The organism is Streptomyces viridifaciens (assembly GCF_001888885.2).
GTDB lineage: Bacteria > Actinomycetota > Actinomycetes > Streptomycetales > Streptomycetaceae > Kitasatospora > Kitasatospora aureofaciens.
Map to the genome: position 1 here is coordinate 3,558,057 of NZ_CP090841.1, position 228,564 is coordinate 3,786,620.

The 228,564-nt window shown below is 72.5% G+C and carries 197 protein-coding genes, 6 tRNA genes and 2 pseudogenes (2 of these 205 running past the window's edge); 91 read left to right on the forward strand and 114 right to left on the reverse strand.

What is annotated here, in order from left to right; translation table 11 throughout:
- Positions 1–74, reverse strand: the beginning of a protein-coding gene (locus BOQ63_RS22895) for a hypothetical protein (protein WP_030552781.1). The gene continues 514 nt to the left of window position 1, outside the view; 74 of the gene's 588 nt are visible here — the first part of the coding sequence; the start codon lies at positions 72–74; its stop codon lies beyond the left edge, outside the window.
- Positions 75–222: 148 nt separating this feature from the next.
- On the opposite strand from BOQ63_RS22895, the gene BOQ63_RS22900 reads away from it, so the two are divergent.
- Positions 223–1,110 carry an LLM class flavin-dependent oxidoreductase gene (locus BOQ63_RS22900; RefSeq protein WP_030278158.1) on the forward strand — a complete coding sequence of 296 codons (888 nt, stop codon included), beginning with the start codon at positions 223–225 and terminating at the stop codon, positions 1,108–1,110.
- Positions 1,111–1,128: 18 nt separating this feature from the next.
- Here the strand turns inward: BOQ63_RS22900 and BOQ63_RS22905 are convergent, their stop codons facing one another.
- Entirely contained in the window at positions 1,129–1,272 is a 144-nt protein-coding gene (locus BOQ63_RS22905) for a hypothetical protein (RefSeq protein WP_157846566.1), read from the reverse strand.
- Between the two features lie 253 nt (positions 1,273–1,525).
- On the opposite strand from BOQ63_RS22905, the gene BOQ63_RS22910 reads away from it, so the two are divergent.
- On the forward strand, positions 1,526–2,374 hold the full coding sequence (locus tag BOQ63_RS22910) for an HAD family hydrolase (RefSeq protein WP_030278159.1): 849 nt from the start codon (positions 1,526–1,528) through the stop codon (positions 2,372–2,374).
- Positions 2,375–2,437: 63 nt separating this feature from the next.
- Here the strand turns inward: BOQ63_RS22910 and BOQ63_RS22915 are convergent, their stop codons facing one another.
- The 10 genes from BOQ63_RS22915 to sigJ all read right to left on the reverse strand — a co-directional run bounded on the left by BOQ63_RS22915 (position 2,438) and on the right by sigJ (position 16,928).
- Positions 2,438–4,246: a sensor histidine kinase gene (locus tag BOQ63_RS22915; RefSeq protein ID WP_223886021.1), complete on the reverse strand. Its 1,809-nt coding sequence runs from the start codon at positions 4,244–4,246 to the stop codon at positions 2,438–2,440.
- A 47-nt stretch (positions 4,247–4,293) separates the two neighbouring features.
- Entirely contained in the window at positions 4,294–7,794 is a 3,501-nt protein-coding gene (gene cydD / locus BOQ63_RS22920; RefSeq protein WP_150476073.1) for a thiol reductant ABC exporter subunit CydD, read from the reverse strand.
- Between the two features lie 4 nt (positions 7,795–7,798).
- Positions 7,799–8,863 (reverse strand): cytochrome d ubiquinol oxidase subunit II, encoded by a 1,065-nt coding sequence (cydB, locus tag BOQ63_RS22925; protein ID WP_046386267.1) that lies wholly within the window; start codon positions 8,861–8,863, stop codon positions 7,799–7,801.
- Positions 8,864–8,900: 37 nt separating this feature from the next.
- Entirely contained in the window at positions 8,901–10,445 is a 1,545-nt protein-coding gene (locus BOQ63_RS22930; protein ID WP_030278163.1) for a cytochrome ubiquinol oxidase subunit I, read from the reverse strand.
- A gap of 330 nt (positions 10,446–10,775) precedes the next feature.
- Positions 10,776–12,143 (reverse strand): EF-hand domain-containing protein, encoded by a 1,368-nt coding sequence (locus BOQ63_RS22935; RefSeq protein WP_072654885.1) that lies wholly within the window; start codon positions 12,141–12,143, stop codon positions 10,776–10,778.
- Positions 12,136–12,747, reverse strand: a complete 612-nt coding sequence (locus BOQ63_RS22940; protein WP_046386266.1) for a Uma2 family endonuclease — start codon at positions 12,745–12,747, stop codon at positions 12,136–12,138. The genes BOQ63_RS22935 and BOQ63_RS22940 overlap by 8 nt, the downstream gene beginning before the upstream one ends.
- 139 nt (positions 12,748–12,886) lie before the next feature.
- Complete coding sequence (locus BOQ63_RS22945) at positions 12,887–14,386, reverse strand: sensor histidine kinase (RefSeq protein ID WP_030278166.1); 1,500 nt, start codon at positions 14,384–14,386, stop codon at positions 12,887–12,889.
- Between the two features lie 12 nt (positions 14,387–14,398).
- Positions 14,399–15,151, reverse strand: a complete 753-nt coding sequence (locus BOQ63_RS22950) for a response regulator transcription factor (protein ID WP_030278167.1) — start codon at positions 15,149–15,151, stop codon at positions 14,399–14,401.
- Positions 15,152–15,424: 273 nt separating this feature from the next.
- A complete protein-coding gene (locus BOQ63_RS22955; protein WP_030278168.1) occupies positions 15,425–15,901 on the reverse strand; it encodes a carboxymuconolactone decarboxylase family protein in 477 nt (158 codons plus the stop codon).
- Positions 15,902–16,040: 139 nt separating this feature from the next.
- Positions 16,041–16,928, reverse strand: a complete 888-nt coding sequence (gene sigJ / locus BOQ63_RS22960) for an RNA polymerase sigma factor SigJ (RefSeq protein ID WP_030278169.1) — start codon at positions 16,926–16,928, stop codon at positions 16,041–16,043.
- A gap of 137 nt (positions 16,929–17,065) precedes the next feature.
- Here sigJ and BOQ63_RS22965 point away from each other — a divergent pair, with 137 nt between their 5' ends.
- Positions 17,066–18,124: a nuclear transport factor 2 family protein gene (locus BOQ63_RS22965; protein WP_030552764.1), complete on the forward strand. Its 1,059-nt coding sequence runs from the start codon at positions 17,066–17,068 to the stop codon at positions 18,122–18,124.
- A 6-nt stretch (positions 18,125–18,130) separates the two neighbouring features.
- Here the strand turns inward: BOQ63_RS22965 and BOQ63_RS22970 are convergent, their stop codons facing one another.
- A complete protein-coding gene (locus BOQ63_RS22970) occupies positions 18,131–18,865 on the reverse strand; it encodes a GbsR/MarR family transcriptional regulator (protein WP_030278171.1) in 735 nt (244 codons plus the stop codon).
- Between the two features lie 112 nt (positions 18,866–18,977).
- Between BOQ63_RS22970 and BOQ63_RS22975 the strand changes: the two genes are divergently transcribed.
- A complete protein-coding gene (locus BOQ63_RS22975; protein ID WP_030552762.1) occupies positions 18,978–19,817 on the forward strand; it encodes an alpha/beta fold hydrolase in 840 nt (279 codons plus the stop codon).
- A 4-nt stretch (positions 19,818–19,821) separates the two neighbouring features.
- The gene (locus BOQ63_RS22980) at positions 19,822–20,592 is read left to right on the forward strand and encodes a MerR family transcriptional regulator (protein WP_030278173.1); all 771 of its coding nucleotides are present in this window, start codon (positions 19,822–19,824) and stop codon (positions 20,590–20,592) included.
- Between the two features lie 164 nt (positions 20,593–20,756).
- On the opposite strand, the gene BOQ63_RS22985 is transcribed toward BOQ63_RS22980, so the two are convergent.
- Entirely contained in the window at positions 20,757–21,230 is a 474-nt protein-coding gene (locus BOQ63_RS22985) for a DUF3995 domain-containing protein (RefSeq protein WP_051746500.1), read from the reverse strand.
- A gap of 199 nt (positions 21,231–21,429) precedes the next feature.
- Positions 21,430–22,008: a TetR/AcrR family transcriptional regulator gene (locus tag BOQ63_RS22990; RefSeq protein ID WP_030278175.1), complete on the reverse strand. Its 579-nt coding sequence runs from the start codon at positions 22,006–22,008 to the stop codon at positions 21,430–21,432.
- Between the two features lie 96 nt (positions 22,009–22,104).
- Between BOQ63_RS22990 and BOQ63_RS22995 the strand changes: the two genes are divergently transcribed.
- Positions 22,105–22,551, forward strand: coding sequence for an anthrone oxygenase family protein (locus BOQ63_RS22995; protein WP_030278176.1), 447 nt, complete (start codon positions 22,105–22,107; stop codon positions 22,549–22,551).
- A 91-nt stretch (positions 22,552–22,642) separates the two neighbouring features.
- Here the strand turns inward: BOQ63_RS22995 and BOQ63_RS23000 are convergent, their stop codons facing one another.
- The 6 genes from BOQ63_RS23000 to hisC all read right to left on the reverse strand — a co-directional run bounded on the left by BOQ63_RS23000 (position 22,643) and on the right by hisC (position 28,653).
- Entirely contained in the window at positions 22,643–23,065 is a 423-nt protein-coding gene (locus tag BOQ63_RS23000; RefSeq protein ID WP_030278177.1) for a hypothetical protein, read from the reverse strand.
- 181 nt (positions 23,066–23,246) lie between these two features.
- The gene (locus BOQ63_RS23005) at positions 23,247–23,840 is read right to left on the reverse strand and encodes a DUF5666 domain-containing protein (RefSeq protein WP_051746501.1); all 594 of its coding nucleotides are present in this window, start codon (positions 23,838–23,840) and stop codon (positions 23,247–23,249) included.
- 13 nt (positions 23,841–23,853) lie between these two features.
- Positions 23,854–25,065: an ABC transporter permease gene (locus BOQ63_RS23010; RefSeq protein WP_030278179.1), complete on the reverse strand. Its 1,212-nt coding sequence runs from the start codon at positions 25,063–25,065 to the stop codon at positions 23,854–23,856.
- Positions 25,062–25,865 carry an ABC transporter ATP-binding protein gene (locus BOQ63_RS23015; RefSeq protein ID WP_046386264.1) on the reverse strand — a complete coding sequence of 268 codons (804 nt, stop codon included), beginning with the start codon at positions 25,863–25,865 and terminating at the stop codon, positions 25,062–25,064. Before BOQ63_RS23015 ends, BOQ63_RS23010 begins: the two co-directional genes overlap by 4 nt.
- A gap of 2 nt (positions 25,866–25,867) precedes the next feature.
- The gene (locus BOQ63_RS23020) at positions 25,868–27,223 is read right to left on the reverse strand and encodes an efflux RND transporter periplasmic adaptor subunit (protein ID WP_072654886.1); all 1,356 of its coding nucleotides are present in this window, start codon (positions 27,221–27,223) and stop codon (positions 25,868–25,870) included.
- A gap of 344 nt (positions 27,224–27,567) precedes the next feature.
- Positions 27,568–28,653, reverse strand: coding sequence for a histidinol-phosphate transaminase (gene hisC, locus BOQ63_RS23025; RefSeq protein ID WP_030278182.1), 1,086 nt, complete (start codon positions 28,651–28,653; stop codon positions 27,568–27,570).
- A 356-nt stretch (positions 28,654–29,009) separates the two neighbouring features.
- Between hisC and BOQ63_RS23030 the strand changes: the two genes are divergently transcribed.
- The 3 genes from BOQ63_RS23030 (at position 29,010) to BOQ63_RS23040 (ending at position 32,732) form a co-directional block, all read left to right on the forward strand.
- Positions 29,010–30,167 (forward strand): LacI family DNA-binding transcriptional regulator, encoded by a 1,158-nt coding sequence (locus BOQ63_RS23030; protein ID WP_072654887.1) that lies wholly within the window; start codon positions 29,010–29,012, stop codon positions 30,165–30,167.
- A gap of 156 nt (positions 30,168–30,323) precedes the next feature.
- Positions 30,324–31,637 carry a metallophosphoesterase gene (locus BOQ63_RS23035; protein ID WP_305953122.1) on the forward strand — a complete coding sequence of 438 codons (1,314 nt, stop codon included), beginning with the start codon at positions 30,324–30,326 and terminating at the stop codon, positions 31,635–31,637.
- A gap of 267 nt (positions 31,638–31,904) precedes the next feature.
- Positions 31,905–32,732 (forward strand): hypothetical protein, encoded by an 828-nt coding sequence (locus BOQ63_RS23040; RefSeq protein WP_050366665.1) that lies wholly within the window; start codon positions 31,905–31,907, stop codon positions 32,730–32,732.
- A 110-nt stretch (positions 32,733–32,842) separates the two neighbouring features.
- Here the strand turns inward: BOQ63_RS23040 and BOQ63_RS23045 are convergent, their stop codons facing one another.
- Positions 32,843–33,811, reverse strand: coding sequence for an aldo/keto reductase (locus BOQ63_RS23045; RefSeq protein WP_072654889.1), 969 nt, complete (start codon positions 33,809–33,811; stop codon positions 32,843–32,845).
- Between the two features lie 444 nt (positions 33,812–34,255).
- On the opposite strand from BOQ63_RS23045, the gene BOQ63_RS23050 reads away from it, so the two are divergent.
- Together BOQ63_RS23050 and BOQ63_RS23055 are read left to right on the forward strand one after the other, a co-directional pair.
- Positions 34,256–34,789: a SigE family RNA polymerase sigma factor gene (locus tag BOQ63_RS23050; RefSeq protein WP_072656331.1), complete on the forward strand. Its 534-nt coding sequence runs from the start codon at positions 34,256–34,258 to the stop codon at positions 34,787–34,789.
- Positions 34,789–35,412 carry a PASTA domain-containing protein gene (locus BOQ63_RS23055; protein ID WP_072654890.1) on the forward strand — a complete coding sequence of 208 codons (624 nt, stop codon included), beginning with the start codon at positions 34,789–34,791 and terminating at the stop codon, positions 35,410–35,412. The genes BOQ63_RS23050 and BOQ63_RS23055 overlap by 1 nt, the downstream gene beginning before the upstream one ends.
- Positions 35,413–36,011: 599 nt before the next feature.
- Here the strand turns inward: BOQ63_RS23055 and BOQ63_RS23060 are convergent.
- Positions 36,012–36,608 (reverse strand): NADPH-dependent FMN reductase, encoded by a 597-nt coding sequence (locus tag BOQ63_RS23060; RefSeq protein WP_072654892.1) that lies wholly within the window; start codon positions 36,606–36,608, stop codon positions 36,012–36,014.
- A gap of 101 nt (positions 36,609–36,709) precedes the next feature.
- Between BOQ63_RS23060 and BOQ63_RS23065 the strand changes: the two genes are divergently transcribed.
- Positions 36,710–37,546 (forward strand): helix-turn-helix domain-containing protein, encoded by an 837-nt coding sequence (locus BOQ63_RS23065; protein ID WP_072654893.1) that lies wholly within the window; start codon positions 36,710–36,712, stop codon positions 37,544–37,546.
- Positions 37,547–37,556: 10 nt separating this feature from the next.
- On the opposite strand, the gene BOQ63_RS23070 is transcribed toward BOQ63_RS23065, so the two are convergent.
- Positions 37,557–38,480 carry a LysR family transcriptional regulator gene (locus tag BOQ63_RS23070; protein ID WP_051746502.1) on the reverse strand — a complete coding sequence of 308 codons (924 nt, stop codon included), beginning with the start codon at positions 38,478–38,480 and terminating at the stop codon, positions 37,557–37,559.
- Positions 38,481–38,623: 143 nt separating this feature from the next.
- Between BOQ63_RS23070 and BOQ63_RS23075 the strand changes: the two genes are divergently transcribed.
- Complete coding sequence (locus BOQ63_RS23075; protein WP_072654894.1) at positions 38,624–39,019, forward strand: VOC family protein; 396 nt, start codon at positions 38,624–38,626, stop codon at positions 39,017–39,019.
- A gap of 55 nt (positions 39,020–39,074) precedes the next feature.
- Here BOQ63_RS23075 and BOQ63_RS23080 read toward each other — a convergent pair whose 3' ends face one another.
- Complete coding sequence (locus BOQ63_RS23080) at positions 39,075–39,863, reverse strand: DUF2637 domain-containing protein (protein ID WP_050366666.1); 789 nt, start codon at positions 39,861–39,863, stop codon at positions 39,075–39,077.
- Positions 39,864–39,951: 88 nt separating this feature from the next.
- Entirely contained in the window at positions 39,952–40,170 is a 219-nt protein-coding gene (locus BOQ63_RS23085) for a hypothetical protein (protein WP_030278192.1), read from the reverse strand.
- A gap of 401 nt (positions 40,171–40,571) precedes the next feature.
- On the opposite strand from BOQ63_RS23085, the gene BOQ63_RS23090 reads away from it, so the two are divergent.
- The gene (locus BOQ63_RS23090) at positions 40,572–41,882 is read left to right on the forward strand and encodes a Mu transposase domain-containing protein (RefSeq protein ID WP_157846565.1); all 1,311 of its coding nucleotides are present in this window, start codon (positions 40,572–40,574) and stop codon (positions 41,880–41,882) included.
- Positions 41,883–41,992: 110 nt separating this feature from the next.
- On the opposite strand, the gene BOQ63_RS23095 is transcribed toward BOQ63_RS23090, so the two are convergent.
- From BOQ63_RS23095 to BOQ63_RS23120, 6 genes are all read right to left on the reverse strand, one after another.
- A complete protein-coding gene (locus BOQ63_RS23095; protein WP_072654895.1) occupies positions 41,993–42,400 on the reverse strand; it encodes a type II toxin-antitoxin system VapC family toxin in 408 nt (135 codons plus the stop codon).
- Positions 42,397–42,627 (reverse strand): FitA-like ribbon-helix-helix domain-containing protein, encoded by a 231-nt coding sequence (locus BOQ63_RS23100; RefSeq protein WP_030278195.1) that lies wholly within the window; start codon positions 42,625–42,627, stop codon positions 42,397–42,399. Before BOQ63_RS23100 ends, BOQ63_RS23095 begins: the two co-directional genes overlap by 4 nt.
- A 114-nt stretch (positions 42,628–42,741) precedes the next feature.
- Positions 42,742–44,556, reverse strand: coding sequence for a phosphomethylpyrimidine synthase ThiC (gene thiC, locus BOQ63_RS23105; protein ID WP_030278196.1), 1,815 nt, complete (start codon positions 44,554–44,556; stop codon positions 42,742–42,744).
- Between the two features lie 331 nt (positions 44,557–44,887).
- Positions 44,888–45,088: a DUF5326 family protein gene (locus tag BOQ63_RS23110; RefSeq protein WP_030278197.1), complete on the reverse strand. Its 201-nt coding sequence runs from the start codon at positions 45,086–45,088 to the stop codon at positions 44,888–44,890.
- Between the two features lie 181 nt (positions 45,089–45,269).
- Positions 45,270–45,941 carry a thiaminase II gene (gene tenA / locus BOQ63_RS23115; RefSeq protein WP_030278198.1) on the reverse strand — a complete coding sequence of 224 codons (672 nt, stop codon included), beginning with the start codon at positions 45,939–45,941 and terminating at the stop codon, positions 45,270–45,272.
- Between the two features lie 28 nt (positions 45,942–45,969).
- On the reverse strand, positions 45,970–46,287 hold the full coding sequence (locus BOQ63_RS23120; protein WP_030278199.1) for a cupin domain-containing protein: 318 nt from the start codon (positions 46,285–46,287) through the stop codon (positions 45,970–45,972).
- 182 nt (positions 46,288–46,469) lie between these two features.
- Between BOQ63_RS23120 and BOQ63_RS23125 the strand changes: the two genes are divergently transcribed.
- Positions 46,470–46,850, forward strand: coding sequence for a phage holin family protein (locus BOQ63_RS23125; protein WP_030278200.1), 381 nt, complete (start codon positions 46,470–46,472; stop codon positions 46,848–46,850).
- A gap of 93 nt (positions 46,851–46,943) precedes the next feature.
- On the opposite strand, the gene BOQ63_RS23130 is transcribed toward BOQ63_RS23125, so the two are convergent.
- Entirely contained in the window at positions 46,944–47,366 is a 423-nt protein-coding gene (locus BOQ63_RS23130; RefSeq protein ID WP_030278201.1) for an SsgA family sporulation/cell division regulator, read from the reverse strand.
- A 205-nt stretch (positions 47,367–47,571) separates the two neighbouring features.
- Here BOQ63_RS23130 and BOQ63_RS23135 point away from each other — a divergent pair, with 205 nt between their 5' ends.
- Positions 47,572–48,141: an NUDIX domain-containing protein gene (locus BOQ63_RS23135; protein WP_030278202.1), complete on the forward strand. Its 570-nt coding sequence runs from the start codon at positions 47,572–47,574 to the stop codon at positions 48,139–48,141.
- Here BOQ63_RS23135 and BOQ63_RS23140 read toward each other — a convergent pair whose 3' ends face one another.
- From BOQ63_RS23140 to BOQ63_RS23155, 4 genes are all read right to left on the reverse strand, one after another.
- The gene (locus BOQ63_RS23140; RefSeq protein ID WP_223886022.1) at positions 48,142–49,590 is read right to left on the reverse strand and encodes a globin domain-containing protein; all 1,449 of its coding nucleotides are present in this window, start codon (positions 49,588–49,590) and stop codon (positions 48,142–48,144) included. It abuts the gene before it with no gap.
- 329 nt (positions 49,591–49,919) lie between these two features.
- Positions 49,920–51,272 (reverse strand): dihydrolipoamide acetyltransferase family protein, encoded by a 1,353-nt coding sequence (locus tag BOQ63_RS23145; RefSeq protein WP_030278204.1) that lies wholly within the window; start codon positions 51,270–51,272, stop codon positions 49,920–49,922.
- A gap of 5 nt (positions 51,273–51,277) precedes the next feature.
- Entirely contained in the window at positions 51,278–52,240 is a 963-nt protein-coding gene (locus BOQ63_RS23150; protein WP_030278205.1) for an alpha-ketoacid dehydrogenase subunit beta, read from the reverse strand.
- A gap of 83 nt (positions 52,241–52,323) precedes the next feature.
- The gene (locus tag BOQ63_RS23155; protein ID WP_030552735.1) at positions 52,324–53,463 is read right to left on the reverse strand and encodes a thiamine pyrophosphate-dependent dehydrogenase E1 component subunit alpha; all 1,140 of its coding nucleotides are present in this window, start codon (positions 53,461–53,463) and stop codon (positions 52,324–52,326) included.
- Between the two features lie 149 nt (positions 53,464–53,612).
- Here BOQ63_RS23155 and BOQ63_RS23160 point away from each other — a divergent pair, with 149 nt between their 5' ends.
- On the forward strand, positions 53,613–54,074 hold the full coding sequence (locus BOQ63_RS23160; protein ID WP_030278207.1) for an Lrp/AsnC family transcriptional regulator: 462 nt from the start codon (positions 53,613–53,615) through the stop codon (positions 54,072–54,074).
- Between the two features lie 25 nt (positions 54,075–54,099).
- Here the strand turns inward: BOQ63_RS23160 and BOQ63_RS23165 are convergent, their stop codons facing one another.
- Complete coding sequence (locus BOQ63_RS23165; RefSeq protein WP_072654898.1) at positions 54,100–54,687, reverse strand: TetR/AcrR family transcriptional regulator; 588 nt, start codon at positions 54,685–54,687, stop codon at positions 54,100–54,102.
- 128 nt (positions 54,688–54,815) lie between these two features.
- On the opposite strand from BOQ63_RS23165, the gene BOQ63_RS23170 reads away from it, so the two are divergent.
- From BOQ63_RS23170 to BOQ63_RS23180, 3 genes are all read left to right on the forward strand, one after another.
- Positions 54,816–56,081: a glycosyltransferase family protein gene (locus tag BOQ63_RS23170; protein ID WP_078866930.1), complete on the forward strand. Its 1,266-nt coding sequence runs from the start codon at positions 54,816–54,818 to the stop codon at positions 56,079–56,081.
- A gap of 166 nt (positions 56,082–56,247) precedes the next feature.
- Positions 56,248–57,948, forward strand: a complete 1,701-nt coding sequence (gene paaN / locus BOQ63_RS23175; protein WP_072654899.1) for a phenylacetic acid degradation protein PaaN — start codon at positions 56,248–56,250, stop codon at positions 57,946–57,948.
- A gap of 161 nt (positions 57,949–58,109) precedes the next feature.
- On the forward strand, positions 58,110–59,606 hold the full coding sequence (locus BOQ63_RS23180) for an FAD-dependent monooxygenase (RefSeq protein ID WP_072654900.1): 1,497 nt from the start codon (positions 58,110–58,112) through the stop codon (positions 59,604–59,606).
- Between the two features lie 75 nt (positions 59,607–59,681).
- Here BOQ63_RS23180 and BOQ63_RS23185 read toward each other — a convergent pair whose 3' ends face one another.
- Positions 59,682–60,248 (reverse strand): CGNR zinc finger domain-containing protein, encoded by a 567-nt coding sequence (locus BOQ63_RS23185; RefSeq protein ID WP_223886023.1) that lies wholly within the window; start codon positions 60,246–60,248, stop codon positions 59,682–59,684.
- 260 nt (positions 60,249–60,508) lie between these two features.
- On the opposite strand from BOQ63_RS23185, the gene BOQ63_RS23190 reads away from it, so the two are divergent.
- The 4 genes from BOQ63_RS23190 to BOQ63_RS23205 all read left to right on the forward strand — a co-directional run bounded on the left by BOQ63_RS23190 (position 60,509) and on the right by BOQ63_RS23205 (position 65,557).
- Positions 60,509–62,662 (forward strand): protease pro-enzyme activation domain-containing protein, encoded by a 2,154-nt coding sequence (locus BOQ63_RS23190; RefSeq protein ID WP_072654901.1) that lies wholly within the window; start codon positions 60,509–60,511, stop codon positions 62,660–62,662.
- Between the two features lie 302 nt (positions 62,663–62,964).
- Positions 62,965–63,987, forward strand: a complete 1,023-nt coding sequence (locus tag BOQ63_RS23195; protein ID WP_141763789.1) for a hypothetical protein — start codon at positions 62,965–62,967, stop codon at positions 63,985–63,987.
- Positions 63,988–64,162: 175 nt separating this feature from the next.
- Positions 64,163–64,633, forward strand: a complete 471-nt coding sequence (locus BOQ63_RS23200) for a VOC family protein (protein WP_030278215.1) — start codon at positions 64,163–64,165, stop codon at positions 64,631–64,633.
- Positions 64,634–64,645: 12 nt separating this feature from the next.
- Positions 64,646–65,557 (forward strand): pyridoxamine 5'-phosphate oxidase family protein, encoded by a 912-nt coding sequence (locus BOQ63_RS23205; RefSeq protein ID WP_072654904.1) that lies wholly within the window; start codon positions 64,646–64,648, stop codon positions 65,555–65,557.
- A 23-nt stretch (positions 65,558–65,580) separates the two neighbouring features.
- Here the strand turns inward: BOQ63_RS23205 and BOQ63_RS23210 are convergent, their stop codons facing one another.
- From BOQ63_RS23210 to BOQ63_RS23230, 5 genes are all read right to left on the reverse strand, one after another.
- Entirely contained in the window at positions 65,581–66,330 is a 750-nt protein-coding gene (locus BOQ63_RS23210; RefSeq protein WP_072656333.1) for a TrmH family RNA methyltransferase, read from the reverse strand.
- Positions 66,331–66,430: 100 nt separating this feature from the next.
- Positions 66,431–68,530, reverse strand: a complete 2,100-nt coding sequence (locus BOQ63_RS23215) for an FUSC family protein (RefSeq protein ID WP_030278218.1) — start codon at positions 68,528–68,530, stop codon at positions 66,431–66,433.
- A 9-nt stretch (positions 68,531–68,539) separates the two neighbouring features.
- Entirely contained in the window at positions 68,540–69,796 is a 1,257-nt protein-coding gene (locus tag BOQ63_RS23220) for an HTTM domain-containing protein (RefSeq protein ID WP_072654905.1), read from the reverse strand.
- On the reverse strand, positions 69,793–70,452 hold the full coding sequence (locus BOQ63_RS23225; protein WP_046386911.1) for a DUF5819 family protein: 660 nt from the start codon (positions 70,450–70,452) through the stop codon (positions 69,793–69,795). The genes BOQ63_RS23220 and BOQ63_RS23225 overlap by 4 nt, the downstream gene beginning before the upstream one ends.
- A gap of 109 nt (positions 70,453–70,561) precedes the next feature.
- A complete protein-coding gene (locus BOQ63_RS23230) occupies positions 70,562–71,746 on the reverse strand; it encodes a rhodanese-like domain-containing protein (RefSeq protein WP_063737911.1) in 1,185 nt (394 codons plus the stop codon).
- A 215-nt stretch (positions 71,747–71,961) separates the two neighbouring features.
- Here BOQ63_RS23230 and BOQ63_RS23235 point away from each other — a divergent pair, with 215 nt between their 5' ends.
- Positions 71,962–74,826 carry a SpoIIE family protein phosphatase gene (locus BOQ63_RS23235; RefSeq protein WP_223886024.1) on the forward strand — a complete coding sequence of 955 codons (2,865 nt, stop codon included), beginning with the start codon at positions 71,962–71,964 and terminating at the stop codon, positions 74,824–74,826.
- Between the two features lie 55 nt (positions 74,827–74,881).
- Here BOQ63_RS23235 and BOQ63_RS23240 read toward each other — a convergent pair whose 3' ends face one another.
- Positions 74,882–75,535, reverse strand: coding sequence for a hypothetical protein (locus BOQ63_RS23240; RefSeq protein ID WP_157846547.1), 654 nt, complete (start codon positions 75,533–75,535; stop codon positions 74,882–74,884).
- A gap of 365 nt (positions 75,536–75,900) precedes the next feature.
- The gene (locus tag BOQ63_RS23245) at positions 75,901–77,730 is read right to left on the reverse strand and encodes a phosphatidylglycerol lysyltransferase domain-containing protein (protein ID WP_078656174.1); all 1,830 of its coding nucleotides are present in this window, start codon (positions 77,728–77,730) and stop codon (positions 75,901–75,903) included.
- 317 nt (positions 77,731–78,047) lie between these two features.
- Here BOQ63_RS23245 and BOQ63_RS23250 point away from each other — a divergent pair, with 317 nt between their 5' ends.
- Both BOQ63_RS23250 and BOQ63_RS23255 read left to right on the forward strand, forming a co-directional pair.
- Positions 78,048–78,719, forward strand: coding sequence for a response regulator (locus BOQ63_RS23250; protein WP_030278225.1), 672 nt, complete (start codon positions 78,048–78,050; stop codon positions 78,717–78,719).
- Positions 78,716–79,867, forward strand: coding sequence for a sensor histidine kinase (locus tag BOQ63_RS23255; RefSeq protein WP_030278226.1), 1,152 nt, complete (start codon positions 78,716–78,718; stop codon positions 79,865–79,867). The genes BOQ63_RS23250 and BOQ63_RS23255 overlap by 4 nt, the downstream gene beginning before the upstream one ends.
- A gap of 112 nt (positions 79,868–79,979) precedes the next feature.
- On the opposite strand, the gene BOQ63_RS23260 is transcribed toward BOQ63_RS23255, so the two are convergent.
- A tRNA-Leu gene (locus BOQ63_RS23260) sits at positions 79,980–80,063 on the reverse strand.
- A 433-nt stretch (positions 80,064–80,496) separates the two neighbouring features.
- On the opposite strand from BOQ63_RS23260, the gene BOQ63_RS23265 reads away from it, so the two are divergent.
- The 6 genes from BOQ63_RS23265 to pknB all read left to right on the forward strand — a co-directional run bounded on the left by BOQ63_RS23265 (position 80,497) and on the right by pknB (position 89,031).
- Positions 80,497–81,351 (forward strand): FHA domain-containing protein, encoded by an 855-nt coding sequence (locus BOQ63_RS23265; RefSeq protein WP_030278227.1) that lies wholly within the window; start codon positions 80,497–80,499, stop codon positions 81,349–81,351.
- Between the two features lie 46 nt (positions 81,352–81,397).
- Positions 81,398–81,943 (forward strand): FHA domain-containing protein FhaB/FipA, encoded by a 546-nt coding sequence (locus tag BOQ63_RS23270; protein WP_030278228.1) that lies wholly within the window; start codon positions 81,398–81,400, stop codon positions 81,941–81,943.
- Positions 81,944–81,996: 53 nt separating this feature from the next.
- Positions 81,997–83,649 carry a PP2C family protein-serine/threonine phosphatase gene (locus BOQ63_RS23275; protein WP_063756471.1) on the forward strand — a complete coding sequence of 551 codons (1,653 nt, stop codon included), beginning with the start codon at positions 81,997–81,999 and terminating at the stop codon, positions 83,647–83,649.
- 136 nt (positions 83,650–83,785) lie between these two features.
- Positions 83,786–85,189 carry an FtsW/RodA/SpoVE family cell cycle protein gene (locus tag BOQ63_RS23280; protein WP_072654907.1) on the forward strand — a complete coding sequence of 468 codons (1,404 nt, stop codon included), beginning with the start codon at positions 83,786–83,788 and terminating at the stop codon, positions 85,187–85,189.
- On the forward strand, positions 85,186–86,637 hold the full coding sequence (locus tag BOQ63_RS23285; protein ID WP_030278231.1) for a peptidoglycan D,D-transpeptidase FtsI family protein: 1,452 nt from the start codon (positions 85,186–85,188) through the stop codon (positions 86,635–86,637). Before BOQ63_RS23280 ends, BOQ63_RS23285 begins: the two co-directional genes overlap by 4 nt.
- A 267-nt stretch (positions 86,638–86,904) precedes the next feature.
- Positions 86,905–89,031, forward strand: a complete 2,127-nt coding sequence (pknB, locus tag BOQ63_RS23290; RefSeq protein WP_030278232.1) for a Stk1 family PASTA domain-containing Ser/Thr kinase — start codon at positions 86,905–86,907, stop codon at positions 89,029–89,031.
- A gap of 116 nt (positions 89,032–89,147) precedes the next feature.
- Here pknB and BOQ63_RS23295 read toward each other — a convergent pair whose 3' ends face one another.
- The 5 genes from BOQ63_RS23295 to BOQ63_RS23315 form a co-directional block, all read right to left on the reverse strand.
- A complete protein-coding gene (locus BOQ63_RS23295) occupies positions 89,148–89,966 on the reverse strand; it encodes a class E sortase (protein ID WP_030552132.1) in 819 nt (272 codons plus the stop codon).
- A 38-nt stretch (positions 89,967–90,004) separates the two neighbouring features.
- Positions 90,005–91,177: a class E sortase gene (locus tag BOQ63_RS23300; RefSeq protein ID WP_078938876.1), complete on the reverse strand. Its 1,173-nt coding sequence runs from the start codon at positions 91,175–91,177 to the stop codon at positions 90,005–90,007.
- Positions 91,102–91,764: an aminodeoxychorismate/anthranilate synthase component II gene (locus tag BOQ63_RS23305; RefSeq protein WP_030278235.1), complete on the reverse strand. Its 663-nt coding sequence runs from the start codon at positions 91,762–91,764 to the stop codon at positions 91,102–91,104. Before BOQ63_RS23305 ends, BOQ63_RS23300 begins: the two co-directional genes overlap by 76 nt.
- Positions 91,765–91,819: 55 nt before the next feature.
- A complete protein-coding gene (locus BOQ63_RS23310; protein WP_030278236.1) occupies positions 91,820–91,999 on the reverse strand; it encodes a hypothetical protein in 180 nt (59 codons plus the stop codon).
- Positions 92,000–92,086: 87 nt separating this feature from the next.
- The gene (locus BOQ63_RS23315; RefSeq protein ID WP_030278237.1) at positions 92,087–92,842 is read right to left on the reverse strand and encodes a DUF881 domain-containing protein; all 756 of its coding nucleotides are present in this window, start codon (positions 92,840–92,842) and stop codon (positions 92,087–92,089) included.
- Positions 92,843–93,009: 167 nt separating this feature from the next.
- Between BOQ63_RS23315 and crgA the strand changes: the two genes are divergently transcribed.
- Positions 93,010–93,258, forward strand: a complete 249-nt coding sequence (crgA, locus tag BOQ63_RS23320; RefSeq protein ID WP_030278238.1) for a cell division protein CrgA — start codon at positions 93,010–93,012, stop codon at positions 93,256–93,258.
- 373 nt (positions 93,259–93,631) lie between these two features.
- Here crgA and BOQ63_RS23325 read toward each other — a convergent pair whose 3' ends face one another.
- Complete coding sequence (locus BOQ63_RS23325; RefSeq protein ID WP_030278239.1) at positions 93,632–94,525, reverse strand: rhomboid family intramembrane serine protease; 894 nt, start codon at positions 94,523–94,525, stop codon at positions 93,632–93,634.
- Between the two features lie 219 nt (positions 94,526–94,744).
- Here BOQ63_RS23325 and BOQ63_RS23330 point away from each other — a divergent pair, with 219 nt between their 5' ends.
- Entirely contained in the window at positions 94,745–95,392 is a 648-nt protein-coding gene (locus BOQ63_RS23330; protein ID WP_078656177.1) for a DUF5324 family protein, read from the forward strand.
- 87 nt (positions 95,393–95,479) lie between these two features.
- Here the strand turns inward: BOQ63_RS23330 and BOQ63_RS23335 are convergent.
- From BOQ63_RS23335 to dnaA, 13 genes are all read right to left on the reverse strand, one after another.
- Positions 95,480–95,552: transfer RNA gene (locus BOQ63_RS23335), tRNA-Ala, on the reverse strand.
- 169 nt (positions 95,553–95,721) lie between these two features.
- Positions 95,722–95,850, reverse strand: a complete 129-nt coding sequence (locus BOQ63_RS23340; protein WP_014137031.1) for a DLW-39 family protein — start codon at positions 95,848–95,850, stop codon at positions 95,722–95,724.
- A gap of 307 nt (positions 95,851–96,157) precedes the next feature.
- Positions 96,158–96,231: transfer RNA gene (locus BOQ63_RS23345), tRNA-Ile, on the reverse strand.
- An 89-nt stretch (positions 96,232–96,320) separates the two neighbouring features.
- Positions 96,321–96,397, reverse strand: a tRNA-Ile gene (locus tag BOQ63_RS23350).
- Positions 96,398–96,413: 16 nt separating this feature from the next.
- A complete protein-coding gene (locus BOQ63_RS23355; RefSeq protein ID WP_030597565.1) occupies positions 96,414–97,787 on the reverse strand; it encodes an SAM-dependent methyltransferase in 1,374 nt (457 codons plus the stop codon).
- Positions 97,788–98,045: 258 nt separating this feature from the next.
- Positions 98,046–98,714 carry a DUF3566 domain-containing protein gene (locus tag BOQ63_RS23360; protein WP_051746506.1) on the reverse strand — a complete coding sequence of 223 codons (669 nt, stop codon included), beginning with the start codon at positions 98,712–98,714 and terminating at the stop codon, positions 98,046–98,048.
- 226 nt (positions 98,715–98,940) lie between these two features.
- Entirely contained in the window at positions 98,941–101,472 is a 2,532-nt protein-coding gene (gene gyrA, locus BOQ63_RS23365; protein ID WP_046385535.1) for a DNA gyrase subunit A, read from the reverse strand.
- A 131-nt stretch (positions 101,473–101,603) separates the two neighbouring features.
- Positions 101,604–103,598: a DNA topoisomerase (ATP-hydrolyzing) subunit B gene (gene gyrB, locus BOQ63_RS23370; protein WP_206267850.1), complete on the reverse strand. Its 1,995-nt coding sequence runs from the start codon at positions 103,596–103,598 to the stop codon at positions 101,604–101,606.
- Between the two features lie 292 nt (positions 103,599–103,890).
- A complete protein-coding gene (locus BOQ63_RS23375; RefSeq protein ID WP_030278245.1) occupies positions 103,891–104,430 on the reverse strand; it encodes a DciA family protein in 540 nt (179 codons plus the stop codon).
- 146 nt (positions 104,431–104,576) lie between these two features.
- Complete coding sequence (gene recF / locus BOQ63_RS23380; RefSeq protein WP_030278246.1) at positions 104,577–105,710, reverse strand: DNA replication/repair protein RecF; 1,134 nt, start codon at positions 105,708–105,710, stop codon at positions 104,577–104,579.
- 40 nt (positions 105,711–105,750) lie between these two features.
- Entirely contained in the window at positions 105,751–106,626 is an 876-nt protein-coding gene (gnd, locus tag BOQ63_RS23385; RefSeq protein ID WP_030278247.1) for a phosphogluconate dehydrogenase (NAD(+)-dependent, decarboxylating), read from the reverse strand.
- 189 nt (positions 106,627–106,815) lie between these two features.
- The gene (gene dnaN / locus BOQ63_RS23390; protein WP_030278248.1) at positions 106,816–107,946 is read right to left on the reverse strand and encodes a DNA polymerase III subunit beta; all 1,131 of its coding nucleotides are present in this window, start codon (positions 107,944–107,946) and stop codon (positions 106,816–106,818) included.
- 963 nt (positions 107,947–108,909) lie between these two features.
- Complete coding sequence (dnaA, locus tag BOQ63_RS23395; RefSeq protein WP_030278249.1) at positions 108,910–110,703, reverse strand: chromosomal replication initiator protein DnaA; 1,794 nt, start codon at positions 110,701–110,703, stop codon at positions 108,910–108,912.
- Between the two features lie 352 nt (positions 110,704–111,055).
- Here dnaA and rpmH point away from each other — a divergent pair, with 352 nt between their 5' ends.
- The 9 genes from rpmH (at position 111,056) to BOQ63_RS23440 (ending at position 117,826) form a co-directional block, all read left to right on the forward strand.
- On the forward strand, positions 111,056–111,193 hold the full coding sequence (gene rpmH, locus BOQ63_RS23400; protein WP_030059672.1) for a 50S ribosomal protein L34: 138 nt from the start codon (positions 111,056–111,058) through the stop codon (positions 111,191–111,193).
- Between the two features lie 18 nt (positions 111,194–111,211).
- Complete coding sequence (rnpA, locus tag BOQ63_RS23405; RefSeq protein WP_030278250.1) at positions 111,212–111,640, forward strand: ribonuclease P protein component; 429 nt, start codon at positions 111,212–111,214, stop codon at positions 111,638–111,640.
- Positions 111,637–112,008, forward strand: coding sequence for a membrane protein insertion efficiency factor YidD (yidD, locus tag BOQ63_RS23410; protein ID WP_046387248.1), 372 nt, complete (start codon positions 111,637–111,639; stop codon positions 112,006–112,008). The genes rnpA and yidD overlap by 4 nt, the downstream gene beginning before the upstream one ends.
- Positions 112,005–113,159 carry a membrane protein insertase YidC gene (yidC, locus tag BOQ63_RS23415; RefSeq protein WP_030278252.1) on the forward strand — a complete coding sequence of 385 codons (1,155 nt, stop codon included), beginning with the start codon at positions 112,005–112,007 and terminating at the stop codon, positions 113,157–113,159. The genes yidD and yidC overlap by 4 nt, the downstream gene beginning before the upstream one ends.
- Before the next feature lie 83 nt (positions 113,160–113,242).
- Positions 113,243–113,773 (forward strand): Jag family protein, encoded by a 531-nt coding sequence (locus BOQ63_RS23420; RefSeq protein WP_030278253.1) that lies wholly within the window; start codon positions 113,243–113,245, stop codon positions 113,771–113,773.
- Positions 113,774–113,932: 159 nt separating this feature from the next.
- Positions 113,933–114,781 (forward strand): 16S rRNA (guanine(527)-N(7))-methyltransferase RsmG, encoded by an 849-nt coding sequence (rsmG, locus tag BOQ63_RS23425; RefSeq protein ID WP_030278254.1) that lies wholly within the window; start codon positions 113,933–113,935, stop codon positions 114,779–114,781.
- Positions 114,782–115,060: 279 nt separating this feature from the next.
- Positions 115,061–116,011 carry a ParA family protein gene (locus BOQ63_RS23430; RefSeq protein ID WP_051746530.1) on the forward strand — a complete coding sequence of 317 codons (951 nt, stop codon included), beginning with the start codon at positions 115,061–115,063 and terminating at the stop codon, positions 116,009–116,011.
- Positions 116,008–117,078 carry a ParB/RepB/Spo0J family partition protein gene (locus BOQ63_RS23435; RefSeq protein ID WP_030278256.1) on the forward strand — a complete coding sequence of 357 codons (1,071 nt, stop codon included), beginning with the start codon at positions 116,008–116,010 and terminating at the stop codon, positions 117,076–117,078. Before BOQ63_RS23430 ends, BOQ63_RS23435 begins: the two co-directional genes overlap by 4 nt.
- 130 nt (positions 117,079–117,208) lie before the next feature.
- Complete coding sequence (locus tag BOQ63_RS23440; RefSeq protein ID WP_030278257.1) at positions 117,209–117,826, forward strand: GNAT family N-acetyltransferase; 618 nt, start codon at positions 117,209–117,211, stop codon at positions 117,824–117,826.
- 74 nt (positions 117,827–117,900) lie between these two features.
- Here BOQ63_RS23440 and trxA read toward each other — a convergent pair whose 3' ends face one another.
- The 7 genes from trxA to BOQ63_RS23475 all read right to left on the reverse strand — a co-directional run bounded on the left by trxA (position 117,901) and on the right by BOQ63_RS23475 (position 128,878).
- Positions 117,901–118,227, reverse strand: a complete 327-nt coding sequence (gene trxA / locus BOQ63_RS23445; RefSeq protein WP_030278258.1) for a thioredoxin — start codon at positions 118,225–118,227, stop codon at positions 117,901–117,903.
- Between the two features lie 134 nt (positions 118,228–118,361).
- A complete protein-coding gene (trxB, locus tag BOQ63_RS23450) occupies positions 118,362–119,327 on the reverse strand; it encodes a thioredoxin-disulfide reductase (RefSeq protein ID WP_030278259.1) in 966 nt (321 codons plus the stop codon).
- A gap of 194 nt (positions 119,328–119,521) precedes the next feature.
- A complete protein-coding gene (locus BOQ63_RS23455; RefSeq protein ID WP_191093585.1) occupies positions 119,522–120,523 on the reverse strand; it encodes an RsmA family anti-sigma factor in 1,002 nt (333 codons plus the stop codon).
- Positions 120,520–121,278, reverse strand: a complete 759-nt coding sequence (gene sigM, locus BOQ63_RS23460; protein ID WP_030278261.1) for an RNA polymerase sigma factor SigM — start codon at positions 121,276–121,278, stop codon at positions 120,520–120,522. The genes BOQ63_RS23455 and sigM overlap by 4 nt, the downstream gene beginning before the upstream one ends.
- Before the next feature lie 41 nt (positions 121,279–121,319).
- Positions 121,320–123,482, reverse strand: coding sequence for a protein kinase family protein (locus tag BOQ63_RS23465; RefSeq protein ID WP_150476075.1), 2,163 nt, complete (start codon positions 123,480–123,482; stop codon positions 121,320–121,322).
- 304 nt (positions 123,483–123,786) lie between these two features.
- Positions 123,787–126,273 (reverse strand): murein biosynthesis integral membrane protein MurJ, encoded by a 2,487-nt coding sequence (murJ, locus tag BOQ63_RS23470; RefSeq protein ID WP_051746509.1) that lies wholly within the window; start codon positions 126,271–126,273, stop codon positions 123,787–123,789.
- Between the two features lie 58 nt (positions 126,274–126,331).
- The gene (locus BOQ63_RS23475; protein ID WP_143174766.1) at positions 126,332–128,878 is read right to left on the reverse strand and encodes a DUF6049 family protein; all 2,547 of its coding nucleotides are present in this window, start codon (positions 128,876–128,878) and stop codon (positions 126,332–126,334) included.
- Between the two features lie 371 nt (positions 128,879–129,249).
- Between BOQ63_RS23475 and BOQ63_RS23480 the strand changes: the two genes are divergently transcribed.
- Positions 129,250–130,677 carry a CCA tRNA nucleotidyltransferase gene (locus BOQ63_RS23480; protein WP_030278265.1) on the forward strand — a complete coding sequence of 476 codons (1,428 nt, stop codon included), beginning with the start codon at positions 129,250–129,252 and terminating at the stop codon, positions 130,675–130,677.
- 62 nt (positions 130,678–130,739) lie between these two features.
- On the opposite strand, the gene BOQ63_RS23485 is transcribed toward BOQ63_RS23480, so the two are convergent.
- The 5 genes from BOQ63_RS23485 to BOQ63_RS23505 form a co-directional block, all read right to left on the reverse strand.
- Complete coding sequence (locus BOQ63_RS23485; protein ID WP_050366676.1) at positions 130,740–131,705, reverse strand: LppU/SCO3897 family protein; 966 nt, start codon at positions 131,703–131,705, stop codon at positions 130,740–130,742.
- 58 nt (positions 131,706–131,763) lie between these two features.
- A complete protein-coding gene (locus BOQ63_RS23490; protein WP_072654914.1) occupies positions 131,764–132,405 on the reverse strand; it encodes an LppU/SCO3897 family protein in 642 nt (213 codons plus the stop codon).
- 134 nt (positions 132,406–132,539) lie between these two features.
- Positions 132,540–133,874 (reverse strand): MFS transporter, encoded by a 1,335-nt coding sequence (locus BOQ63_RS23495; protein WP_223886025.1) that lies wholly within the window; start codon positions 133,872–133,874, stop codon positions 132,540–132,542.
- 148 nt (positions 133,875–134,022) lie between these two features.
- A complete protein-coding gene (locus BOQ63_RS23500) occupies positions 134,023–135,105 on the reverse strand; it encodes an inositol-3-phosphate synthase (RefSeq protein ID WP_030278269.1) in 1,083 nt (360 codons plus the stop codon).
- 127 nt (positions 135,106–135,232) lie between these two features.
- Positions 135,233–135,949, reverse strand: a complete 717-nt coding sequence (locus BOQ63_RS23505) for a PadR family transcriptional regulator (RefSeq protein WP_030278270.1) — start codon at positions 135,947–135,949, stop codon at positions 135,233–135,235.
- Positions 135,950–136,302: 353 nt separating this feature from the next.
- Between BOQ63_RS23505 and BOQ63_RS23510 the strand changes: the two genes are divergently transcribed.
- Both BOQ63_RS23510 and BOQ63_RS23515 read left to right on the forward strand, forming a co-directional pair.
- Complete coding sequence (locus tag BOQ63_RS23510; protein WP_072654915.1) at positions 136,303–138,957, forward strand: transglycosylase domain-containing protein; 2,655 nt, start codon at positions 136,303–136,305, stop codon at positions 138,955–138,957.
- Positions 138,958–139,126: 169 nt separating this feature from the next.
- Entirely contained in the window at positions 139,127–140,710 is a 1,584-nt protein-coding gene (locus tag BOQ63_RS23515) for a glycosyltransferase family 87 protein (protein ID WP_030278272.1), read from the forward strand.
- Positions 140,711–140,737: 27 nt separating this feature from the next.
- Here the strand turns inward: BOQ63_RS23515 and BOQ63_RS23520 are convergent, their stop codons facing one another.
- From BOQ63_RS23520 to BOQ63_RS23530, 3 genes are all read right to left on the reverse strand, one after another.
- Positions 140,738–141,772, reverse strand: a complete 1,035-nt coding sequence (locus tag BOQ63_RS23520) for an alanine racemase (RefSeq protein WP_030278273.1) — start codon at positions 141,770–141,772, stop codon at positions 140,738–140,740.
- Positions 141,773–141,785: 13 nt separating this feature from the next.
- Positions 141,786–142,904 carry a lipid II:glycine glycyltransferase FemX gene (locus BOQ63_RS23525; protein ID WP_030278274.1) on the reverse strand — a complete coding sequence of 373 codons (1,119 nt, stop codon included), beginning with the start codon at positions 142,902–142,904 and terminating at the stop codon, positions 141,786–141,788.
- A 168-nt stretch (positions 142,905–143,072) separates the two neighbouring features.
- Positions 143,073–143,372: a hypothetical protein gene (locus BOQ63_RS23530; RefSeq protein WP_030552096.1), complete on the reverse strand. Its 300-nt coding sequence runs from the start codon at positions 143,370–143,372 to the stop codon at positions 143,073–143,075.
- Positions 143,373–143,689: 317 nt separating this feature from the next.
- Here BOQ63_RS23530 and rpsF point away from each other — a divergent pair, with 317 nt between their 5' ends.
- From rpsF to rplI, 4 genes are all read left to right on the forward strand, one after another.
- Complete coding sequence (gene rpsF, locus BOQ63_RS23535; RefSeq protein ID WP_030278276.1) at positions 143,690–143,980, forward strand: 30S ribosomal protein S6; 291 nt, start codon at positions 143,690–143,692, stop codon at positions 143,978–143,980.
- A 96-nt stretch (positions 143,981–144,076) separates the two neighbouring features.
- Positions 144,077–144,673 (forward strand): single-stranded DNA-binding protein, encoded by a 597-nt coding sequence (locus tag BOQ63_RS23540; protein WP_030278277.1) that lies wholly within the window; start codon positions 144,077–144,079, stop codon positions 144,671–144,673.
- Between the two features lie 78 nt (positions 144,674–144,751).
- Complete coding sequence (gene rpsR, locus BOQ63_RS23545; protein ID WP_030059640.1) at positions 144,752–144,988, forward strand: 30S ribosomal protein S18; 237 nt, start codon at positions 144,752–144,754, stop codon at positions 144,986–144,988.
- A 17-nt stretch (positions 144,989–145,005) separates the two neighbouring features.
- Positions 145,006–145,452: a 50S ribosomal protein L9 gene (rplI, locus tag BOQ63_RS23550; RefSeq protein WP_030278278.1), complete on the forward strand. Its 447-nt coding sequence runs from the start codon at positions 145,006–145,008 to the stop codon at positions 145,450–145,452.
- Between the two features lie 103 nt (positions 145,453–145,555).
- Here the strand turns inward: rplI and BOQ63_RS23555 are convergent, their stop codons facing one another.
- The gene (locus tag BOQ63_RS23555; RefSeq protein WP_030278279.1) at positions 145,556–146,890 is read right to left on the reverse strand and encodes an MATE family efflux transporter; all 1,335 of its coding nucleotides are present in this window, start codon (positions 146,888–146,890) and stop codon (positions 145,556–145,558) included.
- A 453-nt stretch (positions 146,891–147,343) separates the two neighbouring features.
- On the opposite strand from BOQ63_RS23555, the gene dnaB reads away from it, so the two are divergent.
- Positions 147,344–148,963, forward strand: coding sequence for a replicative DNA helicase (dnaB, locus tag BOQ63_RS23560; protein ID WP_072654916.1), 1,620 nt, complete (start codon positions 147,344–147,346; stop codon positions 148,961–148,963).
- Between the two features lie 48 nt (positions 148,964–149,011).
- Here the strand turns inward: dnaB and BOQ63_RS23565 are convergent, their stop codons facing one another.
- On the reverse strand, positions 149,012–150,235 hold the full coding sequence (locus BOQ63_RS23565; protein WP_030278281.1) for a GNAT family N-acetyltransferase: 1,224 nt from the start codon (positions 150,233–150,235) through the stop codon (positions 149,012–149,014).
- Between the two features lie 182 nt (positions 150,236–150,417).
- On the opposite strand from BOQ63_RS23565, the gene BOQ63_RS23570 reads away from it, so the two are divergent.
- Positions 150,418–151,863 (forward strand): acyltransferase family protein, encoded by a 1,446-nt coding sequence (locus BOQ63_RS23570; RefSeq protein ID WP_072654917.1) that lies wholly within the window; start codon positions 150,418–150,420, stop codon positions 151,861–151,863.
- Between the two features lie 71 nt (positions 151,864–151,934).
- Here BOQ63_RS23570 and manA read toward each other — a convergent pair whose 3' ends face one another.
- Positions 151,935–153,143 (reverse strand): mannose-6-phosphate isomerase, class I, encoded by a 1,209-nt coding sequence (manA, locus tag BOQ63_RS23575; protein ID WP_030278283.1) that lies wholly within the window; start codon positions 153,141–153,143, stop codon positions 151,935–151,937.
- 343 nt (positions 153,144–153,486) lie between these two features.
- Here manA and BOQ63_RS23580 point away from each other — a divergent pair, with 343 nt between their 5' ends.
- Complete coding sequence (locus tag BOQ63_RS23580) at positions 153,487–154,254, forward strand: polyprenol monophosphomannose synthase (RefSeq protein ID WP_030552087.1); 768 nt, start codon at positions 153,487–153,489, stop codon at positions 154,252–154,254.
- A gap of 77 nt (positions 154,255–154,331) precedes the next feature.
- Here BOQ63_RS23580 and BOQ63_RS23585 read toward each other — a convergent pair whose 3' ends face one another.
- On the reverse strand, positions 154,332–154,745 hold the full coding sequence (locus tag BOQ63_RS23585) for a winged helix-turn-helix transcriptional regulator (protein WP_078866947.1): 414 nt from the start codon (positions 154,743–154,745) through the stop codon (positions 154,332–154,334).
- Between the two features lie 107 nt (positions 154,746–154,852).
- Here BOQ63_RS23585 and BOQ63_RS23590 point away from each other — a divergent pair, with 107 nt between their 5' ends.
- The 11 genes and pseudogenes from BOQ63_RS23590 (at position 154,853) to BOQ63_RS23640 (ending at position 165,767) form a co-directional block, all read left to right on the forward strand.
- The gene (locus BOQ63_RS23590) at positions 154,853–155,500 is read left to right on the forward strand and encodes an FMN-dependent NADH-azoreductase (protein ID WP_030278286.1); all 648 of its coding nucleotides are present in this window, start codon (positions 154,853–154,855) and stop codon (positions 155,498–155,500) included.
- Between the two features lie 155 nt (positions 155,501–155,655).
- Complete coding sequence (locus tag BOQ63_RS23595) at positions 155,656–156,651, forward strand: MBL fold metallo-hydrolase (protein WP_072654918.1); 996 nt, start codon at positions 155,656–155,658, stop codon at positions 156,649–156,651.
- A gap of 17 nt (positions 156,652–156,668) precedes the next feature.
- Positions 156,669–157,256 (forward strand): molybdenum cofactor guanylyltransferase, encoded by a 588-nt coding sequence (gene mobA, locus BOQ63_RS23600; protein WP_050366681.1) that lies wholly within the window; start codon positions 156,669–156,671, stop codon positions 157,254–157,256.
- 194 nt (positions 157,257–157,450) lie between these two features.
- A pseudogene (locus BOQ63_RS23605) lies at positions 157,451–157,732 on the forward strand (DUF6457 domain-containing protein); the annotation flags it as partial.
- Positions 157,729–158,937, forward strand: coding sequence for a molybdopterin molybdotransferase MoeA (locus tag BOQ63_RS23610; protein WP_454130364.1), 1,209 nt, complete (start codon positions 157,729–157,731; stop codon positions 158,935–158,937). The pseudogene BOQ63_RS23605 and the gene BOQ63_RS23610, both read left to right, overlap by 4 nt.
- Before the next feature lie 179 nt (positions 158,938–159,116).
- Positions 159,117–159,290 (forward strand): hypothetical protein, encoded by a 174-nt coding sequence (locus BOQ63_RS23615; RefSeq protein ID WP_370863234.1) that lies wholly within the window; start codon positions 159,117–159,119, stop codon positions 159,288–159,290.
- Between the two features lie 48 nt (positions 159,291–159,338).
- Positions 159,339–160,316: an NAD(P)H-quinone oxidoreductase gene (locus BOQ63_RS23620; protein ID WP_030552074.1), complete on the forward strand. Its 978-nt coding sequence runs from the start codon at positions 159,339–159,341 to the stop codon at positions 160,314–160,316.
- A gap of 119 nt (positions 160,317–160,435) precedes the next feature.
- Positions 160,436–161,257 carry a hypothetical protein gene (locus BOQ63_RS23625; RefSeq protein ID WP_030278292.1) on the forward strand — a complete coding sequence of 274 codons (822 nt, stop codon included), beginning with the start codon at positions 160,436–160,438 and terminating at the stop codon, positions 161,255–161,257.
- 324 nt (positions 161,258–161,581) lie between these two features.
- Entirely contained in the window at positions 161,582–162,196 is a 615-nt protein-coding gene (locus BOQ63_RS23630; protein WP_030278293.1) for a bacterial proteasome activator family protein, read from the forward strand.
- A 255-nt stretch (positions 162,197–162,451) separates the two neighbouring features.
- On the forward strand, positions 162,452–163,891 hold the full coding sequence (locus tag BOQ63_RS23635; RefSeq protein WP_072654920.1) for a protein kinase domain-containing protein: 1,440 nt from the start codon (positions 162,452–162,454) through the stop codon (positions 163,889–163,891).
- A gap of 112 nt (positions 163,892–164,003) precedes the next feature.
- A complete protein-coding gene (locus tag BOQ63_RS23640; RefSeq protein WP_094742898.1) occupies positions 164,004–165,767 on the forward strand; it encodes a protein kinase domain-containing protein in 1,764 nt (587 codons plus the stop codon).
- Between the two features lie 4 nt (positions 165,768–165,771).
- Here BOQ63_RS23640 and BOQ63_RS23645 read toward each other — a convergent pair whose 3' ends face one another.
- The gene (locus tag BOQ63_RS23645) at positions 165,772–166,872 is read right to left on the reverse strand and encodes a phosphotransferase (RefSeq protein ID WP_223886026.1); all 1,101 of its coding nucleotides are present in this window, start codon (positions 166,870–166,872) and stop codon (positions 165,772–165,774) included.
- A 67-nt stretch (positions 166,873–166,939) separates the two neighbouring features.
- Positions 166,940–167,599 carry a response regulator gene (locus BOQ63_RS23650; RefSeq protein ID WP_030278297.1) on the reverse strand — a complete coding sequence of 220 codons (660 nt, stop codon included), beginning with the start codon at positions 167,597–167,599 and terminating at the stop codon, positions 166,940–166,942.
- 425 nt (positions 167,600–168,024) lie between these two features.
- Between BOQ63_RS23650 and pdhA the strand changes: the two genes are divergently transcribed.
- The 3 genes from pdhA to BOQ63_RS23665 are packed head-to-tail and all read left to right on the forward strand — an operon-like array spanning position 168,025 to position 171,611.
- A complete protein-coding gene (gene pdhA, locus BOQ63_RS23655) occupies positions 168,025–169,179 on the forward strand; it encodes a pyruvate dehydrogenase (acetyl-transferring) E1 component subunit alpha (RefSeq protein WP_030278298.1) in 1,155 nt (384 codons plus the stop codon).
- Positions 169,179–170,153: an alpha-ketoacid dehydrogenase subunit beta gene (locus tag BOQ63_RS23660; RefSeq protein ID WP_030278299.1), complete on the forward strand. Its 975-nt coding sequence runs from the start codon at positions 169,179–169,181 to the stop codon at positions 170,151–170,153. The genes pdhA and BOQ63_RS23660 overlap by 1 nt, the downstream gene beginning before the upstream one ends.
- A 15-nt stretch (positions 170,154–170,168) precedes the next feature.
- On the forward strand, positions 170,169–171,611 hold the full coding sequence (locus tag BOQ63_RS23665; protein WP_150476077.1) for a dihydrolipoamide acetyltransferase family protein: 1,443 nt from the start codon (positions 170,169–170,171) through the stop codon (positions 171,609–171,611).
- 82 nt (positions 171,612–171,693) lie between these two features.
- On the opposite strand, the gene BOQ63_RS23670 is transcribed toward BOQ63_RS23665, so the two are convergent.
- Positions 171,694–172,608, reverse strand: a complete 915-nt coding sequence (locus BOQ63_RS23670; RefSeq protein ID WP_030278301.1) for a hypothetical protein — start codon at positions 172,606–172,608, stop codon at positions 171,694–171,696.
- A 205-nt stretch (positions 172,609–172,813) separates the two neighbouring features.
- Here BOQ63_RS23670 and BOQ63_RS23675 point away from each other — a divergent pair, with 205 nt between their 5' ends.
- The 3 genes from BOQ63_RS23675 to BOQ63_RS23685 all read left to right on the forward strand — a co-directional run bounded on the left by BOQ63_RS23675 (position 172,814) and on the right by BOQ63_RS23685 (position 176,848).
- Positions 172,814–174,046 (forward strand): benzoate/H(+) symporter BenE family transporter, encoded by a 1,233-nt coding sequence (locus tag BOQ63_RS23675; RefSeq protein WP_072654921.1) that lies wholly within the window; start codon positions 172,814–172,816, stop codon positions 174,044–174,046.
- Positions 174,047–174,203: 157 nt separating this feature from the next.
- On the forward strand, positions 174,204–175,436 hold the full coding sequence (locus BOQ63_RS23680) for a M64 family metallopeptidase (RefSeq protein WP_078866953.1): 1,233 nt from the start codon (positions 174,204–174,206) through the stop codon (positions 175,434–175,436).
- A 59-nt stretch (positions 175,437–175,495) separates the two neighbouring features.
- The gene (locus BOQ63_RS23685) at positions 175,496–176,848 is read left to right on the forward strand and encodes an MFS transporter (protein ID WP_030278305.1); all 1,353 of its coding nucleotides are present in this window, start codon (positions 175,496–175,498) and stop codon (positions 176,846–176,848) included.
- 57 nt (positions 176,849–176,905) lie between these two features.
- Here the strand turns inward: BOQ63_RS23685 and BOQ63_RS23690 are convergent, their stop codons facing one another.
- Positions 176,906–177,730 (reverse strand): BRO-N domain-containing protein, encoded by an 825-nt coding sequence (locus BOQ63_RS23690; protein ID WP_072654922.1) that lies wholly within the window; start codon positions 177,728–177,730, stop codon positions 176,906–176,908.
- 189 nt (positions 177,731–177,919) lie between these two features.
- A complete protein-coding gene (locus BOQ63_RS23695; protein WP_030278310.1) occupies positions 177,920–178,741 on the reverse strand; it encodes a maleylpyruvate isomerase family mycothiol-dependent enzyme in 822 nt (273 codons plus the stop codon).
- 172 nt (positions 178,742–178,913) lie between these two features.
- Between BOQ63_RS23695 and BOQ63_RS23700 the strand changes: the two genes are divergently transcribed.
- The 3 genes from BOQ63_RS23700 to BOQ63_RS23710 all read left to right on the forward strand — a co-directional run bounded on the left by BOQ63_RS23700 (position 178,914) and on the right by BOQ63_RS23710 (position 181,672).
- Positions 178,914–179,711, forward strand: a complete 798-nt coding sequence (locus BOQ63_RS23700; RefSeq protein ID WP_030278312.1) for a carbon-nitrogen family hydrolase — start codon at positions 178,914–178,916, stop codon at positions 179,709–179,711.
- A gap of 148 nt (positions 179,712–179,859) precedes the next feature.
- Complete coding sequence (locus tag BOQ63_RS23705) at positions 179,860–180,909, forward strand: GntR family transcriptional regulator (RefSeq protein WP_063737827.1); 1,050 nt, start codon at positions 179,860–179,862, stop codon at positions 180,907–180,909.
- 115 nt (positions 180,910–181,024) lie between these two features.
- On the forward strand, positions 181,025–181,672 hold the full coding sequence (locus BOQ63_RS23710; protein ID WP_030278316.1) for a putative DNA-mimic protein: 648 nt from the start codon (positions 181,025–181,027) through the stop codon (positions 181,670–181,672).
- Positions 181,673–181,687: 15 nt separating this feature from the next.
- On the opposite strand, the gene BOQ63_RS23715 is transcribed toward BOQ63_RS23710, so the two are convergent.
- Positions 181,688–182,473 (reverse strand): SLATT domain-containing protein, encoded by a 786-nt coding sequence (locus tag BOQ63_RS23715; RefSeq protein WP_030278318.1) that lies wholly within the window; start codon positions 182,471–182,473, stop codon positions 181,688–181,690.
- A 378-nt stretch (positions 182,474–182,851) separates the two neighbouring features.
- Here BOQ63_RS23715 and purD point away from each other — a divergent pair, with 378 nt between their 5' ends.
- From purD to BOQ63_RS23735, 4 genes are all read left to right on the forward strand, one after another.
- Complete coding sequence (purD, locus tag BOQ63_RS23720) at positions 182,852–184,099, forward strand: phosphoribosylamine--glycine ligase (protein WP_030278320.1); 1,248 nt, start codon at positions 182,852–182,854, stop codon at positions 184,097–184,099.
- A 615-nt stretch (positions 184,100–184,714) separates the two neighbouring features.
- Positions 184,715–186,295 (forward strand): M48 family metalloprotease, encoded by a 1,581-nt coding sequence (locus BOQ63_RS23725; RefSeq protein WP_030278322.1) that lies wholly within the window; start codon positions 184,715–184,717, stop codon positions 186,293–186,295.
- Between the two features lie 292 nt (positions 186,296–186,587).
- Positions 186,588–188,126 (forward strand): N,N-dimethylformamidase beta subunit family domain-containing protein, encoded by a 1,539-nt coding sequence (locus BOQ63_RS23730; protein ID WP_033346868.1) that lies wholly within the window; start codon positions 186,588–186,590, stop codon positions 188,124–188,126.
- Positions 188,127–188,238: 112 nt separating this feature from the next.
- Positions 188,239–189,138, forward strand: a complete 900-nt coding sequence (locus BOQ63_RS23735; protein WP_030278326.1) for a phosphoribosylaminoimidazolesuccinocarboxamide synthase — start codon at positions 188,239–188,241, stop codon at positions 189,136–189,138.
- 23 nt (positions 189,139–189,161) lie between these two features.
- On the opposite strand, the gene BOQ63_RS23740 is transcribed toward BOQ63_RS23735, so the two are convergent.
- The 7 genes from BOQ63_RS23740 to BOQ63_RS23770 all read right to left on the reverse strand — a co-directional run bounded on the left by BOQ63_RS23740 (position 189,162) and on the right by BOQ63_RS23770 (position 193,776).
- Complete coding sequence (locus BOQ63_RS23740; protein WP_072654924.1) at positions 189,162–189,785, reverse strand: response regulator transcription factor; 624 nt, start codon at positions 189,783–189,785, stop codon at positions 189,162–189,164.
- A gap of 13 nt (positions 189,786–189,798) precedes the next feature.
- Entirely contained in the window at positions 189,799–191,028 is a 1,230-nt protein-coding gene (locus BOQ63_RS23745; protein ID WP_072654925.1) for a sensor histidine kinase, read from the reverse strand.
- A 98-nt stretch (positions 191,029–191,126) separates the two neighbouring features.
- The gene (locus BOQ63_RS23750; RefSeq protein WP_030278333.1) at positions 191,127–191,963 is read right to left on the reverse strand and encodes an ABC transporter permease; all 837 of its coding nucleotides are present in this window, start codon (positions 191,961–191,963) and stop codon (positions 191,127–191,129) included.
- Positions 191,960–192,967 carry an ABC transporter ATP-binding protein gene (locus tag BOQ63_RS23755; RefSeq protein ID WP_072654926.1) on the reverse strand — a complete coding sequence of 336 codons (1,008 nt, stop codon included), beginning with the start codon at positions 192,965–192,967 and terminating at the stop codon, positions 191,960–191,962. The genes BOQ63_RS23750 and BOQ63_RS23755 overlap by 4 nt, the downstream gene beginning before the upstream one ends.
- Before the next feature lie 160 nt (positions 192,968–193,127).
- Positions 193,128–193,203, reverse strand: a tRNA-Gly gene (locus tag BOQ63_RS23760).
- A gap of 40 nt (positions 193,204–193,243) precedes the next feature.
- Positions 193,244–193,316: transfer RNA gene (locus tag BOQ63_RS23765), tRNA-Gly, on the reverse strand.
- A gap of 142 nt (positions 193,317–193,458) precedes the next feature.
- Positions 193,459–193,776 (reverse strand): histone-like nucleoid-structuring protein Lsr2, encoded by a 318-nt coding sequence (locus BOQ63_RS23770; RefSeq protein ID WP_030056585.1) that lies wholly within the window; start codon positions 193,774–193,776, stop codon positions 193,459–193,461.
- A gap of 468 nt (positions 193,777–194,244) precedes the next feature.
- Here BOQ63_RS23770 and purS point away from each other — a divergent pair, with 468 nt between their 5' ends.
- From purS to BOQ63_RS23790, 4 genes are all read left to right on the forward strand, one after another.
- A complete protein-coding gene (purS, locus tag BOQ63_RS23775; RefSeq protein ID WP_030278336.1) occupies positions 194,245–194,499 on the forward strand; it encodes a phosphoribosylformylglycinamidine synthase subunit PurS in 255 nt (84 codons plus the stop codon).
- A complete protein-coding gene (purQ, locus tag BOQ63_RS23780) occupies positions 194,496–195,197 on the forward strand; it encodes a phosphoribosylformylglycinamidine synthase subunit PurQ (RefSeq protein WP_030278338.1) in 702 nt (233 codons plus the stop codon). The genes purS and purQ overlap by 4 nt, the downstream gene beginning before the upstream one ends.
- Positions 195,197–197,452, forward strand: a complete 2,256-nt coding sequence (purL, locus tag BOQ63_RS23785; protein ID WP_030278340.1) for a phosphoribosylformylglycinamidine synthase subunit PurL — start codon at positions 195,197–195,199, stop codon at positions 197,450–197,452. The genes purQ and purL overlap by 1 nt, the downstream gene beginning before the upstream one ends.
- A 66-nt stretch (positions 197,453–197,518) precedes the next feature.
- Positions 197,519–198,331, forward strand: coding sequence for a maleylpyruvate isomerase family mycothiol-dependent enzyme (locus BOQ63_RS23790; RefSeq protein WP_072654927.1), 813 nt, complete (start codon positions 197,519–197,521; stop codon positions 198,329–198,331).
- Positions 198,332–198,508: 177 nt separating this feature from the next.
- Here the strand turns inward: BOQ63_RS23790 and BOQ63_RS23795 are convergent, their stop codons facing one another.
- A complete protein-coding gene (locus BOQ63_RS23795) occupies positions 198,509–199,303 on the reverse strand; it encodes a DUF3152 domain-containing protein (RefSeq protein WP_078866957.1) in 795 nt (264 codons plus the stop codon).
- A 285-nt stretch (positions 199,304–199,588) separates the two neighbouring features.
- Between BOQ63_RS23795 and BOQ63_RS23800 the strand changes: the two genes are divergently transcribed.
- Positions 199,589–200,008, forward strand: coding sequence for a DUF3151 domain-containing protein (locus BOQ63_RS23800; protein ID WP_030278347.1), 420 nt, complete (start codon positions 199,589–199,591; stop codon positions 200,006–200,008).
- A 133-nt stretch (positions 200,009–200,141) separates the two neighbouring features.
- Here the strand turns inward: BOQ63_RS23800 and fbaA are convergent, their stop codons facing one another.
- A complete protein-coding gene (gene fbaA, locus BOQ63_RS23805) occupies positions 200,142–201,164 on the reverse strand; it encodes a class II fructose-bisphosphate aldolase (protein ID WP_030278348.1) in 1,023 nt (340 codons plus the stop codon).
- A 341-nt stretch (positions 201,165–201,505) separates the two neighbouring features.
- On the opposite strand from fbaA, the gene BOQ63_RS23810 reads away from it, so the two are divergent.
- Entirely contained in the window at positions 201,506–202,228 is a 723-nt protein-coding gene (locus tag BOQ63_RS23810) for a DedA family protein (protein ID WP_030278350.1), read from the forward strand.
- A 124-nt stretch (positions 202,229–202,352) separates the two neighbouring features.
- On the opposite strand, the gene pyrE is transcribed toward BOQ63_RS23810, so the two are convergent.
- The 6 genes from pyrE to BOQ63_RS23840 form a co-directional block, all read right to left on the reverse strand.
- On the reverse strand, positions 202,353–202,889 hold the full coding sequence (gene pyrE, locus BOQ63_RS23815; protein ID WP_030278352.1) for an orotate phosphoribosyltransferase: 537 nt from the start codon (positions 202,887–202,889) through the stop codon (positions 202,353–202,355).
- A 102-nt stretch (positions 202,890–202,991) separates the two neighbouring features.
- A complete protein-coding gene (locus BOQ63_RS23820) occupies positions 202,992–204,065 on the reverse strand; it encodes an SRPBCC family protein (RefSeq protein WP_107048679.1) in 1,074 nt (357 codons plus the stop codon).
- A 317-nt stretch (positions 204,066–204,382) separates the two neighbouring features.
- The gene (locus BOQ63_RS23825) at positions 204,383–205,978 is read right to left on the reverse strand and encodes a polyamine aminopropyltransferase (RefSeq protein WP_454130429.1); all 1,596 of its coding nucleotides are present in this window, start codon (positions 205,976–205,978) and stop codon (positions 204,383–204,385) included.
- A gap of 220 nt (positions 205,979–206,198) precedes the next feature.
- Positions 206,199–206,726 carry a DUF2617 family protein gene (locus tag BOQ63_RS23830; protein WP_030278359.1) on the reverse strand — a complete coding sequence of 176 codons (528 nt, stop codon included), beginning with the start codon at positions 206,724–206,726 and terminating at the stop codon, positions 206,199–206,201.
- Positions 206,727–207,363: 637 nt separating this feature from the next.
- The gene (locus tag BOQ63_RS23835) at positions 207,364–208,524 is read right to left on the reverse strand and encodes a pyridoxal phosphate-dependent aminotransferase (protein ID WP_079183722.1); all 1,161 of its coding nucleotides are present in this window, start codon (positions 208,522–208,524) and stop codon (positions 207,364–207,366) included.
- Between the two features lie 190 nt (positions 208,525–208,714).
- Positions 208,715–209,269 (reverse strand): type III secretion system chaperone family protein, encoded by a 555-nt coding sequence (locus BOQ63_RS23840; RefSeq protein WP_072654931.1) that lies wholly within the window; start codon positions 209,267–209,269, stop codon positions 208,715–208,717.
- Positions 209,270–209,682: 413 nt separating this feature from the next.
- Between BOQ63_RS23840 and BOQ63_RS23845 the strand changes: the two genes are divergently transcribed.
- The gene (locus tag BOQ63_RS23845; protein ID WP_030278365.1) at positions 209,683–209,964 is read left to right on the forward strand and encodes a helix-turn-helix domain-containing protein; all 282 of its coding nucleotides are present in this window, start codon (positions 209,683–209,685) and stop codon (positions 209,962–209,964) included.
- Between the two features lie 148 nt (positions 209,965–210,112).
- Here BOQ63_RS23845 and clpB read toward each other — a convergent pair whose 3' ends face one another.
- Entirely contained in the window at positions 210,113–212,734 is a 2,622-nt protein-coding gene (gene clpB / locus BOQ63_RS23850; RefSeq protein ID WP_030278366.1) for an ATP-dependent chaperone ClpB, read from the reverse strand.
- A 132-nt stretch (positions 212,735–212,866) separates the two neighbouring features.
- Entirely contained in the window at positions 212,867–213,799 is a 933-nt protein-coding gene (locus BOQ63_RS23855; protein WP_030552055.1) for a LysR family transcriptional regulator, read from the reverse strand.
- Positions 213,800–213,869: 70 nt separating this feature from the next.
- On the opposite strand from BOQ63_RS23855, the gene BOQ63_RS23860 reads away from it, so the two are divergent.
- The 4 genes from BOQ63_RS23860 to BOQ63_RS23875 all read left to right on the forward strand — a co-directional run bounded on the left by BOQ63_RS23860 (position 213,870) and on the right by BOQ63_RS23875 (position 217,994).
- Positions 213,870–215,072, forward strand: a complete 1,203-nt coding sequence (locus BOQ63_RS23860; protein ID WP_051746517.1) for a TDT family transporter — start codon at positions 213,870–213,872, stop codon at positions 215,070–215,072.
- Between the two features lie 622 nt (positions 215,073–215,694).
- Positions 215,695–216,687 carry a hypothetical protein gene (locus tag BOQ63_RS23865; RefSeq protein WP_033346876.1) on the forward strand — a complete coding sequence of 331 codons (993 nt, stop codon included), beginning with the start codon at positions 215,695–215,697 and terminating at the stop codon, positions 216,685–216,687.
- A 168-nt stretch (positions 216,688–216,855) separates the two neighbouring features.
- Positions 216,856–217,011 carry a LuxR C-terminal-related transcriptional regulator gene (locus tag BOQ63_RS23870; RefSeq protein WP_223886284.1) on the forward strand — a complete coding sequence of 52 codons (156 nt, stop codon included), beginning with the start codon at positions 216,856–216,858 and terminating at the stop codon, positions 217,009–217,011.
- Positions 217,012–217,577: 566 nt separating this feature from the next.
- The gene (locus tag BOQ63_RS23875; RefSeq protein ID WP_072654933.1) at positions 217,578–217,994 is read left to right on the forward strand and encodes a LuxR C-terminal-related transcriptional regulator; all 417 of its coding nucleotides are present in this window, start codon (positions 217,578–217,580) and stop codon (positions 217,992–217,994) included.
- Positions 217,995–218,001: 7 nt separating this feature from the next.
- Here BOQ63_RS23875 and BOQ63_RS23880 read toward each other — a convergent pair whose 3' ends face one another.
- The 6 genes from BOQ63_RS23880 to dnaK form a co-directional block, all read right to left on the reverse strand.
- The gene (locus tag BOQ63_RS23880) at positions 218,002–218,619 is read right to left on the reverse strand and encodes a TIR domain-containing protein (protein ID WP_050366685.1); all 618 of its coding nucleotides are present in this window, start codon (positions 218,617–218,619) and stop codon (positions 218,002–218,004) included.
- Between the two features lie 576 nt (positions 218,620–219,195).
- Entirely contained in the window at positions 219,196–220,185 is a 990-nt protein-coding gene (locus tag BOQ63_RS23885; RefSeq protein ID WP_141763686.1) for a helix-turn-helix domain-containing protein, read from the reverse strand.
- A gap of 188 nt (positions 220,186–220,373) precedes the next feature.
- Positions 220,374–220,916, reverse strand: coding sequence for a heat shock protein transcriptional repressor HspR (locus tag BOQ63_RS23890; protein ID WP_318299376.1), 543 nt, complete (start codon positions 220,914–220,916; stop codon positions 220,374–220,376).
- A 7-nt stretch (positions 220,917–220,923) separates the two neighbouring features.
- Entirely contained in the window at positions 220,924–222,078 is a 1,155-nt protein-coding gene (dnaJ, locus tag BOQ63_RS23895; protein WP_030278377.1) for a molecular chaperone DnaJ, read from the reverse strand.
- Between the two features lie 223 nt (positions 222,079–222,301).
- Positions 222,302–222,922 (reverse strand): nucleotide exchange factor GrpE, encoded by a 621-nt coding sequence (gene grpE, locus BOQ63_RS23900; RefSeq protein ID WP_030552046.1) that lies wholly within the window; start codon positions 222,920–222,922, stop codon positions 222,302–222,304.
- Entirely contained in the window at positions 222,919–224,766 is a 1,848-nt protein-coding gene (dnaK, locus tag BOQ63_RS23905; RefSeq protein WP_030278381.1) for a molecular chaperone DnaK, read from the reverse strand. Before dnaK ends, grpE begins: the two co-directional genes overlap by 4 nt.
- Positions 224,767–225,084: 318 nt before the next feature.
- Between dnaK and BOQ63_RS23910 the strand changes: the two genes are divergently transcribed.
- Together BOQ63_RS23910 and manB are read left to right on the forward strand one after the other, a co-directional pair.
- Complete coding sequence (locus BOQ63_RS23910; protein WP_030552044.1) at positions 225,085–227,307, forward strand: (Fe-S)-binding protein; 2,223 nt, start codon at positions 225,085–225,087, stop codon at positions 227,305–227,307.
- A gap of 292 nt (positions 227,308–227,599) precedes the next feature.
- Positions 227,600–228,564: pseudogene (gene manB / locus BOQ63_RS23915) on the forward strand (mannose-1-phosphate guanylyltransferase) (its annotated part continues 100 nt past the right edge of the window); the annotation flags it as partial.

Below are 228,564 nucleotides of genomic sequence, written 5' to 3' on the forward strand. Positions count from 1 at the left end.
GGGCCGCAGGCGGCGAGGCCGAAGGCGGCGGTGGCGACCAGGGCGGTGGCGAGCAGCCTCCTGGAAACAGACATGACGAAAGAACCCCCGTTTAACGCATGATCAGATAAAGGTGCGGCGGACAGATTAGCGCCTCCCGCCGACGTCCCCGCCCCGGACGGCACCCGGCCCGCCCCTCGCCGAAGGCCCGCTGAACCGGTCCGTCCGGTTATGGTCGGGGGCATGCGACTGAGCACCGTGATCCTTCCCATCCACCGGTGGGGCGAGGGGCAGAAGATCTGGCGGCGGGCCGAGGACCTCGGCTTCCACGCCGCGTACACGTACGACCACCTGTCCTGGCGCAGCTTCCGGGACGAGCCGTGGTTCGGGTCCGTGCCGACCCTCACCGCCGCCGCCTGCGCCACCGAGCGGATCAGGCTGGGGACGCTGGTGACCTCGCCGAACTTCCGGCACCCGGTGACGCTGGCGAAGGAGCTGATCACGCTGGACGACGTGTCCGGCGGGCGGGTCACGCTGGGCATCGGGGCCGGCGGGACGGGCTTCGACGCGACGGCGACGGGGCAGGAGGCGTGGTCGCCGAAGGAGCGGGCGGACCGGTTCGGGGAGTTCCTGCCGCTGCTGGACGAGCTGCTGCGCAGTGACGCGACCACGCGCGAGGGCACGTACTACTCGGCGGTCGAGGCGCGGAACGTCCCCGGCTGCGTGCAGACCCCGCGGGTGCCGTTCTACGTGGCCGCGACCGGGCCGCGCGGGCTGAGGCTGGCGGCGGAGTACGGGCAGGGCTGGGTGACGTACGGGGACCCGAAGGGGCCCGCGGACGTGCCGGTGGAGCAGGCGCCCGCGGTGATCGCCCAGCAGATCGCGAAGCTGACGGCGGCCTGCGAGGCGAAGGGCCGGGACGTGGCGACGCTGGAGAAGGTGCTGCTCCAGGGCTCGACGGCGGAGAAGCCGCTGCAGTCGGTGGACGCCTTCGTGGACTGGGCCGGGACGTACCGGGAGCTGGGGATCACCGAGCTGGTGATCCACTGGCCGGTGCCGGACTCGATCTTCGAGAACGACCTCGCCGTCTTCGAGCAGATCGCCACCGAGGGTCTCGCCCAGCTGGGCTGAGCCCGGCCGGGCCGGGCGTCACGGGTGCGGGCGGGTGCGCTGGGCAGGGAGGGCGGGGACCGGGTCCGGGGTGCGGCGGGCGAGCTCGGCGAGGGTGTGGAAGAGGACCTCGCCGAGCAGGACCGGCTCCCGGGAGACGGTCGGTGAGATCGGGGCGTCCATGGCCCGGGGATCCGGGACCCGGGGATCCGGGGACGGGAGGGTCGGGGGCGGCTCGTCACGGCACTGGCGAGTGGGCATGGCTCTTCCTGCCGACGGGGTGACCGGGAGGAGTCCTGCCCGCCGGGCCCGCAGCGACACCCCGGACGGGGACGGATCGGCCGGAAACGGCGCGCGAAGGGCCGGAACCCGTCCGTACGGTCATCACTGCTGCCCCGACCGGGGCGCCGCACGGGTGTTCAGCCGCGCGGCGGCGATGGGCGAAGATGGACCGGTGACCGAAGCCCGCACCGCCCCCCGCCTCATCGCCACCGACCTGGACGGCACCCTGCTGTGCTCCGGCGGTACCGTCAGCGACCGCACCGCCGCGGCCCTGGCGGCGGCCGAGGCGGCCGGGGTGCAGGTGGTGTTCGTGACCGGGCGGCCGCCGCGCTGGATGCAGCAGCTGAGCCCGCACATCGGCGGCCACGGGGTGGCGATCTGCTCCAACGGCGGCGCGATCGTGGACGTGCGGCGCGGCGGCGAGCTGATCGAGTGCTTCCCGATGCCGGCCGAGACCTCGCTGGCCGTGGTGGAGGCGCTGCGGGCCGAGCTGCCCGGCACCACGTTCGCCTTCGAGTACGCGGACGGCTGGGCCCGCGAGCCCGAGTACGAGGTGCTGATGTGGGGCGACGCGGAGGTCCGGGCGGTCGGCCCGGCCGAGCGGCTGCTGGCGGACGGCGGACCGGTGCGCGGCCTGTTCAAGCTGCTCGCCAAGCACCCGGACCTCGACCCGGACACCTTCCTCACCGAGGCCAGGACGGCGGCCGGGCACCTGGCCGAGATCACCCGCTCCTCGCCGATCTCGCTGCTGGAGATCAGCGCGCCCGGCGTCACCAAGGCCAGCACGCTGGCCCGTTGGTGCGCCGAGCACGGGATCGACCGCAGCGAGGTGGTGGCCTTCGGTGACATGCCGAACGACCTGGAGATGCTGGCCTGGGCGGGCACCTCGTACGCCGTCGCCAACGCCCACCCCCAGGTGCTGGCGTCGGTGGCGCAGCACACGGTGAGCAACGAGGACGACGGCGTCGCGGCGGTGGTGGAGGAGCTCCTCCGGCTGCTCTAGGGGGACGTCCTCCCTCGTTCGGCTTTCACCCGTCGGTGCGGGACCGCCTGCGGCCGGGCCCGCTCACAGCCGCGCGGTCCAGCGCACCACGGTCCCCTTCCGGTACGGACCACTCTCGTGCCAGGCTGCCCCGCCGAGCGCCTCCGCCCGCCGGGTCAGGTTGAGCAGTCCGCTGCGCCGGCCGCCCTGCGGGATGCCGACCCCGTCGTCGGTGACGCTGAGCAGCACGCCGGGCCTTCCGCCCCGGTCCAGGGACTCCGGGTCGCCGCCGACGGGCCGGCCCTTGTCGCCCAGGTGGACGGTGGCGTCGATCTCCACGCCGACCCGGGAGGCCCTGGCGTGCCGGGCCGTGTTGGAGAGCATCTCCCTCAGGGCGGCGAGGAGTTGGCGCCCGGTGTTCTCGCCGACCAGGCTCTCCACCGGCCCGACGAAGCTCACCGAGGGCTTGAAGCCGAGCGCCGCCGCGGCCTGGCTGGCCTCGCGCAGGACCCGGGTGCGCAGGGTGTCGGGGGCGTCGCCGTGGTTGTCGTGCTGGAGGGCGTAGATGGTGGTGCGGACCTCCTGGATGGTGGCGTCCAGTTCGTCCACCGCGTTGCCGATGCCGGCCTTCACCTCGGGGACGACGGCCCTGCGGGCCGCGCTCTCCAGCATCATCCCGGTGGCGAACAGCCGTTGGATCACCAGGTCGTGGAGGTCGCGGGCGATCCGGTCGCGGTCCTGGAAGACGGCCAGGCGCTGCTGGTCGCGCTGGCCCTCGGCGAGCCGCAGGGCGAGGGCGGCCTGCGAGGCGAAGGTCCCGGCGAGCTGCTTCTCGGAGTCGGTGAACGGCAGCGCGCCGCGCGGGCGCCAGACGCAGAGGCCGCCGAGCACCCGCCCGCGGGCGACCATCGGCACGGCCATGGACGGGCCGAAGCTGCGGGCGAGCCGCATCACCACGGTGGGGTCGCCGGACATGTCGTCCAGGTAGACGCTGTCCCCCTCCAGCAGCCGGGCGGCGAAGCTGTCCTTGGGCAGCAGCTCGCCGCGGACGAACTCGGCGGCCTCCCCGGAGGCGTGGGCGACCCGCATCTGGCAGTCCCCCTCGCCGACCGGGGCGGTGGGCAGCAGGATCATCCCGAGCGCGGCGTCCGCCAACTCCCGTACCTGCTCCGCCGCGACGGTCAGCGCGCCCTCGGCCTGCTCGGCGGCGAGCAGGGCGGTGGTGACGGCGGCGGCGCCGGCGATCCAGCGTTCTCGGCGGCGCCCCTCCTCGTACAGCCGGGAGTTCTCGATGGCCACACCGGCGGCCGCGGCGAGCGCGTGCACCACCTGCTCGTCCTCGGGGGTGAAGGCGCCGCCGCCCTTCTTCTCGGTGAGGTAGAGGTTGCCGAAGACCTCCTCGCGGACCCGGATCGGCACGCCCAGGAAGGTCCTCATCTGCGGGTGGTGCGACGGGAATCCGGAGGAGCGCGGGTCGGCGCCGAGTTCGGTCAGCCGCAGCGGTTCGGGGCGGTCGATGAGCGCGCCGAGGATGCCGCGGCCGGCGGGCAGTTCGCCGATCTCGGCGGCGGTCGCGTCGTCGATGCCGACGTGGATGAAGTCGGCCAGGCCGTCCCCGCCGGGGGCGATCACGCCGAGGGCCGCGTACCGGGCGTCGACGAGTTCGGCCGCGCCGGTGGCGATGCGGTGCAGGGTGGCGTGCAGGTCGAGCCCGGCGCCGATGGACACCACCGCCTCCAGCAGCCGCTGCATCCGGTCGGTGACCGCCGCGGCGGACTGCAGGCGTTCCGCGACCTCGGTGACGAGGGTGTCCAGCCCGAGCGAGGCGATCTCGGGCACCCGGTGGGGTGTCGGCTCGGGGGCGGCCTCGGGGAGGTCCGGCATGGGGTCCATGCAGAAAGCCTAGTTTGTACGGTTTTCAGCAGAAGGGCGGCGCAGCGTCACGCGCCCACCGGTTCCAGCAGGCCGTCCGCCTCCCGCTCCCGCCGCCACATCGCGTGCAGCCGGCCGTCCGGTTCGGCCACCAGCTCCGACCAGCGGCCGCGCTCGGCGACCCGCCCGCCGTCCAGCACCAGCACCTCGTCCACGGTGCCGTCGTCCAGCCCGGCCAGCCGGTGGGTGATCAGCACGGTGGTACGGCCCGCGGTCGCGGTCAGCAGGTCGGCGGTGAGCGCGTCGGCGGTGGGCAGGTCGAGGTGCTCGGCGGGCTCGTCCAGGACCAGGACGGGGAAGTCGGCGAGCAGCGCCCGGGCGAGGGCGAGGCGCTGGCGCTGGCCGCCGGAGAGGCGGGCGCCGTGCTCGCCGACCATGGTGTCCAGGCCCTCCGGCAGGGTGTCCGTCCAGTCCAGCAGCCGGGCGGCGGCGAGCGCGGCGCGCAGCTCGTCCTCGTCGGCGCCCGGTCGGGCGAGCCGCAGGTTCTCCCGCAGCGAGCTGTCGAAGACGTGGGCGTCCTGGGCGCAGAGGCCGATCACCCGGCGGACGTCCTCGCCCGCGAGCGCGCGGCTGTCCACAGCCTGTGGACGACCGGCGGCGAAGGTGACCGATCCGGCAACGGGCTCCAGGAAGCGCAGCAGCGCCTGGGCGAGCGTGGTCTTGCCGGAGCCGGAGGGGCCGACCACGGCGATCCGGCGGCCGGGCGCGAGGTCGAGGTCGAGGCCGGCCAGCGCGTCCTCGCTCTGCCCGGGGTGCCGTACGGTCAGCCCGCGCACCGCGACGGGCAGCGGATGCTCGGGCAGCGCGAGCGGCTCGGCGGTGTCCGTGACGGGCTCCGGGGCCCGGAGCACCTCGTCCAGCCGGGCCCGGGCGGCGCGGCTGCGCTGGCGGGCCCGGACGGCGAGCGGCATCCCGGTGACGGCCTCGAAGGCGGCCAGCGGGGTCAGCACCACGACGGCCAGGCAGACCGGCGCGAGCGAACCGCCGCGCACCCCCTGGATGCCGACGGCCGCCGCGCCCACCACCGTCAGCCCGGTGAGCAGCGCGATCAGGCCGGTGCCGAGCGCGGTGGTGGCGGCCGAGCGGGCGGCGAGCCCGGTCAGCGCGGCGTCGGCGGTGCGGACGGCGGCCAGCCGGCGGGGCAGCGCCCCGGCCACGGTGAGCTCGGCGGTGCCGGTGAAGGCGTCCACCACCGAGGTGGCCAGCTGCCCGCGGGCGGGGGCCTGGCGGCGCTCGGCGCCGGCCGACCAGCGGGCGGCCAGTGCGGGTACCAGCGCCCCGGCCAGCAGCAGTCCGAGGCCGAGCACCAGTCCGGCGGCGGGCAGGAAGGCGCCCATCGCGACCGTCGAGGCCAGCGAGACCACCGCGGCGACGGCGGCGGGCAGCCGCCAGCGCAGGTGGTGGTCCTGGATCGCGTCGACGTCGGCGACCAGCCGGGAGAGCAGGTCACCGCGCCGGAAGGCGGGCAGTCCGGCCGGGGCGAGCGCGGTCAGCCGGCGGTGGACGGCGGCCCGCAGGGTGCCGAGGGTGCGCAGCACGGCGTCGTGGGAGACCAGCCGTTCGGCGTAGCGGAACACGCTGCGGCCGATGCCGAAGGCCCGTACGGAGGTGACGGCCATCATCAGGTAGAGCACCGGAGGCATCTGGGAGGCCCGGGAGATGAGGTAGCCGGAGGTGGCCGTCAGGGCGACGGCACTGCCGAGGGCGAGCGCGCCGAGCAGGACGGACAGGGCCATCCGGGGGGCGGCGGGCTCGGCCTCGGGCTCCTCGGGCGCGGCCGGGACGGGGGTCGGCCTCCCGCTGTGGGCCAGGGGGGAGACGGCAGTGACTCGCCCGCTCGCCGGGGCCTCGACGGCGGCGGGCCCGGCCAGGTGGACCCGCTGGTCCGCGACGGCCAGCAGGGCGGGCCGGTGGGCGACCACCAGCACCGTGCGCGCCGGGTCCTCGGCGAGGGTGCGGACGGCGTCCACGACGGCGGCCTCGGAGGCGCCGTCCAGGTTGGCGGTGGGTTCGTCGAGCAGCACCAGCGGCCGGTCGTCGGCGAGCAGGGCCCGGGCGAGCGCGAGGCGCTGGCGCTGTCCGGCGGAGAGTCCGGCGCCGTCCTCCCCCAGCTCGGCGTCCAGGTCTGTGACGAAGTCGAGCGCGTGGGCGGCCCGCAGCGCCGTCCACAGCTGCTCGTCCGGGGCCCCGGGCCGGTAGAGCCGCAGGTTGTCGGCGACCGTTCCGGCGAACAGGTGCGGGTGCTGGGGCACCCAGGCGATCTGGCGCCGCCAGCTGCCGGGTTCCAGCTCGGCCAGGTCGTGGGTGCGCCCGTCGGCGGCGGTGATCCGGACGGTGCCGGACTCGGGGGCGGTGAGGCCGAGCAGGACGGCCAGCAGGGTGGACTTGCCGGCGCCGCTGGGGCCGGTGAGGGCGGTGCTGGAGCCCGGGTGCAGGGTCAGCGCGGCGCCGTCCAGCGCGGGCAGGGCGCGGCCGGGGTGCCGTACGGTCAGGCCCTCGGCGGTGATCACGGCGCCGGCGAGGTCGGGGGCCGGCACCGTTCCGGCGGCCGGCAGGGGCGTCTCCAGTACCCGGAAGATCTCGTCGGCGGCCGTGAGCCCCTCGACGCTGGAGTGGTAGAGCGCGCCGACCTGGCGGATCGGGAAGTACACCTCGGGGGCGAGGATCAGGATCAGCAGCCCGGTCTCCAGGTCGAGCGAGCCGTCCACCAGCCGGAAGCCGATGGTGACCGCGACCAGCGCGACGGACACGGTGGAGAGCAGCTCCAGCGCGAAGGAGGAGACGAAGGCGATCCGCAGGGTGCGCAGGGTGGCCCGGCGGTAGTCGGCGGTGATCCGGGCGATGGTGGCGGCCTGGCTGCGGGCCCGGTTGAAGACCTTGAGGGTGGGCAGGCCCGCGACCACGTCGAGGAAGTGGTGGGAGAGCCGGGCCAGGGTGTTCCACTGCCGGTCCATCCGGGACCGGGTGGCCATCCCGATCAGCACCATGAACAGCGGGATCAGCGGCAGCGTCCCGGCGATGACCGCGGCCGAGGTGAGGTCGGCGCCGACGATCCGCAGCAGCACGATCACCGGGACGACCACGGCCAGGGCGAGCTGCGGCAGGTAGCGGGCGAAGTAGTCGTCCAGGGCGTCGATGCCCCGGGTGGCGAGGGTGGTGAGTTCGCCGGTGCGCCGGCCCGCCAGGTAGGACGGGCCGAGCGCGGTGGCGTGGTCGAGCAGCCGGCGGCGCAGGGTGGACTTCACCCGGGCGACGGACCGGTGCGCGGTGAGTTCGGTGAGCCAGCCGACCAGCCCGCGGCCGACGGCGGTGAGGGCCAGCAGCGCCAGTGGGGTGGTCAGTTCGCCGAGGCCGGCGCCGCGCTGGAAGGCGCGGACCACGATCTCGGCGATCAGGCTCGCCTGGGCGACGACCAGGGCCGCGCCCGCCCCGCCGAGGATCACGGATCCGGCGAGGAAGGCACGGGTGGTGCGGGCGTACCCGAGGAGTCGGGGGTCGACCGGCTTCACGGCGTCAGGCCCGGTCGGCGGAGGCGGTCGGCGTGGCCGGAGTCGCCGGCGCCGCCGGAGCGGCCGGCCGGTGGGCGGCGGGGATGTGCTGCACCCCGATCCGCTTGCGGAACACCCAGTACGTCCAGCCCTGGTAGAGCAGCACCAGCGGGGTGAACACGGCGGCCACGACGGTCATCAGCTTCAGCGTGTACGGCGAGGAGGCCGCGTTGCCGACGGTCAGGCTCCACGCCGGGTTCAGCGTGGACGGCATGACGTTCGGGAACAGCGCCAGGAAGAGCATCGCGACCGCGGCCACGACGGTCGCCCCGGAGAGGACGAACGCCCAGCCCTCGCGGCCGAGTTGGTTGGCCACCAGGGCGCCGGCCAGGGCCAGCACGGCGACCACCAGGGCGACCAGGCTGCGGCCGTTGCCGCTGTCCGCCTGGGTCCAGAGCAGGAAGGCGAGGGCGAGCACGGCGGCCGCCAGGCCGGCCCGGAGGGCCGCTGCACGGGCCCGCTCGCGGATCTCGCCGACGGTCTTGAGGGCCGCGAAGACCGCGCCGTGGAAGGTGAACAGGGTGAGCGTCACCAGGCCGCCGAGCAGCGCGTACGGGTTGAGCAGGTCGGCGAGGCCGCCGACGTAGTTCTTCTGCGCGTCGATGTCCACGCCGCGGACGATGTTGGCGAAGGCCACGCCCCACAGGAAGGCGGGGACGAGGGAGGTCCAGAAGATGGCCTCCTCCCAGTTGCGCTGCCAGCGGGCGCCGTCCCGCTTGGCCCGGTACTCGAAGGCCACGCCGCGGACGATCAGGCAGACCAGGATGGCCAGCAGCGGGATGTAGAAGCCGCTGAAGAGGGTCGCGTACCAGTCCGGGAAGGCCGCGAAGGTGGCTCCCCCGGCGGTCAGCAGCCAGACCTCGTTGCCGTCCCAGACCGGGCCGATGGTGTTGATCAGCACCCGCCGCTCGGCGGTGTTCCGGGCGAGCGGCTTGGTGAGGATGCCGATCCCGAAGTCGAAGCCCTCCAGGAAGAAGTAGCCGATCCACAGCACCGCGATCAGCACGAACCAGACGTCGTGGAGTTGCATGACCCTGGGTCTCCTATCTGTGGGTCAGTTCCGCGGATCAGTACGCGAAGGCGAGCGGCTTGTCGGCGTCCTCGTCCGCGGACGGGCCGCGCAGCGACGGGTCCTGCGCCGGGGGCTGCTCGGTCACCACCGGACCGGCCTTGGCGTACTTGACCAGCAGCCGGACCTCGACGACGGCGAGGATCGCGTACAGCGTGGTGAAGGTGGCCAGGGCGCCGATCTGGGTGCCGACACCGACGTTGGGCGACACCGCGCCGGCGGTGGTCATCAGGCCGAAGACGGCCCAGGGCTGGCGACCCATCTCGGTGAAGATCCAGCCGAAGCTGTTGGCGATCAGCGGGAAGCCCATGGTCAGGATGCCGATCCGCCAGCTCCACTTGGTGAGCAGCGGGCTCAGCTCCCGCTTCGGGGTGAGCATCAGCCGGGGCACCTCGGTGTCACCGGTGCGGAACTCGGGGCGCAGCAGGAACTTCCTGCGGGTGGTCCAGAGGCCGATCAGGCCGGCCACGAAGGAGGTCATCCCGAAGCCGATCATGAACCGGAAGCCCCAGTAGGTCACGAAGACGTTCGGGATGTAGTCCTTGGGGTTGCCGCCGTGGGCGGCGGCCTCGGCGGCGGCGGTGTCGTTGATGCCGGGAACGGACGAGCTGAAGTCGCTGTGGGCGAGGAAGGACAGCACCCCGGGGACCTCCAGCGCGACCGAGTTGTGGCCCTTGCCGACGTCGCCGACCGCGAAGACCGAGAACGGCGCGGGCGACTGGGTGTCCCACAGCGCTTCGGCGGCGGCCATCTTCATCGGCTGCTGCTCGAACATGACCTTGCCGAGGGTGTCGCCGCTGAGCGCGGTGCCGGCGCCGAAGACGACGGCGAGCACCAGGCCGAGCCGCAGCGAGGTGCGCATCACGGCGGTCCTCTTCGGGTCGGCGTCCTCCGGGCGGCGCTTGGCCTTCCAGAGGTGGAAGGAGGCGATACCGACCATGAAGGCGGCGCCGGTGAGGAAGGCGGCGGTCAGGGTGTGGAAGACCACGGTGAGCGTGGTGTCCTGGAACAGCACCTTGGTGATGTCGGTGAGCCGCGCCTTCCCGGTGGCCTTGTCGATCGCGTAGCCGGCCGGGTGCTGCATCCAGGAGTTGGCGGCCAGGATGAAGTAGGAGGAGAGCACGGTGCCCAGCGAGACCATCCAGATGCAGGCGCAGTGGATCTTCTTCGGCAGCTTGTCCCAGCCGAAGATCCACAGGCCGATGAAGGTGGACTCGAAGAAGAAGGCGATCAGCGCCTCCATCGCGAGCGGGGCGCCGAAGACGTCACCGACGAAGCGGGAGTAGTCGGACCAGTTCATGCCGAACTGGAACTCCTGCACGATGCCGGTGACGACGCCCATCGCGATGTTGATGAGGAAGAGCTTTCCCCAGAACTTGGTCGCGTGGAAGTACTTCTCCTTGTTCGTGCGCACCCAGGCGGTCTCCAGCCCGGCCACGATCGCGGCCAGGCTGATGGTGAGCGGTACGAAGAGGAAGTGGTACACGGTGGTGATGCCGAATTGCCATCGCGCGATCGTCTCGTGAGCGATTGCCAGTTCCACGTCGCCCTCTCTCCGCCGGCCCTGCTCCCAGGGGTGTTTCGGACAAACTCCATCTCGGGTCGAGCACCGTCGCCGAACCATGCGGGCTTGTCCGCTTGTGAACGTGAACACGTTCACAAGCACAGTATCCACCATCCTTACGGGGGAACCACAGGTGGGGTGGCATTGACAGCGGGTGGCAGGGCGTGACGGTGCGCACAGTTTGCGGACCGGCCGCGGGGCGTGGCAACGAACGACCCCGCCGCACGGGGCCCCGCTCTTGTCCGAACCGGCGCTTGACAGCCGCACGCCCCGCTCGCTTCGGCGAGCGGGGCGTGGTAGCGCCCGTGGTTACGGGCGGCCGAGCAGCTGCGCCCCCGAGGTGGAGTCGGCGCGGGCGGTGAAGAACTCGGTGAAGCCGCGCAGGAACTCCTCCACCGTGATCCGCCCGTCCCCGTCCGCGTCCAACTGGCGGAAACCGTGCGACAGCTCGGCCGGGTGGACGCGCGGGCCGCCGAACACCGCGCGGTACTCGTCGAACTCCAGGAAGCCGCTGCCGTCGGTGTCGGCCGCCACGAACACCGCCCGCAGCGCGGGCAGCAGGCCCTGCTCCAGGTACGCCCCATCCCGGTCGAGGCCCGCCAGGGTGGCCGCCGTGAACTCCTCCCGGCTCACCTTCCCGTCCCCGTTGGCGTCCATCGCCGTGCGCAGCTGCTCCCACCAGCCGTCGAAGGCCCGGTACACCCGGGCCTCGGCCGCCTCGTCCAACTCCAGCTGCCAGCAAACGTTGTGGGCCATCGCCCGCAGGTCGTGCACGGTGATGAAACCGTCCCCGGTCTGGTCCAGCACCTCCCGGAAGAACCGGTCCACCCGGGAGCCGCGGGCGTCCCCCCGCCCCGGGTGCAGCCGGCGCGGCGGCCGCTGCCGCTCGTCCGGAGAGCGGTAGCGCACCCGCTCCGGGAGGAGCGGGACGACGGCCCCGGCACCCCGGTGCAGCACCGCCGACAGCAGCGCCCCGCGCCGGGTCCGGACCAGCCCGAACCGCTCCCGCACCACCGGCGGCAGGTCCGCCACCGTCAGCTCCCGGATCACCCGGGCCACGGCCACCCGGACGACCCGCCAGCCGGCGTCCCCGAGGAACCGGAGCCGTCGGGGGCGGGGCGCCTCGCGCAGGATGTCGTCGAGCAGGTAGCGGGCCGACTCGGTGAACTCCAGCTTCTCCCGGGCGTACCGGCCGAAGTAGCCGGGCAACTCGGCGGCCGTCTTAGGGAGTTCCTCCTCCGGCAGCTCGAAGGAGGTGATCGCCTCCCTGAACTCCTGGTACGAAAGCTCCAGTTGAGCGCTGTCGTACGGCTCGCCGCCGAGCCGCCGCATCGCCTCCACGCACTCGAACAGCGTCAGCAGCACCCACACCCTGGTCGCCGCGTCCCGCGCGTCGTACGGACGGCCGTCCGGCATCGTCCCGCGGATCCGCTTGTGCGCCCGGTTCAGCCGCTCGACCTCCCGGCGCAGGGCGTCCGCGTCCTGGTAGAACAGCCGTCGCCCGCTCCCCAGGGTGTGCTCGATCCGCCGCCAGGGGTGCGCCCGGTAGGTGGAGTGCTCCTGCATCCCGGCCGCCACCACCGGGTCCGCGGCCTGCAGCACCAGGAGCCGCCAGGCGACCAGGGCGATCCGCCACTCGGACAGGTCGCGCTTGAAGGAGACGGCCCGGTCAGGCACGGGGCTCCCCGGTGATCTCCGGGCCGATCACGAAGCCCTTGGCGGGACCCTCCGGGATCACGGCCTCCTTGCCGTACGGGATCCGCGTCGAGGAGGCGTAGACCCCGCGCTCGGGGTCAGGGCTGGTGAGGACGGTCACGGTGCCGCCGTCGTCGTAGTCGTCGATGATCACGTACACCGGGACGCCGGCGCGGGCGTACGCCCGGCGCTTGAGAACGTGGTCTCGTTTGCGCGCTTCGGCGCCCGGCGAGACGGTCTCGACCACCATCGGGACACCTGAGGCGAGCACCCCGACGCCCTCGGGGTGCTCGATTTCTTCGACGTCGTCCGGCGCCACGAAGACGTCCGGGATGAACACCTTGAGGTCGGCGATCACGTTGCCGTCCTGCGCAGGCCCGTAGCCGGAGCCCCTCAGATGGTCGTACAAGGCCCGGCCCAGCCGCCTGTTCACGCTGAAATGGCGGGTGCCGCCAGTGGGTGACAACGTGATCGTCCCCTCGATGATCTCCGCCCGGAAGCCCTCGGGTACATCCATGGACTTCCATGCCTGCCATAGTTGCTGGTCCAGGTTCACGACGGTCTCCTCGACAACGAGCGCGCTCACGAGACACCTCTTTCCCGTCCAGTGTGGTCAGCCCGCGCGATCCCGCACAAGCAACGGCAGCACGGTCGCACACAACCGGGGGGCCGAGCGGGTGAACGGCTTCCGGTTCACCCGATCGAGGAGTTTCGGGCGGTATCCGTCAGCGCTGGCGGGGGAGTTCGACGCGGAAGGTGGCGCCGGCGCCCGGGGCGGTGTCCAGGGTGAGGGTGCCGCCGTGGGCCCGGGTGAGGGCGGTGGCGATGGCGAGGCCGAGTCCGCCGCCGCCACCGTTGTCGCGGCTGCGGGAGGCGTCGACCCGGTAGAAGCGGTCGAAGACGCGCTGGGCCTGCTCCTCGGTGAGGCCGGGTCCGGAGTCGGCGACCTCCAGCAGGCAGACCCCGTCGGCGCCGCCGCCGACGCCGATCCGGACGGGGGTGCCGGGCGGGGTGTGCTTGACGGCGTTGCCGACCAGGTTGGTGACCACCTGCCGCAGCCGGGCCTCGTCGCCGAGGACGGGCGCCGCGCCGGGTGCGCCGGTGCCCGCCGGGCCGGTGAGCGCGACGGGGCGGCTCGGGTCGAGGGCGGTGAGGTCGTGCAGGGCGTCGGCGGCGAGGGTGCGCAGGTCCATCGGGGCGAGGTCGAGCGGGCGTTCCTCGTCGAGCCGGGCGAGGACCAGCAGGTCCTCGACCAGGGCGCCCATCCGGACGGCCTCGCTCTCGATCCGGCTCATGGTGCGGGTGACGTCCGTCTCGGTGGGCAGCGCGCCCATCCGGTACAGCTCGGCGAAGCCGCGGATGCCGGCCAGCGGGGTGCGCAGCTCGTGCGAGGCGTCGGCGACGAAGCGCCGCATCCGGGCCTCGGACTCGGCGCGGGCGGCGAAGGCCGCCTCGATCTGGGTGAGCATGCCGTTGAGCGCGACCGAAAGCCGGCCGACCTCGGTGCCCGGGGAGAGCTCCGGCATGCGGTGGGAGAGTTCGCCGGCGGCGATCCGCTCGGCGCCGGCCTCGATCCGCCGCAGTGGCCGTAGTCCGGCCCGGACGGCGAAGAAGCCGAGCGCGGTGATCAGCAGCAGGACGCCGCCGCCGATGGCCAGGAAGGAGGTGCTCAGCCGGCCGGTGGTGGCGTCGATGTCCTCGCGGGAGACCGCGACCATGACGTAGGTCGGGCTGGAGGCCGGCGAGACGTACGCGCCTGCCCCGGGGGCCGGGGTGCGCGGGGCCTGGAGTGGCAGCACCAGCACCCGCCAGCTGTGGTGGCCGCGCTGGTCGGGCAGGTCGAAGGGGGTGTCCGGGGCGGTCTGGGTCGGGTCCAGCCCGGCCAGTTGCGGCGCCGGGTCGGTGTCGGAGACGGGCTGGCGCAGGACGGCCTGGACCTTGCCGTCCGAGGACAGCCACTGCACCAGGTACTGACTGGGCAGGCTGATCCGCCGCCCGGAGACGACCGGCTTCGCCGCGCCCGGCGCGGCCACCTGGACCGGGGCCTTGCGGGACAGCGGCTGCCCGTAGCGCTGGAGCTGCTCGTCCAACTGCTCCACCAGCTGGGCCCGTACGGTGCCGAGCACGAAGGTGTCGCTGACCGCGAGCCCGGTGGTGACCAGCGCGAGCGCGAGGACCAGCAGCCGGGCGCGCAGCGACAGCCGGGAGGTGAAGCGGTTGAACACGAGCGGTGCCGGTCAGCCCTGCGGGGGGCGGCGCAGCGCGTAGCCGATGCCCCGCACGGTGTGGATCAGCTTGGGGCCGTGCGCCGGGCCGGAGTCGAGCTTGCGGCGCAGGTAGGAGATGTAGGACTCGACGATGGAGAGGTCGCCGCCGAAGTCGTATGCCCAGACGTGGTCGAGGATCTGCGCCTTGGACACCACCCGGCCGACGTTGGCCATCAGGTAGTGCAGCAGCTTGAACTCGGTCGGGGAGAGCGCCACGGGGGTGCCGGCCCGGGTGACCTCGTGCGCGACCGGGTCGAGGCTGAGGTCGGCGACGACCAGTCGGCCGTCCTCGGCGGGGCCGCCGGCCCGGCGCAGGATGGCGCGGATCCGGGCGATCAGCTCCTCCAGGCTGAAGGGCTTGGTGACGTAGTCGTCCGCGCCCGCGGCCAGGCCCTGGACCTTGTCGCCGACGCCGTCCTTGGCGGTGAGGAACAGCACCGGCAGGTGGTCGCCGGGGTGTCCGTGCGCGGGCCCGGCGATCTGGCCCCGGCTGGTGCGCTCGCGCAGCTTCTCGACGACGGTGAAGCCGTCGAGGTCGGGCAGCATCACGTCGAGGACCACCAGGTCCGGTCGCTCGGCGGCGATCAGTTCCAGGGCCTCGGTCCCGCTCGCGGCGGAGGCCACCCGGAAGCCGGAGAACCGCAGCGAGGCGGCGAGCAGTTCGCGGATGTTCGGCTCGTCGTCCACGACGAGGAGGAAAGCCTCGCCCTGGCCCCCGGCCATGGTGGAGCCGCCCGGTGTGGTGACAGTGCCTTGCACGGGGGTTTCGCCTCCCGGTCGGACGATGACGTTCAGCATGAGGCTAGCCCCCGGAGGCTATGCGGCATGGATGAATGTTGGATTAACACCTTATCGGTCGGTTTTTGGGCGACAAGCCCCCAGGGGTGGGGCTCGGTGGTGTGCGCACGGGTGTGCGCACGGGTGTACGGGCGTGCGGGAACGCCGAACGGCCGGGGAGCCGGCTCCCCGGCCGCAGGCGTCACGCCGCTCCGACGATCAGTGCTGGGCGAACTGGCCCGGCCGGTAGTCGCCGGCGGGCTGGCGGATCATGACGTTGCCGCGGTTGAAGGCGTTGATCAGCGCGATGACGCAGACCAGCGCCGCGAGCTGCTCCTCGTCGTAGTACTTCGCCGCGTTCTCCCACGCCTCGTCCGTCACGCCGCCGCCGTCGGCCAGCCGGCTGCCCTGCTCGGCCAGCTCCAGGGCGGCCCGCTCGGCCTCGGTGAAGACGGTGGCCTCGCGCCACGCCGCGACCAGGTTCAGCCGGGTCGCCTCCTCGCCCGCGTGCACGGCGTCCTTGAAGTGCATGTCGACGCAGTAGCCGCAGCCGTTGATCTGGCTGGCCCGCAGCCGCACCAGCTCCTGGGTCGCGTACGGGAGGGTCGAGTCCGCGATCTGCTGGCTCGCGGTGATGAGGTGCTTGAAGACCTTGCCCATGACCGGGCTGGCGAAGGCGTTCAGACGGGCTTCCATGGCGTGCTCCTCGTGTCTCGTACTTCTTCGGTGTTCGTCGGTCTTCGTCGGTCTTCGTCGGTCTTCGTCGGTGTTCTCGGTTGCGTCCTCTTGGACAAGGTGGCCGGGCGTCCTGTGACAGCCCCGGACGTGACCCGCGTCACCCCTGCCACGGGCGGAGCTTCTCCGGGTTGCGCACCGCCCAGATGTGGGTGATCCGTTCCCCGGCGATCCGGAAGGCGATCACGGTGTCGGTGACGCCGTCCTGCTGGACGACCAGACCGGGCAGGCCGCTGACCGTGCACTCCCGCAGCGTCCGGCCGGCGATGAGCCGGGCGGAGTCCGCGTACGCCCGGGCGATCCACTCGCTGCCCGTGAGCGGCTCCAGCAGGGCCCCGACCAGGCCGCCGCCGTCGGCGATCACGGTGGCCTCCGGGTCGAGGAGGTCCATCAACGACCTGACGTCCTTCGCCTCCCAGGCCCGCTTGAACTCCCGGACGATCCCGGCCTGCACGCCCGTCGGCGGCACCGGGGCCTGCGCCGCCCGGATCCGGCGGCGGGCCGAGGTGGCCAGCTGGCGGCAGGCCGCCGCCGAACGGCCGACGACCGCGGCCACCTCGGCGAACGGGTACTGGAAGACGTCGTGGAGGATGAACGCCACGCGCTCGGCCGGGGTCATCGACTCCAGGACGACGAGGAAGGCCATGTTGACCGACTCGTCCAGGGTGATCCGGTCCGCCGGGTCCGCGGCCGCGCCCTCGGGCCCCTCCCGGTGTTCGGGCAGCGGCTCGGGGAGCCACTCGCCCACGTAGCGCTCCCGCCGGGCCCGGGCCGAGCCGAGCTGGTTGAGGCAGATCCGGCTGGCGACCGTGGTCAGCCAGCCGCCGGGCGAGACGACGGCCTCCCGCTGCTCCGCGGGCATCGCGTACCAGCGGGCGTAGGTCTCCTGCACGACGTCCTCGGCATCGGCGAGGGAGCCGAGCAGCCGGTACGCCACGTTGATCAACTGGCGCCGCTCGCCCGTGATCACGCTCAGGTCCTGGTCCATGGTCCCCCTCCGGTCGGTCTCCTCTCCCTACGACAGGACAGCGGGCCGGAATGTGACGTCCGCCCCGCGCCTCACATTCCGGCGCACCGTCCTGTCGTAAGGAGCAGACGGAACCGAACGACCGGGAGGAACCAACCGTGAACGACTTCCAGGCGATCGCCGATCTCGTCGAGATCCAGGCGCTGCAGGCCGAGTTCACCGACGCGGTGATGATGCGCGACGGCGACCGGCTCGCGAACCTGTTCACACCGGACGGCGCGCTGCGGATGCCCAACGTCCCGATCGAGCTGGTCGGCAGGGAGCAGATCACCGCCGGGCGCGAGGAGCTCCAGGCCCGGTGGGACTTCTTCGTGCAGAACACCCACCCGGGCTCGATCCGGATCGACGGCGACACCGCGACCGGACGCGCCCTCATGCACGAGATCGTCCGCCTGAAGGACGGCCTCGAGGGCCTCAACTACGCCATCTACCACGACCGCTACCGGCGGACGGTGGACGGCTGGCGGTTCGCCGAGCGGGTCTACGAGGTCCGGTACGTCGACACCAGCCCGCTGGGCGGCTCGGCGCCGCGCGATGCGCAGGACCGCACCGCCTTCACCGCCCCGGCGGACGCGGAGCGCCTGGCGCGGACGGCCGCGGCACTGGCGGCGCGGGGCTTCGCCGTCGAGGTCCTCGACGACGCCGCCGCCGCGCGCGTCCGCATCCGGGAGCTGATCCCGGTGGGCGCCGCGGTGTTCACCGCCGCCAGCGAGACGCTCCGACTGTCCGGCATCGACGAGGACCTCAACACCGACGACCGCTACCGCTCCGTCAGGTCCCGGGTGCTGACGATGGACCGGACCACCGAGGCCGACGACATCCGGCGCCTGCTCGCCGCTCCCGACGTCGCCGTGGGCAGCGTCGCCGCGGTCACCGAGACCGGCTCGTTGGTGATCGCCTCGGCCAGCGGCAGCCAGCTCCCCGGCAACGCCGGTGGCGCCGGCCAGGCGATCTGGGTCGTCGGCGCCCAGAAGGTGGTGCCCGACCTGGCCTGCGCCCAGCGGCGGCTGGAGGATCACGTCCTCCCCCTGGAGGACACCCGTGCCCTGGCCGCCTACGGGCAGCCCAGCGCCGTCAACCAGGTCCTGGTCCTCAACGCGCCGACCCGCTTCTCGCGGGGCACCGTACTGCTGCTGCGCGAGGCCATCGGGTACTGACGCGTCTCAGGCGTCGGCGTCCGAGGGCTTCCCGGGCTTCGTGCGGAGCACCTGGCGCCCCTGCTCGGCGGCACGCGCGATGGTCTCGGAAATGAAGTCCAGGAAGCGGGCCGTGTTCTCCAGCCGGGTACCAGCCGGGGTGCCGGCGCCGAGGACGCCGACGCCCTGACGGGTGGTGTCGACGAGTTGCGCCGTGGTCTGGGCGCTGACCATCATCGACCGGTACCAGATGTCGTCGTCCAGGAAGTAGCGCTCGCGGCGGCGCTCGTCGCGCTCCCGGCGCACCATGCCCTGGCCGTCCAGGAACGCGATCGACTTGGAGACGGTCGCCGGGCTGACCTGGAGGTGTTCCACGAGTTCGGCGGCGGTGAGGCTGCCGTCGTCGGTGATGTAGAGGCAGGCCAGCACCCGCGCCGTCATCCTGGGCATGCCGGACTGCATCATGACGGTGGTGAGCACCTCCTCGAAGGCGCGCACCGCCTCGGCGTCGCGCCCGTAAGGCTGCGGGGTGGCGTCCGGCTCCTGGGCGGCGGGCTGTCGGCGGCGCTGGGCCCGATGCCCGGTGGCGCGGTGGGCGAGGTCGGCGCGGTAGGCGGTGGGGCCGCCGTTGCGCATCACCTCCCGGGTGACGGTCGAGGTCGGCCGGTCGAGGCGCCTGGCGATCTCCGCGTAGGCGAGGCCGTCGGCCAGTCCCCGCGCGATCTGCTGGCGTTCCTGCTGGGTGAGTCTGCCGCCCGGCATCGCGGTCCCCTTCGTGCTCCGTGCTCGGTCCTCCGTAGCTTTCCATCATAGGAAAGCAGCACGGCGAACCGGGGGTTGACCTTGACCCAAGGTCAACGCTCACGCTGAAGGCATGAAGACGAACGCGAACGCGCGACAGCACACCGCCCGCCCCGCCCGCACCCGCATGCTGCCGGTCGAGGACACCGCCCTGGCGGTCACCGACACCGGGGGCGACGGCCGCCCGGTGCTCTACCTCAACGGCTCCTACTGCACCCGGAAGGACTGGCGCCGGGTCATCGCCGAACTCGGCGACGGCTACCGGCACATCACCTTCGACGAACGGGCCCGCGGCAAGTCCCGGAAGTCCGCCGACTACTCCTTCGAGGCCTGCCTGCGCGACATCGACGCCGTCCTCGCCGCCACCGGCGCCCGCAACCCGATCGTCGTCGGCTGGTCCTACGGCGCGGCCCTCGCCCTGCACTGGTCCACCCGCAACCCCGACCGCCTGGCCGGCGCCGTCATGGTCGACGGCGGCTACCCCTGGGACTACCTCGCCACCGTCGAAGGCGGCCGAGAGGCGGGCAAGGAGCAGATCCGCACGCTGTTCAAGCGGTTCGGCCCGCTGATGCCGCTGGTCCGCCCGCTCGGCATGGCCGCCCGGATGTCCGCCGCCCAGCACGCCGAGATCAACATCGAGCTCAACGAGATCGTCGCCGAGAGCGGCCCGGTCTTCGACCTCGTCACCTTCCCGATGCGCTTCCTCGTCGCCACCGGCGCCAGCCTCGGCGGCACCGACGAGGGCCTCACCGCGATGCGCGCCACCCTCGATCCGATCCTGGCCCGCAACCCCGACGTCCAGGTCAGTGCGACCGTCCCGAGCAAGCACACCACCATCGTCCGCAAGGACTTCCGCGCCATCGCCGACGCCGTCCGCGAGGTTGCCGCCCTCCGGCCCGGGCTGGTCAACTGACGCCATGACGGACGGAGTAACGATCAGCCAGGCTGCCGCCTTCGCCGGTGTCACGGTGAAGACCATCCGGCACTACCACAAGAACGGCCTGGTCGAGGAGCCCGCGCGCGACCGCTCCGGCTACCGCCGCTACGGCAGCGCCGAGTTGCTGCGGCTGGTCCAGGTACGGACCCTGGCCGGGGCGGGCGTGCCGCTCGCCGGGATCGGCCCCATCCTCGACGCCGGCCCCGAGGAGTTCGCCGCCGCGCTCGTCGACGTCGAGGAGAACCTCACCGCCAAGATCGACGAGCTGATCGCCCGGCGCGAGACCCTGCGCCAACTCGCCACCGGGGACCGCGTCCTGCTGCCCGCCCGGGCCTGCGCCCTGCTCGACCGGATGCCCGGGCTCGGCTTCGACGCGGACGACGTGAGGACCGCCCACGAGGGTCTGGTCCTGGTCCGGGCGCTGATGCCGGAGGGCTTCGACGAGTACCTCACCCAGATCGAGCACGGCCTGGAGGACCCCCGGCACGTCGCCGTCGTCAAGCTCACCTGGAGCGCCGGGAAGTGGGCCCCGGACGATCCCAGGATCGAACGCCTCGCGGAGGAGGTCGCCGCCCACTTCATCGCCGACCCCTCCCTGCTGCCCACCCTGGGCGGCCTCCAGTCCCGCCAGGACGGCGACACCCGCCACGAACTCCTCACCCACCACGGCGAGGACGAGCGGCCCGGCTGGATCCGGCTGACGGCACTGATCGAGCAGAAGCTGCGCGCCGCGGGCGTCGACGTCCCGTAGACCCGGCTGCTCCACCACCCGGGCCACCGGCGGCACCGAGTCCGTCCGCTGGCCGAAGCGGCTGAGCGCGTCCGCAAGTTGCCCACCGCCGACGCGCGGACCGTGACGCGGTACGGGATGCCGATCAGTTCGACGTCGCGGAACCTCACCCCGGGCCGTTCACTTCAGCGCTGCTCGGGGGAGGCGGAGTTCAGCGGGGCCCGGCGGCCGAGGGCGGAGAGGCCGAAGAGCAGCCCGCCGGTCATGAAGAAGGGCTCGTAGAGCAGGGTGGCGAAGCGGCCCATGGCGTCGAAGTCGGCCGTCGTCCGGGCGCCGGTGGCCAGGGCCAGCCAGTCCGGGACGGACGGCACGGAGTGCACCAGCAGGACGGCGGCGATGCCCCGGAGCGCGAAGTCGAGGAGCCTGCCCGGCAGCCGTCCGCCCCATGGCCGGACGCCCGCCAGAGCGAGCACGGCGGCGACCGCGCAGCCGGGGACGGCGAGGACGTCGATCACCAGCAGCGGGGTGTTGCCGGTGACGGAGAGGCCGTCCGGCAGGCCGGTCCGGCCGCCCAGCAGCCAGTACAGGTGGACGAGGGAGAAAGCGGCGGACCAGGTGGCGGCGGCGTAGGCGGCGGTCCGGAGGACGGTGGTCTTCATGCCTCCACGTTCGCCGCCGGGGGCGGCTCCGCGGATCGTCCCGGCGGGCCGACCCCCTCCCCTCGGAAGGGGAGTTCTGACTCATCCGCGAGGCCTGACCGAAGGTCCGGGGTCGCCGGGGGCGGGGCTTGCTCGCCGGGTGCCGGTTCGCCAGGTCGGCGGACCGGCACCCGGCACCCGGCAGGGCACCGGACGGGCGTCAGACGACGGCGAGCCGGTCCACCAGCAGTTCCACCCTCTGCCCGGCGTACTCCGGGGGGAGCCGTCCGGCCCGGGTCAGGGTGGCCAGTCCGTGCAGGGCCGCCCAGAACGTCTCGGTGAAGACTCCCGGGTGAACGCCGTCGCCGGCGACCTCGCCGAGGCTCTCCAGCAGCGCGGCGAAGGCGTCCTTGAGGGGTTCCGGGGTGTCCTCGTGCGCGAAGGCCAGGCCGCCGTCGAGCTGGAACAGGGCGTCGTAGACCGCCGGGTTGTGCGCGGCGAAGTCGAGGTAGGTGCGCGCGAGCGCGGTGACCCGGGCGCGGGGGCCGTCCGCGGCGGCGGTGGCGGCCCGGATCGCCGCGGCCATCTCGGTGGCGCCTTCGAGGGCGACGGCGCCGATGATCTCGCGCTTGCCGCGGAAGTGGCTGTAGAGGACGGGCTGGCTGTACTCGATGCGCTCGGCGAGCCGGCGGGTGGTGACCGCGTCCCAGCCCTGCTGCTCGGCGAGTTCGCGGGCCGTCGCCACGATGAGGCGTTCGCGCTCCGCCCTTTCGCGCTGCTTGCGTTCTTGTACCGACATGAGTCGATCCTAGCACCGCTAGACAACGGAGCGGCAGCAGCTCTAGTGTTGCTTCATCAGCTAGCAGCGCTAGATGCCAGGCCTGGAGGGGTCATCATGCTCAACGCACTTGAGGTCATCACCACCGTGGTCGTCGGTGTGATGGTGGGGGTGGAGTTCTCCGTCGCCTTCGTCATGAACCGGATCTTCAACACGCTCCCCGAGGACAGCGACCAGCTCGCCCGCGCCCACGGCGGCCGGATGCTCGGCGCCGTGATGCCGTTCTGGTACATCGGCTCGCTCGTCCTCGCGGCGATCTGGGCCTTCGCCGGATGGCACCGCCACGGAGCCGGTCTCGTCGTCACCGCAGGCGGGCTGCTGATCGTCAGCGTGGTCATGTCGGTCCTGCTGCTCGTCCCGATCAACAACCGGGGCAAGACGTGGACCCCGGAGAACCGGCCCGCCGACTGGAAGGAGCAGATGAACCGCTGGGACCGCTACCACTACGTCCGCGTCGCCGTCATCATCGCCGCCTTCACCCTGCTGGTCGCGGCCCTCGTCTGAGCCCGGGAGCGGCAATCGCCCCTCTTTCCCGGGTGGGTCCTCGCGAGACCGCGAGGACCCACCCGGGAAAGAGGGGCCGGCTGCGTGCGGGTCACTGCTTCGGGAAAGCGGCGGTGACGGCCTTGGTGCGGGTGAGGACGGCGACCGGGAGGAGCGCGAGGGCGGAGAGGCCCTGGAGCACTGCGTACCAGGCCGGGCAGATGCCGGGGATGAGGTCGACGGCGATGACGGCGATCGGCATCACGGTGGAGAGGGTCCGGATGCGGTCGAAGGCCCTGTAGTCGCCCTCGGTGGCGCGGCCGGCCAGGCGGAGGAGCACGGGAGCCAGGGCCGGGAAGATGACCCCGCGGATCCACATGAACGGGGTGCTCACGTGCCCGGTGGAGGCCAGCACGGCCACGGTCGCGAGGGTGATCAGGCCGATGACGCCGAAGAGCGTGATGCACTTCTTCGCCGTGGAAAACACCTGGTGGGTACGGGAGTTACCGAGGTTCGCCGTCGCGGTGATCGCCATGATTCTGCCCTCCGTGTCGTGGTGGGAACGAATCTACGGAGGCCGCGAGCGACCCGACACCGGTCCAGCCCCACACCTGGGGTGGGGCTGGACCCACCCTGCCGGAGGCCGTCCAGGAAGCGGGCGGAGGCCCTCGCCTTCCCGGGCGAGGGCCTCACGAGCGTCCGGCGGCTGCAGGGAGTCAGCCTCCGGACGGGTTCCGGTTCCCACCTCCGAAGCCACCGCCGCCGAAGCCGCCGCCTGCGGAGCCTTCGACGAGCTGGCTGGCGTTGTACCCGCCGTTCGCGTCGGGCGTGCCGACGACGGTCACGCTCTGGCCGGGCTGGAGGTCGGCGACCTTGCCCTCCTTGTTGAGCTGGACCTTGGTCGAATCCCCCGTCGTCACCTTGACGGTGTTGCCGTTGGCGTCCGTGAGGTACACGGTCGAGCCGTCGACGGCCTTGACCGTGCCACGGGTGAAGCCACCCTGCCCCTGCCCCTGCCCCTGACCCTGCCCCTGACCACCTCGGCGCCCACCGGCGCCCTGCCCGTAGCCGCCACCCGTCGCCGGTGCGCCGGCCGAAGCGGCCCGGGGCGAGGAGGACTTGCCGCTCGAAGTCCCCTGCCCCTGCTGGTACCAGACCCCGCCCGCGAACGCCCCCGTGGCGATCACGCCGCCCGCGAGCACCAGCGACAGCCAGGGCAGCTTCCGCCTCGGCGGCGCGGCCAGTTCCGCGCTCACGTCGCGCGCGTCCGGCGGGGTCGAGAGCAGCGCGACCTGTTCGTCGTGTTCCATCGAAGAAGTGCTCCTACTCGTGCCGGAGGGCGTCGATCGGCCGCAGGGAGGCGGCCCGGTTGGCGGGGTAGCTGCCGAAGAACAGCCCGATCGCGACGGCGATGCCGAACGCACCGAGCACCGATGCGGGGATCACCACCGGTTTGATGCCGACGATGCTGAAGTGCGAGCCGACGATCCCGGCGGCCACGCCGAGCCCGGCTCCGATCACGGACAGCAGCGTGGACTCGGTCAGGAACTGCCCGAGGATGACGGCCCGGGGAGCGCCGAGCGCCTTGCGGATGCCGATCTCCCGCGTCCGCTCCGTGACCGTGACCAGCATGATGTTGGTGATCCCGATCCCGCCGACCAGCAGCGAGATCGCGGCGACCGCGCCCAGCAGCACGGTGAAGGTCTTCGTCGTGCTCTCCCTCGCCGTGAGCAGCGAGGCCTGGTTGGTGATCCGGAAGTCCGCCTTGCTCGGGTCGGCGATCGCATGGGTTCCGAGCAGGACCCGGGTGATCTCGGACTGCGCCGCCGTCGTGGTGTCGGCGGAGGAGGCCTGCACCAGGATCTGGTTGACCGTCCCGAAGCCCGTGAAGGCGTTCTGCACGGTGGGCAGCGGTGCGATCACCACGTCGTCCGGATCGGTGAACCCGCTGCCGCCCTTGGCCTGCAGCACGCCCACCACCGTGAACGGCGTGCCACCGAGCACGATCTTCTTCCCGACCGGGTCCTCGGTGTCGAACAGCTGCTTGGCCGTCGTGGCGCCGAGCACCGCGACCTTGCGCGAACCGAGCACGTCGTCGTTGGTGAAGTACTCGCCGTGCGCGACCTTCTGGTTGGAGGTCTCGAAGTACGCGGGGTACGTCCCCACCACCGAGCCCGGGGTGTACGAGACGTTCCCGTACAGCGCCGTCGCGCTGGTGGTCACCACCGGCGCCACGGACTTGATCGCCGAGGAGTCGGCGTCGGTCGCCAGCGCCTTGGCGTCGGCGACGGTCAGCTTCTTCACCGAGGACACCGACCGCGAGCCACCGGCCGCCGAACCGGCGCTGACCGTGAGCGAGTTGGTGCCGAGCGAGGTGATCGAGTCCTTCACCGCCTGCGAGGAGCCGTTGCCCACCGCGAGCAGCAGGATCACCGAGGCCACGCCGATCAGCACCCCCAGCATGGTGAGCGCCGAGCGCACCTTGTTGGCGGCGAGCCCACCCACCGCGAAGCGGAGCGTCTGCCAGAGGATCATGCCGGGACCCCCAGCCCGGCGAGCACGGGCGGAGGCCCGTCCACCGGCGCCTGCCGGACATCACTCACGATCTGCCCGTCGACCAGCCGCAGCACCCGCTTGGCGTGCCGGGCGACCTCGTCCTCGTGGGTGATCAGCACGACGGTGCGGCCGGTGGCGTTGAGCCCGTCGATCAGGCCCAGCACCTCCTCGGTGGAGCGGCTGTCCAGGTTCCCCGTCGGCTCGTCCGCGAGCAGCATGGCGGGCGCCGTGACCAGCGCCCGGGCCACCGCGACGCGCTGCTGCTGGCCGCCGGAGAGCTGGTTGGGCTTGTGCCCGGCGCGTTCGCCGAGACCGACCAGCGACAGCGCGGCCATCGCCCGCCGCCGGCGCTCGGCGGACCGGACGCCCGCGTAGGCGAGCGGCAGCTCGACCTGGGCGAGGGCGGTGGTGCGCGGGACCAGGTTGAAGGACTGGAAGACGAAGCCGATCTTGCGGTTGCGGACGAGGGCGAGCTGCTGCTCGTCCAGGTGGCCGACGTCGGTGCCGTCCAGCAGGTAGCGGCCGGAGGTGGGGACGTCGAGGCAGCCCAGGATGTTCATCAGGGTGGACTTGCCGGAGCCCGAACTGCCCATCACGGCAACGTAGTCGCCCTGCTCGATGTCCAGGTCGACGCCGGCCGGCTCGTCCGTCCCGGGCAGGGACGGGCCGCGCAGGGCGTGCACGGTGGCGTCGCCGTGCCCGTACGACTTGGTGAGCCGGCGGATCCGGATCACCGGTACGGGGTTCGCGGGGACGCGGTTGTCGATGACGTGCTGCATGCTCAGCCCTTACCGCCCCGGCCACCGCCGCCACCGCCGGCACCGCCCGGGATGCCGACCGCGCCGCCGTTGCCGCCCCGGCCGCCGGACCCGCCGCCGAAGCCGGGGAAGGAGCCGTTCGGGAAGCCGTTGTTGCCGCTGGTGGTGGGGAGTTCGACCTTGTCGCCCTCCTTGAGCCCGGAGACCACCTGCACGGTGGTGTCGCCCTCGACGCCCACGCCGACGTCGACCCGTTCGGTGGCGCCGCCCTCGTGCACCACCGTCGCGGTCCGCGAGGAGCCGGTGCCGGACAGCGCCGAGGTCGGCAGCGAGAGCGCGTTGTCCGCCTCGCCGGTGACCACCTGGACGGTCGCGCTGAGGCCGGTGCGCAGCGTGCTGGTGTCCCCGGTGAGCTGCAGGGTGGCCGCGTACTGGACGGCGGAGGAGCCGGCCGCGCCGCTGCCGCTGCTCGACGGCAGCGAACTGACCGACAGGACGGTCGCGTTGAGCTTGGTGTCGGACTGGGCGTTCAGGGTGACGGTCGCCGCCTCGCCCTTCTTCAGTTTGAGCGAGTCCAGCTCGGAGAAGTTGGCGGTGACCTGCATCCCGGTCGGGTTGGTCAGCACGATGAAGCCGCCGGGCGAGCTCGAAGCCGCGCTCGTGCCGGTGGACTTGGCGGACGTGGACGTGCCGGAGGAGGTGGCCCCCACGGTGTCGCCGACCTTCGCCGAGATCGAGGCGACCGTGCCGTCCACCGAGGCGGTGAGCGTCGTACCGGCCAGCGCGGCCTGGGCGTTGGAGAGGGCGGTCTGCGCGGTGGCGACCTGCTGCTGGGCCTGGGCGACGGCCGCGTCGTCGACCTTGGTGGTGGTGACGGTGGTGGTCTGAGGGGCGGGCGTACTGCTCCCGCCCGCCCCGCGACCGCCGCCGCTGCCGCCCTGCGGGGCTGTGGTGGCCCCGGGCAGCGGCTCGGTGGTGGTCGTGGTGACGCCGGCCTGCGCCTTGGTGAGGTTGGCGTTCGCCGTGGTGAGTGCCGACCGGGCGGCGTCCACTTGCTGCTGGGCCGCCATGGTGTCGACGGTCGCCAGGACCTGCCCCTTCCTGACCGCGTCCCCGACCGCCACCTTGACGGCGGTGAGCCGCCCGCCGGTGGTGAAGTCCTGGGCGGCGTCGGTCGGCGAGACCAGGGTGCCGGTTCCGGACACGGTGGCCAGGACCGTCCCCTTGGCGACGGTCGCGGTACGGGCGGCCGGCTTGGCGGCCGCCGTGCCACCACTGCCGTTGACGGTGGCGTACACGAGGGCGACACCGCCCAGGAGTGCCACGCCGAGCGCGGAGTTGACGAGGACGGCACCTCGCCGCCGTGGGAGCACCTTCATGGCGGACAGCTTCGCCGGGCGCTCTTGCGCTGCCCTGGGCGGCGGCTGGGAGAAGACTGACCGGCCGGATCCGGGCATTCCTCCCCGATCGCCCACCCTGGACGGGCAGCTTGGCCGGGCCGTGGGCTGTCGTTGGCAGAACTCCCAGCGGCCTCCCAGCGATCCCCAGCCATCCGGCAGCGCATCCTCAGAGATCCCACATCTGCGAGGCGGCAGGGGTGCCCCCGAACACGCCGCAGGGGCGCACCCCTGAGGGGTGCGCCCCTGCGACCCGGGAGCCGGGACCAGAGCCCGGAGACCGGAGACCGGCCACCGGCAAGCAGTGACTGGCGGCCGGCGACCGGTCAGCCGTCGATCTCCTTGCGGAAGGCCTCCGCCACCGACAGGAAGATCGTGTTGCCCTCGGCCTCGCCGATCGACACCCGCACGCCCTCCGGGAACGGCCGGACGATCACCCCGGCCGCGGCGCAGGCCGCGGCGAAGTCCGCCGAGCGCTCGCCGAGCCCGAGCCAGACGAAGTTGGCCTGCGAGTCCGGGATGTCCCAGCCCTGGGCGCGCAGCCCGGCGACGACCCGGTTGCGCTCCTGGACCAGCGCCTCGACCCGGACCAGCAGTGCCTCCTCCGAGCGCAGCGAGGCGACGGCGGCGTCCTGGGCGAGCTGGCTGACGCCGAACGGCACGGCGGTCTTGCGCAGGGCGCCCGCCACCGGCTCGTGGGCGATCGCGAAGCCGACCCGCAGCCCGGCCAGGCCGTACGCCTTGGAGAAGGTACGCAGCACGCAGACGTTCGGGCGGTCGCGGTAGAGGTCGATGCCGTTGGGCACCTCGGGGTCGCGGATGAACTCGATGTAGGCCTCGTCGACGACCACCAGGACGTCGCCGGGGACGGCGTCGAGGAAGCGCTCCAGCTCGGCGCGGTGGACCACGTTGCCGGTGGGGTTGTTGGGGTTGCAGACGAAGATCAGCCGGGTGTTCGGGGTGACGGCGGCGAGCATCGCGTCCAGGTCGTGGTCGCCGTTGGCCTTGAGCGGGACCGGGACGGGCGTGGCACCGGCGATCTGGGTGATGATCGGGTAGGCCTCGAAGGAGCGCCAGGCGAAGATCACCTCCTCGCCGGGGCCGGCCGTGGCGAGCACCAGCGACTGGGCGACGCCGACGGAGCCGGTGCCGAGGGCGATGTGCTCGGTGGGCACGCCGAAGCGCTCGGCCAGGACGGCGGTGAGCTCGCTGACGCCCATGTCGGGGTAGCGGTTGAACGAGCCGGCCGCCGCGACCGCCGCCTCCAGGACGCCGGGCAGCGGGTTGTTCGGGTTCTCGTTCGAGGACAGCTTGTAGGCGTCGGCGCCGGCCGGCTTGCCGGGCTTGTAGGTGGGGATGCCGTCCAGGCTCGGGCGCAGGCGCGGGCCCGGCGCTGAGGTACCACTGCTCACGGTCGTACTCCTTCGTGTTCTCTGCCGGTCCGCCCGCCCCGGCGCGGTCGGGATCGCCGCCGCACCCCGGGACCCGGCTTCGCCCCGTGGGTCCCGGGACGCGCCCGGACCACCCCGGTCGGGTGCCTTGCACGATACCGACCGCCCTCACCCGTAGGAGTGAGATGCCCGGACGGGTTACAGGCGCAGATCAGCCATTCTGCCCGGTTCCTTTGGCACATGTCAGAGGTAATACGCCTGGTTTCAGGAGGGGATCGAAGGGGCGCACCCCGGCTCACTCTTGGAGAAACGTATCTCCGAAGGCTCCCGATGCGCCGGTCACAGACCCTTGTCAGGAGCCATACGATCGGTCCGCCATGACAGCAGCAGCCAACCAGAGCGGTCGGCGACCCACCACCTCACGGCGTCTGGAGCGGGCCGGCATCCGGGATGTGGCAGCAGCCGCCGGAGTGTCGATCACCACCGTCTCCGATGCGCTGAACGGAAAGGGCCGCCTGCCCGACGAGACCCGCAGCCGGGTGCGCGAGGTCGCCGAGCGCCTCGGCTACCGCCCCTCCGCGGCAGCCCGCACCCTGCGCACCGGACGGTCCGGCCTGATCGGGCTGACCGTCACGACCTACGGCGAAGAGCCCTTCACCTTCACCGAGTTCGCGTACTTCGCCGAGATGGCCCGGGCCGCCACCAGTGCCGCCCTGGGCCGCGGCTACGCGCTGGTGGTGCTGCCCGCCTCCTCCCGCCACGACGTCTGGGGCAACATCGCCCTGGACGGCACCGTGGTGATCGACCCGCCCGACCAGGACCCGCTGGTCAGCGAGCTGTACCGGTCCGGCGTGCCGGTGGTCAGCGACGGCAAGCCCGGCAACTGCCCGGTCACCGCCTGGGTCGACAACGACCACGAGGCCGCCGTGCTCGGCATCCTCGACCACCTCTCCGAGGCCGGTGCCCGCCGGATCGGCCTGCTCACCGGCACCAGCACCGACACCTACACCCGGCTCTCCACGGAGGCCTACCTCGGCTGGTGCACCAAGGTCGGCCAGGAACCGGTGTACGAGGCCTACCCGGCGCACGACCCGGCGGCCGGCGCGGTCGCCGCCGACCGGCTGCTCGCCCGCCCCGACCGGCCGGACGCCGTGTACGGCCTGTTCGACCCCAACGGCACCGATCTGCTGGCCGCCGCCCGCCGCTACGGCCTGCGGGTGCCGGACGACCTGTTGCTGGTCTGCTGCAGCGAGAGCGACGTCTACGCGGCCACCGAGCCGCCGATCACCACGCTGTCGCTCAAGCCGCGCAAGATCGGCACCACCGTGGTGAACCTGCTCATCGACGCCATCGAGGGCGTCGACTCCGGTACGGGCGTGGACATCGCCCGGCTCTTCCCGCCGCGCTTCCGCACCGCCGGGAACGGCCCACCGCCGGGCACCCTGATGCCGACCGAGCTGATCGTCCGCGCCTCCTCCCAGCGGCGCAGCCCGCGCACCACCGTCAGCGCGCCCCGCCCGCCGGGCGAGGTGTAGACCTCACGCGCACCGGCCGTCGACCGCCGGGACGACGCCGAGACCCTACCGAGCCGGGACAAAACGGACCTTGCGGCACCGCCCGGCTGACGCTCCGGAGGATTGGATACCCACCAGGTGACGACGCCGGGAGAGTGGTCTTCCTATGATGGGCGAATGACACCCGAGGACCGCTTCCCCGGACCTGAGCACCCCCACTCAGGCCCCCGCCACCAGCCGGACCTCGACGTGCTGCCGTACGGCACCTACTACGAACCCGAGCCCGCCACGGGCTACCAGGGCGCGCCGTACGACGCGGAGACCTACAGCGGCTACGGCGGGGCACGCTACCTGGAACAGCACTGGCCGGTCGACGGCCAGGGCCACGGGCACACCGTGCACGCCCAGGGGACCGGCACCGACCACGGGCCGGTCGACCAGTCGGCGGTCTTCTCACACCAGGGCCAGGGCCCGGGCGACTACGAGGACGCCTACGAGACGGCCGGGTACGAGGGCGGCTACGACGCCCAGGACCACCCCGGCTACGAGCCCACCCTGCCCGACCAGCCCTCCCCGGCCCTCCAGCTCGCCGACCGCGACGACCCGCCGACCATCGAGCTCGGCCCGCCGCTGCCCGACCCCGCCGCCCCGACCTACCCGTACCCGGCCCCCGGCCCCGGCGAGCCGCCCGGCCCGGTGTACGTGGTCGGCGACGTGCACGGCTACCTCGACGAGCTGCGCGCCGAACTGCACCACCAGGGCCTGATCGACGCCGACGGCCACTGGTCGGCCGGCCGCGCCCGGATCTGGTTCCTCGGCGACTTCACCGACCGCGGACCGGACGGCATCGGCGTCATCGACCTGGTCATGCAGCTCGCCGCCGAGGCGGCCGCGGCCGGCGGCTACTGCCGCGCCCTGATGGGCAATCACGAACTGCTCTTCCTCGGCGCCCACAAGTACGGTGACGAGCCCGTCCAGTCCACCGCCGGGACCGCCTCCTTCCTCGCCGCCTGGCGGCTCAACGGCGGCCAGCAGAACGACCTGGACCGGCTGGAGGCCCACCACATCAGCTGGCTGTCCCGGCTGCCCGCGATCGGGCTGGAGGACGGGCACCTGCTGCTGCACTCCGACACCACCGCGTACCTGGAGTACGGCGAGTCCATCCCCGACGTCAACGACGCGGTGCACGGCGTGCTCGCCGACGGCGGCGTGGACGAGTGGTGGGACTGCTTCCGCCGCTTCACCAAGCGCTTCGCCTTCCGCGGCGACGCCGGCCCGACGGCCGTCCACGAGCTGCTCGACACCTACGGCGGCTCCCGGATCGTGCACGGGCACAGCCCCATCCCGTACCTCACCGGCGCGGTGCACGCGGACGACGGGCAGCCGCCGCACATCCCGGGGCCGTACGTGTACGCGGACGACCTGGCGGTGGCCATGGACGGCGGGGTCACCATGGAGGGCCGGCTGCTGGTCGCCAGGCTGCCGATCTGACGGCATGACGTTCAGTCAATAACCGCTCGCCGCCGGAACAGTTGTTCCCGGCGCTCGGGCCCCCGCACGCGCGCCGCCCGGGGCGCGAAATTCCGGAAACCGACTGTCAGCACGGCCACACCCGCCCCTACCATGAGGCACACCACACCCGGCCGCCCGTCCGGCGGCCCGCCTCCGCGCCCGCCCCGGCGTCCCGAGGGTGTCCCGCGTCCCCGATGCGGCCCCACGTCCTCGCTGCCGGCCGGGGTCCGCATGAACGGGGTCCCCATGTCCAACCCCCCGCCGCTGCACGCCGAGGACCGCCCGGAGTACGAGCGCCTCCTCGGGGAAGCCCTGCGCGACCGCACCGTCCTCACCGCCCTGCGCGCCCCCGGCGCGCTCACCGCCGACCAGTTGCGCGTCCTCGCCCTGCGCGACGCCGACACCGTCAACACCGCGGCCGGCACCGAGTACGCCCACTACACCGCGCTGCGCGAGAGCCTGCGCGCCACACCCCCGCCGCCGGCCGACGTCGAACCGTACGCCCCCGGCCTGCTCAGCCAGCTGCGCTCCACCAACGGCGGCGCCGGGCTGTTCCCCGTCCTCACCGTGCTCACCCCCATCCTGGCCTGGTCCGCCGGACTGGTCCTGCTGCTGGTCGGCTACCTGCTGCGCGCCGTCGACTCCGGCCTCCTCCTCGGCCGCTCGATGGTCACCGCCGGCTGGGTCGCGCTCGCCGCCGGGGTCGCCGCGATGGCCGTCGGCGTCGTCGGGCTGCTGCTCACCGCCATACGCGACGGCGCCGCCGCCGTCCCGGCCGGCACCGATCCGGAGCTCGCCGCCGAACTCGCCGCCGCCCGCGCCGAATGGCGCACCGCCCTGCGCGAGCGCGGCCTGCTGCCCTACCTCCACACCCGCCTGCCGGCCGTCCCCGGCCGCCCGGCCCCCGGCTTCACCGGCCCCGGCTACAGCCCGCCCGCCTTCACCAGCCCCGGCCCCGACGGCCTCACCGGCGCCGACGGCCGCACCCCCCGGCCCGCGGCCTTCACCACACCGGACTTCACCGGGCCCGGCTACACCCCGCCCGACTTCACCGGACCGGACGACGTCGGCTGACGCCGTGGGCACTGTCCTGGGGACTGCCGCCGTAGCCCACTCGGGAGCCCCGGCCTCCGCCCTGCCCCACCCCGGCCCCACCCCGGGCCCGGCCCCGGTTGCCGGCCCGCTCAGAAGCCGGTCGGCAGCCGGGGGGTGTACGGCGCCTCCAGGGCCGCGCGCTCCGCCCCGGTCAGGTGGACGTCGAACGCGGCCGCCGCGTCGTCCAGGTGCCCCGGTCGGGTGGCGCCGACGATCGGCGCGGTGACCAGCGCGTTGCCCAGCACCCAGGCCAGCGCGACCCGCGCCATCGGCACACCCCGGGCCCCGGCGACCGCCTCCACCGCGTCCACGATCGGCCGGTCGACGTCCGCGAAGAACCGACCGGCCACCGCGTCCCCCGCAAAGCGCGCCGTCGACTCCCCGTACGGACGGGCCAGCCGGCCCGAGGCGAGCGGGCACCACACCAGGCTCCCCACCCCCTGGTCGGCGAGCAGCGGGAACATCTCCCGCTCCTCCTCCCGCTGCACCAGGCTGTACTGGTGCTGCATCGACACGAAGGCCGGGCCGCCGTCCCGGACCGCCGCGTGCCGCAGCTTCGCGAACCGCCAGGCCCACATCGAGGAGGCGCCGACGTACCGGACCTTCCCCGCCGCGACCACCTCGGCCAGCGCCGCCACGGTCTCCTCGACCGGGGTCACCGGATCGAAGCGGTGCAGTTGGAACAGGTCGATGTGATCGGTGCCGAGGCGGGTGAGCGAACCGTCGACCTGCTCCAGGACCGCCCGCCGGGACAGCCCCGAACCGCCCGGGCCGTCGTGCATCGGCAGGCCCGCCTTGGTCGCCAGCACCACGTCCTCGCGCCGGGTGTAGCGCCGCACCGCGCGGCCGACCAGCTCCTCCGAGGCGCCGCCGCCGTACACGTTGGCGGTGTCCCAGAGGGTGATGCCGAGCTCCACCGCCCGCCGGAACACCGGCGCGGCCGCCTCCTCGTCCAGCGCCCAGGGGTTGTGGCCGCGGCCGCTGCCGCCGAAGCCCATGCAGCCGAGCGCGATCCGGCTGACCACCAGGTCGGTGCCGCCGAGCTTTCCGTATTCCATCGTGTTCCCCGTCTTCCTTTATCGGGCTCTTCTGCTGGACCTGTGGGTGCGATCACGTGAGTTGGGCGGCGGGGCAGGTTGGGGCGGTTGCCGCCGAGGCTGAGCGCCCGAGAAAGCCGTGGACTACACCTTCGGCCTCTATCTCGGCGACCCCATGCCCTGATCGACGCCCCTCCAAGAACTTCCGCGGAGCAGCGCTGGGGCCCGTCCGCCGGGCGCCCGCGCCGCGACAACCCGACGCCCCCAACGGCCCTGACGGGCTCCCGGTGCGGCGTCGGGCGTTCCGGGCCGCCGGGCCAAGTGATACGTGTCACTTCGGGAGGTTCGGTGCAGCAGGCCGCGGTGAGGGGCCGTCATGGGTGTGGGAACGCTGAAGGAGGAGAACATGAGTGCATCGGCGGGCGGCTGGTGAGGCTGGGCAGGCGCGGCAGGGACACCCGACAGATCGACTTCGTCGAGTTCGTCCAGCATCGCTCCGCAGCACTGTTCCGGACCGCCTACATCCTGACCGGAAGTCAGGACAGTGCGGAGGACCTGCTGCAGGAGGCGCTGGAGAAGGCATGCCGGCACTGGAAACGGGTGGCCGTCGCGGACTCGCCGGAGGCCTACGTGCGCCGGATCGTGGTCAACCTGGCCAACGACCGGTGGCGCAGACTCCGCCGGGCCGGTGAGCACTCGAACCTCGCGGACCACGTCGACCCCCGTGACCCGTACCGGCTCGTGGACCTTCGTGACGAACTGGTACAGGCGCTCCACGCCCTGCCGATCGGGATGCGCACCGTCGTGGTGCTGCACTACCTGCATGACATGGGCGACCAGGAGATCGCCGACACACTCCGGATCTCATCCTCCGCCGTGCGCTCACAACTCGCCCGCGGGCTGGCCAAACTCCGCACCGCGGTGCCCCGGTCCGAATCGCCCGCGCCCGTACCGGACGACGGCCGGCCCACTCCTCTGCCCCAGTTCGAAGGTGCGTGATGACCTCGTTCCCGCCCGACGGCCACCTCGGCTCCACCCCGGACCCCAACCTGAGAGAGGCACTGATCCAGGCCATGGACAACTTCGCGAACGACCGGCACCCTCCTGCGTTCGACGGCGCCGCCATCCTGCGCCGCACCCGCCGTCGGCGCGCACTGCTCGCGGTCACGGCCTCGGCGGCCGCCATCGTCCTGACCGCTGGCACCGCCTTCGCGCTGCACGGCTCCGACCAGTCCCCGGTCCGACCTGCCTCCGCCCCGCCGGTAGCCTCCGGGACACCCTCTCCCGCGCCGCCGGAGCCGACCTCCACCGCCTCCCCCGCCACCGACACCTCCGCCACCGCTTCCCCCGAGGCTCCGATGGGAAGCGCCACGCCCTCCCCCGGCACCCGCACCGAACCAGCGCCCGGCGACCCCTCCGTCACCGTCCCCGCAGTCCTCGGCATGCCCCAGGCCCAGGCCGAGAACGTCCTCACGGAAGCCGGACTGAAGATCGAGCACGTCCAGAACTTCACCGACTGGAAGACCCCGGCCGGCGCGGTGATCAGCAGCGAGCCCAGGCCTGGCACCGTCGTCGCCCCGGGCACCGCCGTCGCCCTTTTCGTCTCGAAGGGGAAGCCCTGACGTCACCGGCCCCCGAACCGGCGGACGGCCCTACGGGGCGCCCCCGGTGGGCGCCGACCGGTCGCGTCAGGCCGGTTCGGCGATCAGGGCGGTGCCGACCGGCCGGAAACCGACGCGGGCGTAGACACGGGCGACGTTCTCGTCCGCGGCGGAGAGGAAGCCGGTGCGGACGCTGCGAGCCCGGACGCCGCGAGCCCGCGATCGCGGCGGCCAGGGCGGTTCGTCGGCGTCGCGTTCTGCAGCCGAGCCGGTTGCTCGACGGGCGGGCGCCACAGGCGGCTTCTGGCTCGGAGTAAGGAAGCTCAGGTGACAGGAGGGGAGGGCAGGATGACGGCGCAGGTCGATCACGGGGCGCTGTTCGCCGCTACTCCGAGCCCGTACCGGGTGATCGTGGACGGTGTCGACCGCGATGTCGGCGGGCGAGGGTGATCTCGCTACCGGTTCGGCGGTTGCCGCCGGATCCGCGCCCGTTGTCGCGCCTGTCCAAGGACGACAGGCTCCTGTGCCGGTGACGTCCGCGACGACTAGGACGAAGGACACGAGCGTGTGAACCTCGCTGAAATTCTTTTCGCTGCCGCCCCGTCCCGCCCTCTCCCGTCTCAGGCCGGGTACGGCGCGGCGGCCCGGGCGTTCTTCAACGCACCCGCCCACCAAACCAGTTGGTCGAGCATGGCCTTGGCGTAACCGGCGGCCTGCGGGTCGTCGGGTCGGCCGTCCGTCCACGCGGTGAAGTAGTTCGGGAAAGAGAGGCCGTCCCGGATGGTCACCGCGTGCAGTTCGGTCAGGACGTTCTCCAGGTGCAGCACCGCGTGCCGGCCGCCGGCGGCGCCGCCGTAGCTCACGAAGGCGACCGGCTTGGCCGTCCACTGGGTGAAGTGCCAGTCGATCGCGGCCTTCAGCGATGCCGGGTAGCTGTGGTTGTACTCGGGTGTGACGATCAGGACGGCGTCCGCGCCGTCCAGGGCCCGGGTCAGCCCCGCCATCCCGGCCGGGCGGGGATAGTCGGCGCCGGCGAACTTCGGCGGGGCGGCGGGCAGCGCCAACGGCAGCTCAAACTCCGCCAGATCGACCACCTCCACCTCGAACCCGCCGTGGGCTACGGCCTGTTCGGCCACCCACGAGGACACCACCGGGCCGAACCGGCCCTCCCTGACACTGCCGACCAGGACCACCAGCTTGTACGTGTTCTTCTCCATGCCCACCACCATCCGCCCGCCCGCCGGTGCCAGCCAGACCCTGCCCAGGCTGGCCCCCGCAGGGCCACCCTCCGCGCCCGCCCCACCCGTACGCTCGTCATATGGGCACACCCCTGGGGGACTTCATCCGCGCCAAGCGCGACAGCATCCAACCCGAGACCTTCGGCCTGCCGGACCACGGCCGCCGCCGCTCACCCGGACTGCGCCGCTCCGACCTCGCCATCCGCGCGGGCATCAGCGTCGAGTACCTCACCCGGATGGAACAGGGCCGCGACCGCAACCCCTCCACCGCCGTGGTCAACGCCCTCGCCGACGCCCTCAGCCTCGACCCCGCCGAACGCACCCACCTGCGCTACCTCGCCAAGATCACCGGCGGCGCCTGCCCCCACCACGTCCGCCCGACCCCGCCCTCCCGCGAGGTCCGCCCCGCCGTCCGCGAGACCCTCCGCCTCCTCGAACCCGGCATCGCCGCCGTCACCAACCGCCTCGGCGACGTCCTCGCCCACACCCCCGGCTACGCCGCCGTCCTCGGCGCCGCCGGCCTGCTCGACCACCCCGCCCCCAACCTCACCCGCTACGTCTTCACCGACCCCCGCGCCCGCACCCTCTTCCCCGACTGGGACGACATCGCCGACGAACAGGCCTTCGACCTCTGGCTCGGCCCCTCCGTCGAGAACTCCGAATGGCTCAGCACCGAGCTCGCCCCCGTCGCCGGCCCCGAGTTCACCCGCCGCCTCGCCAACCAACTCGTCCCCCGCCGGGGCCCCCTCCGTCTCCACCACCCCACCGGCCCCGAACTCCGCCTCCACCGCGAAACCCTGGAGTTCCCCGCCGACGCCCAACAGCTCCTCGTCCTCCTCCCCGCCGACCCCGAAACCGCCACCCACCTCACCCGACTGACCCGCCCGGCCGGCCCCCACCTCCGCGCCATCTCCTGACCCCGGCCCCCTACCACCCCGCTCCGCGAGCCGAGCACTGCACAGCCGCGCCCCCACCGGCCACATCCGCCGTGGCCCGGATGAACTCCCGCACCCGCCCAGTGGTGTTGGACGGAAGCCAGATCGGCCCGCGCTCGATCAGCGGGGCGTCGTGGATGGGGACGTAGGCGAGGTCGGGCCGGGGGTAGTACTGGCGGCAGTGTTCGCCGACGGGAAGGACGCCGCGGCCCATGGCGACCAGGCTGAGCATCTCGGAGAAGGTGGCGCCGGAGGGCCCCTTGGGGACGGGACGGCCGGAGGGGGTCCGGTCGGGGGTGCGGTCGCGCTTGAAGCCGATCGAGGTGACCGCCGGGTACTGCACCACCGGGTGGTCCGCGAGCACCTCCAGCGACACCGACGCCTCGGCCGCCAGTGGATGCCCGGCCGGGACGGCCAGTGCGCGTCGCTCGGCGAGCAGGACCGGGCCGAGCGCCATGCCGTCGAACGGGTACGAGGCGACCAGGATGTCGATCGACCCGTCCTCGAGGCTGGAGCGGGAGTTGGAGAGCTGTGCCTCCCGGACGTCCACCCGGCAGTCCGGGTGCCGCTCGCCGAACAGCGCGACCGCCCTGAGCAGCACCGGTGCCGTCCACTCGCCGAGGAACGCGACCCGCAGCTCGCCGGTCACCCCCTTGCCGGCGTCGACCGCCCGCCGCAGCGCCTGCTCCATCGCGGCCACCACCGGGGCGAGGTCCTCGGCCAGCTGCCGCCCGACCGGGGTGAGCCGTACGGACCGGCTGGTGCGGTCGAACAGCGCTGCGCCGACCTGGCGTTCCAGCTTTCTGACGATCTGGCTGACCCGACCGGTGGTGAGGCCCAGCCGCTCGGCGGTCCGGCCGAAGTGCAGTTCCTCGGCGAGTGCGAGGAAGACCTCGGTCTCCAGCCGCTCCAGCATGCCGCCCCCGTTCCTGCCGTCATGCGACCGGCATCGTTCAATCCAGCTCAATGATCGTTCGGCGATCCGGGATTGATGATCGCTCCCGTTCGGAGGATCGTGGAACCCGCCCCCACCGATCCCACACCACCGGAGCCGATCACATGCGCGTCGTCGCCCTCGACCACCTGGTCCTCAACGTCGCCGACATCGAGCGGTCGCTGGCCTTCTACACCGGTCTCCTCGGCCTGGAGCCGGTCCGGGTCGAGGAGTGGCGGGCGGGCAAGGTCTCCTTCCCGTCCGTCCGGGTCTCCCCCGGCACGATCATCGACCTGTTCGACCGCCCCCGGCACGAGTCCAACGTCGACCACATCTGCCTCACCGTGGAGCCTCTCGACTGGCAGGAGGTCGTCGACTCCGGCGTCTTCACCGTCCTCGACGGCCCGGGCCCCCGCTACGGCGCACGCGGCACCGGCACCTCCCTCTACGTCCAGGACCCGGACGGCAACACCGTCGAGCTCCGCTGGTACCCCCAGAACGCCGGCGAGGACACGGAATGACCACCGGCGGAGCACACGGTGACCGACACCCGTCGCCCGGCTCGTCGAGGAAGGTTCACCGGCGCGCCCGGTGACCGGTCTGCCGGTCCAGCCGCTGGCGCGCCCGCCTGGCCGCGGTGAGCTGGCGCACGAGTTGGTGGAGCGAGATGACACCGGTGAGCGGCGGCAGGCCGGAGACGACGACGGCGGACAGCGTCCAGGGGACGTCGGCGACGCACAGTCCGGCGGCGAGGCCGGAGAAGAGCACGACCACCACCCAGGAGTGGAACGGCTGACGCCCGTGCTGGACGGCGCGCAGGACCGACAGACAACCCGCGAGCCACGGTCCGTAGACGACCACCGGCCACACCTGTGACAGTCCGCGCGGCACCCGCGAGAAAGCCAGTTCCTGGAGGGGCCCGTAGGAGAACACCAGGCCCAGCGCGCAGGCCGCGGTCACCGCCAGCGCCGTCAGCGCACCGCAGGCGGAGCTGACCAGGCGGGGCCAGGCCGGGCCGGGGAAGGGAGGGCGTCGGCGGTGCCGGGAAGTCGACGGGCCCACCGGGCCCACCGGGCCGACCGGTCCGCCCGTCCCACGAGTCCCGGACGGCTCGACCGGGGATCGCGGAGGCGGCACGAACGCCGTCTCGTTCTCCCAGCCGGCGGCCGACGCGACGACGGGGCTGAACGCCTGCACGTCACCGGGCACGGCGCCGAGGCCGTAGGTGGAGCCGTCGTCGTACCAGTCCGCGGAGCAGGGCTCCTCGCGGCCCCGGTCCCCGGGAGCGGCCCAACCCCCGTGGTTCGCCTCGCCGTAGCCGCGGGCCCCGTACGCGCCGAGGAGTTCGGTCATCCGGTCGTACACGGCAGGCTCCCCACATGGTCGTCCGGCTGCGGATCGGCCCGGCGGCCCGCCCGGCCCGGCACGGAACAGCTCGATGGCACCGGTGGCGTCACGATTCCTCCGGGAAGAGCAGGGCGCCGATCCGCGCCGCGAAGTCGCTCTCCAGCTGGCCGATCTTCCGCACGAGGTCGGCCAGCGGACGCGAGGTGTGCGACAGGACGACACGCTCGCCGTTGCGCGACAGGTAGCCGGTGGACACGTCGCCCACGGCGTTGCGGCGGTCGGGGACGAACAGCCATGTCCCGAGCGGGGCGATCGGCTCCCGCATCGGAGGCGACGGGGCGTAGGGCAGGCATGGTGAAGTCACGCGTACATCAACGAGAAGCGGCGGGCACGGTTTTACGACGTACGGGCGTCCTTCCATATTCGATATCGGAGATGCTCTGCAAAATTACCCAGGCCGAAGAGCCGGGGGGTGAATATTTTCCCGCCGCCCGCGGAGTTCGCATGAGGGGTCGACCCGAAGCGCCGGAGCACGGGTAATCCTATACTCACCGGCGGTGCTGCTCGCCAAAAATCCCCAAGTAAAACAATGACAAGAGAAACGTTTCTTCTTTTCGCGCGATGCTATGTTTCCGACTTGCCCTTGGCATATCCCTCGGCTCGCGCCGGGTCGAACGGCCCCTGGGAGGCTTCTTGCTGTCCTGGAAGGAATACCTGGAAGCGGTAATGCTGCATCGCCAAGGATGGTCGATAATCAGAATCTCCCGACACCTCGGGCGTGATCGGAAAACCGTGAGGTCCTACCTCCGGGGAGAGCGGACCCCTGGCATCAGAATTCCCCCTCGGGACGGATTCCTCCAGTTCCTGCCGTACTGTCGCCATCGTCTGGCGGAGGACCCGCACCTGGCTGCCACCGTCCTCTTCGACGAGGTCGTCGAGCTCGGCTACGGGGGCGGCTACTCGACCTTCACCGGGGCCCTGCGCAAACACCAGGCCAGGCCGCGCTGCCGGCAGTGCCACGACCTGGCCGTGGCCGCGAGCGGGCGGTCCGATCCCGTGCCGGCCGAAGGGACCGTCGAGTTCGACTGGCTTCGGCTCCCCGATCCGCCGCCGTCCTGGGGCTACGGCCACCGGGCGGGGCTGCTGGTGGGTTCGCTCCCCGGCCCCGGCCCCGCCGCAGGCGCGGGCTGCCGCATCGGCCGCTGGGCGGTGGCGCTGGCGGAGGACCAGGAGCTGCCCCACCTCGTCGAAGCCGTCGACACCGTGCTGAGACGGCTCGGTGGTACCGCCGGATGCTGGCGGTTCGGCCGGACACCGACCGTGTGGGGCCCGCGAACCGACCGGGTGACGCCGGAGTTCCGGCAGGTGGCCGAGCACTACGGCGTGCGCGTCGAGTGCCGGCTGCCGACCGACCAGCGCTCCTCCACCCGCCGGACCCTGGACGAGGCCGTCCGCTCGTGGTGGCGCGGGCTGCCGGACGACACCAGCCTCCGTAACGCCTGGGACGATCTGGACCGGTGCGCCGCACGCCTGGACGCCCGGTGGGGAAGCACCGACACCCCGGCACTTCGGAAGCTGCCCACGCCCTACCCGGCCCGTGTGCGTGTCCGCCGCACCGTCACCGCCCAGGGCCTGGTGCCCTTCCGCGGCAACTTCTACGCCCTGCCCGAGCACCTGGTCGACGCGCCGGTGGAAGTCCGCCGTCGCCTCGACCAGTCCCACCTGTCCGTCGCCACCCCCGCCGGCGCCGTGATCGCCCGCTGCCCCCTCGCTCCGGCGGAGGCCGGGCTGACGGTCGTCGAACACAGCAGCGCCATCACCGTGCTGGAGCGCCACCCGGCACCGGTGCCCCCCGACGCCCCGCTCTGCCGGCGGAACACGCCGCGTCCACCGTCCCCCCGGGCCCTGGCCGAAGCCGACGCGCTGCGCGCCCGGTTCGCACTCCAGCCCACCCACCGGCCCGACGGGGAAGGCGACGCCCCGACGCCACGGGTGCCCGCCCCACGGGCCCGCCCGGCCGGCGGCACCGGGAGCTGATCGGCCGGCCCACGAGCCCCACTGCCCGCTCCCGCCGGGTCACCGGACGCCGGTGACCCGGCGGGTGAGCGGCCCTCCGACGAAGGCACCACCGGGACGCGCTGCGCCGACTAAGGGCGAACCGAAGCGAAGACCTCGATGTCGCACTTTGCCGCCCCGCTGCGCTTGATCCTCGCGTCGCTGGTGATCAGCGGTACGCCGAGGGCTTCCGCCAGGGCGACGTACTGGGCGTCGTAGGCGCTGAGGTTGGCGTGCAGCTTCTTCACTCTGTCCCAGAACGGCAGCGTCTCCCGTTTGGCGATGGGAAGCATCCGGTAGGCGAAAACCGCCCTTTCCACCTCCCTCTCGGTCAGCTTGCCGCCACGCTGCATGCCGAGCAAGGCCGACTGGATCTCGTAGTCCAGGAGGGTGGGAGCGTAGACGTCCCCCGCCTCGGCCACACGGCTCCGGATGAATTCTCCGTCGGGACTGTGGGCCGTGAGGACCAGGACCAGAGCGGAACAGTCGATAACGATCAACGCCCGGCTCGTCCCTCGTCGATGGCAGCGACGATGTCGGTGGCGCTGACGCGGGCGGTGGTCTCCCGGTTCAGCCGCTCCATCATCTCCGCCATCGTCGGCTTGGACACTTCCCTTGCGATCAGGTCCTGCATGAACGCCTGGAGCGACTTGCCGGCCTGGGCTGCGCGGATCTTCAGGGTCTGGATCTGATCGTCAGGGACATCCCGGATGGTGAGCGCTGGCATATCTGCACTCTAGCATCAGTAGCTGCAAAATGCAGATGCCAGCCGGTCGGCGCCGGTTCAAGCGACGAGCCCTCTCCCGGCATCCGGAAGAGGGCTCGCAAACGGGCAGGGGCGTCAGTCGGCCAGCGGGAGGTAGACCCGGTTGCCCTGAGCGGCGAACTCGGCGGACTTCTCGGCCATACCGGCCAGAGCCTCGGCGTCGAACTCGCTGGAGACGGCCGTCGAGCCGTCGCCGTGCTCGTCCCGGATCTTTTGACTGATCTTCATCGAGCAGAACTTCGGGCCGCACATCGAGCAGAAGTGGGCCGTCTTGGCGGGTTCGGCGGGGAGGGTCTCGTCGTGGAAGTCCCGGGCGGTCTCCGGGTCGAGGGCCAGGTTGAACTGGTCCTCCCAGCGGAACTCGAAGCGGGCGTCGGAGAGGGCGTCGTCCCAGGCCTGGGCGCCGGGGTGGCCCTTGGCGAGGTCGGCGGCGTGGGCGGCGATCTTGTAGGTGATCACGCCGGTCTTGACGTCGTCCCGGTTGGGCAGGCCCAAGTGCTCCTTGGGCGTGACGTAGCAGAGCATCGCGGTGCCCCACCAGGCGATCATGGCGGCGCCGATGCCCGAGGTGATGTGGTCGTAGCCGGGGGCGACGTCGGTGGTGAGGGGGCCGAGGGTGTAGAACGGCGCCTCGTCGCAGATCTCCTTCTGGAGATCCATGTTCTCCTTGATCTTGTTCATCGGGACGTGTCCCGGGCCCTCGATCATCACCTGGACATCGCGCTCGCGGGCGATCCGGCCGAGCTCGCCGAGGGTCTGCAGTTCGGCGAACTGCGCCTCGTCGTTGGCGTCCGCGATGGAGCCGGGGCGCAGGCCGTCACCGAGCGAGAAGGTGACGTCGTAGGTGGCCAGGATGTCGCAGAGTTCCTCGAAGTTGGTGTAGAGGAAGTTCTCCCTGTGGTGCGCCAGGCACCAGGCGGCCATGATGGAGCCGCCGCGCGAGACGATGCCGGTCTTGCGGCGCGCGGTGAGCGGGACGTACCGCAGCAGTACGCCGGCATGGACGGTCATGTAGTCGACGCCCTGCTCGCACTGCTCGATGACGGTGTCCCGGTAGACCTCCCAGTTCAGCTCCTCGGCCTTGCCGTCGACCTTCTCCAGGGCCTGGTAGAGCGGCACGGTGCCGATCGGCACAGGGGAGTTGCGCAGGATCCACTCGCGGGTGGTGTGGATGTTGCGGCCGGTGGAGAGGTCCATGACGGTGTCGGCGCCCCAGCGGGTGGCCCAGGTCATCTTCTCCACCTCCTCCTCGATCGAGGACGTGACGGCGGAGTTGCCGATGTTGGCGTTGATCTTCACCAGGAAGTTGGTGCCGATGATGGCCGGCTCCACCTCGGGGTGGTTCACGTTGACCGGGATGACGGCCCGGCCGCGAGCCACCTCCGCGCGCACGAACTCCGGCTCCAGGCCCTCGCGCAGCGCCACGAACTCCATCTCCGGCGTCACCACGCCCCGCTTGGCGTAGGCGAGTTGGGTGACGGCGGCGCCGCCGCGACCGCGCAGCGGGCGGCGTGGGCGGCCGGGGAAGACGGCGTCCAGGTTGCGCAGGTTGCCGCCGCGCGGCGAGGTGTGCTTGATCCCGTCGTCCTCGGGGCGCGCCTCGCGGCCGTCGTACTCCTCGACGTCGCCGCGCTGGCGGATCCAGGCGTCGCGCAGGGCGGGCAGGCCGCGCCGGACGTCGGGCTCGTAGGCGGGGTCGGTGTACGGACCGGAGGTGTCGTACAGCGGGACGGTCCTGCCGTTGGTGAGCTGCACCTCGCGGTACGGCACCCGCAGGTCCGGGCGGGACCCGTCGCGGTACGCCTTGCGCCAGGCCGGCGTCGGGTAGCCGGTGCGCTCACTGCTGGGGGCGCTCTGGGCAGACTGCGGCTGTGCTTCGAACGTGGTCATCTGACCTCTACTCCCTACGCCGGCATTACCCGGTCAGGTTCCTGCGGTCGACGCAGCCGTCGGTACGTCCGTCGACGTCCCGGTCAGCGCCCTCTCAGCCCGGTGCTCCGAGCTCCCGCGTCGCAGGCGGTGTTGCCTGCACATGACGCCCAACACCGTAGCGAGCCGATCGCCGCAGGTCCAGACGGTCCCCGAACGGAACCGGCCAAGGAACCGGCCAGGGAACAGCCGAGGAACCTGGCGCCCGAAGGCGCCGCGAAGGCCGAGGCCCGGCCCCCGCGGACGGGGTACCGGGCCTCCGGAGGTGCTCCGCGCGGCGCGCGGAGCGGGGTCAGCTCTTGGCGGCCTTCTTCACCAGGATCACCACGGCGGCCGCGATGCCGACGACCACCAGCAGTTTGATCACGATGCTCAGCAGGGCGCCCACCACGCCGAACACGAAGGCGATGACGTTCCAGGCCAGCACCAGGACCAGCACCGGGATGACGATGTTGCGCACCCAGGAGGGCAGCGACTTCCAGAGCTCAGCCATGTCGGTTCCTCTTCTCCCCTCGGGGTCGGCTGCCGTCCGGTGCCGCATCCCGCTTGCTTTCGATGTGTCGATCGTACGGTGGCGCAAGCGGCGGAACGAGGGCCGACAGCCCGGAGAGAACCCCGAGATCACCCCGATCCGACCCCCCGGGGCGACCCCCGAGAAACGGCCGGGGCCGGGGTCAGACCGGCCAGCGTTCCCCGCGCCAGGCGGCGTCCCAGAACATCCACTCGTAGCGCGAGGTCGTCCTGAAGTGCTCGACCACCCGACGCCGTTCGGCCGTCGAGAGCTCCTCGCCGAGCCGGTCGGTGAGCGCCAGCACCCGGCGCACCACGGACTGGAAGGCCTCGTCGCCGTAGGTGGCGATCCACTTGGCGTACAGCGGGTCGGGGGAGCCCTGGGCGAGCAGCGCCTCGCCGACCCGGGCGTAGATCCAGTAGCAGGGCAGCACCGCGCCGAGCGCCTCGGCGAAGGAGCCGCCGTAGACGGTGGCCAGCAGGTAGCTGGTGTAGGCCCGGGTGGTCGGCAGCACCGGTTCGGCGGCGGCCTCCTCGGCGCTGCCGCCGAAGGCGGTGAGGAACTCGGCGTGCATGCCCTGCTCGGCGGCCAGCGCGCCGACCGCGTCGTCGGCGAAGGCCCGGACGTCCTCCTCACCGGGTGCCTTGGCGGCGCAGACGGCGAGCGCGCGGGCGTAGTCGCGCAGGTAGTGGGAGTCCTGGACGACGAAGTGGCGGAAGGCCTCGCGCGGCAGGGTGCCGTCGGTGAGGCCGCCGAGGAAGGGGTGGGCGAGGATCTCGGCGTAGATCGGCTCGATCGACGCCCAGAGTTCCTCGGTCAGGGTCCTGGTGCTCATGCTGCGACCCTAAGGCGTGCCCGGTCCCTCAGTCCTCCGGCGGGGAGAACACCACCAGCACCCGCAGCTCCTCGGTGATGTGGTGGAACCGGTGCGGGGTGCCGGCCGGGACGTAGACCACGCTGCCGCGCCCGACGGTCGCGGTCTCGGCGCCGACGGTCAGCTCGGCCCGGCCGCTGATCACCTGGTAGATCTCGTCCTGGTCGTGCGCGGTCTGGGTGTCGGTGTCGCCGGGGGAGAGCGCGTACAGCCCGGCGGACATCCGCGGTTCGCGCAGGAACCGCAGGTACGCGCCGTCGTTGGCCGCCCGCTCCGCGTCCAGTTCGTCCAGCCGGAACATCTTCACCGCTGCCGTCCTCCTCCGCCCGGTCCGCCACGCAGGTCCCGTCCGTCACGCCGGGACATGTCCGTCACGTGGGCCCCGTCCATCCCGTCCGTCCCGTCCACCGGGCGGACCAGGGGCATTCAACACCAACTCGTCCGGGGGGAGCTTCCCCCGGGGCGGGGCGCCTGCCAGGCTTGGGCGGCATGAAGGGTTTCGTCATCAAAACACTGATCAACGCGGCGGCCATCTGGGTCGCCGCCTGGATCGTCAGCGGCATCCAACTCGCCCAGGGCAACGCCGACTGGCAGCACAAGGCCCTCACGGTGCTCGGCGTGGCCGTGGTCTTCGGCCTCATCAACTGGCTGATCAAGCCGGTGGTGAAGCTGTTCTCGTTCCCCTTGTTCATCCTGACGCTGGGCCTGATCACCTTCGTGATCAACGCCCTGATGCTGCTGCTCACCTCCTGGGCGTCCAACCGGCTGGAGCTGGACTTCCACGTGGTCGACTTCGGTGCGGCGCTGTTCGGTTCACTGATCATCAGCCTCGTCGCCTGGGGCCTGCACCTGGCCCTGGACGACGACTGACCCCGTCGTACGGCTCGTCGCCCACGACGATGCGGAAGGGGCCCGTGCCCGGGTGGTCCACCGGGTACCGGCCCCTTCGCCGTTCCCGGCCGCTCAACCCGCGTCGCACCCTCCGAGGATTTCCGCGAGCCGGGCGTCGAGCTCCCGCCCGATGCGCTCCTGCCCCATCGGCACCAGCCGGTCGGTGCGCGCCAGGAAGGCGATCAGCGGCGCGGCCGGGGCGTGCAGCACGGCGTCCCCGTGGGGGGAGTGCAGCGCGATGCGCACCTCCGAGGGCTCACCGTCGAGCGGGTGGATGTGCACGTCGCCCTCGCCGGACGGGCCGCCGAGGCCGTCCAGCAGCAGCTCGCGCGCGAACACCCAGGTGACGGGGGCGTCGCCGGGCAGGTTGAAGGCGAACCGGACCGCGTACGGATCGGTGGGCTCGTACGCCAGGTCCGCCACGATGCCGAAGGACAGCTCGGGCGAGACCACGAGGTTCATCACCAGGCGTCCCTGGACTGTGCTGTGCTGCATGGCGCCAGTACCTCTCCTCTGCCCGGCCCCGGTGTGTGGACGAGGGTTCCACCGGCGGGGCCGGACCTGCTTCGGACGGTTTCGTGCGGGCCGACGGGCCCGGAAGCCGAACGGCGGACTTCTCGGAACGCCCGTCCGGGTCGGCGTTTCGACCTCCGCCCGGCGCGGGAGACTCCCGCACAACGCTCCAGCCCCGGAGGTCGCCATGGGCCCCGACAACCGAACCCCGCCACCACGCCCGGTGGTCAAACGGACCGCGCGGGCGATCCTGCTGGAGCTGGACCCGGACGACCCGTACGGCCCGGCCTCGATCGTGCTGATCCGGCGGGTCCGGCCCGGGGCGCCGCACCCGTACTGGATCACTCCCGGCGGCGGGGTCGAGCGGGACGACCGCACGGTGGTGGAGGCGCTGCACCGCGAGGTGGACGAGGAACTCGGCGGCAAGATCGTGGACGTGGTGCCCGCCTTCGTCGACACCATCAGCCACCCCCTCCCCCAGCCTCCGGCCGGGGGGACCCCCATCGACGACGGCACCCTGCTCCACCCGCACGGGGTCAAGGTGCAGCACTTCTTCGTCTGCAGGCTGGCCTCCATGGACCTCAGCCGACGGCACGGGCCCGAGGTGACGGACCCGAACGGCGAGTACCAGGTGGTCCGGCTGCCGTTCACCCGCGAGGGCGTGACCTCGGTGAACGTCGTCCCGCCCCGGCTGCGGGCGTACCTGGCGGCCAACATCGAGGGCATCCGCGCGCTCCTCGCACCCGATCTCGGGTGATCACCCGGAGGCCCGCTCGCCCACCAGGTCGTGCCGGATCCGCTCGGCCGGCAGTCCCATCCGCAGCAGCACCCCGACCCCGCGCCGGACCATCGCGGGCGGCCCGCTGAGGACCGCCTCCCGGCCGCTCCACGGGCCGAACCGGCCCACCACCTCCGGCAGTTCACCGGTCAGCGCGCCCTCGGCCGGGCCGGCGCCGGACAGCACCGGCCGTACCGTCAGCCAGGGCAGGCGGCCCGCCAGGCCGCGCAGCGCGTCCAGCTCGTACAGCTCGGCGGCGTGGCGGGCCCCGTAGAACACCTCGACGCTGCGGCCCGGTCCGCCGTGCCCGGCCGCCTCCTCGACCAGGGCGCGGATCGGCGCGATGCCGGTGCCGCCGCCGAGGCAGAGCAGGTCGGTGCCGGCGGCGTGGTCGACGGTCATCGCACCGGCCGCCGGGCCCAGCCGCAGCACGTCACCGGGGGCGGCCCGGTGCACCAGCGCGTTGCTCACCCAGCCCGCCTGGACGGCCTTGACGTGGAAGGTCAGCAGTCCGTCCGGGCGGGGCGCGGAGGCGAAGGAGTAGTGCCGCCAGACCCGCGGCCACCAGGGCGTCTCCAGGCTGCAGTACTGGCCGGCCCGGAAGGGGTAGGCCTGGTCCGGGCGGACGGTGAGCACCGCGACGTCGCGGGTGCGGCGCTCGTGACGCACCACCTCGCCCTGCCACCAGGGCGGCGAGGTGCGGGCGTCCTCCTCGGCGGCCTCGATCATGATGGTGGAGATCAGCCGGTAGGCGCGGCGCCAGGCCAGTTCGGTGTCGTCGCCCCAGCGACTGCCCGCGTAGCGGGCGAGCGCCTGCACCAGGCACTCCCCCACCGGGGCGTAGTGGCCGGTCAGGGTGCCGTAGCGGCGGTGGCCGCGGCCGAGCGCGCCCATCCGGGCGCGCAGCGCCGCCGGGTCCTCGGCGCCGCGGGCGGCGGCGAGCAGGGTACGGAACAGCCGGTCGCGCTGGACGTCCATGGCGGCGGGGAAGAGCGAGCGGACCTCGGGGTGCCGGAGGAAGAGCAGGGCGTAGAAGTGCGCGGTGGCCCGGTCGGCGACCGGCTCGACGACGGCGAGGCTGGCCCGGATCAGCTCGATGTCCTGTGCGGTGAGCGGGAGTTCGGCGCTTTCAGCGCTTTCCTCGCTCGAAACGGCGACGGGCAGCGCGACCGGGAGCCGCGGGACGGGCGGTTGCGGGACGAGCTGCGGGACGGGCGGCTGCGCCGCCCATGCGCTGCTCCGACTGTCACCGGATCCGGCCCAGTTGAGCCCGGGTGCGTCGGTGAAGAGGGGCTGGAAGGCGGGCGCGGTGCCGGTGGTCGAGGGCGTCTCGGGGTGGCTGGGCCCGGGAACGGCCGGCGGCTGGGCGGGCGGCGGCGGAATCACCGGCACCGACGGCCGTACGGGCTCCGGCTCGACTGCCGCCACCGGATCGGAAACCTGCCCCTGCGGCAGGCCCGGCACGGCGGCAGCCCCCGCCGAGCCGAGCCCGGTACGGATGAGGAGTGTTCTGCGGGACTTCACCGCTGCGTTTCGAGTACCCAAGAGAATCGTTTCGCCTCCGGCCGGCCTGCGCCACCACCTGGCTTGTCTCTGCTGACGCCTAGGCAGCGTGGCACGTCCGAAAAGCTCATCCGACAAATCGCGCGAAGCCCGGACACCCGACCCGGGAACGCGCTACTCTCACTCGATCGGTGGTCGCCCTGAGTGCCGAGCAGCACACCCAGGGCGACCCCGCCCCGATCGGTACGGTGGGATCACAGCTGCCGCAGCAGCATCCCCGGCTGCTCGACGCAGTCCGCAACGAACCGCAGGAACCCTCCCGCCGTACCACCGTCGCAGACCCGGTGGTCGAAGGTGAACGACAGCTGCGTCACCTCGCGCACCGCCAACTCCCCGTCGTGCACCCAGGGTTTGGCCACGATCCGACCGACCCCGAGCATCGCCGCCTCCGGGTGGTTGAGGATCGGAGTGGATCCGTCCACGCCGAACACCCCGTAGTTGTTCAGCGTGAAGGTGCCGCCGGTCAGTTCGGCCGGGGTGAGCGAACCGCTGCGCGCGGATTCGGTCAACCGGCCCAGCTCCTCGCCGAGTTGCTCGGTGCTACGGGCCTGCGCATCCCGGACCACCGGGACGACCAGTCCGCGTTCGCCCTGCGCGGCGAAGCCCAGGTGCACCGCCGAGTGCCGGACGATGCCGGAACCATCCTCCGTCACACTGGAGTTGAGCTCGGGGAAGCGCGCCAGCGCGACCGTGCAGATCCGGGCGAGCAGCGCCAGCACGCTCACCTTCGGCCCCGGCGTGGAGTTCAACTGCCGCCGCAGAGACATTAGTTCGGTGGCGTCCGCGTCCACCCAGCAGGTCGCGGCGGGGATCTCCCGGTGGCTGCGGCTGAGCTTCTCCGCGACAGCCTTGCGCAGCCCGCGCAGCGGGACGACCCCGTCCTGCGCGACCGCCACGGGCGCGGCGGGCGCCGGAGCGGCGACCTTGGCCGCGACCGCGCGCTCGACGTCCGCCCGCATGATCAGCCCGTCCGGCCCGCTGCCGGTGAGTGCGGTCAGGTCGACCCCCTGCTCCCGGGCCAACCGCCGTACCAGCGGCGAGATCACCGGCACCACGACCGGAGCCGCAGGAGCAACGGGCTCAACCGGTTCAGCAGGGGCAACCGGTTCAGCAGGGGCAACCGGAGCCGCCACCGCAACAGGAGCGGGAGCCGAAGCCGGAGCAGCAGCAGCCCCCACCCGACGCCGCCGCGCCCCCCTGCTCTCGACGACCCCGTACCCCACCAACGGCCGCTCGACCTCGGCAGAAGAAGCAGAAGAAGCAGGAGAAGAAGCAGCCGTGTCCGCCGCCCCGCCCCCCGCCGAAGCCACCGCGACCGTCACCAACGGCGCGCCCACGGCGATCTCCTCGCCCTCCGCGCCGTACCGGGCGGTGACCACCCCGCCGTACGGGCAGGGCACCTCCACCACGGCCTTGGCCGTCTCCACCTCCACCACCGGCTGGTCGACCGCGATCACCTCGCCGACCTCGACCATCCAGCGCACCACCTCCGCCCCGGTGAGCCCCTCACCGAGGTCGGGCAGCCGGAACTCCCGTACGACGGGCATCATCCTCAGTCCTCCCACTGCAGCCGGGCGACCGCGTCCAGGATCCGGTCCACCCCGGGCAGGTGGTGGTGTTCGAGCATCGGCGGGGGGTAGGGGATGTCGAAGCCGGTGACCCGCAGCACGGGCGCCGCCAGGTGGTGGAAGCAGCGCTCGGTGACCCGGGCGGCGATCTCCGCGCCGGTGCCGCCGAAGCCGCTGGCCTCGTGCACCACCACGGCCCGGCCGATCGAGCGCACCACCCGGGTGACGGTCTCGTCGTCGAAGGGCACCAGGGTGCGCAGGTCCAGCACGGCGAGGTCCCAGCCCTCGGCCTGCGCCGCCTCGGCCGCCTCCAGGCAGACCGGCAGCGAAGGACCGTAGGTGATCAGGACGGCCGACGTGCCGGTGCGCCGCAGCACGGCCCGGCCGATCGGCTCGACCGGCGCCGCCGGGTCGAACTCGGCCTTGCCCCAGTAGAGCCGCTTGGGCTCCAGGAAGACCACCGGGTCGTCGGAGGCGATCGAGGCGCGCAGCAGCCCGTACGCGTCGGCGACCGTCCCCGGGGTGACCACGTGCAGGCCGGGGGTGCTGGTGTAGTACGCCTCGGAGGCGTCGCTGTGGTGCTCGACGCCACCGATGCCGCCGCCGTAGGGGATGCGCACGGTGATCGGCAGCGGGAGCCTGCCCGCCGTGCGGTTGCGCATCTTGGCGACGTGGGAGAACAGCTGCTCCAGCGCCGGGTAGGCGAACGCGTCGAACTGCATCTCGACCACCGGGCGCAGCCCGTACATCGCCATGCCGATCGCGGTGCCGAGGATGCCGGCCTCGGCGAGCGGGGTGTCCAGGCAGCGGTCGGCGCCGAACTCGGCGGTGAGCCCGTCGGTGATCCGGAAGACGCCGCCGAGCGCGCCCACGTCCTCGCCGAGCACGTGGACCGTCGGGTCCTCGCGCAGGGAGTCCCGCAGGGCGGAGTTGAGCGCCTGGGCCATCGAGGCGGTACGGGCGGCAGAGGTGTGCCGCGCGGCGGCTCCGCCGAGGGTGGGGGTGGGCGACGGGTGGGATGCCGTGGACATCAGTGCTGCACCTCGGCCTCGGCGGCCAGCTCGGCGGACAACTGGGCGGCCTGCTCGCGCAGTTGGGGGGTTGGCTCGGCGTAGACGTGGGTGAACAGCGCCATCGGGTCGAGCTCCGGGTCGGCGTGGAACTCGGCCCGCATCCGGGCCGCCAGCGCCTCCGCCTCGTCCGCCGCGTCCTGCGCCAGCCCGTCGTCCAGCAGGTGCAGTTCGCGCAGCGCGCGGTCCATCAGCAGGATCGGGTCGTGCTCCCGCCAGGCGTCCACCTCGGGCTCGGTGCGGTAGCGGGTGGCGTCGTCGGCGTTGGTGTGGGCCTCGATCCGGTAGGTCAGCGCCTCGACCAGGGTCGGGCCCCCGCCGGCCCGGGCACGCTCGACGGCCTCGGTGAGCACGGAGTGCAGGGCGGGCGCGTCGTTGCCGTCCACCAGTCGGCCCGGCATGCCGTAGCCGACGGCCTTGTGGGCCAGGCTGGGCGCGGCGGACTGGGCGCTGAGCGGGACGGAGATCGCGTAGCCGTTGTTCTGCACCAGGAAGACCACCGGGGCCCGGAGCACGGCGGCGAAGTTCAGCGCCTCGTGGAAGTCGCCCTCGCTGGTGCCGCCGTCGCCGAGCATGGCCAGCGCGACCACCGGCTCGCCGCGCAGCCGGGCGGCGTGCGCCAGTCCGACGGCGTGCGGGGCCTGGGTGCCGAGCGGGGTGCAGAGCGGGGCGGTGCGGCTGGCGCGCGGGTCGTAGCCGGTGTGGGCGTTGCCGCGCAGCAGGGTCAGCGCCTCCAGCGGATCGACGCCCCGGGAGACCACGGCGAGGGTGTCGCGGTAGCTGGGAAACAGCCAGTCGCGCTCGCCGAGCACCAGCGCGGCGGCGATCTGGCAGGCCTCCTGGCCGGTGGAGGCCGGGTAGACGGCGAGGCGGCCCTGCTTGGTCAGGGTGGTCGCCTGCTGGTTGTAGCGCCGGCCGACGACGAGTCGCCGGTAGAGCTCACGCAGCAGCGCCGGGTCGTGCTTCTCCAGCGCGGGGGTGCCGAGCACCCGGACGGGGGAGACGTCCGGGAGGAGGGGGGCCGGATCGGTGCGCGGGGCGGTCGCTCCGGGCATCCAGCCGGGCACGCCCGTGTGGTGTCTGTGGTCGAGAACGGTCATCTCGGGGCACCTCCATGGGTGGCGGGGGCTCCCTACCGATTGTTCGGTCGTCTGTTCATCTTGACCAGAAGCGTGACAAGGTGGTGGACATTCGGCCTGAGCGGCGGTCGACTGGTGGCAGTGCGTCCAATCGGTGAGGGTGGGGGGTCATGTCGGCTGAACAGATGTCCAGACTCGACCGGGTCGACCGGTCGATCCTGCGGCTGCTGCAGCAGGACGGTCGCGCCTCCATCCGCTCGGTGGCCGAGCGGGTGCACGTGTCCCGGGCCAACGCGTACGCCCGGATCTCCAGGATGGTCGAGGACGGCATCATCCGCGGCTTCACCGCCCGTGTGGACCACGAACGGGCAGGCCAGGGCGCGTCCGCGTACATCACCCTGAAGATCGTGCAGAACTCCTGGCGCACCGTGCGCGAGCAGCTGCTGGAGCTGCCCGGGGTCGCCCACATCGCCCTGGTCGGCGGGGACTTCGACGTCCTGCTGCTGGTGCACACCGCCGACAACCACGCCCTGCGGGAGCTGGTGCTCAACCGCATCCAGTCCATCCCGCAGGTGCTCGGCACACGAACCATGCTGGTGTTCGAGGAGACCGACCAGGTGCCCCCGGACTAGTGGGGCGTCAGCGTCAGCCGCGCGGTCAGCCGCGCGCCCGCAGCCCGTCGAAGGCCAGGTGCACCACGGCGTCCGCGACCCCGTCCGCCGCCTTCAGCCCCGGGCGGTACCACTCCACGATCGAGTTGATCATCCCGAACAGCAGCCGGGTGGCCAGCCGCGGCTCCACGTCCCCGCGCAGCGCGCCGTCCGCGACGGCCGCCCGCACCAGCTCCGCCACCTGGTGGTCGAAGTCCCGGCGCCGCTCCAGCGCCCACAGCTCGGTGGCCGTGTTCCCGCGCACCCGCAGCAGCAGCGTCACGTACGGCAGCTCGGCCAGCAGCACCTCCGCGGTGCGCCGCACCACGTGCGCCAGCCGCTCCACCGCCGGACCCTGCACCGCGGCCGGCTCGGCCAGGATCGCGAACAGCCCGTCCAGCGCCCGCCCCACGGCCAGCCGCAGCAGCTCCTCCTTGCCGCGGACGTGGTGGTAGATCGAGGACTTGGAGATCCCGGCCGCCCGGGAGAGGTCCTCCATCGAGGTGCCGTCGTAACCCCGCTCGTTGAACACGTCGACGGTCACCGCGAGCAGTGACTCGACGGTGTAGGCGGTGCGCGTGGTGTGATCGGCCATCCTCCGAGTATCCCCGGACGGCCCACGGGCCACTCGATCGGGTCCGGTTGGTCCACACCTCCTGAAAAGGGCAGGCCCTAGAATCTGCGGACGATCGTCCACGTCCAGCAGGCTGGGGTCCACAGCTGATGAACGCAATACCGGCAGTCTCCTCCGACGTGCCCGACCAGCGCAGCGAGGAGCCGGCGGACGTCCCGCACCCCTGGCAGGAGCGCACGCGGGCCCTGGTGATCCGCTTCGGCCCGGCCGTGTGGTGCTACGCCGTGCTCAAGCTGATCGGCTTCGCGGTGTTCATGAAGCTGCTCTCCTTCGCCGGCGACTACGCCAAGAAGCCGCCCCGGTTCGGCGGCGGCGCCCACGCCTGGGACGTGCTGGCCAGCTGGGACGGCTGGTGGTACCAGCAGGTCGCCCAGTTCGGCTACCACCCGGCGCTGATCCCGATCCCGGGCGGCCAGCCCGGCTTCACCATCGAGCAGAACTCGGCCGCCTTCTTCCCGCTCTACCCGGGCCTGATGCGGCTGACCTCGGACGTCACCGGTCTCGGCCTGTACGGCGCCGGGATGCTGGTCTCGGTGCTGGCCTCGCTGTTCGCCGCCGCCGGAATCTACGCCGTGGTGGACAAGCTGGCCGGCCCCCGGGCGGGCGTGATCGCCGCCGGCATCTGGGCGATCGCCCCGGGCTCCGGCGCCGAGTGGGCGGTCTACTCGGACTCGCTGTTCGTCGCGCTGGCCGCCTGGGCCTGCTACTTCACGATGACGAAGCAGTGGGTCGCGGCCGGGGTGGTCACCCTGGTCGCCGGGCTCAACCGGCCCACCGCGGCGGCGCTGATCGGCGCCGTGGGCCTGGCCGCCCTGGTCGAGCTGTACCGGCGGGAGAGCGGGGTGCTGCGCCCGCTGGCCGCGATGCTGCTGGCCCCGCTGGGCCTGCTCGGCTACGTGGCCTGGGTGGGCTGGAGGACCGGCGAGTGGGGCGGCTACTTCCGCATCCAGCACGACGCCTGGCTGCACTACTTCGACTGGGGCCAGGGCACCTGGCAGGCGATCCGCGGGGTGCTGCTGGGCCGCAGCGACTACCCCTTCGCCTTCCCGGTGCCGGACCTGCTGGCCACCCTGATCGTGTTCAGCCTGCCGGTGCTGATCGTGCTGCTGGTCCGGCTGCGCCCGCCGCTGGTGCTGACCGCCTACACGCTGGCCACGATCGTCTCGGTGCTCGGCAGCCTGGGCATCTTCGGCAACGTCTCGCGCTACCTGCTGCCGGCGTTCCCGCTGTTCATCGCGCTCGCGGTGGGGATGCGAAAGCTCAGCTGGCCGGTGCTGGCGGCCGTGCTGGGCACCGGCGCGATCGCCTCGGGCTGGTACGCCGGGTACGTGATCTTCGAGCTGGGCGTGCCGTAGACCGGCCCGTCGCATCAGACGAGGGGCGCGTCCGGACCGGACGCGCCCCTTCGCGTTCCCCGGTCCCGGGATCCCCGCCGGAATCCGTCCCCTGCACCCCCTTGAGCCGACCGATCGTTCGGTTACTCTGTGACGTGTCCCGTCCTCCCCCCTGAGGAGCGCACAGATGTCCGCAGCGGTCACCCACCCCCTCGTCAGCGAGCTGGTCGAGCGCCACCAGGCCACCCTGGACGCCGCACTCTCCGCCGCCGCGAAGCGCGACTACTGGTCCCCGTACCCCGAGTTCCCGAAGGCCTACGGCGAGAGCGGCCCGGCCGACGGCAAGGCCGCCTTCGACGCCCTGCTCGGCAAGCCCTTCGCCCTCGACGGCCACCCCACCGACGGCGACCAGGTCGGCGGCGAGGCTTCCCCGTACGGCATCGAGCTGGGCATCACCTACCCGCACGCCGACCCGGACGCGCTGATCGCCGCGCTGCGCGCCGCCCAGCCCGGATGGGCCGCCGCCTCCCCGCTGGAGCGCGCCGCCGTCTGCCTGGAGATCCTGCACCGGATCAACGCCCGCTCCCACGAGTTCGCCCAGGCCGTGATGCACACCACCGGCCAGGCCTACGGCATGGCCTTCCAGGCCGGCGGGCCGCACGCCCAGGACCGCGGGCTGGAGGCGGTCGCCTACGCGTACGCCGAGCAGACCCGGCTGCCCGAGCGGGCCGGCTGGACCAAGCCCCAGGGCAAGCGCGAGCCGCTGGTGATGACCAAGGAGTTCACCGTCGTCCCGCGCGGCCTCGCGCTGCTGATCGGCTGCAACACCTTCCCCACCTGGAACGGCTACCCCGGCCTGTTCGCCTCGCTGGCCACCGGCAACCCGGTGCTGGTCAAGCCGCACCCGCGGGCCGTGCTGCCGCTCGCGCTGACCGTGTCCATCGCCCGCGAGGTGCTCACCGAGGCCGGCTTCGACGCCAACCTGGTCTGCCTGGCCGCCGAGCACGAGGGCGGCACCGTCGCCGCGACCCTCGCGGTCCGCCCCGAGATCAAGATGATCGACTACACCGGCTCGACCGCCTTCGGCGACTGGCTGGAGGAGCACGCCAAGCAGGCCCAGGTCTACACCGAGAAGGCCGGCGTCAACGCGGTCGTCATCGACTCCACCGACGACTACAAGGGCATGCTGGGCAACCTCGCCTTCGCGCTCTCGCTCTACAGCGGCCAGATGTGCACCACCCCGCAGAACGTGCTGATCCCGCGCGGCGGCATCAGCACCGACCAGGGCGACAAGTCCTACGACCAGGTCGTCACCGACCTCGCCGCCGCCATCGAGGGCCTGCTCTCCGACGACGCCCGCGCCGCCGCCATCCTCGGCGCCGTGGTCAACCCGGGCGTGCTGCAGCGCTCGGCCGCCGCGGCCGGCGGCGAGTACGGCGAACTCGCCCTCGCCCCGCGCGCGGTGGTCTCGCCCGACTTCCCCGGTGCGACCGTCCGCACCCCGGCGCTGATCAAGCTCAACGCCGACAAGCCGGACGACCGCGCGGTGTTCCGGACCGAGTGCTTCGGCCCGGTCTCCTTCGCCGTCGCCGTCGAATCCACCCCCGCCGCCGTGGAGTTGCTGCGCACCACGGTCCGCGAGAAGGGCGCCATGACGGCCTCCGGCTACACCACCTCGCCCGAGGTGGAGGCCCTGCTGGTGGAGGCCGCGCTGGACTCCGGCGTCTCCCTCTCGCTCAACCTCACCGGCGGCGTCTACCCCAACCAGACCGCCGCCTTCTCGGACCTGCACGGCACCGGAGCCAACCCGGCCGCCAACTCGGCCTACTGCGACGGCGCCTTCGTCGCCAACCGGTTCCGCACGGTGGAGATCCGCCGGCACAGCTGAGCGGCCCGGCTGAACCGCCGTACCCGCGCACCCGGTCCCCCGGTGGTCACCGACCACCGGGGGACCGGCGGTTCACAGCTCCGCGGGCGCCAGCGATGATGGAGGCTGGGAGAACGCCGGAAACGGCGTCCAACCGACCTCCGAACAACGGGAGCTGATACATGACCGTGAAGCCGACCACCGAAACCGACGTCATCGTCGTCGGCGCCGGACCGACCGGACTGCTGCTGGCCGGCGACCTCGCCGCCGCCGGGGTCGGCGTCACCGTCCTGGAGAAGCGCTCCACCGAGTCCAACCTCACCCGGGCCTTCGCCGTGCACGCCCGCAGCCTGGAACTGCTGGACGCCCGAGGCCTCGCCGACGAGCTCATCGCCACCGGCCGGCCGCTCGGTAGCCTGCGGATGATGAACCGGCTCGGGATCGACTTCGGCTCGCTGCCCAGCCGCTTCCCGTTCGTCCTGATCACCCCGCAGTACAACGTCGAACGGCTGCTCCTGGAGCGCGCCGAGCGGTCCGGCGCCGTGATCCTGCGCGGCGCCGAGGTCACCGGGCTGCGTCAGGACGCCGAGGGCGTCACCCTGGAGACCCACGACGGGCAGAGCCACCGCGCCCGCTACGCGGTCGGCGCCGACGGCGTCCGCTCCGCCGTCCGCGAGCTGCTCGGCATCCCCTTCCCCGGCGAGTCCGTGGTCGACTCGGTGATGCTCGCCGACGTCCGGCTGGAGCGCGAGCCCGCCGACGCGATCGCCGTCGGCGCCAACAAGGCCGGCTTCTCCTTCGTCGTCCCCTTCGGCGACGGCTGGTACCGGGTCATCGCCTGGGACCGCACCGAGCAGCACACGGACGGCGCCACCCCCACCCCCGAGCAGCTCACCGCGGTCGTCCAGGCCACCCAGGGCGAGGACTTCGGCCTGCACGACGTGCGGTGGAGCTCCACCTTCCACAGCGACGAGCGCCAGGCCCCCAACTACCGCTCGGGCCGGGTCTTCCTGGCCGGCGACGCCGCCCACTGCCACTCCCCGGCCGGCGGCCAGGGCATGAACACCGGCCTCCAGGACGCCGCCAACCTCTCCTGGAAGCTCGCCGCCGCCCTCCGTGGCCGGGCCACCGACGCGCTGCTCGACACCTACCAGGCCGAGCGTCACCCGGTCGCCAGGACGGTGCTGCGCACCTCGGGCGCACTGATCCGGATCGCCCTCGCCGAGTCCGCCCCCACCCGCGCCCTGCGCGGAGCGCTCACCGCGATCGGCGGCCACCTCGACCTGCTCACCGAGCGCGGCGCCCGGATGGTCTCCGGCATCGAGATCTCCTACCCCGCGCCCAAGGGCGCCCACCCGCAGGTCGGCAAGCGCGTTCCGGACCTGCGGCTGACCGCCCTCAGCAAGCCCACCGAGGACGCCCCGGCCGGTCCCGACCGGCTCTACGGGGCGCTGCGCGCCGGGAAGTTCGTCCTGGTCAGCAATGACGAGCTGACGGCCGTCGGCCCCTGGGCCGACCGCCTGGTCACCGCCGCCCCCGCCGACCCGCACGGCAAGCTGGCCGACACCGTCCTGCTGATCCGCCCGGACGGCTACGTCGCCTGGGCCGCCGTCGACCCCGGCCAGGGCGAACTGCGCGAGGCCCTCACCACCTGGCTGGGCGCCCCCTCCGAGGCCTGACCGGCCACCCCGGCGCGGCCGGCCGGTCCGTCCCCGGCCGCGCCGCCCCCGCCGACCCTTCGTTCGGTCGTCGGTTCACCCGCGCGCCTTCACATAGTGCCGGGCGGCCTTGGCCCGGTTGCCGCAGACCGCCATCCGGCACCAGCGCCGGCGGCCGTTCTGCGAGGCGTCGAAGAAATGCAGAATGCACGCCTCGTGTGCGCACTGCTTCACCCGGTGAGCACCCTGACCGAGCAGCGTGAGGAAGTCGTCCGCCGCCAGCCAGGGCGCCAGCCACTCCGGCCGGTCGGCCTCGACCCGGTCCTCGGCGCCGCCCGGCCCGGCCGTCCGCCGGATCCTCCCGTGCGCCAGCACCGCGTCCAGCCCGTCCCGGGCAGGTGCGCCCAACTCGCCCTGCTCGCGGGCGTCCTGAGCAGCCAGTTCGATCGCCTCACGGGCCTGCCGGATCGCCTCCAGCCCCGCTTCGTCGGCCGTGCAGCGCTCGCTCAGCCCGTTGCTGGAGAGCCAGATCCCGTACTGCTCGACGCCGGTGAGCGCGTCGTTGACGGGCGTCCCGGCCCACCGCGTGTTGAGCAGGTCGAGCGCCAGCGGCTCGCCGATCAGCGGGCGGTGGTCCCTCGGGTCCGGCATCACGTCAGTCATCGCTCTCCCTCGGCTCCGTTCGATTCTACGGCCGCGCCCCGCACCGTGAATCGGTATGGACCGACGCCGGAATTCCGGTCATTCACTGTATGGAATCCCCGGCTTTCCACGCCTCCACAGTTGACTGTTTTTTAGCAATGAATTGCCTGACCATGATCCACTGCGCGGATCCGTTCTGACATGTTCTAGCCAGTGTTCCCGAACCCCTCGGAACGCCTTGCCCCTTGCCGGCTCCCCACAGCCGACTGGAGGAGGATCCGTTGCGCCACCGTTCCCTCGCCGTCGCCGCCGCGATAGCCGTCCTGCCGCTCACCGCCGTCTCGCTCGGCGTCTCCAGCGCGCAGGCCGCCACCCCCCACGCCGCCCCGCGCGTCGCCCTGCCGAACACCGTGAACCCCGCGGTCGCCCACTCGGAGAAGAAGGGTGACGTCCCGGCCGAGCAGCAGATCTCGGTGGCCGTCAGCCTGAAGCTGCGCAACGCCGCCGAGCTGGACCGCTTCCTCACCGCGGTCACCACCCCCGGCGCGCCGGAGTTCGGCAAGTACCTGACGCCGCAGCAGTTCAGCGACCGGTTCGCGCCCACCCAGCAGGCCGTCGACCAGGTCAAGGCCTACCTGGCCGCCCAGGGCCTGACCGTCGGCGACGTCAGCGCCAACCGCCAGGTGGTCAACGCCCACGGCACCGCCGCGCAGATCTCGCAGGCCTTCGCCACCCACGAGAGCTCCTACCTCGACCGGCAGTCCAGCCGCGCGTTCTTCGCCAACGACGCCGCCGCCGCGATCCCCGCCGAACTGGCCTCCGTGGTCGAGGGCGTAAGCGGCCTGGACAACCACGCGGTGCGCAAGGGCCGGATCGCCGCGCCGAACGCCGCCACCGCCACCCCGAGCGGCATGACGCCGGCCCAGTACCAGGGGGCCTACAACCTGAACAGGACCGGCGCCGACGGCACCGGCACCACGGTCGCCCTCTGGGAGTTCGACGGCTACAAGGCCTCGGACCTGACCACCTACGACGCGCAGTACGGCCTGACCGGCCCGGCCGTCTCCACGGTCCCGGTGGACGGCGCCGACTACGACTCCTCGCCCGGCCAGGGCGAGGGCGAGGTCGAGCTGGACAGCGAGATCGTCCGCGGCGCGGCCCCCAAGGCCACCCAGCTGCTCTACGAGGCGCCCAACAGCGACCAGGGCGAGATCGACATGGCCAACAAGATCGTGGCCGACAACAAGGTCTCGGTCATCTCGATCTCCTGGGGCACCTGCGAGCCGGACACCACCGCCTCCTCGATGACCGCCGTCGACAACGCCTTCAAGCAGGCCGCCGCCCAGGGCATCTCGGTCTTCTCCGCCTCCGGCGACGACGGCTCGCGCGACTGCACCCGCTCCGCCAGCGGCTCGGGCGTCACCTCGGTCGACTTCCCGGCCTCCAGCCCGCACCAGACCGGTGTCGGCGGCACCAACCTGAAGGTCAGCGGCACCAACACCTACTCCTCGGAGAGCGCCTGGAGCACCGCCGGCGGCGGCGTCTCCACCGTGTTCGCCAAGCCGAGCTGGCAGACCGGCACCGGCATCGGCGGCACCATGCGCACCGTTCCGGACGTCGCCTCCAACGCCGACCCGCAGAGCGGCTTCGCGATCTACAGCGGCGGCGCCTGGGCCGTCTACGGCGGCACCAGCGCGGCCGCCCCGCTGTGGGCCGGCTACGCCGCCCAGTTCAACCAGAAGGCCAAGGCCGCCGGACAGCCCGCCCTCGGCGAGGCGAGCCCGCGGCTGTACGCGGTCGCGAACAGCAGCAGCTACGGCAGCGCCTTCCACGACGTGACCACCGGCGCCAACCAGGACTTCTCCACCAAGGCCGGCTACGACCAGGTCACCGGCTGGGGCAGCCCGGTCGCCGACGCCCTGACCACCGCCCTGCTCGGCGGCACCACCGGGGGCACCACCCCGCCGCCCACCGGCGGCTGCACCGCCGCCCAGCTGATCGGCAACGGCGGCTTCGAGACCGGCACCGCCCCCCCGTGGAACACCTCCTCGGGCGTCGTCGACAACAGCTCCTCGGAGCCGGCCCACTCGGGCAGCTGGAAGGCCTGGCTGGACGGCTACGGCTCCGCCCACACCGACACCCTGTCGCAGACCGTCTCGGTCCCCGCCGGCTGCGCCTCCGCCACCCTCACCTTCGCGCTGCACATCGACACCGCGGAGACCGGCAGCACCGCGTACGACAAGCTGACCCTCAAGGCCGGCAGCACCACGCTGAAGACCTGGTCCAACGCGAACGCGGCCGCCGGCTACGTGCAGCAGACCGTGGACCTGACCTCCTTCGCCGGCCAGACCGTGACCCTCACGTTCACCGGCAGCGAGGACGGCTCCAACCAGACCAGCTTCGTGATCGACGACGTCGCCCTGAACGTCAAGTGATCACCGGCCGGTAGCACCACCCGACCCGACCCCCGCCGGGCCGGCGCCCCCAGGGCCCGTCCCGGCGGTGTCCGTTTCCGCCCGGTTCCCCGCCTCCCCGGGCCGCGTTCCGGGCGTGTTTCCGGACTGTTTCAAGATCGATAACCCTCCGGTCCACCTGCCGTGACCACTGTCATACGCACGACTGATGACGTAGCCTCTCGACCGTGCATAGGGTTCCCCAAAGCTCGGTGAAGCCGCTGGCGGCGCACCCCGGCGTCGGCCCGGTGCAACCGAACTCACCTGGTGGGGAGGGTCACCGCATGGCCGCACAGCAACCTCAGGACGCCGCGCGGCTGCGGCTGGTCGGATCGCGTACGGAGCGACCCGATCCACCCGTGCCCGCGCCGTCCCCCAACCCGGCCCCCGCGCCGTCCGCCGGTCGCCCCGCGCCGGCCGGCGGCTTCGCGGACGCCCTGCACCTGGCCATCGAGGCCAGTGGCCTCAGCCTGGACCGGATCCGCGCGGCGCTCGCCCAACGGGGCGTCAGGGTCAGCGTCACGACACTGAGTTACTGGCGCCGCGGCCGCAGCCAGCCCGAGCGGGCCAGCTCCCTGCGCGCCGTCCACCTGCTGGAGGAACTGCTCGGCCTGCCGCACAGCGCGCTCTCCTCGCTGCTCGGCCCGCCGCGCCCGCGCGGCCGCTGGGCCGCCGCCGCCAACACCCTCCACCTCGGACTGGAGGACGTCTGGCCGGGTGAGCAGGAGATCGCCGCGATCTTCGCCGAGCTGGACGCCCCGCCGGCCGGCGAACTGGAGCGGCTCAGCATCCACGACTCGTACTACGTGGACGCCGAGCGGCGCGGCAACCTGCTGCGGATGCGCCAGGTGGTGCGCGCCACGGTCGGCGGCGTCGGCCGCTGCATGGTCGTGCACAAGGCCGACGAGGAGGCCACCGGCTGCCCCGAGATCACCTCGGTCCGGCACGGCCGGCTGGGCAGGGTCCGCCGCCGCGCGGACACCGGGCTGACCGTCGCCGAGCTGATGCTGGACCGCCCCCTCGGGCTCGGCGACAGCACGGTCTTCGAGTACGAGGTGGAGATCCCGCCGGGCGGCCCGACCATGGAGTACAGCCGCCGCTTCGCCACTCCGGTGCGCGAGTACGTGCTCCAGGTGCACTTCGACCCGGCGGCCGTCCCGGCGCACTGCGAGCGCTACGACCGCGAACCGGGAGCCGACGTCGACCACCGCCGCGAACAGCTGTGGATCGGCGCCTCGGCGAGCGCCCACGTCCTGGCCCCGGACCAGCAGCCGGGCCACATCGGCATCCGCTGGGAGTGGGCCTGACGTTCACCGCCTCGAGCCCCGCCGGACCATCAGGTCCGGCGGGGCTCCCGCATTTCCAGACCTAACCACTTCAAGCCGCTACATCGGTTGACGCTCCATCACCTAACCCTTAATCTCATTAACACCGGTTAGGCAGGAGCCTCGCCGGAAGCCCCAGCCCCGGGAGTGACCAGGCATGTCCAGCACCACCCTGCTCCGCACCCTTCAGACCGGCCACGTGGGCCTGAACGTCACCGACCTGAACCGCTCGATCGACTTCTACCGCACCGTCCTCGGCCTCCAGCTCACCCACGAGGGCACCGACCCCGAACGCCGCTACGCCATGCTCGGCCGGGACGGCCGCCTGGTGATCACGCTCTGGCAGCAGAGCACCGGCGCCTTCTCCACCGGAACCCCGGGCCTGCACCACCTCTCCTTCGAGGTGGAGAGCCTCGGCGAGGTCCGCGCCACCGAGAACCTCCTGCGCGAGCTGGGCGCCGAGTTCGCCTACGACGGCGTGGTCCCGCACGGCGAGGGCTCCGCCTCCGGCGGCATCTTCTTCAGCGACCCGGACGGCATCCGACTGGAGATCTACACCCGCGCCGGCGTGGACGAGACCCCCGCCGAGGCCCCCACCACCGGCGCCCCGACCTGCGGTTTCTTCTAAGCGGAGCACACCATGACGACCACCGACACGCCCTACCACTCCGGTGAGCGGACCGCCCAGGCCCGCGCCGGCGTGACCGACCGGGCCGACCACGCCGGCCGGTCGATCCGCAGCACCGTCCCGGCGGTGGCCGCCCGCTTCCTGACCGAGCGCCGCATGCTGGTGGTCGGCGCCGCCGACCCGGACGGCCGGATCTGGGCCACCCAGCTGTCCGGCCCGGCCGGCTTCCTCCAGGCCGCGGACGAACGCACCATGACGGTCGCCGCCCGACCGGCCGGGGCCGACCCGCTGGCCGAGGCCCTGGCCCGCCCGGCGCAGATCGGCACCATCGCCCTGGACCCGGCCGGCCGCCGCCGGATGCGGCTCAACGGCCGCTCGGCCCCGGACGGCCGGGGCGGGCTGACGGTCCACGCCGAGGAGGTGGTGTCCAACTGCCCGAAGTACATCCAGCGCCGCACCCCGCTGGACCGCCCGGGCGCCGGCTCGCCCCGCACGGTCTCCGAGGGCCCGGCCCTGTCCACCGCGCAGCGGCTCGCGGTGAACACCTCGGACACCTTCTTCATCGCGACCGCCGGCCCGGACGGCAGGGTGGACGCCTCCCACCGCGGCGGCTTCCCCGGCTTCCTGCAGGCCGTCGCGCCCGACACCGTGCGCTGGCCCGAGTACCGCGGCAACGCGATGTTCATGACCCTCGGGAACCTCGAACTGGACCCACGGGCCGGCCTGCTGCTGCCCGACTGGGAGACCGGCGGCGCCCTGCTGATCACCGGAGAGGCCCGCACCGACTGGTCCGAGGAGGCCCGGCAGGCCGCCCCGGGCGCCGAGCGGATGGTCGAACTGACCGTCACCGGCGTCCGCGAACTCGCCGACGCCACCCCGCTCACCTGGACCGACCCCGAGTACTCTCCCGCCAATCCGCACTGATCGCCCGCGCCCCTACCCGCGGCTCACCGCTTCCCCGACATCCAGTGGAAGAGCCCCATCGCCACACTCGTCGCCAGATTGAAGCTGGACACCCCCGGCTGCATCGGCACCGCGACCAACTGGTCGGCCCGCGCCCTCAGCTCCGCCGACACCCCGTGCCGCTCCGTCCCGAAGGCGAGCAGCGCGTCGTCCGGGAACGGCAGGTCCCGGATGTCCGCCCCCTCCGGATCCAGCACGTACAGCGGCCCGGCCGGCAGCTCCGACAGCGCCACCCGCTCCACGGCCGTGGCGAAGTGCAGCCCCGCGCTGCCCCGCAGCACCGTCGGATGCCACGGATCCAGCTCCCCCGTGGTCACCACCCCGGTGGCCCCGAACCCGGCCGCCAACCGGATCACCGCCCCCACGTTCCCCAGGTTCCGCGGATTCTCCAGGACCACCACCGGCGCCCGCCGAGGCCGCCGCCCCAGCACCTCCCGGTTCGCCTCCACCGACGGCCGCTCCGCCAACGCGATCACCCCCGTCGGGTGCAGCCGAGGCGCCAACCCCCGCAACCGCTCCTCCGACACCTCCACCGCCAGCCCGTCCAACACCCCCACGACATCCGGCGCCAACTCCCCCGCCAACGCCAACAGCGCTCCCCGATCGCCCGTCAGAACCCGCCGAACCGCACCCCCGAATCGCAGCGCATGCTTCAGCGGATGGAACCCGTCCAGCAGCACCACCCCCGGCTGCTGCTCGACAACCCGCCACGCCCGCACCACCTCGTCATCCATCCCCCCACTCTCCCACCCGCCCCGGAGCACCCCATCCCACCCTCGTGGGTGCGCGGGCCAAGCCCCGCGCACCCCCACCCCCGTCCCCGACAACAACCCCCTACCGCTCGGAACTCCCCCGAAGCGCCCGCTCCAGATCCCGAAGCGCCACCCCCACCAACCGGGTCCCCGCCCGCACCACGTCCCCCTGCACCCCCACCGGCAGTCCCGCCTCCAACCGCTCCTGAGCGGCCCGCACCGCCCCGAACTCCACCGGCTGCCCCGTAAGCAACGCCCCCGCCGCCAGCGCCGTGGCCAGCTGGAGCTCCTCCGCGTACTCCGCCGCCCCCGGCACGGGCTCCGCGTCCGCGCCCGGCAGGTGCGCCTCCAGCAGCAGGGCCGCCCGTCCGAGGTGCCCGACCGCCGCCCGGGCCCGGTCGATCTGGCGCCGGGTGACCCCGGCCAGCCCGGACTCGTGCCGCCCCGGCTCGGCGTCGGCCCGTTCCATCGCCTGGATGAGTTCGGAGCGCGCCTCCCGCGAGTCCAGCAGCGCCGACCGGACGACCCGCCCCCGTGGCGTCGCCGGCTGCTCGTAACAGGCGACGACCGCCGCCGCGTACCGTCCAGCCGCCGCCAGCCACTCGGCGAGCCGCTCCCCGAGCCGGGCGGTCTGCCAGGTGGGGAACAGCGCGTACGTGAGCAGCGCCAGCGATCCGCCGAGCAGCGTCATCCCCACCCGTTCGAAGGCCGTCTCCAGCGGGTTCCCCTCCTGCAGCCCGAGCAGGAACACCACGTACGCCGAGATCCCGACGGTCGTCAGCGCGTATCCGGTCCGGAACGCGAGGTAGGCCCCGCCGATGCACAGCACCGCCAGCACGGCCAGCACCCACTCGCCGGGGTGGGCCAGCTGCACGACCAGGGTGGAGACGGCGACCCCGACGACCGTCCCGACGAGCCGGGCGACGCCCCGGCTGTAGGTCTGGGCGAAGTCAGGCCGCATCACCATCGCGGCGGTCATCGGCGCCCAGTACCCGTGGTGGAACCCGAACGGCCGGGCCAGCAGATAGGCGACGGTGACCACCCCGGCGAGCCGGACGGCGTGCTGGAAGATCGCCGAACGCGGGTGCAGTTGCCGCCGTACGGTCCGCAGCGCGACCGGCAGTATCCGGGCGATCGACGGCCTGTGCAGCGCCCCGCCTGTCCCGACCACGGGCGTGGTGATGGTGTCGGCGTCGCCCCGGTCCAGTGCGTCCGCCGCCTTGCGCAGCAGCCCGCCGAGCCGCCGGGCCGAGCGCCGGGCGGCTCCCTGCAGCCGCGGGCCCTCGTCGGGCCGGCCCAGGGTGAGTGCGGGTGCCGAGCGGGGGAGCCGGACGGGGTCGGCGGTGCGGATCGCCCGGGCGAGGGCGTCCATGACCTCGGCGGCGGCCGCCAGCACCTCGCGGGCCCGGTCGCGTTCCGGCCCCTCCTCGGGAGCGCCCACCTTGGGGTCGGCGAGCGCGGCGAGGGTGGGGCGGATGCGTTCGGCGATGCCGCGCAGGCCGCGCAGTTCGGGCGGCCGGTGGCGGTCCTGCCAGGGGGTGACGGCGGAGGCGTGCCGGGCGGTCATGAACGGTTCCGGGTCCACGTGCGCGGTCGGGTCCTGCCGCAACCGGCGTGCGTAGTCGGCGAGTTCGGCGTAGGTGTCGGCGAGGGCGTCCCGTTGGGCGGTCCAACTCCCAATGGGCCAGAGGGTGATGACGGCGGCCTGGACGACGCCGCCGAACGCGGCGACCAGCCCGTGGCTGAGCGCGGTGGCCACGCTGACCGGCAGCTGCACGACGATCAGCATCACCGAGACGGTGTTGGTGGCGACGACCCCGGCGGTCGGTCCGGTCGCCCAGGCGAGTCCGGCGCCGAAGGCCCACACCGCGAGCAGCACCGGGAACAGCCCGTACACCCCGACCGCCAGGTAGCCGAGGAAGGAGCTGATGCCGAGCCCGACCCCGGCCGCGACGGCGAGGCTGGCGCGGGGCCGGAAGCTGCGCTGGAAGGTGGCCGCACCGGCGATGAACGCCCCCATCGCGGCGGAGGTGGCCAGCCGGACCCCGCTGACCGCCAGGATCGGGAACAGCACCGCTGCCACGGCGACCGCCCCGCGCAGCGCCCGCTTGGGGTCGGTGAGCGCCCGGTCCAGGGTGAGTCCGGTCCGCGCGGTGTCGCGAAGGGCGGCGAACCAGGACATACCGACATCCTAGGGTGCTCCCACCAGCCGCCGCCGGAGCTGGCCGAGCCGCTGCGCCGCCCAGAGCAGTGCGCCGGTCGGCAGGAACACCGCGTCGGCCGCGACCATCGCGAGCGAGAACACCGGCAGCCCGAGCACCACCGCAATCCCCAGGTGCTCGGCCATCATCACCGCCAGCAGCACGTTCTTGACCCGCCGGTTCATCAGCGTGAACGGGAAGGCGACCTGCAGCGCCACCGTGGCGTACGAGATCAGGAAGACCGGGAGGAGCGCCGAGCCGACCAGTCCGGACAGCGCCGGCCAGGGGGTGAAGTAGTCCAGGTGCAGCGGGTAGTACAGCGCCGTGCCGTCCTGCCAGCGCGAGCCCTGCACCTTGTACCAGCCGGCCGTGGCGTAGACCAGCACCACCTCGGTGGCGATCACCAGCATCGCGCAGTTGTGCACCATGTTCGCCAGCGCGTCGAGCACCGCCCGCGGCTCGCCCGCCGGCCGAAGCCGTCCGAGCAGCCACCAGAACCCGGCCACCGCCCAGAGTCCCCAGAACAGCGGCGCCCAGCCGATGTGCGGGAAGGTCGGGGCCGTCCAGGTCAGGCTGTCGCCGGAGAAGTCACCGGCCTGACAGATCGCCAGCGCCGCGCCCAGCAGCGCCCAGAGCACCACCCCGCTCCGCCCCGGGCCGACCCTGCGGGCGTCCAGCGACCACACCTCGGCGCAGCGGGTGAAGACCAGGTAGACCGCCATCAGGTGGACGACGTTGTCCCCGCCGTCGCCGAGCAGGACGTCGCGGTTCTGCAGCGACAGCACGGTGACCAGGAACAGCACCGTGCTCGCCCTGGTCCGCCAGCCCAGCAGCACGGCCAGGGCGGCCAGCACGGCCAGGTGGTAGACCAGCTCGAACCAGAGCCGTCCGCCGAACCAGGGCAGCACGGTGAACGCCCCGTCGTCGGCCAGCAGCCGCTGGGCCAGCTCCATCGACCAGGGCGAGCGGTCGCCGTACAGCACCCGCCGGTTGGGCCACTCGCGCAGCAGGTAGGCGAGCCAGACCAGGCCGAAGCCGATCCGCACCACCGCGGCCTGGTGCCGTCCGAGCGCCCGCCCGGTGAACGCCCCCATCGCCCGTCCGAGGGCCGCCACCGGCCCGCGCGGCGCCACCGGAACGGGCGGCACGACCGGCGGCCCGGGCAGCTGCCGCGGGAACCCCGGGACCTCAACCGGCTCCACCGGCCCGACCGGCTCCACCGGCTCCACCGCCGACGCCTCGTTCACCCCAGCCCCCGGTAGTCCTCGTCCCCGACCGGCCACCACGGCAGCTCCCGCACCTTGGGTGCGGACGGCCCGGTCTCACCGCTCCAGGACGGCGGGGGCACGGTGGCCGTGGTCACCCGGAACTCGATCTCCAGGACGCGCTCGCCCCCCACCTCCCGGCCGATCCGCTGCAGCGCGATCCGCTTGAGGTACTGCTCGGCGAGCCTGCCGCGCGAACTGGTGGGCTTCTCGTCCTGCGGGTCGTGCGAGCCGTCGTAGAAGTCCCAGGCCCGGCGCAGCAGGTTCTGGTCGACGTGGCTGGGCGCCGGGTTGCCCCGGATCGCGGCGATGTCCCGGGCGGTCAGCCCGATCCAGTCCCGGGTACGGGTGGCGCCGCCGTCCGCGACGGTGCGCACCCGGGCGTCCAGGCTGACGTTCTGCTGCAGCGGGTTGGGCGCGAACAGCTTCCAGTTCTGCTCGAACTCCGGGTACACCACGCCGTCGACCTCGTCCCGGTACTGCCGGGAGAGCACGTTGTCGGGCGCGACGTGCAGGAACACCGCGGCGAGGAACAGCCCGGTGCCGCTCACCAGCACCGCGGCGGCCAGGCCGAGGACGAGCTGTGCGGGCCCGGACCACACGCGTCCGGGGGCGGCACGGTCCGTGGTACCCGTCATGGCCTCCCCGCCCGATCGGCGCGCCGCCGGCCCGCACCGGCGCGTCGCGCGCCCATCCTGCCCTACCCGTCACCGGGCGGGCGCCGCGAGGGGTCGCGGGACGGAGGCGTTACAGGACGAAGGCGGGCTGACCGCTGCTGCTGACCATCGGACGGCCCGCGCCCTCCCAGGCGTACATCCCGCCGTCCACGTTCACCGCGTCCCGGCCCTGCTGCACCAGGTACTGGACGACCTGGGCGGAGCGGCCGCCGACCCGGCAGAGCACGTACAGCTTCTCGTCCGGCAGCTCGCCGATCCGGGCGATCACCTCGCCGATCGGGATGTGCAGCGCGCCGTCCACGTGGCCGGCGTCCCACTCGTCCTGCTCGCGCACGTCCAGCAGGGCGGCGTCGGCCGGTACGGAGGCGGCGTCGGTGGTGGGGATCTGCGCGAACATCGTGGGGCTCTCCTGGGGTCGGTTCGGGTCGGTGCCATTGTGGCCCACCGGGCGGTCAGGGCCGCCGAGCAGCCGCTCCAGCTCGGCCTGCTGGGCGGCGGCCTTGGCGAGCAGCTCCTCGGCGAGCTGCTCCAGCAGCCGGTCCGGGTCCTGCGGGGCGAGGGCGAGCAGCTGCCCCATCGGGGTCTGCTCCAGCCGGACCTGCTCGGTGGCGGTCTCGGTGATCTTGGCGGTCAGCCAGTCCAGCCGGCGGCGCAGCCAGCCCAGCCGGTCGGGGGAGTCGACGGCGGGCGCGGCCTCCGGCGCGGTGGACCACTCGGCGGCCAGGCTCTCCAGCACGGCGGTGTCCCCGTACGCGTAGGCCTCGTTGACCCGCACCAGGAAGTCCGCCCGGCGCTGCTTCTCGGCCCCGTCGGTGGTCAGGTCCGGGTGGGCGCGCCGGACCAGCTCGCGGTAGATCCGCTGGGCCTCCTTGCCGGGACGCACCCGAGCCGGCGCGGCGGGCGGCGGCGCGGCCTCGTCCACGCCCTCGCCGGACTTCTCCCGCACCGAGTCGAACAGCGCGTCCAGGTCGGGCAGCTCCTCGACCCGCTGCCGCGCCTCGGCGGCCCGGCGCAGGTCCCCGGGGTCCCCGGTCCGGGCCGCGACGGCCTCGGCGACCAGCGCGTCCAGCTCGTCCAGCCGGGCGTAGAGCGGGCCGAGCAGCTGGTGGTGGATCAGCGCGAAGTTGTCGATCTCGACCCGCAGCGTCTGCACGTCCACGTCCATGCTGAGCCAGGCGAGCTCGGCCGCGGCGACCCGCTCCTCCAGCTCCTGCTGCTCCGGGTCCGTCCAGCGGACGGGGCTCTGCGCGCTCACGGTCTCGCCTCTGTCTCGTCCGGCCGACTGGGTCCTGCGGAGCCGCCGCGCGGGCGGCCCGGCCTGCCACCCTACCGCCGCGTTCCAAGGCCCCGTCCGGGTGAAGCGGGGGTACGAACCGGCGCGCGGCGCGTGACACGCAACCGATCCTGATGAATCTCCCCGTTTCGGTGTCGAGTCCGGCCCGGTCCGTGCTTCGCTGGTATCCGCACAGCGTGCCTTCCTCCGGAGAGACGGCCGCCTCCAGGCGCGCGGCCAGGCGGGAGCAGACCGAATCCATGGTGGCCGAGTCCAACTCCACACCGCTTCCGGCGAGCGCCGAGACCGCGCCGGGCGACCATCCGACCGGAGTGGCCGCCCTGGTCCGGCTCGCCCTCCTGCTGGTCGACCGGACCGGTCGGATCGCCCAGTGGAGCCGGGCCGCCGAGGAGCTGTTCGGGCACCGCGCCGAGTCCGCCACCGACCGCCCCGCCTCGGGCCTGCTGCCCGCCGTCCAGTCACGGGTGCTCGACCGCTGCGCCGTGCGCCGCCGCTGTGACGCCCTCGACACCCTGGCCGAGCTGACCGCCGCCGGCCGGCCCTGGGCCGGCCGGCTGACCGTGACCGACCGCGAGGAGCACCAGCGCGACGTGCTCTGGTGGGCCTACCAGCTGCCCGGCCCCTCCGGCGGACTGCTCGCCCTCGCCGCCGACGCCCGCCCGCTGCGCACCGGCGGTCCGCGGCTCGCGCTCGGCGAGCGGCTGCTGCCGTTCGCCGCCGCACCCGCCGCCCGGGGCGGCTTCCACGCGCTCACCGCCGCGCTCACCCCGCCCGCCGCCGAGCTGCCCGAGCCGCTGGCCCGGCTGCTGCCCGCCGCCCACCGGGCCGCGCTGCGGGAGGCGGCGGCGCTCGGCGGGCTGCCCGCGCTGCGGCTGGACGCGGCCACCGTGCTGCCGGTGCTGCCCTCCGATCCGCAGACCGGCACCGCCCACGCGGCTGCCGGCCTGGGCCGCCGCTACCCGACGCCCCAGCAGCGCGCCGCCCGGCTCGGTCCGCCCCCGCAGCCCGACCAGTCCGCGCCGGGCCGCCGCCCACCCGGTCCGCTACCCTCCCAGCGCGAACCCGCCCCGCGCGAACCCGCCCAACGTGAACAACGCGAACAACGCGAACAACGCGAACAGCACGATCAACGCGAGGCCGCACAGGCCACCCCCGCCGTCCGCCCCGCCGCCGTCCTGGGCGGACCGGTCGGCACCCCGCCCGTCCCGTTCCCCCACGGAGGAGGAGCCACCATCGAGCAGCAGGCCGCCGCCGTCGAGTCGTCCGCCCCCGGCGTCCCGCCGCGCCGCGCCGACCAGGCCCCGCCCGGCACCGTCCCCGCTCCCGCCCCCGCCGAGGGGCAGCCGAGCGGCCGGCTGAGCCCGTTCCTCACCAACGGGCAGGCCGGCGAGCAGCTGGCCCTGCTGAACGAGGTCGGCGGCAAGGTCGGCACCACCCTGGACCTCGGCTTCACCGCCCGCGAGCTGTGCCAGGTGCTGGTCCCCCGGGTCGCGGACTTCGCCTGCGTGGACCTCGTGGACGGACTGATCTCGGACTCCGAACTGCCGGTCGCCCGTCCCGACGACGACACGATGCTGCGCCGGGTCGCCCTGGTCTTCAACCAGACCGGCGGTGCCTGGGACCACGTGCTCGCGGAGGGCTCGCTGGTCTGCATGCCACGCCGGACTCCGCCCGGGATGGCCCTGCAGCTCAACCAGCCGGTGCTGGTCCCGGTGGTCAGCGCGGACGTCGCGGTCGACTACGCGATCGCCCTCGGCGGCGCCCGGCTGGCCCCGGTGGTCTCCGGCCGCTCGATGCTGGTGGTCCCGCTGTCCGCCCGGGGAACCGTGCTGGGCATCCTCAAGCTGCTCCGGCTGCCGGACCGCGCCCCCTTCGACGAGAGCGACGCCGCCACCCTCAAGGAGCTGGCGGTACGGGCCGCGCTGTCGCTGGACAACGCCCGGCTGCACCGCGCCGAGGCGCGGGTCGCCACCACCCTGCAGCGCTCGATGATCCCGACCCGCCCGCCGCAGATCCCCGGCGTGCAGATCGCCCACCGCTACCTGCCGGGCGATCCGAAGGCCGAGGTCGGCGGCGACTGGTTCGACGCGATCCAGCTGCCCGGCAGCCGGGTCGCCCTGGTGGTCGGCGACGTGATGGGCCACGGCATCCACTCGGCCGCCGCGATGGGCCGCTTCCGCACGGCGATGCAGACCCTCGCCGCCCTCGACCTGCCGCCCGGCCAGCTGCTGCGGCACCTGGACAACCTGGCCCAGAAGCTCGGCGACGACCACCTGGCGACCTGCCTCTACGCGGTCTACGACCCGATCAACCGGACCTGCGAGCTGGCCAGCGCAGGGCACGTCCCGCCCGTCCTGGTGCACCCGGACGGCACCGGCGAGCTGCTGGAGATCCCGGCCGGCGCGCCGATCGGCGTCGGCGGGGTGCCGTTCGTCGCCAAGACCATCGACGTCTCGGACGGCTCGATGCTGGTGCTGTGCACCGACGGGCTGGTCGAGGTCCGGGGCGGGGACATAGGAGCCGGCCTGGCGGCGCTGTGCGGCAACCTGATCGACCCGCAGCAGAGCCCCGAGCAGGCCTGCGACGAGGTGCTGCGCCGGCTGCACTCGGACGACCGCAAGGATGACGTCGCCCTGCTGGTGGCCCGCTTCGACGGGGTCGCCCCGTCCGAGGTGGCCACCTGGGACCTCACCGTGGACCACCGCGAGGTCCGCCGGGCCCGTTCGCTGGTCCGCGAGCAGCTGGCCGCCTGGCACCTGGAGGCGCTCAGCGACACCACCGAGCTGCTGGTCAGCGAGCTGGTCACGAACGCCGTCCGGGTCGCCCGGGACCGGGTGCAGCTCCAGCTGATCCGGGTGGACAAGCTGCTGGTCGAGGTCAGCGACGACAACCACAACCTGCCCTCGCTGGAGCCGGCCGAGCAGCTCGGCGAGACCGGCCGCGGCCTCACCCTGGTCACCAAGCTCGCCGAACACTGGGGCACCGCCCGCAAGGCGGTGGGCAAGGTCGTCTGGTTCGAGCTGCCCCTCCCGCACGCATGACAGCCGCGTACGGGCAACGCCCCGTACGCGGCCGACACGCCAGATGGAGCGTCCCTCAGGGGATGACGGCCCCCGCCGGACGGCGCCGGGCCTCCTTCGCGACCTCCAGGGAGGCGACCGTGGCCACCGAGGTGGCGGCGCCGACCCCGGCCAGCACCCGCGGCCAGAAGTCCCCGAACACCTCGACCGAGACGGCGATCAGCAGCGCGGTGATCACCGCGACCACGTGCTCCAGGCCGGCCAGGTTCGGCAGCACGACGGCCTCGCCGACCATCAGCACCACCACCAGGGTGGCGGTGAACCAGGCCCGGGTGCGGAACGCGATGCAGATCGCCAGCGCGACCACCGCGGCCGACGGCCCGGTGTCCCGCACGTAGGCGACCCACTTCGGGAAGCCGAACAGGTGGCCCGGCCCGATCGCCACCCCGACCCGGGCGAACAGCGTGCCCGCCAGGGTGCACGCGTAGGCGACCACCAGGGTCATCCGCCGGCCGAGCACGACCTCGGCGATCGCGAAGACCACGAACACCTGGGCCAGCGCCCCCCAGACCGGCAGGTCCAGCGCCGGCACGTACAGCGACAGCGGGGTCCGCAGCAGCGAGAGGTCGAGCGGCAACGAGGCCCGCACCACCCCGATGTGGTTGACGAAGCGCTCGCCGCCCGGCAGGTGCTGGACGATGCTGAACAGCAGGATCAGAAACGTCGCCATCGTGGCCAGCGGGAATGCGGCGAACCTCTTCCGCGCCACCGCGCCCCGGACCGTCAGGTACAACGTTCCCCACTCGGCGACAGCGGCCTTTCCGGCTGATGCCAGCGGCCCCTTTCGCACGCCCCCCGCGTGGGTCCTGTGAATCACAACTGTTTCTCCCGAATCCCCGAACTTGTCAGCTACTCCAACATTAGAAGCCCGTTAACAAATCCACATCGGCATGGATGGGGATTGAGGTCATCCTCAGGAGGGAGACGAATCCCCCCTCCGGACCCCCCTTACGACCGATGGCCCCAGGTCCCCCACGACCCTGGCCCTAGGTACACCCCCCGGCCGTCGGCCCCCCTCCGCCCCCCGACGGAGGGCTACCCCTTCCCGTCCCGCGCCGGCACCGGTACCCGGGGCGCCACCACGGCGGCGCCCGCGTGCCGACGACGGAACAGGGCGGGCAGGCTCGGCGCGACGATGAAACCCTCGGCGCGCGCGCTGGCGATGCCGATCCGCGGAATCTCGCTGCTCTTCTCGAACAGCAGGTAGCGCGGTTCCCAGATGGGCCGGTACTTGGCGTTCGCGCGGTACAGCGACTCGATCTGCCACCAGCGCGAGAAGAACCCGAGGACGGAACGCCACAGCCGCAGCACCGGTCCGGCGCCGAGCCGCGAGCCGCGCTCGAAGACCGAACGGAACATCGCGAAGTTCAGCGAGACCCGCTTCAGCCCCACCTCGTGGGCGCGCTGCAGCAGCTCGATCACCATGAACTCCATCAGGCCGTTCTCGGTGTCCCGCGCCCGGCGCATCAGGTCCAGCGAGAGCCCGTCCGGGCCCCACGGGACGAAGCTCAGCAGCGCCTTGAGCTCGCCCTCGCCGTCGCTGCACTCCAGCATCACGCAGCGGCCGTCGCCCGGGTCGCCGAGCCGGCCCAGCGCCATCGAGAAGCCGCGCTCGGTCGCCCCGTCGCGCCACTCGTCGGCCTTGGCCACCAGCTCGGCCATCTCCGCCTCGGAGATGTCCTCGTGGCGGCGGATCCGCACCGTGTACCCGGCCCGCTTGACCCGGTTGTACGCCTGTCGGACCACCCGCATCGCGCGGCCGTCCAGCGAGAACTCGTCCAGCTCGACGATCGCCTCGTCGCCCAGTTCCAGCGCGTCCAGGCCGTGCCGGGCGTAGATCACCCCGGCCTCCTCGGAGGCGCCCATCACGGCCGGCGCCCAGGCGTGCTCGCGGGCCTCGGACAGCCAGGCCTCGATCGCGCCCGGCCAGGCCTCCGGGTCCCCGATCGGGTCGCCCGAGGCCAGCGAGACCCCGCCGATCACCCGGTAGGTCACCGCCGACTTGCCGCTGGGGGAGAAGATCACCGCCTTGTCCCGGCGCAGCGCGAAGTACCCCAGCGAGTCCCGCTCGCCCTGCTTGTCCAGCAGGCCGCGCAGCTTCGCCTCGTCCTCGGGGGTGAGCAGCTCCTTGCCGCGCGGGCTGCGGAAGGCCACGTACAGCACCAGCAGGAACAGCACCGCGCCCATCGCGTTGATCGCGGCGTTGACCCAGGTCGGGGCGGCGATCACCGAGCGCAGGTGCTCGGTCGGGGTGACGGTGATCATCCGGCCGACCGAGTAGCGGAAGAGGTCCCACCAGCCGGCGCCGTTCAGCTCGTTGGTCAGCCAGACCAGCAGTGCACCGACCGCGCCGCCGAAGAACAGCCCGCCGACGAAGGTGGCCGCCGCGGTCTTCGGGTTGGAGCGGTCGCCCTTGGAGGTGAACTCCTTGCGCCCGATCAGCAGCGCCAGCACGAACAGGCAGGTCAGGACGGTGGAGACGTAGTTGAGCGGGTGCCTGTTGAAGTGCTCGCCGGGCACCACCATGACCGCCAGGTACAGCAGGGCGAAGACGCTGCCGAGAGCCGTGTTGAAGATCCAGGCGGCCCGCTTGCGCCGCCTCATCGCGACCGCGAGGAAGACCGACAGCACCGCGGCCGCCAGGCCGGAGGTCATCAGGTACGGGGTGAAGTACTCACCCTCGTTGTGCTCGGAGACCTGGTTGCGCCACGGCACCAGCAGCACCGTGGTCACGTTCAGCAGCGCCAGCAGCCTGAGGTACCAGACGGAGGCGACGGCGGCCCTCGGGCGCCAGCGGTCGAGCACGCCGACGGGCCGGGGCCCGGCGGACGTGGCGGACGGCTCCGACTTCACAGTGGACGACACAGCTCAATTCCAAACGATCAGATGGTGGGGCGCATCCGCAACGGCCCGGCGCCGGGCGCCCGCACGGGCCCGACGGACTGACCGACCGCCCATGCCCACCGACCGCCCGCATCGAGCGGCAGGTCGGAAAGGGCAGCCAACTCCATGGTTCCGCACCATTCCTGAGAATTACGTGAACCGGGTAGCGGATTCCCACCCCCGCCGAACGGCGGGGGTCCATATCCCCCATGCGTTCGGCGACCCGCCCCGGCTACCCCTACTCTCAGAGCGACCCCCGCGGACCGTCCGAACCCGGCCGCCCGAACCGAGGAGGCACCATCACCACCACCCGCGTGCTGATCGTCGACGACGAGATCCTGGTCCGCTCGGGCCTCGGCCTGATCGTCGGCTCCGCCCCCGACCTGGAGGTGGTCGGCGACTGCTCCGGCGGGCAGGCCGAGGAGCACGTCCAGCGCCTGCGCCCGCACGTGGTGCTGCTCGACATCCGGATGCCCGACCTCGACGGCATCTCGGTGCTGCGCCGCCTGCGCGCCCTGCCCGACCCGCCCGCCGTGGCGATGCTCACCACCTTCGACACCGACGAGTACATCGGCACCGCGCTGCGGGCCGGGGCGGCCGGCTTCCTGCTCAAGGACACCGCCCCCGAGCAGCTGGTGCACGCGGTCCGGGTGCTCGCCGCGGGCGGCAACATCCTCTCCCCGACCGTCACCAGCACCGTGATCGGCGGCTACGTGGACGGCGGCGGCCCGGACGCCGAGGCCACCGCGCTGGCCCGCACCCTGACCGTCCGGGAGCTCGACGTGCTCGCCCTGCTCGGCGAGGGCCTGTCCAACGCCGAGATCGCCGACCGGCTCTTCCTCGGCACCGGCACGGTCAAGGACCACATCAGCGCGATCCTCGGCAAGCTCGGCGCCGCCAACCGGGTGCAGGCCGCCGTGCTCGCCCACCGGGCCGGCCTGGTGCGACCCAAGCCCGGCGACGGGGCATGACGCCCGCCGACCAGCTGCCGTCCCGACGGCTGCCGGCCTGGTGCACCGCGCCCTGGCTGATGCTGCTGCTGCCCGTCCTGTACTCCCTGATGGACGCCGCGCTGGTGGCCCGGGACGCCACCTGGTGGCAGATGGCGCTCTCCACGCTGGCCGCGGTGGCGCTGTTCTGGCGCCGCCGCTTCCCGGTGACCGTGTTGCTGCTCACCATGCCCGGCACCTGGGTCGAGGCGATCTGGCTGGCCCCCATCACCGCCGTCTACACGGTGGCCACCGAGCGCCCCGGCGCGAGGGTGCTGTTCCCCTGCGCCACCCTGTTCACCCTGGTCTCCTTCTTCCACTGGCCGCTGCCGACCCCGGTCATCGACCTCAGTCGGAACACCGCCCTGGACGCCATCCAGGCCGTGATGCTGGCCGCCGGCCCGGCCGCCACCGGCCTGCTCTCCCGCACCCGGCGGGAGCTGGCCGCCCGGCTGGACGAGCTGACCCGGGGCCAGGAGCGGGAGAGCAGGCTGCTCGCCGAGCGGGTGCTGATCAGCGAGCGCGGCCGGCTGGCCCGGGAGATGCACGACGTGGTCTCGCACCAGGTCAGCCTGATCAGCATCCAGGCCGGGGCGCTCCAGGTGAGCACCGCCGACCCGGCCGCCGCCGGCGTCGCCCGCACCATCCGCGAGCTGTCCGTACGGACCCTGGACGAGCTGCGCCAGATGGTCGGGGTGCTGCGCGGCACCACCAACGGCCCGTTCCCGGCCGCCCCGCTCGCCCCCCAGCCCCGGCTGACCGACCTGCCCCGGCTGATCGAGCAGAGCGGCCTGGCCGCCGACACCGAGCTGAACCCCGGCGACCGCCCCTGGCCCGAGGCGGTCGAGCGGGCCGCCTACCGCACCGTCCAGGAGGCGCTGACCAACATCACCAAGTACGCGCCGGAGGCGGTGGTGCACGTGAGGGTCCGGGCTAAGGGACGCCGACTGCGGGTCGAGGTCCGCAACGAGGCGCCTCCGGTCCACCCGGCCGAGATCCTGCCGGGCGGCGGCCACGGACTGGTCGGCCTGCGCGAGCGGGCCCAGCTGCTGGGCGGCACCCTCACGGCCGGCCCCACCCAGGACGGCGGCTTCGAGGTCCGCGCCGAACTCCCCGCGAGCCGCTCCTGACCACCCGCGCCCGAGCCTCCGGGCCGGGCGCCCGAGCCGTCGCCCGTACGGAACGGACCGGCGCAGGGAACGAGAAAGCCCCGCAGATCCGAAGATCTGCGGGGCTTCGCTGTGCGCGAGGGGGGAGTTGAACCCCCACGCCCTTTCGGGCACTGGAACCTGAATCCAGCGCGTCTGCCTATTCCGCCACCCGCGCATGGGTGTTGTCTTCTTTGCCGTCCGGTCCTCGGAACCGCCGGTACCATGTGGCCCTTCGCGTTTCCTCGGTCCGGCTCCCTTCCGGGCGGCCCTTCCGACGTGGAAAACAGTAGCACGACCTGGGGGGCGGCTCCGAATCCGTTCCCCGGGGAGACCAACCGCATCCCGAACGGGTGCACGACGAACGGGTGAGCGAACGGCACGGACGGCTCCGATGGACACACCTGGCGTGCCGGACCCTGGATGCGTCACCCTGTGTGTCCGAGCCCACCCCCCGGCACCACGCGGTCCGGGAACCGTACGGAAGGGCCCGGCGTGGATACGATCAGTACGGAAGTACCGCAAGTAGGCACGACCGGATCCCCGGAGGAACACTCCACCGGGGGGCCGGGACGGCAGGCAGGCGAACGAGCCCTGGAAGGGGGTGCCCCATGGGGATGCTGAAGAAGTTCGAGCAGCGGCTGGAGGGTCTCGTCAACGGCACCTTCGCCAAGGTGTTCAAGTCCGAGGTCCAACCCGTGGAGATCGCCGGCGCTCTGCAGCGCGAGTGCGACAACAACGCGAGCATCTGGAACCGCGACCGCACCGTCGTGCCGAACGACTTCATCGTCGAGCTCAGCCCGCACGACCACGAGCGGCTCAGCCCCTACTCGGGACAGCTCGGCGCCGAGCTCGCCGGGATGGTCCGCGAGTACGCCGAGGCCCAGCGCTACAGCTTCATGGGCCCGCTCCAGGTGAACCTGGAGAAGGCCGACGACCTGGACACCGGCCTGTACCGGGTGCGCAGCCGCACCCTGGCCTCCGAGGAGCCCCCGCAGTACTCCCCGCCGCAGGCCCCGCAGCAGCAGTCCGGCTACGACCGCCAGCCGGCCGCCCCGGCCCCCGGCGCACCGTGGCAGCAGGGCGGCGCCGGGCAGTACAACGCGCCCCCGCCCCCGGCGATGCCCCCCGGGCCGCCGGCCGGCGGCAACGTCCGCAACTTCCCGGGCGCCGGCCACGGCGCCTCGGTCCGCCGCTGGATCGAGGTGAACGGCGCCCGCCACCAGATCACCGGCGCGGCCTGCGTCCTCGGCCGCTCGACCGAGGCGGACGTGCGGATCGACGACCCCGGGGTGTCCCGCAAGCACGCCGAGATCCGCCCCGGTACGCCATCGATGGTCCTCGACCTGGGCTCGACCAACGGCATCGTGGTGGACGGACAGCACACCCAGCGCGCTACGCTCCGCGACGGCTCCCGAATCGTCGTGGGCTCCACCACCATCGTCTACCGGCAGGTCGAAGGGTAGTGTCCGAGTTGTTCGCGCGCCTCGCTCACCGACTGGCGGGACGGTCATGTCAGAACTGACCCTCACGGTCATGCGGCTGGGCTTCCTGGCCGTGCTGTGGCTGTTCGTCATCGTCGCGATCCAGGTGATCCGCAGCGACCTGTTCGGTACCAAGGTGAACCCCCGCACCTCCCGCCGCGGCGCCGCAACCGCGTCCGGCGGCGGCGCGGCCACCACCGCGGCAGCCGGACGTCCCGCGGCACCCGCCGCCCCCGCCGGCAGCGGGGGCCAGACCCAGGGCGGCGGCCGCCGTCGCGGCGCCCCGACCCAGCTCGTCGTGGTGCAGGGCTCGCTGGCCGGGACCACGGTCGCGCTGCAGGGCCAGACCATCACCCTGGGCCGCGCGCACGACTCCACCATCGTGCTGGACGACGACTACGCGTCCTCCCGGCATGCCAGGATCTATCCGGATCAGACTGGGCAGTGGACGGTCGAGGATCTAGGCTCCACCAACGGCACCTATCTGGACCGGCAGCGCCTGACCGCGCCCACCCCGCTCCAGCCGGGCATGCCGATCCGTATCGGCAGGACCGTCATCGAACTGCGGAAGTAGTAGCGCATGAGGGACAGCATCCCGTCCATGACCCAGAGGGGGGCACAGGTCGCATGACCCTGGTGCTGCGCTTCGCCGCCGGCTCCCACAAGGGACTGATCCGGGAGGGGAACGAGGACTCCGGCTACGCCGGGCCGCGGCTGCTGGCCGTGGCCGACGGCATGGGCGGCGCCGCGGCCGGCGAGGTCGCGTCCTCCGAGGTGCTCGGCTCGATCGTCCGCCTGGACGAGGACGTGCCGGGCGCCGACCTGCTGACCCTGCTGGGCGACGCCGTCCAGGGCGCCAACGACCGGCTCCGGCAGATGGTCGAGGAGGACCCGCAGCTGGAGGGCATGGGCTGCACCCTGACCGCCATGCTGTGGACCGGCCAGCGGATGGGCCTGGTGCACGTCGGCGACTCCCGCGCCTACCTGCTGCGCGACGGGTCGCTGGTGCAGATCACCCAGGACCACACCTGGGTGCAGCGCCTGGTCGACGAGGGCCGGATCACGCCCGAGGAGGCCGAGACCCACCCCCAGCGCTCGCTGCTGATGCGGGCCCTGGACGGCCGCGGCCAGGTCGAGCCCGACCTGTCGATCCGCGAGGTCCGGGCCGGCGACCGCTACCTGATCTGCTCCGACGGCCTCTCCGGCCCGGTCAGCCACCAGACCCTCCAGGACACCCTCGGCAGCTACTACTCGCCCGAGCAGACCGTGCAGGAGCTGATCCAGCTCGCCCTGCGCGGCGGCGGTCCGGACAACATCACCTGCATCGTGGCGGACGTCATCGACGTCGGCGCCACGGACACCATGAGCGGCCAGTTCAACGACGTCCCGGTGGTGGTCGGCGCGGTCGCCGACACCCCGCCGTCCTCGACCGCCGCCGACCACTCGATCGCGGACACCCCGGCGGGCCGTGCGGCCGGCCTGGGCCGCGGCCCACAGGGCGCCTTCGGCCCGGCCGAGGGCTACCAGGACGGCTACGGCGCCGCCCAGGGCGGCTTCGGCCCGGCCGAGGGCTACGAGGGCGAGGAAGGCTACGGCTACCCCGCAGAGCCTTCGGTGTACGGCACCGACGAGTTCGACGAGGAGCAGCCCCCCAAGCGCAAGCGCCGGGGCCTGACCGTCCCGCTGGCCGTCCTGGTCACGCTCGGCCTGCTCGGCGGCGCCGGCTACTTCGGCTACCAGTGGACCCAGGACCAGTACTACATCGGCGAGGACGGCGACCACGTCGCCATCTACCAGGGCATCAACCAGAACCTGGCCGGGCTGAGCCTCTCCTCGGTGCACGAGTCGCGCAGCGACGCCCCGCTGAAGTGGCTGCCGCAGGACCAGCGCACCCAGGTGAACCGGACCATCTCGGTCGGCAGCCTGAAGGACGCCGAGAAGACGGTCAGCGACCTCGCGGACTGGGCCAAGCTGTGCCAGAAGGCCGCCACCGCGCCCCCGCAGGGCACCCAGACCGCCCAGCCGGGCCAGCCGGCCCAGGCCACCAAGACCGACTTCGTGGCCGCCACGCCGGTCACCCCGGGCGAACGGGAGAAGCGCAACCCGCCCGCGGCCGCGCCCAGCACCTCGCCGACCGCGAGCGCCCCGGCCACGCCCGCTCCGACGCAGACCGCCACGCCCCCCGCGGCCGGCGCCCCGAGCGAGCAGGCCCAGCAGCCCCAGCAGGCGCCGCTGAGCGATGACGAGCGCACCCGGGCCGAATCCTGCCCGAAGCCGTGACGTCCGCGATCCGACACTGGTCCGCCCGGAGCGGGTCCGCCGGCCGGCAGGGAGCGGTCACCACGTGAGCAGCTACGACCTGAGCGGTGACACCGGCCGCGCCGGCGGCCGACGCCGGGCGGCGGCCGGGCGCGTCGTGCCGAGGCGCCGGGGCAACACCACCATCTCGCCCCAGGGCGCCCCGAACCGGCGCAACACCGAGCTGGCCCTGCTGGTCTTCGCGGTCCTGCTGCCGATCCTGGCGTACGCCAACGTGGGCCTGGCGATGGACTCCCGGCTGCCGGCCGGCATGCTCGGCTACGGCCTGGGCATGGGCGCGCTGGCGCTGGTCGCGCACCTGCTGGTGCGACGCTTCGCGCCGTACGCGGACCCGCTGATGCTGCCGATCGCCACCCTGCTGAACGGGCTGGGCGTGGTGATGATCTGGCGGCTGGACAAGGCCGGCCACCTGCTCAGCGGCAACTTCCCGGCGGCCCGCAACCAGCTGATGTGGTCGGCCCTCGGGATCACGCTGTTCATCGGCGTCATGGTCTTCCTGAAGGACCACCGGGTGCTCCAGCGCTACACCTACATCTCGATGGTGGTGGCGCTGGTGCTGCTCGCCGCGCCGGCCTTCTTCCCGGCCCGGGCGGAGGACTTCGGCGCGAAGATCTGGATCCGGATGGGCAGCTTCTCCATCCAGCCCGGCGAGTTCGCCAAGATCGTCCTCACCGTGTTCTTCGCCGGCTACCTGATGGTCAAGCGCGACGCGCTGGCCCTGGCCAGCCGCCGCTTCATGGGGCTGTACCTGCCGCGCGGCCGCGACCTCGGCCCGATCGTGGTGATCTGGATGCTCAGCCTGCTGATCCTGATCTTCGAGAACGACCTCGGCACGTCGTTCCTGTTCTTCGGCCTGTTCGTGGTGATGCTCTACGTCGCCACCGAGCGGACCAGCTGGATCCTGTTCGGCCTGCTGATGTCGGTCGGCGGCGCGGTCGCGGTCGCCACCACCACCAGCCACGTCAAGGTCCGCATCGACGCCTGGCTCGACCCGATGGCCGCCTTCTCCGCGAACCCGCCCAAGGGCTCCACCGAGCAGATCGGCCAGTCGCTGATGGCGCTCGGCTCCGGCGGGGTGACCGGCTCCGGCCTGGGCCAGGGCCGCTCCTGGCTGATCAACTTCGCCGCCAAGAGCGACTTCATCCTGGGCTCCTTCGGCGAGGAGCTCGGACTCACCGGCCTGATGGCGATCTTCCTGCTGTACGCCCTGCTGGTGCAGCGCGGCCTGCGCACCGCCGTCGCCGCCCGCGACCCCTTCGGCAAGCTGTTCGCCGTGGGCCTCGCCTCGGCGATGGCACTGCAGGTGTTCGTCGTGGCCGGCGGGGTCACCGGACTGATCCCGCTGACCGGTATGACCATGCCGTTCCTCGCGCAGGGCGGTTCGTCCGTGGTCGCCAACTGGGCGCTGGTCGCGATCCTGCTGAAGATCAGCGACAGCGCACGCCGTCCCGGGGTCGAACCGGCCCCGGCCACCGAGGGCCAGGGAGGACCCGCCCGATGAACAAGCCGATCCGACGGGTCTCGATCTTCTGCCTCGTGCTGATCCTGGCCCTGATGGTGCGCACCAACTGGGTGCAGGGCGTCCAGGCCGACGCCTGGGCCTCCAACAAGAACAACAAGCGCCAGCTGTACGACCGCTACGCCCACCCGCGCGGCAACATCATCGTCAGCGGCCAGCCGGTGACGAACTCCGACTTCGTGAACGGGCTGCGCTACAAGTACAAGCGCTCCTGGATCAACGGTCCGATGTACGCCCCGGTCACCGGCTACTCCTCGCAGGCCTACGGCTCCAACGGGCTGGAGAACCTGGAGGACGGCATCCTCTCCGGCACCGACGACCGGCTGTTCTTCCGCAACACCCTGGACATGCTGACCGGCGAGCAGCAGCGCGGCGGCGACGTCGTCACGACCATCAACGCCAAGGTCCAGAAGGCCGCCTTCGACGCGATGGGCGACAAGAAGGGCGCGGTGGTCGCGCTCGACCCGAAGACCGGCGCGATCCTGGCCCTGGTCTCCACTCCGTCCTACGACCCGGGCACCATCGCGGGCAACGACGACGGCGACGCCTGGAAGGCCCTCAACTCCGACCCGAACAAGCCGATGGACAACCGGGCGCTGAAGTACACCTATCCGCCCGGCTCGACGTTCAAGCTGGTCACCGCGACCGCCGCGTTCGAGAACGGCATGTTCCAGAGCATCGACGACACCACCTCGACACCCGAGCCGTACATCCTGCCCGGCACCCAGACCCCGCTGAAGAACGAGAGCCCGAACGAGCGCTGCGAGAACGCCACCGTGAAGTCCGGGCTGGACCAGTCCTGCAACACGGTCTTCGCCAAGATCGGTGCGGACCTGGGCAAGGACAAGATGCGCGCGCAGGCCGAGAAGTTCGGCTTCAACAGCACCATCGACACCCCGGTCCGGGCCGAGAAGAGCGTCTTCCCGAACAGCGCCAGCCTGGACGGCACCGCCCAGGACTCGATCGGCCAGCACGACACCCGCGCCACCCCGCTGCAGGTCGCCATGGTCTCCGCCGCGATCGCCAACAACGGCAGCCTGATGCAGCCGTACCTGGTCGACCAGGAGCGCTCGGCCTCGCTGACCACCATCTCCAAGCACACCGAGAAGCAGTTCTCCCAGGCGATGAGCCCGGCCACCGCGCAGAAGATGCAGGACCTGATGGTCTCGGTGGTCCAGGACGGCACCGGCAAGAACGCCCAGATCCCGGGCGTCCAGGTCGGCGGCAAGACCGGCACCGCGCAGCACGGCGAGAACAACTCCGCACTCCCGTACGCCTGGTTCACCTCCTGGGCCAAGACCCCGGACGGCCAGTCGGTCGCGGTCGCGGTCGTGGTCGAGGACGGCTCGGACAACCGCGACGGCATCAGCGGCGGCCGGCTGGCCGCCCCGATCGCCAAGGCGGTGATGCAGGCCGCGCTCGGCAAGTAGGGCACCGCCCCCAGGGCCGAGGGTGAGGTGAATGTCACGATCGCCACCCGCGCCCGGATACCGGTCTGATATCGGCCGACGGCTGACTCCGGTCCGGTGCGGTGCGACCGGTAGCGTATCCGCCAGCAGCGGGTGTGCCCGTTGCCGCCCGCGAGGCGGCGCACGGCCCGGCCGGAGAACCGGTCGCGGCGCGCGCGGCGTCACCCAGAGCGTGCGGGGACACCTACGTCACAACCTCACCGGCGGGTGAGGGAGAGGGTCGGAACTATGGAAGAGCCTCGTCGCCTCGGCGGCAGGTACGAGCTCGGCGGCGTCCTCGGACGCGGCGGCATGGCCGAGGTGTACCTCGGCCATGACACCCGGCTCGGCCGTTCCGTCGCAGTGAAGACGCTCCGGGCCGACATGGCCCGGGATCCGTCGTTCCAGGCCCGCTTCCGCCGCGAGGCACAGTCCGCGGCCTCCCTGAACCACCCGGCGATCGTCGCCGTGTACGACACCGGCGAGGACTACATCGACGGGATCTCCATCCCGTACATCGTGATGGAGTACGTCGAGGGCTCCACGCTGCGCGAGCTGCTGCACTCCGGCCGCCGGCTGCTGCCCGAGCGGGCCCTGGAGATGACCATCGGCATCCTCCAGGCCCTGGAGTACTCGCACCGGGCCGGCATCGTGCACCGCGACATCAAGCCCGCCAACGTGATGCTGACCCGGCAGGGCAACGTCAAGGTGATGGACTTCGGCATCGCCCGTGCGATGGGTGACGCCGGGATGACCATGACCCAGACCTCGGCCGTGATCGGCACCGCCCAGTACCTCTCCCCCGAGCAGGCCAAGGGCGAGCAGGTCGACGCCCGCTCCGACCTCTACTCCACCGGCTGCCTGCTCTACGAGCTGCTGACCGTCCGCCCGCCCTTCGTCGGCGACTCCCCGGTCGCGGTGGCCTACCAGCACGTCCGGGAGGAGCCGCAGCCGCCGTCGGTCTTCGACCCCGAGGTGCGCCCCGAGATCGACGCGATCGTGCTGAAGGCGCTCGCCAAGGAGCGCGACTACCGCTACCAGAGCGCCGACGAGATGCGCGACGACATCGAGCGCTTCCTCGACGGCCTCCCCGTCGCCGCCGCGCAGCAGGCCGCCGCCTACGGCATGGGCGCGGCCGGGTACGGCTACGACCAGAACGGCTACCCGCAGCAGCACGATCCGTACGGCCAGACCAACATGCTGCCGCAGCAGCCCGGCGGCGGCCCGACCACCCTCCTGCCGCAGGCCGGCGCCCAGGGGCACGACGGCTACCAGGACGACGGCTACGGCCAGACCTACGCCGGCGCCCCGGGCGGCGGCCGCGACGGCTACGACGACGGCTACGGCCAGGGCGGCGGTCGGCGCGGCGAGGACCGCCCGAAGAAGAGCAACACCTCCTGGATCGTGCTGGCGGTGGCCGCCGTGCTGGTCCTGGTCGGCACCTTCTTCGTGGCCCAGGCGATGTTCAGCGACAAGGGCGGAACCAACACCGCGAAGGTGACGGCACCCAACCTGGTCGGCAAGGGCCTGGCGGACGCCAGGACCGCGGCGACCGCGGCCGGCTCCAAGCTCACCGTCGCCGAGGGCGACAAGATCGCCTGCCCGGACACCAACGTCAAGAAGGACCAGGTCTGCACCCAGACCCCGACGGCCGGCACCCAGGTCGCCGAGGACGCCCGCATCACCGTGCAGCTGTCCTCCGGTCCGGCCAAGCAGCAGATGCCGCCCCTGACCGGCAAGACCAAGGACCAGGCGATGCAGGCGCTGGCCTCGGCCGGTTTCACCAACGTCGCCACCCCCGACTACAAGGACGACGACACCGCCCCGCAGGACACCGTCGTCGCCCAGGACCCGGCGGCAGGCGCGACCGTCGACCCGAGCGCCCCGGTCAAGCTGACGGTCTCGCAGGGCAAGACCAAGGTGAACGTCCCGAGCGTGGTGGGTTCGCAGAAGGAGGACGCGCAGAGCCAGCTGCAGGGCCTCGGCCTCCAGGTCGACACGTCGAAGAGCACGCCGACCAACGACCCGACCAAGGTCAACACCGTCGCCTCGCAGTCGGTCGCCCCGAACAGCAAGGTCCCGGCCAACACGAAGATCTCCCTGACGATCTACAAGGCGCCGGACAAGTCCACCGTCCCGCCGCTGCAGAACTCCAAGCTGTCGGACGCCATCGCCGCGCTGTCCAAGGCCGGCCTGGGCTACACCGTGGTCAGCGGCCCGCAGGACCTGAACGCGGTCGTCATCCAGAGCAACCCGGGCGCCGGCACCCAGCTGGACCCGAACACCCAGGTGCAGCTCTTCACCCGACCCGCCGATCCGGCCAAAGGGGGCGACCCCCTCACCACACCCCCCGGCAAAGGGGGGAACGACCACTAAGCCCTTCTTCCCCTGGTTCTGAGGGCAGGTCATTCCGAGCACCGGGAACCCGAGGGCCCGTCGCGTCGATCGCGACGGGCCCTCGGGCGTTTCCCGGGTCAGGGGCTGAGGGGGCCTCAGGAGTGCCGCAGCTCCGGCGGCGGGGTGCGCCGGGCGTCCATGGCGTCCACCCGCACCAGGCTCCCCCAGACGGCCATCCGGTACCGCGAGGTGTACACCGGCGTGCAGGTGGTCAGGGTGATGTAACGGCCGGGGGCGGTGTACCCGGAGCTCGCCGGGACGGGCGCGACGATGCCGGTGTCGTACTTGGACGTCTCCGGCAGGGTGTTGTCGACCTTGTAGACGTACCACTCGTCCTTGGTCTCGACCACGATCGCGTCTCCCCTGTGGACGGCGTCCAGGTCGTGGAACCTGGCGCCGTGGCCGTCCCGGTGGGCGGCCAGCGCGAAGTTGCCGGTCCGGTCCCACGGCATCGCGGCCCTGTAGGGCTGCTCGTACACACCCGCCACGCCCTCGTCCAGGACGGCGGTGGAGGTGCCCATCCGGATCAGCACCTGGTAGTCCCGGCCCATCGCCGGGACGTGCAGGAAGCCCACGTCGTCCCCGATCGCGGGCGGCGGCACGGCGGCCGCCCCGCCCGGCCCGGGGGCGGCGCCGGACCCGCCGGGGCCCGGGGTCGGGCCGGCCGCCCAGGAACTTCGCAGCCTGTCCGAGGCGGCGGCCGCGGAGCGGTCCGCCTGCACGTTGGTCCACCACAGCGAGTAGGCCACGAACAGGCCGAGCACCAGGCCCAGGGTGATCAGCAGTTCACCGAAGACGCCCAGTGCGGCCAGTGCCCGGCCCCGCCCGCCGCGGGCCTTCCCGGCGGCCCCTCCGGGCGGGGGAAAGTCCTCCTCGGCCGGCTCGGCCGACCGCGCGGTCCCGTCGTCCTGCATCTGTGCTGCTCCCCCTCCGAAACCTGGCCCCCGGGCGGCTATCCGCCCGTGATCGCGGCCGGCTTGCCCTGGCTCCGCGGCCGTTCCTCGACCAGTTTGCCAAACAGGATGAGACGGAACTTCGAGGTGAACTCCGGGGTGCAGGTGGTCAGTGTGATGTACCGGCCCGGGCCGGTGTACCCGGAGCCGTTCGGCACCGGCTTGATCACGCTCACGTTGTTGGGGGAGGTCTGCGGGATGCCGCCGGTGAGCTCGTAGGTGTAGTAGCCGAAGGCGGTCTCCACCACGACCTTGTCGCCCTTGCCGAGCTCGTTGATGTACCGGAACGGCTCGCCGTGGGTGTTGCGGTGGGCGGCCAGCGCGAAGTTGCCCGACTGGTCGCCCGGCATCGCGGTGCCGGTGTAGTGACCGACCAGCCCCTTGTCGAGCACCGCCGACTTGGAGGTGCCCTCGGCGATCGGGAACTTCAACCCCAGCTTGGGCAGGTAGATGATGGCGAAGCCCTTGCCGGGCTCGAACACCTCGGGCTTGTTCGGGTCCGGGGCCGGCTGCCCCGCCCCGGGCGGCTGGGCGTCCCACTGCTGCTCCAGCTGGTTGCGGGCCCCGCTGGCGGCCTCGTCGGCCTGCACGTTGGTCCACCAGAGCTGGTAGGCGACGAACAGCAGCATCACCACACCGAGGGTGATGCACAGCTCGCCGACGAAACGGGCGGCCACCACGGCCGCCGACTCCTTGGGGCGCGGTCCACCGGCGCCCCGGCCCTTCGCCCGGCGCCGTCCACCTCCCGCGCGGACGGAGGTCCGGCCCTGGGCGGCCCGGCGGCGCTCGGCCCGGCCGCCGGTCGGCGGGGCGGGCTCGGTGACCGGCTCGGCGCCGTCGGCGGGCAGTCTCAGCTGGAGGGTCTGGTCGGGCAGCCACGGGTACTCGGGCCCGCCCTCGACGGGCTGCTCGGCCTGCTCGTACACGCCCCAGCCGTCCTCGGACGCGCTCTGGACCGGGTGCTCCTGCGGGTGGGGGCTCCCGACGCCGTACGACGGCGCGTCGTACGGCTGCGCGCCCCCGTACTGCTGCGCGCCCCCGTACGGGTCGGCCCCCGACTGGTAACGCCCCTCCGGACGCACCGCGGTCACGCCGCTCAGCCCCGGCCGATCACCGGGGCGAGCCCGGCCGACCGGTCCACGGCCTGCGGGAAGCCGCACTCCGCCAGCCAGTTGGCGAGCATCCGGTGCCCGCCCTCGGTCAGCACCGACTCGGGGTGGAACTGCACGCCCTCGACCGGCAGTTCACGGTGTCGAAGGCCCATGACCACACCGCTGGCGGTCCGGGCGGTGACCACCAGCTCGTCCGGCACGGTGGCCGGGTCGACGGCCAGCGAGTGGTAGCGGGTCGCCGTCAGCGGCGAGGGCAGGCCCTCGAACACCCCGCCGTCCTCGTGCTCGACCGGCGAGGTCTTGCCGTGCAGCAGCTCCGGCGCCCGGCCGACCACCGCACCGTAGGCGACCGCGATCGACTGCAGGCCCAGGCAGACGCCGAACACCGGCAGCCCGATCCCCGCGCAGTGGTGCACCATCGCGATGCAGACCCCGGCCTCCTCGGGCGCCCCGGGCCCGGGGGAGAGCAGCACCCCGTCGAAGCCCTCCTCCCCCGCGCGGCGGACGGCGTGCTCGACGGTCACCTCGTCGTTGCGCACCACCTCGCAGGTGGCACCGAGCTGGTACAGGTACTGGACCAGGTTGAAGACGAAGCTGTCGTAGTTGTCCACGACCAGGATGCGGGGCGGGGTCGACTGGGTGGTCATGCGCGCGTGGTCTCCGTGGGATGCGGTGCTGGGGGGAAGTTCCGGGCCCGCCGGGTCAGCCGGCCGAGGCGCCGTCGCCACCGTCCACTGTGACGTCACCGAAGGGGAGCAGCGGTTCCGCCCACGGGAAGACGTAGGTGAAGAGGAGGTAGACGATCCCCAGGATCAGGAGCAGCGAGATGACGGCCCGGACCAGGGTGTTCCCCGGCAGATGACGCCAGATCCAGCCGTACATGGTGCTCCCTCTAGGTAGCGGACTGGGGTCAAGAGTAGACCCGGGATCAACGGCCGCGGGGCCGGTCCGCCACCGGCGCGGCCGCGGTCAGTCCGCCGACCGCAGTTCGGTGGTGCCGGAGTAGCCGGGCAGCGTCAGGTCGCCGCTCTCCTGGACCTTCCAGCCCAGGCCGTACGCCTGGACGTACTGCAGGTAGTTGCGGATCGTCGGGTCCGCCTCGACGGCCGAGCGCAGGGCGTCCGTCTTCCCCACCGCCTTGATCACGTAGGGCGGGGAGTAGACCCGGCCCTGGAGCAGCAGGGTGTTGCCCACGCAGCGGACGGCGCTGGTGGAGACCAGCCGCTGGTCCATCACCTGCACGCCCGCGGCACCGCCCCGCCACAGCGCGTTGACCACCGCCTGGATGTCCTGCTGGTGGATGACCAGGTCGTTGACGCCCGGCTCGGGGACCCCGGGGATGCGCGCGGTGGCGTTCGGCGGGGCGTCGTTGAGGGTGACGGTCAGTCCGCCGCCCTGCACCGGCTCCAGGGCTGCGCCGCGCCGCAGGCCGTCCAGCTGCGCCGCGTCGGCGGGGTCGTGGCCCTGCTGCTCGGTGAGTTCCTGCGCCCGGGCCTGGAGGTCGGCCAGCTGGGCCTGCGCCTGCTGGTTCTGGGAGCTGCGCTGGCGGATCACGTCGCCGAGGCTCAGCAGCGAGTTGTCGGTCCGCAGGTCGGTGCCGCGGGCGGTCTGCGCGCTGATGTAGAAGAGCAGACCGGCGAGCGCGAACACGGCGCAGGTCAGGGCACGGCCGACAATTCGGATGCCGGACCGACGGGTGACGGCCTTCCCGGGGGGAATCGACAAATTAGTCACCGTACCCTTATCTCCTTGAGACCCGCCGAGCCACTACGCTAACGGACGCCGGTGGCAGGCCGGGGAGCGGTCCCAGAGCGCTCTCCGCGACCGACCGTCGGCGTCTCACCCGCTGCACCTCTGCGCGGTCTCACAGCGCATCGACAGGAGAGCTCCTCGTGCCGAAGTCTCGACTCCGCAAGAAGTCCGACTACACCCCGCCGACCACGGCCGCGGTGAAGATCAGTTCGGGCCGCGGTTGGGTCGCGCCGCTGATGCTGGCACTGTTCCTGATCGGCCTGGTGTGGATCGTCACCTACTACGTGACCAGCGGCAGCTTCCCGGTCGAGAGCTGGCGGAACTGGAACATCCTGGTCGGCTTCGGCTTCATCGCGGCCGGGTTCGGCGTCTCCACCCAGTGGAAGTGACGCCCCGCGCGTCCTGAGGCCCGGGTTCGGGCCCTTCCCGCCGCTTCGGATCCGACCGGACCCGGAGCGGCGGTTCGGCGTGCCCGGAACCGGTGGGAGCCGGAGGGAACCGGTCGGGAAGGCTTCCGGCCGACCGCCGTCGGACAGTCCCACGATCAGACGGTCACGCTTATCCACATGGTTATCCACACTGGGGAAAAGTCCCCACAGCCTGTGGATAACTTTTCTCGGCCGGTCCGTCCACAGCTGTGCACAACTCCCCCCAAGCGCGGAATTCGCACAGCAGGACACGCGTAGAACAGCAGTCCACAACCGGCTGGGCACACGAGCTGTGCACAACCCCGCACCCGCTGTGGACAAACGCCTTGGGGCGTCACGCCCCGTAGAGGGCCATCCCGCTCAGCAGCATCGCCGCCTCCACCGCCACGGCTCCGACCACCGTCAGCGCCTGGACCGCGCCGCGCCGCTCGCGCGGGGCGTACATCAGACCGAGGGCGACCAGTCCGCCGACCACCAGGCCGCCGATGTGCGCCCGCCAGTCGATGTTCTGGCGGGAGAAGGTGACCACCAGGTTGAAGACCAGGAAGGCCACCGCGGGGGCCAGTGGCCCCCGGTTCCGCAGCTGCATCACGATCGTGGCGCCGATCAGTCCGAAGACCGCACCGGAGGCCCCCACCGAGTTCATCCAGTCGCCGGCCACCAGGAAGGCGAAGGTGCTGCCGCCCAGTCCGGCGAGCAGGTAGAGGGCCAGGTAGCGCAGCCGGCCGAGCGCCTCCTCCAGCGGCGGGCCGAGCCAGAGCAGCACCAGCATGTTCAGCCCGACGTGCCACCACTGGAGGTGCAGGAAGGTGGCGGTCAGCAGCCGGTACCACTGGGCCGGGCCGTCGGCGACGCCGTACGGGCCGCCGGGGTGCGCCCGGCCGGCACTGGCCAGCGACCAGACCTCGCCCAGCCGGGGGTTGAGGACGTAGGCGGCCAGCACCCAGACCACGATGTTGATCCCGACCAGGGCCCGGGTCACCACGCCGCCGTCCACGGTCAGCGCCCCGCCGAACCGGGTGGTCGCCCGCCGCGTCCCGGCGTGGCCCCCGCCCACGCACTCCGGGCACTGGAAGCCCACCGCGGCGCCCACCATGCACCGCGGGCAGATCGGCCGCTCGCAGCGGGTGCAGGAGATTCCGGTGGCCGTCTGCGGGTGCCGGTAGCAGCCGGGCGGCCCGCCCTCGGGAGAACGGTCCGTGGACTGTCGCGGCTCGTCCGGGAGCATCAGCGGTTTCCCCTTCCGTACCCCACCACCGGCGCCGCCAGCCTACTGCGGCACCCCGCCCCGACACCCCGGGAACGAGCCGTGCCCGCCCCTCCCGGGCCCGGCCCCCGCGGGGACCCGCAGACGGCCCACTCCGAAGTGCCGGAGGACGAATCAGGATGCATGATCAGCATTCAGGTGGATATGTGCATAAAGGACGCCACCCAGGAGGAGAGACTCGTGAGCTTTTCGGACTCGGCCCGTGAGACCGCCACCCGGACCCGGGACACCGCCGCACAGTTCGCGGACGGCGCCAAGCAACGCCTCGGGCCCGCCATGGACGCCCTCGGGCCCAAGGCCACCCAGGCTGCCCACCACCTCCGCGTCCACTACGACCGGCACCTCGCCCCACAGTTCGGCCATGCCTTCGCCAGCCTGCCCCCCGAGGCCCAGCAGAACGTTCTGAAGGCCCTCCACCGCGCCCAGGAAGCCGCGCTGGCGGCCCGCCTGTCCGCGAGCCGCGCCGCCGACCAGGCCCGCACCACGGTCGGCCCCAGGGTCTCCCAGGCCGTCGAGGCGGTCTCCCCGGTCGCCCATGAGGCCCAGACCCGCGGCGCCGCCGCGCTCACCGCGCTCCATGGCAACGTCAGCTCGGCCGAGATCAGCCGACTCGCCGCCCGGAACGCCAAGCGCCGGCAGCGCTGCGGCAAGCGGACCACCGGCCTCGCGCTGGCCGGGGTGCTGGCGATCGGCGGCGGCATCGTCGCCTGGCAGTGGTGGCGCCGGCACAGCAACCCGGAGTGGCTGGTCGAACCGCCTGTCGCCACCGCCCCGGTGAACGGCCTCCTCCCGGAGGAGCCCACCGAGGACGACCGGCCGCAGTCCTAGCCGCAGACCCAGCCGCCGCGGTCCCAGCCGCGGAAATGCCGGAGGGCGGCCGACCTGTCTTCCAGGTCGGCCGCCCTCCGGGCGTTGTGGAGCATAGGAGACTCGAACTCCTGACATCTGCCTTGCAAAGGCAGCGCTCTACCAACTGAGCTAATGCCCCTCGACGGCACGGCTCGTGCCAACGGGCACTAGCGTACCGGGTTCCGGCGCGATTCCGGGAGCCGTCCCCCTGGGGGAACCGGCCGGTCCGTTCGGGTGAACGGGCCGACCGGTCCGGGAGGCGCGGATCAGCGCCCCCGAAGTTCGTCGATCGTCAGATCGCCCGGGACTCAGCGACCGGCCGGAACCGGGTCGGTGGCCTCGGTCCACAGGTCCTGCTCGGCGCGGTCCGCCTGGACCTGACGGTAGACAAAGAAGCCGCCGAGGGCGACCAGGGCGACCAGGAGGAGCTTCTTCACCGCGGGACCTCGTCCTTCTTGCGTTGGTGGACTCAGGAGCCGGGGCTCCGGCCGGAAGGACCGGGCCGACGAGTCCAGATGTGTTTCGAGCGCGAACGGGCGGCCGGGTGCCAGACTGCCCTTGCGGCCGATGATACACACCGGTGTCCCAATCGTGACCAGCCACCGGCGCGGTCAACGCGGCGGTCCGGTCCGAGGATTGACGGCGCACCTCGTTCCGTCCGGATCGTCCGCACGCGGCGGACCCGGAATTCGCCCGGGAACGCCGAAGGGCCCGGAGTGGATCACTCCGGGCCCTTCGGGGCGGTGGGCCTAACAGGACTTGAACCTGTGGCCTCTTCCTTATCAGGGAAGCGCTCTAACCGTCTGAGCTATAGGCCCTCGCTGCACAGCAGAGCGTACCGGAAGCCGCCCGATCTGCGAAAACGACGCCGAAGGGCCCGGAGTGGATCACTCCGGGCCCTTCGCGGTGGTGGGCCTAACAGGACTTGAACCTGTGGCCTCTTCCTTATCAGGGAAGCGCTCTAACCGTCTGAGCTATAGGCCCTTGCCGCACTGAAAGATTAGCGGACCGACCGCCGATCCCCCAAATCCGTTCCGGCCGGGGTCGCGGCAGTGGCCCCGGGGGCCGGGCGCACCAGCCACTCCTCGCGGGTCGGCGGCAGGCCCGCCCCGCCCGCCTCGGTGCTGCGCACGGCGAGGACCTGGTTGATGCCGATCCGGTTCTGCTCGAAGGCGAGCGCGGAGGCGGCCATGTACAGCCGCCAGACCCGGGCACGGCCGATGCCGACCAGCCGGACCGCCTCCGTCCAGTTCGCCTCCAGGTTGGCCACCCACTCGCGCAGGGTCAGCCCGTAGTGCTCGCGCAGCGCCTCGACGTCCCGGACCTCGAAGCCCGCCTCCTCCAGCCGGGCCACGGTGGAACCGACCGGGGAGAGCTCGCCGTCCGGGAAGACGTAGCGGTCGATGAAGGGGCTGGTGCGGTGCGGTTCACCCGGGTAGTCGGGGCGGCGGGCGATCTGGTGGTTGAGCAGCCTGCCGCCGGGCGCCAGCAGCCGGTACAGCCCGTCGGCGTAGATCCGGTACTGCTCCGAACCGACGTGCTCGGCCATGCCGACGCTGGAGATCGCGTCGAAAGGCCCGTCGACGATCTCCCGGTAGTCCTGGAGCCGGACGTCGACCCGGTCGGCCAGGCCGGCCTCCTCGACCCGTGCCCGGGCCAGCGCGACCTGCTCCTTGGAGATCGAGACCCCGACCGCGGTGACGCCGTAGTGCTCGGCCGCGTGCAGCAGCAGCGAGCCCCAGCCGCAGCCGACGTCCAGCAGCCGCATCCCGGGCCGCAGGCCGAGCTTCCGGCAGATCAGGTCGAGCTTGGCCTCCTGGGCGGCCTCCAGGCTCTTCGCCTCGGGCGTCCAGTAGGCGCACGAGTAGACCATGGACGGGCCCAGCACGAGGCCGTAGAAGTCGTTCCCGACGTCGTAGTGGTGGCTGATGGCCGCGCGGTCCCGGCTGCGGCTGTGCAGCCGCCCGCGGGCCTTGCGGACCTCCTCCGGGGGCGGGGTGGGCTCCGGGCCGAGCGCCCCGGCCCGCAGGGCGACGGCGAGCACCCGGCGGCCCTTGGCGCCGAGGACGTCGCGCGGCCCGAGGGCCATGGTGCGGATCTCCGGCAGCTCGGCGAAGCGGGCGACCGCGGAGAGCGTCTCGTACAGGTCGGTGCCGGGGGCGAGCTCCAGGTCCCCCGCGACGTAGGCCCGGGCCAGGCCCAGCTCGTCCGGCTGCCAGAGCAGCCGGCGCAGCCCCCGGCGGTTGCGCAGGACCACCGTGGGCGCCCCGGGCGGCCCGGCGACGCTGCCGTCCCACGCCTGCACCCGCAACGGGACCGGGATGCCCAACAGCCCGTCCAGGGCCTCCACCAGTTGACCTGCGAGCTTCGCCACCGCGCGCCTCCGTCCAGCCGTCCTGCGGAACCTCACCTGACCCGGTCGACCGACCGGGGCGGCCTGCGGCACTCCCAGGCGTGGGAACGGGCGGCGTCCAGCTAATCCCACGGCGGGTGGCCCGTTTCCGGGCGGCACGCCGCGGGGGCCGGCTGTCACCCGAAATGCCGACGGGCCCCGCAGGCTGCAACAGCCTGCGGGGCCCGTACATTCCGCCCGTGGGCGGCGAACTGACCCGGGGTCAGGATCCGGCCGGGATCAGTCCTCCTCGGCCAGGGTCAGCTCGACGCCGCCGGTGAAGCCGGCCGCCGCGTTGTAGATGAACGCCGAGAGCGTGGACAGCGCGGTCAGCAGGACGACGTCGACCACGGCGATCAGCGTGGTGAACATCATGACCTTGCCGAAGCCGATGTAGTCCATCAGGTTGAGCTGGCTGCTGGCGTTGTCCGCACCGCCGCCGGTGACGTCCTTGAGCGTCTTGGTCAGCGAGTCGAAGACGCCGAGCGAGTCCAGGGTCATCCACAGCACGGCCGAGGCCACGATGACGATGATGCCGACGGCCAGCGACAGCAGGAAGCTGACCTTCATCACCGACCACGGGTCGACCTTGGTGACCCGCAGCCGGGCCTTGCGGGTGCGGCCGAGGCCGCCCCCGACGGTCGCGGGCCCGCCGGAGGGGCGGCGCGCCGCCCCGGGGACGGGGGTGCCGCCGGGCGGGGTGTTGCCGCCGGTCCGGGTGCCCCGGGCCGGGGTCGGCTGCCCCTTGGCGTAGGTGGTCGGCTGCGAGAAGCCGCTCTGGCCGCCGCCCTGGCTGCCGGACGGGGTCTGGCCCCCGTAGGTGGCGCCGCCGCCCTGGCCGGCTCCGCCGACCGGCGGCATCAGCGAGGTGGACGCGGCCGAGTGCTCGGTCGGGGTCTGTCCCGGCACGCCGCCGTACGTACCCCCGCCCTGCGCGCCCGGACGGCCGCCGGAGGGTCCTCCCGCAGCACCCGTGGCTCCACTCACCTGGTCCTCCCGCACTTCCCACCAGGGCGGCGCCGCCCTGGTCCGTCACTCGTCATCCAGCGCCCGGCGGGATTGCCCGGTACTGGTCGGCGTCCGGTGCCGCCGCGCCCACTCCTGTGGACGCGGCGGCACCGGTCCGCGGTTCGGTTCAGTCCTCGGCGTCGCCGCCGACCGCCGTCCCCGCACCTTCGGCCGTCTCGGTGGACTCGGTGACCTCGTCCTCCGCCGTCTCGTCGTCCTCGGCCTCCGCGTTGCGGGCCATGCCCACGACCGCGTCGCGCTTTCCGAGGTTGATCAGTTGGACGCCCATGGTGTCACGTCCGGTTTCACGAACCTCGGAAACCCTCGTGCGGATCACCCCGCCCGAGAGGGTGATCGCCATGATCTCGTCGGTGTCGTCGACCACGAGCGCGCCGACCAGCGAGCCCCGGCCCTCGACGATCTTCGCCGCCTTGGTGCCGTAGCCGCCGCGTCCCTGGACACGGTACTCGTCGACGGCGGTCCGCTTGGCGTACCCGCCATCCGTGGCCGTGAAGACGTAGGTGCCCGGACGGACGACGTTCATCGAGAGCAGCTCGTCGTCCTCGCGGAAGGCCATCCCCTTGACGCCGGAGGTGGCGCGGCCGGTGGACCGCAGCGCGTCGTCGGTCGCGGTGAAGCGGATCGACTGGGCCTTCTTGGAGACCAGCAGCAGGTCGTCCTCGGCGGAGACCAGCTCGGCGCCGATCAGCTCGTCGTCCCGGCCCTCCTCGTCCTGGCGCAGGTTGATCGCGATCAGGCCGCCGGAGCGCGGGGAGTCGTAGTCCTTCAGCGGGGACTTCTTCACCAGGCCGGCCCGGGTGGCGAGGACCAGGTACGGCTTGTCCTCGTAGGTGCGCACGGCCATCACCTGGGCGATGTGCTCCTCCGGCTGGAAGGCCAGCAGGTTGGCCACGTGCTGGCCGCGGGCGTCGCGGCCGGCGTCCGGCAGCTCGTAGCCCTTGGCGCGGTAGACCCGGCCCTTGTTGGTGAAGAACAGGATCCAGTTGTGGGTCGTCGTCACGAAGAAGTGGTCGACGATGTCGTCCTGCTTGAGCTGGGCACCGCGCACGCCCTTGCCGCCGCGCTTCTGCGAGCGGTAGAGGTCGGAGCGGGTCCGCTTGACGTAGCCGCCACGGGTGATCGTGACGACGATGTCCTCTTCGGCGATGAGGTCCTCGATGGAGAGGTCGCCGTCCGAGGGGATGAGGGTCGAGCGCCGGTCGTCGCCGTACTTCTCGACGATCGCGGCGAGCTCCTCGGAGATGATCCCGCGCTGGCGGACCGGCGAGGCGAGGATCGCGTTGTACTCGTCGATCTTGCGCTGCAGCTCGTCGTGCTCGTCGGTGATCCGCTGGCGCTCCAGGGCGGCCAGGCGGCGCAGCTGCATCTCCAGGATCGCGTTGGCCTGGAGCTCGTCGATCTCCAGCAGGCCCATCAGGCCGGTGCGGGCGGCGTCGGCGCTGGCCGAGGCCCGGATCAGCGCGATGACCTCGTCGATCACGTCCAGGGCCTTGAGCAGCGCGCGCAGGATGTGGGCGCGCTCCTCGGCCTTGCGCAGCCGGAAGGTGGTGCGCCGGACGATGACCTCGACCTGGTGGTTGACCCAGTGCCGGATGAAGGCGTCGAGCGACAGGGTGCGCGGCACGCCGTCGACCAGGGCCAGCATGTTGGCGCCGAAGTTGGTCTGCAGCTCGGTGTGCTTGTACAGGTTGTTCAGCACGACCTTGGCGACCGCGTCGCGCTTGAGCACGACCACCAGGCGGGTGCCGGTGCGGGACGAGGACTCGTCGCGGACGTCGGCGATGCCGGCGATCTTGCCGTCCTTGACCAGGTCGGCGATCTTCAGCGCGAGGTTGTCCGGGTTGACCTGGTACGGCAGCTCGGTGATCACCAGGCACTGGCGGCCCTGGATCTCCTCGACCTCGACCACGGCCCGCATGGTGACCGAGCCGCGGCCGGTGCGGTAGTAGTCGTCGATCCCGCGGCGGCCGACGATCAGCGCGCCGGTGGGGAAGTCGGGGCCCTTGATCCGCTCGATCAGGGCCTCCAGCAGCTCCTCGGCGGAGGCCTCCGGGTTCTCCAGGTACCAGAGCGCGCCGGAGGCGACCTCGCGGAGGTTGTGCGGCGGGATGTTGGTGGCCATGCCGACCGCGATGCCGGTGGCACCGTTGACCAGCAGGTTGGGGAAGCGGGCGGGCAGGACGGTCGGCTCCTGCGAGCGGCCGTCGTAGTTGGGCGCGAAGTCGACGGTCTCCTCGTCGATGTCGCGCATCATCTCCATGGCCAGCGGCATCATCTTGCACTCGGTGTAGCGCATGGCCGCGGCCGGGTCGTTGCCCGGGGAGCCGAAGTTGCCGTTGCCGTCCACCAGCGGCATCCGCATCGACCACGGCTGGGCGAGGCGGACCACGGTGTCGTAGATCGAGGTGTCACCGTGCGGGTGGTAGTTGCCCATCACGTCGCCGACGACGCGGGCGCACTTGTAGTAGCCCTTCTCGGGCCGGTACCCGCCGTCGTACATCGCGTAGAGCACGCGGCGGTGCACCGGCTTGAGGCCGTCGCGGACCTCGGGGAGCGCCCGGCTGACGATCACGCTCATCGCGTAGTCGAGGTACGAGCGCTGCATCTCGGTCTCGAGCTCGACCGGCTCGATCCGCATGGTCGCCTGGGCGGTGGCCTCGGCTGCCTCGGGGGTCTCGGGCTGGTCGCCTTCGGGACGGTTGTCGTCGACCACTGGTGGTCAGTTTCCTTTCACGCGGACTGGTACGTGCGGGGCCTGGGGTGCAGGCGTCACACGTCCAGGAAGCGGACGTCCTTGGCGTTGCGCTGGATGAAGGAGCGGCGGGCCTCGACGTCCTCGCCCATCAGCACGGAGAACAGCTCGTCGGCGCGGGCGGCGTCCTCCAGGGTGACCTGGAGCAGCAGCCGGTGCTCGGCGTCCATGGTGGTGACGCGGAGCTCCTCGGCGTTCATCTCGCCGAGACCCTTGAAGCGCTGGATCGCGTCGTCCTTGGGCAGCCGGCGCCCGGCCTCCACGCCTGCGGCGATCAGCGCGTCGCGCTCGCGGTCGGAGTAGGCGTACTCGAAGTCGTCCTTGCCCCACTTGATCTTGTACAGCGGCGGCATGGCGAGGTAGACGTACCCGGACTCGACCAGCGGCCGCATGAAGCGGAACAGCAGGGTCAGCAGCAGGGTGCGGATGTGCTGACCGTCGACGTCGGCGTCGGCCATCAGGACGATCTTGTGGTACCGCAGCTTGGAGTCGTCGTAGTCCTCCTGGATGCCGCAGCCGAAGGCCGAGATCAGCGCCTGGACCTCGGTGTTCTGCAGCACCTTGTCGATCCGGGCCTTCTCGACGTTCAGGATCTTGCCGCGGATCGGCAGGATGGCCTGGGTGCGCGGGTCGCGGCCCTGCTTGGCCGAGCCGCCGGCGGAGTCACCCTCGACGATGAAGATCTCGCACTCGGACGGGTCCTTGGACTGGCAGTCCGAGAGCTTGCCCGGCAGCGAGGCGGACTCCAGCAGGCCCTTGCGACGGGTGAGGTCGCGGGCCTTGCGGGCGGCGACGCGCGCGGTGGCGGCCTGGATGGACTTGCGGATGATGTCCGCGGCCTCGTTGGGGTTGCGGTCCAGCCAGTCGTTGAGCTGCTCGTGGACGACCTTCTGGACGAAGGTCTTCGCCTCGGTGTTGCCGAGCTTGTCCTTGGTCTGGCCCTCGAACTGCGGCTCGCCGAGCTTGACCGAGATGATCGCGGTCAGGCCCTCGCGGATGTCCTCGCCGGAGAGGTTGTCGTCCTTCTCGCGGAGCAGCTTCTTGTCCCGCGCGTAGCGGTTGACCAGGCCGGTCAGCGCGGCGCGGAAGCCCTCCTCGTGGGTACCGCCGCCGTGGGTGTGGATGGTGTTGGCGAAGCTGTAGACCCCCTCGGTGTAGGAGGAGTTCCACTGCATCGCGACCTCCACCGAGATCGCCTTGTCCTTGTCCTCCGCCTCGAAGTCGATCACCGAGGGGTGGATGACCTCGCCCTTGCGGGAGTTGAGGTGGGCGACGAAGTCGGCGATGCCGCCGTCGTACTTGTACGTGACGGAGAGCGGCTTGCCCTCCTCGTCCACGTGCTCGGGGCGCTCGTCGGTCAGCGAGATCGACAGGCCCTTGTTGAGGAAGGCCATCTCCTGGAAGCGCCGGGAGAGCGTCTCGAAGGAGTAGACGGTGGTCTCGAAGATGTCGGGGTCGGCCCAGAAGGTGACCGTGGTGCCGGTGCGGTCGGTCTCCGCGCCCTTGACCAGGGCGGCGGTCGGCGCGCCCATCTTGTAGTCCTGGGTCCAGACGTTGCCGTCCTTGTGGATCTCCACCGAGAGCCGGGTGGACAGCGCGTTCACGACCGAGACGCCGACGCCGTGCAGACCGCCGGAGACGGCGTAGCCGCCACCGCCGAACTTGCCGCCCGCATGCAGGACGGTGAGCACGACCTCGACGGCGGGCTTGTCCTGGCCGGGGACGATGTCCACCGGGATGCCGCGGCCGTTGTCGACGACGCGGATCGCGCCGTCGGCCATGATCGTGACGTCGATGGTGTCGGCGTACCCGGCCATCGCCTCGTCGACGGAGTTGTCCACGACCTCCTGCACCAGGTGGTGCAGGCCGCGCTCACCGGTGGAACCGATGTACATGCCGGGGCGCTTGCGGACGGCGTCGAGGCCTTCCAGCACCTGGATGTTGCTACCGGTGTAGGAAGACTGGTCGGTGGTCTGGTCTGGGGTCTGGCTGGGGTTGCCGGAATCGGCCACGAAGCGCCCTCTCTGGCACAGCGCGGGCCGCAATCCCACCCCGTGCGGGCGAGCGTGCGACCACGGCGTTTCGACTCGGTTGCCACTAGCAACAGTGTTTGGCTTTCAGTCTACCGGTACGACTGACAGAGATGGGCGTTTGGCAGCCCTTGAAGGCAGATACGCCGCCCTGAATCCCCTCTGCACGTGTCCCGATACTCGCCCCGGGGGCCGGAGGCGCCTGGAAGGGCCGTCAGGGGTTCCGGAAGATCGTGGTCCGATCCCGGCCGGGGTCGAGGGGCGCCGGCGGGGCTCAGCCCCAGGTGTCGCCGGGGCCCTTGCTCCCCGGGGCGCGCAGCCGGCCGTAGCCGCGGACCGGCGCGGCCGGGCCGAGCACCTTGATGGTCCGGACCGTGCCGTGGCCCAGCTCGTGGTTCAGGCGGGCCACCAACTGCCGTGCCAGCCACCGAAGTTGGGTGGCCCATGCGGTGGAGTCGCACTGCACGGTGAGCACCGCGGCCGCCTCGTCGTAGGAGGAAGGGTGGCAGTGTGCGGAGATGTCCGGGCCGACGATCTGCGGCCAGCGGCCCATCACCCCGCCGACCGCGGCGGAGGACTCCCAGCCGCGTTCGGTCAGCAGCCGGTTCAGCGCCGCGCCCAGCGGGACCGGGTCCCGGCCGTCCGAACGGGCACCGCTGCGCAGGCCGTGCCGCTTCGCCTCGCGCTTCTGCTGGACCTGCTCACCGCGCTGGCGGGCCTGGGCGCGGGCGGCCCGCAGGGCGGACCGGGCGAGGTCGGCCCCGGTGGGCCCCTCGGCGCCGGGGCCGGGGGAGGTCTCCGCCGACTCGCTCACGGCGATCTCCTTTCCCCAGCCTGTGGACAACCCGATGAGCCGTCCAGCCTACGGGAGCGCACGAACGCCGGGGCGTCGGGCGTCGGCGGGTGCCGCGCTGCGGTACGGGTAGGGATGCGGTGCGAGTGCGGGTCGGCGGGCGGGGATCAGGCGTCGATCCGGCGGACGGCGCCGTCGGAGACCGCGAACCGGGCGCCCGCCAGCGCCTTCGGCACGTCCTCGGCCACCGCCGCGGTCACCAGCACCTGCTCGCCGTCGGCCACCAGCTCGGCCAGCCGGTCCCGTCGGGCGGCGTCCAGCTCGGCGAACACGTCGTCCAGGATCAGCACCGGCTCGCCGCCGTCCGCACGCAGCAGCTCGTACGAGGCCAGCCGCAGCGCGAGCGCGAACGACCAGGACTCGCCGTGGCTGGCGTAGCCCTTGGCGGGCAACGGGCCGAGCTTGAGCACCAGCTCGTCGCGGTGCGGGCCGACCAGGGTGATCCCGCGCTCGACCTCCTGCTTGCGGACCGCCTGCAGCGCCTGCAGCAGCTGCTCCTCGGCCTGCTCGCGGCTGGTCGGCAGCTCGCCCTCGAAGGAGCTGCGGTACTCCAGCGCGGTCTCGCCGCCGCCCGGGGCCAGTTGGCCGTACGCGGCCGTCACCAGCGGCTGCAGCGCGGCCACCAGCTGGATCCGGAAGGCCGTCAACTCGGCTCCGGCGCGGGCCAGATGGCCGTCCCAGACCTCCAGGGTGGACAGGTCGGCGCCCTTGCCGCCGCCGGCCCGGCGGGCCATCGCGGCGGTCTTCAGCAGGGCGTTGCGCTGCTTGAGCACGCGCTCGTAGTCCTGCCGGACCCCGGCCAGCCGGGGCGCGCGGGCGGTCAGCAGCTCGTCCAGGAAGCGCCGGCGCTCGCCCGGATCGCCCTTGACCAGGCTGAGGTCCTCGGGGGCGAACAGCACGGTGCGCAGCAGGCCCAGTACGTCGCGCGGGCGGACGTTGTCGGAGCGGTTGATCCGGGCCCGGTTGGCCTTGCCCGGGGTGAGCTCCAGCTCGACCAGGGTGGAGCGGCCGCGGTCCACCACCGAGGTGCGGATCACCGCGCGTTCGGCGCCCAGCCGGATCAGCGGGGCGTCGGTGGCGACCCGGTGGCTGCCCAGGGTGGCGACGTAGCCGATCGCCTCGACCAGGTTGGTCTTGCCCTGGCCGTTGGGCCCGACGAAGGCCGTCACGCCCGGGTCGAGGGGAACCTCGGCCCGGGCGTACGACCGGAAGTCGGCGAGCGACAGGTGCGCGACGTGCATGGCTGTGGACTGCGCTCGCCTTCTGTGGAGAACTCTTCGGTTACTTGGACTCGACCGCGTGGCCGCCGAACTGGTTGCGCAGCGCGGCGATCATCTTCATCTGCGGCGAGTCGTCCTGGCGGGAGGCGAAGCGGGCGAACAGCGAGGCGGTGATCGCCGGCAGCGGCACGGCGTGGTCGATCGCGGCCTCGACGGTCCAGCGGCCCTCGCCGGAGTCGGCGGCCCAGCCGCGCAGCTTGGCCAGGTGCTCGTCCTCGTCCAGGGCGCGGACGGCCAGGTCCAGCAGCCAGGAGCGGATGACGGTGCCCTCCTGCCAGCTGCGGAAGACCTCGCGCACGTCGGTGACCTCGGGGGCGGCCTCCAGCAGCTCCCAGCCCTCGGCGAAGGCCTGCATCATCGCGTACTCGATGCCGTTGTGGACCATCTTGGCGAAGTGGCCGGCGCCCACCGCGCCCGCGTGCACCGAGCCGAAGTCGCCCTCGGGCTTGAGCGCGTCGAAGACCGGCTGGACCCGGGCGACGTGCTCGGCGTCGCCGCCGTACATCAGCGCGTAGCCGTTCTCCAGGCCCCAGACGCCGCCCGAGACGCCGCAGTCGACGAAGCCGATGCCCTTGGCCGCCAGCGCCTCGGCGTGCTTGATGTCGTCGGTCCAGCGGGAGTTGCCGCCGTCGACCACCACGTCGCCGGGGGAGAGCAGCTCGGCGAGCTCGTCGACGGTCGCCTGGGTCGCGGCACCGGCCGGGACCATCACCCAGACCACGCGCGGGCCCTGGAGCTTGGTGACGAGCTCCTGCAGGCTCTCGACGTCGGAGATCTCCGGGTTGCGGTCGTATCCGATGACGGTGTGGCCGGCGCGGCGGATCCGCTCGCGCATGTTGCCGCCCATCTTGCCGAGACCGATGAGGCCGAGCTCCATGACCAAATCCTTACTGTGGGGACGTGCCTGGCGGCGGCGCCGTTGCCGCACTCCCCGAGCCTACGCTTCCGACCGCTACGGGCTCCGCGCGGTCGGGCCGACCGGGGGAGACGTCCACAGGCTGTGCACAGCGGGTGTGCACAGCCTGTGGGTGACCGACCGGTTCGGCGCTCGGCCCTGGCGGAGGGATCAGCCAGAGAGGCGGACCGGCATGATCAGGTACTGGTAGGCCTTGTCCTCCTCGGAGTCCACCGAGACCTTGCCGCTGAGCAGCGCGGGCTTGGTCGGGGTGGTGAAGCTCAGCTGGGCGAACGGGGAGTCGATGGCCTTGAGGCCCTCCTCCAGGTAGCCCGGGTTGAAGGCGATCGAGATGTCGTCGCCCTCCAGGTCGGCCTCGATCCGCTCGGTGGCCTGGGCGTCGTCGCCCGAACCGGCCTCCAGGGTCAGCACGCCCTGCTCGAAGTTGAGTCGGACCGGGGTGTTGCGCTCAGCGACCAGCGATACGCGCTTGAGCGCCTCCAGGAAGGGCTGGGTCTGGATCGCGGCGACCGCGCTGAACTCGGTCGGGAAGAGGCTGCGGAACTTGGGGAACTCGCCCTCCAGCAGCCGGGTGGTGGTGCGGCGGCCGGCGCCCTCGAAGCCGATCAGGCCCTCGCCCGCGCCGCCCGAGGAGAGCGCGATGGAGACGGTGTCGCCGCTGCCCAGGGACTTCGCGATGTCCTGCAGGGTCTTGGCGGGCACCAGGGCGACCGCGGAGATGTCCGACTGCTCGGGCTTCCACAGCAGGTCGCGGACGGCGAAGCGGTAGCGGTCGGTGGCGGCCAGGGTGATCCGGTCGCCCTCGATCTCGACCCGGACGCCGGTGAGCACCGGCAGGGTGTCGTCCCGGCCGGCGGCGACCGCGGCCTGGCTGACGGCCGAGGCGAAGACGTCACCGGAGACGGTGCCGGTGGCGGTCGGCATCTGGGGCAGCGCCGGGTACTCGTCCACGGGCAGGGTCGGCAGGGTGAAGCGGGAGCTGCCGCAGACCACGCTGACCCGCTGGCCGTCGGTGGAGATCTCCACAGGCCTGTTGGGGAGGTTGCGCGAGATGTCGTTGAGCAGTCGACCGGAGACCAGGACGGTGCCGGCCTCCTCGACGTCCGCCTCCAGCTCGACCCGGGCCGAGACCTCGTAGTCGAAGCCGGACAGCGCCAGGCTGCCCTCCTGCGCGGTCAGCAGCAGGCCGGCCAGCACCGGCACCGGCGGCCGTGCCGGGAGGCTGCGGGCAGCCCAGGCCACCGCCTCCGCGAGGACGTCACGCTCCACACGGAACTTCACCGGTAACCGCCTCCTGGTTCGAGCGCTCCCGCTCGCACTCTGGTTCGTCTGATCTTGATCGTCGGTCCGCCTGTCCGCCGAGCTCTGCCACTCCGCTTCCAGTCGCCAAGGACAGTCTGACGTACTCCACCGACAGACGGGGCAGACGGGCGGAAGCGAACCGAACGGATGCCCGGGAGCGGTTGTCCACAGATTTCGGGGCCACCCACTTTGAAAGCAGGTTCACGGTCTATCTGTGTAGCGGTAGTAGTAGGGCCTGTGGAAACCGTGGATAACCCCGTTTCCGCAGGTCAGCACCCGAATTTTGTCCACAGTGGGTGTGGACGGCGGCTGTGGACGGGCAGCCCGCGCTGTGGACAGCCGAGCGTTACCCACAGGGCACGCTGGGTATCCACAGGTTATCCCCAGGGCTGTCCCCAGATCCGGGCCCGGTTATCCACGGGCGCCGGTCAACTTTTCGTGACGCCTTTCACACCAGGGTATGAACGGTAGCTCACGGTTGTCGAACTGTGGACCCCGCTGTGGACAACCTGGGGATAACCGCTCCGCGCCTGGGGACAACCGGTGGATAACCCGAACGGCCCACTGGTGACCCGTCAATTGTCCACACCCTGTGGATAACCGTTGTGCACAAGTCCACAGGCACCTGACCTGCGCGGAAGAGCGTAGCGGCGACGGGCCTGTGGACGAATTCTGGATAACTCCGGACTCCCCAGCCTGTGGACCGTGCAGAAGGGGCCCGCCCTGTGGACAACCGCCCTGCGCGCCCGCGGTTTTCGAATCACCGGTCAGTTGTTCGGCGCGCGCCGGGGACTGGTGGCCCGTCCGTCGCCCGGATCCCTGCCCGGCCGGCGTCCGGCGCACACCTGTGGACACGCGAAAAGGGCGTCAGGATCGCTCCTGACGCCCTTTTCCGGCCAGCGGGGAAGGCGGGGCCCGACGGGCCCGACTCCGCGGTGCGCCCTAGCTCTTGATGCGGTTGGTGAGCTCGGTGACCTGGTTGTAGATGGACCGCCGCTCGGCCATCAGCGAGCGGATCTTGCGGTCCGCGTGCATCACCGTGGTGTGGTCGCGGCCGCCGAACTGCGCGCCGATCTTCGGCAGCGACAGGTCGGTGAGCTCCCGGCACAGGTACATGGCGATCTGGCGGGCGGTCACCAGCACCCGGCTGCGCGAGGAGCCGCAGAGGTCGTCCACGCCAAGGCCGAAGTACGCGGCGGTCTGCTGCATGATGACCTGCGCGGTGATCTCCGGGCCGGCGTCCTCGTCCCCGCCCGGGATCAGGTCCTTGAGGACGATCCCGGCCAACTCCAGGTCCACCGGCGCCCGGTTGAGGTTGGCGAAGGCGGTGACCCGGATGAGCGCGCCCTCCAACTCCCGGATGTTGCGGGTGATCCGGGACGCGATGAACTCCAACACGTCGGCGGGAGCGTTCAGTTGTTCCTGGATCGCCTTCTTGCGCAGGATCGCGATCCGGGTCTCCAGCTCCGGCGGGGTGACGTCGGTGATCAGGCCCCACTCGAAGCGGTTGCGCAGCCGGTCCTCCAGCGTGGTCAGCAGCTTGGGCGGCCGGTCCGACGAGAGGACGATCTGCTTGTTCGCGTTGTGGAGGGTGTTGAAGGTGTGGAAGAACTCCTCCTGGGTGGACTCCTTGCTCGCCAGGAACTGGACGTCGTCCACGAGCAGGATGTCCATGTCCCGGTAGCGGCGGCGGAAGGTGTCCGCCTTGCCGTCCCGGATCGAGTTGATGAACTCGTTGGTGAACTCCTCCGAGGACACGTAGCGCACCCGGGTGCCCGGGAAGAGGCTGCGCGAGTAGTGCCCGATGGCGTGCAGCAGGTGGGTCTTGCCCAGCCCGGACTCGCCGTAGATGAAGAGCGGGTTGTACGCCTTGGCCGGGGCCTCGGCGACCGCCACCGCCGCCGCGTGCGCGAAGCGGTTGCTGGCGCCGATGACGAAGGTGTCGAACAGGTACTTGGGGTTCAGCCGGGCGGCCGGCTCGTCCTTGCGCGAGCCGCCGGCCGGGGGAGCGCCGGGCGGGGCGGGCACCCCGGGGACGGCGGGGCGCTCGGTGGACCGCTCGGGGGCGGCCTTCTCGGCCGGGCGGCCGCCGGCGGGCCGGGAGCCGTGGCCGCGGCGGCCCGCGCCGGTACGCGGCTGCTCGCCGGGGCCGGGGCCGTACGCGCCGCCGAAGAGGTCGCCCTGGGTGGTGGAGGGCGGGCTGGGCAGGGGGCGCGGCGCCGGGCGGCGCTCGGGCTCCTCGGGCTCGTGGTAGGGCGCCTGGGGCTCCTGGTAGCCGGACCACGGCTGGGCCGGCTGGCCGCCGTAGGGCGCGGGGCGGTGCTCGTAGCCGCCGGTGTCGTAGCGGGGGCGCTCGTAGTCCTGTTCGTACGGCTGCTGCTGGTAGCCCTGGTCGCCGTAGCCCTGGTCCTCCTCGGCCGGGCCAGGGTACGGCTCGGCGGGGGGCTGGGCGACGGGCGCGGTCGGCACGGCGTTGGCGTCGACCATCACGGCGATCCGGACCGGCCGGCTGAGCTCGCGGCTGAGCGCATCGGTCAGCTGGGGCAGCAGCCGACCCTCCAGCACCTGCTTGGCCCGCTCGTTGGGGGTCGCCAGCAGGGCGGTGTCGTGCATCATCCACATCGGCTGGGTGCGCTGCACCCACTGTTTGTCCATCTCCCCGACGTCGGGGTCGCTGACCAGCCGCTCGACGACCCTCGCCCAGACCGGGACGAGGTCGCTGTTGACATCAGCCACTGGTGCACGCTTTCCAAGAACAAACCAGACAAGTTCTGCAACGGTAGTCAGCGAACAGGGACGGATCAAGTCGTTGTCCACAGGCTGTGGGTAAACCACCTCCGGGCGGCTGGTTTGACCCTCGAGCCCCGTCCCGCGTACCGTAACCAGGTCGAGTTGTCGATGGCCGCTGCCGCATGTCCGCGGGTCCACCCGCTCCATAAGGCGCGCAGCACGGGCGCCGTGGATTGCCTCAGACCCCAGCCGAACTGGGGCGATGGGCCGGATTTCCGAATCAGGGGAGATCACGCGGACGCACGGTGACGGCCAAGCGACCCCCCGTCATCCTACGATTCACCTCAGGAGCCCCCGAGTGAGCAAGCGCACCTTCCAGCCGAACAACCGTCGTCGCGCGAAGACCCACGGCTTCCGGCTGCGTATGCGTACCCGCGCCGGCCGCGCCATCCTGGCTGCCCGCCGTGGCAAGGGCCGCGCCAGCCTGTCCGCCTGATCCACGCCAGAGTCTGTTGTGCTGCCCTCCGAGAATCGGCTGCGGCGGCGCCAGGACTTCGCGACCGCGGTGAAACGCGGTCGCCGGGCCGGCCGGCCCCTTCTGGTCGTCCATCTCAGCAGAGACGGTGACCCGCAGGGGCAGACCGACCGGACCAGCGACTCCCGCCCGCACGTCGCCGAGGGGACTCCTTCGGCGCGTGCGGGTTTCGTCGTGAGCAAGGCCGTTGGCCCGGCGGTCGTTCGCAATCTGGTCAAGCGCCGGTTGCGCCATCTCCTCCGTGATCGTCTGTCCAGGCTGCCCGCCGGTAGCCTGATAGTGGTGCGTGCGCTGCCCCAGGCCGCGACCGCCTCGTACCAGGACCTCGAACGGGACCTGGACGCGGCGCTCAAGCGGTTGCTGAGGGCCGAGCCCGCCGCGACGGCGCCGACGGGAGCAGGGCGATGAAGTACCTGCTGATGGGTCTGATCAGGGTCTACCAGTGGACCATCAGCCCACTGCTCGGTCCGGTCTGCCGTTACTACCCCTCCTGCTCGCACTACGGCTACGAGGCCGTGAAGGTGCACGGAGCGGTCAAGGGCGGCGGGCTGACCGTCTGGCGCATCCTGCGCTGCAACCCCTGGTCGCCCGGTGGGGTGGACCACGTTCCGCCCCGCAAGCACCCGGTGTGGCACCGCCGGCTGCGAGACTGGCTGAGCAGCCGGTCCGCCGCCGAGGAGCCGGTGACCCCCACCCCCGCCGGTCCGGACCCCGAGGGCCCGGCGACCATTGGCCCGGAGCGGCCAATCCACCTGTCCAAGGAGTCTGACCGGTGACCTTCGGTTTTCTTAACCCCCTCTACACGGCGGTGTCCTGGATCATCGTCCAGTTCCACTCGCTGTACAGCCACGTCTTCAACCCGGACGGCGGCTGGGCCTGGGGTCTGGCCATCGCCTCGATGGTGGTCGTCATCCGGATCTGCCTGATCCCGCTCTTCGTGAAGCAGATCAAGGCGACCCGGGCCATGCAGGCGATCCAGCCGAAGATGAAGGCCATCCAGGAGCGCTACAAGAACGACCGGCAGCGCCAGTCCGAAGAGATGATGAAGCTGTACAAGGAGGCGGGGACCAACCCGTTCTCCAGCTGCCTGCCCATCATCGTCCAGGCGCCGTTCTTCACCGCCCTCTACGGCGTGCTGTCCAAGGTCGCCAAGGGCCAGGACATCGGCGTGATCCACGGCTCCCTGCTGGTGAGCGCCGGCAAGGCGCACATCTTCGGTGCCCCGCTCTCCGCGACCTTCCTCGGCAGCCCCGAGACCAGTGTCAAGATCGTCACCGCGGTGATGATCGTGATGATGTCGCTGTCGCAGTTCGTCACCCAGCGCCAGCTGATGACCAAGAACGTCGACCTCACGGTCAAGACGCCGTTCATGCAGCAGCAGAAGATGCTGATGTACGTCTTCCCGGTCATGTTCGCCGTGATGGGCATCAACTTCCCGGTCGGTGTCCTGGTCTACTGGCTGACCACCAACGTCTGGTCGATGGGCCAGCAGCTGGTCGTCATCCACAACAACCCGACCCCGGGCAGCAAGGCCTTCCAGGAGCGCCAGGAGCGCCTGAAGAAGGCCGGGCGCCTGCGCGCGGACGGCACGGAGATCAAGGGCGCGCTCTGGGGCATGCTGCCCCCGTCCAAGGCGGCCATCGCCGAGGCGGCCTCCGCCTCCGCCGTGATCGAGGAGTCGGTCCGGGCGAGCCGCCAGCAGCCCCGTCGCCAGACCAAGGCCCAGCGCCAGCACGGCGGTGCCACCCAGGCGGCCGAGCCGGGCGGGGACACCCCGGTCGAGCAGCCTGCCGAGGAGGCCGTCGCGGCCGACCCCGGCACCAAGCCGGCGGCCGCCAAGCAGACCGCGGGCAAGCCCGCCGGCACCAAGCAGGGCACCCGGCAGCAGCCCAAGCGCGGCGGCCAGCGGCCGAAGAAGAAGTCCTGACCGGCCCCTGGCCTCGTTGTGGCAGCTGCGAAGAGCTTCGTTCCCCGCCCGCCAGCCGGGCCCATCTCCGAAGGAGTCCATCAGTGACGGAAGGCACCACCTCCGCCGTCGAGACCGAGGCCGCTGCCGGCGCCGACGAGAGCCTCGTCGCCCGCCTGGAGCAGGAGGGCGACATCGCGGCCGACTACCTGGAGGGTCTGCTCGACATCGCGGACCTCGACGGTGACATCGACATGGACGTCGAGGGCGACCGCGCCCTGGTGTCCATCGTCAGCGACGGCAACGACCGCGCGCTGCAGCGACTGGTCGGCCAGGACGGCGAGGTGCTGGAGGCCCTGCAGGAGCTGACCCGGTTGGCTGTCCACCGGGAGACCGGCGAGCGCAGCCGCCTCATGCTGGACATTGCCGGCTTCCGGGCCCGCAAGCGCGAGGAGCTGGCCGCGCTGGGCGCCGAGGCCGCCGAGCAGGTCAGGAGCACCGGCGAGCAGGTCAAGCTGCGGCCGATGACGCCGTTCGAGCGCAAGGTCGTCCACGACGCGGTCGCGGCCGCCGGTCTGCGCAGCGAGTCGGAGGGCGAAGAGCCCCAGCGGTGCGTGGTCGTGCTGCCGGCCTGAGGCCGGCGGATCGATGACCGGTCGCCACGGCGACCGGTGAGATTTACCGGACGCGACCCCGTCCGCCTCGTGCGGGCGGGGTCGTTGTTCCTTCTGGGATGTTTCACGTGAAACAGTGCGTTGAGCGGGTCGGTGGATCCGGAGATCGGAGAGGTCGAGATGGACACGGAGAGCGCGGCCACCGGCCGTCCGGGGGCGGACGTGAACCCTGACGCCGAGGGGCGGACCGCCGAGGCGGCCGAGACGTCCGAGGCGCCCGAGCTGGACGTGCTGGCCGAGGCGCCGGCCGCCGCCCGGGAGGTGTTCGGCGACCGCTTCGACGCCGCTGTCCGCTACACCGAGCTGCTGGCGACCGCCGGTGTCCGGCGTGGGCTGATCGGGCCCCGCGAGGTGCCCCGGCTGTGGGACCGGCACGTGCTCAACTGCGCGGTGCTGGCCGAGCTGCTGCCCTCCGGCTCCACCGTGTGCGACGTGGGCTCTGGTGCCGGTCTGCCCGGTATCCCGGTGGCCCTGGCCCGTCCGGACGTCTCGGTGACCCTGCTGGAGCCGCTGCTGCGCCGGACCACCTTCCTGGAGGAGGTCGTCCGGGAGCTGGCACTGGAGAACGTCACGGTGCTGCGCGGCCGCGCCGAGGAGATGGTCGGCAAGCTCGCGGTGGACGTGGTGACCGCCCGGGCGGTGGCGCCGCTGGACCGGTTGGCCGGCTGGGGCATGCCGCTGCTGCGCCCGCACGGGCAGATGCTGGCGCTCAAGGGCGACAGTGCCGAACAGGAGCTGGCCGACTCGCGCGCCGGGCTGGCCAAGCTGGGCGCCGTCGAGTGGAGCGTGATCTCGGTCGGCGAGGGCACCCTGGAGACCTCGACCCGGGTGGTCCAGGTCAAGGCGGGGGAGAGCCCCGGCGGCGTGAAGGCCGCGACCCGGCGCGCCAAGGTGGCCCGGGCCGGTCGCAACGCCGGCGCCAAGAACGGCACCACCGCCGGCCGGGGCGGTCGACGCCGCAGCCGCTGACCGCCGGACGGCCCTGACGCCGGACGGCCCTGACGACGGGCGGACGGTCCTCCTGAGGGGGGAACCGTCCGCCCGTCGTCGTTCGGGTGACGGGCGGGCCGACAACCGGACATCGGAGTGTCGCAACGTCAGATTTCCGACATAGCGGGCATGGTGTTTCGCGTGAAACGTCGCTCCTTGCTCTCCGGAATCCTTGCCCGCGGCCGGGCGGCGACTGTTGCCGCTCCGGTTTCACGTGAAACACTGAGCCCCATGCAGGACTCGGAGACCGTCGACCAGATCGATGACACGCCCATCGCACGGGCTGCCCAGGCTGCGGTTCAGGCGATCGGCCGAGCGGGGGAGGGGCTGCCCCGGCCCGCGGCCACCCGGGTGATCGTGGTCGCCAACCAGAAGGGCGGGGTGGGCAAGACCACCACCACCGTGAACATGGCCGCCTCGCTGGCCATGCACGGGCTGCGCGTCCTGGTGGTCGACCTCGACCCCCAGGGCAACGCCTCCACCGCCCTCGGCATCGACCACCACGCCGAGGTGCCGTCCATCTACGACGTCCTGGTCGAGGGCAAGCCCATGGCCGACGTCGTCCAGCCGGTCGTGGACGTCGAGGGGCTCTTCTGCGTGCCGGCCACCATCGACCTGGCCGGCGCCGAGATCGAGCTGGTCTCGCTGGTGGCCCGGGAGAGCCGGCTGCAGCGCGCCATCGCCGCCTACGAGCAGCCGCTGGACTACATCCTGATCGACTGTCCGCCCTCGCTGGGCCTGCTGACGGTCAACGCCCTGGTGGCCGGTCGGGAGGTGCTGATCCCGATCCAGTGCGAGTACTACGCGCTGGAGGGCCTCGGCCAGCTGCTGCGCAACGTCGAGCTGGTGCGCGCGCACCTCAACCCCTCGCTGCACGTCTCGACCATCCTGCTCACCATGTACGACGCCCGGACGAGGCTGGCCGCCCAGGTCGCCGAGGAGGTCCGGACCCACTTCCGGAACGAGGTGCTGAGCACGGCGATCCCGCGCTCGGTCCGCATCTCGGAGGCGCCCAGCTACGGGCAGACGGTGCTGACCTACGACCCGGGCTCGACCGGGGCGCTCTCGTACCTGGAGGCCGCCCGCGAGCTCGCGCAGCGCGCGGTCGGCCCGGGCGGCGGCTCGTTGGTGGGTCAGCAGCGGGGCGGCAGCAGTACGGGGCACGGCGCCCCGGTGGCACAGCACGGTACGACGGAGGGTCATCAGTGAGTGGTCGCAGGGGTCTGGGACGAGGGCTGGGGGCGCTGATCGGCCCGGCCGCGCCGGCGGACGGCGGGGCGGCGCAGCCGGTCACGGCCACGCCCGCGCCGACCCCGGTGGTGACGACCGGCACGACGTCGCCGGCCTCGGTGCCGGTGCTGCCGGGCGGTCGCGCCACGGTGGCGGCCCGGGCGGCCGTCGGACGGCGGCCGGAGCAGCCGGCGCCGGTCCCCGGTGCCTCCTTCGCCGAGCTGCCCCTGGACGCGATCACCCCCAATCCGCGTCAGCCGCGCGAGGTGTTCGACGAGGACAAGCTCGCCGAGCTGGTCGCCTCCATCAAGGAGGTGGGCCTGCTCCAGCCGATCGTGGTGCGCCAGATCGAGGCGGGGCGCTACGAGCTGATCATGGGCGAGCGCCGCTGGCGGGCATCCCGTGAGGCGGGCCTGGAGCGGATCCCGGCGATCGTCCGGGCCACCGAGGACGACAAGCTCCTCCTGGACGCCCTCCTGGAGAACCTCCACCGGGCCGAGCTGAACCCGCTGGAGGAGGCGGCCGCCTACGACCAGCTGCTGCGGGACTTCTCCTGCACCCACGAGGAGCTGGCCGACCGGATCGGCCGCTCGCGCGCGCACGTCTCCAACACCCTGCGGCTGATGAAGCTCCCGGCGTCCGTCCAGCGGCGGCTGGCGGCCGGCACGCTGACGGCCGGGCACGCGCGGGCGCTGCTCCCCCTGACGGACCCCGAGGCCCAGGAGAAGCTGGCCGCGCGGATCATCGCCGAGGGCCTCACGGTGCGCAGCGTGGAGGAGCTCGTCGTCCTGATGCGCTCCGAGGAGCCGCGGGAGGCGAAGCGCCAGACGCCGAAGGCGGGCAAGATCATCTCCCCGGCCTTCAACGACCTGGCGAGCCGGCTGTCGGACCGCTTCGACACCCGGGTCAAGGTCGAGGTGTCACAGCGCGGCGGCAAGCTGGGCAAGGGCAAGGTGGTGCTGGAGTTCGGTTCGGTGGAGGACCTCAACCGGATCCTGGACAGCATGGCCCCGGGCGAGGACGGTCTGCGGCTGTCGCAGGGCTGAGCCCGTCCGGACCGGGGGCGACGACCCGATGGGTGCATGTGCCACGTGAGCGCTGTTTCACGTGAAACATGCACCCATCGGCGTTCGTGGGGGAATGCTCGACCGTGAAAGGGAGGAGGAGGTACGGGCCATGGGACGCCGGATCGCTCCGCTGACGCTGGACAACCTCGCGGACCTGCCGACGGGCTGCCGCTCCTGCGTGTTCTGGGAGCTGGACCCGGTCAGCGCCAAGGAGGCGGTGGAGTCGGGGAAGCCGGAGCTGGAGAAGGAGGGGTGGATCTCCGCGGTGCTGCTGGAGTGGGGTTCCTGCGGCCGGATCGTCTACGTGGACGACCAGCCTGCCGGTTTCGTGCTCTACGCGCCGCCCGCCTACGTGCCCCGCTCCCAGTCCTTCCCGACCAGCCCGGTCTCGCCGGACGCCGTTCAGCTGATGGTCAGCCGGGTGCTGCCGGGATACCAGCGGCAGGGGCTGGGCCGGGTGCTGGTGCAGACCGTCGCCAAGGACCTGCTGGGGCGCGGGGTGCGGGCGATCGAGGCCTTCGGCTCGGCGGGCCGGGTGTCGACCAGCTGCGTGCTGCCGGCCGACCACCTGCTCGCGGTCGGCTTCAAGACCGTACGGCCGCACCCGCGCTACCCGCGGCTGCGGCTGGAGGCCCGAACCACCCTGTCCTGGCGCGGCGACGTGGAGGGGGCCCTGGAGCGGCTGCTCGGCGGCGGGCGGAAGGAACCGGCGCTGCGGCCGTTCTGAGCGGTGCCGCAAAAGCAGCGGCGGGACTCCCCGACCGGAGAGCCCCGCCGCCGTTCGACCGGTGGCCGGAAGACCTAGATCAGGCCGTCCAGCTCGCGCAGCAGCGCGGCCTTCGGACGGGCACCGGTGATCTGCTTCACCGGCTGGCCGCCCTTGTAGAGGATCAGGGTCGGGATCGAGATGACGTTGTACTCGGCGGCGGTCACCTGGTTGGCGTCCACGTCGAGCTTGGCAACGGTCAGCTTGTCGCCCTGCTCGGCCGCGATCTCCTCCAGGATCGGGGCGACCTGGCGGCACGGGCCGCACCAGGTGGCCCAGAAGTCGACCAGTACGGGCTTGTCGCTCTCCAGGACGTCGGACTTGAACGTCGCGTCGGTGACGGTGGTGGTGGCGCCGGCCACGGGAACTCCTCGGGTTAGGACGGAGGGGGCTGCTGCCAGGTGAACAACGGACGGGCCCGTTCTGTTTCTGCCTGGCCGGGGGCGGGGGTGTTTCACGTGGAACACCCCCGCGGGGTTCGCTCGGGGCGAGGGGGTCAGACCGCGACGGCGGCGGCCTTGTTCTCCGCGTCGTCCAGCGCGGCCAGGTAGCGCTCGGCGTCCAGCGCGGCGGAGCAGCCGGTGCCGGAGGCGGTGATGGCCTGGCGGTAGGTGTGGTCCACGACGTCGCCGGCGCCGAAGACGCCCTCGACGTTGGTCCGGGTGGAGGGGGCGTCGACCTTCAGGTAGCCCTCGGCGTCGAGCTCCAGCTGGCCCTTGAACAGGTCGGTGCGCGGGTCGTGGCCGATCGCGATGAACAGGCCGGTGACCGCGAGCTCGCGGGTCTCACCGGTGGTGGTGTCGCGGAGGGTGACGCCGGTCAGCTTCGGGTCGCCGTGGATGGCCTCGACCGCGCTGTCCCACTCGAAGCGGATCTTCGGGTCGGCGAAGGCGCGCTCCTGCATCGCCTTGGAGGCGCGCAGGCTGTCCCGGCGGTGGATGATCGTGACGCTCTTGGCGAAGCGGGAGAGGAAGGTCGCCTCCTCCAGGGCCGTGTCGCCGCCGCCGACCACCGCGATGTCCTGGTCGCGGAAGAAGAAGCCGTCGCAGGTCGCGCACCAGGAGACGCCGCGACCGGAGAGCTTGTCCTCGTTCGGCAGGCCCAGCTTGCGGTGCTGGGAGCCGGTGGTGACGATCACGGCGCGGGCCTTGTGCACGTTGCCCTCGGAGTCGGTGACGGTCTTGATGTCACCGGTGAGGTCGACCGCGACGATGTCGTCCGGGATCAGCTCGGCGCCGAAGCGCTCGGCCTGCGCCCGCATGTTGTCCATCAGCTCAGGGCCCATGATGCCGTCCCGGAAACCCGGGAAGTTCTCGACCTCGGTGGTGTTCATCAGCGCACCACCGGCGGTGACGGCCCCCTCGAAGACCAGCGGCTTGAGGGAGGCACGGGCCGTGTAGAGCGCAGCCGTGTACCCGGCCGGGCCGGAACCGATGATGATCACGTTACGGACGTCGCTCACTGCTTCTCCTGGTTCGCATCGCGACCCGCGTTTGCTGCGGGGAGGGCGGTCATGCTCCGCCGCCCGGGACAACGACTGACCAGTCTCTCGCATTCCCAGGCGGATCAGTACCAGGTGCCCGAACTCCGGAAGCGGCGTGGCGTCCTGGTCGTCGATCGCATGGGAACGGCCGGCCGGTGGCTGGGAACGGTCGCTCAGTGGCCGGGGACGGTCCGGTGCAGGACGACCGGGCCGCACTCGGGGGAGCGCAGGTAGACGTCCACGTAGCCGGCTCGGCCGGGGGCCGGGTAGACCAGCACCTCGACCGGGGAGCCCTGGTAGCTGCCCCGGTCGGTGGCCAGCGGGGTGCCCGGCGCGGGGGCCTGGCAGGCGGCCGGGGAGGCGGCCGGGGAGGCGGGGGCGGCGGGCGAGTCCGGGCCGGACAACTCGGGCCGGGCGCCCTCGGCGGGGGCGGCACCGGACCTGGCCGGTCCGGTGGCGCGCAGTCCGGGCTCGGCGCCGGAACGGGCGAGCAACTGCTGGACCTGCGCGGCCAGTTGGTCCTCCCGGTAGGCGGTTCCGGGGCCCGCCAGGTGCGGGGTGCGGGCACTCTGGTCCTCGGGGAGGCCGGCCGAGGCGGCCGAAGCGGCCGAAGCGGCCGAGGTCCCGGAGCCCTCGGAGTGGTCCAGCAGCAGGGCTCCGCCGAGGCCGAAGGCGGCCAGCGCGGCGGCGGCGCCGAGCAGCACGGCGAAGCGCCGGCGGCGGAGCCGGGGACGGCCGGGGCCGGAGGAGGAAGGGCCGGAGGAGGAACCGGGGCGGGACGGGGGCGCGGAGGGTGCCGGAACGGCCCGTACGGGCGTGGCAGGGGCGTCCGTCCGGCGGGCGTCGGCGGGGGACCTCCGGGGGCTCTCCTGCGGGCGGTCCGCGCCCCCGGTCGCTTCGGTGCGAGCGGTTTCGGTGAGAGCGGCTTCGGCGAGGGCGGCGTCCAGCCGGGCGGCGACGTCGGCGGGCACCGGCTCGGGCTCGACGGCGCCGAGCAGGGCCTGCACCTCGGCCAGGGCGTCGGCGGTCTCCCGGCACTCGGCGCAGCCGTTCAGGTGCCGGTGCAGCGTCCGGGCGGCCTCGGCGGGCTCGACCAGACCCTCGGCGAGGTCGGCCAGCTCCTCGACGGAGGGGTGGGCGTCGGCGGGCTCGGGGGAGGAGAGGGGGGCGGTCATCGCGTGCTCGCATCTCCTTCCAGCATCGTGCGGCCGGTGCTCGGGCCTGTCCCTGTGACGGTGCGGGGGCCGGTCGGGTTCCCCTGGGCGTCGTGGCGCGGCGGCGGGGCCGTACCGGGTGAGCCGGACGCCCCGCGGCCCGGCGCCCCGCGACCCGGCGTTTCACGTGAAACATCCTGCCGCGCGCCGTCCGTCTCGCGCAGGTGCCGGACCAGCGGGAGCAGCCGGGCCCGGCCCCGGGCGCAGCGGCTCTTCACCGTGCCCACCGGGACGCCCAGCAGTTCGGCGGCCTCGGCGACGGGATAGCCCTGCATGTCGACCAGGACCAGCGCGGCCCGCTGCTCGACGGGCAGCTCGGCGAGGGCCGCGGTCAGCTCCCGGTGCACCTCGGCCCGGACCACCGGGGAGTCGGCCGGTTCGGCCGTGCCGACCAGGCTGTCCAGCCGCTGCGGGTCGTCGTCCAGCGGGGTGGTGCGCCGGGTGGCGCTGCGCCGGGCGCGGTCCAGGCAGGCGTTGACCACGATCCGGTGCAGCCAGGTGGTGACCGCCGAGCGGCCCTGGAAGCCGGGGGCGGCCCGGAAGGCGGAGACCAGGGCGTCCTGGAGGGCGTCCGCGGCCTCCTCGCGGTCCCCCAGGGTGCGCAGGGCGACCGCCCAGAGCCGGTCGCGGTGACGGTTCACCAGTTGCCCGAAGGCCTGCGGATCGCCGGCGACGTGCCGGGCGAGCAACGCCGCGTCGTCGTCCGCCACTGTCACCCCTCGACCCCTTGCCGTCGTTCCGGTGCGCCGGGGTGCGGTCAGCCGGAGACCTTGACCTCGGCGACGTGGCCGCGGTACCTGCCGTCGCCATCCTTCGCCAGAGCGGTCAGCCAGATCAAGAGGTAACGCGTGGTGACCGGTGAGTCGAGGGTGTAGTCCACGGTGTTGCCGGACTTCTTGCCGAGGGTGGTGAAGCTGTCCGGCCTGAGCTGCGACGGGTTGGCGACGGCCGCAGGGGGCACCCGCAGCTCTGCGGTCTGCTCGCCGCCCTGGAACTGCACGGTCACCGAGGAGACCGACTGCGGCGAACCGAGGTCGATCATCAGGCCGGTGCCCGACTGGAGCGCGGGCGGCCTGGGGCCGAACTGGTCGACGAACCAGCCGGTGGTCCAGGCGGTGCCCGGGTCGCCGTCGATGGCGTTCTTGATGCTCTCGGTGCCCTGGGGCCCGTCGCCCAGTGGGTTGTACGACTCCACGCCCTTGATGGTGACCGGCGCCGGAGCGTGCGTCGGCGGGTGCGTGCTCGGCGCGGCGGTGCTGACCGTGGGCTGCGGGGTCGCGACGGCCTGACCGTTGTTGCGCAGACTGCCGACGAACTGCCAGGAGGCGACGCCGATCGCGCCCAGTGCGACCGTCCAGGCGGTGGCCTTGACCACCCGGCGCAGCCGGCGCCTGGTGCGCCGGGCGGCGGTCGGCCGGGAGGAGGCCGGCAGCGGGGCGACCGTCGTGTCGGCGACCCGGGTCGGGTTGGGCGCGGTGGGCAGGGCGTGGGTGTTGTGCCGGGGCGGCGCTGGGAAGGCCGGCAGCTCGGGCTCGGGCTGTCGGATCCGGGGCATCTGCGCGATCACCCGGACCAGCTCCTCCGGGGTGGTGATCGGCTCGGCGTGGTGCGGCGGGTGGTCGAACAGGGCGCGCGCCGCGAGTTCGGACAGGCCCTTGTGGACGCCCGCACGGACCTGGTCCGGCGCGGCGTTCTGCAGGCCTCTGGGCAGACCCTTGAGGTCGTAGCGGTCCTCGGGGTACGGCCAGCGGTGGGTGAGCGCGGCGAACAGCAGTGCGCCGATCGCCCGGGTGTCGGTGCGCTGGGCATCCTCGGTGGAGTCCTCCGGAGGCAGCCCGCGCAGGGCGGCGTCCACCGCGATGCCGTTGATCCGGTACTGGCCGCTGTCGGTGCGCAGCACGCAGCGCGGGGTGAGCCGCAGGTGGGCCTGGCCGCGGCGGTGGGCGGCGGCGACGGCGTCGGCGACCTGGCGCACCATCTGGTACGCCTCGTGCGGCTCCATCGGGCCGTCGGTGAGCAGCTTGGCGAGGTCGGAGGCGTGCGGCAGCCACTCCCGCACGACGAAGACCAGCTCGCCCTCCTGGACGGCGTCCAGCACCTGGACGAAGCGCGGGTCGCCGAGCAGGGCGGCGGACTTGGCGGCGGCCAGCACCTTGCGGGCGCGCTGGTGGCCGGAGGCCATCAGGTGGACGCCGACGGCCCGGCGCAGCTTCTCGTCGACGGCGCGCCAGCTGCTGAAGGTCTCCGTCTGGGAGATGCACTCCTCGAGCAGGTAGCGGTTGCCGATCTTGTCGCCGCTGTGCCGCATCGGGGCGGGGAGGGTGCGCGGGAGGGTGGCGGTGTCGCGCGGGTCGACCGTGGGCTGGGGATCGGTCGGGCGGCGCTTGTCGGAGGCGGCCGCGGGCGCGGGGGAGGGCTTCTTCCGCGGGGTGCCGGCCGCCAGTTCGGCGGCGATCTCGTGGACCGAGAGCGGGGCGGTGATCTCCGAGGTCTCCTCGCTGACGGACGCCTCCGGGGCCGGCTCGGCGCCCCGGTCGTCGTCGGCCGGAGCGTCCTCGTCGCCGGCTGTGGAGGCGGCCGTGGAGGTGGCCTTCGCTCCGTCCGTGGAGGTGGCCTTCCCTCCGGCTGCGGAGGCGGCCTTCCCTCCGTCCGTGGAGGTGGCCTTCCCTCCGGCTGCGGAGGCGGCCTTCCCTCCGTCCGTGGAGGCCGCCTTCGGTCCGGCCTCGGCAGCGGCCCCGGGTCCGGCTTCGGAGCCGGCCGTGGACCCGGCCCTGGGGGCGTCCGCGGAGGGGGCGTCGGCGGTGCCCGCCGGGGCGGTCTTCCCGCCCCCGAGCTCGTCGATCGCCGCAGCCAGCGCGGCCTCGTCCGCCGCCGCGTCAGCTGCTGACGTGTCGACGACCGCCTTGGTGCCATCAGCCACCGTGGTCCTGCCTCCCCTTGTGTCGCCCCGGCCGAGAGAGTCGCTGGAGCGCGCGGATAGGCCGCCCTGTGCTCCAGGACAATTGTGCCCACTCTTCTCCACCGGGTACGACCGCTGAGACGTCCGCTCGGTTGCCCACGGGTGGAGAGATGTCGTGCAGACCCGACACCGGGCCGCCACGTCGCGGCCCGGGCGTTCCCGGTAGTGGGGGCGGCTCGGAATGCGGCCGGACGGGCGGAGGCGGTGGTCGCCCCGGTTGACGCCCGGTCAGGGCGTCCGCCCGTTCGGCCGGTTGACCGGTCGGTCAGCGGCCCAGTCGGCCGCGGACCATGCCCAGCATGGCGTTCATCTCCTCGATGCGCAGGCGCTTCGCGAGGAACACGAACACCAGCAGCTGGAGGCCACCGGCCAGAACCACCGACAGCACGCTGCCCGCCCAGCCGGCCAGCACCTGCTGGACCGCCAGGCTGACGCCGAGGCCGACCGCCGCGGCCGGGACGCAGGCGGCGGCCAGCCGGCTGTACGTCTTGCCGATCCGCTTGGTGTCCAGCCCGCCGATCTTCTTCTTCAGCTTCGGCACCGCGACCGTCACTCCGACGGCGTAGGCGAGGCCGTAGCCGAAGGCCATGCCGGTCACCGTCCACTGCGGAGGCAGGGCGGCCCAGCAGATCAGCGAGAAGCCGGCCTGGCAGGCGGCCACCCAGACGGTGTTGGAGAACGGCGTCCTGGTGTCCTCGTAGGCGTAGAAGCCGCGCAGCATCACGTACTGGGCCGAGTACGGGATCAGCCCGAGCGCGAAGGCGGAGAGCATCAGACCGACGTTGGTCGCGTTGTCCAGGGCCGTGCTGCCGCCGCCGACCGCGTAGATCGAGCGGCCGATCGCCGGGCCGAGCGCCAGGAACAGGAAGGCCGCCGGGACGACCGCCACCGCGGTGGTGCGCAGCCCGTACGACAGGTCGTCGCGGACGGCGCCGGCGTCCTCGTCGGCCGCCGCCCGGGAGAGCCGGGGGAGCACCGCGCTCATGATCGAGACGGTGATGACGGCCTGCGGGAGCTGCCAGATCAGCAGGGCGTTGGAGAAGGCCGACAGGCCGACGCCGCCGTGGCCGCCCTGCTCGGCGGCGCTGCCGGCCGCGGTGGCCAGCTGGGTGATGACCAGGTAGCCGGCCTGGTTGGCGAGCACGAAGAAGAAGGTCCACTTGGCCAGCCGGGCCGCCTTGCCCAGGCCGTGGCCGCGCCAGTCGAAGCGCGGACGGAAGTGGAAGTCCGCGGCCCGCAGGTACGGGACCATCGCCAGCGACTGGACCACCAGGCCGAGCAGGGTGCCCAGGCCGAGCAGCCGGACGCCCTCCGGGGAGATGTTCTCCGGGGTGACCTGGGAGCCGTTGTAGCCGCCGTAGACCCAGATGTACGCGCCGAAGGTGAAGACCACCACGATGTTGTTGAGGACCGGGGTCCACATCATCGCGCCGAAGCGGCCGCGGGCGTTGAGGATCTGGCCCATCACCACGTGGACGCCCATGAAGAAGATGGTCGGCAGGCAGTAGCGGGCCAGCGCCACCGTGGTGTCCGCGCGGGCGGGGTTGGTCATCATCGGGTGGGCGATCAGCTGGACCAGCAACGGCGCCCCGAGGACCGCCAGGAACACCACGCCGCCGAGTCCGACCATCACCAGGGTGAGCAGCCGACTGGCGTAGGCGGTGCCGCCGTCCTCGTCGTTCTTCATGCTGCGCACCAGCTGCGGCACGAAGACCGCGTTCAGCGCGCCGCCGCCGATCAGGATGTACAGCAGGGTCGGCAGGGTGTTCGCCGCGTTGTACGAGTCACCCATGACCGCGATGCCGATCGCGCCGGCGATCACCATGGTCCGAAGGAAGCCGGTGCCACGGGAGACCAGGGTGCCGGCCGCCATGATCGCGCTGGAGTTCAGCAGGCTGGCGACCTTGCCGCCACCGCCGGCCGCCGGGGCGGGCGCGGCCGTGGGCCGGGCGGTCCGCTCCTCGGCGAGGTCCGCCCGCGGCTCGACCGCCGGGGGCACCGCGACGGCGGCCACCTGCATGGTGGCCTCGTCCTCGGAGAGCGGCGGGTCGAACTCGATCGGCGGCACGAAGGGGCGCTGCCCGTCCGGGCCGCCGTACTGCGGCTGCCCCGGGTAGCCGCCCGCCGGCGGGTACGGCGCGGGGGCGCCCGGCGGCGTCTGGGCGCCCGGAGGCACCTGGGCGGCCTGGGGCACCGGCGCGACCGGCTGGACCGGCTGGACCGGCTGGACCGGGGCGGGCTGGGGCACCGGCTGCGGGCCGGCGGCCTCGGGCTGGTGGCCGCCGCCGAACAGCGCGTCCACCCCCACGTACTCGGTGGTCTCGGTGTCCCAGGCGGAGTGTGCCGGGCCCGGCTCCCACTGCGGCCGGGGCTGCTCGGCACCGCCCCACTGCGGGGCGGCCGGATCGGCCTGCTGCGGCCAGCCGGCCTGCGCCGGGGGAGTGTCCCAGCCGGGCTGCACGGGCGGCACCGGGGGCGAGAACGGCGTCGACGGCACCGGGGTCGGGTAGCCGCCGCCCTGCGGCGGAAGCTGCGGCGGCACGTCGTACGCGGTGGCCGGCGGCGGCGTGGCGGCGGGCCGCCCGGCCTGCAGTCCGTACGGGTCCTGGCCGTCCTGCTGGGACCCGTACGCGTCGGCCGCGTACGGGTCCTGGGCGTAGGTGTCGGCCACGTACCAGTCGCCGGACGGCGACTCGGCGCCCGGCCGGCTCTCACCGCGGCCCGGCGGCCGCTCCTCGCTGCGCCCGGTCATGTCACCTCTTCGCTGTCGTGGGGGGTGGCCGGCCCGGCGTCGCGGGTGGTCGGCGGTATCAAGGACCAACCTTCTCATCACCGGCGGTCCGATCCAGGCCATCCGGGCTGCTGGCGCGTGGTGTCTGCGCGAGACCGCCGCCCGTGGAACCGCTCCCGGAGGGGTCCGGTTCGGAGGCCTCCGGCTCCTCCGGCTCCTCCGGCTCCTCCGTTTCCTGCGGTTCGTCCGGCTCGTCCGGCTCGTCCGGCTCGGCCCCGGCGGCGCCGTCCGGCCCGTCCGTCGCCGGGCCGTCGCCGACCGGCTGGTCGCCGTCCTCGTGCGGCTGACCGCCGCGCCGCTTGCGCTGGCGGAAGAAGCGCAGCGCGGCCAGCACCAGCAGCACGGCGGCGCCGGCGAAGACGTACAGCACCCCGTTGGTGACCGAGGTGACCTCGACCCTGAACACCTGGGGGTCGCCGTAGGGCCTCGGATCGGGGCCGGTGGTGTACAGCTGGGCGGTCATGGTGACCGGGCCGTTGTTGCGGGCCTCGGCGTTGAAGCGCAGCGTGACGCTCTGCGAGGCCGGGAGGACCAGGTCCTCGTCCTTGCCCACCCGCAGCCGGTTCGGCTGGCTCGAGGTCAGCCGCAGCTTCAGGTTGGTGACCGTCTGGGTGAGGTCGTTGCGCACGCTGACCTGGAGCTGGCCGGTGTTCCCGGCCAGGGTGACCACGGTCTTCTTCGGCACCTGGACGGCGTTCGTGAGCTCCGTCAGGTACTTGTCGACGCCCCGGCGGTAGTTGTCGCCGGCCGTCGTCCGGGTGCGCCACTCGGTGGACAGCGAGCGGACCATGGCGGCGCTGAACGGGCCGCGCACCCGCTGCGGCAGGGTGAGCACCCGCATCAGGGTGTCCAGATCCCGCTGGACCTTGTCGGTGCCGCTCAGGGCGTCGGCCGGCAGTTCGGTGGCCCGGACCTGGGTCGGGTAGTCGGCGGACGACGGGACGGCGGTGTTGGCCTTCGGGTCCGGCGCCACCTCGGTCAGCGTGTCCAGCTTCACCGGGGTCAGCCACTTGTCGGTCGCCGTCTGCAGCGCGCCGGCCAGCACCTTGGCGGTGGCGGCGGTCATCTCGCGCGGCGGCATGACCAGCAGGCCGCGCTGGTTCTGCGGCTGCTCGTGGGTGATGGTGAAGGTCTCGGCCAGGAAGCGCTGGGCCGCCTCGGTCTGGTCCTGCGGGGAGCTCAGGTCCTTCTGGAAGAGCGAGGAGACCGTGTCGTCGGCGACCACGGCGCTCTGTCCGTTGCCGATCGGGCGCACGGCGGTCGGGGTGTAGTTCACCGACTCCGGGTCGGGCATGCTCGCGCCGTTGGCCAGCACCAGGCTGCTGCCCGCCTGCCGGGCGATGCCGGCGATCTGCTGGTCGAGGTAGCCCTGGTACGGCCAGGCCACGTCGGAGCGGGTGTCCACGGAGAGCCGGCCCTCGACGGTCAGCCGGCCGGCGGTGGCCGCCTTGTCCAGGGCGGTGCCCATGCCGGTCAGGTCGGCGCCGTTGTGGGCGATCGAGGCGAGGTCCGGGTCGGCGTACGGCAGCGCGATGACCTGGTTGCCGGACTTGGCGACGGCCGCGCGCAGCTTGTTCAGCCAGGCCTCGGCGGCGGGCGAGGCGTCGTGCGAGACGGTGTTGTCGTCCTTGGCGGGCTTGCCCGCCGCCTCGCTGCCCGGCTTCTGGACCCGGTACCTGCCGGTCATCGCGAACGCGGCGTCCAGCAGGTCGGGGTCGATCACCCAGCTCAGGCCGGTCAGCTTGGAGCCGGTGTCGACCAGCTCGTACAGCCGGCCGCCCGGCGCGAACTCGGTGGCCAGGCTGTCGTCGCGCAGCACCGGGAGGGTCTGGTCGTTGTCGGCGGTGGTCTGCGCGGCCAGCACCGGCGCGTGCACCAGCGGCCAGAGGGTGGTGACCTTCGTCGGCTGGGCCTCGGTGCCGCCCTGGGAGAAGGGCAGGAAGGTCCGGGCAATGCCCAGGGCACGGTCGCGCGGGTTGTCGGCGGTCGAGCCCCAGGCGTCCACGGCGAGCTCGTAGACGCCGCTCTCGGACAGCCCGAGGTCGCTCACCGCGACGCTGAGGGTGTACGGCAGGCTCTGGCCGGGCTTCAGCTCCGGCAGGGCGTACTGCGGGCTGTCCAGCTCCGTGCCGTCGTCGCCCCTCGGCGTGGTGCGGGAGGCCACGCCCTGGAGCTCGCTGCGCCGCTGCAGGGGCTTGCTGCTGACCGGCTTGCGGACCGCCGCGTGAGCGCCCTTGAGGGCCGACTTGCCGGAGTTGGTGACGTGGCCGGTGATGGACACGGTGCCGTTGGGGACGGCCAGCTGCGGGGTGACCGTCTCGATGCTCAGCACGACCGGGTACTCCGCGGTGGCCGCGGCGTCGGCGGCCGGGCTGATGTTGCCGCCGGCCGGGAGCGCCATGGCGGGAACGGCCGTGAACAGGGTCAGGGCGGCCGCGCAGGCGGCGGCGAAGCGGCGGGCGAGGCGGCCCGTACTCCGTCCGTCGGCGGGACGTCCGTGGGGGCCCGTGGCCCGTCCAGGCTGTCGGTGCGCCCCCAGGCCCGAGTGCCGTGCCGGCTCACTCACTCGTTTCGCCCTCGCCGTTCTGTTCGATCGCTCGCTGCTGATGCTGATGCTGTCCGCCCGGCGCTGCTGCCGGACGTTCCCCGCTCGACGTTCTTCGTTCGACGCTGTACGCCACCCTGCTGCCGCGGAGGGTTCCGTCGGCACGGCGGCGGTACGCGACACCGCATCCCCGGTTCCGGTGTCCGCGATCCGTCCACCGGCATGGTAACGATCCAGCCAGGCGAGCAGTGTTGCGGGCTGTGGGAAGAGACGCCCGAAACGCGCGGGCGGTTGACCTTCCGGGGCACGTACCCTTGTGAGCCGTGTCCACTGCCAATGAGCCCACCGCGCGCACCGATCGTTCCAGCACCGCCACCCAGGTCGTCCCAGGCCTGAGCGAGGCCCAGGCCCTGGGGCTGCAAGAGCTGCTGCGGGTGTCTCCGGTGGCCGACGAGATCGCCCGCCGGTTCCAGGCGGCCGGTCACCGGCTGGCCCTGGTCGGCGGCTCGGTGCGGGACGCGCTGCTCGGCCGGCTCGGCAACGACCTGGACTTCACCACCGACGCCCGCCCGCAGCAGGTGCTCAAGCTGGTCAAGGGCTGGGCGGACGCGGTCTGGGACGTCGGCATCGCCTTCGGCACCGTCGGGGCCCGCAAGGACACCCCCGAGGGCTCCTTCCTGATCGAGATCACCACCTACCGGTCCGAGGCGTACGACCGCACCTCCCGCAAGCCCGAGGTGAGCTACGGCGACACCATCGAGCAGGACCTGGTCCGCCGGGACTTCACGGTCAACGCGATGGCCGTCGACCTGCCCGGCCGCGGCTTCGTCGACCCGCACCACGGCCTGGAGGACCTGGAGGCCAGGGTGCTGCGCACCCCCGCCACCCCCGAGGAGTCCTTCTCCGACGATCCGCTGCGGATGATGCGGGCCGCCCGCTTCGCCGCCCAGCTGGACTTCGACCCGGCGCCCGGGGTGGTCGCCGCGATGACCGCGATGGCCGAGCGGATCACCATCGTCTCGGCCGAGCGGGTGCAGGCCGAGCTGAACAAGCTGCTGCTGGCCGACCACCCGGTGAAGGGCCTGCGGCTGCTGGTCGACACCGGCCTGGCCCGGCACGTGCTGCCGGAGCTGCCCGCGCTGAAGCTGGAGCGCGACGAGCACCACCGGCACAAGGACGTCTACGAGCACTCGCTGACCGTCCTGGAGCAGGCCATCGACCTGGAGCAGGACGGCCCGGACCTCACCCTGCGCCTCGCCGCGCTGCTGCACGACATCGGCAAGCCGCGCACCCGCCGCTTCGAGTCGGACGGCCGGGTCTCCTTCCACCACCACGAGGTGGTCGGCGCCAAGATGACCCGCAAGCGGATGCGCGAGCTCAAGTACTCCAAGGAGCTCACCGAGGACGTCTCGCGCCTGGTCGAGCTGCACCTGCGCTTCCACGGCTACGGCGGCGGCGAGTGGACCGACTCCGCGGTGCGCCGCTACGTCACCGACGCCGGGCCGCTGCTGGAGCGCCTGCACAAGCTGACCCGCTCGGACTGCACCACCCGCAACAAGAAGAAGGCGGCCGCGCTGTCGCGCACCTACGACGGCCTGGAGCACCGGATCGCCGAGCTGAAGGCGCAGGAGGAGCTGGACTCCATCCGCCCGGCGCTGGACGGCAACCAGATCATGGAGCTGCTCGGGCTGAAGCCCGGCCCGCAGGTCGGCAAGGCGTACAAGCACATGCTCGAACTGCGGCTGGAGCACGGGCCGATGGAGCCCGACGAGGCGGTCGCGGCGCTGCGGGCCTGGTGGGACGGGCAGCAGCAGGGCTGAGGCCCGGACGACGGAACGAGGGGCGGACCCGGTGCGGGCCGCCCCTCGCTCCGTGCGCGGGATCACTTGAGGTGCTTGAGGCAGAGCACGTAGTCCAGCGCGGGCCAGTTCGAGTAGGTGCGGGTGTACGTGCTGTCCGACTTGGGCTGCTTCTTGCAGACCGTCTCGTCCGAGGTGGCGACGTACTTGTAGACCACCTTGTACTGCGCCTTGGAGTCGGTGCAGGGCAGCACGGTGATCTTCGGGTGGTCGTCGCTCGTCCCGTCGTTGCGCAGGCAGTCGCCGGTCTTGGCGTCGTCCACCGTGTCGCTCGGGTCGGTCGGGGTGGCGATCGGCGGCAGGGTGATGCTCGGCATGGTGAAGGACGGCATCGGCGGCGGCGGGGTGTAGCTGAAGGTGGGCAGCGGCGACGGCGAGAAGGTGACCGTGGTCGGCGTCGGCGAGGCGATCGTGTTGCCGGAGTCGTTCTTCGGACCGATCACGCCGGTGGCGAGCAGGATTCCGGTGGTCAGCAGGGAGACCGGCACCAGCAGCATGGCCAGGTGCGGGCGGCTGGTCAGCGGGGCGCCGGGGTCGAGCTGCGGGCCGTGGGTGCCCGGCATCGGCGGCGGCAGCCGCTTGATCCGGCCGTGGGCGCCGAGGTTCATCAGCAGGGTGATCAGGGTCAGCAGCGGGGAGACCCAGCTCCACCAGCCCTGGACGAGCGTCCGGGCGGACATGTCGCGCACAGTGGCCGTGCCGCAGGTGTGGCAGAACGGTCCGTGCATCCGCAGCATCCGGAACGCGACTATCAGGCCCTGGTGGCCGCGGACGGTCGCGCGCACGGCGGGGAAGCCGCCGCAGAAGCGGCAGTGCTCCCCGTCCATCGGGGCCGGCGGCGGGTAGCCGTAGCCGTAGCCGGGAGGCTGGGCGCCGTAGGGCTGCTCCGGGGGCGGGGCGCCCGGGTAGCCGTACCCCGGCGGAGGCGGGGCGCCGTACGGGCCGCCGGCGTACGGACTGCCGTCACCGGGTGGCGGGCCGTAGGGCATCTGGGGCGGTGGCGGAGCGGACAAGAGGTCCCCCGGGAACAGGAAGGTGGCGGAAGGGTCAGGACTTCTTCACCGGCGGGTAGCCGCCGGTGGTGGGGGTCAGCGGGCCCAGGCAGAGCACGTACCGCGTCTTGTTCCAGCGGCGTCCGCTCTTGCCCGAGACGGCGCTGGTGGTCTGCGGCGTCTGCCGGCAGCGGGTCACGTCGGTGGTGCCGGTGAACTTCGACAGCACCTTGTAATTGGCTTTGGAGTCATTGCAGTTGACGATCGAGACGTCACGCGAGCCGCTCACCCGGACGCAGTCGCCGGGCTTGGCGCTGCTCACGCTCGGGCCGGCCAGGAAGTAGCCGCCCGCGAGCACGGCGCAGCCGCCGACCAGCCCGGCGATCCTCAGCTTGGACCGGACGCCGCGCTTGGCGGGGGGCGTCGCGGCCGCCGGGGCGGGCTGGGGGTGGCCGTACGGCCCGGCGGGCGGCTGCTGCCCGTACGGCGCCTGCTGCCCGTACGGCGCCTGGGGCTGGGGCTGCGGCTGGGCCTGCGGTGCCTGCGCGTAGGGATTCTGGGCGTACGGGTTCGGGTACGGCAGCGGTGCGGCCGGCTGCTGCCCGTACGGCGGTTGGCCGCCGTACGCGGGCGGGGGCGGACCGTATCCGGGCGCGGCGGGCGGCGGCGGCCCGTACGGGCCTGTCGGTGTGCTCATCAGTTCGTCCCCCGAGACCGAGTTCTGTCGTTCCGACAGGTTTACGTACCTTAGCGACTCGGTCGGACGCAATCGGTCCCGAGCCCGCGAGGGACATCGGGACGTGGTGGTTTCGATTCCGCTACCGGACGGTTTCAGTGGCCGTCGCCGGGGAGCGGTCCGGACCGCCGGGCGGCCCGCAGGTAGAGCACGGCGGTCAGCGCGTACACCACGGCCACCCCGACGACCACCGCGACCGAACGGCCGGACAGCGGCAGCACCAGCGCGGTGACCAGGGCGGCCGCCACGAAGGCGACGTTGAACAGCACGTCGTAGATGGCGAAGACCCGGCCGCGGAACTCGTCCTCGACCGACTCCTGCACCACGGTGTCGGCGCAGATCTTGGTGCCCTGGGTGACCACCCCGAGCAGCAGGGCGGCGGCCAGGCAGGGGACCGGGGCGAAGGACAGGCCCAGCGCGGGGACGAAGACCACCGGGGCGAGCAGGCAGACCGTCATCCAGCCGGCCAGGCCGAGCCGGCGGGTGCACCAGGGGCTGACCACCGCGGCGACGAAGAACCCGGCGGCCGACAGGCCGACCGCCTGGCCGAGGGTGGCCAGTCCGGCCGCGCTGTCGGTCGGGTCGTTGAAGGTGTACCGGGCGAGCATCACCACGACCACGATCAGCACCCCGTAGCAGAACCGGGCCGCGGTGACGGCGGCCAGCGCGTGCACCGCGGGGCGGCGGTCCCGCACCAGGTGGCGCACCGCGGCGCCGAGTTCGGCGGCGGCCCGCTTCAGCGCCTGGCCGAGCGCGGGGTGGTCGTCGCGCTGCTCGGGGCCGAGCAGGTCGCGGTCCATCCGGCGGGCGGCCAGCGCGGCCGACAGGTAGAGCAGCGAGGCGACGGTGACCAGCGCGGCGTCCGCCTTCGGCCCGGGCGCCATCACCTGGTGCAGCAGGAAGCCGATCCCCCCGCCCGAGGCGGCGGCGACCGTCCCGAGGGTGGGGGAGAGGGCGTTGGCGGTGACCAGGGTGTCCTGCTCGACCACCCGCGGCAGGGCGGCGGACAGGCCGGCCAGGATGAACCGGTTGAGCGCGGTGACCAGCAGCGCGGAGGCGAAGAACAGCCAGGTCGGCGCCTCGACCAGGAGCAGCGCGCCGGTTCCCAGACCCAGCCCGAAGCGGGCCAGGTTGCCGAAGTACAGCACCTGGCGGCGGCGCCAGCGGTCCAGCAGCACCCCGGCGAACGGGCCGATCACCGAGAACGGGAGCAGCATCACGGCCAGCACCGAGGCGATGTCGGCGGGGGAGGACTGCTTCTCGGGGGAGAAGACCACGTAGGCGGCGAGCGAGACCTGGAAGACGCCGTCCGAGAGCTGGGAGAGCACCCGGGCGGTGAGCAGCCGACGGAAGTTCCGGCCGCGGAGCAGACCGAGGAGCGTGGCGCGTTGCGCGGACTGGTGGGTGCTGCCGTTCTCGGTGATCGCCACCCGCCCAGAGTGCCATGGAACCGGTCGCCGTTTCACGTGAAACATTCGCTGCGGAAACGCGAAGGGCTCACGATCAGATGATCGTGAGCCCTTCGGCCGCGTTATGAGCGGTCAGCTCGGCGCTCGACAGTCGCGAACCTCGCTGCGCTCAGCGCTCGACCTCGCCGCGGATGAACTTCTCGACGTTCTCCTTGGCCTCGTCGTCGAAGTACTGCACCGGCGGGGACTTCATGAAGTACGAGGACGCCGACAGGATCGGGCCGCCGATGCCGCGGTCCTTGGCGATCTTCGCAGCGCGCACGGCGTCGATGATGACACCGGCGGAGTTCGGGGAGTCCCAGACCTCCAGCTTGTACTCCAGGTTCAGCGGGACGTCGCCGAACGCGCGGCCCTCGAGGCGGACGTAGGCCCACTTGCGGTCGTCCAGCCAGGCCACGTAGTCCGAGGGACCGATGTGGACGTTCTTGGCGCCCAGCTCGCGGTCGCGGATCTGCGAGGTCACGGCCTGGGTCTTGGAGATCTTCTTGGACTCCAGGCGCTCGCGCTCGAGCATGTTCTTGAAGTCCATGTTGCCGCCGACGTTCAGCTGCATGGTGCGCTCGAGGATGACACCGCGGTCCTCGAACAGCTTGGCCATCACGCGGTGCGTGATGGTGGCGCCGACCTGGGACTTGATGTCGTCACCGACGATCGGCACGCCGGCCTCGGTGAACTTGTCCGCCCACTCCTTGGTGCCCGCGATGAACACCGGCAGGGCGTTCACGAAGGCGACCTTGGCGTCGATGGCGCACTGGGCGTAGAACTTGGCCGCGTCCTCGGAGCCGACGGGCAGGTAGCAGACCAGGACGTCGACCTGCTTGTCCTTGAGGACCTGGACGACGTCGACCGGGGCCTCGTCCGACTCCTCGATGGTCTCCCGGTAGTACTTGCCCAGGCCGTCGAGGGTGTGGCCGCGCTGGACGGTCACGCCGGTCGGCGGGACGTCGCAGATCTTGATGGTGTTGTTCTCGCTGTTGCCGATGGCGTCGGCCAGGTCGAAACCGACCTTCTTGGCGTCGACGTCGAACGCGGCGACGAACTCCACGTCACGGACGTGGTAGTCACCGAACTGGACGTGCATCAGCCCGGGGACCTTGCCGGCCGGGTCGGCGTCCTTGTAGTACTCGACACCCTGCACCAGCGACGCGGCGCAGTTGCCCACGCCCACGATGGCTACGCGAACCGAACCCATTCCGGTTGCTCCCTGTGATCTCATGAGGGCCGTCGGGGTCGACGGCACTCGTCCTGCTTCTTCGAATGACTGCTTGTACGGGCGCGAGGCGCCCACTCCTGCCGCGTGGCACAGGGCTGACGCGGTGTCAGCGCTCCTGGGCGGAGCGCCCCGGGCGGTCGTACGGTGGCCCGGACGGGTCGGGGGACCCGGTCTCCTGGCCACGGCCGTCCGAAGTCGTGTGGGGTGCGGCGGTGGAGCCGGTGCTCCCGGTGGGGGCGCCGGCGGCGGGCCCGGTCCGGCCGGTGCGGTTGGCCCGCTCGGTCTCGATCAGCTCGTTGAGCCACCGGACCTCGCGTTCCACCGACTCCAGGCCGTGCCGCTGGAGTTCGACGGTGTAGTCGTCGAACCGTTCGCGGGCGCGGGCCAGCGAGCTGCGCATCCGCTCCAGGCGCTCCTCCAGCCGGCTGCGGCGACCCTCCAGGACGCGCATCCGGACGGCCCGGTCGGTCTGGCCGAAGAAGGCGAAGTGGACGCCGAAGCGCTCGTCCTCCCAGGCGTCCGGACCGGAGTCGGCGAGTAGCTCCTCGAAGCGCTGCTTGCCCTCGGGGGAGAGCCGGTAGACGATCTTCGACCGCTTGCCGTTGAGCGCGGTGGCCGGGACGTACTCGACGTCCGGGTTGTCCTCGACCAGGAAACCCTGGGCGACCAGGCTCTTCAGGCACGGGTAGAGCGTTCCGTAGGAGAGTGCCCGCAGCGCCCCGAGCAGGATGTTGAGCCGCTTGCGCAGCTCGTAACCGTGCATCGGGGCGTCATGGAGCAGGCCGAGAACGGCGAACTCCAGCACTCCTGAGCGTCTGCCCACTGCCGTCGTCCTCCTCCCTCTCGGCCTTCGCTCCGGCCGCTGCACCGGCGGTATACCGCTTCGATGTATCGGCTCGATATATCGAGAACAGTAAACCCGACCCCCGGAACGGGCAAGGGGGGCACGCGTGAATGTGATCACAAGCCGACGCGCGGGTGGGGTTGGCAACGGGCATGTAATGATCTGTCGCCGTTTTGCGGTTATTGGCGTCTGATGCCCGATTAGTTGTATTTCGGTGCTGCGTACGCTGTCGCGTGTGCACGAGGACCAACCTCCGGGGTTAGGGCGGTCCGGGCATCGGACAGGAACCCTGCCTTCAGGCCGACAAGGCCTGGCGAGGAGCGGCTGAGAACATGAGCGAGCGACGGCGAAGGACGCCCAACCCGGGCGGTGACGGGCAGCAGCCCCCGGGAGGCGGAGGTCGTCGGGGTGGTCCCGGTCCCGACGAGCTGGCCTCGGACGGGCTCGGTCGCCGACGCCAGCCGGGCGTCCGGGAGACCGCCCAGCAGCCCCGGATGGGCCGTGCCGAGATGCGCAAGGCCGCGCAGAAGAAGGGCAAGGGCGGTGGCCGGCGCGGCGGAGCCGCCTCCGCCGCGGCCGCCGCCGGGCCGGGCAAGAAGCGCTTCATCGACTACCCGCGGTTCGGCAAGACCGGCGTCCGGCGCTGGCTGCCGTCCTGGAAGCAGTGGCTGAGCGCCTTCCTGCTGTTCTTCGCCACCGGCGTGGGCGTCGTGTTCTACCTCTACGAGACCACCACGGTTCCGGACCTCAAGGACCTGGTGAAGGAGCAGAACACCATCTACTACTGGGCCGACAACACGGAGATGACCCGCAAGGGCGACACCAACCGCCAGATCGTCGAGCTCAGCGACATCAGCCCCAACCTGCAGAACGCCGTCATCTCGGCGGAGAACGAGACCTTCCGCACCGACAGCGGCATCGACCCCAAGGGCATGCTGCGCGCCGTCTACAACATGGCGAAGGGCGGCGAGACCCAGGGCGCCTCGACGATCACCCAGCAGTACGTCAAGAACGCCTACCTCAGCCAGGAACAGACCATCAGCCGCAAGCTGAAGGAGTTCTTCATCACGCTGAAGATCAATCAGCAGAAGAGCAAGGACGACATCCTCAAGGGGTACCTCAACACCAGCTGGTTCGGTCGCAACGCCAACGGCGCCCAGGCCGCCGCCCAGGCGTACTACGGCGTCAACGCCAAGGACCTGAACCTCTGCCAGAGCGCCATGCTGGCCGGTCTACTGAAGGGCGCGAACTACTACGACCCCTCCAAGCCGGCCAACCACGACCGCGCCGTGGAGCGCTGGAAGTGGATCCTGGACCGGATGGTGACCACCCACAACACCACGCCGGAGGAGCGGGCGAAGTGCACCACCTTCCCCGAGCCGATCCCGGTGAAGGCCAGCTCCAACATGAACGGTGAGATCAGCTACCTGGTCGACACCGCCAACCAGTACGTGATGACCACCGACAAGTCGATCACCCAGCAGATGATCGACAAGGGCGGCCTGAAGATCTACACCACCTTCGAGAAGGACAAGGTCGACGCCCTGAAGAAGGCCGTCGACGACGTCAAGGGCGAGAACCTCGACCCGCAGAAGCGCCCCAACAACGACACCTTCGTCCAGTTCGGCGCCGCCAGCATCAAGCCGGGCGACGGAGCGATGGTCGCCATCTACGGCGGCGACGGCGTGGAGAACGGCCACTTCGACAACAACGCCAACGCGAACGGCGTCCAGGTCGGCTCGACCTTCAAGCCCTTCGTGCTGGCCACCGCCATGCAGGTCGGCGTGCAGACCGCGAAGGACAGCGACGGCAAGCCCAAGCGGATCAACGCCGACAGCCGCTACCTCGCCGACGACATGTCCGAGATCCGCAAGCCGGACGGTTCGCTGGTGATCGGCGACGACGGCAAGCCCTACCGGCAGAAGAACGAGGACTCCGGAAAGCGCGGCTACGTCTCGCTGCGGCAGGCCATGCAGTGGTCGTACAACGTGCCCTTCGTCCAGCTCAACCAGGACGTCGGCGGCCCCGCCGTGGCCGACATGGCCGTGCAGATGGGCATCAAGCGGGAGAGCCTGGCCGACCCGAAGACCGCGACCTTCCCGCTCGGCACCTCCACCATCAGCCCGATCCGGATGGCCACCGGTTACGGCACCCTGGCGGCCAGCGGCAAGGAGGCCGAGCCCTACTCGGTCACCAAGGTCGAGGTGGACGGCAAGGAGCGCCCGGGCTTCGGCAAGAAGGACGTCAAGGCGGCGCTGGAGCCGGCCGTCGCCGACAACGTCACCGACGTGCTGGTGAACGTGGCCAAGAACGGCACCGGCTCGAAGACCAACGCGCTGGGCCGCCCGGTGGCCGGCAAGACCGGTACCACCGACGAGAACAAGTCGGCCTGGTGGGTCGGCTACACGCCGCAGTTGGTCACCAGCGTCGCCATGTGGCGCGAGGACCCGAGCAAGCACGACCGGGAGTCGCTCAACGGCACCGGCGGCAAGCAGTCCATCCACGGTGGTGACATCCCCACCGACATCTTCACCCGGTACATGAAGGCCGCGCTGGCCAACGAGAAGAACATGGACTTCCCGACCCCGCAGCCGGTCGGCACCGAGGTGGACTCCTCGGGCGCGCCGTCCACGGCCACCGCGACGCCCACCCAGACCGCGACGGAGACCCCGTCGGCCCCGGTCCAGACCCAGGCGCCGGTCCAGCAGCCGACCCAGCAGCCGACCCAGCCCACCCAGGGCGGGAACTGCGTGCCGGGCGTGGACTGCCAGCCGACCCAGACGCCGACCCACGGCGGCGGGCACACCCCGAAGCCGACGGACACCTCCTGCGGCAACATCATCTTCGGCTGCCCCTCGTCGTCACCGACCGGGAGCAGCGGAGGGGGCGCCGGAGGGGGCGGTGCCGGCGGCGGCACCGGCGGCGGCAAGCCGACCCCGTCCAGCACCGCCGGCGGCACCCAGGGCGGCGGAGCGGCCGGACAGTAGCCCGGCCCCGGTCCGACCGGTGACGAGACGGTGAAACGGCGGTGGCGGTCCTCCTCGGAGGGCCGCCACCGCCGTTTCGTCACGATTCGCCGCCCGCACCCCGGCCGCACCGCCGGAGCACGCGGGGTCCTCCTCGTCCCGGCGCATCCGGTGCGGCAGGATGTCCGGCATGACGTCGAGCGATCGTGACGAAACCGCCGGCCCGCACGGGCCCGGCGCCGCCGCAGGGCCCACCCCGGCAGCCGTCGCCACGGCCGCGCCACCGGCCAACACCGTGGTCGTCCCGGCCGACGAGGACCGGGTGGCGGCGGCCGGCAGCGAGGTGTTCGGCGGCCCGCCGGGGCGGCGGGCGCTGCTCGGCGTCTCCTGGTGGATCCCGGTGCGCGTCCTGGCGCTCGTGGTGATCGTGGTCTCGGCGCTCGGCATGGTGCACGACCTGCCCTGCTACGACCAGGCCTGGTTCCAGCCGGGGTCGCCGCAGTACATCCACGCCTGCTACAGCGACATCCCGCACCTGTTCTCCGGCCGCGGCTTCTCGGCCGGGCTGCACCCGTACGTGGACCGCATCCCCGGCACCACGGGGGACCTGCAGTACCTCGAATACCCGGTGCTGACCGGCCTGTTCATGCAGGTCGCGGCCTGGCTGACGCCCGGTGGCGGCACCGAGCAGTCCCAGGAGCAGTGGTTCTGGGTGATCAACGCCGGGCTGCTGATGGCCTGCGCGGTGGTCGCCGCGGTCGCGCTCTCGCGCACCCACCGCCGCCGCCCCTGGGACGCGATGCTGTTCGCGCTCTCGCCGATCGTGCTGCTCAACGGCACCGTCAACTGGGACCTGCTCGCGGTCGCCCTGGCGGCCGTGGCGATGGCCTGGTGGGCCCACTCCCGGCCGGGCTGGGCCGGCGTCTTCATCGGCCTGGCCACCGCGGCCAAGCTCTATCCGCTGCTGCTGCTCGGCCCGCTGCTGGTGCTCTGCTGGCGGGCCGGGAAGTGGCGCGAGTTCCGGGCGGTGCTCGGCGGCGCGGTGGGCGCCTGGCTGGTGGTCAACCTGCCGATCATGCTGGCCAACTGGCAGGGCTGGTCGACCTTCTACGTCTTCAGCGAGCACCGCGGCGAGGACTACGGCTCGTTCTGGCTGATCCTGATGCAGAACCGCGGGGTGGGGCTGGCCGACCTCGACCTCTACATCGGCGTGCTGATGGTGCTGGGCTGCGCCGCCACGGCGTGGCTCGGCCTCTCGGCGCCCCGCCGGCCGCGGTTCGCGCAGCTGGCCTTCCTGGTCGTCGCGCTGTTCGTGCTGGTCAACAAGGTGTACTCGCCGCAGTACGCGCTCTGGCTGCTGCCGCTCGCGGCGCTGGCCCGGCCGCGCTGGCGCGACATCCTGATCTGGCAGGCCTGCGAGGTGCTGTACACCCTCGGCATCTGGTCCCACCTGGGCTTCGTGACCGGGCCCAAGCAGCACGGGATCGGCGAGCCCTGGTACCACTTCGCGATCGTGCTGCACCTGCTCGGCACGCTCTACCTGGTCGTGCTGGTGGTCCGCGACGCCCTCCACCCGGACCGGGACCCGGTCCGCTGGGACGGCAGCGACGACCCCTCCGGCGGGGTGCTCGACCGGGCCCCCGACGCCTTCACCCTCGGCACCGCCCGGCACCTCCACGAGGACGAGAGCTACGCCGGATACGCGCCGGCCGGCTCCTTCGAGCAGTGGCTGGAAGAGCCACGGCTGTCGGAGCCGGCCGGGGAGCAGCCCTAGCGCGAGCCGAGCGCCAGGGGGGCGGTCCTAGCGGTCCACCACGCGGTCGAAGTGGGTGGTGGTGTGCCGGACCTGGAGGCCCAGCTCCTCGCCGATCGCCGGGGGCGCGGTCTCCCCGTCCAGGAACAGCAGGGAGACCTGCATGTGCGGCGGCTCGGCGAACCAGAGCTGCTTGCCCGCCCAGTGGAACGGCGACTTGGTCTTGTTGACGGTCGCCAGGCCGGCCCGGGCGATGCCCTTGGCCCGGGCGCCCATGCTCGCCACGTACTTGGGCGCCTCCAGACCGATGCCGTGCGCGGTACCGCCGGCGACCACCAGGATGTGGCCGTCGGCGGGCGCCGGGTGCTGGCGGTAGCCGTAGCGGTCGCCCTTCCGCACCGGGGTGACGTCCAGCACCGTGGCCCGGACCTCCAGTGCGCCGTGGTCGCCCAGCCAGAGCCGGGTGCCGATCCGGGCCCGGAAGACGGTGTCCGGGTAGCGCTGGGACAGCTGGTCCATGCCGGCCGCGCCCAGGTGGCTGACGAAGACGGTGTGCACGGGGATGCCGGCCGCCTTCGCGGTGTCCACCCAGTACACGACCTCCTCGACCGGGCTGGAGCCGTCCGGCCGGTCCATCGGCAGGTGCAGCGCGAGGCCCTCGAAGGCGACGCCGTCCAGCTCGGCGGCGACCGTGCGCAGGTCGGCCGCGCTCACGCCGTGCCGGCGCATGGTGGTCATGCACTCCAGCACCACCCGGGCGCCGTGCAGCGAGCGCAGCGCGTCCACGCTGGCCACCGTCCGGATCACCCGGGCGTGCGGCAGCGGGAGCACCTCCTCGCCGACCCGGTAGGGGGTGAGCACCAGCAGCTCGCCGCCGTACCACTCGGCGGCGTCGGCCGCCTCGTAGGCGGTGCCGACGGCCAGCACACCGGTACCCAGCAGCGTCGCCTCCTCGGCCAGCCGGTGGTTGCCCAGGCCGTAGCCGTTCCCCTTGGCGACCGGCACCAGGCCGGGGAACTCGGCGAGGACGGAGCGCTGGTGGGTGCGCCAGCGTTCGGTGTCGAGGTAGAGCGACAGCGTCATCGGGTCAGCCTCCTCAGCGGCGGGACATGTAGAGGTCGAGGGCCTTGTGCAGCAGCTTGTTGAGCGGGAAGTCCCACTCGCCGAGGTACTCGGCCGCCTGGCCGCCGGTGCCGACCTTGAACTGGATCAGACCGAACAGGTGGTCGTTCTCGTCCAGGGTGTCGCTGATGCCGCGCAGGTCGTACACCCCGCCGCCGAGGGCATAGGCGTCGCGCATCATCCGCCACTGGATCGCGTTGGAGGGCTTGACCTCGCGCTTGTGGTTGGCCGAGGCGCCGTAGGAGTACCAGACGTGCTCGCCGACCACCAGCATCGTGGTCGAGGCCAGCGGCTCGCCCTCGTGGTAGGCGATGTAGAGCCGCATCCGGTTCGGGTCCTCGGAGTTGAGGGCGTTCCACATGCGCTGGAAGTAGGCCAGCGGGCGCGGGGTGAACTTGTCGCGCTCGGCGGTGACCAGGTAGAGCTGGTGGAAGATCGGCAGCTCGTCGTAGCCGCCCTGGACCACCTCGACGCCGCTCTTCTCGGCCTTCTTGATGTTGCGGCGCCAGAGCTGGTTGAAGCCCTTCTGGATGTCGTCCAGCGAGCGGTTGGCCAGCGGCACCTGGTACACGTAGCGCGGCTGGACGTCGCCGAAGCCGGCCCCGCCGTCCTCGCCCTGCAGCCAGCCGGCCTTGCGCAGCCGGTCGGCCACCTCGAAGGCGCGTGCCTCGTACCAGTCGGCCTCGACGTCGCGCAGCCGCTTGGCCTGCTTGGCGGCGATGGCCTCCTTGATGGTGGCGGCGTTCCAGCGGCGGATGACCACCGGCGGGCCCATCTTCACCGAGAAGGCGCCCTGCGCCTTCAGGTGCGCCAGCATCGGGGACAGCCAGCGGTCGAGGTCGCGGTCGAACCAGTCGATCACCGGGCCCTCGGGCAGGTAGGCGAGGTAGCGCTTGAGCTTCGGCAGCTGGCGGTAGAGCACCAGGCCGGCGCCGACCAGCTGGTTGTGCTCGTCGAACCAGCCGATCGACTCGGAGCGCCACTCGGCCTTCACGTCACCCCAGGCCGGCACCTGCATGTGGCTGGCCGAGGCGCGGCTCCTGATGAAGGCGAGGTGCTCCTCGCGGGTGATCGTCCTCAGGCGCAGGCTCATTGCTCGGTGCTCCTCGTCGGTCGGGCTGCGGTGGCCCCAGGTTCTCGGGCTGACCTTATCGTCCGGGGCCCGGGCGTCCGCTGCTGCGGGCACGACGGCGCCCCCGTCGGGTACCTGTCTGCTTGCAGATACGCGACGGGGGCGCCGAGGGTTCCTGGGGTGGTGCGGTCAGCCCCAGAGGCCGCCGCGCGCGATCCCGAGGTAGAAGCCGATCGCGGAGGCGCCGAGCGTGATCATCAGTACGAAGCGTTCGGCGGTGGTGACCGAGACGAACACGCCCCACAGGCCGGTGACGATCCCGGCCAGGCCGGTCCACGACGACAGCAGGTGCAGGTTGTGGAAGAACGAGCTGGTGAAGGCGATCACGCCCAGCACGGTGGTCAGTGCCACCAGGGTGTTCTCGCGGGGGTGCGGGTGGCCGTCGGTGTTCAGGGTGAGAGCGGGCATGCGGTGGACGGACTGGGCCATGAGTCCCACCTCCTGGCGTGGAGACGAACGAGCAGGAATCCCGTTCCGTCCAGATTGCGGCGGTTGGGTCCGTCTCACAACCCCTATGCGTTTTGTTCGGCCGTCCGGGTGCAGGTAGGCTGTGCCGTCTGCACTGGTGTAGTTGTGCCCCCTTGCGCCCTCTTTCGGGTGACACCCTTTCCGGGTGCGGAGCCCGACTGTCCGACCCGGCCGCTACGGTGGGCCCGGAGTCGTCACCGCACCGGTGCCGACGCTACGCACAACCCTCCTGCCACGGAGAGACCGTGGCCGCTGAGTCCAAAGGAGGTGGGTTACTCATGCGTCACTACGAGCTGATGGTCATCCTCGACCCCTCGGTCGAGGAGCGCGCTGTCTCCCCCCTGATCGAGTCCTTCCTCGCCGTCGTCCGCAACGGCGGTGGCAAGGTCGAGAAGGTCGACACCTGGGGTCGTCGCCGTCTGGCTTACGAGATCAACAAGCAGTCCGAGGGCATCTACTCGGTCATCGACCTCAAGGCCACGCCTGAGGTCGTCAAGGAGCTCGACCGCCAGCTGGGCCTGAGCGAGTCGGTTCTGCGGACCAAGGTCCTGCGCCCGGACACCCACTGAGCCACCTCTGAGGCCTTCGGGTCTCGGGTAGCTCGCGTCCGCTGTTTCACGTGAAACAGCGGTGAACGGACATCTTCCCGAGAGGTCATCACCACCATGGCAGGCGAGACCGTCATCACCCTCGTCGGCAATCTCGTCGACGACCCCGAGCTGCGCTTCACCCCGTCGGGTGCGGCGGTCGCGAAGTTCCGCATCGCGTCCACCCCCCGCACCTTCGACCGTCAGACGAACGAGTGGAAGGACGGCGAGAGCCTCTTCCTCACGTGCAACGTCTGGCGTCAGCCGGCGGAGAACGTGGCCGAGTCGCTGCAGCGGGGCATGCGCGTCATCGTGCAGGGCCGACTGCGCCAGCGGTCTTACGAGACCAAGGAAGGCGAGAAGCGGACGGTCTTCGAGGTCGAGGTCGACGAGGTCGGCCCGAGCCTGCGTTCGGCGACCGCGAAGGTCACCCGGGCCAACCGGTCCGGCGCCCCCGGTGGCGGCTTCGGCGGCCAGCAGGGCGGCGGCCAGGGCGGTTGGAGCGGCGGTGGCGGCCAGCAGGGCGGCGGCTGGGGTGGAAACTCCGGCGGCGGCCAGTCCGGCCCCTCCGACGACCCGTGGGCGTCCAGCGCCCCGTCCGGTGGTAACCAGGGTGGCGGCGGCTGGGGCGGTGCCCCGTCCGGCGGCGGCTACTCGGAAGAGCCCCCGTTCTAGAGCTGACAGATTTCGTGCGGCCCGGCCGCAGGCGTCCCCGGACGCCGGTCGGGCCGTGAACCCCAAATGGAGCACACCATGGCGAAGCCGCCTGCTCGCAAGCCGAAGAAGAAGGTTTGCGTCTTCTGCAAGGACAAGGTCAACTACGTTGACTACAAGGACACGAACCTGCTGCGGAAGTACATCTCCGACCGCGGCAAGATCCGTGCCCGCCGGGTCACCGGCAACTGCACCCAGCACCAGCGTGACGTCGCCACGGCCGTGAAGAACAGCCGTGAGATGGCGCTGCTGCCCTACACCAGCACCGCGCGCTAAGAGAGGGTGACCGAGTAATGAAGATCATCCTCACTCACGAGGTGCCGGGTCTCGGCTCCGCCGGCGAGGTCGTCGAGGTCAAGGACGGCTACGCCCGCAACTACCTGGTCCCGCGTGGCTACGCCATCCGCTGGACCAAGGGCGGTCAGAAGGACGTCGACGCCATCCGTCGCGCCCGGAAGATCCACGAGATCCAGACCCTCGACGCCGCCAACGACGTCAAGGGCAAGCTCGAGGGCGTCCAGGTCAAGCTGGCCGTTCGCTCGGGTGACGCCGGCCGTCTGTTCGGCTCGGTGACCCAGGCCGACGTCGTCGAGGCCATCAAGGCCGCCGGTGGCCCGGCCGTGGACAAGCGCGCCGTCGCGATCGCCTCGCCGATCAAGACCGTGGGCACCCACAAGGTCTCGGTCAAGCTGCACTCGGACGTCGTGGCCAACCTCGACGTCGCCGTCGTGGCTGCCTGAGTTCCGTAGCAGTGGCCTGAGGGCCGGACTCCGCGAGGAGTCCGGCCCTCGGTCGTTCCCCGGATCGACCGCGGTGGTTCCGTTCCCGGGCCGGGCGTGCCGTTCAGCTCCGGACGGCCCCGGTGACCAGCCAGCGGCCGCCCCGGGCGCGGGCGACCAGGAAGACCGCGCGGACCAGCATGAACAGGTCCATCGCCCACCACAGCCCGGCCAGCCCGGTGCCGGTGGCCGGCACCGCGAAGGCCGCCGGGGTGAACACCGCCAGGGTCGCGAGCGCCGCCCGGGCGAGGTACGGGCCGTCCCCGGCGCCCATCAGCACGCCGTCCAGCACGAAGACCAGTCCGGCCACCGGCTGGCTGAGCGCGAGCAGCAGCAGGGCGGTGTGCAACTGCCCCTGGACGACCGGATCGGGCGTGAACAGCGGGACGTACAGCGGGCGGGCGAGCACCACCAGCAGACCGAGCACCACTCCGGAGCCGACGCCCCACTCGACCATCCGCCGGGTGGCCGCGCGGGCCCCCGGAACGTCCGAGGCGCCCAGGTAGCGGCCGATGACGGCCTGCCCGGCGATCGCGATGGCGTCCAGTGCGAAGGCCAGGAAGCTGAACAGCGTCATGGTGATCTGGTGCGCGGCCACCTGGTCGTCGCCGAGCCGGGCGGCCACCGCGGTGGCGATCATCAGTACCGCGCGCAGGCTGACCGTCCGGACCAGCAGCGGGCCGCCCGCCCTGGCACCGGCCCGGATGCCGGCCGGGTCCGGCCGCAGTGAGGCCTGCTCCCGCCGGGCGCCGCGGACCACCACGACCAGGTAGACGGCGGCCATCCCGGTCTGGGCCAGCACCGTGCCCCAGGCCGAGCCGGCCACCCCGAGCCCGGCGCCGTACACCAGCCCGGCGTTCAGGCCGATGTTGGCGGTGAAGCCCGCGACGGCCACCACCAGCGGGGTGCGGGTGTCCTGGAGGCCGCGTAGCACGCCGGTGGCGGCGAGCACCAGGAGCATCGCCGGGATGCCCAGGGAACTGATCCGCAGGTACGTCACGGCGTACGGCGCCGCGGTCGGCGAGGCGCCCAGCACCCCGGCGGCCCAGGGCGCCAGCAGCAGGGTGAGCAGGACCACCGGGACGGCCAGGCCGAGAGCGAGCCAGAGGCCGTCGACGCCCTGTTGGACGGCGCCCCGGCGGTCCCCGGCGCCGATCCGGCGGGCCACCGCGGCGGTCGTGGCGTAGGCGAGGAAGACGAACACCCCGGTCGCGGTGGTGAGGGCGGCGGAGGCGACGCCGACGCCGGCGAGCTGGGGCGTGCCGAGGTGGCCGACGATCGCGGAGTCGGCCATCAGGAACAGCGGCTCGGCGACCAGCGCGCCGAAGGCGGGCACCGCCAGGGCGAGGATCTCGCGGTCGTGGCTGCGTCCGGAGGGCTCGGAGGTGGCGGTGCTCATGCGCTCCAGGGTACTCATCCACAGGTAATAGTCCACTGGCCATATTGATCATTACTCGAAAGCCCGGGCGACCGGCTCCGTCCGGTCCGCGCCCACAGCCGCCCGGATGTGTGTGAAGAATTTCTCATGCACAGCCCCGGGAAGAGGTAATCGCAGGTCAACAGGTTGACGGTGGATCGATCGTCCGGTTATCCACAGGAGCTTCCACAGGGGTGTCCACAGCTTTGCGGCAGTTCTCCACAGCCCGGGGCCACTCGTCCACACCCCCTGTGGATAACCGTCTTGGCGCGAGGGCGTCCGGCACCTTAGCGTGGGCTCTCCACCCGACACTCCCACCGGCCCCGGCGTCCGATTTGTCGGTGCCGTGGCGTACAAAAGGAGCGGCTCCGCTCCACCCCAGCCACCGGCAAGGCCCGCTCCAACTTCGCACCACTCGCTGATCGGGGAACACGCGTGACCGGCCCCCAGTACGACGACCACGACGCCCCGCCGCCGGAGGAGGACTGGCAGAACGCCGAGGACCCCTTCCCGGCCGGAGTCTTCGACGACGCACCCTTCCCGGACGGGCCCGGCGACCGGCTCCCGGTCTCCCGCAACCGCGGCAACGGCCAGGGCGGCAACGGCCAGGGCGGTGGTCGGGGCGAGGGCTTCCGCAAGGGCGGCGCCGGGTTCAGTCCCAACGGCAAGAAGGGCGACCGCCGGGACGACCGGGGCCACCGGGACGACGGGGGCCAGGGCGGCGTCGACGGCTTCGAGCGGGTCCCCCCGCAGGACCTCGCCGCGGAGCAGTCCGTCCTGGGCGGCATGCTGCTGTCCAAGGACGCCATCGCCGACGTGGTCGAGGTGCTCAAGCCCGCCGACTACTACCGGCCCGCGCACGAGATGATCCACGGCGCGATCCTCGACCTGTACGCCCGCGGCGAGCCGGCCGACCCGATCACCGTGGCCGGCGAGCTCACCAAGCGCGGCGAGCTGCAGCGCGTCGGCGGCGCCCCCTACCTGCACACCCTGGTCAACTCCGTCCCGACCGCGGCCAACGCGGAGTACTACGCCCAGATCGTCCACGAGCGCGCCGTGCTGCGCCGCCTGGTCGAGGCCGGCACCCGGATCGCCGGCATGGGCTACGCGGCCGAGGGCGACGTGGACGAGATCGTCAACGCCGCCCAGGCGGAGATCTACGCCGTCACCGAGCAGCGCACCAACGAGGACTACGCGCCGCTGGCCGACATCATGGAGGGCGCCCTCGACGAGATCGAGGCGATCGGCTCCCGCAACGGCCAGATGTCCGGCGTGCCGACCGGCTTCGCCGACTTCGACCAGCTCACCAACGGCCTGCACCCCGGCCAGATGATCGTCATCGCGGCCCGTCCCGCCATGGGCAAGTCCACCCTGGCGCTGGACTTCGCCCGGGCCTGCTCGATCCACCACAAGCTGCCGAGCGTGATCTTCTCGCTCGAAATGGGCCGCAACGAGATCGCCATGCGCCTGCTCTCCGCCGAGGCCCGGGTCGCGCTGCACCACATGCGGTCGGGCAACATGACGGACGACGACTGGACCAGGGTCGCCCGCCGGATGCCCGACGTCAGCGAGGCGCCGCTGTTCATCGACGACTCGCCGAACCTGTCGATGATGGAGATCCGCGCCAAGTGCCGCCGGCTCAAGCAGCGCAACGACATCAAGCTGATCGTCATCGACTACCTCCAGCTGATGCAGTCCGGCGGCTCCCGCCGGGCCGAGAACCGCCAGCAGGAGGTCTCGGACATGTCCCGGAACCTGAAGCTGCTGGCCAAGGAGCTGGAAGTCCCGGTCATCGCGCTGTCCCAGCTGAACCGTGGTCCCGAACAGCGCACCGACAAGCGGCCGATGGTCTCCGACCTGCGCGAGTCCGGCTCCATCGAGCAGGACGCCGACATGGTCATCCTGCTGCACCGCGAGGACGCCTACGAGAAGGAGTCCCCGCGCGCGGGCGAGGCCGACCTGATCGTCGCCAAGCACCGTAACGGCCCGACCGCCACCATCACGGTCGCCTTCCAGGGCCACTACTCGCGCTTCGTCGACATGACCAGGGACTGACCCCGCCGCGGTGGTCACCCGACGGGCGACCACCGCGGTCGGTGCCGGTCAGAACCAGTGCAGGCAGTGTGGGGCGCGCTCGGCGCGGAACAGGGCGTCGGCCAGGGCGGCCGCCTCCGGGCGGTGGGCCCGGAGGTGTCCGGCCCGCACCAGGGTGCTCGGGGCGGTGCCGCCGAGGTAGACCGAGCCGAGGTCGCGCACGTCCAGCGAGAGGTCGGGCTCCCGGTCGGTCGGGACGCACTCGGCCTTGCCGTCCCGGACGGTCAGCAGGTGGCGGGCCCGCTCGCCGAGGAACGGATCGTCGACGTCGAGCACGAGCTCGCCGTCGGCGGACCAGCCGCGGGCGGTCAGCGCCTGCGGGACGTCCAGCAGCCGTACCCAGAGCCAGTCGGTGTCGTAGCTCGCCTCGGCGGCGCGGAAGTCCACGAGCTGCCAGCGCAGTGGGTGCCCGGGCGGGAAGTGCTTGAAGAGCACCTGGGTGACCAGGTCGTGGGCGAGCAGGAACCGGACCAGGGCCGTTGTGACGGCGTCGTCGACGGTGATCGTCTCGTCCACCTTCAGGGTCTCGCCGTCGACGGTGTAGGTGGCGTACCCGTCCGGGTGGCCGTCGGCGTCCCGGTGGACGGCGACGTAGCGCGGTGCCCGGGAGACCGGCGGCTGTCCCGCGCCCAGGGCCCACCAGCGGGGCGGCCGGGAGAGCGCGCCGGGCTGGGCGCGGCGGTAGCGGTCGTAGAGCTCCTCCAGGAGGTCCCCGCAGTCGGCGCGCCGCAGCACCTCGACCGTGCCCCGGTCCGGAGCGTCGGCGGCGGTGCCGCGCGCCCGGGGGAGGTCGAGGGCGGCGCCGGTGCGGGCGACCTTCAGGTTCCCGGTGTAGGTCGCCGGACCGTAGCCGAACCGGCCGTAGATCGGTGCCTCGGAGGCCAGCAGCACGGAGAGGAACTCCCCGCGGGCCCGCAGCCCGGCGAGCTGGTGGCGCATCATCGCCGTGAGCACGCCCCGCCGGCGGTGGGTGGGTAGGACGCCGACGTTGCTCACGCCGGAGACCGGGACGACGGCCCCGCCGGGCAGGGTGAGTTCGAAGGAGTACGCGGCGGCGGTGCCGACCGGCCGCCCGTCCTCCGCCACCGCCAGCACGCCGCGGTCCGGTTCGACCGCCGACCACCAGACGCCGCCGCCGTCCTCGGCCGGCGTCTCAGGGAAGCGGCCGAACGCGGTGTGGAGCGTGTCGACGAAGACGTCGAGGTCCTGATCGGTCGTGGAACGTATGTCCATGGCTGCCGCTGCCTCCCCTGGGTATCGGCCCCACGGTGCGTGGCGCCCGCGACAGTCCAGCCCCGCGCCGGGACGGGGGTCAACCGAATTAGGCGGCGGGGTGGCGACTCGGGTGGACAGGGTGGCGACGTCCGCACCGGCTTCGGAGAGGGGCGGGGGCGCAATGGACTACTGTCCCTGCCGTGAAGACGATACGACAGCTGTCCGCCCGCAGGGGCCGGGGGAGCGAGCAGTCCCAGACGGCTGGGGCGGCTGCCCGACTCGGCTGGCTCGACGCGCTGCGCGGCGTGGCCGCCCTCGTGGTCGCCCTGCACCACTTCGACGTGCTGAAACTGCTGCCGGACCGCCTGGCCGCCTTCGTCTGGTGGCACGCGGACCTCGGCCTGTACGGCGTCATGCTGTTCTTCCTGGTCAGCGGCTACATCATCCCGGCCTCGCTGGAGCGCCGCGGGAACGTGCGGGCGTTCTGGATCGGCCGGTTCTTCCGGCTCTGGCCGCCGGTGATCATCGGCATAGCGGTGGCGCTGGCGATCATCCCGAAGGGTGACGGCTCGGTCGCGCTCTTCGCGACCGGCCACAACTACGTGGCCGTGGCCGCCAACGCGACCATGCTGCAGGACTTCATGGGCGTCTGGAACGGCCTGGGCGTGATGTGGACGCTCAGCTACGAGATGGCGTTCTACTACATGGTCACCGCGCTCTTCGCGGTCGGTCAGCACCGCCGCAGCGGTCCGATCGCGGTCGGTTTCGCCGCGGTCGCGGTGCTCTTCGGCACCTCGATCGCCTCCCACACGATGACCGTCGACGCCGCCTCGACCCGTCACCTGGTGTGGGGCGCGGTGCTGATCGTGCTCTTCGCCTTCGCCTGCGTGCTGAGCGGCCGGGCGAACCTGACCCGGGTCGGGGCGATCACGCTCGGCCTGCTGGCCTTCGTGCTGATGTACAACAACAGCCGGGCTCCGATGTTCGAGACCCTGATGATCTTCGCGACGATGTTCGCGGGCACCGTGGTCTACCGCGCCGAGAAGGGCCAGATCGACCGGCTGCAGGCGGTGCTCTGCTGCGGCTTCGTGCTCGCCGCCGGCGTGGCCGTCGCGTGGTTCTACAACCGCAACGGCATGGAGAACAACACCTGGACGGCCGGGCCGCGGGCCTGGGCCGGCTCCTTCGTCGGGGCCTGGATCACCTTCGGGATCGGCTTCGCGCTGCGCAAGCGCCGCTTCCCGAAGCCGCTGACCTGGCTCGGTGGGATCAGCTTCTCGCTCTACCTGCTGCACGTCCCGGTGCTGCACACCCTGCACTACGCGCTGGACGTGCCCAAGGTGCCCCCGACGACCAGCGGCAAGGTGATCTGGACGGCCGAGTACCTGGCCGTGATCATGATCGCGAGCTGGCTCATGTACAAGCTGGTGGAGCTGCCGGTCCAGAAGCTGGGCCGCAAGGTGGGCAAGTGGGCGGACCGGCGCTGGCCGGGCGGCGAGCTTCCGGCGCTGGCGTTCGCGGTGCCGGCCGGTCCGGTCACGGCCGCACCTTCGGTGCCCGGCCCGGCATCAGCTGCGCCGGAGCGGACCGTGGAGCCGGTACCGGTCGAGGTCGGTGCGGGCGGGCCCGGTTCACGGGACCGCTGACCGGCTGAGAGTTGCGAGCAAGGGCCCGCCCCCGCTGGGGGGCGGGCCCTCACTCGTTCGCGGTGCGGCCGTCAGACCGTGACGGTGGCGCGGAAGAGGGTGCTGCCGGTGCCGGCGAGGCGGGTCGGGGTGCCCGTGGCCGGGAGGAAGGCGGACTGGCCGCGGGCGAGGTCGAGCACGGCGCCGTCGGCGGCGGTGAGGCGTACGGCGCCCTCGGTGCAGAGCACGATCTGCGGGGTGCGGCCGTCGATCTCGCGGTCGACGCCGTCCAACTCGAAGCGGGAGAGCCGGAATTCGTCGATCGGGACGGGGTAGAGCTGCTCGCCGGGGGTGGAGTCGACCCGGACGGGGTGCACCACCTCGGGGGCGCCGGGTTCGAAGAGCACGACCTTCAGCAGCTCCGGCACGTCGATGTGCTTGGGGGTCAGCCCGGCCCGCAGCACGTTGTCCGAGTTGGCCTGGAGCTCCACGCAGACGCCGGACAGGTAGGCGTGCGGCACGCCGGCGGCCAGGTAGAGCGCCTCACCGGCCCGCAGTCGGACGTGGTTGAGCAGCATGCCGACGATCACGCCGCGGTCGTCCGGGAAGTCCTCGGCGATCCGGGCGTACGGGGCGTGCTCGCCGTCCGGGTCCGTCCCGGCGAGCGCCGCGACGGTCTCCCGGACGGTCCGCTCGGCGGTCGCGTCGTCCATGGTGAGCACGGCGGCCAGGGCGCCGCGCAGCGCCTCGGCCTCGGCCTTGTCGTCCCCGGGGTCCTCGACCGACAGCAGCTCGATCAGCGGCTCCAGTCCGGGCACCGCGAGGGCGGCCAGCAGCGCGGCCGCCGCGGCGGGCCGGCGGAAGCCGCACAGTCCCTCGAACTCGCCCAGCGCGCAGACCATTTCGGGCTTGTGGTTGGCATCGCGGTAGCTGCGCTCGGGGGCGTCCAGCGGGAGTCCGAGGGCGTTCTCGGTGGCGAAGCCGGCCCGGGCCTGGTCCAGCGTGGGGTGGGCCTGGATGGACAGCGGCAGGCCCGCGGCGAGCACCTTGAACAGGAAGGGCAGGCTCGGACCGAAGCGGGCCGTGCTCGCCGCGCCGAGTTCGCCCTCGGGGTCGGCCGCGATCAGCTCGTCCAGCCGTCGCGGACCCTCGCCGCGGTCGGCGCGGGACGGGTCGCCGGGGTGGGCGCCCATCCACAGCTCGGCCTGCGGCTCACCGGTGGGCTCCTGCCCCAGCAGCTCGGGCAGGGCCGTGAGCGACCCCCAGGCGTACGGGCGGACGGTGTTGACGAGCCTGTCCATGCGCGCGGTCCTACTCCTTCGCTGACGGGGGCGGCCCCCGGACGTTCCGAGTCCGGATCGCCGGGGCGGGCCCGGCGGTACGGGCGGGTCCCGGCACGAGCAAGGGCATCGACCCTAGCCGACCCCGGTCGTCCGCGGGGAAACGGTGGGCACCAGGTGGGAGTGCGGTGGTCCTACCAGCGGTTCCCGGGCGCGGTAGTAGGATGCCAGGACGCAGTAGTCTCCGCCCTCCGCAGCATCCTCCACCGTGGTCATCCCGTCGGCGGGCTGTCGGCGGGGCCGCGTTCCAGAGTGCGGGCGACGGTGTTCTGACACTCCCCGCCATCGGCCGAGAGGTTTGTACGTGACCGTGAACCAGCAGAGTTTTGCTGATCTCGGCAGGGTCCTGGTGATCATCCCGACCTACAACGAGGCGGAGAACGTCGAGCGGATCGTCGGCCGGGTCCGCGCCTCGGTGCCCGAGGCGCACGTGCTGGTCGCCGACGACAACAGCCCCGACGGCACCGGCGAGCTGGCCGACAAGCTGGCCGCCGAGGACCAGCACGTCCACGTCATGCACCGCAAGGGCAAGGAGGGCCTGGGCGCCGCCTACCTCGCGGGTTTCCGCTGGGGCATCGACAACGGCTACGACGTCCTGGTCGAGATGGACGCGGACGGCTCGCACCAGCCCGAGGAGCTGGACCGGCTGCTGAACGCGCTGCGCGGCGCCGACCTGGTGCTCGGCTCGCGCTGGGTGCCGGGCGGCCGGGTGGTGAACTGGCCGAAGTCGCGCCTGCTGCTCTCCCGCGGCGGCTCCACGTACTCGAGGCTGATGCTGGGCGTGCCGATCCGGGACGTCACCGGCGGCTACCGGGCCTTCCGCAAGGAGACCCTGCTGGGCCTGGGCATGGACGAGGTGGCCTCGGCCGGGTACTGCTTCCAGGTCGACCTGGCCTGGCGCACGGTGAAGGCGGGCTTCAAGGTGGCCGAGGTGCCGATCACCTTCGTCGAGCGCGAGCTCGGCGCGTCCAAGATGAGCCGCAACATCGTGGTCGAGGCGCTCTGGCGGGTGACCACCTGGGGCATCGCCGACCGGGTGGCCCGCTTCCGTGGTGGCGCCGCCACGCGCTGAGTCCCAGTGCCGAAGGGCCCGTCCGCCGTGCAACGGCGGACGGGCCCTTCGGCGTGTCCGGGGCCGGTGCGGGCCGGTCAGCAGCCGCCCCGGAGGGCGCTCTCCGGCAGGTAGCGGTCCGCCCAGACGGCCAGTTCGGTGAGGGCCGGCTTCAGCGCGACGCCGCCCTCGGTGAGCCGGTAGCTGACCCGTAGCGGGGGGCCGGGGTCGACCTCGCGGACGACCAGTCCGGCCTCGGCCAGCTCGGTCAGCCGGTCGGAGAGCATGCGTTCGCTGATGCCCGGGACGGCCCGGCGCAGCTCGGAGAAGTAGGCCGGACCGCCGTTGTTGAGCACGCCCAGCAGCATGCCGGTCCAGCGCTTGCCGAGCAGGGTGAACACCCGGTTGAGGGCCAGGTCGACGTTGCCGCAGCCGCCGGGGCCCGCGGCGGCCGCGCACGGGTCGTCGACGGCGGTCGGGACTGCGTCGGTGACTACCTCGTGCTCGGCCATGGATCAAGCGTACTCGATATGTCCGTAGTGACTGCAGAAAAGTAAGCTGCTACCGTACTTGCAGCTGCGACGGAAAAAGCAGCTGCTTATTCTCTGGAGGTCATGCCATGCCCACGCTCCTGCACATCGACTCCTCGGCGATCACCGACGGCTCCGTCTCCCGCGAGGTCACCGCCGCCTTCCGGGCCGCCTGGGAGGCCGAGCACCCCGGAGGCACGGTGATCCACCGGGACCTCGCCGCCGAGCCCGTCCCGCACCTGGACGCCCACGGCATCACCGCCGGGTACGCCCCGGCGGAGGCACGCGACGCCGAACAGGCCGCCGCCTTCGCGCTGCGCGAGCGGCTGATAGCCGAGCTGGAATCCGCCGACGCGGTGCTGATCGGCGCCCCGATGTACAACTTCACGATCCCGTCGACCCTCAAGGCCTGGCTGGACCACGTGATCCTGATGGGCCGCACCGCCGGCGAGTCGCCCTCCGCCAAGGGCACCCCGGTCACCGTCGTCGCCTCCCGCGGCGGCTCGTACGGCCCCGGCGCCCCGCGCGAGCCGTTCGAGTTCGTCACCACCTACCTGGAGAAGGTGCTGGGTGGCGGCCTCGGGCTGGAGGTCGAGTTCATCGTCCCGGAGTTCACCCTCGCGGCGTCCGTCCCGGCGCTGGCCGAGTTCGTCCCGGCCGCCGCCGAGTCCAGGGCCCGGGCCCTGGAGCTGGCCGCCCGCCGGGGCAAGGAGCTGGCCGCCCGCTTCGCGGCGTGACGTGCGGGAGGGCGCGTCCGACGATCCCGCCGGGCGCGGATCGTCGGACACGCCCGAGGCTCGCCCCGACGGGCGCGCCTTCCGCGCAATCGGCCGCCGGTGCTCCCATGCTGTAGGGCGCAGGAAGTCCGACCGCCGAGCAGAGGGAGCCACCCGTGACGTCGTCCCCGCCCGAGGAGGGCTCCGGCGCGGAACGGGCCGACGCCGAGCCCGTCACGGCCGCCGCCGATGGTGCTGACGGTGCCGGTGACGCGGAGCGGACCGCCCGGCCGCTGGAGGTCGCCGTCTTCACCGGGCCCGAATCGGCCTTCTTCACCACCTCCACGCTGATCCTCGGTGAGCGGACCGCGATCCTGGTGGACGCCCAGCTCACCCGCAGCGCCGGACGCGAACTGGCCGAGTGGGTCGCGGGCAAGGGCCGCCGACTGCTCGCCATCGTGGTCACCCACCAGCACCCCGACCACTACTTCGGCGCCGAGGAGGTGCTGAAGCTCTTCCCGGACGCCCAGCTGCTGGCCGCCCCGGTGGTGGTCGAGGGCATCCGGCGCACCGTCGCGGCCAAGGTCGCCCAGTGGAAGCCCGTCTACGGCGACGACATCCCGGACAACCCCTCGGTCCCCGCCCCGCTGCTGCCCCAGCCACTGATGCTGGACCGCCAGGTGATCCCGGTGCTGCTGCTCGGCCAGGCGGACTGCGGGGAGTCCTCGGTCGTCCACGTGCCGAGCATCCGGACCGTGATCGCCGGGGACTTCGTCAGCAACGGCACCCACGTGTGGACCGCCGACACCACGCCGGCCCAGCGCACCACCTGGGGCCACAACCTCGACCGGATCGCCGACCTCGGCGTCGACCGGGTCATCGCCGGACACCGCGCCCCCGAACAGGGCGATGACGCCGCCCGGGTGCTCGCCTTCACCGGGGAGTACCTGCGGGACTTCGACCGGCTGCTGGCCGAGCACCCGGACGATCCGGAGGCGCTGATCACCGCGATGAACGAGCGGTACGGGGAACTGACCCTGCCGTCCTTCCTGCAGCTGGGCGCGGCCGCGAACACCGCCCGGGCCGCCTCCCCGGAGTCCGGACCGGAGGCGGAGGACGGAGACTCCGAATCGGAGGCGGCGGACGAGGACGAGGGCGGGGACGGCGAGTAGGGCGGGATACTGGCCGCATGACGACGCCGTACGACGTGATCGTTCCGGCGGGCGGCGCGGCCCGGAGGTTCGACGGGGCCGACAAACCCGGCCTGACCGTGGGAGAGACCACCCTGCTGGACCGGGTGCTCGCTGCCTGCGCCGGCGCCCGGACCACCGTCGTGGTCGGTCCGGCCCGGCCGACCACGCGCGCGGGCGTCCGGTGGACCAGGGAGCAGCCGCCCGGCGGCGGGCCGGTCGCCGCCGTCGCGGCCGGACTCGACCTGGTCACCGCGGACACCGTGCTGCTGCTCGCCGCCGACCTGCCCTTCCTCGACCGGCGGACGGTGGAACGGCTGGCATCCGCCCTCGAAGAGGCCGGGCCGTACACGGACGTCGCCGTCCTGGTCGACGCGGGCGGACGCGACCAGCCGCTCACCGCCGCTTACCGCACCGCCGCGCTGCGCGCCGCGCTGGCCGCCCTCGGCGGCGACCCGGCCGGACAGCCGCTGCGCCGCCTCGTCGGCGGGCTGAACCGGCTGCGGGTGGCCGACACGGACAACGTCGCGTACGACTGCGACACCTGGGAGGACCTGGAACAGGCGAGGGAGCGCGACCGGTCCTGAGCGCCCCCGGCGCGCGGGCGAGCGTGGCCGTCGTGGACGGGGCCGGGCGCGCCCGGTGGTCGCAGCGCTGCCGGTGGCCGCTGCCGGGCGGCGATGACCAGGCACCGCGGAGGGAACCTCACCGCGGCCACCCCCGGGCTGTGAGGGAAACGACGCACGCCGCACACGGGGCGAACACGCCGGGGAAACCGCCGATCGGGCAGCATGGGCGCATGGAGCGCACGCTGGAAGACTGGATCGCCGAGGTCAAGGCCGACCTGGGCATCGACCTGGACGTGGACGTCCGGGGACTGCTCGACACGGCCCGGGTGGTCGCGCACGGAGTGGCCCGGCCGGCCGCGCCGCTGACCGCCTTTCTGATCGGCTACGCGGCCGCCCAGCAGGGCGGCGGACCGGCCGCCGTCGCCGAGGCGTCCCGGCGGACCACGGCGCTCGCCGAGCGGTGGCAACCCGCTGACGGCCCGGAGGAGCCGTGAGCACGGTCGGACGGACCACCGTGACCGTTCCCCCGACCCGTCCCGGCGTGCTGAGCTGGTCGCGCGCCCGGGAAACCGCGCGCCGGGCCGGGCTGCGCCCGCTGCCGGTGGTCGGTCTGCCACTGGCCGGGGCGCTCGGGCACGTCCTCGCCGAGCCGCTCGGCGCGCTGACCGACCTGCCCGCCTTCGACACCTCGGCGATGGACGGCTGGGCGGTCGCCGGACCCGGTCCCTGGCGGGTCGCCGGACGGGTGCTGGCCGGGCGCACCGAGGTCGCACCGCTGGCCGACGGCAGCGCGGTCGAGATCGCCACCGGCGCCCAACTGCCACCCGGAGCCACCGCCGTACTGCGCCGGGAGCACGGCAGGACCGAGGGCACGCTGCTGCGCGAGCGCGGCCCGGAGAAGCTGACAACCGGTCAGGACGTGCGCCCGCGCGGCCAGGAGTGCCGCCGGGGTGAGGAACTGCTGCCCGCCGGGACGGTGATCGGTCCGGCCGTGCTCGGCCTGGCCGCCGCCTGCGGGCACGACCGGCTCGCGGTGCGCCGCCGTCCGGTGGTCCAAGTCCTGGTACTGGGGGACGAGTTGATCGACAGCGGGACCCCAGGCCCGGGGCTGGTACGGGACGCGCTGAGCCCGCTGTTGCCGCCCTGGCTGCACGCGGCCGGTGCGGAGGTGGCCGAAGTGCGCCGCGTGCGCGACGACTTCGGGCTGCTGCGGGACGCCCTGCGGTACTCCACCGCCGACGTGGTGGTCACCACCGGCGGGACGGCCGCCGGACCGGTGGACTTCCTGCACCGGGCGCTCGCCGAGGTCGGCGCCCGGCTACTGGTGGACGGCGTGGCCGTCCGTCCCGGGCACCCCATGCTGCTGGCCGAACTCCCCGGCGGGCGCCACCTGGTGGGCCTGCCCGGCAACCCGCTGGCGGCCGTCGCCGGGATGGTCACGCTCGCCCTGCCGCTGCTGCACGCCCGTAGCGGACGGGCCGCCTTCGGCCCCGCACCCGCCCCGGCGGCCGTCCTGTTTCCCGGGCACCCGGTGGACACCCGGCTCCAGCCGGTGCGCCGCACCGCCGAGGGGGTCGTACCGCTCGCCTTCGACGGGCCCGCGATGCTGCGCGGCCTCGCCCGGGCCGAGGCGCTGGCGGTGATCCCACCCGGCGGGGCGGCGGCGGGGGAGGTCGTCGAGCTGGTGGAGGCGCCGTGAGCGAGCTCACCGTAGGGGTGGGCGTTTGAGCGAGCGGAGCGAGGTCATCGTCGAGAGGTGCGTGTGGGCGAATGCCCCTGCCGAGCGCGGCGGGGTGGGCGTTTGAGCGAGCGGAGCGAGGTCATCGTCGAGAGGTGCGTGTGGGCGAATGCCCCTGCCGAGCGCAGTGAGGCGGGCGCATGAGTGGGCTGTGCCGCCCGGTCACCCGGGCCGAGGCGGGGCACGGCCCGCGCGAGTGCGAGGACCTGGTGGTCGCGGTGGTGCGCGGCCGACGGGTGCTCAACTACAACGAGCCGAAGGCCGCGGTGCTGCAGCTGACCGACCGGGTGATCGTCATCAAGTCGACGGCGTAGGGCGGGCCCTGGCGGCCGGACCACCGTGCGGCGCAGTAGGTTCGGTGCATGCATGCGATGACGATTCCCGTACCCGGCGGCCCCGAGGCACTGGTGTGGGCCGAGGTGCCCGACCCGGTGCCTGGCGAGGGCGAGGTCCTGGTCGAGGTGGCGGCCACCGCCGTCAACCGTGCCGATCTGCTTCAGCGGCAGGGCTTCTACAACCCGCCGCCCGGCGCCTCGCCCTACCCGGGGCTGGAGTGCGCCGGGCGGATCGTCGCGCTCGGGCCGGGCGTGGCCGGCTGGGCCGTCGGCGACGAGGTGTGCGCGCTGCTGTCCGGCGGCGGTTACGCGCAGCGGGTCGCGGTGCCGAGCGGGCAGCTGCTGCCGCTGCCGAAGGGGCTGAGCCCGGAGCAGGCCGCCGCGCTGCCGGAGGTGGCCTGCACGGTGTGGTCCAACGTCTTCCTCACGGCCCACCTGCGGCCGGGCGAGACGGTGCTGCTGCACGGCGGCGCGAGCGGGATCGGCACGATGGCGATCCAGCTGGCCAAGGCGGTCGGTGCGCGGGTCGCGGTGACGGCGGGCAGCCCGGAGAAGCTGGCCCGGTGCACCGAGCTGGGCGCCGACATCGTGATCGACTACCGCGAGCAGGACTTCGTCGAGGCGCTCCGGGAGGCCACCGACGGCGCCGGGGCGGACGTGATCCTGGACATCATGGGCGCCAAGTACCTGCAGCGGAACGTGGACGCGCTGGCGGTCAACGGGCGGCTGGTGGTCATCGGGCTGCAGGGCGGGGTGAAGGGCGAGCTCGACCTCAACACGCTGCTGCGCAAGCGGGCGGCGGTGATCGCCACCAACCTGCGCGGGCGGCCGCTGGCGGAGAAGGCGGCGATCGTGGCGGCGGTGCGGGAGCACGTGTGGCCGCTGGTCGAGTCCGGAGTGGTGAAGCCGGTGGTCGACCGGGTGTTGCCGTTGACCGACGCCGCCGCCGGGCACCGGGTGCTGGAGGCGGGGGAGCAGGTCGGGAAGGTCGTGCTGACGGCCTGAGCGGCGTGGCGTGAGGGGTTCGAAATGCCGCGATTGCCGGATTGTGTGAGGCTGGTCCGGAGCTGTCTCGCCGCCGGTCCCGCCCCCGGGCGTGGTCGGCCGTCGGAAGGACTCCGACCGTGGCTGCAACTCCGCACGACGTCCTCGGGCCGCTGCCGACCGCGCCGCCGCCCGCCGCGCCCCACCCCCGTCGTACCCGCCGGACCAGCCGTTCCCGGTGGCTGCTCGCGGCGGCCGTGCTGGGACTGACGCTCCCGCTGGCCGCCGTGACCACGGCGGTGGCGGAGCCGTCCCCGGGCGCCTCGGCCCCGGCGGCGGACTCCCCGGCTCCCGACTCCCCGGCTGCGGATTCCCCCGTACCGGACTCCGCTGTGCCGGTCTCCCCGGCTCCCGACGTCTCGGCTCCGGACGCCTCGGCGCCGGGGGCCGACGGGCGGGCCGATCCGGCCGAGGCCTCCGGGCCGTCACCCAACGCGGCGCCGCCGCAGCAGCACATGGTGCCCGACCGGTCGCGTCCGGACTTCTACGAGAGATGGGCGCGCCACCACCGCCCGGTCTCGGCGCCGGAGCGGCGCCCGGACGCGACCGTGGACCGGGTGCCCGACCGGGCGCGCGGTCAAGCGCCCGGTCAGGCTCCGGGCCAGCCGTCGAACCAGGCTCCGGGCCAGGCCGTCGAGCAGTCGCCCGAGCAGGACCGGGGCGGCACCGCCGACCAGTCCGGCTCGGACTCCGACGCGGACGCCCCGGACGCCTCGGCTCCCGCCGACGACCAGGGTGCCGGCACGGCGGCCTCCGGCCGGCCCGCGGCCGCCGGGACCGTCCCGGCCGTCCTCCCGGCCCACTGGCAGGACCCCTCCACCCTCCAGCTGCCGCTGGGCGTGGGCCTGGGGCTGATCGGCTGCGGCCTGGGGCTGATCGGCGTGCGGCTGCGGAAGGGCTGAGCCGGGGGCTCGCAGAGTGGCGGGGCGGCGTCGCAGGGCTGTGGGGCCCGGGGCGCCGCCCCCGGGCGGCTGGCCGGGGTGCGGCTGCGGAAGGGCCGGGCCCCGTCGAGCCGGTGCGCGGGTGGCGGGTGGCGTGGAGATTCCGTGGGGGTTTCCGGGGCGGGTGACGCGCCGCCGTGGCGGACCGGAGCGGCCGGGGAACTGAGTATCCGTACGGATTCCCGGGCCGCCCGCGGGGGCGTACCGTCGTGACGGGGTGGCGCAGGACGGCGGGACGAACGGGGGCTTCCGCCCGACCAACCCCAGTGAGAGAGAATGTTGTTCATGACGAATCCGATGAACGAGCGCTCGTCGCAGGAGCCCTTCCGGGCCGGCGGCGGGCAGCCGCAGGACGGCCAGAAGGTGCTGATCGTCGGACCGGACGGGCTGCCCGTGGGCCAGGGGTTCGCCGGGGCGACGATGGAGGGGGACGACGAGGCGGACGTGCCCCGCGAGCTCCCGGTGACCGAGATGGTCGAGCAGCCCGCCAAGGTCATGCGCATCGGCAGCATGATCAAGCAGCTGCTGGAGGAGGTTCGGGCGGCGCCTCTCGACGAGGCCAGCCGGGCTCGGCTGAAGGACATCCACGCCAGTTCGATCAAGGAACTGGAGCTCGGGCTGGCCCCGGAGCTGGTCGCCGAGCTGGAGCGGCTCTCGCTGCCGTTCACCGAGGACAGCATCCCGACCGAGGCCGAGCTGCGGATCGCCCAGGCCCAGCTGGTGGGTTGGCTGGAGGGCCTCTTCCACGGCATCCAGACCGCCCTGTTCGCCCAGCAGATGGCCGCGCGGGCGCAGCTGGAGCAGATGCGGCGCGCGCTGCCACCCGGTTCGCACGGTGTCGACCCGGACGAGGAGGACCCGGGCCAGGGCCGCGGGATCCGTTCCGGCCCGTACCTGTAGGGCCGCCGGGGCCGGACGTACCACGACGATCCGCCCCGGACCGCACCGCCGCAGGACGGCGCCGGCGGTCCGGGGCCAGGATCGGCCCTGGACCGGTCACCGTCGGCGGAAGCCGATACCCTGACCCCTGTCGCTGGCCGGTCGAGCCGCCGCGGCAGGGGATCGCCGGGCCGGTGGGCCGGGCCCACCACGTACGGACGAGACCGAACGTCACGGTCGCGGCAGCACCACCGCGCCGAGGGGGAGCAGAGGACCATGAGCGAGCACGGCAACGCGGTCGAGGGCTTCTCCCTGGGCAACGGCCGCTATGTGCTGCAGCGGCTGCTGGGCGAGGGCGGCATGGCCTCCGTGCACCTCGCGTACGACAGCGTGCTGGACCGGCAGGTCGCGTTGAAGAGCATGCACAGCGAGCTGGGCCGGGACGACTCGTTCAAGGAGCGGTTCCGCCGCGAGGCCCAGGCCGTGGCCCGGCTGGAGCACCCCAACATCGTCACGGTGTACGACAGCGGCGAGGACGTCGCCCCGGACGGTTCCAGCACGCCGTACATCGTCATGCAGCTGATCGACGGCAAGGGCCTGCGCGAGACGATCAACGAGGCGGTCGCCCAGCACGGCGCGGTGCCCACCGAGGAGGCCCTGAAGGTCACCGTCGGCGTGCTGAACGCGCTGGAGGCCTCGCACGACATGGGCCTGGTGCACCGCGACATCAAGCCCGGCAACGTCATGTTCGACCGCAAGGGCAATGTCAAGGTCATGGACTTCGGCATCGCCCGGGCGCTGGAGTCCGGCGTCACGTCGATGACGCAGACCGGCATGGTGGTCGGCACCCCGCAGTACCTGTCGCCCGAGCAGGCGCTCGGCAAGCCGGTGGACGCCCGTTCCGACCTGTACTCGGTCGGTGTGATGCTCTTCGAGATGCTCACCGGCCAGCTGGTCTTCGACGGCGACTCGGCCTTCTCGATCGCCTACAAGCACGTCCAGGAGGAGCCGCCGGCGCCCTCCAGCCTCAACCGCTCGATCACCCCGGCGGTGGACGCCTACGTCGCCCAGGCGCTGCGCAAGGACCCGGCGCACCGGTTCCAGAGCGCGGCCGCGATGCGGGACGAGGCGGAGCGGCTGATCGCGGAGCTGAAGGGCGGCGGCAGCGGGCACGCGCTGCAGGCCAGCTCCCCGCTGGTGATCAAGGAGGGGCCGCGCTCGGTGCACGCCGGTCCGCAGGCGCCGCAGACCCCGCACCCGCAGTACCTCCAGCAGGGCGGGCAGCCCCAGTACCAGACCCCGCCGCCCGCCTACCAGACGCCGCACCCGCAGGCGCCGCGGACGCCGCACCCGTTCCCGCAGCAGCAGCAGCAGCAGCAGCCGCAGTACCGGACCCCGCCGCCCGCCTACCAGACCCCGCGCCCGCAGGCCCCGCACACGCCGCACCCGTTCCCCCAGCAGGGACAGCGGCCGCCGATGCACACCCCGGGCCCGCAGCCGATGCCGCCGTACCAGCAGCCGAAGCCCAACGGCGGCGGCTGCTCCACGGCCTTCGTGGTGATCGCGATCATCGTCGGCGTGCTGGTGCTGGCCGGCATCATCATCGCGATCGTGGTCAACAAGGCGGAGAAGAACACCAACGGCAAGTTCCACTCCGAGCGGCCCGCCGCGGTCGTGGTGGTGGGTCCGCAGGCCGACCGGAACGGTCTGCTCTGACCGTTTCCCGCCGCTTCGCGCGTGTCACGGGTGCGCGCCGGAAGCGGTAGCGTTCGGGGATACGTAAGCGACAGGGCACCGCGATCCGAGCGAACGCCCGGGGCGAGGAGCGATGGCACAGACGCAGCAGCCGGACGACGAGGCGGGTGCCCGAGCGGTCGGACGGACCGGCGGCACGCCGAGGATCCCCGAGCCGGGCAGCGAAGCCGCGACATCCGCGCTGCCGCCCTTCGGCGGGGCCGGCGGACCGCAGACACCGGGCCGCGGAGTGCCGCTGGGCACGGTCGGCGACGGCCGCTACCGGCTGACCCACCGGCTCGGCCGCGGCGGCATGGCCGAGGTGTTCGCCGCCGAGGACGTGCGGCTGGGCCGCACCGTCGCGATCAAGCTGCTGCGCGGCGAGCTGGCGCAGGACGACGTCGCCCGGCTGCGCTTCACCCGCGAGGCACACGCCGTCGCGGCGCTGAACCACCACGCGATCGTCTCGGTCTACGACACCGGCGAGGAGTACGTCGGGGACGAGTCCACGCCGTACATCGTGATGGAGCTGGTCGAGGGCCGGACCGTCCGCGAGCTGCTGGTGGACGAGGAGGCGCCGCCGGTCGACCAGGCGCTGATCATCATCGCCGGGGTGCTGGAGGCGCTGGCCTACAGCCACCGCAACGGCATCGTGCACCGCGACATCAAGCCCGCCAACGTGAGCATCACCACGACCGGCGCGGTCAAGGTGATGGACTTCGGCATCGCCCGCGCGCTGACCGGCGGGGCCACCACGATGACCCAGACCGGCATGGTCATGGGCACCCCGCAGTACCTGTCGCCCGAGCAGGCGCTCGGCAAGCCGGTCGACCACCGCTCCGACCTCTACGCGGCCGGCTGCATGCTCTACGAGCTGCTCACGCTGCGCCCGCCGTTCACCGGCGACACCCCGCTCTCGGTGGTCTACCAGCACGTCCAGGACCCGCCGGTGCCGCCCTCGCAGGCCAACAGCCGGGTGCCGGTCGGCCTGGACGGGCTGGTGCTGCGCTCGCTCGCCAAGAACCCGGACGACCGCTTCCAGGACGCCGACGAGTTCCGCGCCCACCTGCAGCACGCGCTGCGCGAGATGCACGGCGCGGCCGGGGCCGGCTGGGTCGGTGCCGCGACCGGGATGCCCGGCGACACCGGGGCCACCCAGGTGCTCCGGCCGGACCGCGCGGCGGCCACCCAGGCCTTCGGCGCGGTCGCGGCGGGCGACCAGACCTCGGTCCTGCCGTACTCGGCGGGCGGCCAGCACAGCCCCTCGTCCTACCAGGGCGGCGGCGGCCCGTACGGCGGTGGCGGCGAGGACGACCACGGCGGGGACGGCGGTCGGCGGCGCGGGCCTTGGGGCTGGGTGGCCGGCGGGATCGCCGTGCTGGTCGCGGCCGGGGCCGGGATCGCCTTCGCGCTCAGCAGCGGTGGCGGCGCCATGGACCACACGACGCCCCCGACGCCCGCCCCGGTGGTCAACACCACCGAGCCGACCACGCCCACCCAGAACGGGCAGCCGACGCCGCCGCCGTCGTCGTCGGGCGCCGGCAGCAGGCGGCCGACCCAGCCGGCCGACAGCGGGTCGTACGGCTGGAGCGGCGGGAGCGGCGGCAACAACATGTCTCCGTCACCGGGTTCGGGCAAGCACACCCAGGCCCCGACGCCGACGCCGACCCACTCGGCGACCTCCACCGCGACGGCGACCAGTGGGGCGAGCACGACGCCGTCGGCGCCGGCGGGCGGTGACGGCGGCAGCACCGCTAGCCAGAAGCCGACCACGAAGCCGACCGGCGGCGGGAGCGGCGGCGCGGGCGGAGCCGGCGCCGGGGGCGTGGGCGGGGTGACGCCGCCGGCCACCAACTGACGGTTCAGTTGACGAAGGCGTCCAGGACCTGCTCGTACTCCTGGCACCACCACGCCAACTGCGCCGCCGAGGCGGGGTACAGCGGGTCGGCCCGGTGGTCGGCCCGCTGGTAGCGCCACTGCAGCATCCAGAAGTCGTTCAGCCGTTCCCACCAGACCCGGTGGACGGCGGCGGCCAGGTGCTCGGCGGTGGCGGCGCCGGAGGCCCGGTAGGCCTGTGAGTAACGGCGGACCCGGACCAGGTCGAGGGTGCCGGTGGTCCGGTCGTTGAAGAGCAGGGTGGCGGCGCGGACGGCCTCCTCGGCGCGCGGCTGCGGGCCGAGCTTGTCCCAGTCGAGCACGGCGGCGACCCGCTCGCCGTCCGGGCCCTCGTCGTACAGCAGGTTGAGGCCGTGGAAGTCGCCGTGGGTCCAGCCGGTGGGCGGGGCGTCGAGCGGGTCGGGGCGGCGGTGGGCGTGCTCGGCGAGCAGTTCCAGCCGTTCGCCGAGCCGTTGTTCGACCAGGGCGTCCAGGTCGTCGTACGGGCGGTGCTCGCGGGCGCGGCGCCGCAGCTCGCGGGCCAGTTCGGCGCTGTCGAGGGGGTCGGCGCTGCGATAGCCGGCGGGCGGGTCGAGGGGGGCGCAGACGTCGTCGAGCGCGCCGTGCAGTCGGCCGAGCAGCGTGCCGAGCGCGTCGCACCGCGCTGGTTCGAGCTCCGTACCGTGCCGGTGTCGGCCGTCCACCCAGGGGAACAGCGCGAACATCCGGCCGTTCGGGGCGGCCACCGTCCCGCCGCGGTCGGCGCAGCTCAGCGGGGGTACCACCGGCAGCCCCAGGGCGTTCAGGTCGGTCATGGCGCGGTGGTGGGCGAGGATCTTCGGGCGGCTGGCGGTGGCGGTGTCGACGTAGCACTTGAGGAAGTAGTCGCCGGCCTCGGTCGTGACCCGGTAACCCCGGTTGAGCAGGCCTTCGGCGACCGGTTCGGCGGTCAGCAGCCGCCCCACCCGGAAGCGGGCCAGGACCTCGACGAGTGCGCTGCGGGGGACGGGTGGACTGAGGGTCCCCATCGGCGGGGCGGAGAGGTCGGGGCGGGCCGGGGCGCAGGCGAGGGTCTGGCTGAAAGTCACGTGCAGAGGTTATGGCCCCTTGGTGGGGGCCCTTGACAAACCGTCAGGAGTGTGAAAGGGCCAGGGTTCAGTGCTGGTGGTCGGCCTGGTGCCGCGCCACGTACGCCGCCGCCTGGGTGCGTCGCTCCATGCCCATCTTGGCGAGCAGACTGGAGACGTAGTTCTTCACCGTCTTCTCGGCGAGGTGCAACTCGTTGCCGATCTGACGGTTGGTCATCCCCTCGCCGATCAGGTCCAGGATCCGCCGCTCCTGCTTGGTGAGCTGCGCCAGCCGTTCGTCCTCCCTCTCGCCGCCGTCGCGCAGCCGGGCGAGCACCCGGCTGGTGGCGACCGGGTCGAGCAGCGAGCGGCCCGCCGCGACGTCCCGGACGGCGGTGATCAGGTCGGTGCCGCGGATCGCCTTCAGGACGTAGCCGGCGGCGCCCGCCATGATCGAGTCGAACAGGGCCTCGTCGTCCGAGAACGAGGTCAGCATCAGGCACTTGATCTCCGGCAGCCGGGAGCGGATCTCCCGGCAGACCTCGACCCCGTTGCCGTCCGGCAGCCGGACGTCGAGCACGGCGACGTCGGGGTGGACCGCGGGAATCCGGGTGAGCGCCTCGGCGGCCGTGCCGGCCTCGCCGACGATCTCGATGTCGTCCTCGACCGAGAGCAGATCGTGCACCCCCCGGCGGACGACCTCGTGGTCGTCGAGCAGGAACACCCTGATTTGTCCGTTATCAGTCACGCCCAAAGCCTCCCATATCACCGTACACAAGGCGTATCGTTCGCAGCGCCGTAAAGGCGTGATCCGGCCACAGCCGCCGAAACCGATACCGAGAACCCCCTTACGTACGGGCTTCCGCCCGGATAACGTGCGCTGGTGTCCTGAAGGCGCTCGAATTGAGAGCTGCGTCACGCCGACCGTCACCCCCACCCTTCCGACGGCGAGCCGGGCGCGGCACCCTCGGGGTTGTAGGCCCTGAACAAGTAGGACGTCCTAGCGCAAGCGCGCCAAGGGCGGACGCTGGGTAACGTTCTCGTGAGGGACGCCGTCGGAACAGGATCACCACCTGCCACGCAGTAGGTGCGCACACCCACGCGCGCCCCGCGAGGCGGTGACCGGACCGGTCACCGGCGACCCCGGGCGGCCGGACAGACCGAGGAGTGAACGTGACCGTCAAAAGCACGGCGAGGGCTCGCAAGAAGGCGGCCCCCGCTGTCCCTGACACCCTCCGCGCCACGGGGACGGACGCCCAGCCGGAGCTCGTACAGCTGCTCACGCCGGAAGGCGAGCGGGTCGAGCACCCGGACTACCCCCTGACCACCACTCCGGAGGAACTGCGCTCGCTCTACCGCGACCTGGTGCTGGTGCGCCGGTTCGACGGCGAGGCGACCGCCCTCCAGCGCCAGGGCGAGCTGGGCCTGTGGGCCTCGCTGCTCGGCCAGGAGGCCGCCCAGGTCGGCTCCGGCCGGGCCATGCGCACCGGTGACTACGCCTTCCCGACCTACCGCGAGCACGGCGTGGCCTGGTGCCGCGACGTCGACCCGCTGAACCTGCTCGGCATGTTCCGCGGTGTGAACCACGGCGGCTGGGACCCGAACGAGAAGAACTTCCACCTGTACACCATCGTGATCGGCGCGCAGACCCTGCACGCCACCGGCTACGCGATGGGCATCACCAAGGACGGCGCCGACGACGCGGTGATCGCGTACTTCGGCGACGGCGCCTCCAGCCAGGGCGACGTCAACGAGGCCTTCACCTTCGCCTCGGTCTACAACGCCCCGGTGGTCTTCTTCTGCCAGAACAACCAGTGGGCGATCTCCGAGCCCACCACCACCCAGACCAAGATCCCGCTGTACCGCCGCGCCTCCGGCTTCGGCTTCCCGGGCGTCCGGGTCGACGGCAACGACGTGCTGGCCTGCCTCGCGGTCACCCGCTGGGCGCTCGACCACGCTCGCAGCGGCAACGGCCCGGTGCTGATCGAGGCCTTCACCTACCGGATGGGCGCGCACACCACCTCCGACGACCCGACCCGCTACCGGCTCGCCGAGGAGACCGAGGCCTGGAAGGCCAAGGACCCGATCCTGCGGCTGCGCACCCTCCTGGAGAAGGAGGGACTGGCGGACGAGGAGTTCTTCACCGCCGTCGACGCCGAGAGCGAGCAGCTGGGGCTGCGGGTGCGCGAGGGCGTGCGCAGCATGCCGGACCCGGACCCGACGCTGATCTTCGACCACGTGTACAGCGAGCCGCACGCGCTGGTCGATGAGGAACGGGCCGAGTACGTCGAGTACGCGGCCTCCTTCGAGGCGGGGGAGAACCACTGATGGCCGGTCAGCTGAGCATCGCCAAGGCGCTCAACGACGCGCTGCGCAAGTCGCTGGAGAAGGACCCGAAGACCGTCCTGATGGGCGAGGACATCGGCAAGCTCGGCGGCGTCTTCCGGATCACCGACGGCCTGCAGAAGGACTTCGGCGAGGACCGGGTGATCGACAGCCCGCTGGCCGAGTCCGGCATCATGGGCACCGCGATCGGCCTCGCGCTGCGCGGCTACCGCCCGGTGGTGGAGATCCAGTTCGACGGGTTCGTCTACCCCGCCTTCGACCAGATCGTCTCCCAGCTGGCCAAGATGCACGCCCGTGCGCTGGGCCACGTCAAGATGCCGGTGACCGTGCGCATCCCCTACGCGGGTGGTATCGGCGCGGTCGAGCACCACAGCGAGTCGCACGAGGCGTACTTCGCCCACACCGCCGGTCTGCGGGTGGTCACGCCGTCCAACGCGCACGACGCGCATTGGATGCTGCGCCAGGCCATCGAGTCCGACGACCCGGTCATCTTCCTGGAGCCCAAGCGGCGTTACTGGGACAAGGGCGAGGTCGGCGCCACCGCCGACCTGGCGCTGCACGACGCCCGGATCGTCCGCCCCGGCACCGACGCGACGCTGATCGCGTACGGCCCGATGGTCAAGGTCTGCCTGGAAGCCGCCGCGGCCGCGGAGGAGGACGGCCGCCGGCTGGAGGTCGTCGACCTGCGCTCGCTCTCCCCGGTGGACTTCACCACCCTGGAGGAGTCGGTCAAGCGCACCGGTCGGGCCGTCGTGGTGCACGAGGCGCCGGTCTTCCTGGGCATGGGCGCCGAGTTGGCCGCCCGGCTCACGGAGCGGTGCTTCTACCACCTGGAGGCACCGGTCCTGCGGGTCGGCGGCTACTACGCCCCGTACCCGCCGTCCCGCGTCGAGGAGGCCTTCCTCCCCGACCTGGACCGCGTGCTCGACGCCGTCGACCGCGCGCTCGCGTACTGATACCGGGGAGCGTAGATGACCACCGAAGTTCGCTCGCTCCGCGAGTTCAAGATGCCCGATGTGGGCGAGGGCCTCACCGAGGCCGAGATCCTCAGCTGGTACGTCAAGCCCGGTGACACCGTCACCGACGGGCAGGTCGTGTGCGAGGTGGAGACCGCCAAGGCGGCGGTGGAGCTGCCGATCCCGTTCAACGGGGTCGTCGAGCAGCTCTTCTTCCCCGAGGGCTCGACGGTCGACGTCGGCACCGTGATCATCTCGGTCGCGGTGGCCGGGGAGGCGGGGGCCGCGCCGGCCGCCGCACCCGCTCTGGCTGCCGCACCCGCGCCGGCCGCGGCTGCCGCGCCGGCGCCGGCCGCCGAGGCCGAGCCGGAGCGCCGGGAGGTGCTGGTGGGCTACGGCCCGCGCACCGGCACCGCCCAGCGCCGGGCCCGGCGGACGACCACCACCACGACGAAGGCGGCCGCCCCGCAGCCGGCCCAGGTCGCGCCCGCGGCCCCGGCCCCGGTCCCGACTGGACCGGTGGCCGAACCGCAGCTCGGCGCCCGGCCGTTGGCCAAGCCGCCGGTGCGCAAGCTGGCCAAGGACCTCGGCGTCGACCTGCGGGCCGTCACCCCGACCGGCCGGGACGGCGTGATCACCCGCGAGGACCTGCACGCCTATGCCGAGGCCCAGGCCGCTCCGGCGGCCCCGGCCGTCGAGCCGGTCGTGGTCGAGGCCGCCGAGGCCGTCGTGGCCCCGGTGCCGGTGTCCGGCGCGGGCGACGTCCGGGTGCCGATCAAGGGCGTCCGCAAGGCGACCGCGCAGGCGATGGTGGCCTCGGCCTTCACCGCCCCGCACGTCACCGAGTTCGTCCAGGTCGACGTGACCCGCACGATGAAGTTCGTCCGCAAGCTCAAGGAGAGCGGCGAGCTGGGCCGGGACGTCCGGGTCAGCCCGCTGCTGCTGGTCGCCAAGGCGCTGCTGGTGGCGATCAAGCGGCACCCGGAGATCAACGCCCAGTGGGACGAGGCGGCCCAGGAGATCGTGGTCAAGGGCCAGGTGAACCTCGGCATCGCCGCGGCCACCCCGCGCGGCCTGATCGTCCCGAACATCAAGGACGCCGGGTCCAAGACCCTCGCGGGCCTGGCCACTTCGCTCGGCGAGCTGGTCGAGACGGCACGTCAGGGCAAGACCTCGCCGGCCGACATGCAGGGCGGCACGGTCACCATCACCAACGTCGGCGTCTTCGGCGTCGACACCGGCACCCCGATCCTCAACCCGGGCGAGGCGGCCATCCTGGCCTTCGGCGCGGTCCGGGAGCTGCCGTGGGTGCACAAGGGCAAGGTGGTCCCGCGCCAGGTGACCACGCTCGCGCTCTCCTTCGACCACCGGCTGGTGGACGGGGAGTTGGGCTCCAAGGTGCTGGCCGACATCGCCGGCCTGCTGGAGTTCCCGAAGCGCCTGATCACCTGGGGCTGACGCCTCCGGAGACATGACGAAGGGGCCCTCGCTCCGCACCGCCGTGCGGAGCGAGGGCCCCTTCGCCGTACCAGACCGTCGACTACCGCTGGCGGCGGAGGCGGCGGACGACGAGCAGGACGCCGGCGCCGAGCGCGAGCAGCGCGGCGGCCGAGGTGGCGAGGAAGGTGTCGGTGCCGGAGGAGCCGGTGTGGGCCAGCTCGGCGGTGCCGGCCGGTGCGGAGGCCGCCGGCGCGGAAGGAGTGGCCTGCGGAGCCGGGGACCCGGCGGAGGGCTGCTCGGTCTTCTCGGCGGCCTGCTTGGCGGCGGTCTGCTCGGCGGGTGCGGGCTTGGCGGGTGCGGGCTTGGCGGCCGGGGTCGGCTTCCCGGTGGTCGGCGCGGTCCTGGGGTGGGTGACCTTCACGGTGCGGTTGCCCCAGTACTCCAGCGTGGCCTTGTCGGTGACGGCGTCCGTCACCAGCGTCAGCGTGCTCAGGTCCTTCGGCGAGGCGGGGGAGAGCGAGACCCGGAACACGAAGTCGGCGGCCCGGCCGTTGGCCAGCGGCTGCGCCAGCGAGTCGGTGTCGGCGTCGATCCCGATGCAGCCCGCGTTGAGCTCGAGCGGCTTCCAGCTGCCGTTCTGCTCGACCTCGACCCGTACGTCCCTGGTACGCAGGGAGGTGCCCGCCAGGCTGAAGCTCGGCGCGGCCTTGGCGACGTCGGCTCCGGTGAAGTTGGTCATCCCCACTCCGAACTCGGTCCAGCTGCCGTCGGCGGCAAGGCTGTTGGACAGGGGGTCGCGGAAGTCCGAGTTCGGGACGGTCGGCTTGCGGACGGAGGGGTCGAACACCGGAGAGGTGCCGAACCGGGCGTCGCCGCAGGCCCAGGCGGTGTCGCTCATCGCGAGGACCTGGACGCCGCCCGCGAGGACGGCGGTGGCGGCGAGGACGGCGATGCGGCGGCGGCCGGAGAAGGCGCGGTCGTTCTTCGCAAAACGGTTGATAACGGACGTACGCATGACGTGACTCCCCAAGGTCATGGGCCTGACGGTGTGTTGGGTGAAGACGACCGGCTCCGCTCCTGGTGAGCGGAAGCGCCCCCCGGCTCCGCCGGTCTCGCTCTCCGTGCCTTCACCCTGATAGACGTCCATCACCGTCGGGGGTTGCAGGTGGATCGAAAACTTTTTCCGGGAGTCTTCGGCCGGGCTTCGGGATACTGCCGGAATGACGGATGAGCTGACGATTCGACCGGAACAGACGGCGGCCGGGGACGGCGAACGCCGGTCGCTGCGGCGGGACGCGTCGGCGCCGGCGTTGCTGGCGGGGCTGGTCTGCGTCGCGGTGTCGTTCTCCGGGCCGCTGGTGGTGGTCCTCGCGGCGGCCGCCGCCGGGCGGCTGGACCCGGCGCACACCGCGTCCTGGATCTGGGCGGTGGCGATCGGCAGCGGGGTGAGCGGATTCGCGCTCAGCTGGTGGACCCGGACGCCGGTGGTCACCGCCTGGTCCACTCCGGGGGCGGCGCTGCTGGTGACCAGCCTGGGCGGCTACCCGTACCGGGAGGCGGTCGGGGCGTTCCTGGTGAGCGCGGTGGTGGTGACGCTGTTCGGGGTGACCGGCTGGTTCGGCCGGCTGATCGCCGCCGTGCCGGTGGGGATCGTGAACGCGATGCTGGCGGGCATCCTGTTCTCCTTCGGTGCCGGGATCTTCGGCGCGGTGCACAGCGCGCCGGTGCTGGTGGTGGGCAGCTTCGCCGCCTTCCTGCTGGCCAAGCGGCTCGCGCCGCGGTACGCCGTACCGGTCGCGCTGCTGGTCGGCGGGGTGCTGGCGGCGCTCACCGTCGGACTGCCGCTGCACCTGGGGACGGGCGGGCCGACCGTGCCGGTGCTGACGGTGCCGGCCTTCTCCTGGTCCGCCGTGGTGGGGCTGGCGCTGCCGCTCACCATCGTCGTGCTCGCCTCGCAGAACGCGCCGGGCCTCGGGGTGATGCGGGCCTTCGGCTACCGGGCGGACGACCGGCTGCTGATCGGCACCACCGGTCTGGTGTCGCTGCTGGTGGCGCCGTTCGGCTCGCCGGGGGTGAACCTGGCGGCGATCACCGCGGCGATCTGCTCGGGCCCGGAGGCGCACCCGGCCCCGCGCCGCCGGTACGTCGCGGGGATGTCCTCGGGCGCGGGGTACGTGCTGGTGGGCAGCTTCGGCGGGGTGCTGGTCAGCCTGTTCACGGGGCTGCCGAAGGAACTGATCGCGGTGATCGCCGGGGTCGCCCTGCTGGCCTCGCTGCAGGGCAGCCTGGCGGCGGCGGTCGCCGAGGAGCGCGGGCGGGACGCGGCGGTGGTCACCTTCCTGGCCAGCGCATCGGGGATGAGCCTGTTCGGCATCGGCTCGGCCTTCTGGGGGCTGCTCTTCGGGCTGGGCACCCACCTCCTGCTGGACCTGGGGAAGCGCGCCCCGCACTGATCGGCGGAATTGGTTGGTATGGCCGGGACAATGCGGATCGTTCGGCCAGGTCGGTGACTTTTTCGTCCGCCGGTGGGGGCGACACGCCGCTCCGGGTACGTCTCCGCTCCACCACCCGGGCGACACCGGGTGACCGGAACCCCGAGGACGCACCCGTATGCCTGCTGGCAACCCTGGCCGTCTCGTCCGGAGTCTGGCCGCCCTCGTACTGGTGTCCACCGCCGTGCTCCCGGCCGCTTTGGAACTGGCCGGCCCGTCGCCGTTCGTCGTGATCGGACCGGGTGCCGTCCTCGACCGGGCCGTGCCCCCGCACACCGCGATCCGCGCCGACCAACGGATACCCGCGGCCGCCCCGACCTTCGACATACGCCGGACCGGGGACCCGTCCAACCGGATCACCCTGGTCCTCCTCGGCGACGGCTACACGGCGGACGAACAGGAGCTGTTCCGGCAGCAGGTCGACAAGACCTGGCACGCCCTGATGGACATCGAGCCGTTCCGCACCTACCAGGGGTTCTTCAACATACGGAGGGTCGAGGTGGTCTCCCCGGTCTCCGGGATAGCGGAGACCGAGAGCCACGGCCGGAACCCCGCCACCCCTCTGGGCATGCACTTCTGGTGCGAGGGGACCGCCCGGCTGCTCTGCGCCGACGAGAGCGCCACCGCCCGCTACGCCGGCGACGGCGCCGGGCCGCAGTACCTGATCGCGCTGGCCAACTCGACGGAGTACGGCGGTGCCGGGGGCACCGGGGTGACCACCCTGGCCGGAGGCAGCCCGGACGCCGGGCGGATCATCCAGCACGAGATCGGGCACACCGTGGGGGACCTCGGCGACGAGTACGACAGCGCCCCCGACGACGCCGACTACCCGAACCTCTCCACCCTCAACGCCGACGACATGAAGAAGAAGCAGACCAAGTGGTGGCGCTGGCTGGGCGCGGTGTCCCCGGACGGCGCCGGCACCGTCGGGGCGTACCGCAGCGCCAACGGCCTCTACCGGCCCACCCCCGACTCGGTGATGCGCACGCTGGGCAGTGCGTACAACCTGCCCTCCCGCGAGGCGATCATCGAGGAGCTGTACCGCAGGGTCCGGCCGACCGACGCCCCCTCTCCGCCGCCCGGCGAGGTCACCGGGCGGCCCCGGCTGGACGCCCGGCCGCTGCCGCTGACCGGCCCCCGGCAGCTGAAGGTGGAGTGGAAGGTGGACGGGGTCCCGGTGAGCCCGCCGGTCGCGGACGGCGGGGTGCTGGACACCGCGCAGCTGAACCTGGTCCCGGGCCGTACCGCGACCGTCACCGCGACCGTCCGGGACACCACGGACTGGGTCCGGGACGAGGCCTTCCGGGACCGCTACATGACCCGGTCGGTGTCCTGGACGGTCACCGGCTGAGCAGGCCCCCTCACCCCAGGCTGGGCCTCCCATCATGGGATGACTAACCTGGACGAACTATGACCGTGGAGCCCGCCCGCTCAGCCGCAGCCCCGTCCCCGTCCTCCTCCGAACCCGCTCCCCGGGCCGCCGCCGCGACCCCGGCCGTAACCGTTGTCCAGGCTGCTCCGCCCGGCGGTCGTGCGGCCTGGGTGGCCTGGTCCATCGGCGTCAGCGTCTACGTCCTGGCCGTCGTCCACCGCACCAGCCTCGGGGTGGCCGGACTGGACGCCGCCGAGCGCTTCGGCATCGGCGCCTCCGCGCTGTCCACCTTCTCGATCCTCCAGGTGCTGGTCTACGCGGCCATGCAGGTCCCGGTCGGCCTGCTGGTCGACCGGTTCGGACCGCGCCGGGTCCTGCTGCTCGGCGTACTGCTGCTCAGCACCGGGCAGCTGGCCTTCGCCTTCAGCTCCTCCTTCGCCCCGGCCCTGGCCTCCCGGGCGGTGCTCGGCTGCGGCGACGCGATGACCTTCATCAGCGTGCTGCGGATAGCCGCCCGGTGGTTCCCGGCGGCGAAGAACCCCTTCGTCGCCCAGCTGACCGGCCTGGCCGGGATGGGCGGCAACCTGGTCAGCACCGTGGTGCTCGCCCAGGCGCTGCACAGCGAGGGCTGGACGCCCACCTTCACCGCTGTCGCGCTGCTCGGCGTCGCGGTTTTCGCGCTGGTCGCGCTGTTCCTCAGGGAGGCGCCGGCGGCCGTACGGCCCGTCGACCCGCCGACCGCCGCCGCCCGCCCGAAGGTCCGGCGGCAGGTCCTGGACTGCTGGCGGGAGCCGGGCACCCGGCTGGGCCTGTGGGTCCACTTCACCACCCAGTTCCCCGGCAACGCCTTCGGCCTGCTCTGGGGCATGCCCTACCTGGTCGAGGCCCAGGGCATGTCCCGGGGCGAGGCGGGCGGGCTGCTGACCCTGCTGGTGCTCTCCAACATGAGCTTCGGCTTCCTCTTCGGCCGACTGCTCTCCCGCACGGCGCGGGCCCGGATGCCCATCGTGCTCACCGTCATCACCACCACCGGCCTCGGCTGGGCCCTGGTCCTGGCCTGGCCCGGCGGCCACCCCCCGATGTGGCTGCTGGTTGGCATCATCCTGGTCATGGGCAGCAACGGCCCGGCCTCACTCGTCGGCCTGGACTACGCCCGCACCCGCAACCCGGCCGAACGGCTCGGCACCGCCTCCGGGATCGTCAACATGGGCGGCTTCATCGGCACGATGATCACCCTCTTCGGCATCGGGGTGCTGCTGGACGCGGTCTCCCCGGCCGGCGCCGAGGCGTACTCGGCCACCGCCTTCCGCTGGGCGTTCTGCTGGCAGTACGTGCCGCTGGCGGTGGGGACGCTGATGATCCTCCGCCTGCGGCGGAAGGTCGATGCGTAGCGTTTCTGACCTGGGGAAATTCGGCCAACTATCACTGAAAGTGATAGTTGGCCGCTGTTACGACCCGATGCCGCGGAGGACTTCGGTGATCTCCGGTGGGCGACCGTAGATCCGGGCCCGGTCAATGAGGCACAGGACCATGCCCTCCGGTGGCATCGTCGGCGAGGGAGCCGAGTGGGCCACTGGCTGCGATCGTTCGATCGCTGCCTCTCGGAGGCGGAGCAGCTCCACCAGTTTCAGCTTCCGGCACCCCGGGACGACCCGGCTGCCCCGGATCCCGACCCGCTCCCCGCCCGGGCAGGCGAAGTACGCGCCGAACGGTGGTCCGCTGTCCTCCTCCCGGCCCGGCAGGTGGAGGACCATCTCCCCGTGCCGGCAGTGGACCGTCCCGTCCGAGTGGACGGTCGGGCCGGGCCAGCCCTCGTGGTCGATCTCCGCGACGATCCGCACCTGCTGGCCGATCGCCTGGGCCAGGGTCTCCGCCATCCGCCGCTGCTGGGTCGGGACGTCGGTGTCCCCACGGCGGACGGAGGGGAGGAGGTCGCGGGTGACCCAGTCCCTGAAGGGCTTGGAGGATTTCTTGTTGGACCGCATCAACAGGGAGTAGAGGCCTGCTTCGCTGACCAGGACCAGGAATGGATTTCCTCGGCTGTACAGTTTCTGACCTGCGGAAACGTCGTATGCCTGACTTTTGGGCAGGCATACGAGGCGCATATCCACAGTCCGCGTGTCGCTGGGATCGAGGTTCCTCGTCGCGCGGCTCGCGCTGCCTCGGTCCAGCACCGTGCACACGTCCGCCGTGACGAACCACGGCTCCCCGTCGATCATCACGACGCGGATCGGCTGCCCCGTGACCGGGAAGCTCGACCGCACCAGCACCATCTCTTCCTGCTACCCCTGTTCGTCGTCCATCAGGACGCTCCTCCTTCTACCGGGTGACGGCATGACTGCCCGGAGAAACGAGGCCGAACAGGTGAGGTTGCTGGTGCGGCGTTGACGCATGGATGCACGAGTGGTGCCGACCCGGCGCACGGTCGTGCGTGTACGCCGGGTGGTGCGCGCCGACGAACCTCAGATGGTGACGGAGAAGTTGGCCAGCACTCGCTCGGCCAGTTCCTTGTCCCCCTCGACGGTCACCGGCCCGGGCCGGCCGCGCCCGCAGGCGAGCCGGACGTACGTCTCCCAGTCCATGGTGAGCTGGACGTCGGGCGCCAGGCTGATCGACTCGTCCACGCTGCCGCGGCCGGTGGAGTCCACCCGCACGGTGCGCAGGAACTCCACCGGGCCGGTCACGTCGACCACCAGGGTCGTCCCGGCCGGGGCGCCGGCGGTGTGGGCGACGGCCTTGGGCAGCCGCTCCAGCAGGAAGTCCCGGGCGACCAGCGCGCCCGGGGCGGCCAGGTTGCCGGGGGTGTCCAGGGCCCGGCGCAGGTCCTGCTCGTGCACCCAGACGTCGAAGGCCCGCATCCGCAGCAACTCGTGGTACGGGAGCTCCCCGGCCAGCGGCCCGGCCGGCCAGCGGACCAGCTCGCCGGGCGTCTGCTTGGCGTTCCGCAGCGCGCGGGAGCGGCGGATGATCGTGTACTCCAGCTCGCTGGTCATCTCCAGCGCCGTGTGGCAGCGGCGCTTGTCGACGGGCAGCTCGATGTAGCGGGCGAACTCGGTGGTGACGTGGCGAAGGTCACGCGGCAGCGAGTGGATCGGGCGGGGGTCGCCGAGCAGTTCGGACTCCACCGCGATCACGTGCGAGACGACGTCCCGGACCGACCAGCCGGGGCACTCGGTGGCCCGGTTCCAGGAGCCTTCGGGGAGGGGGGCGACCAGCTCCGATATGGACTCGATGCTGTGCGTCCACGCCTCGGTGTAAGCCTGCACGGTCTGGTTGTCCGTCACGGGAATCTCCGGCCCTCCGTCAGCTTTCCTACGCTCCGCGCCCGGCCGTCGCGGTCGGCCGGGATGTCCGGCTTCCGGGCGCACACGCTAACCGCACGTTACGCTGCCGGGAGACAGCTGGGCAGCGCTTTCGGGTGACGATCGTAGGTCTCTTGCCGTGGACGGTGGTACTGTGCGCGCTTCATTGATCCAACTCGCGGTCTCCGACGCCGAGCCGCCCGCCGAACGGCGGGCCCGGGCCGCGTCGCTGGTACGGGCGCAGCAGGGCGCCGACCTGGTGGTGCTGCCGGAGCTGTGGCCGTTGGGCGGCTTCGCCCACGACCTCTGGTCGGAGGGCGCCGAGACGCTGGACGGACCCACCTCGGACGCCATGGCGGCGGCTGCCCGGGCTGCCGGCGTCTGGCTGCACGCCGGTTCGATCGTCGAACGCGACCCGGACGGGCCGATCTACAACACCTCGATGGTGTTCGCCCCGGACGGCGAGCTGGTGCACACTTACCGCAAGATCCACCGCTTCGGCTTCGACAGCGGCGAGGCGGTGGTGATGGGCGCCGGACAGGAGATCGTCACGGCGCCGACCGAGTTCGGCACCCTGGGCCTGGCGACCTGCTACGACCTGCGCTTCCCGGAGCTGTTCCGGGCGCTGCTGGATGCCGGCGCCCAGCTGCTGGTGGTCCCGGCGGCCTGGCCGGCCAAGCGGCGCGAGCACTGGACGCTGCTGGCCCGGGCCCGGGCGCTGGAGGAGCAGGCCTTCGTACTGGCCTGCAACACCGCCGGAACGCACGCCGGGGTCGAGCAGGCCGGGCACAGCGTGGTGGTGGACCCGTGGGGCCGGGTGCTGGCCGAGGCGGGGCCGGAGGAGGAGGTGCTGACCGTGGAGTTCGACCCGGCCGAGGTGGGCCGGGCGCGCGAGGACTTCCCGGTGCTGCGGGACCGCCTGCTCGGCATTCCGGCGCCCGTCCAGCGGTAGGGCCTGTCCGCCGGGAGGGTCGTCGGGTGGGTTGGTTCGGACCTGCCCCGGGCCGGTTTGAGAAGATGAGCACTCGTCGTGTTCCCTGCCGCCGGTCGGCCGGTCCGTCGCGGGTCGGTACGGCGGCCTGCCCGAGGAGGTCGCGCGCATGTCCGGCACCGGCGCCGGCGACACCCCCCACCCGGTCATCCACCGCAACAGCCTGCGCGAGCAGATCGCCGGCGCGCTGCGCGAGGAGATGATGGCCGGCCGGCTGGAGGCGGGTCGCAACTTCACGGTCAAGGAGATCGCGGAGCTGTACGGAGTCTCCGCGACCCCCGCCCGGGAGGCGCTGGTCGACCTCGGTGCGCAGGGGCTGCTGCGGGCCGAGCACCACCGCGGCTTCACCGTGCCGGAGCTGTGCTGGGAGGACTTCCTGGAGGTCTTCGAGGCCCGGGTGCTGCTCACCGACAGCTTCTACCGCCAGTTCTCCACCCGCCGGGCGCTGCCCGACCTCACCCGGCTGCCCTCGCTGCGCCGCCGGGCCGACGCGGCGGTGCGGGCCGCCCGGGCCGGGAACCTCGACGTGATGGTGGGCTGCGACCGCCGGTTCTGGCAGGAGGTCTCCGCCCTGCTCGGCAACCGCCGGATCGGGGACTACCTGGACTGGCTGCGGGTGCAGTCCTGGATGTTCGCCGCGCCCTACCTGCGGGCGATGCCCGCCCTGGGCGGGGTCTGCTGGGACCGCCACCCGGACCTGGTCGACGCGATCGGAGCCCACGACCTGGCCGGTGCGCACCGGATCATCTGCGAGTACAACCTGTTCACCGTCCGGCTGCTGGCGGGGCTGGCCGGGCAGTCGCTGGAGTCGGTGCCGGTGCTCGGGCTGCTCACCGAGGTGGCCGACGGAGAGCCGCTGCCCGTCCCGGTCGAGCCGCGGGCGCCGCAGCCGCCGGCCCGGACGGCCTCCGGAACCGAGTCCGCATCCGGGGCCGGGTCCCGGGCCGGGTCCGCCCCCGCGCCCGGCGGGGACCGGTCCGGGCGGCCCCGCCGGGGCGACGAGATCGGCCGGGAGCTGGGCCGCGAACTGGGGCTGGGCCTCGGTCTGGTGCCGCAACCGCGCTGGGTGCCGCACACCCGGTTCGGCCGACGGCTGCCCGAGCCGCCCCCCGAGGCCCCGAGGGGACGGCCCGATCCGCACCCGGCCCCGGGCCGGTAGGGTGGGCGGTCGTCGAACCGGGTGCCCCGCACGGGCCCTCCGGGTACCGACTCCGCCCCCCGTCGTCGCCCCGCCCCCGCGGGCGATCCCGCCGTCCGGAGAGGAACTGCCGGCCATGGCCTGCGACCTCTGGCTCGTCCCGCTGGTGGACGTGCTGAGCCACAGCCCCGACAACCCCTTCCGGGACGACCTCGCGCTCTACAACGCGGTGCTGACCTCGCGCGGGCTGCCCGAGGTGCCGGTCTACCAGTTCGTCCCCGGGCTGAGCGGAGCGGTCGAGCCGATAGCCGCCTTCGACTACGACTCGCTGCACTTCCTGCGCCGCGCCTACCTGTTGGGTCTCACCGGCCTGGACATCACCCCGGTCGACTCGCTCGGCGGCGACTACGAGCAACTGCTGGAGATGTTCGAGAGCAGTGCCGAACAGTCCCATCTGGTCTGGCACTTCGACCACGCCGGTGCGTACGTGCCGGTCGAGTTCCAGACCCCGCTGGTGGACGAGGTGCTGCTCGCCTCCGGCGGCCCGCTCGGCTCCAGCCACGGGCTGCTGCGCGAACTGCAGGCGGTGGCACCGGCGCTGGGCATCGACCCGCTCAACCCGCCGGACCCGACCCGGCCGCTCGGCCCGACCGGCCTGGAGCAGCCGTTCGGACCGCCGATCGACGACGTGCACCCGTTCGCCCGGGAGCGGCACGCCTGGTCGGGCCTGTACGCGGCGGCGACCAGGAGCGTCAGCCAGGGCTCGATGATCGTCTTCGCGTAGCGCCGTCCCGACCGCCTATCGCAGTGGCCCCTCCGGCGGCCGCTGGCGCGGCATGGTGGGCCTGGTCCCAGGCGGTGGCAGCACCCGCACCTGGGCGCCGGCCCCGGGCTCGGTGCGCCCTCCCCACGTCCCGGCGGTCTGGGTGGGCAGCCGGGTCATCGACGCGCGGAACTCCAGCATCCACTCCGAGGTCTCGGTGCGGACCATGTCCGACACGTCCTCGCAGAACCGGCGCAGCACGCCCAGGCAGCGTTCGGCGGCCTCGCCCGCGGTTCCCTCGGTCGGGCCGAGCACCTCGCGCACGCACTCCGAGGCCCAGTCGAACTGGAAGGCCTCCAGGCGGCGTTGCAGCGCCTGCCCGGTGGAGACGTCCCGCATCCAGCCGGAGGTGAGCCCGAAGACCCGGTCGGCGCCGTAGCAGGCGGCGGAGAGCGCCAGGCCCACGTACCCCCAGCTGGTGCCGTGGGCGACGGCGCCGGTCAGGTCCACCAGCGGGGCGGTCACCCCGCCGACGGCGAAGCCGGCCGACCCGAAGCGCAGCAGGCGTGCCCAGCGGCGCTTCCAGATCCGGTCCCGGCGGTACCACTCGATCGCCTCGACCGCCCGCTCCTCGGACCAGCGGTAGAGCTCCTCCAGCCGTTCGGCGGGCTCGCCCCAGTCCCCGAGCGGGAACTGGCGGGCGCTCAGATCGGTCCGGCGGCGGGTGGTGGCCCGCCGGGCCACGGCTGCGGCGGGCTGGTCCTCCTCGCCGATCTCCTTGCCCCAGGCACTCTCCTCGGGCTGCATTTCCGGCTGGCTCACCTGTGGGGCTCCCTGTGGCGGGCGGGCGGCTTGGTCTGTCGGCGCATCGGCTGACATGACGTCTGCCGGTGGTTCTCCAACAGCACTTCTTACCGCCAAATGGCTGACCATGGGGGCGCTTCCCCGCTGATCGTTACCGGTTTCGGCCACCGGAACCCGAGGTGGGAGGGTTGCGGGGGGCGGCGAGATTTCACCCGTCCGAGCGAGGCCCCGGTGACCTGCCGTCCTGACCCGGACACCGACCGCGCACCCGGGCCCGTCCGAATTGGAGGATCCTCCTATCTCGTCGGCTCACGGACCGCTTCTCCTGGAGGATCCGACGACGATCTGACGGGACCGGAGAGCGGCCGGAACCGGCCACCGACTACGCTGCCTGGCGTGAAGGTCCTCGTCATCGGCGGCGGCGCCCGCGAACACGCCCTGTGCCGCTCCCTGTCCCAAGATCCCTCCGTGACCGAGCTGCACTGTGCCCCGGGCAACGCCGGGATCGCCCAGGTGGCGACGGTCCACCCGGTCGACCAGCTGGACGGCGCCCTGGTCGCCGACCTGGCCGCGAAGCTCGGGGCCGACCTCGTCGTGGTCGGCCCAGAGGCCCCGCTGGTGGCCGGCGTCGCGGACGCCGTGCGCGCGGCCGGCATCCCGGTCTTCGGCCCCTCCGGCGCGGCCGCGCAGCTGGAGGGCTCGAAGGCTTTCGCCAAGGACGTGATGGCCGGCGCCGGGGTGCCCACCGCCCGCTCCTACGTCTGCACCACCCCGGAGGAGGCCGCCGAGGCGCTGGACGCCTTCGGCGCCCCCTACGTGGTCAAGGACGACGGCCTGGCGGCCGGCAAGGGCGTCGTGGTCACCTCCGACCGCGCGGCCGCGCTGGCCCACGCCGCCTCCTGCGAGCGCGTGGTCATCGAGGAGTACCTCGACGGCCCCGAGGTCTCGCTGTTCGCGATCACCGACGGCACCACCGTGCTGCCGCTGCAGCCCGCGCAGGACTTCAAGCGCGCGCTGGACGGCGACGAGGGCCCCAACACCGGCGGCATGGGAGCCTACTCGCCGCTGCCGTGGGCGCCGGCCGGGCTGGTCCAGGAGGTGCTGGACACCGTCCTGCAGCCGACCGTGGACGAGCTGCGCCGCCGCGGCACCGAGTTCTCCGGCCTGCTGTACGCGGGTCTGGCGCTGACCTCCCGCGGCACCCGGGTGATCGAGTTCAACGCCCGGTTCGGCGACCCGGAGACCCAGGTCGTGCTGGCCCGGCTGCGCACCCCGCTGGCCGGTGTCCTGCTGGCCTCCGCCACCGGCACCCTGGACCAGCTGGAGCCGCTGCGCTGGGACGAGGGGGCGGCCGTCACCGTGGTCATCGCCTCCGAGGGCTACCCGGCCGCGCCGCGCACCGGCGACCCGATCGAGGGCCTGGCCGAGGCCGAGGCGGACGGCACCGCGTACGTGCTGCACGCCGGGACGAAGGCGGACGAGGACGGCCGGGTGCTGAGCGCCGGCGGCCGCGTCCTGTCGGTCACCGCGACCGGCGCCGACCTGGCCGAGGCGCGCGACCGCGCGTACGCGGCCGTGGCGCGGATCTCGCTCAAGGGCGGCCAGCACCGCACCGACATCGCGCTGAAGGCGGCCACCGCCTGAGGCACCCACGCCCCCGCGGCCCCCGTGCGAACCGCTCGCACGGGGGCCGCCGTGCACTTTCGGCGAGCGAGCCGCTGGAAAGGCGCGAGCCTGCGGACCCCCGGGGGAGGGGAAACAACCCGCAGGGCGCAGCGCTCCCGGCGTTTCCGGGGCAGGAGCGGCTCCGGGGGCCGACGCACCGTTCGGCGGCCCGATTCCAGCCCATCGGGTGACAGCAACCGCATCCAGCTGACGCAACCGGGCGCCCGGCCTTATGGTGCGCTGGATCGCCGTGCGACGGGCCGTGCGCCGGGGTCGCCGCCGGGTAGCGGCGCGCCCGCGGGGGGATGCTGGACGGCGATCGGCCGGGCGGTCGCCCGGTGCTTCGCACCGGACCGGTCCCGGGGAGCCCGGGCGGCGTCACCGGCACGACCGGGCGGCGTCACCGGGACGAGTGGAAACCGGGGCGATCCGGAACACCCGCTCGGACCGGGGCGTCGAAAATGTCAGTAGCGCCACACAGCATGCACTGCCGGGGATCGGATGCCTCCGCTTCCCGGTCGGAACTGATCGTTTCGAGTCGGCTCAGGGCCCGTAGGCGGGCGCCCGAGGGCTCCGAAGGGGGTGCCGCACCGTATGGCCGTCGACACCGCGCGCGCTCACGCCCAAGCGGTCCTGCGGGTCCGGGGCCTCGCCCTGGCCGCCGCAGTGCTGCCCACCGCCGTCGCGGTGGTCCTGCTCGCGGGCCGGTTCACCGGCCGGATCGGGGCCGCCGGATCCTCCGACGCCACCGGGTGGGACGCCGCCCGCTGGGTGGTCTGCGCGCTCGCCGCCCTCACGCTGCTGGTGGCCGGACTGACCACCCGCGCCCTGCGCCGGGCCGTCCCGCCGCAGACCCCCGCCGTGCCGGTCGAGCGCGCCGTCGCCCCCGAGCTGTACCGGCTGATCGACGAACTGGCCGACCGGCTGGACGTCCCCGCGCCCTCCGCCGTCGCCCTCACCCCGGACTGCGACAGCTGGCTGGAGGACGTCCCGCCGCCGCGGCGCCCCCACGCCCTGCGGCCGCACCCCGGGGGGCCCGCGCCGGTGCTGGTGATCGGCTCGCCCTTCCTGTGGTGGATGCGGGCCGGCGAACTGCGCGCCCTGCTCGCCCCGGTGGTGGCCGGCACCGCCGCCTCCGCGGACCCGGAGATCGCCGCCGCCCGCCGCTTCCTGCGCAGCCTGGACGCCTGCCTGGACTCCGGCCCGGGCTCGGCCCCCGGGCTCGGCGGCGCCACCCTGGCGGCCCCGCCCGCCCCACCGCGCGGCGGCCCGGCCGGGCTGGCCGACCGGATCACCCGGCGGATCACCCGCCGGTTGCTGGGCGCCTGCCGCGGCCACTCCGCCGAACTGGAGCGGTCCGTCGCGAGCTGGGCCTCCGAGGAAGCCAGGACGGTCGACTACGGCCTGCGGATCGCCGCCCAGGAGCAGGTCGGCCTGGCCTATGCGGGCTGGGACCGGCTGCTCACCCGGGTCGCGCTGCCCGCCTGGCGGCTCGGCCGCCACCCCGCCCACCTGAACGCCGGCGTGGTCGCCGCGCTCACCGAGCTGTCCCGCCGCGACCGGCTGGCCGACGGCTACGGCACCCGGCTCGGTGACCGCCCCGCCTGCGACCTGCTGGAGGAGCCCGGCACGGTCGACCGGGCGGTCTCCCGGCTCGCGGCCGACCTGTTCTTCGGCCGCCCGGCGGCCGGCGCCTGGCACGAGCTGGAGTGGGCCGACTACCCGGCCGAGGTGGTGGACGCCGGCTGGCGGTCCCGGGCCGCCGCGCTGCAGGCCGCCCTGGACCGGCTGGCCCCGCAGTCCCGCCCGGGTGCCCCGACCCTCACCCGGCTGCTGGTCCGGCTCGCCGAGGGCGACGGAGAGCAGCTGGCCGCAGCCCTGGCCGCCCAGCTCGCCCGCACCACCGCCCCGGCCCCGCTGCTCGAACCCGACCGCACCGGCCGCGACCTGCTGGTCGACCACGTCACCGCGATGGTCTGCTGCGCCGCCGTGGACACCGCGGGCGGCGTTCCCGGCCTGGACTGGCTGGACGGTCCGGTGCTGCTGCTCGGCGGGGTCCGCCGCACCGACCTGGCCGCCCCGGTCGCCCAGGCCGTGGAGCAGGGCCAGGACGGCCCGCTGCGCGCCTGGCTGGACGCGGCGGAGGTCCGGCTGGAGAAACCCGTGCGCCTCTGACGCCCCGGGCGTCACCGGACCTCCGTGCGTCCCCTGGCCCCCCTGTGCGTCCCTGGCGCCCCATGCGTCCCCGGGCCTCCGGGCGGCGCTCGGCGGTCCGGCACGCGCCCCCGGGGGCCTCGGCCGCCGGTCGTCTCCGCAGGCCGGAGGCCCTGTCCCGGAGGCGTGCGAGATTCCCGACACCAATTGCTACCGTGGGGTGACGGAGCGCCAGCACCGTGTGGTGTATTAGACCGCACGCACATCCGGGGGGCACGTGCCAGCCGGACGGAAGTGCACCTGGGAGGGGCGCGTGGGGACCGAACTCAACCGCCGCTGGGAGTCGGGCACGCACGCTTACAGCGTCTCCGACCCCTTCGGCCAGGGCCCGCTGCCCTGGCTGCGCAGCCCCGACCAGTACCTGGCCGGGGCCGAGGGCGCCGTGCCCTGGTACGTCTCGGTGGACGCGCCCGGCCAGCAGCCGCTGTCGGAGGGCGTGCGGCCCAAGCCGCCGGTCGGCACCCCGCAGAGCTCCAACGACGTGGACCAGCAGATCAAGGGCTTCGCCTCGGCCGGGGTGATCCGCCCCGGCGGCTCGGTGGACTTCCGGGTCACCGTCAATCCGCCCCGCGAGTTCACTGTGGACGTCTACCGGATCGGCCACTACGGCGGTGACGGCGCCAGGCACATGACGTCCAGTCCGCTGATCGCCGGACTGGCCCAGCCCGCCCCGCTGGTCGTGGACCGGACGGTCTCCTGCCACCACTGGTGGCACTCCTGGCGGTTGCAGGTCCCGCTGCACTGGAAGCCCGGCGCGTACGTCGCCGTGCTGACCACCGCGGACATGCTGCACCGCAGCCACATCCCGTTCACCGTACGGGACTTCGCCGACCAGGGGCACACCGCCGAGCTGCTGCTGGTGCTCCCGGACGTGACCTGGCAGGCGTACAACCTGTTCCCCGAGGACGGCCGCACCGGCGCCAGCCTTTACCACGCCTGGGACGGCCGGGGCGGCCTGGTCGGCGAGTCCGAGGCGGCCGTCACGGTCTCCTTCGACCGCCCGCACGCCACCGCCGGGCTGCCGCTGCACGTCGGCCACGCGTACGACTTCATCCGCTGGGCCGAGCGCTACGGCTACGACCTCTCCTACGCCACCGCCACCGACCTGCACGCCGGCCAGGTGGACCCGTCCGAGCACCGGGCGCTGGTCTTCCCCGGGCACGACGAGTACTGGTCCGAGCCGATGCGCCGGACCGTCGAGCGGGCCCGGGACGGCGGCACCTCACTGGTCTTCCTGTCCGCCAACACCATGTACTGGCGGGTCGAGCTGTCCGCCGCCGCCTCCGGCGAGCCCAACCGGCTGCTGAACTGCCGCAAGCGGCAGAAGCCCGGTCCGGGCAGTCCGGCCGCCGGGGTGCCCGGCGCGGCCAGCGCGCTCTGGCGGGACGCCGGCGAGCCCGAGCAGCACCTGCTCGGCGTGCAGTACTCGGGCCGGGTCGCCGCGCCCGTCCCGCTGGTCGCCCGGCACACCGCGCACTGGCTGTGGGACGGCACCGGGCTGCAGGAGGGCGACGAACTGCCCGGCCTGGTCGCCGGGGAGGCCGACCGGTACTACCCGAAGGTCGCGCTGCCCGAGCACACCGAGCGGGTGCTGCTGGCCCACTCGCCGTACCGGGACCTGGCCGGCCGCACCCGCTACCAGGAGACCTCGCTCTACCGGGCGCCCAGCGGCGCGTACGTCTTCGCGGCCGGCACCTTCGCCTGGTCGCCCGCCCTCGGCCGCCCCGGCCTCACCGACGAACGGGTCCAGCGGGCCACCGCCAACCTGCTGGACCGGCTCTGCAAGAACTGAGCCCCGGCTCCGCAGGAACCGGGGCCGGGCGGGCGTGAAAGACTGCGGGGGCAGTGACCTCCCCTTTCGCGGTGCCCCACGCCCGTGAACGACCCCTGAGGACTGAGACACCTTGAGCGGATTTGTCACCAAGCCCGAGCCGGTTCAGGTACCCGGCCTGGTCCACCTGCACACCGGCAAGGTGCGCGACCTGTACCGCACCGGAACGGGCGAGCTGGTGATGGTCGCCAGCGACCGGATGTCCGCCCACGACTGGGTGCTTCCGAACGAGATCCCGGACAAGGGCCGGGTGCTCACGCAGCTCTCGCTGTGGTGGTTCGAGCGGATCGCCGACATCGTCCCCAACCACGTGATCTCCACCGAGGTCCCGGCCGGCGCCCCCGCCGACTGGAAGGGCCGCACGCTGATCTGCAAGAGCCTGGACATGATCCCGGTCGAGGCGGTCGCCCGCGGGTACCTGGCCGGCTCCGGCCTGACCGAGTACCGGGAGAGCCGCACGGTCTGCGGCATCGCCCTGCCGGAGGGCCTGGAGAACAGCTCCGAGCTGCCCGCCCCGATCTACACCCCGGCCCTCAAGGCCGAGGTCGGCGAGCACGACGAGAACGTCCCCTACGAGGAGACCGCCCGCCGGATCGGGGCCGAGCTGGCCGCCCAGGTGCGCCGCACCACCCTGGACGTCTACGCCCGGGCCCGGGACATCGCCCGCGACCGCGGCATCATCCTGGCCGACACCAAGTTCGAGTTCGGCCTGCTGGACGGCGAGCTGGTGATCGGCGACGAGGTGCTCACCCCGGACTCCTCCCGCTACTGGCCGGCGGACGAGTACCACCCGGGCCGCTCGCAGGCCTCCTTCGACAAGCAGCTGATCCGCGACTGGCTGGTCTCCCCTGCCTCCGGCTGGGACCGCTACAGCGAGCAGCCGCCGCCGGAGCTGCCGGCCGAGGTGGTCGAGCAGACCCGCGCCAAGTACATCGAGGTGTACGAGCGGCTGACCGGCACCAGCTGGGTCTGAGCCGCACGCGTGACGCCCGTGAGCTAGATCCACCCGTGCTCGCGGGCGATCCGCACCGCCGCGTGCCGGTTCTCCGCGCCCAGCTTGGTGGCCGCCGAGGACAGGTAGTTGCGCACGGTGCCCTGGGAGAGCGCGGCCCGTTCGGCGATCTCCGCGATCGGGGTGCCGTCCGCGGCCAGCTCCAGGACGTCCGTCTCGCGCGGGGTCAGCGGGGTCTCCCCGGCGCTGATCGCGTCCGCCGCCAGCTCCGGGTCCACGTACCGGCCGCCGGAGCGCACGGTGCGGATGATGCCGGCCAGGTCGGCCGCCGAGACGGTCTTCGGCAGGAAGCCCCGGACCCCGACCTCCAGCGCCCGCTTGAGGTAACCGGGGCGGCCGTGGCCGGTGACGATCATGCAGCGGCAGTTCGGCAGCAGCCGGCGCAGCTCGGTGGCCACCTCGATGCCGTCCTGGCCGGGCATCTGCAGGTCCAGCACCGCGATGTCCGGCCGGTGGGCCCGGGCCATCGCCAGCGCCTCGGGGCCGGATCCGGCCTGGGCGACCACCTCGATGTCGTCCTCCAGGGAGAGCAGCGCGGCCAGCGCACCGCGGATCAGGTGCTCGTCGTCGGCGAGCAGGACGCGGACGGGCGCGGTGTTCTCGGTCATCGGAAGGCCTTTCTCAGCCCGGCAGCGGGACGGTGGCGAGCATCCGGAAGGTACCGGGTGCGGTGGTCGGGACGGTCAGCTCCCCGTCGTGGGCGGCCAGCCGCTCGCGCAGGCCGTGCAGCCCGGTGCCGCCGCCCTGGGAGGGGAGCGGTACGGCGGGCACCCCGTCGTTCTCCAGCTCCAGCACCGCCCGGCCGTCCTCCTGCCGCAGCCGGATCAGGCAGCGGGCGGCCTCGCTGTGCCGCAGCACATTGGTGGTGGACTCGCGGATCACCCAGCCGAGCACCGACTGCACCTGTGGCGGCAGCCGGTCGGCCTCCTCGCCGAGGTCGATCTCGCAGTGGACGTCGGCGGCACGCAGCACCGCCCGGGCACCGATCGCCTCGGCGTGCAGGTCGGCGGTGCGGTAGCCACGGATGACGTCCCGGACCTCGCGCTGCGACTCCTGGGCGATCTTCTGCACCTCGGCCATCTGCTCGGCCGCCTCCGGGCGTCCGCGCCGGGCGAGCTGGACGGCGAGTTCGCTCTTCAGCGCGATGGTGGTGAGGTTGCGGCCCATCACGTCGTGCAGGTCGCGGGAGAAGCGCAGCCGTTCCTCGGCGACGGCCAGCCGGGACTGCGCCTCACGGGCGGCGTCCAGTTCCCAGACGATGGCGGTGAGCCAGGCGAAGCTGCGGCAGCTGGCCCCGAGGAAGGCCATGGCGACCGTCATGACCATCAGGAATCCGGTGGCCGTGGCCGCGCCGACCCCGGCCAGCACCATGGCCGGGACGACCGCCACCACCATGCCGAGTCCGGCGGGGGCGGACCAGCGCGGGGGCAGTCCCACGCACACCGGGCAGAAGCCGAAGATCAGCAGGTAGCCGGCGACGAGCGCGGTGAACGGGAACTGCACCGGCTTCGCCGTCATGTCGCCGGCCGGTCCCACCAGCATGACCGCCCAGGAACCGGCCACCACCAGACCGACGGTGAGGACGATCCAGCGTCGGTGCTCGGCGGGCCGCCGCAGGTAGTGGTCGAGGGTCACCCGGAAGGTCCGCAGCAGCACCAGGGTGGTGGCAAGGCCGATCAGGAGGGACACCTGGACCGCGGAGGAGTGTCCGGCCGCTCCGCTGCCGGTGCCGATGGCGAAGAGCACTCCGGGCATGAGGAACACGGCCATCAGGTAGAGGGACCAGCGGAGGTAGTACTCGGTGCGCTGCGGCTTGCTGAGACGCCGCCAGTTGCGCAGCGGTGACCGCATTCCCAATTCTTCCGCCCCCATTCGACCATGATCATGCTTTCCGCCTTCATATCAGAGGTCGAAGCGGGGGCGGTCCTTCGGATTCCTTTCCACTGCGGTCAGCGGCGCGGCTCCCAGCGGAAGTAGCGCACCGCGCCCCAGACCGCCAGGCCGAGCCAGACGGCGCCGGTGACCAGATGCGGGGCGGCGGCGCCCCAGCTGCCGAGGAAGTCGGTCGCGGCGGCGGAGCCGTCGGTGCCGAACCAGCCGACCCGGATCAGCTGGAAGGCCGGGGTGGTCGGCAGCAGGCGGCAGACGTCGGCCAGCTGTGAGGGCATGACCTCCAGCGGGAAGTACAGGCCGGAGCCGAACTGCATCACCAGCATGACGGGCAGGGTGGTGATGCCCGCGCTCTCCACGGTCTTGGTGAAGGCACTGGACAGCGCGGCCAGGGCGATCATGGTGGCCAGCAGCATCAGCAGGCCGACCAGCATCAGCACCGGGTTGACCGGGACGGCCAGGTGCAGGCCGAGGCTGCCGCCGATCCCGATCAGGGCGGCCATGAACAGCCCGAGGACGAGCGAGGGGACGGCGGTGCCGAGCAGGATCTCCAGGTCCCTGGCCTCGCCGGTGCGCAGCCGCTTGAGCACCAGCTCGCCGCGCCGCCCCACGTACGCGGCGGTCAGGTTGTAGTACACGACGAAGGCCAGGACCATCCCGACCGAGCCGTAGACCAGCAGCGAGTGGACGTCCAGCCCGGGGTTGTCCTCGGACTGCTTCTTGAGCAGCCCGTGGAGGGTGCTGATCAGCACCACCGGCAGCACCACGGCGGTGAACAGCGCGGCGCGGTTGCGCAGCAGCAGGGTGGCCTCGGCCCGCCCGAGGGCGAGCAGCCGGCCGGCGGTGGTGCTCTGCGGGCCGGTGACGGTGGCGGGGGCGGGAGCGGCGGTGGTCATCGGGCGGATCCGATCAGGCGGCGGCGGGCGGGACGGGCGGCGGCGGGGGTCTGCGGCGGGGCCTGGTGGGCGGCCTCGGAGGCGATGGCGAGGAAGGCCTCCTCGAGCGAGGCGCTGCGGGCGTCCAGGGCGCCGAGTGCGATCCCGTGGTGCCGGGCCCAGCCGAGCAGGTCGGTCAGGGTGTCCTGGAGGCCGGTGCTCTGCACGGTGACCTTGCGGCCGTCGACGGTGACCTCGGCGCCGGGCAGGACGGGCAGTGCGGCCCCGGTGAACTCCGGGAGCTCGAAGGTGATCCGGGAGGGCCGTCCGGCGATCACCTCGGCGACGGTGCCGGTGGTGACGACCCGGCCGCCGTGCATGATGGCCAGCCGGTCGGCGAGCTCCTCGGCCTCCTCCAGGTAGTGGGTGGTGAGCAGCACCGTGGTGCCCTGGGCGCGCAGCTCGCGGACCAGCCGCCAGACGGCGGCGCGCGCCTCCGGGTCGAGGCCGGTGCTGGGCTCGTCCAGGAAGAGCACCTCGGGGCGGCCGAGCAGGGCCATCGCGAGGTCGAGCCGGCGTCGTTCGCCGCCGGACAGCTGCTTGACCCGGACGCCGGCCCGGTGGCCGAGGCCGACCAGCTCCAGGGCCTCCGCGACCGGGCGGGCGCCGCTGGTCACCCCGGCCCAGGCGCGGCCGGTCTCGGCGGCGGTGAGCTCGCCGGGGAAGCCGCCCTCCTGGAGCATGACGCCGATCCGCGGCCGGACGGCGGCGCGCTCCTCGAAGGGGTCGTGGCCGAGCACCCGGACGGTGCCGCCGCTGGGTGCGGCCAGTCCTTCGATGACCTCCAGGGTGGAGGTCTTGCCGGCGCCGTTGGTGCCGAGCAGGGCGAACAGCTCGCCGCGGCCGACGGTCAGGTCGACGCCGCGGACGGCGTGGTACTCGGTGGCGCCGGTGCCGTAGTGGCGGTGCAGGTCGGTGACCTCGATCACGCTGTCGCCGGGGCGGCCGGGCTTGCTCGTTTCCATGCCCCCAGCCTTCCGCCGCCCCGGGCCCGGGGGCAGTGCGCGCCGTCACGGGTCGGCAGTGCGGATCCACGGGTCGGCGATGACAAATGTCATGGGGGAAGGGGGAATGGGGGAAGCCGGAATACGTCGAAGGCCCCCTCGATCGAGGGGGCCTTCGCTCTGGAGCGGACGACGAGATTCGAACTCGCGACCCTCACCTTGGCAAGGTGATGCTCTACCAACTGAGCCACGTCCGCATGGTCAAACTATTGAGTTGTGCTGTGCTCGCGCACTGCGAGCGGACGACGAGATTCGAACTCGCGACCCTCACCTTGGCAAGGTGATGCTCTACCAACTGAGCCACGTCCGCATGGTGCCTGGTGGGGCACCCGCCGCCTCTTCGGATCTCTCCGTTGCGGCGACGAGGAATACTCTACAGCATCGTTCGGGGTGGTCGCCCCACCCTTTCGGTCCGGGCGGGCGGGGCGACCGGGGGCGGGGCCCCGACGGGGTCAGTTCGCCTCGGCGAAGGCCTCGTACACGTGCTTGGGGATCCGGCCGCGGGCCGGCAGTTCCATGCCGCGCGACAGGGCCCAGGCGCGCACGGCGGCCGGGTCCGGGGTGAGCGCGGTGCGGCGGAAGGACTTTCCGGTACGGCTCTGGCGCCGGCCGGCCGCGACGAACGGGGCGAGGGCCTCCCGCAGCTTTTCCGCGTTGTCCACGGACAGGTCGATCTCGTACGACTTCCCGTCGACGCCGAAGTGGACGGTTTCTGCGGCGGCGCCGCCGTCCAGGTCGTCGGAGAGCGTGACAACTACACGCTGAGCCATGGGTGTCAATCCTCTCGGGCAATTCGGCCGCCGGTTCACGGAGTGTGCCCCGTGGCCTGATGTGCACCAACTCGCGCAAGCGCACACGGGCAGGCCTGGTGGCCCGCCGGATACGCAGCACTTGCCGCGACAGGTGGCCCTATTCTGCACCCGAAGGGGGTCGAAATCGAAGAGTCCGGCATTCTTTTCCGGATATTCACGAGTCTTCGCGGGACTGCCGGATACCGATGCGCGGGACGGGCGGTTCTGTCCCCAAGTGCCGTATTCGGGTGTTCTCCGGGGGTTCCCCTTCGGGGCCGCGAATCCCCGGAAACGGGCCGGTCCGGGCGGGGGGTGGGGGCGCTGGATCCCTTGTGGCGTAAGGGTCCTGGGTCTACGCGCGTCACTCTCCCCGGCCAGCAATCCTCCCCCGAACGGCCGGTAGTCTGGAGTTCCCCCGCCTCACCGAAGACACCACCGGGAGTGCCAGTGGCACGCGTCGTAGTCGACGTCATGCTCAAGCCGGAGATCCTCGACCCCCAGGGACAGGCGGTGCAGCGTGCACTGCCCCGTCTCGGATTCACCGGGATCGCCGACGTCCGCCAGGGCAAGCGTTTCGAGCTGGAGCTGGAGGGCCCGGTCGACGACGCCGCGCTCGCCCGTATCCGTGAAGCCGCCGAGACCTTTCTCGCCAACACCGTGATCGAGGACTTCACCGTCCGCGTCGAGGAGGCGGCGAAGTGACCACCCGCATCGGCGTCGTCACTTTCCCCGGCTCGCTCGACGACCGCGACGCCCAGCGCGCGGTCCGCCTGGCCGGCGCGGAGCCGGTCGCCCTCTGGCACCGTGACAAGGATCTCCACCAGGTCGACGCCGTCGTCCTGCCCGGCGGATTCAGTTACGGCGACTATCTGCGCTGCGGCGCGATCTCCCGCTTCTCGCCGGTGATGGAGACCGTCATCGAGCAGGCCAAGCTCGGAATGCCGGTCCTGGGTATCTGCAACGGCTTCCAGGTGCTGTGCGAATCCCACCTGCTGCCCGGCGCGCTCACCCGGAACGACTCGCTGCACTTCGTCTGCCGCGACCAGAAGCTGCGCATCGAGAACGCGGAGACGGCCTGGACCGGGGATTACTCGGCGGGCCAGGAAATCGTCGTCCCGCTGAAGAACGGCGAGGGCCGCTTCGTCGCGGACGCTCACGTCCTGGACGAACTGGAGGCGGAGGGCCGGGTCGTGGCCCGGTACCTGGCCGGCGGCAACGCCGCTGACGGGTACGGCAACCCGAACGGTTCGTACCGCGACATCGCCGGCATCACCAACGCCGCCGGCAATGTCGTCGGCCTGATGCCGCACCCGGAGCACGCCGTGGAGCCGCTCACCGGTCCGACCACCGAGGGCCTGGGCTTCTTCACTTCCGTACTGAAGCAGCTGGTGAACGCCTGATGAGCCTCGACACCGTCAAGAACGCCGAGCAGACCCCGGACGCCGCCCAGCCGTGGGCCGAGCTCGGCCTCAAGGAGGACGAGTACGCGCGCATCCGGGAGATTCTCGGCCGCCGCCCGACCGGCGCCGAACTCGCGATGTACTCGGTCATGTGGTCCGAGCACTGTTCGTACAAGAGCAGCAAGGTCCACCTGAAGCAGTTCGGCGAGAAGAAGCCCGATTCGGACGCGATGCTCGTCGGCATCGGCGAGAACGCCGGTGTGGTCGACGTCGGCCAGGGCTACGCGGTGACCTTCAAGGTCGAGTCGCACAACCACCCGTCGTACATCGAGCCGTACCAGGGCGCGGCCACCGGCATCGGCGGCATCGTGCGCGACATCCTGGCGATGGGCGCCCGTCCGGTCGCCGTGATGGACCCGCTGCGCTTCGGTGCGGCCGACCACCCGGACACCCGGCGCGTGCTGCCCGGCATCGTCGCGGGCATCGGCGGCTACGGCAACTGCCTGGGCCTGCCGAACATCGGCGGCGAGGTCGTCTTCGACTCCTGCTACCAGGGCAACCCGCTGGTCAACGCGCTGTGCGTGGGGGTCATGAAGCACGAGGACATCCACCTCGCGCAGGCCTCCGGCGCCGGCAACAAGGTCATCCTGTACGGCGCCCGCACCGGCGGCGACGGCATCGGCGGAGTCTCGGTGCTGGCCTCCGAGACCTTCGACGACACCAAGCCGACCAAGCGCCCGGCCGTCCAGGTCGGCGACCCGTTCCAGGAGAAGCTCCTGATCGAGTGCACCCTGGAGATCTTCCGGGAGAAGCTCGTCAAGGGCATCCAGGACCTCGGCGGCGCCGGTCTGTCCTGCGCCACCAGCGAGCTGGCCTCGGCCGGCTCCGGCGGCATGCGGATCGACCTCGACACGGTGCACCTGCGCGACCACACGCTCTCGCCGGAGGAGATCCTCATGAGCGAGTCGCAGGAGCGCATGTGCGCGATCGTCGAGCCCGACAAGGTCGCCCGCTTCCTGGAGATCTGCGAGAAGTGGGACGTCATCGCCAACGTCATCGGTGAGGTCACCGACGGCGAGCGCCTGGAGATCTTCTGGCACGGCGAGCTCGTGGTGGACGTGCCCCCGCGCACCGTCGCCCACGAGGGCCCGACCTACCAGCGCCCATACGCCCGCCCGAGCTGGCAGGACGCGCTGCAGGCCGACGCCCCCACCGCCGAGCGGCTGGCCCGCCCGACCACCGGCGAGGGCCTCAAGGCCGACCTGCTGAAGGTCGCGAGCCACCCGAACCAGGCCTCCAAGTCCTGGATCACCGACCAGTACGACCGCTACGTGCTCGGCAACACCGTGCTCTCGCACGGCGAGGACTCGGGCATGATCCGGATCGACGACGAGACCAACCTCGGCGTCTCGGTCGCCACCGACGGCAACGGCCGCTACGCCAAGCTGGACCCGTACACCGGCGCCCAGCTGGCCCTGGCCGAGGCGTACCGCAACGTCGCGGCCGGCGGCGCCAAGCCGCTCGCCGTCTCCGACTGCCTCAACTTCGGCTCCCCCGAGGACCCGGACGTGATGTGGCAGTTCGCCGAGGCGACCCGCGGCCTGGCCGACGCCTGCCTGGTGCTCGGCACCCCGGTCACCGGCGGCAACGTCTCGCTCTACAACCAGACCGGCGAGGTCGCCATCCACCCGACCCCGGTGGTCGCGGTGCTCGGCGTCATCGACGACGTCACCCGGCGCACCCCGGTCGCCTTCGCCGAGGAGGGGCAGCTGCTCTACCTGCTCGGCGACACGGCGGACGAGCTCGGCGGCTCGGCCTGGTCGCAGGTCGTCCACGACCACCTCGGCGGCCTGCCGCCCAAGGTGGACCTGGAGCGCGAGCGGCTGCTCGGCGAGATCCTCATCTCGGCCTCCCGCGACGGCATGATCGACGCCGCGCACGACCTGTCCGACGGCGGCCTCGGCCAGGCGCTCGTGGAGAGCTGCCTCAAGGGCGGCCACGGCGCGCGGATCGTCGTGCCCGAGGGCACGGACCCGTTCGTGTTCCTGTTCTCGGAGTCGGCCGGCCGCGCCGTCGTGGCGGTGCCGCGCAGCGAGGAGCTCCGCTTCAACGACATGTGCACCGCGCGTGGCCTGCCGGCCACCCGGATCGGTGTCGTGGACGGCGACGCCCTGGACGTCCAGGGGCAGTTCACCGTCTCGCTGGCCGAGCTGAAGGACGCCCACACCGGCGTCATCGAGGCCCTGCTGGCCTGACCGGCCCGCTCCGGGGGGCGGACGGTTCCGTTGGAACCGTCCGCCCCCCGTCGTATGTTGGGCCCCATGCCTCCCAAGTCCCGTACGTACCAGCCGCAGAAGGTCCGCGCCGCGCTGGCCGCCCAGAGCGAGTCGCTCCGTGCCGTCGTCCACGGCCTCACGGCCGACCAGTTGGAGCGGCCGACCCGGCTCGGCACCTGGCGGGTCCGGGAGTTGCTGGCGCACCTGAGCCTGGCGCTGGGCCACCTGGCCGCCGCGGTGGGCACCCCGGCACCGGACGGGCCGGTGCTCTCGCTGGCCGGCTACGCGGAGTTGAGCGGGACGATGGCCGCGACCGTCGACAGCGCGGTGACGGAGCACGCGGCGACCGGGTTCGCCGGCCCGCCCGCGGAGGTGGCCGCCGCGTTCGACCGGTCGCTCGACGCCGTACGGGCCGTGCTCGACCGGCCTGCCGGGGCGGAGCGGGAGCCGACCGCCGTCGTGGTCGGTCGGCGGATGCTCCTGGCCGACTACCTGGTGACCAGGCTGGTCGAGGCCGTGGTGCACGCCGACGACCTGGCCGACGCGCTGGGCCTGGACGCCTTCCCGCACGACCGCCAGGCCCTCGCCGCCGTCACCCGGATGCTGGCCGACGCCTTCGCCGACCGGGTGCCCGGCGGCGCGGTCGAGCTGCGGATCCCGCCGTACGCGGTCGTCCAGGCCGTCCCGGGGCCCAAGCACACCCGGGGCACCCCGCCGAACGTGGTCGAGACCGACCCGCTGACCTGGATCCGGCTGGCCACCGGCCGGGTGCCCTGGGCGGCGGCGGTGGCGGACCACGCGGTGGCCGCCTCGGGGGAGCGCAGCGACCTGGGGGAGTACCTGCCGGTCCTGGGCTAGCGGCGTCCGTGAGCCGGCCGACCAGCCCTTGAGCTGCCCGGCCAGGGCTTCGGCGGCCTTGCGCAGCGGTTCGCCGGCCAGGGCCGGGTCCTGGGCCGCCTGCCCGCCGGTGGTGTTCTGGTCGAGCACCAGCACCAGGTCTCAACTCCGTTGCGTTCCGGGACGGCTGCGGCACGGCTACGGCACGGCCGGGCCGCTCAGGTAGGTGCCGTCCGCCGAGTACGGCCAGGCGTTCGGCGTGCAGCCCTTGAGGCCGTAGATCTGCTGCATCATGGCGGGCGCGGGCTTGCCGGGGCCGGGGCAGGTCTCGTGTCCGTGGCCGATCCGGTGGCCGACCTCGTGGTTGACGATCAGTGCCCGGTACTCGTCGATCGGGCCGCTGAACTGCGGCGAACCGGTGTTCCAGCGCTTGGAGTTGACGAGCACCTGGTTGCCGACGTTGCAGTTGACCTCGCCGTGGGTGTCCAGCCCGGAGGCGCCGCAGATCTTGTCCACGGTGGCCGGGGAGGCGATCTTGACGGTGAAGTCGTACGAGCCGCCGGCCACCAACTGGAAGCCGTTCTTGTGGTCGTTGGTCCAGCCGCGGCGGTCGCCGAGGATGCCGTGGATCTGCGCGGCGGCGGAGGCGGCGTCGATGCCGATGCCGTCCTCGACCTCGACCCGGTAGCGGCGCACGGTGCCGCGGCCGACGGCCTTGGCGCTGGCGGGGGCGGTGCTGAAGGTGCCGGAGCCCTTGGTGGGGCCCGGATCGGGCGCGGTGGGCGTGGGCGTGGGGGCCGTCGTCGGGGGCGCGGTCGGGGTGGGGGTGCCGGTGGGCGTCGGCGTCGCCGGTGCCGTGCCGGGTGACTGCTCGCCGGGCGGGGCGACCCGGGCCTGGGCGGTCGCGGCGGGGGCCGGGGCGTCCGAGGGGCGGTTCAGCGCGAAGGCGGCGACGCCCAGCAGCAGTACGGAGGCAACCAGTGCCGTGAGCATGCCAGGGCCGATCCGGCGACGTGACCTGCGGCGGCGACGGGCGCTGCGAGCGTTCTCCGGTGGAGCGGCTCGCCTGCGGGCGGATCTGGCTGCGGGCACGAGCGACACCCTGGCATGCGAACGGGTGAATGTCTACATACCTGGTATGCAGCTCCGGACGACCTCAGCCGATCGACGGCCCAGGTCGGCAGGATCGCGGTCACCGTCCGGCACCGAGCACCCCGCGAGGGGCGACGATCACCGCACTGCGATTGACCCCGGGCCCGGGGTGGCAGACTGCACTGCATGGCGATTCACAAGAATCTTCTCGACGGCCCCGATCCGACGTTCCTGCCGGAGGACGAGCAGCCCTACCGGATGCTGGCGGAGGAGTCGGCCTCACCGACCCAGGTGGCCGCCGACTTCCCGGCCTTCTGCCTCGCCTGGGCCATGCTCGCCGACGACGCCTACGCGGCGGGCCGCTACGTCGAGTCCTACGCCTACGCCCGTACCGGCTACCACCGCGGCCTCGACCAGCTGCGGCGCAGCGGCTGGAAGGGCCACGGGCCGGTGCCGTGGGACCACCGCGGCAACCGCGGCTTCCTGCGCTGCCTCGCGGCGCTCGCCCGGGCGGCCGGCGCGATCAAGGAGACGGAGGAGGAGGCGCGCTGCTGGCAGTTCCTGCAGGACAGCAGCGCGGAGGCGTACGCGGAGCTCAAGCAGTAGGGACCACGGAACCGTCCGGACCGCGAACCGTCCGGACCGGGAACCATCCGGACATGACCGTGCCCCCGGCGGGAGACCGCCGGGGGCACGACCGTTGTCACGCGCGATCGTCGTCACGCGCGCGTCAGCGGGCTCACTTCAGGCGCTTGCCGGCCGAACGCAGCTGCTCGGCGGCCTCGACCACGCGGGCGGCCATGCCGGCCTCGGCCAGCTTGCCCCAGGTGCGCGGGTCGTAGGTGTTCTTCTTGCCGACCTCGCCGTCGACCTTCAGCACGCCGTCGTAGTTGGCGAACATGTGGCCGGCCACCGGGCGGGTGAAGGCGTACTGGGTGTCGGTGTCCAGGTTCATCTTCACGACGCCGTTCTCCAGCGCGGTGGCGATCTCCTCGGCGGTGGAGCCCGAGCCGCCGTGGAAGACGAAGTCGAACGGGTCGGTCTTGCCGTACTGCTTGCCGATCGCGTCCTGCAGCTCGCGCAGCAGCTCCGGCTTCAGCACGACGTTGCCCGGCTTGTACACGCCGTGCACGTTGCCGAAGGAGGCGGCCAGCAGGTAGCGGCCCTTCTCGCCCAGGCCCAGGGCCTCGGCGGTGCGCACGGCGTCGTTGACGGTGGTGTACAGCTCGTCGTTGATCTCGTGCGAGACGCCGTCCTCCTCGCCACCGGTCGGGGTGATCTCGACCTCGAGGATGATCTTGGCGGCGGCGGCCTGGGCCAGCAGCTCCTGGGCGATGGACAGGTTGTCGGCGAGGGTCTCGGCCGAGCCGTCCCACATGTGCGACTGGAACAGCGGGTTCTCGCCCTTGGCCACGCGCTCGGCGGAGATCGCCAGCAGCGGGCGCACGTAGCCGTCCAGCTTGTCCTTAGGGCAGTGGTCGGTGTGCAGCGCGACGGTGATGTCGTACTTGGCGGCGACGATGTGGGCGAACTCGGCGAGCGCGACCGCGCCGGTCACCATGTCCTTGTTGTGCTGGCCGCCCAGGAACTCCGCGCCACCGGTCGAGATCTGGATGATGCCGTCGCTCTCGGCCTCGGCGAAACCGCGCAGCGCGGCGTGCAGGGTCTGCGACGAGGTGACGTTGATGGCCGGGTAGGCGAACTTGCCCGCCTTGGCCCGGTCGAGCATCTCGTTGTAGACCTCGGGAGTTGCGATGGGCATGCGATCCGCTCCTGTCGGGTTGCGGCGTACGGACGGTGCTGTCCGACGCTGTGTACGCCTTCGTGACGACTCCGTGCCGGCCCGCCGACGCGCGGCGCTGCGGTGTGGCTCTCCGGCACCAAGGTTCGAGGCGACCTCCGCGGTACGGCCATGAGGGTGGTGGGCCGCCGCGGACCGGACGCCTGGGCCATCTTCCCAGACTCGTGCCCGCAGGTCAGCAGGAGCCCGCCAGTCGGGACGTCGCCCGGGGAGGCTCGGCCGGAAGTCGACGGCGGACCGGGACCCGACCCGCTGGGCTCGGCCGGAAGTCATCGGAAAGGTACGCCCGCTATCCTGCGCCCGTGGACTACAACCAGCTGGCCGTCAACCTGCTCGACGCCAAATCCCTGATCTCGTCCCTCGGCGCCATAGGGCTGATCGCGATCATCTTCGCGGAGACCGGCCTGCTGGTCGGCTTCTTCTTCCCGGGCGACTCGCTGCTGATCATCGGAGGTGTCGCCGCCTCGAACGCCGCCTCCTCGGTGCTCGGAGACGGCGCCAAGCTGCCGATCGCCGTCCTGCTCACCGGCTGCCCCGTCGCGGCGATCGCCGGTGCCCAGCTGGGACACCTGATCGGGGCCAAGGTCGGGCCGAAGATGTTCGACAAGCCCGAGTCGAAGATCTTCCGCCGCGAATACGTGGTCAAGGCGGAGGAGTACTTCAACAAGTTCGGCTCCGGCAAGGCCGTGGTGCTGGCCCGCTTCATGCCGATCATCCGCACTTTCCTGAACCCGGTCGCCGGCACCCTGGAGATGCCCGCCAGGACCTTCTTCGTGTGGAACGTCGTCGGCGGCGTGCTCTGGACCGAGTCCATGCTGCTGATCGGCTACTTCTTCGGCGACGCGCTCGCCCCGGTGATCGACAAGTACCTGATCCCGGCGGTGCTGCTGATCGTGCTGCTGTCGATCTCGCCGATCCTGGTCGAGGTCGTGCGCGAGCGCCGCAAGAAGAAGGCCGGCCTCGTCGAGGTCCCCGCCGCGGACGCCATGCAGGGCAGCGGCAGCGGGCGGCACCGGCGCGGCTGAGGTCCCCGTTCACGGCCTCGCTGCGGATGCTTCGAGGGCCGGGTCCCGTTCCGCGTGGTTTCACGTGAAACAGGACCCGGCCCTTCGTCTTGTCCGGGGAGCCGTATCGGCCGGGGCCGTACGGTCAGAGGCCCAGGTCGTCCAGGGTGTACGCGGTCACGTACGGCAGGCCCTGCTCCTCGACGGCGCCCGCGCCACCGCGCTCGACGATCACCGCGACCCCGACGACGTCGGCGCCCGCCTCACGCAGCGCCTCGACGGCCTGCAGCACCGAGCCACCGGTGGTGGAGGTGTCCTCGACCGCCAGCACCCGGCGGCCCTTCACCTCCGGGCCCTCGATCCGGCGCTGCAGACCGTGCGCCTTGCCGGTCTTGCGGACCACGAAGGCGTCCAGCTTCTGCCCGCGCGCGGCGGCGGCGTGCAGCATCGAGGTGGCCACCGGGTCGGCACCCAGGGTCAGACCGCCGACGGCGTCGTACTCCAGGTGCGAGGTCGCGTCCAGCATCACCCGGCCGACCAGCGGGGCAGCCTCGCCGTCCAGCGTGATCCGGCGAAGGTCGACGTAGTAGTCGGCCTCCTTGCCGGAGGAAAGGGTGACCTTGCCGTGCACGACGGCCTTGTCCTTGATCTGTGCCAGCAGGGCGTCGCGGTCGTTGCTCATGAGCGTTCAGTCTAGGCCCCGCCCTCGGCCTCCCGCCTGCGGGGCGCCGCCGGGGCCGCGCCCCGGCAGCCCGTGAAGCGCACCCACGCGGCCGGACACGTCCTAGCGGCGGCGCAGCGCCCTGACCAGCACCACGGCCCCGCCCAGCAGGGCCACCGAGCCACCGATCACCCACGGCACCGCACTGCGACCGCCCGTGCCCGGCACCACGATGCCGCCGGCCTCGCCGCCCCAGCGGGACGCCGCCCGGGCCCGCGCGCTGCGGGCCGGCAGCGCCGGGGCGTAGCGGCCGCGCGGCGGGGCGTGGTCCACCTCCTCGGCCGAGCGGCCGACGATGCTGCGGCGCACCGGGCCGGTGAGCTCCGGCTCGTCCTCGTAGGCGAACAGCGGCTCGGCGGGGAGTTCCTCGGCGACCCCGTCCTGGGGGCCGTCACCGGCGTTCCCGGCGGCGTCGGCCGAGTCGTCGTGGTCGTCGACGTCGTCCTCCTCGTCCTCGTCGTCGTCGGACGAGCCGGTGGGGAGGCCGAAGCGCTCGGCGTCGGCGTCGGAGAAGGCGATCAGGTCGGAGAGGTCGTCGTCCAGGTCGTCGCCGGGCTGGTCCTGAAGCTCCTCGATGAAGACGATCTCGGCGTCGGTGCCGGTCTCGGCCGCGGCGTCGTCCGGGCCCTCGTCGCCGGTCCCGTCCGTGAGTTCCTCGTCGCCCTCCTCCGGGGCGTCCAGGGCGTCGGGGGCGTCCGGGGAGGTGAGCGCGGTGGCGAAGCGGTCCAGCAGACGGCGACCGGCGGCGTCGAGGGTCTCGGCGTCGAACTCGGCCAGCCGGCCGGTGGCGCTCAGATCGCCCGTGAAACGAACGGCCGCGGTGCCGTCCTCGGTGCCGTCCGTGACGCTCACCCGTACGGTGGCGGTCGCCTCACCGCTGCCCCGGGCCTCCTGACCCTCGGCGAGCACGGTGAGCACCCCGTTGCGGCCCTCGATCAGCGACAGCACGCCCTTGAAGGTGATCGTGGAGCCGCCGATCCGCAGCTTCAGTCGCCCGCCGATCTCCTCGGCCGGCCCGGCCCCGACCGCGGCCGGCTCGGTGCTCAGCCCGGGCACGCTCCGCGCCAGCAGCGCCGGATCCTGCAAGGCCTGCCGCACCAGCTCTGCGGACATCGGGACGACAACCTCATGCTCCATGCCACGGAGCCTACCGACTGGGCCCCGCCCGGTCCCTACCCACCACCGCCCGACTTTCCGTCACCACCCGCCTCACCACCCTCCGCCCGGCTCGCCACCGTGGCCCTCATCCCCCTCGGCCTCCGCCCGCCGCCCTTCTCCGTCGGCGCGGCCCGCTTCCCGGCGCTTCCGCCCGCCGAACCGCGCTGCCGGGGTGGCCTTCCTCCTGGCCTACTGCTCGCCGGGCCGTCCCGTCCGGGTGGTCTTCTCCCCGCCTTCGCTCCCTGCTTGCCGCCTCCTCCCGTCGGGGCGGCCCCCTTCACCCCCGCCTCCTCCCGTCAGCGGGGCCCGAGGAGCGTGAGCGGGGCCGGGGGGCGGGGCGGGCGGAGGGTGGTGAGGCGGGTGGTGGAGCTGCGGAGGGTGTCCGGGGTGAGGGCGCGTGGCGGTGGGGCGTCGTCGGCGAGGGCGAGCGGGGGCGGGGTGGCGGCGGCGAGCAGGAAGTCCTGGGTGGCGTCCGGCGGGCCCGGGCGGCAGGTTGCCCTCGCGCTGCCCTGGACGGCGTACGGGGTGGTCCGCAGTCCGGCGGCCCGCAGCCCCGCCTCGATCTGCCACAGGCCGCTTCCGCCCGCGTCCCCGTCCGCACCCCCGCTCCCGCCTTCTCCGCCGCGGACGGCGATCCGGCCGTCGGGGGCGAGCAGCCGGGCGGCGAGGCCGTAGAACTCCTCGGAGTGGAACTTGACCGGCCCGCCGTCGGAGGGCGCGGGCAGGTCGGCGAGCACCACGTCGTACTCCTCGGCGGGCGCGCCGCGCAGCCAGGCCATCGGGTCGGCGGCGGTGGTGCGGACCCGGGGGTCGTCCAGGGAGTGGCCGTTGAGGGTGGCGAGCCCGGGGTCGGTGCCGGCGAGCCGGGGGAGGGCCGGGTCGGCGTCGACCAGCCGGACGGAGCGGACGCCGCGGTGCCGCAGTACCTCCCGCAGGGCGAGGCCGTCGCCGCCGCCGAGCAGCAGGACCCGGGAGTCGGGCCCGGCGGCCAGGGCGGGGTGGACGAGCGCCTCGCTGCCCCGGTACTCGTCGGGCCCGCAGACCGCGAGCCGTCCGTCGAGGTAGAGCCGGAGCGGGCCGTCGGCGGGGCCGGTGAGCACGATCTCCTGGTACCGGCTGCGGGTGGCGTAGCGGACCTGGTCGCCGTAGAGGGCGTGCCGGGCGGCGTGTTCGATGCGGTCGGAGCCCACGGCGGCGGCCGCGAGCACGGCGAGGACGAGGGTGCAGCCGCCCCAGAGCAGCCGTCGTATCCGGGGGGCGGGTTCCTCGCGGAAGAGCCAGAGCACCACGGCGGCCCCGGCGACGGCGTTGACCGCGCCGGTGAGCAGCGCGCCGTCGCCGGGGCCGAGCCGGGGGAGCATCAGGAAGGGGAAGGCGAGGCCGCCGATCAGCGCGCCCACGTAGTCGGCGGCGAACAGGTCGGCGACCGCGCGTCCGGCGTCCTCGCGTCGGATCCGTTGGATGAGGGTCATCAGCAGCGGGATCTCGGCGCCGATGAGGATGCCGATGAGGCAGGTGAGGCCGACCATCGCGGCCTGGTAGCGGCCGATCCAGGCCCAGCAGGAGTAGAGGGCGAGGACGGAGAGCCCGCCGGTGAGCGCGAGGGCGCATTCGACCAGGGCGAAGGCGGTCGCGGGGCGGCGGGTGAGCCGCTTGGCGAGCAGTGAGCCGAGGCCCATCGCGAACACCATGACGGACAGTACGACGGACGTTTGGGTGACCGTGTCCCCGAGGAGGTAGTCGCCGAGCGCCACGAGTTCGAGCTCGTAGACGAGTCCGCAGGCCGCGCAGACGAACGCGGCCAGCAGGACGGCGAGCCGGGCGAGCCGGGGGCGGGAGCGCAGCCGGGAGCGACGGCGGGCGGGCAGGGGGATGAGGCTTCGCCCGGGCAGGGGTGGGGTGCCGTCGTCGAGGTCCACTTGCGGGTGTGCGGGCGGACCGGCCGGATGGTTGATCACGAACAAACGCTAGGGGACGTGCGGGACGGATAGCTGCGCCCATCCGACGGACAGTGAGTGCCGTCCGATTGACGAATCGTTCCTGCGTGCGATTCATCGGCTTGTGCTGGGTAGCGTATGGCCGGGCAGACGGTCCCGCCCAGCTCGTCGGCCCTCATGGCCCCGACACCACCAGCGAGGATCGGGTGCAGACCAGCTGCCCCTCCTGCGGGTAGGCGTGCCAGGTCCGCCAGAGCAGCCGGTCAGGGCCGCCCTGGGTGACGAGTGCGGTGAAGGCGCTCGGGTCGCCCGGGAAGACCCCGGCGAGGCCGCGCGGATGGCCCTCGACCAGGGCCAGCAGCTCCTGGGCGCGGGCCGCGAAGTCGTGCGGCGGCAGCGCCTCGATCCGGGCGGCGAACTCGTACTCCCAGCCGCCGACCTGTTTGGCCACCCGGGCGGGCAGCGGGGTGCGGCGGCCGGGCAGGCAGGCGACGGTCTCCAGGCAGTCGCCGGGGCCGGCCGAGATCACCACCTGGTGCGAGGCGCCCAGCAGCCGCAGCTGGAGGGTGCCGGAGGCGCCGGGGCGGCCGCCGTCGAGTCTCAGGTCGCGGACGGCGAGAGCGGGCAGCGGGTCGCCGCCGAGGCACCAGGCCAGGTCACCGGCGCGGGTGTCCGTGTAGGAGGTCTGCAGTGTGGTGAGCATGCTCGGCTCCGCGTTTCAGCTCCGTGCGCGCCCGCCGAGCAGCAGCGAGTAGGCCTAGGCGATGGCGAGGCTGTTCGTGGCTGTGCGGCCCTGGGCGCGGCCGACCGTGGAAGGAAGGATTCCGGCTGGAGATTCAGCAGCAGAGAAGCATGAATACGCCGGGCCCGTCGGGGATTTACCCAACTTTGTGAAGCATTCACCGTTTCGAGCACCCCTGCTTCCCGGCTCTGATCGACCCGGTGTGCGACTTTGCACAGCGCGCGCCCCTGTCACCGGCCTGTGCGCCGTGCGCGCTGGTTGTGCACTCTTCGCGCGCTCCACGCGCCGCAGCCCGCCACGCGCAGGCGTGGAGGACGGCCGGACGTGCCCGACGGGTCGCCGAATTTGCCTCACTGGCAGTAAAGAAGCATGTCACTCATGGGAGTTGAGCATTGATCAGAACTGGCGTCGGAACCATGACCCCCCCGTTCGAGGGGGCGCGCGAAACCTCCGCCAGCGCCGTAGACGCGCAACCCGCTCCAGAAGCCCCCGGCCCCTCTGCACAAACCCGCCCCGGCTGGGCTAGCGCGGCCCCGCGGAAGGCGGCCGCACCGCCAAGTGCGGTCGCTTGTAAGGCACTTGCCGCAGCGGTCGCCCCTCAGAGCCGTTGGAGGCGGGTAACCGCTTCGGTCAGCACCTCGTCCTTCTTGCAGAAGGTGAAGCGGACGAGGCTGCGGCCCGCGTCGGTGTTGTCGTAGAAGACGGCGTTGGGGATGGCGACCACGCCGCAGCGTTCCGGCAGGGAGCGGCAGAAGTCGATGCCGTCCTTCTCGCCGAGCGGGGTGATGTCGGTGGTGATGAAGTAGGTGCCCTCGGGGGTGAAGGCGCGGAACCCGGCCGCGGTGAGCCCGTCGAGCAGCAGGTCGCGCTTGCGGAGCAGGTCGGTGCGCAGGGTGCGGAAGTAGTCGTCGGGCAGTCGGAGGGCTTCGGCGACGGCGTACTGGAAGGGCCCGGCGCTGACGTAGGTCAGGTACTGCTTGGCGGTGCGGACGGCGGAGACCAGCGCGGGGCTCGCGGTGACCCAGCCGACCTTCCAGCCGGTGAAGGAGAAGGTCTTGCCGGCGGAGGAGATGGTGACGGTGCGCTCGCGCATGCCGGGGAGGGCGGCGAGCGGGTGGTGGGTGGCGCCGAAGACCAGGTGTTCGTAGACCTCGTCGGTGATCACCAGCAGGTCGTGCTCGACGGCGAGGGCGGCGATCGCGGCCAGTTCCTCGGGGGCGAGGACGGTACCGGTGGGGTTGTGCGGGGTGTTGATCAGCAGCAACCGGGTGCGCGGTGTGATCAGGGCGCGCAGCTCGTCCAGGTCGGGGCGGAAGTGCGGGGCCCGGAGGGTGAGCGGGCGGCGGGTGGCGCCGGCCATGGCGATGCAGGCGGCGTAGGAGTCGTAGAAGGGCTCCAGGGCGATCACCTCGTCGCCGGGCTCCAGCAGGGCGAGCAGGGCGGCGGCGATGGCCTCGGTGGCGCCGGCGGTGACCAGGACCTCGGTGTCCGGGTCGTAGGTCAGGCCGTGGAAGCGCTGCTGGTGCTCGGCGATGGCGTGCCGCAGTTCGGGGATGCCGGGGCCGGGCGGGTACTGGTTGCCGCGGCCCTCGCGCAGGGCGCGTACGGCGGCCTCGCGGACCTCCTCGGGGCCGTCGGTGTCCGGGAAGCCCTGGCCGAGGTTGATCGAGCCGGTGGCCGTGGCCAGGGCGGACATCTCGGCGAAGATCGTCGTGCCCATCCCGGCCAGTCGGCGGTTCAGCAGCGGCCTGGTACCCATCGGTGGCTCCTCACGGCTCGTCGTCAGGGCCATCCTGGGGCAGCCGGGGGCCGGGGACAAGGACGGCCCGGCCGCCCGGACGTACCGGGGGCCGGGCCGCGGGGTGCGTGCCGGGGGCCGGGGACAAGGACGGCCCGGCCGCCCGGACGTACCGGGGGCCGGGCCGCGGGGTGCGTGCCGGGGGCCGGGATCAGGCCTCCTCGCCGTCCTCGCCCTCGCCGCCCTCGCCCTCGATCTCGTTCTGCAGGCCCAGGCGCTCGACGATCCACTGCTCGAAGCCGACCGCGGCCTGGGTCCAGTTCGCCGTGGTGGTGACGAAGTAGTCCAGGTTGACGCCGGTGCCGACGATCATCTGGGCCTCGCCGATCAGGCGGACCACGCCGTCCTCGTGGGTGTGGGTGTAGACCTTGGGCCAGAGGGTCTCCCGGTTCCACTCGTCGATCAGGTCGAGGATCTCGCCCTTCTTCTCCAGCGGGTACGCGCGGTCGTAGAAGGCGCGCACCGCGAAGAGCTCCTTCTGCTCGCCGCGGAACATGTAGTAGACGCGGAAGCCCTCCCAGGGGGCGGTGAGGTCGCCCTCCTCGTCCACGACGTGCTTGAGCTGCATCTGGTCGAGCAGCTGGGTGACCAGGGCCTGGTCCGGGACGATGATCGGCGGAGGGCCGGCCGGCCGGCCGCCCTGGCCGCCGGGCTGGCCGCCCTGGGGCACGCCGAACGAGGGGATGGACGACGGGTCGATGCTCATGGGGGTCCTCTTCCTCAGTGCACGTGGTGGCCGGCAATGAGAGGCCGCCCTTTCCACCTCCCATCCTGCCTCATTCGGGGCTCCGCTCACAGGGGCGCCGAGGGGCGCGTCGATCTTCGTTCCGGGGCGCCGCCGGGGCGCGCGGGGGCCTTCGTCACCCACGGTGTCCGGGCGGCCGTCGGCCCGCCGTCACCCCTCCGCCACCCCGTCGTCCCGTACGCCTGACCGGCGCTCGGCTCACCGCTCGCCCGGCCGCGCGCCCGGCGCTCGCGTGAGCCAAGTCACGTGCCCGGCGCACGGTTTCGCCTGCCGTGCGGGCCGGATGCGGTTAGCGTGCGACGGAACTCACCGGGAGGCAAAGTTCTTTTTTACCGGGCGAGTTGAGGTGGTTCGAACCGAAGGGGGGAGCAGTGATGGAGCGTACGGTGACCGCGGAGGGCGCCTCGCTCGGGACGCTGCTGCGGAACATCCGACTGGACCGGGGGATGACGCAGGAGCAGTTGGGCGAGGCGTCGGGGCTGAGCGTGCGGTCGATCCGCGACCTGGAGCGGGGAGTGTGCTGCCCGCGGGTGTCCACGCTGCGGCTGCTCACCCAGACGTGGAACCTGCCGGCGCCCCAGGGGGCCGAGCTGCACCGGCTGGCGCGCGCGTGGCGGGACCGCTCGCGGCGGCAGCGGCGGGCAGTGCCGGACTAGCGGACGCTCGCACCGGAGCGGCCTCTCCCGCGAGAGCGGTCCGTCGCACGGAAGCGGTCCGCCACACGGAAGCCGTCCGTCCCGCGAAAGCGGTACGGGCCGCTCCCTTCGCCTGTGCGAGGGAGCGGCCCGTGCGACGGTGCGGCTGCTACTTCTCCAGCGGGCCCCGGCCGCGGACGATGAGGTGGTCGCCCTCGTCGTCCCGCTCGACCAGGACGGTGTCCCCGTCGTGCACCTGGCCGGACAGGATCGCCCGGGCCAGCTGGTCGCCGATCGCGGACTGCACCAGTCGGCGCAGCGGGCGGGCGCCGTACGCCGGGTCGTAGCCGGTGAGCGCCAGCCAGTCGCGGGCGGCCGGGGAGACGTCCAGGGTGAGCCGCCGCTCGCGCAGCCGCTCGCCGAGGCGGGCCACCTGCAGGTCGACGATGCGGCTGAGCTCGACGGTGCCCAGCGGGTCGAAGACCACGATGTCGTCCAGCCGGTTGAGGAACTCCGGCTTGAACGCGGCCCGGACGGAGTCCAGCACCAGGGCCTTCTTCCGCTCCTCCGGGGTGGTCGGGTCCACCAGGTACTGGCTGCCGAGGTTGGAGGTGAGGATCAGGATCGCGTTGCGGAAGTCCACCGTGCGGCCCTGGCCGTCGGTGAGCCGGCCGTCGTCGAGCACCTGGAGCAGCACGTCGAAGACCTCCGGGTGGGCCTTCTCGACCTCGTCCAGCAGCACCACGCTGTACGGGCGGCGGCGGACCGCCTCGGTGAGCTGGCCGCCCTCCTCGTAGCCGACGTACCCGGGCGGGGCGCCGACCAGGCGGGAGACCGAGTGCTTCTCGCCGTACTCGCTCATGTCGATCCGGACCATCGCCCGCTCGTCGTCGAACAGGAAGTCGGCCAGGGCCTTGGCGAGTTCGGTCTTGCCGACGCCCGTCGGGCCGAGGAAGAGGAAGGAGCCGGTCGGCCGGTCCGGGTCGGCGATGCCCGAACGGGTGCGGCGCACGGCGTCCGAGACGGCCTGCACGGCCTCCGCCTGGCCGATCAGGCGCTTGCCCAACTCCTCCTCCATGCGCAGGAGTTTGGCGCTCTCGCCCTCCAGCAGCCGGCCGGCCGGGATGCCCGTCCAGGAGGCGACCACGTCGGCCACGTCGTCCGGACCGACCTCCTCCTTGACCATCGAGGGGGAGGCGGACCCGGGCTCGTCGTTCGCAGTGGCGGCGCGCTCCTGGGCCTCGCTGAGCTCCTTCTCGGCGGCCGGGATCTCGGCGTACATCAGCTTGGACGCCCGCTCGAAGTCCCCGTCGCGCTGGGCCCGTTCGAGCGCGCCGTGCAGGTCGTCCAGCCGCTCCTTGAGCTCGCCGACCCGGTTGAGGCTCTTCTTCTCCTGTTCCCAGCGCGCCGTCAGCACGCTCAACTGCTCGTTCTTGTCGGCCAGATCGCGGCGCAGCCGGGCCAGCCGGTCGACCGAGGCCGGGTCCGACTCCTTCTCCAGGGCCAGCTCCTCCATCCGCAACCGGTCGACGGCGCGCTGGAGTTCGTCGATCTCGACCGGGGATGAGTCGATCTCCATCCGCAGCCGGGAGGCCGCCTCGTCGACCAGGTCGATGGCCTTGTCGGGCAGGAAGCGGGAGGTGATGTAGCGATTGGACAGGGTGGCCGCGGCGACCAGGGCGGCGTCCGAGATCTGCACCTTGTGGTGCGCCTCGTACCGGCCCTTGAGGCCGCGCAGGATGGCGATCGAGTCCTCCACGCTGGGCTCGCCGACCAGTACCTGCTGGAAGCGGCGCTCCAGGGCCGGGTCCTTCTCGATCCGCTCGCGGTACTCGTCCAGCGTGGTGGCACCGACCATCCGCAGCTCGCCGCGGGCCAGCATCGGCTTGAGCATGTTGCCCGCGTCCATCGCGGAGTCGCCGCCGGCGCCCGCGCCGACCATGGTGTGCAGCTCGTCGATGAAGGTGACCACCTGGCCGTCGGAGGCCTTGATGTCGTTCAGGACGGCCTTCAGCCGCTCCTCGAACTCGCCGCGGAACTTGGCGCCCGCGACCATCGCGCCGAGGTCCAGTGCGACCAGCCGCTTGCCGCGCAGCGACTCCGGCACGTCGCCGGCCACGATGCGCTGGGCCAGGCCCTCGACCACGGCCGTCTTGCCGACGCCGGGTTCGCCGATCAGCACCGGGTTGTTCTTCGTCCGGCGGGAGAGCACCTGGACCACCCGGCGGATCTCGTGGTCACGTCCGATCACCGGGTCGAGCTTGCCGTCCCGGGCGGCCTGGGTGAGGTCGGTGCCGAACTTCTCCAGGGCCTTGTAGGTGCCCTCCGGATCGGGCGAGGTGACCCGGCCGGTGCCCCGGACGTCCTTGAAGGCGGCCAGCAGTGCCTTGGGCGTCGCGCCGTGCTGCACCAGGAGCTCGGCGACGGCCCCGCCCTCGGCGGCCAGGCCGACCATCAGGTGCTCGGTGGAGACGTACTGGTCGTCCAGGTCGTCCGCGCGCTTGCCGGCCTCGGTGAGCACGGCGAGGGTGTCCCGGGCCAGCTGCGGGGCGGCGACCGTCGAGCCCATCGCGCTGGGCAGCGCCGTCAGCAGGCGGCGCGCCTCGGCGTCGATCCGGGGGACGTTCGCCCCGACCGCCTCCAGCAGGGGCCGGGCGATGCCCTCGGGCTGCTCCAGCAGAGCGATCAGGATGTGCACCGGCTTGACGTCCGGGTTGCCGGCCGCGCCCGCCTGCCGGATCGCGGCGGACAGGGCGTCCTGCGTCTTGGTGGTGAACTTGCTCGCGTCCACTGGTGGGGGATCCTCCCTCGTCGTCCTTCACTGCTGCTGCGTACAGCATGCACTAAGTTGAGTGTATTCCACTCAAGTTTTTTTCGGGAGCCTTCCGGCCGGTTGGCCGGGAGTCCCCCGTCCCGGCGGGCCTCAGCCCTTCCGCCTCGGCGGCCGGCCCGAGCTCCTGCGGGTCAGCCCCAGCAGCTCCCGGGCCGGCCCGCCCGGCCGCTGCCCGGCCGGCCACACCGCGCGCAGCGGCCGCCGCAGATCCAGCTCCTCCGCCAGCGGCACCTCGACCAGCCGCCGGGTGGCGAGTTCCTCCACCACCGCCAGCTCGCTCAGGCAGACCGGCCCCGCCCCGGTCATCGCCGCCGCCTTCAGCGCGGTGGACGAGGCCAGCTCCATCCGGGGCGGCACCGCGCCCCCGTACGGAGTCAGCGCCATCTCCAGCACCTCCCGGGTGCCCGAGCCGGGCTCGCGCAGCACCAGCGGGGTGGACGCCAGCTCCGTCCCGGTCAGCGGGGCGCGGCGGCGCGCCCACCGGTGGCCGGGCGCGACCACGACCACCAGTCGGTCCGCCGCCACCACCGCGCCGGCCAGACCGGGCGGGGTGGTCGGGCCCTCGACGAAGCCGAGGTCGGCGTCCCCGGCCAGCACGTGGCCGGCCACCTCCGCCGAGTTCGCCGTCCGCAGCGTCACCGCCGTCCCCGGACTGGCCTCGGCCAGCGCCAGCAGCCAGCCCGGCATCAGGTACTCGGCGACCGTCAGGCTGGCCACCACCCGCAGCTTGGCGTCCCGCCGCTCGCGCAGCGCGTCGATCCCGGCGTCCAGCGCCTGCGCGGCCTCCACCACCTGCCGGGCCCACTCGACCACCAGCCGGCCGGCCTCGGTCGGCCGGCTGCCCCGGGGCGAGCGCTCCAGCAGGGGGACGCCGATCTGCCGCTCCATGCCCTTGATCCGGGCGCTCGCCGTCGGCTGGCTGACGCCCACCTCGGCCGCCGCCCGGCCGACGCTGCCCAGCCGGGCCACCGCGAGCAGCAGTTCCAGGGCGCCCAGTTCGGGGACGTGCGGGGAGAGAGCCATAGGTTCAGGCTATGCCCTCATAGAACCCGCGGCGCTACCGGTCACCGGGCCGCCGGGCGACGGTGGAACCATGTCCACCTCGGCCGATGTCCGCCCGCTCACCAGCCCCGCTGCCGCCACCAGCCCCGCTGCCGCCACCGTCCCCGCCGTCGCCGCGGGTGCTGTCGGCTCCGCCGCCCTCCCTGCGGCCTCCGCCGTCGGCTCCCCGCTCTCCCGCCTCGACCTCGCCCAGCTGGGCCCCAACTGGTACGCCGCCGTGATGGGCACCGCGATCGTGGCCAACGGTGCCGCCGCGCTGCCGGTCCGGGTGCCCGGGCTGATCGGCTTCGGCGAGGCGATGTGGGGCCTCGGCGCGGCAGCCCTGCTGGTGCTGGCCGCGGCCCGGCTGGTGCACCTCACCCGGCACCGCGAGGCGGCCCGCACCCAGCTGCTGGACAACCCGGCCACCGCCGTCTTCTACGGCTGCCCGCCGATGGCGCTGCTCGCGGTCGGGCTCGGCACCCTGCTGCTCGGCTCACGGGTCATCGGCACCGGTCCGGCCGTCGCCCTGGACGCGGTGCTGTGGGGCGTCGGCACCCTCTACGGGCTGGCCGTCGCGGCCGGCATCCCGTACCTGATGATCACCCGGCACCCGGTCTCCGCCCTGGAGGCCAACCCGACCTGGCTGCTGCCGGTCGTCGCCCCGCTGGTCGCCTCCGCCTGCGGCCCGGCGCTCGTCCCGCACCTGCCCGCCGGCCTGCCGCAGCAGGCCATGCTGTACGGCTGCTGGGCGCTGTTCGGGGTCGGCCTGCTGGCCACCCTGGTGCTGCTGCCGGTGGTGTTCACCGGACTGTTCCACAGCAAGGTGCCCGCCCTGGCGCTCACCCCCGCACTGTTCCTGGTGCTCGGCCCGCTCGGCCAGTCCGTCACCGCGATCCACCAGCTCGCCGACGCGGCCCGCCCGGTGCTGCCCGCGCTGGCGCCCGTCATGCTGCCGCTGGCCGAGCTGTACGGCGTCGCGGTGATCGGGGTCGCGATGCTCTGGCTGGCCGTCGCGCTCACCGCCAACCTGCGCGCCCGGCGGGCCGGGATGCCGTTCGCGATGACCTGGTGGGCGTTCACCTTCCCGGTCGGCACCTGCGTCACCGGTGCCTCCGCACTCGCCGGGCACACCCGCTTCGGCGGCTTCACCGGGCTGGCCGCCGTCCTCTACCTGCTGCTGGGCGCCGCCTGGCTGCTGGCGGCGGGCGGCACGGTCGCGGGGCTGCTGCGCGGGCGGCTGCTGGCGCGCTGAGCTGCGGGGGAGCGGGGCCGGGCTCCTGTCGGATGCCCCCCGTCGGCACCCGCCGTCAGGAGCGCGCCGCCGTTGCAGGAACGCGCAGGTGCAGGACGACGGTGTACAGCCAGCCGCCAGCCGCCGATGCCACCCCCCGCTGGCCTCGGCCTTTACCGGAATCCGACCTGCCGTCCGAGACCCGGCACCCTCGCCGGGATGCAGAAAACTGCAATTGCGCGAACCTGCACTCGGACGGCACTTGTTCACCGGCCGTCACGCTGTGAGGGTGGAGGCACGCCAGGTCGTCCGGGCACCGCAGCCCGATGGTGGCGACTTGCTCTTCAGACTGACCACGGGTGCAACATCCCGCAGCCGTGGAACGGGGGGGAAGAGCCCCGGCCGGGGTCCATGTGTGGTGATGGCCCCCGGAGCCGGAGCCGGCGAGGCGTTGCTGCTCCGCCTCGACGGAAGCGCCCAGGTCCTGGCGTACTGATGGGGACCCCCGGGATCCCGGTGTGCGACGGCACCCGGACCCGGGGGTCCACCGTCCGACCGGTACCGTGGACGCCCCCGGCCACCGGGGACCGCGCGTACGGCTCGGGGGCAACAGGGGAGAGGCGTCCGGCAGGGAGAGTGCGACGTGACGGCGGAACCGGCGGTCACGCCGCACCAGGTGCCCGAGAACGGTGAACCCGACGAGGCCGCCCGGCAGTTGTACCTGGCGATCATCGCCGAAGGCGGCCGCATCCCGTTCGCCGACATCACCGACGACGACGGCGCCGCACTCCGGCAACTCCTCGACATCGGCCTGATCATGGTCAACCGGATGGACCGCTGCTACACCGCCGTCAGCCCACGCTCCGTCAGCGACCGCCTCGGTGCGGAACTCCGCAGCGAGGCCACCCGGCTGCTGGTCCGCGCCGAGAACCTCCCCGGCGCCCTGGACGGCCTCACCCGCGCCTACGACGCGATGCCCCGCCCGTCCGGCGGCTCCGGCGGCGCCGTCCACGTCGAGGGCCACGTCCACATCCGCCAACGGATCTCCCAGCTGGTCTCCGACTGCCGCTCCGAGGTCCTCACCGCGCAGCCCGGCCAACGCCCCGCCGACGCCCTGCAGGTCGCCCTCGCCCAGGACATCCGGCTCCTCCAGCGCGGCTGCTCGCTGCGCACCATCTACCAGCCCGTCGCGCTCGCCGACCCGCCCGCGATCGCCTACGCCGAGGAGGTCACCCGGCACGGCTCGCAGATCCGGATCCTCGACGAGCCCTTCCAGCGCCTGATCGTCTTCGACCGCAGCGTCGCCGTCATCTCCGCCAACGACGACAACAGCGCCGCCGCCTTCATCAGCGACCCGGCCGCCCTCACCTTCCTGATCGGCGGCTTCGAACGCGACTGGACCCGCGCCGACACCGCCGAAGCAGCCTCCGCCCTCGGCCGCGGGCCCGCCCGCACCATCCCCGACCGGATCGGCCGCCTGCTCGCCCGCGGCCTCACCCAACGCGCCGTCGCCACCCGCCTCGGCCTCAGCGAACGCACCGTCGCCGGCCACATCTCCCGCCTGCGCGACCGCTACGGCGCCCAGACCCTCTTCCAGCTCGGCTGGCTGATGCGAGGCGCCCGCGATGACCGATGAGCCCGGCCCCGCCGAACGCGCCCGCTACCTCGCCATCCGCGGCGGCGGGCGACTGCGCCCCGAAGACCTCGCCCCCGCCGAGCGCCCCACCGTCGCAGCCCAACCCGGCCATCGCCCCGCCGAGCGCCACCTCAACGCCCCCACCCCACCACGGTCCGCATCGGCCGTCTGCTCGCCCGCGGCCTCACCCAACGCGCCGTCGCCACCCGCCTCGGCCTCAGCGAACGCACCGTCGCCGGCCACATCTCCCGCCTGCGCGACCGCTACGGCGCCCAGACCCTCTTCCACCTCGGCTGGCACCTGAACGGAGAACGCCATGGCTGACCCCTCCGCCCTCCTCGCGGCCGCCCTCCCCGACCCCGCCGCCCGCGCCCTCTACCTCGCCATCCTCCGCGAGGGCGGCCGCATCCGATCCGCCGAGGTCGGCCCGACGGATCGGGCGGCGCTCGGACGGCTGTTGGAACTCGGGCTGGTGGTGCCGCAGTTGCAGGACGCTGCGTACAGCGCTGTCGACCCGCGTGGGGCCATCGAGCGAATCGGCACCGAGATCCGTCTGCAGAGCGCCCGCCTGCTCGCGGACGCCGAGCAGCTTCCCGAAACAATGGGCGAACTGATCCGGGCGTACGACGCCAGTCCGAAACGGCAGAGCGAGTCGAGAGGGCTGCGATACGTCACCGGCAAGGAGGAGATCCGGCACACGGTCGAGCAGTTGAGCCAGGAGTTTCCGAGAGAGAGCATGGCCGCCCAGCCCGGCGGCCCCCGCCCTGCCGTCGAACTGCCGGACTCGCTGGAGCGCGCCCGACGCTTCCACGAACGCGGCGGCACCGTGCGGTTCCCTCTACGAACTCTCCGCCAAGTACGATCCGGCGACCGTCCGGTTCGCCGCTCAGGTGGCCCAGCTCGGCGCCACCACCCGCGTCCTGGGCGTCCCGTTCAAGCGATTCCTGGTCTTCGAATGCTCCGTGGCCCTCATCCCCGCCGCCTCGGACTACAGCAGCGCCGCCGTGGTCGACGATCCGGCGATGGTCGCCTTCGTGGTCGACACCTTCGAGACGCTCTGGCAGCAGGCCGAGGGCGTCAACTGGGCAGCAGTGGCGGCTGGTTCCTCCGCCTATCCCGTCCACGAGCAGGTCGGCCGCCTGCTCGCCCAGGGCCTCACCCAGCGCTCCGTCGCGAGCCGCCTGGGCCTGAGCGAGCGTACGGTCGCCAGCCACATCGCCCGGCTGCGTGAGCTGTACGACGCCGAGACGCTCTTCCAGCTCGGTTGGCAGATGAGGGGAGCCCGGGCGGGCGGGTCCGGTGGGTGAGTTCTGCTCAGCCGGTGGCGGCGCCGGTCGGCCAGTAGCCGGGGACGGCGGTCTGCTGTCGGGGGACGTTGAAGCGGTCGCCGGGGGCGGTCCAGAAGCCCTCGCGGAGGGAGAGCGCCATGCCGGCCCAGTCCAGGGCGGTCTCCACGGTGTGGTGGAGGGCTTCCTGCGACCAGGTGTCGTCGAAGACCAGCGGCAGGACGGGGGCGACCTGCTCGATGGTGGCGATCAGCGGGTTGTGGGTGATGGCCTCGTCGACGAGCAGGACGATCGGCTTGCGCAGGGCCGACGCCCAACCGAGTTCGAGGCTCACTCCGGCCGAGAGCGGGGCTCCGACGTAGGCGAACACCAGGTCCGCGGACTGCAGCGCCCGGAAGTCGGACGGCACCCGGGGCTCAGGGGCCCGGCCGGAGACGGTCCAGGCGTCGCTGTGGTGCGCGCTGTACACGGCGGCACCGCTGCGGAGGAGGGTGGTGCGGAGCGTCGTCAGCCGCGTCCGGCTGGCGAGCGTCACCACACTGTCTGCGGGACCGGTCAGCCGCATCAGCGGCGCGGCCAGGAACACACGTGCACGCCGACCCTCAGGGGCCTGGCTGTCGTGCTGACGCAGGTAGGGCTCGGTCATGTCGACTCCGGGGGAAGGCCGACCAGGGGAGAGAGCGTCGGCTATGCGTTGGATGTGGGCTGCTCTTTGGAGTGGTGCGCTGGTGAACGGTGAACGACTTAGCATTTGACGGTACATTGGCAAGGTGTGGTCCTTGCCGGACCATCGGGAGCGAACTGATCGTCCATCGGGGGGCGGCATCACGTCCAGGGTTGGCCTGTGTCATCTGTATGCCTGGCAGGGAGATGACGCACACTCCACAGGCGGGGCGGGTGACAGCCCCCCTCTCGTGCGGCACTATGTGAGCCGTTATCCTGCTTGGCGGTTCTAGTGGCGATTCTCGAGAGAGAGTGGGGGCGTGACTGACATGCGCCGATTTGTCCGTAAAGTTATGCTTTGCTTTGCCATTGCCGCGGCTGTGCTTGGCGTCGGTTCTCTCGCGAATGCTGCCTGCTCTCACGATGTGACCACCGTTAAGGCTGCCGTGACTGTCGCGGACGACCTCTCCTGGCAGTGAGTCCGGTCAGGGCGAGCGCCTGGCGGTTTGTCAGGACCGCGAAGTATTCGCTGACCGGCGGTCCGGGGTCGGCGGAGGCGTCAGTCGGCAGACTCCTGAGTTTTTCGGCCGAGAACGTATCCAAGCTGGAATAGCGAGTCGACTTTGTAGTCGTCCCGCATTTCGGCGATATGCCGCGCCAGCGTTCGCTCGCTTATGCCCAGGCGTCGTGCGATGACGCGGTGATTGGTCCCCTCAAGCATCTGGTCGATGATTGTTTGACGCAGACGGGACACCACCTGCTGGGGAACCGTACGGGCTCCATCGAACTCCAGTGCACGGCTCCAGCATCGCTCGAACACTTCCTCGACGAGGTAGTCGATGACTGCAGGGTCATATATGAAGGCCGCGAGGCTCATGTCATCGACGATCGGGATGACGGCCACGCGTCGATCCATCACCAGGAGCCGCGTATAGGGCTCGTCCAGGGTCCGGTACTGGCCGCCGGCGCGGGCGAGTGTGGCCACGTAATCCCTGGTCGGCTGGTGGTAGCGGGTGCTGGCATGGTAGATCGTCCGCATCTTCGTACCGCTGCGCAGCGTTTCCAGGTCCTGCTCGATCATTCCTGAGAGGATCTCCGGAAGGCGGGGGCCGCCGGGTTGAAGCGCCAGAGCTTCCTCCATACCGGAATCTCTGAAGTGCTGCACCCGCTGGCGAATAAGGGCCTTTCCCTGCACGTGCTCGATTGAGCCTCCCGGCTGCTTCGGGGCATGGAATTCCCGTGCCAGCTCCTGCAGTTCGGAAGGGAGGGAGACGGCGCGGGACAAGAGATCCAGCGCTTGACGCTGCCATGAATTGCTGAGGCTTGTCGAAAGCTGGGTCGGGTCGGCGGCTATGAAGGTAGTCGGGTCATCACTGTCGGGCACGAGGAGGCCAATCTTCACCAGCTCTTCTCGCGCAGAATCATTCTGCGCGGCATTTGGCCCAGTCGGCAGATTTCCGTCTCCTCGGATGACGGTGAGATATAGCTCTCTTGCCTCGGCCGACAGGACCGTCGAGCCGGCGGCAACGGGCTGTTCTCGTTCACTCATCCGCGACTCCTTGCCGTTACCGTGATACCTGTGTCCCGTCAGCGCTGCTGCTGGATGGCGTTTCAGCATGCCAGATCCGCCGAGTCCTCTGGAGAGGGAATGTGACGCACTCTCTCACCACACGCCAGCCGCCGGCACCCCCCGAACAGGAGGGAGCCGGCGGCTGGCGGGGCGGGCAGTGCCTCGGGTCAGCGCTTGGGGCGCCAGACGACGAGGGCGCTGGACTGGGGGGTGGGGGGCTGGTAGGGCACCAAGTCGCGGCGGTAGGAGGCGTGGACGGCGGCCTCGCGCTGCTGGAGGGCGGCGGCGGCGCTGTCGAGGGAGTCGGCCAGTTCGGTGATGCGGGCCTGGAGGGCGGCGACCTGGTTCTCCAGCTCGATGATCCGCTTGATGCCGGCCAGGTTGATGCCCTCGTCCTGGGAGAGCCGCTGGACCTCGCGCAGTTGCTGGATGTCGCGGGCGGAGTAGCGGCGGCCGCGGCCGGCGGTGCGGTCGGGGCTGACCAGGCCGAGGCGGTCGTACTGGCGCAGGGTCTGCGGGTGGAGGCCGGAGAGTTCGGCGGCGACCGAGATGACGTACACCGGGGTTTCCTCGGTGAGTACGTACTGTGGCGGGGCGGCCGCGCGCCGGGAGCGGCGGGGGGCGTTGCCGGGCAGGCCCTCGCCGAGCCCGGGGCCGATCGGGCCGCCGGCGTCCATCGGGTTGGTCGGGTTCATCGGGTTCGGGGACATCTGGTCGTCACGCTCCCTTCGCCGCCCGGAAGAGGGCGGCTCGCGGGTCGTCGGAGGCGGTGGCCTCGCGGTACTGCTCCAGGGCGTTCAGCGCGTCGCCGGTGACGTGCTGGGGCACCACGACCTCGACGGTGACGAGGAGGTCGCCGCGGGTGCCGTCCTTGCGGGTGGCGCCCTTGCCGCGGGCGCGCATGGTGAGGCCGTTGGCGCTGCCCGGGGGCAGCTTGAGCTTGACGGCGGGGCCGTTGAGCGTGGGCACCTCGATGGTGGCGCCGAGGGTCGCCTCTGGGAAGGTGACCGGGACGGTGACGGTGAGGTTGTCGCCCTTGCGCCCGAAGACCGGGTGCGGGTCGACGTGCACGGTGACGTAGAGGTCGCCGGGCTGGCCGCCGCGTTCGCCCTGGGCGCCCTTGCCCTTGAGCCGGATCCGCTGGTCGGCCTGGACGCCGGCGGGGATGCGGACCTGCATGGTGCGGGCGGAGCTGGCCCGGCCGCTGCCGTGGCAGTCGGGGCACGGGTCGTCGACGATCATGCCCCGGCCGCGGCAGTCCTTGCAGGGCTCGGAGAGCGCGAAGGCACCCTGACCGCGGCTGACGGTGCCGGCGCCGACGCAGGTGGGGCAGACCCGCGGGGTGGTGCCGGACTTGGCGCCGGTGCCGTTGCAGAGGCGGCAGGGGGCCTGGCTGGTCATCCGCAGGGGGACGGTGGCGCCGTCCACGGCCTCCTCGAAGGAGAGCGTCACCTCGGTCTCGACGTCGGCTCCGCGCCGGGGCTGGGCCTGCCGGGGGCCGCCGCGGTTGAAGAGGCCGCCGAAGACGTCGCCGAGCCCGCCGCCGCCACCGCCGCCCTGGCCGCCGCTGAAGAGGTCGCCGAAGTCGAAGCTGTAGCTGCCGGTGCCGGGGCCGCCGGTGCGGAAGCCGCCGTTGGCGAAGAGGCTGCGCGCCTCGTCGTACTCCTTGCGGCGCTTCTCGTCGGAGAGGACGTCGTACGCCTCGGAGATGTCCTTGAAGCGTTCCTCGGCCTTGGCGTCGCCCGTGTTCGCGTCGGGGTGGAACTCGCGCGCCAGTTTCCGGTAGGTCTTCTTGATCTCGGTGGCGGTGGCGTCCTTGGGCACGCCGAGGACCTTGTAGTAGTCCTTCTCCACGTAGTCCTTGCCACTCATGCGCCCACCTCGCTGCGCTCGGCAGCCGCTGAGCGGGGCACGCACCTCTTCATGGTTCGCTCGCTGCGCTCGCTCACGGCTTCCGCCACCTCCCGATGTCCATCGTCACTGCGCTGTCAACAGCCGCCGAAAGAGGAGCCGTTGACAGCGCGCTGCGGAGTCGGCCGCCGTACTGGCCGGCACTCGACTCCGCAGCGCACTGGTTGTCAGCTGTCACAGGTTGTCAGCTGTCCGAGCCACCGTCGGGCTTGTCCTCGCCGGACTCGGCCTCGGCGTCCGGGCCGGGCGTCGTCTGGGTGCCCGGCTGGGGCTCGGCCACGGCGACCATCGCCGGGCGGATGATCCGCTCGCCGATGCGGTAGCCGGGCTGGAGGATCTGCACGCAGGTGTCCTCGGTGACGTCCGAGGAGTAGCTGTGCATCAGTGCCTCGTGCTGCGTCGGGTCGAAGGGCTCGCCCTCCTTGCCGAACTGCTGCAGGCCCAGCTTGGCGACGACCGTCTCCAGGGACTCGGCAACGGACTTGAAGCCGCCCGTCACCTCGCCGTGCTCGCGGGCGCGGCCGATGTCGTCCAGGACGGGGATCAGGGACTCCAGGATGTTGGAGACCGCGATCTCGCGGACGGTCAGCCGGTCGCGCTCGACCCGCTTGCGGTAGTTCTGGTACTCGGCCTGCAGGCGCTGCAGGTCCGCGGTGCGCTCGGCCAGCTCGCGCTTGGCCGTGGCGAGTTCCTCGGAGCCCTCGCCGGCACCGCCGGCGGCGGCGGCCTCCTCGGCAGCCTTGATCACGGCCTCCTCGGCGGCGGAGTCGTCGCCGGGCTTGCCGCCCTGCGGCTTGTCCGTCATGCCGACGCACCGCCCTTGGGCTTCTCGTCGTCGACGATCTCGGCGTCGACGACGTCGTCCTCCTTGGCCTGGGTGGACTCGCCGGCCGCGGCGGCACCGGCACCGGCGGCGTCGGCGTTGGCGTAGAGCGCCTGGCCGAGCTTCTGGGCGGTGGTGGAGACCTTCTCCGAGGCCTCGCGGATCTTCGCGATGTCCTCGCCCTTCAGGGCCTCCTTGAGCTCGCCGATGGCGGTCTCGACCTCGGTCTTGACGTCGCCCGGGAGCTTGTCGGCGTTGTCCGCGATAAACTTCTCGGTCGAGTAGACGAGCTGCTCGGCGGAGTTGCGGGTCTCCACGGCCTCGCGGCGCTTGTGGTCGTCCTCGGCGTACTGCTCGGCCTCGCGGCGCATGCGGTCGACCTCGTCCTTCGGCAGCGAGGAGCCGCCGGTGACGGTCATCTTCTGCTCCTTGCCGGTGCCGAGGTCCTTGGCGGCGACGTGCATGATGCCGTTGGCGTCGATGTCGAAGGTGACCTCGATCTGGGGCAGGCCGCGCGGCGCCGGCGGGAGGCCGGTCAGCTCGAACATCCCGAGCTTCTTGTTGTACGCGGCGATCTCGCGCTCGCCCTGGTACACCTGGATCTGTACGGACGGCTGGTTGTCCTCGGCCGTCGTGAAGATCTCGGAGCGCTTGGTCGGGATCGTGGTGTTGCGCTCGATCAGCTTGGTCATGATGCCGCCCTTGGTCTCGATGCCGAGGGACAGCGGGGTGACGTCGAGCAGCAGGACGTCCTTGACCTCGCCCTTGAGGACACCGGCCTGGAGCGAGGCGCCGATGGCGACGACCTCGTCCGGGTTGACGCCCTTGTTGGCGTCCTTGCCACCGGTGAGCTCGCGGACCAGCTCGGCGACGGCCGGCATGCGGGTGGAACCGCCGACCAGGACGACGTGGTCGATCTCGGCGAGCGAGATGCCGGCGTCCTTGATGACGTTGTTGAACGGGACCTTGCAGCGCTCCAGCAGGTCCGCGGTCAGCTGCTGGAACTGGGCGCGGGTGAGCTTCTCGTCCAGGTGCAGCGGGCCCTCGGCGGAGGCCGTGATGTACGGCAGGTTGATCGAGGTCTCGGAGGACGAGGACAGCTCGATCTTGGCCTTCTCGGCGGCCTCGCGCAGACGCTGCAGGGCCATCTTGTCCTTGGACAGGTCGACGCCGTGGCCGGCCTGGAAGACCTTGACCAGGTGGTCGACGACGCGCTGGTCCCAGTCGTCACCACCGAGGTGGTTGTCACCGTTGGTGGCCTTCACCTCGACGACCCCGTCGCCGATCTCCAGCAGGGAGACGTCGAAGGTGCCGCCGCCGAGGTCGAAGACCAGGATGGTCTGGTCGTCCTTGTCGAGGCCGTACGCGAGGGCGGCCGCGGTCGGCTCGTTGACGATGCGCAGGACGTTCAGGCCCGCGATCTCGCCGGCCTCCTTGGTGGCCTGGCGCTCCGAGTCGTTGAAGTACGCCGGGACGGTGATGACGGCGTCGGTGACCGTCTCGCCCAGGTACGCCTCGGCGTCGCGCTTCAGCTTCTGCAGCACGAAGGCCGAGATCTGCTGCGGCGTGAAGTCCTTGCCGTCGATGTTGATCTTCCACCCGGTGCCCATGTGGCGCTTGACCGAGCGGATGGTCCGGTCGACGTTGGTGACCGCCTGGCGCTTGGCCACCTCGCCGACGAGGACCTCGCCGTTCTTGGCGAAGGCGACGACGGACGGCGTGGTCCGCGCGCCCTCGGCGTTCGTGATGACGGTGGGCTCGCCACCCTCCAGAACGCTGACGACCGAGTTCGTCGTGCCGAGGTCGATGCCGACCGCGCGTGCCATCGTAGATACCTCCACGGAAGAGTTGAGCTTTACAGGCTCAAGGATGCACGACCCGGCCGGGGGCGTCAACAGGTATGAGTGCGAGCCGCTCAACTTTGCTGAGGCCGCTCCCCGTCCCGCCGGGGCGGCGGCCGGCGGCTGCGGGGCGGGGCGGCGCGCGCGCCGTCACGTGACTGCCGCCATAGCTTGGGAACCTTCTGGAGAACTGTTGCCCACCGGTAATGTCCGGGCCGTCGGCCCGGCAAGTTACCGACCAGTACAATCTCTTCGGAAAACCGCAGAGACTGCTCAACCGCAAGCCGCAGGAGACGGAGAGCGATGCAACTAGCAGCGATCGTCATCTCGCTGGTCACCTTCGTGATCGGCACCGCGCTCGCCCTCCGTGCGGCGTGGCACATCTTCAGGGTGGTGCTGACCGGCGCGCCGGACTCCACCCGCTTCGGGAAGCCCGCCCGGCGCGTGGGCACCGTGGCGACCGAGTTCTTCGGACACACCCGGATGAACCGCTGGGGGATCGTGGGCATCGCCCACTGGTTCGTCGCGGTCGGCTTCTTCAGCCTGGTGCTGACCATCGTCAACGCGATGGGCCAGCTGTTCGACGCCGAGTGGGAACTGCCGATCATCGGCAACTGGATGATCTGGCAGCTCTTCGTCGAGCTGGTCGGCACCCTGACCACCCTGGGCATCGCCACCCTGATGGTGATCCGCCTGATGAGCCTGCCGTCCAGGTCGGGCCGCAAGTCCCGGTTCGCCGGCTCGATCGCCTGGCAGGCGTTCTACGTCGAGTACACGATCCTCGGCATCGGCATCTGCATCCTGATGCTGCGCGCCCTGGAGGGCGCCCTGGCCGGCGTCGACTCCTACGGCCCGGAGCACCTGGTCTCGTACCCGATCACCTCCGTGCTGAGCGGCCTGTCGCACGGCACACTGGAGAACCTGGTCTACCTGTTCGCGATGCTGAAGATCTGCATCTCGTTCGCGTGGGCGATCACCATCGGCCTCAACCCCTCGATGGGCGTGGCCTGGCACCGCTTCCTCGGCTTCTTCAACATCTACTTCAAGCGCGAGGAGGACGGCGGCACCGCGCTGGGCGGGCTCCGCCCGATGACCAGCAACGGCCAGCCGATCGACTTCGAGGACCCGGCCGACGACGCCGTCTTCGGCGTCTCCCAGGTCGAGCACTTCTCCTGGAAGGGCATCCTCGACTTCTCCACCTGCACCGAGTGCGGTCGCTGCCAGTCGCAGTGCCCCGCCTGGAACACCGGCAAGCCGCTCTCGCCCAAGCTGCTGATCATGAGCCTGCGCGAGCACGCCTACGGCAAGGCGCCGTACCTGCTGGCCGGCGGCGGCAAGGACATGGAGGGCACCGAGAAGGCCACCGCCGAGCAGCTGAAGGACGTCCCGGCGGCCGCGCTGGCCGAGGCCGAGCGCCCGCTGATCGGCACCGCCGAGGAGAACGGCGTCATCGACCCGGACGTGCTGTGGTCCTGCACCACCTGCGGCGCCTGCGTCGAGCAGTGCCCGGTGGACATCGAGCACGTCGACCACATCGTCGACATGCGCCGCTACCAGGTGATGATCGAGAGCAACTTCCCGACCGAGGCCGGGACGATGCTCAAGAACCTGGAGAACAAGGGCAACCCGTGGGGCATGGCCACCAAGGCCCGCCTGGACTGGGTCAAGGAGCTCAAGAAGGAGACCGGCATCGAGGTGCCGGTGATCGGCGAGGACATCGACCCCGCCGAGGTCGAGTACCTCTACTGGGTCGGCTGCGCCGGCGCCCTGGAGGACCGCGCCAAGAAGACCACCAAGGCCTTCGCGGAGCTGCTGCACACGGCGGGCGTCAAGTTCGCGATCCTCGGCAAGGAGGAGACCTGCACCGGTGACTCCCCGCGCCGCCTGGGCAACGAGTTCCTCTTCCAGATGCTCGGCGCGCAGAACGTCGAGACGCTGAACGCCGCGCTGGAGGACGCCCCGACCAAGCGGATCGTGGCCACCTGCCCGCACTGCTTCAACACCATCGCCAACGAGTACCCGCAGCTCGGCGGGCACTTCGAGGTGATCCACCACACCCAGCTGCTGCAGCACCTGATCGACGAGGGCAAGCTCGTCCCGGTCAACCCGGTCGAGGGCCTGATCACCTACCACGACCCCTGCTACCTGGGCCGCCACAACAAGGTCTACAGCCCGCCGCGCGAGATCATGGACAAGGTCCCCGGTCTGCGCCAGCAGGAGATGCACCGCCACAAGGAGCGCGGCTTCTGCTGCGGCGCCGGCGGTGCCCGGATGTGGATGGAGGAGCGCATCGGCAAGCGGATCAACACCGAGCGCGTGGACGAGGCGCTGTCCCTCAACCCGGACATCGTCTCCACCGCCTGCCCGTTCTGCCTGGTGATGCTCTCCGACTCGGTCAACGGCAAGAAGAACGAGGGCGCGGCCAAGGAGCACCTGAAGGTGGTCGACGTGGCCCAGCTGCTGCTCGACTCGGTGAAGGCGACCCCGCCGACCGAGGCCGAGGAGCCGGCGACGGTGGACGCGTAACGGCGCCGCTGATTCGACAGTTCTGCTACAACCGCCCGGCCCGGTGGACGCCGCCAAGGCGCCCGCCGGGCCGGGCTTTTCGGTGCCCCGGGGACCGCCGGCGGTACGGCGGGCGGACGGCGAGTGACGTCAATCGCACGACCGCCGGACGGGCATCCGGTCGGAAGGAAATACAGTAGGCACCGGACCGGCGACGAGCCGGTCGACCCGTTCCGGACGGGAACGGACCACCGACGGAGGTATCGGCCCGCCGGGCCGGGCCGCAGAGACCACAAGGGGAACAGCGCAGACCATGACCGAGGCGATCATGCTCGTCGGTGGTAAGGGCACGCGACTGCGTCCGCTGACCACCCACACCCCCAAGCCGATGCTGCCGGTGGCAGGCGTCCCGTTCATCGCGCACCAGCTGGCCCGCGCGGCCGCCGCCGGGGTCACCCGGGTGGTACTGGCCACCTCCTACCTGGCCGAGGTGTTCGAGGACCACTTCCAGGACGGCACCCCGTACGGCATCGAGCTGGTGTACCTGACCGAGCGCGAGCCGCTGGGCACCGGCGGGGCCATCCGCAACGCCGCCTCCGGGCTGACCTGCGGACCGGACGAGCCGGTCCTGGTCTTCAACGGCGACATCCTCTCCGGCCTCGACATCGCCGCCCTGCGCGACGGCCACGTGGCCGCCGGGGCCGACGTCACGCTGCACCTCACCCGGGTCGAGGACCCGCGGGCCTTCGGCCTCGTCCCGACCGACGCGAACGGGCGGGTGCTGGAGTTCCTGGAGAAGCCGGAGACGCCGGAGCAGATCGTCACCGACCAGATCAACGCCGGCTGCTACGTCTTCACCCGGTCCGTCATCGACCGCATCCCGGCCGGCCGGGAGGTGTCCGTCGAGCGCGAGACCTTCCCCGAGCTGCTGGCCACCGGCGCCCTGCTGCGCGGCGTCGTCGACACCTCGTACTGGCTGGACCTCGGCACCCCGGCCGCGTTCGTCCGCGGCTCGGCCGACCTGGTGCTCGGCAAGGTCGACTCCCCGGCCGTCCCCGGCCCGACCGGCGACGCCCTGCTGCTGCCCGGCGCCACCGTCCACCCGGGCGCGGTGCTCAGCGGCGGCACCGTGGTCTCCGCGGACGCGGTGGTCGAGGCCGGCGCGATCGTCGAGGGCAGCGTCATCCTGCCCGGCGCGGTGATCGGCCCGGACACCCTGGTCAAGGACTCGATCGTGGGCGCCTTCGCCACCGTCGGCGACCGCTCGGCGCTGGACGG

What these genes read in the sequence shown, in the direction of transcription:
- BOQ63_RS23585 (WP_078866947.1), bottom strand. Translation starts at nt 154,745, where the DNA reads ATGGCCGAGCACGAGGTAGTCACCGACGCAGTCCCGACCGCCGTCGAC.
- BOQ63_RS23660 (WP_030278299.1), top strand. Translation starts at nt 169,179, where the DNA reads ATGGCCGGTCAGCTGAGCATCGCCAAGGCGCTCAACGACGCGCTGCGC.
- BOQ63_RS23680 (WP_078866953.1), top strand. Translation starts at nt 174,204, where the DNA reads ATGCCTGCTGGCAACCCTGGCCGTCTCGTCCGGAGTCTGGCCGCCCTC.
- rplI (WP_030278278.1), top strand. Translation starts at nt 145,006, where the DNA reads ATGAAGATCATCCTCACTCACGAGGTGCCGGGTCTCGGCTCCGCCGGC.
- BOQ63_RS23840 (WP_072654931.1), bottom strand. Translation starts at nt 209,269, where the DNA reads ATGAGCATCGACCCGTCGTCCATCCCCTCGTTCGGCGTGCCCCAGGGC.
- BOQ63_RS23110 (WP_030278197.1), bottom strand. Translation starts at nt 45,088, where the DNA reads ATGGCTGAGCTCTGGAAGTCGCTGCCCTCCTGGGTGCGCAACATCGTC.
- BOQ63_RS23880 (WP_050366685.1), bottom strand. Translation starts at nt 218,619, where the DNA reads ATGACCGAGCCCTACCTGCGTCAGCACGACAGCCAGGCCCCTGAGGGT.
- BOQ63_RS23200 (WP_030278215.1), top strand. Translation starts at nt 64,163, where the DNA reads ATGTCCAGCACCACCCTGCTCCGCACCCTTCAGACCGGCCACGTGGGC.
- BOQ63_RS23165 (WP_072654898.1), bottom strand. Translation starts at nt 54,687, where the DNA reads ATGGCCGATCACACCACGCGCACCGCCTACACCGTCGAGTCACTGCTC.
- BOQ63_RS23055 (WP_072654890.1), top strand. Translation starts at nt 34,789, where the DNA reads ATGACCTCGTTCCCGCCCGACGGCCACCTCGGCTCCACCCCGGACCCC.
- BOQ63_RS23705 (WP_063737827.1), top strand. Translation starts at nt 179,860, where the DNA reads ATGTCCGGCACCGGCGCCGGCGACACCCCCCACCCGGTCATCCACCGC.
- BOQ63_RS23130 (WP_030278201.1), bottom strand. Translation starts at nt 47,366, where the DNA reads ATGCAGCACAGCACAGTCCAGGGACGCCTGGTGATGAACCTCGTGGTC.
- BOQ63_RS23685 (WP_030278305.1), top strand. Translation starts at nt 175,496, where the DNA reads ATGACCGTGGAGCCCGCCCGCTCAGCCGCAGCCCCGTCCCCGTCCTCC.
- BOQ63_RS23020 (WP_072654886.1), bottom strand. Translation starts at nt 27,223, where the DNA reads ATGAAGGTGCTCCCACGGCGGCGAGGTGCCGTCCTCGTCAACTCCGCG.
- BOQ63_RS23010 (WP_030278179.1), bottom strand. Translation starts at nt 25,065, where the DNA reads ATGATCCTCTGGCAGACGCTCCGCTTCGCGGTGGGTGGGCTCGCCGCC.
- BOQ63_RS23770 (WP_030056585.1), bottom strand. Translation starts at nt 193,776, where the DNA reads ATGGCTCAGCGTGTAGTTGTCACGCTCTCCGACGACCTGGACGGCGGC.
- BOQ63_RS23035 (WP_305953122.1), top strand. Translation starts at nt 30,324, where the DNA reads ATGACACCCGAGGACCGCTTCCCCGGACCTGAGCACCCCCACTCAGGC.
- BOQ63_RS23820 (WP_107048679.1), bottom strand. Translation starts at nt 204,065, where the DNA reads ATGGAGCATGAGGTTGTCGTCCCGATGTCCGCAGAGCTGGTGCGGCAG.
- BOQ63_RS23305 (WP_030278235.1), bottom strand. Translation starts at nt 91,764, where the DNA reads ATGACCACCCAGTCGACCCCGCCCCGCATCCTGGTCGTGGACAACTAC.
- BOQ63_RS23100 (WP_030278195.1), bottom strand. Translation starts at nt 42,627, where the DNA reads ATGCCAGCGCTCACCATCCGGGATGTCCCTGACGATCAGATCCAGACC.
- BOQ63_RS23885 (WP_141763686.1), bottom strand. Translation starts at nt 220,185, where the DNA reads ATGAGTGAACGAGAACAGCCCGTTGCCGCCGGCTCGACGGTCCTGTCG.
- BOQ63_RS23515 (WP_030278272.1), top strand. Translation starts at nt 139,127, where the DNA reads ATGACGTCGAGCGATCGTGACGAAACCGCCGGCCCGCACGGGCCCGGC.
- BOQ63_RS23855 (WP_030552055.1), bottom strand. Translation starts at nt 213,799, where the DNA reads ATGGCTCTCTCCCCGCACGTCCCCGAACTGGGCGCCCTGGAACTGCTG.
- BOQ63_RS23740 (WP_072654924.1), bottom strand. Translation starts at nt 189,785, where the DNA reads ATGACCGAGAACACCGCGCCCGTCCGCGTCCTGCTCGCCGACGACGAG.
- BOQ63_RS23060 (WP_072654892.1), bottom strand. Translation starts at nt 36,608, where the DNA reads ATGGAGAAGAACACGTACAAGCTGGTGGTCCTGGTCGGCAGTGTCAGG.
- BOQ63_RS23285 (WP_030278231.1), top strand. Translation starts at nt 85,186, where the DNA reads ATGAACAAGCCGATCCGACGGGTCTCGATCTTCTGCCTCGTGCTGATC.
- pyrE (WP_030278352.1), bottom strand. Translation starts at nt 202,889, where the DNA reads ATGAGCAACGACCGCGACGCCCTGCTGGCACAGATCAAGGACAAGGCC.
- BOQ63_RS23065 (WP_072654893.1), top strand. Translation starts at nt 36,710, where the DNA reads ATGGGCACACCCCTGGGGGACTTCATCCGCGCCAAGCGCGACAGCATC.
- BOQ63_RS23830 (WP_030278359.1), bottom strand. Translation starts at nt 206,726, where the DNA reads ATGCTCACCACACTGCAGACCTCCTACACGGACACCCGCGCCGGTGAC.
- sigJ (WP_030278169.1), bottom strand. Translation starts at nt 16,928, where the DNA reads ATGGACCAGGACCTGAGCGTGATCACGGGCGAGCGGCGCCAGTTGATC.
- BOQ63_RS23590 (WP_030278286.1), top strand. Translation starts at nt 154,853, where the DNA reads ATGCCCACGCTCCTGCACATCGACTCCTCGGCGATCACCGACGGCTCC.
- recF (WP_030278246.1), bottom strand. Translation starts at nt 105,710, where the DNA reads ATGCACGTCGCGCACCTGTCGCTCGCCGACTTCCGGTCGTACGCCCGG.
- BOQ63_RS23725 (WP_030278322.1), top strand. Translation starts at nt 184,715, where the DNA reads ATGGCCGTCGACACCGCGCGCGCTCACGCCCAAGCGGTCCTGCGGGTC.
- BOQ63_RS23205 (WP_072654904.1), top strand. Translation starts at nt 64,646, where the DNA reads ATGACGACCACCGACACGCCCTACCACTCCGGTGAGCGGACCGCCCAG.
- BOQ63_RS23210 (WP_072656333.1), bottom strand. Translation starts at nt 66,330, where the DNA reads ATGGATGACGAGGTGGTGCGGGCGTGGCGGGTTGTCGAGCAGCAGCCG.
- BOQ63_RS23630 (WP_030278293.1), top strand. Translation starts at nt 161,582, where the DNA reads ATGACGAATCCGATGAACGAGCGCTCGTCGCAGGAGCCCTTCCGGGCC.
- BOQ63_RS22990 (WP_030278175.1), bottom strand. Translation starts at nt 22,008, where the DNA reads ATGTCGGTACAAGAACGCAAGCAGCGCGAAAGGGCGGAGCGCGAACGC.
- yidD (WP_046387248.1), top strand. Translation starts at nt 111,637, where the DNA reads ATGAAGTACCTGCTGATGGGTCTGATCAGGGTCTACCAGTGGACCATC.
- BOQ63_RS23790 (WP_072654927.1), top strand. Translation starts at nt 197,519, where the DNA reads ATGCCTCCCAAGTCCCGTACGTACCAGCCGCAGAAGGTCCGCGCCGCG.
- BOQ63_RS22950 (WP_030278167.1), bottom strand. Translation starts at nt 15,151, where the DNA reads ATGGCCGGGGGCCAGGGCGAGGCTTTCCTCCTCGTCGTGGACGACGAG.
- murJ (WP_051746509.1), bottom strand. Translation starts at nt 126,273, where the DNA reads ATGACCGGGCGCAGCGAGGAGCGGCCGCCGGGCCGCGGTGAGAGCCGG.
- purL (WP_030278340.1), top strand. Translation starts at nt 195,197, where the DNA reads ATGAGCCTCGACACCGTCAAGAACGCCGAGCAGACCCCGGACGCCGCC.
- BOQ63_RS23145 (WP_030278204.1), bottom strand. Translation starts at nt 51,272, where the DNA reads ATGCCCGTCGTACGGGAGTTCCGGCTGCCCGACCTCGGTGAGGGGCTC.
- BOQ63_RS22915 (WP_223886021.1), bottom strand. Translation starts at nt 4,246, where the DNA reads ATGGACCCCATGCCGGACCTCCCCGAGGCCGCCCCCGAGCCGACACCC.
- BOQ63_RS23015 (WP_046386264.1), bottom strand. Translation starts at nt 25,865, where the DNA reads ATGCAGCACGTCATCGACAACCGCGTCCCCGCGAACCCCGTACCGGTG.
- cydB (WP_046386267.1), bottom strand. Translation starts at nt 8,863, where the DNA reads ATGCAACTCCACGACGTCTGGTTCGTGCTGATCGCGGTGCTGTGGATC.
- BOQ63_RS22905 (WP_157846566.1), bottom strand. Translation starts at nt 1,272, where the DNA reads ATGGACGCCCCGATCTCACCGACCGTCTCCCGGGAGCCGGTCCTGCTC.
- mobA (WP_050366681.1), top strand. Translation starts at nt 156,669, where the DNA reads ATGACGACGCCGTACGACGTGATCGTTCCGGCGGGCGGCGCGGCCCGG.
- BOQ63_RS23085 (WP_030278192.1), bottom strand. Translation starts at nt 40,170, where the DNA reads ATGCGGGAGCCGATCGCCCCGCTCGGGACATGGCTGTTCGTCCCCGAC.
- BOQ63_RS23185 (WP_223886023.1), bottom strand. Translation starts at nt 60,248, where the DNA reads ATGACTGACGTGATGCCGGACCCGAGGGACCACCGCCCGCTGATCGGC.
- BOQ63_RS23225 (WP_046386911.1), bottom strand. Translation starts at nt 70,452, where the DNA reads ATGACGGGTACCACGGACCGTGCCGCCCCCGGACGCGTGTGGTCCGGG.
- BOQ63_RS23500 (WP_030278269.1), bottom strand. Translation starts at nt 135,105, where the DNA reads ATGGGTTCGGTTCGCGTAGCCATCGTGGGCGTGGGCAACTGCGCCGCG.
- BOQ63_RS23455 (WP_191093585.1), bottom strand. Translation starts at nt 120,523, where the DNA reads ATGACCGCCCCCCTCTCCTCCCCCGAGCCCGCCGACGCCCACCCCTCC.
- BOQ63_RS23615 (WP_370863234.1), top strand. Translation starts at nt 159,117, where the DNA reads ATGAGTGGGCTGTGCCGCCCGGTCACCCGGGCCGAGGCGGGGCACGGC.
- BOQ63_RS23485 (WP_050366676.1), bottom strand. Translation starts at nt 131,705, where the DNA reads ATGCCCTACGGCCCGCCACCCGGTGACGGCAGTCCGTACGCCGGCGGC.
- BOQ63_RS22980 (WP_030278173.1), top strand. Translation starts at nt 19,822, where the DNA reads ATGACGGACGGAGTAACGATCAGCCAGGCTGCCGCCTTCGCCGGTGTC.
- BOQ63_RS23845 (WP_030278365.1), top strand. Translation starts at nt 209,683, where the DNA reads ATGGAGCGTACGGTGACCGCGGAGGGCGCCTCGCTCGGGACGCTGCTG.
- BOQ63_RS23325 (WP_030278239.1), bottom strand. Translation starts at nt 94,525, where the DNA reads ATGCTCCCGGACGAGCCGCGACAGTCCACGGACCGTTCTCCCGAGGGC.
- grpE (WP_030552046.1), bottom strand. Translation starts at nt 222,922, where the DNA reads ATGACGGACAAGCCGCAGGGCGGCAAGCCCGGCGACGACTCCGCCGCC.
- BOQ63_RS23440 (WP_030278257.1), top strand. Translation starts at nt 117,209, where the DNA reads ATGGGACGCCGGATCGCTCCGCTGACGCTGGACAACCTCGCGGACCTG.
- dnaK (WP_030278381.1), bottom strand. Translation starts at nt 224,766, where the DNA reads ATGGCACGCGCGGTCGGCATCGACCTCGGCACGACGAACTCGGTCGTC.
- BOQ63_RS23310 (WP_030278236.1), bottom strand. Translation starts at nt 91,999, where the DNA reads ATGTACGGCTGGATCTGGCGTCATCTGCCGGGGAACACCCTGGTCCGG.
- BOQ63_RS22985 (WP_051746500.1), bottom strand. Translation starts at nt 21,230, where the DNA reads ATGAAGACCACCGTCCTCCGGACCGCCGCCTACGCCGCCGCCACCTGG.
- tenA (WP_030278198.1), bottom strand. Translation starts at nt 45,941, where the DNA reads ATGAGCACCAGGACCCTGACCGAGGAACTCTGGGCGTCGATCGAGCCG.
- BOQ63_RS23180 (WP_072654900.1), top strand. Translation starts at nt 58,110, where the DNA reads ATGACCGTGAAGCCGACCACCGAAACCGACGTCATCGTCGTCGGCGCC.
- BOQ63_RS23490 (WP_072654914.1), bottom strand. Translation starts at nt 132,405, where the DNA reads ATGAGCACACCGACAGGCCCGTACGGGCCGCCGCCGCCCGCCGCGCCC.
- BOQ63_RS23155 (WP_030552735.1), bottom strand. Translation starts at nt 53,463, where the DNA reads ATGACCGTTCTCGACCACAGACACCACACGGGCGTGCCCGGCTGGATG.
- BOQ63_RS23525 (WP_030278274.1), bottom strand. Translation starts at nt 142,904, where the DNA reads ATGAGCCTGCGCCTGAGGACGATCACCCGCGAGGAGCACCTCGCCTTC.
- BOQ63_RS23195 (WP_141763789.1), top strand. Translation starts at nt 62,965, where the DNA reads ATGGCCGCACAGCAACCTCAGGACGCCGCGCGGCTGCGGCTGGTCGGA.
- BOQ63_RS22900 (WP_030278158.1), top strand. Translation starts at nt 223, where the DNA reads ATGCGACTGAGCACCGTGATCCTTCCCATCCACCGGTGGGGCGAGGGG.
- dnaJ (WP_030278377.1), bottom strand. Translation starts at nt 222,078, where the DNA reads ATGAGTGGCAAGGACTACGTGGAGAAGGACTACTACAAGGTCCTCGGC.
- BOQ63_RS23150 (WP_030278205.1), bottom strand. Translation starts at nt 52,240, where the DNA reads ATGGCCCAGGCGCTCAACTCCGCCCTGCGGGACTCCCTGCGCGAGGAC.
- BOQ63_RS23750 (WP_030278333.1), bottom strand. Translation starts at nt 191,963, where the DNA reads ATGACCACCGCCGCTCCCGCCCCCGCCACCGTCACCGGCCCGCAGAGC.
- BOQ63_RS23270 (WP_030278228.1), top strand. Translation starts at nt 81,398, where the DNA reads ATGTCAGAACTGACCCTCACGGTCATGCGGCTGGGCTTCCTGGCCGTG.
- pknB (WP_030278232.1), top strand. Translation starts at nt 86,905, where the DNA reads ATGGAAGAGCCTCGTCGCCTCGGCGGCAGGTACGAGCTCGGCGGCGTC.
- BOQ63_RS23275 (WP_063756471.1), top strand. Translation starts at nt 81,997, where the DNA reads ATGACCCTGGTGCTGCGCTTCGCCGCCGGCTCCCACAAGGGACTGATC.
- gyrA (WP_046385535.1), bottom strand. Translation starts at nt 101,472, where the DNA reads ATGCGGATCGAGCCGGTCGAGCTCGAGACCGAGATGCAGCGCTCGTAC.
- BOQ63_RS23670 (WP_030278301.1), bottom strand. Translation starts at nt 172,608, where the DNA reads ATGCGTACGTCCGTTATCAACCGTTTTGCGAAGAACGACCGCGCCTTC.
- BOQ63_RS23620 (WP_030552074.1), top strand. Translation starts at nt 159,339, where the DNA reads ATGCATGCGATGACGATTCCCGTACCCGGCGGCCCCGAGGCACTGGTG.
- BOQ63_RS23510 (WP_072654915.1), top strand. Translation starts at nt 136,303, where the DNA reads ATGAGCGAGCGACGGCGAAGGACGCCCAACCCGGGCGGTGACGGGCAG.
- BOQ63_RS23075 (WP_072654894.1), top strand. Translation starts at nt 38,624, where the DNA reads ATGCGCGTCGTCGCCCTCGACCACCTGGTCCTCAACGTCGCCGACATC.
- BOQ63_RS23755 (WP_072654926.1), bottom strand. Translation starts at nt 192,967, where the DNA reads ATGGAAACGAGCAAGCCCGGCCGCCCCGGCGACAGCGTGATCGAGGTC.
- BOQ63_RS23555 (WP_030278279.1), bottom strand. Translation starts at nt 146,890, where the DNA reads ATGAGCACCGCCACCTCCGAGCCCTCCGGACGCAGCCACGACCGCGAG.
- BOQ63_RS23240 (WP_157846547.1), bottom strand. Translation starts at nt 75,535, where the DNA reads ATGGCGACGTTTCTGATCCTGCTGTTCAGCATCGTCCAGCACCTGCCG.
- BOQ63_RS23255 (WP_030278226.1), top strand. Translation starts at nt 78,716, where the DNA reads ATGACGCCCGCCGACCAGCTGCCGTCCCGACGGCTGCCGGCCTGGTGC.
- BOQ63_RS23265 (WP_030278227.1), top strand. Translation starts at nt 80,497, where the DNA reads ATGGGGATGCTGAAGAAGTTCGAGCAGCGGCTGGAGGGTCTCGTCAAC.
- BOQ63_RS23745 (WP_072654925.1), bottom strand. Translation starts at nt 191,028, where the DNA reads ATGCGGTCACCGCTGCGCAACTGGCGGCGTCTCAGCAAGCCGCAGCGC.
- rpsR (WP_030059640.1), top strand. Translation starts at nt 144,752, where the DNA reads ATGGCGAAGCCGCCTGCTCGCAAGCCGAAGAAGAAGGTTTGCGTCTTC.
- BOQ63_RS23135 (WP_030278202.1), top strand. Translation starts at nt 47,572, where the DNA reads ATGGGCCCCGACAACCGAACCCCGCCACCACGCCCGGTGGTCAAACGG.
- BOQ63_RS23910 (WP_030552044.1), top strand. Translation starts at nt 225,085, where the DNA reads ATGCAACTAGCAGCGATCGTCATCTCGCTGGTCACCTTCGTGATCGGC.
- BOQ63_RS23565 (WP_030278281.1), bottom strand. Translation starts at nt 150,235, where the DNA reads ATGGACATACGTTCCACGACCGATCAGGACCTCGACGTCTTCGTCGAC.
- BOQ63_RS23710 (WP_030278316.1), top strand. Translation starts at nt 181,025, where the DNA reads ATGGCCTGCGACCTCTGGCTCGTCCCGCTGGTGGACGTGCTGAGCCAC.
- BOQ63_RS23005 (WP_051746501.1), bottom strand. Translation starts at nt 23,840, where the DNA reads ATGGAACACGACGAACAGGTCGCGCTGCTCTCGACCCCGCCGGACGCG.
- BOQ63_RS23675 (WP_072654921.1), top strand. Translation starts at nt 172,814, where the DNA reads ATGACGGATGAGCTGACGATTCGACCGGAACAGACGGCGGCCGGGGAC.
- BOQ63_RS23800 (WP_030278347.1), top strand. Translation starts at nt 199,589, where the DNA reads ATGGCGATTCACAAGAATCTTCTCGACGGCCCCGATCCGACGTTCCTG.
- rsmG (WP_030278254.1), top strand. Translation starts at nt 113,933, where the DNA reads ATGGACACGGAGAGCGCGGCCACCGGCCGTCCGGGGGCGGACGTGAAC.
- BOQ63_RS23070 (WP_051746502.1), bottom strand. Translation starts at nt 38,480, where the DNA reads ATGCTGGAGCGGCTGGAGACCGAGGTCTTCCTCGCACTCGCCGAGGAA.
- BOQ63_RS23665 (WP_150476077.1), top strand. Translation starts at nt 170,169, where the DNA reads ATGACCACCGAAGTTCGCTCGCTCCGCGAGTTCAAGATGCCCGATGTG.
- BOQ63_RS23090 (WP_157846565.1), top strand. Translation starts at nt 40,572, where the DNA reads ATGCTGCATCGCCAAGGATGGTCGATAATCAGAATCTCCCGACACCTC.
- BOQ63_RS23835 (WP_079183722.1), bottom strand. Translation starts at nt 208,524, where the DNA reads ATGGGTACCAGGCCGCTGCTGAACCGCCGACTGGCCGGGATGGGCACG.
- BOQ63_RS23860 (WP_051746517.1), top strand. Translation starts at nt 213,870, where the DNA reads ATGTCCACCTCGGCCGATGTCCGCCCGCTCACCAGCCCCGCTGCCGCC.
- BOQ63_RS23640 (WP_094742898.1), top strand. Translation starts at nt 164,004, where the DNA reads ATGGCACAGACGCAGCAGCCGGACGACGAGGCGGGTGCCCGAGCGGTC.
- BOQ63_RS23295 (WP_030552132.1), bottom strand. Translation starts at nt 89,966, where the DNA reads ATGCAGGACGACGGGACCGCGCGGTCGGCCGAGCCGGCCGAGGAGGAC.
- BOQ63_RS22970 (WP_030278171.1), bottom strand. Translation starts at nt 18,865, where the DNA reads ATGCCGGGCGGCAGACTCACCCAGCAGGAACGCCAGCAGATCGCGCGG.
- BOQ63_RS23040 (WP_050366665.1), top strand. Translation starts at nt 31,905, where the DNA reads ATGTCCAACCCCCCGCCGCTGCACGCCGAGGACCGCCCGGAGTACGAG.
- BOQ63_RS23030 (WP_072654887.1), top strand. Translation starts at nt 29,010, where the DNA reads ATGACAGCAGCAGCCAACCAGAGCGGTCGGCGACCCACCACCTCACGG.
- BOQ63_RS22975 (WP_030552762.1), top strand. Translation starts at nt 18,978, where the DNA reads ATGAAGACGAACGCGAACGCGCGACAGCACACCGCCCGCCCCGCCCGC.
- BOQ63_RS23795 (WP_078866957.1), bottom strand. Translation starts at nt 199,303, where the DNA reads ATGCTCACGGCACTGGTTGCCTCCGTACTGCTGCTGGGCGTCGCCGCC.
- rpsF (WP_030278276.1), top strand. Translation starts at nt 143,690, where the DNA reads ATGCGTCACTACGAGCTGATGGTCATCCTCGACCCCTCGGTCGAGGAG.
- fbaA (WP_030278348.1), bottom strand. Translation starts at nt 201,164, where the DNA reads ATGCCCATCGCAACTCCCGAGGTCTACAACGAGATGCTCGACCGGGCC.
- BOQ63_RS23160 (WP_030278207.1), top strand. Translation starts at nt 53,613, where the DNA reads ATGTCGGCTGAACAGATGTCCAGACTCGACCGGGTCGACCGGTCGATC.
- BOQ63_RS23045 (WP_072654889.1), bottom strand. Translation starts at nt 33,811, where the DNA reads ATGGAATACGGAAAGCTCGGCGGCACCGACCTGGTGGTCAGCCGGATC.
- BOQ63_RS22910 (WP_030278159.1), top strand. Translation starts at nt 1,526, where the DNA reads ATGGGCGAAGATGGACCGGTGACCGAAGCCCGCACCGCCCCCCGCCTC.
- BOQ63_RS23530 (WP_030552096.1), bottom strand. Translation starts at nt 143,372, where the DNA reads ATGGCCCAGTCCGTCCACCGCATGCCCGCTCTCACCCTGAACACCGAC.
- BOQ63_RS23520 (WP_030278273.1), bottom strand. Translation starts at nt 141,772, where the DNA reads ATGACGCTGTCGCTCTACCTCGACACCGAACGCTGGCGCACCCACCAG.
- gnd (WP_030278247.1), bottom strand. Translation starts at nt 106,626, where the DNA reads ATGGAGCTCGGCCTCATCGGTCTCGGCAAGATGGGCGGCAACATGCGC.
- manA (WP_030278283.1), bottom strand. Translation starts at nt 153,143, where the DNA reads ATGGACAGGCTCGTCAACACCGTCCGCCCGTACGCCTGGGGGTCGCTC.
- BOQ63_RS22955 (WP_030278168.1), bottom strand. Translation starts at nt 15,901, where the DNA reads ATGGAAGCCCGTCTGAACGCCTTCGCCAGCCCGGTCATGGGCAAGGTC.
- BOQ63_RS23540 (WP_030278277.1), top strand. Translation starts at nt 144,077, where the DNA reads ATGGCAGGCGAGACCGTCATCACCCTCGTCGGCAATCTCGTCGACGAC.
- BOQ63_RS23215 (WP_030278218.1), bottom strand. Translation starts at nt 68,530, where the DNA reads ATGTCCTGGTTCGCCGCCCTTCGCGACACCGCGCGGACCGGACTCACC.
- thiC (WP_030278196.1), bottom strand. Translation starts at nt 44,556, where the DNA reads ATGACCACGTTCGAAGCACAGCCGCAGTCTGCCCAGAGCGCCCCCAGC.
- BOQ63_RS23125 (WP_030278200.1), top strand. Translation starts at nt 46,470, where the DNA reads ATGAAGGGTTTCGTCATCAAAACACTGATCAACGCGGCGGCCATCTGG.
- BOQ63_RS23635 (WP_072654920.1), top strand. Translation starts at nt 162,452, where the DNA reads ATGAGCGAGCACGGCAACGCGGTCGAGGGCTTCTCCCTGGGCAACGGC.
- paaN (WP_072654899.1), top strand. Translation starts at nt 56,248, where the DNA reads ATGTCCGCAGCGGTCACCCACCCCCTCGTCAGCGAGCTGGTCGAGCGC.
- BOQ63_RS22995 (WP_030278176.1), top strand. Translation starts at nt 22,105, where the DNA reads ATGCTCAACGCACTTGAGGTCATCACCACCGTGGTCGTCGGTGTGATG.
- BOQ63_RS23890 (WP_318299376.1), bottom strand. Translation starts at nt 220,916, where the DNA reads ATGTCCCCGAACCCGATGAACCCGACCAACCCGATGGACGCCGGCGGC.
- BOQ63_RS23000 (WP_030278177.1), bottom strand. Translation starts at nt 23,065, where the DNA reads ATGGCGATCACCGCGACGGCGAACCTCGGTAACTCCCGTACCCACCAG.
- BOQ63_RS23170 (WP_078866930.1), top strand. Translation starts at nt 54,816, where the DNA reads ATGAACGCAATACCGGCAGTCTCCTCCGACGTGCCCGACCAGCGCAGC.
- BOQ63_RS23690 (WP_072654922.1), bottom strand. Translation starts at nt 177,730, where the DNA reads ATGGTGCTGGTGCGGTCGAGCTTCCCGGTCACGGGGCAGCCGATCCGC.